The sequence below is a fragment of the Nocardia sp. NPDC056000 genome, assembly GCF_042269265.1.
Taxonomy (GTDB): Bacteria; Actinomycetota; Actinomycetes; order Mycobacteriales; family Mycobacteriaceae; genus Nocardia.
In genome coordinates this window covers 1-228,573 of record NZ_JBHJXS010000005.1, presented here as the reverse complement: position 1 = coordinate 228,573, position 228,573 = coordinate 1, and the positions used below count along the sequence as shown (strand labels likewise).

The 228,573-nt window shown below is 65.9% G+C and carries 218 protein-coding genes, 1 tRNA gene and 7 pseudogenes (1 of these 226 only partly in view); 102 read left to right on the top strand and 124 right to left on the bottom strand.

The window, feature by feature from the left end; translation table 11 throughout:
- Window positions 1-397, bottom strand: partial view of a lipase family protein gene (locus tag ACFC4D_RS16670; RefSeq protein ID WP_376064152.1) — the 5' portion only. It extends 896 nt beyond the left edge of the window; the window shows 397 of its 1,293 coding nt (coding positions 1-397); the start codon lies at window positions 395-397; its stop codon lies beyond the left edge, outside the window.
- Between the two features lie 77 nt (window positions 398-474).
- Between ACFC4D_RS16670 and ACFC4D_RS16665 the strand changes: the two genes are divergently transcribed.
- The gene (locus ACFC4D_RS16665; RefSeq protein ID WP_376064150.1) at window positions 475-1,515 is read left to right on the top strand and encodes a hypothetical protein; all 1,041 of its coding nucleotides are present in this window, start codon (window positions 475-477) and stop codon (window positions 1,513-1,515) included.
- A 174-nt stretch (window positions 1,516-1,689) separates the two neighbouring features.
- On the opposite strand, the gene ACFC4D_RS16660 is transcribed toward ACFC4D_RS16665, so the two are convergent.
- Window positions 1,690-2,100: a hypothetical protein gene (locus ACFC4D_RS16660; protein WP_376064147.1), complete on the bottom strand. Its 411-nt coding sequence runs from the start codon at window positions 2,098-2,100 to the stop codon at window positions 1,690-1,692.
- 120 nt (window positions 2,101-2,220) lie between these two features.
- Between ACFC4D_RS16660 and ACFC4D_RS16655 the strand changes: the two genes are divergently transcribed.
- On the top strand, window positions 2,221-2,676 hold the full coding sequence (locus ACFC4D_RS16655; RefSeq protein WP_376064145.1) for a nitroreductase/quinone reductase family protein: 456 nt from the start codon (window positions 2,221-2,223) through the stop codon (window positions 2,674-2,676).
- Between the two features lie 117 nt (window positions 2,677-2,793).
- Here ACFC4D_RS16655 and ACFC4D_RS16650 read toward each other — a convergent pair whose 3' ends face one another.
- Entirely contained in the window at window positions 2,794-3,357 is a 564-nt protein-coding gene (locus ACFC4D_RS16650; protein ID WP_376064144.1) for a hypothetical protein, read from the bottom strand.
- A gap of 148 nt (window positions 3,358-3,505) precedes the next feature.
- Here ACFC4D_RS16650 and ACFC4D_RS16645 point away from each other — a divergent pair, with 148 nt between their 5' ends.
- From ACFC4D_RS16645 to ACFC4D_RS16615, 7 genes are all read left to right on the top strand, one after another.
- Window positions 3,506-4,609, top strand: a complete 1,104-nt coding sequence (locus ACFC4D_RS16645) for a hypothetical protein (RefSeq protein ID WP_376064142.1) — start codon at window positions 3,506-3,508, stop codon at window positions 4,607-4,609.
- Between the two features lie 221 nt (window positions 4,610-4,830).
- Window positions 4,831-5,196 carry a hypothetical protein gene (locus tag ACFC4D_RS16640; protein ID WP_376064141.1) on the top strand — a complete coding sequence of 122 codons (366 nt, stop codon included), beginning with the start codon at window positions 4,831-4,833 and terminating at the stop codon, window positions 5,194-5,196.
- Window positions 5,197-5,259: 63 nt separating this feature from the next.
- On the top strand, window positions 5,260-6,264 hold the full coding sequence (locus tag ACFC4D_RS16635) for a decaprenyl-phosphate phosphoribosyltransferase (RefSeq protein ID WP_376064138.1): 1,005 nt from the start codon (window positions 5,260-5,262) through the stop codon (window positions 6,262-6,264).
- A 133-nt stretch (window positions 6,265-6,397) separates the two neighbouring features.
- Window positions 6,398-6,811 (top strand): NAD(+)--rifampin ADP-ribosyltransferase, encoded by a 414-nt coding sequence (gene arr / locus ACFC4D_RS16630; RefSeq protein WP_376064135.1) that lies wholly within the window; start codon window positions 6,398-6,400, stop codon window positions 6,809-6,811.
- Window positions 6,812-6,954: 143 nt separating this feature from the next.
- Window positions 6,955-7,506: a hypothetical protein gene (locus ACFC4D_RS16625; RefSeq protein ID WP_376064134.1), complete on the top strand. Its 552-nt coding sequence runs from the start codon at window positions 6,955-6,957 to the stop codon at window positions 7,504-7,506.
- A 121-nt stretch (window positions 7,507-7,627) separates the two neighbouring features.
- Complete coding sequence (locus ACFC4D_RS16620; protein WP_376064132.1) at window positions 7,628-7,969, top strand: hypothetical protein; 342 nt, start codon at window positions 7,628-7,630, stop codon at window positions 7,967-7,969.
- 41 nt (window positions 7,970-8,010) lie between these two features.
- Window positions 8,011-8,520 (top strand): DUF1990 family protein, encoded by a 510-nt coding sequence (locus ACFC4D_RS16615; RefSeq protein WP_376064130.1) that lies wholly within the window; start codon window positions 8,011-8,013, stop codon window positions 8,518-8,520.
- Window positions 8,521-8,765: 245 nt separating this feature from the next.
- Here ACFC4D_RS16615 and ACFC4D_RS16610 read toward each other — a convergent pair whose 3' ends face one another.
- From ACFC4D_RS16610 to ACFC4D_RS16575, 8 genes are all read right to left on the bottom strand, one after another.
- The gene (locus ACFC4D_RS16610) at window positions 8,766-9,230 is read right to left on the bottom strand and encodes a hypothetical protein (protein WP_376064128.1); all 465 of its coding nucleotides are present in this window, start codon (window positions 9,228-9,230) and stop codon (window positions 8,766-8,768) included.
- Window positions 9,231-9,665: 435 nt separating this feature from the next.
- Window positions 9,666-10,424, bottom strand: a complete 759-nt coding sequence (locus ACFC4D_RS16605; protein WP_376064126.1) for a hypothetical protein — start codon at window positions 10,422-10,424, stop codon at window positions 9,666-9,668.
- A 248-nt stretch (window positions 10,425-10,672) separates the two neighbouring features.
- On the bottom strand, window positions 10,673-11,353 hold the full coding sequence (locus ACFC4D_RS16600) for a hypothetical protein (RefSeq protein ID WP_376064123.1): 681 nt from the start codon (window positions 11,351-11,353) through the stop codon (window positions 10,673-10,675).
- Window positions 11,354-11,418: 65 nt separating this feature from the next.
- Complete coding sequence (locus tag ACFC4D_RS16595) at window positions 11,419-12,210, bottom strand: hypothetical protein (protein WP_376064120.1); 792 nt, start codon at window positions 12,208-12,210, stop codon at window positions 11,419-11,421.
- A gap of 25 nt (window positions 12,211-12,235) precedes the next feature.
- Window positions 12,236-13,144 carry an SDR family NAD(P)-dependent oxidoreductase gene (locus tag ACFC4D_RS16590; RefSeq protein ID WP_376064117.1) on the bottom strand — a complete coding sequence of 303 codons (909 nt, stop codon included), beginning with the start codon at window positions 13,142-13,144 and terminating at the stop codon, window positions 12,236-12,238.
- 43 nt (window positions 13,145-13,187) lie between these two features.
- Entirely contained in the window at window positions 13,188-14,825 is a 1,638-nt protein-coding gene (locus tag ACFC4D_RS16585) for a flavin-containing monooxygenase (protein ID WP_376064116.1), read from the bottom strand.
- Window positions 14,826-15,287: 462 nt separating this feature from the next.
- The gene (locus ACFC4D_RS16580; RefSeq protein WP_376064113.1) at window positions 15,288-15,725 is read right to left on the bottom strand and encodes a DoxX family protein; all 438 of its coding nucleotides are present in this window, start codon (window positions 15,723-15,725) and stop codon (window positions 15,288-15,290) included.
- A 75-nt stretch (window positions 15,726-15,800) separates the two neighbouring features.
- Window positions 15,801-16,664, bottom strand: coding sequence for a LysR family transcriptional regulator (locus ACFC4D_RS16575; RefSeq protein WP_376064110.1), 864 nt, complete (start codon window positions 16,662-16,664; stop codon window positions 15,801-15,803).
- Window positions 16,665-16,800: 136 nt separating this feature from the next.
- On the opposite strand from ACFC4D_RS16575, the gene ACFC4D_RS16570 reads away from it, so the two are divergent.
- The 3 genes and pseudogenes from ACFC4D_RS16570 to ACFC4D_RS16560 form a co-directional block, all read left to right on the top strand.
- A complete protein-coding gene (locus tag ACFC4D_RS16570) occupies window positions 16,801-17,499 on the top strand; it encodes a pyridoxamine 5'-phosphate oxidase family protein (protein ID WP_376064109.1) in 699 nt (232 codons plus the stop codon).
- 148 nt (window positions 17,500-17,647) lie between these two features.
- Window positions 17,648-18,070, top strand: a complete 423-nt coding sequence (locus ACFC4D_RS16565; protein WP_376064106.1) for an Hsp20/alpha crystallin family protein — start codon at window positions 17,648-17,650, stop codon at window positions 18,068-18,070.
- A gap of 468 nt (window positions 18,071-18,538) precedes the next feature.
- A pseudogene (locus ACFC4D_RS16560) lies at window positions 18,539-18,712 on the top strand (cold-shock protein); the annotation flags it as partial.
- A gap of 685 nt (window positions 18,713-19,397) precedes the next feature.
- On the opposite strand, the gene ACFC4D_RS16555 reads toward ACFC4D_RS16560, so the two are convergent.
- Window positions 19,398-19,604 (bottom strand): CsbD family protein, encoded by a 207-nt coding sequence (locus ACFC4D_RS16555; RefSeq protein WP_376064104.1) that lies wholly within the window; start codon window positions 19,602-19,604, stop codon window positions 19,398-19,400.
- Between the two features lie 401 nt (window positions 19,605-20,005).
- Between ACFC4D_RS16555 and ACFC4D_RS16550 the strand changes: the two genes are divergently transcribed.
- From ACFC4D_RS16550 to ACFC4D_RS16510, 9 genes are all read left to right on the top strand, one after another.
- Window positions 20,006-21,316, top strand: a complete 1,311-nt coding sequence (locus ACFC4D_RS16550; protein ID WP_376064101.1) for a glycosyltransferase — start codon at window positions 20,006-20,008, stop codon at window positions 21,314-21,316.
- A complete protein-coding gene (locus ACFC4D_RS16545) occupies window positions 21,313-22,419 on the top strand; it encodes a polyprenyl synthetase family protein (protein WP_376064100.1) in 1,107 nt (368 codons plus the stop codon). Before ACFC4D_RS16550 ends, ACFC4D_RS16545 begins: the two co-directional genes overlap by 4 nt.
- Before the next feature lie 13 nt (window positions 22,420-22,432).
- Window positions 22,433-23,956, top strand: coding sequence for a phytoene desaturase family protein (gene crtI, locus ACFC4D_RS16540; protein WP_376064098.1), 1,524 nt, complete (start codon window positions 22,433-22,435; stop codon window positions 23,954-23,956).
- A complete protein-coding gene (locus ACFC4D_RS16535; protein ID WP_376064095.1) occupies window positions 23,956-24,951 on the top strand; it encodes a phytoene/squalene synthase family protein in 996 nt (331 codons plus the stop codon). The genes crtI and ACFC4D_RS16535 overlap by 1 nt, the downstream gene beginning before the upstream one ends.
- A gap of 9 nt (window positions 24,952-24,960) precedes the next feature.
- Window positions 24,961-25,311, top strand: a complete 351-nt coding sequence (locus ACFC4D_RS16530; protein WP_376064093.1) for a lycopene cyclase domain-containing protein — start codon at window positions 24,961-24,963, stop codon at window positions 25,309-25,311.
- Window positions 25,308-25,640: a lycopene cyclase domain-containing protein gene (locus ACFC4D_RS16525; protein WP_376064091.1), complete on the top strand. Its 333-nt coding sequence runs from the start codon at window positions 25,308-25,310 to the stop codon at window positions 25,638-25,640. The genes ACFC4D_RS16530 and ACFC4D_RS16525 overlap by 4 nt, the downstream gene beginning before the upstream one ends.
- On the top strand, window positions 25,637-27,226 hold the full coding sequence (locus ACFC4D_RS16520) for an FAD-dependent oxidoreductase (protein ID WP_376064088.1): 1,590 nt from the start codon (window positions 25,637-25,639) through the stop codon (window positions 27,224-27,226). The genes ACFC4D_RS16525 and ACFC4D_RS16520 overlap by 4 nt, the downstream gene beginning before the upstream one ends.
- On the top strand, window positions 27,223-28,236 hold the full coding sequence (locus ACFC4D_RS16515) for a DUF5914 domain-containing protein (RefSeq protein WP_376064085.1): 1,014 nt from the start codon (window positions 27,223-27,225) through the stop codon (window positions 28,234-28,236). Before ACFC4D_RS16520 ends, ACFC4D_RS16515 begins: the two co-directional genes overlap by 4 nt.
- A gap of 748 nt (window positions 28,237-28,984) precedes the next feature.
- Window positions 28,985-29,260 carry a MerR family transcriptional regulator gene (locus ACFC4D_RS16510; protein WP_376064850.1) on the top strand — a complete coding sequence of 92 codons (276 nt, stop codon included), beginning with the start codon at window positions 28,985-28,987 and terminating at the stop codon, window positions 29,258-29,260.
- Between the two features lie 56 nt (window positions 29,261-29,316).
- Here ACFC4D_RS16510 and ACFC4D_RS16505 read toward each other — a convergent pair whose 3' ends face one another.
- On the bottom strand, window positions 29,317-30,438 hold the full coding sequence (locus ACFC4D_RS16505) for an epoxide hydrolase family protein (protein WP_376064083.1): 1,122 nt from the start codon (window positions 30,436-30,438) through the stop codon (window positions 29,317-29,319).
- Window positions 30,439-30,718: 280 nt separating this feature from the next.
- The gene (locus ACFC4D_RS16500) at window positions 30,719-33,826 is read right to left on the bottom strand and encodes a DUF4132 domain-containing protein (RefSeq protein WP_376064080.1); all 3,108 of its coding nucleotides are present in this window, start codon (window positions 33,824-33,826) and stop codon (window positions 30,719-30,721) included.
- A gap of 238 nt (window positions 33,827-34,064) precedes the next feature.
- Here ACFC4D_RS16500 and ACFC4D_RS16495 point away from each other — a divergent pair, with 238 nt between their 5' ends.
- The gene (locus tag ACFC4D_RS16495; RefSeq protein WP_376064077.1) at window positions 34,065-35,150 is read left to right on the top strand and encodes a Fic family protein; all 1,086 of its coding nucleotides are present in this window, start codon (window positions 34,065-34,067) and stop codon (window positions 35,148-35,150) included.
- Window positions 35,151-35,270: 120 nt separating this feature from the next.
- On the opposite strand, the gene ACFC4D_RS16490 is transcribed toward ACFC4D_RS16495, so the two are convergent.
- Window positions 35,271-35,741, bottom strand: coding sequence for an NUDIX domain-containing protein (locus tag ACFC4D_RS16490; protein WP_364651028.1), 471 nt, complete (start codon window positions 35,739-35,741; stop codon window positions 35,271-35,273).
- Window positions 35,742-35,747: 6 nt separating this feature from the next.
- The gene (locus tag ACFC4D_RS16485; protein ID WP_376064074.1) at window positions 35,748-36,488 is read right to left on the bottom strand and encodes an XRE family transcriptional regulator; all 741 of its coding nucleotides are present in this window, start codon (window positions 36,486-36,488) and stop codon (window positions 35,748-35,750) included.
- A gap of 181 nt (window positions 36,489-36,669) precedes the next feature.
- On the opposite strand from ACFC4D_RS16485, the gene ACFC4D_RS16480 reads away from it, so the two are divergent.
- The gene (locus tag ACFC4D_RS16480) at window positions 36,670-37,035 is read left to right on the top strand and encodes a hypothetical protein (protein ID WP_376064072.1); all 366 of its coding nucleotides are present in this window, start codon (window positions 36,670-36,672) and stop codon (window positions 37,033-37,035) included.
- A gap of 124 nt (window positions 37,036-37,159) precedes the next feature.
- On the opposite strand, the gene ACFC4D_RS16475 is transcribed toward ACFC4D_RS16480, so the two are convergent.
- Complete coding sequence (locus ACFC4D_RS16475; protein WP_376064069.1) at window positions 37,160-37,927, bottom strand: SDR family NAD(P)-dependent oxidoreductase; 768 nt, start codon at window positions 37,925-37,927, stop codon at window positions 37,160-37,162.
- A 334-nt stretch (window positions 37,928-38,261) separates the two neighbouring features.
- Window positions 38,262-39,215 carry an NADP-dependent oxidoreductase gene (locus tag ACFC4D_RS16470; RefSeq protein WP_376064067.1) on the bottom strand — a complete coding sequence of 318 codons (954 nt, stop codon included), beginning with the start codon at window positions 39,213-39,215 and terminating at the stop codon, window positions 38,262-38,264.
- 77 nt (window positions 39,216-39,292) lie between these two features.
- Here ACFC4D_RS16470 and ACFC4D_RS16465 point away from each other — a divergent pair, with 77 nt between their 5' ends.
- The 3 genes from ACFC4D_RS16465 (at window position 39,293) to ACFC4D_RS16455 (ending at window position 40,420) form a co-directional block, all read left to right on the top strand.
- A complete protein-coding gene (locus ACFC4D_RS16465) occupies window positions 39,293-39,700 on the top strand; it encodes a winged helix-turn-helix transcriptional regulator (RefSeq protein ID WP_376064064.1) in 408 nt (135 codons plus the stop codon).
- Window positions 39,701-39,913: 213 nt separating this feature from the next.
- Window positions 39,914-40,135 carry a hypothetical protein gene (locus ACFC4D_RS16460; protein WP_376064062.1) on the top strand — a complete coding sequence of 74 codons (222 nt, stop codon included), beginning with the start codon at window positions 39,914-39,916 and terminating at the stop codon, window positions 40,133-40,135.
- Between the two features lie 66 nt (window positions 40,136-40,201).
- The gene (locus ACFC4D_RS16455; protein ID WP_376064060.1) at window positions 40,202-40,420 is read left to right on the top strand and encodes a hypothetical protein; all 219 of its coding nucleotides are present in this window, start codon (window positions 40,202-40,204) and stop codon (window positions 40,418-40,420) included.
- Between the two features lie 210 nt (window positions 40,421-40,630).
- Here the strand turns inward: ACFC4D_RS16455 and ACFC4D_RS16450 are convergent, their stop codons facing one another.
- From ACFC4D_RS16450 to ACFC4D_RS16425, 6 genes and pseudogenes are all read right to left on the bottom strand, one after another.
- Window positions 40,631-40,837, bottom strand: a complete 207-nt coding sequence (locus ACFC4D_RS16450) for a helix-turn-helix domain-containing protein (RefSeq protein ID WP_375960197.1) — start codon at window positions 40,835-40,837, stop codon at window positions 40,631-40,633.
- 9 nt (window positions 40,838-40,846) lie between these two features.
- Window positions 40,847-41,005 carry a DUF2975 domain-containing protein gene (locus ACFC4D_RS16445; protein WP_376064871.1) on the bottom strand — a complete coding sequence of 53 codons (159 nt, stop codon included), beginning with the start codon at window positions 41,003-41,005 and terminating at the stop codon, window positions 40,847-40,849.
- Window positions 41,006-41,042: 37 nt separating this feature from the next.
- Window positions 41,043-41,180 (bottom strand): annotated as a pseudogene (locus ACFC4D_RS16440) (DUF2975 domain-containing protein); the annotation flags it as partial.
- Window positions 41,181-41,272: 92 nt separating this feature from the next.
- Window positions 41,273-41,413: pseudogene (locus ACFC4D_RS16435) on the bottom strand (IS3 family transposase); the annotation flags it as partial.
- 222 nt (window positions 41,414-41,635) lie between these two features.
- Window positions 41,636-42,478 carry a tyrosine-protein phosphatase gene (locus ACFC4D_RS16430; RefSeq protein WP_376064057.1) on the bottom strand — a complete coding sequence of 281 codons (843 nt, stop codon included), beginning with the start codon at window positions 42,476-42,478 and terminating at the stop codon, window positions 41,636-41,638.
- A 127-nt stretch (window positions 42,479-42,605) separates the two neighbouring features.
- Complete coding sequence (locus ACFC4D_RS16425) at window positions 42,606-43,001, bottom strand: nuclear transport factor 2 family protein (RefSeq protein ID WP_376064054.1); 396 nt, start codon at window positions 42,999-43,001, stop codon at window positions 42,606-42,608.
- 87 nt (window positions 43,002-43,088) lie between these two features.
- On the opposite strand from ACFC4D_RS16425, the gene ACFC4D_RS16420 reads away from it, so the two are divergent.
- A complete protein-coding gene (locus ACFC4D_RS16420) occupies window positions 43,089-43,721 on the top strand; it encodes a TetR/AcrR family transcriptional regulator (protein ID WP_376064051.1) in 633 nt (210 codons plus the stop codon).
- A 148-nt stretch (window positions 43,722-43,869) separates the two neighbouring features.
- A complete protein-coding gene (locus ACFC4D_RS16415) occupies window positions 43,870-44,496 on the top strand; it encodes an NAD(P)-dependent oxidoreductase (RefSeq protein ID WP_376064048.1) in 627 nt (208 codons plus the stop codon).
- A gap of 239 nt (window positions 44,497-44,735) precedes the next feature.
- Here ACFC4D_RS16415 and ACFC4D_RS16410 read toward each other — a convergent pair whose 3' ends face one another.
- Window positions 44,736-45,338 (bottom strand): hypothetical protein, encoded by a 603-nt coding sequence (locus ACFC4D_RS16410; RefSeq protein WP_376064045.1) that lies wholly within the window; start codon window positions 45,336-45,338, stop codon window positions 44,736-44,738.
- A gap of 627 nt (window positions 45,339-45,965) precedes the next feature.
- Window positions 45,966-48,212 (bottom strand): ATP-binding cassette domain-containing protein, encoded by a 2,247-nt coding sequence (locus ACFC4D_RS16405; protein ID WP_376064043.1) that lies wholly within the window; start codon window positions 48,210-48,212, stop codon window positions 45,966-45,968.
- A gap of 61 nt (window positions 48,213-48,273) precedes the next feature.
- On the opposite strand from ACFC4D_RS16405, the gene ACFC4D_RS16400 reads away from it, so the two are divergent.
- The 3 genes from ACFC4D_RS16400 (at window position 48,274) to ACFC4D_RS16390 (ending at window position 50,674) form a co-directional block, all read left to right on the top strand.
- A complete protein-coding gene (locus ACFC4D_RS16400) occupies window positions 48,274-49,251 on the top strand; it encodes a helix-turn-helix transcriptional regulator (protein ID WP_376064040.1) in 978 nt (325 codons plus the stop codon).
- Window positions 49,252-49,695: 444 nt separating this feature from the next.
- Window positions 49,696-50,097 carry a DUF4279 domain-containing protein gene (locus ACFC4D_RS16395; protein WP_376064038.1) on the top strand — a complete coding sequence of 134 codons (402 nt, stop codon included), beginning with the start codon at window positions 49,696-49,698 and terminating at the stop codon, window positions 50,095-50,097.
- Window positions 50,098-50,329: 232 nt separating this feature from the next.
- Entirely contained in the window at window positions 50,330-50,674 is a 345-nt protein-coding gene (locus ACFC4D_RS16390; RefSeq protein WP_376064036.1) for a hypothetical protein, read from the top strand.
- A 156-nt stretch (window positions 50,675-50,830) separates the two neighbouring features.
- On the opposite strand, the gene ACFC4D_RS16385 is transcribed toward ACFC4D_RS16390, so the two are convergent.
- Entirely contained in the window at window positions 50,831-51,190 is a 360-nt protein-coding gene (locus tag ACFC4D_RS16385; RefSeq protein WP_376064033.1) for a hypothetical protein, read from the bottom strand.
- Between the two features lie 498 nt (window positions 51,191-51,688).
- On the opposite strand from ACFC4D_RS16385, the gene ACFC4D_RS16380 reads away from it, so the two are divergent.
- Complete coding sequence (locus ACFC4D_RS16380) at window positions 51,689-52,540, top strand: acyl-CoA thioesterase domain-containing protein (protein ID WP_376064031.1); 852 nt, start codon at window positions 51,689-51,691, stop codon at window positions 52,538-52,540.
- A 222-nt stretch (window positions 52,541-52,762) separates the two neighbouring features.
- On the opposite strand, the gene ACFC4D_RS16375 is transcribed toward ACFC4D_RS16380, so the two are convergent.
- Window positions 52,763-53,308, bottom strand: coding sequence for a hypothetical protein (locus ACFC4D_RS16375; RefSeq protein WP_376064028.1), 546 nt, complete (start codon window positions 53,306-53,308; stop codon window positions 52,763-52,765).
- Between the two features lie 680 nt (window positions 53,309-53,988).
- Here ACFC4D_RS16375 and ACFC4D_RS16370 point away from each other — a divergent pair.
- Complete coding sequence (locus ACFC4D_RS16370) at window positions 53,989-54,294, top strand: hypothetical protein (RefSeq protein ID WP_376064026.1); 306 nt, start codon at window positions 53,989-53,991, stop codon at window positions 54,292-54,294.
- 122 nt (window positions 54,295-54,416) lie between these two features.
- On the opposite strand, the gene ACFC4D_RS16365 is transcribed toward ACFC4D_RS16370, so the two are convergent.
- Window positions 54,417-54,722, bottom strand: a complete 306-nt coding sequence (locus ACFC4D_RS16365; protein ID WP_376064024.1) for a transcriptional regulator — start codon at window positions 54,720-54,722, stop codon at window positions 54,417-54,419.
- Window positions 54,710-55,177, bottom strand: a complete 468-nt coding sequence (locus tag ACFC4D_RS16360) for a hypothetical protein (protein WP_376064022.1) — start codon at window positions 55,175-55,177, stop codon at window positions 54,710-54,712. The genes ACFC4D_RS16365 and ACFC4D_RS16360 overlap by 13 nt, the downstream gene beginning before the upstream one ends.
- Window positions 55,178-55,577: 400 nt before the next feature.
- Between ACFC4D_RS16360 and ACFC4D_RS16355 the strand changes: the two genes are divergently transcribed.
- Complete coding sequence (locus ACFC4D_RS16355; protein WP_376064019.1) at window positions 55,578-56,162, top strand: hypothetical protein; 585 nt, start codon at window positions 55,578-55,580, stop codon at window positions 56,160-56,162.
- Window positions 56,163-56,414: 252 nt separating this feature from the next.
- Here the strand turns inward: ACFC4D_RS16355 and ACFC4D_RS16350 are convergent, their stop codons facing one another.
- The 4 genes from ACFC4D_RS16350 to ACFC4D_RS16335 all read right to left on the bottom strand — a co-directional run bounded on the left by ACFC4D_RS16350 (window position 56,415) and on the right by ACFC4D_RS16335 (window position 58,449).
- Window positions 56,415-56,807, bottom strand: coding sequence for a hypothetical protein (locus tag ACFC4D_RS16350; protein ID WP_376064016.1), 393 nt, complete (start codon window positions 56,805-56,807; stop codon window positions 56,415-56,417).
- Between the two features lie 29 nt (window positions 56,808-56,836).
- Window positions 56,837-57,247 carry a hypothetical protein gene (locus ACFC4D_RS16345; protein ID WP_376064014.1) on the bottom strand — a complete coding sequence of 137 codons (411 nt, stop codon included), beginning with the start codon at window positions 57,245-57,247 and terminating at the stop codon, window positions 56,837-56,839.
- Window positions 57,248-57,467: 220 nt separating this feature from the next.
- On the bottom strand, window positions 57,468-57,803 hold the full coding sequence (locus ACFC4D_RS16340; protein ID WP_376064011.1) for a hypothetical protein: 336 nt from the start codon (window positions 57,801-57,803) through the stop codon (window positions 57,468-57,470).
- A gap of 127 nt (window positions 57,804-57,930) precedes the next feature.
- A complete protein-coding gene (locus ACFC4D_RS16335; protein WP_376064009.1) occupies window positions 57,931-58,449 on the bottom strand; it encodes a contact-dependent growth inhibition system immunity protein in 519 nt (172 codons plus the stop codon).
- 201 nt (window positions 58,450-58,650) lie between these two features.
- On the opposite strand from ACFC4D_RS16335, the gene ACFC4D_RS16330 reads away from it, so the two are divergent.
- Together ACFC4D_RS16330 and ACFC4D_RS16325 are read left to right on the top strand one after the other, a co-directional pair.
- Window positions 58,651-58,723 (top strand) — tRNA-Arg (locus tag ACFC4D_RS16330).
- Between the two features lie 691 nt (window positions 58,724-59,414).
- Window positions 59,415-59,957: a hypothetical protein gene (locus ACFC4D_RS16325; protein ID WP_376064007.1), complete on the top strand. Its 543-nt coding sequence runs from the start codon at window positions 59,415-59,417 to the stop codon at window positions 59,955-59,957.
- A 4-nt stretch (window positions 59,958-59,961) separates the two neighbouring features.
- Here the strand turns inward: ACFC4D_RS16325 and ACFC4D_RS16320 are convergent, their stop codons facing one another.
- The gene (locus ACFC4D_RS16320; RefSeq protein ID WP_376064005.1) at window positions 59,962-60,303 is read right to left on the bottom strand and encodes a hypothetical protein; all 342 of its coding nucleotides are present in this window, start codon (window positions 60,301-60,303) and stop codon (window positions 59,962-59,964) included.
- 101 nt (window positions 60,304-60,404) lie between these two features.
- Between ACFC4D_RS16320 and ACFC4D_RS16315 the strand changes: the two genes are divergently transcribed.
- Complete coding sequence (locus ACFC4D_RS16315) at window positions 60,405-60,524, top strand: LysR family transcriptional regulator (RefSeq protein ID WP_376064003.1); 120 nt, start codon at window positions 60,405-60,407, stop codon at window positions 60,522-60,524.
- 88 nt (window positions 60,525-60,612) lie between these two features.
- Here ACFC4D_RS16315 and ACFC4D_RS16310 read toward each other — a convergent pair whose 3' ends face one another.
- Window positions 60,613-60,849 (bottom strand): hypothetical protein, encoded by a 237-nt coding sequence (locus tag ACFC4D_RS16310; RefSeq protein WP_376064001.1) that lies wholly within the window; start codon window positions 60,847-60,849, stop codon window positions 60,613-60,615.
- A gap of 225 nt (window positions 60,850-61,074) precedes the next feature.
- On the opposite strand from ACFC4D_RS16310, the gene ACFC4D_RS16305 reads away from it, so the two are divergent.
- Together ACFC4D_RS16305 and ACFC4D_RS16300 are read left to right on the top strand one after the other, a co-directional pair.
- Window positions 61,075-61,518, top strand: a complete 444-nt coding sequence (locus tag ACFC4D_RS16305) for an STAS domain-containing protein (protein WP_376064000.1) — start codon at window positions 61,075-61,077, stop codon at window positions 61,516-61,518.
- Between the two features lie 127 nt (window positions 61,519-61,645).
- The gene (locus tag ACFC4D_RS16300) at window positions 61,646-62,608 is read left to right on the top strand and encodes a hypothetical protein (RefSeq protein WP_376063998.1); all 963 of its coding nucleotides are present in this window, start codon (window positions 61,646-61,648) and stop codon (window positions 62,606-62,608) included.
- Between the two features lie 77 nt (window positions 62,609-62,685).
- Here ACFC4D_RS16300 and ACFC4D_RS16295 read toward each other — a convergent pair whose 3' ends face one another.
- Complete coding sequence (locus tag ACFC4D_RS16295; protein WP_376063996.1) at window positions 62,686-63,282, bottom strand: transglutaminase family protein; 597 nt, start codon at window positions 63,280-63,282, stop codon at window positions 62,686-62,688.
- A 74-nt stretch (window positions 63,283-63,356) separates the two neighbouring features.
- Complete coding sequence (locus tag ACFC4D_RS16290; RefSeq protein WP_376063993.1) at window positions 63,357-64,838, bottom strand: carboxylesterase/lipase family protein; 1,482 nt, start codon at window positions 64,836-64,838, stop codon at window positions 63,357-63,359.
- A gap of 38 nt (window positions 64,839-64,876) precedes the next feature.
- Here ACFC4D_RS16290 and ACFC4D_RS16285 point away from each other — a divergent pair, with 38 nt between their 5' ends.
- Together ACFC4D_RS16285 and ACFC4D_RS16280 are read left to right on the top strand one after the other, a co-directional pair.
- A complete protein-coding gene (locus ACFC4D_RS16285; protein WP_376063992.1) occupies window positions 64,877-65,509 on the top strand; it encodes a TetR/AcrR family transcriptional regulator in 633 nt (210 codons plus the stop codon).
- Window positions 65,506-66,060, top strand: coding sequence for a hypothetical protein (locus ACFC4D_RS16280; RefSeq protein WP_376063989.1), 555 nt, complete (start codon window positions 65,506-65,508; stop codon window positions 66,058-66,060). The genes ACFC4D_RS16285 and ACFC4D_RS16280 overlap by 4 nt, the downstream gene beginning before the upstream one ends.
- 62 nt (window positions 66,061-66,122) lie before the next feature.
- Here ACFC4D_RS16280 and ACFC4D_RS16275 read toward each other — a convergent pair whose 3' ends face one another.
- Complete coding sequence (locus ACFC4D_RS16275; protein WP_376063987.1) at window positions 66,123-66,458, bottom strand: hypothetical protein; 336 nt, start codon at window positions 66,456-66,458, stop codon at window positions 66,123-66,125.
- Between the two features lie 214 nt (window positions 66,459-66,672).
- Here ACFC4D_RS16275 and ACFC4D_RS16270 point away from each other — a divergent pair, with 214 nt between their 5' ends.
- Window positions 66,673-66,840 carry a hypothetical protein gene (locus ACFC4D_RS16270; protein WP_376063984.1) on the top strand — a complete coding sequence of 56 codons (168 nt, stop codon included), beginning with the start codon at window positions 66,673-66,675 and terminating at the stop codon, window positions 66,838-66,840.
- Between the two features lie 41 nt (window positions 66,841-66,881).
- Complete coding sequence (locus tag ACFC4D_RS16265; protein WP_376063981.1) at window positions 66,882-67,544, top strand: HAD-IA family hydrolase; 663 nt, start codon at window positions 66,882-66,884, stop codon at window positions 67,542-67,544.
- A gap of 38 nt (window positions 67,545-67,582) precedes the next feature.
- On the opposite strand, the gene ACFC4D_RS16260 is transcribed toward ACFC4D_RS16265, so the two are convergent.
- Both ACFC4D_RS16260 and ACFC4D_RS16255 read right to left on the bottom strand, forming a co-directional pair.
- Window positions 67,583-68,629, bottom strand: a complete 1,047-nt coding sequence (locus ACFC4D_RS16260; protein ID WP_376063978.1) for an aldo/keto reductase — start codon at window positions 68,627-68,629, stop codon at window positions 67,583-67,585.
- Window positions 68,630-68,734: 105 nt separating this feature from the next.
- Window positions 68,735-70,255: an AMP-binding protein gene (locus ACFC4D_RS16255; RefSeq protein ID WP_376063975.1), complete on the bottom strand. Its 1,521-nt coding sequence runs from the start codon at window positions 70,253-70,255 to the stop codon at window positions 68,735-68,737.
- 331 nt (window positions 70,256-70,586) lie between these two features.
- On the opposite strand from ACFC4D_RS16255, the gene ACFC4D_RS16250 reads away from it, so the two are divergent.
- Window positions 70,587-71,945 carry a hypothetical protein gene (locus tag ACFC4D_RS16250; protein WP_376063973.1) on the top strand — a complete coding sequence of 453 codons (1,359 nt, stop codon included), beginning with the start codon at window positions 70,587-70,589 and terminating at the stop codon, window positions 71,943-71,945.
- 85 nt (window positions 71,946-72,030) lie between these two features.
- The gene (locus tag ACFC4D_RS16245; RefSeq protein ID WP_376063970.1) at window positions 72,031-72,522 is read left to right on the top strand and encodes a hypothetical protein; all 492 of its coding nucleotides are present in this window, start codon (window positions 72,031-72,033) and stop codon (window positions 72,520-72,522) included.
- A gap of 17 nt (window positions 72,523-72,539) precedes the next feature.
- On the opposite strand, the gene ACFC4D_RS16240 is transcribed toward ACFC4D_RS16245, so the two are convergent.
- A complete protein-coding gene (locus tag ACFC4D_RS16240) occupies window positions 72,540-73,430 on the bottom strand; it encodes a class I SAM-dependent methyltransferase (RefSeq protein ID WP_376063968.1) in 891 nt (296 codons plus the stop codon).
- 47 nt (window positions 73,431-73,477) lie between these two features.
- The gene (locus ACFC4D_RS16235) at window positions 73,478-73,846 is read right to left on the bottom strand and encodes a VOC family protein (protein ID WP_376063965.1); all 369 of its coding nucleotides are present in this window, start codon (window positions 73,844-73,846) and stop codon (window positions 73,478-73,480) included.
- A 157-nt stretch (window positions 73,847-74,003) separates the two neighbouring features.
- Here ACFC4D_RS16235 and ACFC4D_RS16230 point away from each other — a divergent pair, with 157 nt between their 5' ends.
- The 3 genes from ACFC4D_RS16230 (at window position 74,004) to ACFC4D_RS16220 (ending at window position 76,185) form a co-directional block, all read left to right on the top strand.
- Complete coding sequence (locus ACFC4D_RS16230) at window positions 74,004-74,489, top strand: winged helix-turn-helix transcriptional regulator (protein WP_376063962.1); 486 nt, start codon at window positions 74,004-74,006, stop codon at window positions 74,487-74,489.
- 92 nt (window positions 74,490-74,581) lie between these two features.
- Window positions 74,582-74,971, top strand: a complete 390-nt coding sequence (locus tag ACFC4D_RS16225) for a VOC family protein (protein ID WP_376063960.1) — start codon at window positions 74,582-74,584, stop codon at window positions 74,969-74,971.
- 110 nt (window positions 74,972-75,081) lie between these two features.
- A complete protein-coding gene (locus ACFC4D_RS16220) occupies window positions 75,082-76,185 on the top strand; it encodes a tetratricopeptide repeat protein (protein WP_376063958.1) in 1,104 nt (367 codons plus the stop codon).
- Between the two features lie 13 nt (window positions 76,186-76,198).
- Here ACFC4D_RS16220 and ACFC4D_RS16215 read toward each other — a convergent pair whose 3' ends face one another.
- The 4 genes from ACFC4D_RS16215 to ACFC4D_RS16200 all read right to left on the bottom strand — a co-directional run bounded on the left by ACFC4D_RS16215 (window position 76,199) and on the right by ACFC4D_RS16200 (window position 79,838).
- A complete protein-coding gene (locus tag ACFC4D_RS16215) occupies window positions 76,199-77,425 on the bottom strand; it encodes a hypothetical protein (RefSeq protein ID WP_376063956.1) in 1,227 nt (408 codons plus the stop codon).
- A gap of 439 nt (window positions 77,426-77,864) precedes the next feature.
- On the bottom strand, window positions 77,865-78,272 hold the full coding sequence (locus tag ACFC4D_RS16210) for a VOC family protein (protein WP_376063953.1): 408 nt from the start codon (window positions 78,270-78,272) through the stop codon (window positions 77,865-77,867).
- 33 nt (window positions 78,273-78,305) lie between these two features.
- Window positions 78,306-78,920, bottom strand: coding sequence for a dihydrofolate reductase family protein (locus ACFC4D_RS16205; RefSeq protein WP_375959369.1), 615 nt, complete (start codon window positions 78,918-78,920; stop codon window positions 78,306-78,308).
- 75 nt (window positions 78,921-78,995) lie between these two features.
- Window positions 78,996-79,838, bottom strand: coding sequence for a DUF6597 domain-containing transcriptional factor (locus tag ACFC4D_RS16200; protein WP_376063950.1), 843 nt, complete (start codon window positions 79,836-79,838; stop codon window positions 78,996-78,998).
- A 210-nt stretch (window positions 79,839-80,048) separates the two neighbouring features.
- Between ACFC4D_RS16200 and ACFC4D_RS16195 the strand changes: the two genes are divergently transcribed.
- On the top strand, window positions 80,049-80,516 hold the full coding sequence (locus tag ACFC4D_RS16195) for a hypothetical protein (protein WP_376063947.1): 468 nt from the start codon (window positions 80,049-80,051) through the stop codon (window positions 80,514-80,516).
- Window positions 80,517-80,566: 50 nt separating this feature from the next.
- On the opposite strand, the gene ACFC4D_RS16190 is transcribed toward ACFC4D_RS16195, so the two are convergent.
- Window positions 80,567-81,175, bottom strand: coding sequence for a hypothetical protein (locus ACFC4D_RS16190; RefSeq protein ID WP_376063944.1), 609 nt, complete (start codon window positions 81,173-81,175; stop codon window positions 80,567-80,569).
- A 115-nt stretch (window positions 81,176-81,290) separates the two neighbouring features.
- On the opposite strand from ACFC4D_RS16190, the gene ACFC4D_RS16185 reads away from it, so the two are divergent.
- On the top strand, window positions 81,291-81,797 hold the full coding sequence (locus tag ACFC4D_RS16185) for a DUF4189 domain-containing protein (protein ID WP_376063941.1): 507 nt from the start codon (window positions 81,291-81,293) through the stop codon (window positions 81,795-81,797).
- A 70-nt stretch (window positions 81,798-81,867) separates the two neighbouring features.
- Here ACFC4D_RS16185 and ACFC4D_RS16180 read toward each other — a convergent pair whose 3' ends face one another.
- On the bottom strand, window positions 81,868-82,857 hold the full coding sequence (locus ACFC4D_RS16180) for an LLM class flavin-dependent oxidoreductase (RefSeq protein ID WP_376063939.1): 990 nt from the start codon (window positions 82,855-82,857) through the stop codon (window positions 81,868-81,870).
- Complete coding sequence (locus ACFC4D_RS16175) at window positions 82,854-83,552, bottom strand: hypothetical protein (protein ID WP_376063936.1); 699 nt, start codon at window positions 83,550-83,552, stop codon at window positions 82,854-82,856. Before ACFC4D_RS16175 ends, ACFC4D_RS16180 begins: the two co-directional genes overlap by 4 nt.
- A gap of 168 nt (window positions 83,553-83,720) precedes the next feature.
- Here ACFC4D_RS16175 and ACFC4D_RS16170 point away from each other — a divergent pair, with 168 nt between their 5' ends.
- From ACFC4D_RS16170 to ACFC4D_RS16155, 4 genes are all read left to right on the top strand, one after another.
- A complete protein-coding gene (locus tag ACFC4D_RS16170; RefSeq protein WP_376063933.1) occupies window positions 83,721-84,518 on the top strand; it encodes an SDR family NAD(P)-dependent oxidoreductase in 798 nt (265 codons plus the stop codon).
- A gap of 170 nt (window positions 84,519-84,688) precedes the next feature.
- A complete protein-coding gene (locus tag ACFC4D_RS16165; RefSeq protein ID WP_376063930.1) occupies window positions 84,689-86,143 on the top strand; it encodes an MFS transporter in 1,455 nt (484 codons plus the stop codon).
- 344 nt (window positions 86,144-86,487) lie between these two features.
- Window positions 86,488-86,811 (top strand): hypothetical protein, encoded by a 324-nt coding sequence (locus ACFC4D_RS16160; RefSeq protein ID WP_375959383.1) that lies wholly within the window; start codon window positions 86,488-86,490, stop codon window positions 86,809-86,811.
- Window positions 86,812-86,920: 109 nt separating this feature from the next.
- Window positions 86,921-87,334 carry a DUF5994 family protein gene (locus tag ACFC4D_RS16155; protein WP_376063928.1) on the top strand — a complete coding sequence of 138 codons (414 nt, stop codon included), beginning with the start codon at window positions 86,921-86,923 and terminating at the stop codon, window positions 87,332-87,334.
- On the opposite strand, the gene ACFC4D_RS16150 is transcribed toward ACFC4D_RS16155, so the two are convergent.
- The gene (locus tag ACFC4D_RS16150; protein WP_376063926.1) at window positions 87,324-88,187 is read right to left on the bottom strand and encodes a DUF1206 domain-containing protein; all 864 of its coding nucleotides are present in this window, start codon (window positions 88,185-88,187) and stop codon (window positions 87,324-87,326) included. The genes ACFC4D_RS16155 and ACFC4D_RS16150 overlap by 11 nt on opposite strands.
- A gap of 207 nt (window positions 88,188-88,394) precedes the next feature.
- Between ACFC4D_RS16150 and ACFC4D_RS16145 the strand changes: the two genes are divergently transcribed.
- Both ACFC4D_RS16145 and ACFC4D_RS16140 read left to right on the top strand, forming a co-directional pair.
- Entirely contained in the window at window positions 88,395-88,568 is a 174-nt protein-coding gene (locus ACFC4D_RS16145) for a CsbD family protein (protein ID WP_364645798.1), read from the top strand.
- Between the two features lie 214 nt (window positions 88,569-88,782).
- The gene (locus tag ACFC4D_RS16140) at window positions 88,783-89,238 is read left to right on the top strand and encodes an ATP-binding protein (RefSeq protein WP_376063923.1); all 456 of its coding nucleotides are present in this window, start codon (window positions 88,783-88,785) and stop codon (window positions 89,236-89,238) included.
- A gap of 15 nt (window positions 89,239-89,253) precedes the next feature.
- On the opposite strand, the gene ACFC4D_RS16135 is transcribed toward ACFC4D_RS16140, so the two are convergent.
- Window positions 89,254-90,222, bottom strand: a complete 969-nt coding sequence (locus ACFC4D_RS16135) for a YihY/virulence factor BrkB family protein (protein WP_376063920.1) — start codon at window positions 90,220-90,222, stop codon at window positions 89,254-89,256.
- 290 nt (window positions 90,223-90,512) lie between these two features.
- Between ACFC4D_RS16135 and ACFC4D_RS16130 the strand changes: the two genes are divergently transcribed.
- From ACFC4D_RS16130 to arfB, 9 genes are all read left to right on the top strand, one after another.
- Complete coding sequence (locus ACFC4D_RS16130; protein ID WP_376063918.1) at window positions 90,513-92,147, top strand: GMC oxidoreductase; 1,635 nt, start codon at window positions 90,513-90,515, stop codon at window positions 92,145-92,147.
- A gap of 25 nt (window positions 92,148-92,172) precedes the next feature.
- Window positions 92,173-95,229, top strand: coding sequence for a glycine--tRNA ligase (locus tag ACFC4D_RS16125; RefSeq protein ID WP_376063915.1), 3,057 nt, complete (start codon window positions 92,173-92,175; stop codon window positions 95,227-95,229).
- Window positions 95,230-95,289: 60 nt separating this feature from the next.
- On the top strand, window positions 95,290-95,778 hold the full coding sequence (locus ACFC4D_RS16120; protein ID WP_376063913.1) for an LOG family protein: 489 nt from the start codon (window positions 95,290-95,292) through the stop codon (window positions 95,776-95,778).
- Window positions 95,779-95,967: 189 nt separating this feature from the next.
- Window positions 95,968-96,627, top strand: coding sequence for a hypothetical protein (locus tag ACFC4D_RS16115; protein ID WP_376063911.1), 660 nt, complete (start codon window positions 95,968-95,970; stop codon window positions 96,625-96,627).
- A gap of 217 nt (window positions 96,628-96,844) precedes the next feature.
- Window positions 96,845-97,903, top strand: coding sequence for a S8 family serine peptidase (locus ACFC4D_RS16110; RefSeq protein ID WP_376063908.1), 1,059 nt, complete (start codon window positions 96,845-96,847; stop codon window positions 97,901-97,903).
- A gap of 45 nt (window positions 97,904-97,948) precedes the next feature.
- Window positions 97,949-98,353: an Ig-like domain-containing protein gene (locus tag ACFC4D_RS16105; RefSeq protein ID WP_376063905.1), complete on the top strand. Its 405-nt coding sequence runs from the start codon at window positions 97,949-97,951 to the stop codon at window positions 98,351-98,353.
- A gap of 145 nt (window positions 98,354-98,498) precedes the next feature.
- On the top strand, window positions 98,499-99,317 hold the full coding sequence (locus tag ACFC4D_RS16100; protein ID WP_376063902.1) for a DUF6881 domain-containing protein: 819 nt from the start codon (window positions 98,499-98,501) through the stop codon (window positions 99,315-99,317).
- A gap of 70 nt (window positions 99,318-99,387) precedes the next feature.
- The gene (locus ACFC4D_RS16095; protein WP_376063900.1) at window positions 99,388-99,810 is read left to right on the top strand and encodes a VOC family protein; all 423 of its coding nucleotides are present in this window, start codon (window positions 99,388-99,390) and stop codon (window positions 99,808-99,810) included.
- Between the two features lie 31 nt (window positions 99,811-99,841).
- Window positions 99,842-100,270 (top strand): alternative ribosome rescue aminoacyl-tRNA hydrolase ArfB, encoded by a 429-nt coding sequence (gene arfB, locus ACFC4D_RS16090; protein ID WP_376063897.1) that lies wholly within the window; start codon window positions 99,842-99,844, stop codon window positions 100,268-100,270.
- Window position 100,271: 1 nt separating this feature from the next.
- Here arfB and ACFC4D_RS16085 read toward each other — a convergent pair whose 3' ends face one another.
- Window positions 100,272-100,766, bottom strand: a complete 495-nt coding sequence (locus ACFC4D_RS16085) for a hypothetical protein (RefSeq protein ID WP_376063896.1) — start codon at window positions 100,764-100,766, stop codon at window positions 100,272-100,274.
- 261 nt (window positions 100,767-101,027) lie between these two features.
- On the opposite strand from ACFC4D_RS16085, the gene ACFC4D_RS16080 reads away from it, so the two are divergent.
- Both ACFC4D_RS16080 and ACFC4D_RS16075 read left to right on the top strand, forming a co-directional pair.
- On the top strand, window positions 101,028-101,627 hold the full coding sequence (locus ACFC4D_RS16080) for a GNAT family N-acetyltransferase (RefSeq protein WP_376063893.1): 600 nt from the start codon (window positions 101,028-101,030) through the stop codon (window positions 101,625-101,627).
- Window positions 101,628-101,753: 126 nt separating this feature from the next.
- The gene (locus ACFC4D_RS16075) at window positions 101,754-102,293 is read left to right on the top strand and encodes an orotate phosphoribosyltransferase (RefSeq protein ID WP_376063890.1); all 540 of its coding nucleotides are present in this window, start codon (window positions 101,754-101,756) and stop codon (window positions 102,291-102,293) included.
- A 41-nt stretch (window positions 102,294-102,334) separates the two neighbouring features.
- Here the strand turns inward: ACFC4D_RS16075 and ACFC4D_RS16070 are convergent, their stop codons facing one another.
- A complete protein-coding gene (locus ACFC4D_RS16070; protein WP_376063887.1) occupies window positions 102,335-104,152 on the bottom strand; it encodes an alkyl/aryl-sulfatase in 1,818 nt (605 codons plus the stop codon).
- A gap of 508 nt (window positions 104,153-104,660) precedes the next feature.
- Here ACFC4D_RS16070 and ACFC4D_RS16065 point away from each other — a divergent pair.
- Complete coding sequence (locus tag ACFC4D_RS16065; RefSeq protein ID WP_376063885.1) at window positions 104,661-104,876, top strand: GNAT family N-acetyltransferase; 216 nt, start codon at window positions 104,661-104,663, stop codon at window positions 104,874-104,876.
- Between the two features lie 49 nt (window positions 104,877-104,925).
- On the opposite strand, the gene ACFC4D_RS16060 is transcribed toward ACFC4D_RS16065, so the two are convergent.
- The 11 genes from ACFC4D_RS16060 to ACFC4D_RS16010 form a co-directional block, all read right to left on the bottom strand.
- Window positions 104,926-106,599 (bottom strand): PucR family transcriptional regulator, encoded by a 1,674-nt coding sequence (locus ACFC4D_RS16060; protein WP_376063882.1) that lies wholly within the window; start codon window positions 106,597-106,599, stop codon window positions 104,926-104,928.
- A gap of 97 nt (window positions 106,600-106,696) precedes the next feature.
- Window positions 106,697-107,137: a DUF1931 family protein gene (locus tag ACFC4D_RS16055; protein WP_376064848.1), complete on the bottom strand. Its 441-nt coding sequence runs from the start codon at window positions 107,135-107,137 to the stop codon at window positions 106,697-106,699.
- A 14-nt stretch (window positions 107,138-107,151) separates the two neighbouring features.
- Window positions 107,152-108,804 carry an FAD-dependent oxidoreductase gene (locus ACFC4D_RS16050; RefSeq protein ID WP_376063879.1) on the bottom strand — a complete coding sequence of 551 codons (1,653 nt, stop codon included), beginning with the start codon at window positions 108,802-108,804 and terminating at the stop codon, window positions 107,152-107,154.
- Entirely contained in the window at window positions 108,804-109,070 is a 267-nt protein-coding gene (locus ACFC4D_RS16045; protein WP_376063877.1) for a UBP-type zinc finger domain-containing protein, read from the bottom strand. The genes ACFC4D_RS16050 and ACFC4D_RS16045 overlap by 1 nt, the downstream gene beginning before the upstream one ends.
- Window positions 109,067-109,519, bottom strand: coding sequence for a thioredoxin family protein (locus ACFC4D_RS16040; protein WP_376063874.1), 453 nt, complete (start codon window positions 109,517-109,519; stop codon window positions 109,067-109,069). Before ACFC4D_RS16040 ends, ACFC4D_RS16045 begins: the two co-directional genes overlap by 4 nt.
- Window positions 109,520-109,534: 15 nt before the next feature.
- Window positions 109,535-112,165, bottom strand: coding sequence for an ATP-dependent chaperone ClpB (clpB, locus tag ACFC4D_RS16035; protein WP_376063872.1), 2,631 nt, complete (start codon window positions 112,163-112,165; stop codon window positions 109,535-109,537).
- Window positions 112,147-112,461, bottom strand: a complete 315-nt coding sequence (locus ACFC4D_RS16030; protein WP_376063869.1) for a chaperone modulator CbpM — start codon at window positions 112,459-112,461, stop codon at window positions 112,147-112,149. The genes clpB and ACFC4D_RS16030 overlap by 19 nt, the downstream gene beginning before the upstream one ends.
- Complete coding sequence (locus ACFC4D_RS16025; protein WP_376063866.1) at window positions 112,458-113,402, bottom strand: DnaJ C-terminal domain-containing protein; 945 nt, start codon at window positions 113,400-113,402, stop codon at window positions 112,458-112,460. The genes ACFC4D_RS16030 and ACFC4D_RS16025 overlap by 4 nt, the downstream gene beginning before the upstream one ends.
- Window positions 113,403-113,408: 6 nt before the next feature.
- Window positions 113,409-113,906, bottom strand: coding sequence for a nucleotide exchange factor GrpE (locus ACFC4D_RS16020; protein WP_376063863.1), 498 nt, complete (start codon window positions 113,904-113,906; stop codon window positions 113,409-113,411).
- Between the two features lie 12 nt (window positions 113,907-113,918).
- Entirely contained in the window at window positions 113,919-115,811 is a 1,893-nt protein-coding gene (gene dnaK / locus ACFC4D_RS16015) for a molecular chaperone DnaK (RefSeq protein WP_376063861.1), read from the bottom strand.
- A 147-nt stretch (window positions 115,812-115,958) separates the two neighbouring features.
- Window positions 115,959-116,294 carry a hypothetical protein gene (locus tag ACFC4D_RS16010; RefSeq protein ID WP_376063858.1) on the bottom strand — a complete coding sequence of 112 codons (336 nt, stop codon included), beginning with the start codon at window positions 116,292-116,294 and terminating at the stop codon, window positions 115,959-115,961.
- Between the two features lie 96 nt (window positions 116,295-116,390).
- Between ACFC4D_RS16010 and ACFC4D_RS16005 the strand changes: the two genes are divergently transcribed.
- Window positions 116,391-117,305, top strand: a complete 915-nt coding sequence (locus tag ACFC4D_RS16005; RefSeq protein WP_376063855.1) for a hypothetical protein — start codon at window positions 116,391-116,393, stop codon at window positions 117,303-117,305.
- 16 nt (window positions 117,306-117,321) lie between these two features.
- Here ACFC4D_RS16005 and ACFC4D_RS16000 read toward each other — a convergent pair whose 3' ends face one another.
- Window positions 117,322-117,936 (bottom strand): NADPH-dependent FMN reductase, encoded by a 615-nt coding sequence (locus ACFC4D_RS16000; RefSeq protein WP_376063853.1) that lies wholly within the window; start codon window positions 117,934-117,936, stop codon window positions 117,322-117,324.
- A gap of 45 nt (window positions 117,937-117,981) precedes the next feature.
- Window positions 117,982-118,890, bottom strand: a complete 909-nt coding sequence (locus tag ACFC4D_RS15995) for a LysR family transcriptional regulator (protein WP_376063849.1) — start codon at window positions 118,888-118,890, stop codon at window positions 117,982-117,984.
- 71 nt (window positions 118,891-118,961) lie between these two features.
- Between ACFC4D_RS15995 and ACFC4D_RS15990 the strand changes: the two genes are divergently transcribed.
- From ACFC4D_RS15990 to ACFC4D_RS15980, 3 genes are all read left to right on the top strand, one after another.
- Complete coding sequence (locus ACFC4D_RS15990) at window positions 118,962-119,384, top strand: tautomerase family protein (protein ID WP_376063846.1); 423 nt, start codon at window positions 118,962-118,964, stop codon at window positions 119,382-119,384.
- Between the two features lie 80 nt (window positions 119,385-119,464).
- Window positions 119,465-119,824 (top strand): metalloregulator ArsR/SmtB family transcription factor, encoded by a 360-nt coding sequence (locus ACFC4D_RS15985; protein ID WP_376063844.1) that lies wholly within the window; start codon window positions 119,465-119,467, stop codon window positions 119,822-119,824.
- Window positions 119,821-120,336, top strand: coding sequence for an SRPBCC family protein (locus ACFC4D_RS15980; RefSeq protein ID WP_364645744.1), 516 nt, complete (start codon window positions 119,821-119,823; stop codon window positions 120,334-120,336). The genes ACFC4D_RS15985 and ACFC4D_RS15980 overlap by 4 nt, the downstream gene beginning before the upstream one ends.
- A 66-nt stretch (window positions 120,337-120,402) precedes the next feature.
- Here the strand turns inward: ACFC4D_RS15980 and ACFC4D_RS15975 are convergent, their stop codons facing one another.
- Together ACFC4D_RS15975 and ACFC4D_RS15970 are read right to left on the bottom strand one after the other, a co-directional pair.
- On the bottom strand, window positions 120,403-121,068 hold the full coding sequence (locus ACFC4D_RS15975; RefSeq protein ID WP_376063841.1) for a sigma-70 family RNA polymerase sigma factor: 666 nt from the start codon (window positions 121,066-121,068) through the stop codon (window positions 120,403-120,405).
- Window positions 121,069-121,261: 193 nt separating this feature from the next.
- Window positions 121,262-121,825 (bottom strand): PadR family transcriptional regulator, encoded by a 564-nt coding sequence (locus tag ACFC4D_RS15970; RefSeq protein ID WP_376063838.1) that lies wholly within the window; start codon window positions 121,823-121,825, stop codon window positions 121,262-121,264.
- A 52-nt stretch (window positions 121,826-121,877) separates the two neighbouring features.
- Between ACFC4D_RS15970 and ACFC4D_RS15965 the strand changes: the two genes are divergently transcribed.
- Window positions 121,878-122,465: a glyoxalase gene (locus ACFC4D_RS15965; protein ID WP_375957014.1), complete on the top strand. Its 588-nt coding sequence runs from the start codon at window positions 121,878-121,880 to the stop codon at window positions 122,463-122,465.
- Window positions 122,466-122,603: 138 nt separating this feature from the next.
- Here ACFC4D_RS15965 and ACFC4D_RS15960 read toward each other — a convergent pair whose 3' ends face one another.
- The 10 genes from ACFC4D_RS15960 to ACFC4D_RS15915 all read right to left on the bottom strand — a co-directional run bounded on the left by ACFC4D_RS15960 (window position 122,604) and on the right by ACFC4D_RS15915 (window position 134,494).
- Window positions 122,604-123,629, bottom strand: a complete 1,026-nt coding sequence (locus tag ACFC4D_RS15960; RefSeq protein WP_376063836.1) for a ketopantoate reductase family protein — start codon at window positions 123,627-123,629, stop codon at window positions 122,604-122,606.
- On the bottom strand, window positions 123,626-124,363 hold the full coding sequence (locus ACFC4D_RS15955; RefSeq protein ID WP_376063833.1) for a DUF1684 domain-containing protein: 738 nt from the start codon (window positions 124,361-124,363) through the stop codon (window positions 123,626-123,628). Before ACFC4D_RS15955 ends, ACFC4D_RS15960 begins: the two co-directional genes overlap by 4 nt.
- Complete coding sequence (locus tag ACFC4D_RS15950) at window positions 124,360-126,042, bottom strand: dipeptide ABC transporter ATP-binding protein (RefSeq protein WP_376063830.1); 1,683 nt, start codon at window positions 126,040-126,042, stop codon at window positions 124,360-124,362. The genes ACFC4D_RS15955 and ACFC4D_RS15950 overlap by 4 nt, the downstream gene beginning before the upstream one ends.
- Window positions 126,039-126,935, bottom strand: coding sequence for an ABC transporter permease (locus ACFC4D_RS15945; RefSeq protein ID WP_376063827.1), 897 nt, complete (start codon window positions 126,933-126,935; stop codon window positions 126,039-126,041). Before ACFC4D_RS15945 ends, ACFC4D_RS15950 begins: the two co-directional genes overlap by 4 nt.
- A gap of 1 nt (window position 126,936) precedes the next feature.
- Window positions 126,937-127,893, bottom strand: coding sequence for an ABC transporter permease (locus tag ACFC4D_RS15940; protein WP_376063825.1), 957 nt, complete (start codon window positions 127,891-127,893; stop codon window positions 126,937-126,939).
- A complete protein-coding gene (locus tag ACFC4D_RS15935; RefSeq protein ID WP_376063822.1) occupies window positions 127,890-129,581 on the bottom strand; it encodes an ABC transporter substrate-binding protein in 1,692 nt (563 codons plus the stop codon). The genes ACFC4D_RS15940 and ACFC4D_RS15935 overlap by 4 nt, the downstream gene beginning before the upstream one ends.
- A gap of 74 nt (window positions 129,582-129,655) precedes the next feature.
- The gene (locus tag ACFC4D_RS15930; protein ID WP_376063819.1) at window positions 129,656-130,828 is read right to left on the bottom strand and encodes an acyl-CoA dehydrogenase family protein; all 1,173 of its coding nucleotides are present in this window, start codon (window positions 130,826-130,828) and stop codon (window positions 129,656-129,658) included.
- Window positions 130,825-132,012 carry an LLM class flavin-dependent oxidoreductase gene (locus ACFC4D_RS15925; RefSeq protein WP_376063818.1) on the bottom strand — a complete coding sequence of 396 codons (1,188 nt, stop codon included), beginning with the start codon at window positions 132,010-132,012 and terminating at the stop codon, window positions 130,825-130,827. The genes ACFC4D_RS15930 and ACFC4D_RS15925 overlap by 4 nt, the downstream gene beginning before the upstream one ends.
- Window positions 132,013-132,236: 224 nt before the next feature.
- Complete coding sequence (locus tag ACFC4D_RS15920) at window positions 132,237-133,604, bottom strand: FAD-binding oxidoreductase (RefSeq protein WP_376063816.1); 1,368 nt, start codon at window positions 133,602-133,604, stop codon at window positions 132,237-132,239.
- Window positions 133,601-134,494 (bottom strand): sulfurtransferase, encoded by an 894-nt coding sequence (locus ACFC4D_RS15915; protein WP_376063814.1) that lies wholly within the window; start codon window positions 134,492-134,494, stop codon window positions 133,601-133,603. The genes ACFC4D_RS15920 and ACFC4D_RS15915 overlap by 4 nt, the downstream gene beginning before the upstream one ends.
- Before the next feature lie 145 nt (window positions 134,495-134,639).
- Between ACFC4D_RS15915 and ACFC4D_RS15910 the strand changes: the two genes are divergently transcribed.
- From ACFC4D_RS15910 to ACFC4D_RS15880, 7 genes are all read left to right on the top strand, one after another.
- On the top strand, window positions 134,640-135,134 hold the full coding sequence (locus ACFC4D_RS15910; protein ID WP_376063812.1) for a cupin domain-containing protein: 495 nt from the start codon (window positions 134,640-134,642) through the stop codon (window positions 135,132-135,134).
- Between the two features lie 181 nt (window positions 135,135-135,315).
- Window positions 135,316-136,998, top strand: a complete 1,683-nt coding sequence (locus ACFC4D_RS15905) for an ABC transporter substrate-binding protein (RefSeq protein ID WP_376063810.1) — start codon at window positions 135,316-135,318, stop codon at window positions 136,996-136,998.
- Window positions 136,995-138,074 carry an ABC transporter permease gene (locus tag ACFC4D_RS15900; protein ID WP_376063807.1) on the top strand — a complete coding sequence of 360 codons (1,080 nt, stop codon included), beginning with the start codon at window positions 136,995-136,997 and terminating at the stop codon, window positions 138,072-138,074. Before ACFC4D_RS15905 ends, ACFC4D_RS15900 begins: the two co-directional genes overlap by 4 nt.
- Window positions 138,075-138,274: 200 nt before the next feature.
- Complete coding sequence (locus ACFC4D_RS15895) at window positions 138,275-139,057, top strand: ABC transporter permease (RefSeq protein WP_376063805.1); 783 nt, start codon at window positions 138,275-138,277, stop codon at window positions 139,055-139,057.
- Entirely contained in the window at window positions 139,054-140,922 is a 1,869-nt protein-coding gene (locus ACFC4D_RS15890) for a dipeptide ABC transporter ATP-binding protein (protein ID WP_376063802.1), read from the top strand. Before ACFC4D_RS15895 ends, ACFC4D_RS15890 begins: the two co-directional genes overlap by 4 nt.
- Window positions 140,919-141,686: an SDR family NAD(P)-dependent oxidoreductase gene (locus ACFC4D_RS15885; protein WP_376063800.1), complete on the top strand. Its 768-nt coding sequence runs from the start codon at window positions 140,919-140,921 to the stop codon at window positions 141,684-141,686. Before ACFC4D_RS15890 ends, ACFC4D_RS15885 begins: the two co-directional genes overlap by 4 nt.
- A gap of 51 nt (window positions 141,687-141,737) precedes the next feature.
- A complete protein-coding gene (locus ACFC4D_RS15880; protein WP_376063798.1) occupies window positions 141,738-142,163 on the top strand; it encodes an ester cyclase in 426 nt (141 codons plus the stop codon).
- Between the two features lie 65 nt (window positions 142,164-142,228).
- Here ACFC4D_RS15880 and ACFC4D_RS15875 read toward each other — a convergent pair whose 3' ends face one another.
- The 5 genes and pseudogenes from ACFC4D_RS15875 to ACFC4D_RS15855 form a co-directional block, all read right to left on the bottom strand.
- Window positions 142,229-145,942 carry an SDR family NAD(P)-dependent oxidoreductase gene (locus tag ACFC4D_RS15875; protein ID WP_376064846.1) on the bottom strand — a complete coding sequence of 1,238 codons (3,714 nt, stop codon included), beginning with the start codon at window positions 145,940-145,942 and terminating at the stop codon, window positions 142,229-142,231.
- A gap of 21 nt (window positions 145,943-145,963) precedes the next feature.
- Window positions 145,964-146,914, bottom strand: a pseudogene (locus ACFC4D_RS15870) (acyltransferase domain-containing protein); the annotation flags it as partial.
- A 579-nt stretch (window positions 146,915-147,493) separates the two neighbouring features.
- Window positions 147,494-148,690 (bottom strand): annotated as a pseudogene (locus ACFC4D_RS15865) (beta-ketoacyl synthase N-terminal-like domain-containing protein); the annotation flags it as partial.
- A gap of 229 nt (window positions 148,691-148,919) precedes the next feature.
- Window positions 148,920-157,349 (bottom strand): annotated as a pseudogene (locus ACFC4D_RS15860) (SDR family NAD(P)-dependent oxidoreductase); the annotation flags it as partial.
- A 29-nt stretch (window positions 157,350-157,378) separates the two neighbouring features.
- Window positions 157,379-165,565, bottom strand: coding sequence for an SDR family NAD(P)-dependent oxidoreductase (locus tag ACFC4D_RS15855; RefSeq protein WP_376063797.1), 8,187 nt, complete (start codon window positions 165,563-165,565; stop codon window positions 157,379-157,381).
- A gap of 346 nt (window positions 165,566-165,911) precedes the next feature.
- Here ACFC4D_RS15855 and ACFC4D_RS15850 point away from each other — a divergent pair, with 346 nt between their 5' ends.
- From ACFC4D_RS15850 to ACFC4D_RS15840, 3 genes are read left to right on the top strand one after another with little or no spacing between them, the layout of a single operon-like run.
- The gene (locus tag ACFC4D_RS15850) at window positions 165,912-166,793 is read left to right on the top strand and encodes a LysR family transcriptional regulator (protein ID WP_375956960.1); all 882 of its coding nucleotides are present in this window, start codon (window positions 165,912-165,914) and stop codon (window positions 166,791-166,793) included.
- A 54-nt stretch (window positions 166,794-166,847) separates the two neighbouring features.
- Window positions 166,848-168,026, top strand: a complete 1,179-nt coding sequence (locus ACFC4D_RS15845) for an acyl-CoA dehydrogenase family protein (RefSeq protein ID WP_375956957.1) — start codon at window positions 166,848-166,850, stop codon at window positions 168,024-168,026.
- A gap of 16 nt (window positions 168,027-168,042) precedes the next feature.
- Window positions 168,043-169,008: a TauD/TfdA dioxygenase family protein gene (locus ACFC4D_RS15840; RefSeq protein ID WP_375956955.1), complete on the top strand. Its 966-nt coding sequence runs from the start codon at window positions 168,043-168,045 to the stop codon at window positions 169,006-169,008.
- Window positions 169,009-169,080: 72 nt separating this feature from the next.
- Here ACFC4D_RS15840 and ACFC4D_RS15835 read toward each other — a convergent pair whose 3' ends face one another.
- The 7 genes from ACFC4D_RS15835 to ACFC4D_RS15805 form a co-directional block, all read right to left on the bottom strand.
- The gene (locus ACFC4D_RS15835) at window positions 169,081-169,710 is read right to left on the bottom strand and encodes an exonuclease domain-containing protein (RefSeq protein WP_376063795.1); all 630 of its coding nucleotides are present in this window, start codon (window positions 169,708-169,710) and stop codon (window positions 169,081-169,083) included.
- A gap of 54 nt (window positions 169,711-169,764) precedes the next feature.
- Window positions 169,765-170,556 (bottom strand): murein transglycosylase, encoded by a 792-nt coding sequence (locus tag ACFC4D_RS15830; protein ID WP_376063794.1) that lies wholly within the window; start codon window positions 170,554-170,556, stop codon window positions 169,765-169,767.
- A gap of 46 nt (window positions 170,557-170,602) precedes the next feature.
- Window positions 170,603-171,799 carry a hypothetical protein gene (locus tag ACFC4D_RS15825; protein ID WP_376063791.1) on the bottom strand — a complete coding sequence of 399 codons (1,197 nt, stop codon included), beginning with the start codon at window positions 171,797-171,799 and terminating at the stop codon, window positions 170,603-170,605.
- Window positions 171,800-171,945: 146 nt separating this feature from the next.
- On the bottom strand, window positions 171,946-172,209 hold the full coding sequence (gene tatA, locus ACFC4D_RS15820; protein ID WP_375956946.1) for a Sec-independent protein translocase subunit TatA: 264 nt from the start codon (window positions 172,207-172,209) through the stop codon (window positions 171,946-171,948).
- An 87-nt stretch (window positions 172,210-172,296) separates the two neighbouring features.
- A complete protein-coding gene (locus tag ACFC4D_RS15815; RefSeq protein WP_376063789.1) occupies window positions 172,297-174,087 on the bottom strand; it encodes an FAD-dependent oxidoreductase in 1,791 nt (596 codons plus the stop codon).
- Between the two features lie 154 nt (window positions 174,088-174,241).
- Window positions 174,242-174,865 carry a TetR/AcrR family transcriptional regulator gene (locus ACFC4D_RS15810; RefSeq protein ID WP_375956940.1) on the bottom strand — a complete coding sequence of 208 codons (624 nt, stop codon included), beginning with the start codon at window positions 174,863-174,865 and terminating at the stop codon, window positions 174,242-174,244.
- A 136-nt stretch (window positions 174,866-175,001) separates the two neighbouring features.
- Entirely contained in the window at window positions 175,002-175,277 is a 276-nt protein-coding gene (locus ACFC4D_RS15805) for a hypothetical protein (RefSeq protein WP_376063786.1), read from the bottom strand.
- Window positions 175,278-175,311: 34 nt separating this feature from the next.
- On the opposite strand from ACFC4D_RS15805, the gene ACFC4D_RS15800 reads away from it, so the two are divergent.
- Entirely contained in the window at window positions 175,312-175,608 is a 297-nt protein-coding gene (locus tag ACFC4D_RS15800; RefSeq protein ID WP_376063783.1) for an SSI family serine proteinase inhibitor, read from the top strand.
- A 231-nt stretch (window positions 175,609-175,839) separates the two neighbouring features.
- Here ACFC4D_RS15800 and ACFC4D_RS15795 read toward each other — a convergent pair whose 3' ends face one another.
- Window positions 175,840-177,198 carry an NAD(P)/FAD-dependent oxidoreductase gene (locus ACFC4D_RS15795; protein WP_376063781.1) on the bottom strand — a complete coding sequence of 453 codons (1,359 nt, stop codon included), beginning with the start codon at window positions 177,196-177,198 and terminating at the stop codon, window positions 175,840-175,842.
- 194 nt (window positions 177,199-177,392) lie between these two features.
- Here ACFC4D_RS15795 and ACFC4D_RS15790 point away from each other — a divergent pair, with 194 nt between their 5' ends.
- On the top strand, window positions 177,393-178,544 hold the full coding sequence (locus ACFC4D_RS15790; protein ID WP_375956933.1) for an oxygenase MpaB family protein: 1,152 nt from the start codon (window positions 177,393-177,395) through the stop codon (window positions 178,542-178,544).
- 19 nt (window positions 178,545-178,563) lie between these two features.
- Here the strand turns inward: ACFC4D_RS15790 and ACFC4D_RS15785 are convergent, their stop codons facing one another.
- Both ACFC4D_RS15785 and ACFC4D_RS15780 read right to left on the bottom strand, forming a co-directional pair.
- Window positions 178,564-179,325, bottom strand: a complete 762-nt coding sequence (locus ACFC4D_RS15785) for a TetR/AcrR family transcriptional regulator (protein ID WP_375956930.1) — start codon at window positions 179,323-179,325, stop codon at window positions 178,564-178,566.
- Between the two features lie 142 nt (window positions 179,326-179,467).
- Window positions 179,468-179,707 carry a hypothetical protein gene (locus ACFC4D_RS15780; RefSeq protein ID WP_375956928.1) on the bottom strand — a complete coding sequence of 80 codons (240 nt, stop codon included), beginning with the start codon at window positions 179,705-179,707 and terminating at the stop codon, window positions 179,468-179,470.
- A 226-nt stretch (window positions 179,708-179,933) separates the two neighbouring features.
- Here ACFC4D_RS15780 and tatB point away from each other — a divergent pair, with 226 nt between their 5' ends.
- Together tatB and ACFC4D_RS15770 are read left to right on the top strand one after the other, a co-directional pair.
- A complete protein-coding gene (tatB, locus tag ACFC4D_RS15775) occupies window positions 179,934-180,359 on the top strand; it encodes a Sec-independent protein translocase protein TatB (RefSeq protein ID WP_375956925.1) in 426 nt (141 codons plus the stop codon).
- A 458-nt stretch (window positions 180,360-180,817) separates the two neighbouring features.
- Window positions 180,818-182,044: a PucR family transcriptional regulator gene (locus tag ACFC4D_RS15770; protein WP_375956922.1), complete on the top strand. Its 1,227-nt coding sequence runs from the start codon at window positions 180,818-180,820 to the stop codon at window positions 182,042-182,044.
- Between the two features lie 49 nt (window positions 182,045-182,093).
- On the opposite strand, the gene ACFC4D_RS15765 is transcribed toward ACFC4D_RS15770, so the two are convergent.
- The 3 genes from ACFC4D_RS15765 to ACFC4D_RS15755 form a co-directional block, all read right to left on the bottom strand.
- Window positions 182,094-182,720 carry a TetR/AcrR family transcriptional regulator gene (locus ACFC4D_RS15765; RefSeq protein WP_376063779.1) on the bottom strand — a complete coding sequence of 209 codons (627 nt, stop codon included), beginning with the start codon at window positions 182,718-182,720 and terminating at the stop codon, window positions 182,094-182,096.
- 307 nt (window positions 182,721-183,027) lie between these two features.
- Window positions 183,028-184,206, bottom strand: a complete 1,179-nt coding sequence (locus ACFC4D_RS15760) for a PucR family transcriptional regulator (RefSeq protein WP_376063777.1) — start codon at window positions 184,204-184,206, stop codon at window positions 183,028-183,030.
- 256 nt (window positions 184,207-184,462) lie between these two features.
- On the bottom strand, window positions 184,463-184,708 hold the full coding sequence (locus tag ACFC4D_RS15755; protein ID WP_375956913.1) for a hypothetical protein: 246 nt from the start codon (window positions 184,706-184,708) through the stop codon (window positions 184,463-184,465).
- A 261-nt stretch (window positions 184,709-184,969) separates the two neighbouring features.
- Between ACFC4D_RS15755 and ACFC4D_RS15750 the strand changes: the two genes are divergently transcribed.
- On the top strand, window positions 184,970-185,584 hold the full coding sequence (locus ACFC4D_RS15750; RefSeq protein WP_375956910.1) for a TetR/AcrR family transcriptional regulator: 615 nt from the start codon (window positions 184,970-184,972) through the stop codon (window positions 185,582-185,584).
- 423 nt (window positions 185,585-186,007) lie between these two features.
- Here the strand turns inward: ACFC4D_RS15750 and tatC are convergent, their stop codons facing one another.
- Window positions 186,008-186,889, bottom strand: a complete 882-nt coding sequence (gene tatC / locus ACFC4D_RS15745) for a twin-arginine translocase subunit TatC (RefSeq protein WP_375960704.1) — start codon at window positions 186,887-186,889, stop codon at window positions 186,008-186,010.
- Between the two features lie 355 nt (window positions 186,890-187,244).
- Here tatC and ACFC4D_RS15740 point away from each other — a divergent pair, with 355 nt between their 5' ends.
- Complete coding sequence (locus tag ACFC4D_RS15740; protein ID WP_375956907.1) at window positions 187,245-187,850, top strand: TetR/AcrR family transcriptional regulator; 606 nt, start codon at window positions 187,245-187,247, stop codon at window positions 187,848-187,850.
- Between the two features lie 43 nt (window positions 187,851-187,893).
- On the opposite strand, the gene ACFC4D_RS15735 is transcribed toward ACFC4D_RS15740, so the two are convergent.
- From ACFC4D_RS15735 to ACFC4D_RS15720, 4 genes are read right to left on the bottom strand one after another with little or no spacing between them, the layout of a single operon-like run.
- Window positions 187,894-188,799 carry a hypothetical protein gene (locus ACFC4D_RS15735; protein ID WP_376063774.1) on the bottom strand — a complete coding sequence of 302 codons (906 nt, stop codon included), beginning with the start codon at window positions 188,797-188,799 and terminating at the stop codon, window positions 187,894-187,896.
- Window positions 188,796-190,232: a hydroxysqualene dehydroxylase HpnE gene (hpnE, locus tag ACFC4D_RS15730; protein ID WP_376064843.1), complete on the bottom strand. Its 1,437-nt coding sequence runs from the start codon at window positions 190,230-190,232 to the stop codon at window positions 188,796-188,798. Before hpnE ends, ACFC4D_RS15735 begins: the two co-directional genes overlap by 4 nt.
- Window positions 190,157-191,191, bottom strand: a complete 1,035-nt coding sequence (locus ACFC4D_RS15725; RefSeq protein ID WP_375956901.1) for an NAD(P)H-dependent flavin oxidoreductase — start codon at window positions 191,189-191,191, stop codon at window positions 190,157-190,159. Before ACFC4D_RS15725 ends, hpnE begins: the two co-directional genes overlap by 76 nt.
- 48 nt (window positions 191,192-191,239) lie before the next feature.
- Window positions 191,240-192,460, bottom strand: coding sequence for an oxygenase MpaB family protein (locus tag ACFC4D_RS15720; protein WP_376063772.1), 1,221 nt, complete (start codon window positions 192,458-192,460; stop codon window positions 191,240-191,242).
- Window positions 192,461-192,778: 318 nt separating this feature from the next.
- Here ACFC4D_RS15720 and ACFC4D_RS15715 point away from each other — a divergent pair, with 318 nt between their 5' ends.
- The 4 genes from ACFC4D_RS15715 to ACFC4D_RS15700 all read left to right on the top strand — a co-directional run bounded on the left by ACFC4D_RS15715 (window position 192,779) and on the right by ACFC4D_RS15700 (window position 197,656).
- A complete protein-coding gene (locus ACFC4D_RS15715; protein WP_376063771.1) occupies window positions 192,779-194,314 on the top strand; it encodes a flavin-containing monooxygenase in 1,536 nt (511 codons plus the stop codon).
- A gap of 352 nt (window positions 194,315-194,666) precedes the next feature.
- A complete protein-coding gene (locus ACFC4D_RS15710) occupies window positions 194,667-195,116 on the top strand; it encodes a gamma carbonic anhydrase family protein (protein WP_376063769.1) in 450 nt (149 codons plus the stop codon).
- Between the two features lie 5 nt (window positions 195,117-195,121).
- Window positions 195,122-196,183 carry an AAA family ATPase gene (locus ACFC4D_RS15705; protein WP_376063766.1) on the top strand — a complete coding sequence of 354 codons (1,062 nt, stop codon included), beginning with the start codon at window positions 195,122-195,124 and terminating at the stop codon, window positions 196,181-196,183.
- Between the two features lie 417 nt (window positions 196,184-196,600).
- Entirely contained in the window at window positions 196,601-197,656 is a 1,056-nt protein-coding gene (locus ACFC4D_RS15700) for an alpha/beta hydrolase (RefSeq protein ID WP_376063763.1), read from the top strand.
- Window positions 197,657-197,696: 40 nt separating this feature from the next.
- Here the strand turns inward: ACFC4D_RS15700 and ACFC4D_RS15695 are convergent, their stop codons facing one another.
- Genes ACFC4D_RS15695 through ACFC4D_RS15680 form a run of 4 tightly spaced genes read right to left on the bottom strand, consistent with a single transcriptional unit; the run spans window position 197,697 to window position 203,213 of the window.
- Entirely contained in the window at window positions 197,697-198,632 is a 936-nt protein-coding gene (locus ACFC4D_RS15695; RefSeq protein ID WP_376063760.1) for a glucosyl-3-phosphoglycerate synthase, read from the bottom strand.
- Entirely contained in the window at window positions 198,629-200,161 is a 1,533-nt protein-coding gene (locus tag ACFC4D_RS15690) for an ArnT family glycosyltransferase (protein WP_376063758.1), read from the bottom strand. Before ACFC4D_RS15690 ends, ACFC4D_RS15695 begins: the two co-directional genes overlap by 4 nt.
- A complete protein-coding gene (locus tag ACFC4D_RS15685; protein WP_376063755.1) occupies window positions 200,158-201,792 on the bottom strand; it encodes an MFS transporter in 1,635 nt (544 codons plus the stop codon). Before ACFC4D_RS15685 ends, ACFC4D_RS15690 begins: the two co-directional genes overlap by 4 nt.
- Window positions 201,789-203,213, bottom strand: coding sequence for a condensation domain-containing protein (locus ACFC4D_RS15680; RefSeq protein WP_376063754.1), 1,425 nt, complete (start codon window positions 203,211-203,213; stop codon window positions 201,789-201,791). Before ACFC4D_RS15680 ends, ACFC4D_RS15685 begins: the two co-directional genes overlap by 4 nt.
- A 290-nt stretch (window positions 203,214-203,503) precedes the next feature.
- On the opposite strand from ACFC4D_RS15680, the gene ACFC4D_RS15675 reads away from it, so the two are divergent.
- Window positions 203,504-204,511 carry an alpha/beta hydrolase gene (locus ACFC4D_RS15675; protein ID WP_376063752.1) on the top strand — a complete coding sequence of 336 codons (1,008 nt, stop codon included), beginning with the start codon at window positions 203,504-203,506 and terminating at the stop codon, window positions 204,509-204,511.
- Window positions 204,512-204,629: 118 nt separating this feature from the next.
- On the top strand, window positions 204,630-205,016 hold the full coding sequence (locus tag ACFC4D_RS15670; RefSeq protein ID WP_376063751.1) for a hypothetical protein: 387 nt from the start codon (window positions 204,630-204,632) through the stop codon (window positions 205,014-205,016).
- 28 nt (window positions 205,017-205,044) lie between these two features.
- Here ACFC4D_RS15670 and ACFC4D_RS15665 read toward each other — a convergent pair whose 3' ends face one another.
- The 7 genes from ACFC4D_RS15665 to ACFC4D_RS15635 all read right to left on the bottom strand — a co-directional run bounded on the left by ACFC4D_RS15665 (window position 205,045) and on the right by ACFC4D_RS15635 (window position 209,816).
- Window positions 205,045-205,371 (bottom strand): STAS domain-containing protein, encoded by a 327-nt coding sequence (locus tag ACFC4D_RS15665; protein WP_376063748.1) that lies wholly within the window; start codon window positions 205,369-205,371, stop codon window positions 205,045-205,047.
- A gap of 200 nt (window positions 205,372-205,571) precedes the next feature.
- Window positions 205,572-205,832: a DUF4235 domain-containing protein gene (locus ACFC4D_RS15660; protein ID WP_376063746.1), complete on the bottom strand. Its 261-nt coding sequence runs from the start codon at window positions 205,830-205,832 to the stop codon at window positions 205,572-205,574.
- Window positions 205,829-206,221, bottom strand: a complete 393-nt coding sequence (locus ACFC4D_RS15655) for a DUF3618 domain-containing protein (protein ID WP_376063745.1) — start codon at window positions 206,219-206,221, stop codon at window positions 205,829-205,831. The genes ACFC4D_RS15660 and ACFC4D_RS15655 overlap by 4 nt, the downstream gene beginning before the upstream one ends.
- Window positions 206,218-206,655, bottom strand: coding sequence for a phage holin family protein (locus ACFC4D_RS15650; RefSeq protein ID WP_376063743.1), 438 nt, complete (start codon window positions 206,653-206,655; stop codon window positions 206,218-206,220). Before ACFC4D_RS15650 ends, ACFC4D_RS15655 begins: the two co-directional genes overlap by 4 nt.
- Before the next feature lie 68 nt (window positions 206,656-206,723).
- Window positions 206,724-208,028: an NAD(P)/FAD-dependent oxidoreductase gene (locus ACFC4D_RS15645; protein ID WP_376064841.1), complete on the bottom strand. Its 1,305-nt coding sequence runs from the start codon at window positions 208,026-208,028 to the stop codon at window positions 206,724-206,726.
- A gap of 196 nt (window positions 208,029-208,224) precedes the next feature.
- Complete coding sequence (locus ACFC4D_RS15640) at window positions 208,225-208,470, bottom strand: CsbD family protein (RefSeq protein ID WP_375956859.1); 246 nt, start codon at window positions 208,468-208,470, stop codon at window positions 208,225-208,227.
- Between the two features lie 428 nt (window positions 208,471-208,898).
- The gene (locus ACFC4D_RS15635) at window positions 208,899-209,816 is read right to left on the bottom strand and encodes an NmrA family NAD(P)-binding protein (RefSeq protein WP_376063741.1); all 918 of its coding nucleotides are present in this window, start codon (window positions 209,814-209,816) and stop codon (window positions 208,899-208,901) included.
- 104 nt (window positions 209,817-209,920) lie between these two features.
- Here ACFC4D_RS15635 and ACFC4D_RS15630 point away from each other — a divergent pair, with 104 nt between their 5' ends.
- The 4 genes from ACFC4D_RS15630 (at window position 209,921) to ACFC4D_RS15615 (ending at window position 212,798) form a co-directional block, all read left to right on the top strand.
- Window positions 209,921-210,541, top strand: a complete 621-nt coding sequence (locus tag ACFC4D_RS15630; protein ID WP_376063739.1) for a TetR/AcrR family transcriptional regulator — start codon at window positions 209,921-209,923, stop codon at window positions 210,539-210,541.
- A 409-nt stretch (window positions 210,542-210,950) separates the two neighbouring features.
- Window positions 210,951-211,634 (top strand): DMT family transporter, encoded by a 684-nt coding sequence (locus ACFC4D_RS15625; protein WP_376063738.1) that lies wholly within the window; start codon window positions 210,951-210,953, stop codon window positions 211,632-211,634.
- 98 nt (window positions 211,635-211,732) lie between these two features.
- A complete protein-coding gene (locus tag ACFC4D_RS15620) occupies window positions 211,733-212,311 on the top strand; it encodes an HAD family hydrolase (protein ID WP_376063736.1) in 579 nt (192 codons plus the stop codon).
- 136 nt (window positions 212,312-212,447) lie between these two features.
- Window positions 212,448-212,798 (top strand): DUF732 domain-containing protein, encoded by a 351-nt coding sequence (locus ACFC4D_RS15615; RefSeq protein WP_376063734.1) that lies wholly within the window; start codon window positions 212,448-212,450, stop codon window positions 212,796-212,798.
- A 57-nt stretch (window positions 212,799-212,855) separates the two neighbouring features.
- Here ACFC4D_RS15615 and ACFC4D_RS15610 read toward each other — a convergent pair whose 3' ends face one another.
- The 8 genes from ACFC4D_RS15610 to ACFC4D_RS15575 are packed head-to-tail and all read right to left on the bottom strand — an operon-like array spanning window position 212,856 to window position 221,894.
- Complete coding sequence (locus ACFC4D_RS15610; protein WP_376063732.1) at window positions 212,856-214,256, bottom strand: aspartate ammonia-lyase; 1,401 nt, start codon at window positions 214,254-214,256, stop codon at window positions 212,856-212,858.
- A gap of 15 nt (window positions 214,257-214,271) precedes the next feature.
- Window positions 214,272-215,429, bottom strand: a complete 1,158-nt coding sequence (locus ACFC4D_RS15605; protein WP_376064838.1) for a M20 family metallopeptidase — start codon at window positions 215,427-215,429, stop codon at window positions 214,272-214,274.
- 5 nt (window positions 215,430-215,434) lie between these two features.
- Window positions 215,435-216,109, bottom strand: coding sequence for a DUF1028 domain-containing protein (locus tag ACFC4D_RS15600; RefSeq protein ID WP_376063730.1), 675 nt, complete (start codon window positions 216,107-216,109; stop codon window positions 215,435-215,437).
- The gene (locus tag ACFC4D_RS15595) at window positions 216,106-216,543 is read right to left on the bottom strand and encodes a RidA family protein (RefSeq protein WP_376063728.1); all 438 of its coding nucleotides are present in this window, start codon (window positions 216,541-216,543) and stop codon (window positions 216,106-216,108) included. Before ACFC4D_RS15595 ends, ACFC4D_RS15600 begins: the two co-directional genes overlap by 4 nt.
- A 34-nt stretch (window positions 216,544-216,577) precedes the next feature.
- Window positions 216,578-217,846 carry a flavin-containing monooxygenase gene (locus ACFC4D_RS15590; RefSeq protein WP_376063725.1) on the bottom strand — a complete coding sequence of 423 codons (1,269 nt, stop codon included), beginning with the start codon at window positions 217,844-217,846 and terminating at the stop codon, window positions 216,578-216,580.
- 42 nt (window positions 217,847-217,888) lie between these two features.
- A complete protein-coding gene (locus tag ACFC4D_RS15585; protein ID WP_376063724.1) occupies window positions 217,889-219,394 on the bottom strand; it encodes an aldehyde dehydrogenase in 1,506 nt (501 codons plus the stop codon).
- 2 nt (window positions 219,395-219,396) lie between these two features.
- Window positions 219,397-219,768, bottom strand: coding sequence for a cupin domain-containing protein (locus tag ACFC4D_RS15580; protein ID WP_376063723.1), 372 nt, complete (start codon window positions 219,766-219,768; stop codon window positions 219,397-219,399).
- An 11-nt stretch (window positions 219,769-219,779) separates the two neighbouring features.
- Window positions 219,780-221,894: an FAD-dependent oxidoreductase gene (locus ACFC4D_RS15575; protein WP_376063720.1), complete on the bottom strand. Its 2,115-nt coding sequence runs from the start codon at window positions 221,892-221,894 to the stop codon at window positions 219,780-219,782.
- 146 nt (window positions 221,895-222,040) lie between these two features.
- Here ACFC4D_RS15575 and ACFC4D_RS15570 point away from each other — a divergent pair, with 146 nt between their 5' ends.
- From ACFC4D_RS15570 to ACFC4D_RS15560, 3 genes are all read left to right on the top strand, one after another.
- Window positions 222,041-222,676, top strand: coding sequence for a TetR/AcrR family transcriptional regulator (locus ACFC4D_RS15570; RefSeq protein WP_376063718.1), 636 nt, complete (start codon window positions 222,041-222,043; stop codon window positions 222,674-222,676).
- Window positions 222,673-223,587: a LysR family transcriptional regulator gene (locus tag ACFC4D_RS15565; RefSeq protein ID WP_376063717.1), complete on the top strand. Its 915-nt coding sequence runs from the start codon at window positions 222,673-222,675 to the stop codon at window positions 223,585-223,587. Before ACFC4D_RS15570 ends, ACFC4D_RS15565 begins: the two co-directional genes overlap by 4 nt.
- Window positions 223,588-223,756: 169 nt before the next feature.
- A complete protein-coding gene (locus ACFC4D_RS15560; RefSeq protein WP_376063715.1) occupies window positions 223,757-225,271 on the top strand; it encodes an APC family permease in 1,515 nt (504 codons plus the stop codon).
- A 33-nt stretch (window positions 225,272-225,304) separates the two neighbouring features.
- Here ACFC4D_RS15560 and ACFC4D_RS15555 read toward each other — a convergent pair whose 3' ends face one another.
- The 3 genes and pseudogenes from ACFC4D_RS15555 to ACFC4D_RS15545 all read right to left on the bottom strand — a co-directional run.
- Window positions 225,305-226,762, bottom strand: coding sequence for a flavin-containing monooxygenase (locus ACFC4D_RS15555; RefSeq protein WP_376063712.1), 1,458 nt, complete (start codon window positions 226,760-226,762; stop codon window positions 225,305-225,307).
- A complete protein-coding gene (locus ACFC4D_RS15550; protein ID WP_376063709.1) occupies window positions 226,759-228,381 on the bottom strand; it encodes a GMC family oxidoreductase in 1,623 nt (540 codons plus the stop codon). The genes ACFC4D_RS15555 and ACFC4D_RS15550 overlap by 4 nt, the downstream gene beginning before the upstream one ends.
- Window positions 228,382-228,384: 3 nt before the next feature.
- A pseudogene (locus ACFC4D_RS15545) lies at window positions 228,385-228,573 on the bottom strand (hypothetical protein); the annotation flags it as partial.

Genomic DNA, 228,573 nt, shown 5'->3' with positions numbered 1-228,573 from the left:
CCGACGCGTCTTCGGCGGCCTGATAGGAGATCAAACCTTTGACCTGACCGTTTCGCGGGCGCAGTACCGTCGTCACGGTCGCCATGGGGTTCCCGTCGACATCGGTCGTTCGATACAGCAGCTGCCAGGCGTCGGCGTCCTGCGCCTGCGGCCCCATCGAGGCCACCTCGACAGATCGCGAATTCAGAATGGTGCCCGGAGCCTGCGAGTCCCACCCGGCGGGCGGGGTATAGAACGGGTCGCTCTGCGGAGTCAGCACCGGATCGGCACTGGCGACCGCCGTCGGTGTTCCGGCCAAGTACAACACGGCCGAAGCCGCGATCAGGGCCGAGCGCAGCTGGCTGCGCTTGATCGCCGAACTCGTTGCGCCACAGCTGGATACGGCAGTGTCTACCACTTGACTTCCCTCCCCGGAGGGGGCGACTCCCTAGGCCCCCAAGATGGCAGTCACGGTACCTCCTCAAACTGGAACAGGTGTCAGAAACGGCGGCAAAGATCGCTCGGCTGGTGTCCTATTCGAACCATATGGCAGCCCCAGGACGTCGGCTGCCCTCCTTATTGATCAACCGAGGTACCGAGTCAGCCTTTTCGACGAGCGATCAGCAGCAGATTGGCGTGTTCCATTACCGGCTCAGGACGATGGGAGGTTCGTCCCGAATCCGGTTGCTGCCGCGGAGATGCGGACGGCACAGTGGCACTGTGCGGTCCATCGAGAACTCCGGCCATGACATCTACAAAACGGGCTACAACATCCGACTGGAGTTCGGGCTCGAATGGGAATTGAGACCCGGAATCTCCGTAATCCATTGTGAACGCCAGGCAGCGCGATCGGCAGTGGCCGCGATTGCTGAACTATCCCACGGTCTCTTCGAGCCTTTGGAGCTCGGGATTCGGGTGCTGACGACGAACCAGCCCTACGGAAGGTGGTACCGCTCCGGCCCGGAACCGGCCGCGAGCGGCGGGCATTGGTACCTGAAACCGGCAGAGCTGCAAGCATATCCGACGTTCGAAGGCGCGGTGATCGTCGATACCGAGGTGGTGGACGAAGCCGCCATGCTCGCCGTGGTCGACACCGCCTTCGACCTGCAATATGAGCTGCAGCAAGGTGAATGGGCGTCGTGGGACATCATGTATGTGGACAACACTCTGGCGCGGCTACCGCAATCGTTGGCGCCTGCCGACGGTGAGGACTTCATCGTCGACGATATCGACAATCGCCGTCGAGATCTGTCTTTGGCTGTGACGCGGCGATCGGATGGCGCGTGGGTCGGCTGGGATGGTCCCGGGTGCTGGCCGCCGTTCTCGTTGTCCGCGCAGAGATCGGTCGTGGAGATGGACCACGTCAGTTATGCGACGGTGCTCGACATCGATATCTGCGTGCACTGGTCAGTGTGGTGGGAACACCGATCCCCGGGCCGGATAATGCTCGATCGGGCAGTCGATCGACTCATTCGCAGCGGCTGGCGATACTCGCAGAACCCGCCCAATGGTGGCGGGTACGACGTCTGGAGTTGACGAACCGACCTGGCGACCCGGAGCCTACTCAATTCGGCATGATCGGATGGACTTGCACCAAGGTCCAGCGCGAGGCTCGAACGGAACCGGCCGGTCGGGCCTCGACCGGAATCGACAGCGTTGTCAGTCGAAAATGAACCCGCCGTGAAGCTTCGGATGCTCGGTGCAGTAGTACTACCCACCGCCCAGGCTTTCGCAATAGGGAACCTCGAGGCCTGGATCATCTTCATAGGCGCGGATGAACCGCCGGTCTGGACCCAGGTCGAACGCACAGTGTGTGAGGCCGTAGCTGATCTCGTCGATTGCGTAGAACCCGGCGTGTGTGGGAGCTTCGTGCGCGTCGCAGGCGGTAGCCAGCTTCTCCATCGCCGCACGGGAAGTCGCCCACCCGAGTTTGGCGGGTGTATCTGTCGACACCAGCAGAACCGTGCTCGAAACAATCACCGGCAGAACGACACTCGGCCACCACCGGCGATAGCGGAGCGCTCCGAACGCGGACAGCCACACCCACGGTGCACCCACCATCAACCCGATATCGGCGCACCAGAATCGCAGATGCGGGCCATCGACTCGAGCGGCGAGCACCCAAAGCAGTTCCGGCTCGCGGCGGCTCCAGTTATTGACTCGGAGCGGCCACACATGATGCAGTCACAAAGCTCGCGAAGATGTCGACAGAAGATGCCGGCCAACTAGAGGGGACAGGCCATGGGCGACAAGCAGAAGACCCCCGATTGGGTTGCGGAAACCGGCGCGTGGGTGCTGGAGAACGGGCACCGCACCCTGTTGAAGCTGACCGGAGGCCGCTGGCCGCACAGGCTCGGCTCGATGCAGACGCTGGAGCTGCACACCATCGGCCGCAAGAGCGGTGAGCGGCGCTCCACATTGTTGAGCGCGCCCATTTTCACTCCGGAGCGGATCGTCGTGATCGCCTCGCTCGGCGGCGCGTCACACAACCCCGCCTGGTATCTGAATCTCGTTGCCCATCCCGATGTCGAGATCACCGTGCGCGGTGAAACCAAGCCGTACACCGCGCGCACTGCTTCGCCGCAGGAGAAGGCCGAGCTCTGGCCCGAGATCACCCGCGGCGTTGGCAACCCGTACGACGGATATCAGCGCAGCACTACGCGGGATATCCCGGTGGTTATCTGCGAACCGGCCTGAGGCGGCTCGGTCACGCTCGATGACCGATTCGGTTCGCCCGGCAAGGCGAGCGAGACCCCGTCGGGTGCGGGCCGGATCACTGGCGTTGTGCGACTGGCATTTACAGACCTAGCAGGTCTACGACCCTGGTGTTGGACTCGTTCCCGCCCCCTCGGCGACCCGGCGCTCGAGCAGTTGTTCATCCGATCGTGGTGCCACCGGTGACGGCAGCGACACAAACCCATTCACCTCGGTTGAGGGCGCGGGCCGATTCCGTGTTGAGCGGTCAATGATCCATTGCGGCACGATCTCTCGTGGGTAGAGATGCAGATCCTCCTCGAGGTCGGCACGACCGAATGGGAAGCATTCGGGCTCGTCGTATCCGTACTCGGCGAGCGCGTCACCGGTGCGGCTGATGGTCAGATGCTGGGTGAACCACGTGCCCCGACCGGGCTCGTACATCAACGTACGTTGTTGTTGCGGGATATCTGTGAAGCCCAGCGGTCGGTCGAGCACTGTCGTGCCATCCTGCAGACTGGCCTCGGTTTTCATCTTCACCGACGAACCCGCGGCGACGTAGGTGATGTTCAGCTCGTACCAGTGTTCGGTGGGGCCGTTCGACCACACCTCCTCCACCAGGCGCTCGAACAGCCACTGCTGACGGACCTCGGCCGACGTGTCCGACGACTTCGATCTCCCCATATGCGAATCGACCCGCTCAATCCTCAACTCCCGCAGAGGCAATGAGGCCCGCTGCTCTCGATCAGCGTAGCGGTCATTCGCTGAGTTCAGATCCTCAGCGCTGCTTGATATTCCGCTAGCTCGCGTCGACCGCTTCGGCTGGTGCGTGGTGCGTTCGGGTACTGGTTGGGCGGGGAGGCTGGTGCGTTTGTGGTGTGTAGGTTGGGCGTTGAGGACGGGAGTGGTTGTGGTCGAAGGTGATTGGGCGGGCGTGCTCGCGGATATTTCGTGGGTGTTGTTTCCGGAGTGGGGCGATCACGAGCAGCTTGTCTCACCGGTGGATGGCGATAGCGTTCAGGTGCGGGACACTCTGACGGGGCAGCGGGTCTTGTTCTGGGCGGAGGACAAAGGCATCGAGGTCCGGGTTACGGTGCCGGACGATGCTATTGCGGCTGCTCGGTTGCGGTCGGTGCTCGAGGCGCAGCGGACGACATCGTTCGCGATGGGACGCGATAGCGAATCCGGCCAATTGGTGCCGTTAGAGCAACCGTTGTGGAGGCCGGTCGAGGCCTACGATGACCGAGCCGCGGCCGACGGCAGGCCTGCCGAGGTGCGCGCTCGGGAGTGGTGGACCGGCTGGCGACACGGCGCCGACTACCGGGACGAGGTCGCGGCGTCGGTTGTGGCGGTGCTGCGAGACGGATTGCTCACTACGCCAGCGAATTTGCGCCTCAGCGCCTATGGAGACCTGGGGCCGAGGCGTCCGCCGAAGGTCGGTGCGGCGATTTCGGATCGCCCCACCGGGCGCGGTTTGCCCGCGCGGTGTTCGGGGTGGGATGAGTTCGCGGATCGTCTCGAGTGGGTGTTGACCACCTTGCCGGGGCTCGGCTATCTCAACCTGTCGATCCCCGGACGATTGTTGTTCGTGCAGCTCAGCAGGTCCGATGACGACGCCGTTCGGGGCGTGGCCTCGATCGGTACCCAGGCGGACGCGAGAGCACTGCACACCCCGATGCGGGAGCTGGGATGGATATGGGGCGCTCCCTACGGGTTCGAAGGTAACGCCGAGTTCGAAGGCTGGATCACACCGCCGGTCAGGACCGGAACGACGAATCCGACAATGGCTCGGCTGGTCGCTCTGATCGTCGGGACGCTGCGCACTATCGGCGAAGCCGAGCATCCGAATGAGCTCGCATTCGAGGCGTTTTCGAACAGGGCGGGTGCGGACGACATGTCTTATGTAGCAACCGAACTCGGGATAGCGCCTGCTTGACTGGCTGACGGCCTGTCAAATCCGTCGGGAGTCTTGCGGTCTCGACCAATCCCGAATTCTGTCGAACGACAACGGATTTGACCGACCGAATCCCCCTGAGTGCCCTCGTGATCCTCGAGGCGACCACTCTCGGGAAAGAGGCTGCGGCACTGCAATAAACAGCAGGCAAGACCGTCCGCATCATGGCACCATGCTCGACATGAACTCCAGCCGAAAGGCCCATGCCGCGTAAGCGCCCGGACGAGATCCGCGCCCGCGCCGCGCCGCGCCGCCGATCCCACAGCGCCGAGCCGATCATCGAGGGACTGTCGTCCTCAGCGCTCGCTGAGATCGACCGCCTCGAACGCACTCGGAACTACCTGCACGCGGGGGACGTCGCGAAGTCCGTGCGCCTGTGGAAGACCCACGTTCGCCGTCCCGCGCGCGAGCTGTGGCTCTACTACGAGTACGGCGATGTGCACGACTTCTGTTGTGGCAGTCCAGTGGAGGCCCGCCACCTCCTCAACTTCGTGATCGCGGCACTGTCGCCGCGTGCGGCCCGCGAACTACGCATGATCATCGGTCGACTCGATGCCCAGATTGATTGACCCGAGACATAGGGCCCGGTGTTTGGGAGTATGTCGGAGGCGGTGTTGCGGGGGGTCTCATCGATGCACAGTGCAGCACTGCACGATTCGTCCGCCTCCAAAGGAAGCAGTCATGCTGTCATGAGCGAAGAGCCGACCACCATCGAACTCGACGAGGCCGTCCTCGCCGGACCACCCAAGACCCTGGCCGGAGGCCTGATCAAGGCTGTGCGGCCGCGTCAGTGGGTGAAGAACATCCTGGTCTTGGCGGCACCGCTGGCTGCGGGGACGATTCCGGGTACCGACACCTTTGCCATCTCCGACCTCACCCGCGATCTGCACGTCGGTATCGCGTTCGTGGTGTTCTGCCTGGCGGCCTCGGGAATCTACCTGGTCAACGATTCTCTCGACGTCGAGGCCGACCGGGCGCATCCGACCAAGCGGTACCGGCCGATCGCCGCCGGTGTGGTTCCGGTGAATCTGGCGTATGCGCTGTCGGTGGTGCTGTTGACCAGCTCGATCCTGCTCTCGTTCGCGGCGTCGGCGCAGCTGGCCGTGGTGATGGCGGTCTACATCGGCATCCAGCTCGCGTACTGCTTCGCGCTCAAGCATCAGGCGGTGCTCGACATCTGCATCGTGTCGTCCGGGTTCCTGCTGCGTGCGATCGCCGGCGGCGCGGCGGCCGATATCGCGCTGTCGCAATGGTTTTTGCTGATCGCGGCCTTCGGCTCGTTGTTCATGGCCGCGGGTAAGCGCTACGCCGAGATGAAGATCGCCCTCGACACCGGCGCCAAGATCCGCAAGTCACTGCGGTACTACACGCCCACCTATCTCCGTTTCGTGTGGACCCTGTCGGGCACGGCGGTGGTGATCTTCTACGGGCTGTGGGCATTCGAGGCCGATCACAAGGACAATCCCTGGTTCGCAATCTCGATGGTGCCCTTCACGATCGCCATCCTGCGGTACGCGGTCGACATCGACGGGGCAGGGGCCGGTGAACCCGAAGAGATCGTGCTGGGTGACCGCATTCTGCAAGTGTTGGTGCTGGCGTGCGCCGCGGCGATCGGAGTGGCCGTCTACCTCACCTGAGCCGACGCGGCCCGTGGGCATCGGCGGTATCGATGCCCTCTACCTTCAGGATAGGACATAGCCCGGGGCTTGCGGCAAGGCCCGGGTGATGCGGCAGAATCGCTCGTTCCACCAGGCAGAGGAAAGGATTCACGTGTCCGGAAAGCTCGATGATGGACCGTTCTTCCATGGCACGATCGCGGATTTGCGCGTGGGCGACTTCCTCACCGCGGGCCGCCCATCCAACTACCGCCGTGAGATCGTGATGAACCACATCTATTTCACCGCTCTCGTCGATGGGGCAGGTCTTGCCGCGGAGATCGCCGCGGAACTGTCGGAGGGCGAGGCGATTCCGCGGGTATACGCGGTGGAGCCGACCGGGGAGTTCGAGAATGACCCGAACGTGACCGACAAGAAGTTCCCCGGCAACCCGACCCGTTCGTACCGCAGTAGCGCCCCGCTGCGCATCGTCGGCGAGGTCACCGATTGGACGCGCCTCACACCCGAACAGTTGCAGACCTGGCGAGATCGGCTCTCGACCGTCAGGCGTGGCGAGATCCTGAATTGACGATCACCTGGAAATGCCTGGAGGACGACCAGGTGCCCGCGTCTGGTCGTCCTGTCCGGGTGACCGCCAGCCGCTGCGCGCGGGGCTCACTCGTGTTGCAATAGCTCGCCCGGGTCGATCCGGGCGTTCGAGAAAGAGCCCCGATGATCCCCGATCAGCATCCGCCCCATCCCGGGCAATACGACTACGAGCCCTTCGGATCGGGCCAGCCACATCACGGCGTGCACGCGACCGGCAAGCCGACGCCGCCGAAAACCGTTACCTACGCCTTCTATTCGATGCTCGCAGGTGCATCACTCACTCTGATCGAGATGCTGTACAGCTTCACCCAACTCCCCCACGCACGCCAGGTGGCAGCCGATTCCGATGCCGCGGGACGGTTGACCGATCACGAGCACGACATCGTTGTCCTCGTCGCGTACGTTTTCGGCACCGCGGTCTCCCTGGTCTCCATCGGGTTGTGGATCTGGATGGCGTGGATGATCCGCGCAGGACGAAGCTGGGCACGCCCCACCTGCAGTGTCCTGTTCGGACTGAACACTCTCAGCCTGCTGATCACCGTGATCGGGACAGCCTGCACCCCGCCTGAGATCGCGCTCACCGTGCTGATCTGGCTGGTGGGCCTTACCGCCCTGATCCTGTTGTGGACCAAGCAATCCGGTGCCTACCTTCGCGCCACCCAGACGCACGTATGAGCAATCTGCCGAGCGCCTCGACAGCAGTTTCGACTACCCGAGGCGCGTGCGCGGCGGCGTCGAACGCCACGCGTCGCCCGCGCGCAGCGCGTGGGGAGATAGCCTCGTAGGAGCCGCCCGCGTGCCCGAAATGCCGCTGGGAAAGAATCATTCGGTGACAGGTACAGGCACTCTCCCTGACGGGTGGACTCTCGAAGAGATCCGGGTCCGCGCTGCTGACGATGGCGTGGAACTGCTGGATCCCGCTACTCCGGTGCTGCTGGACGGACCGCGCTCGGGCCAAGGCGTGCCCCTGGCGGTCGACCTGATCATCGCCTTTTCCAGTCTGTGCCTTGCCCGTTCGGTAGACCACGCCAACCACCACGGGGACTGGTTCATGGGCCATCGTGCAGGGCCGGGAGAACCGATCCTGTGCTGGGCCAGCTACGGCGCAGACCTCGGCGCCGCGATCGACGGGCTTTAGGCGGATCGGCCGACGGCTGGAGTCCAGGCCAAGATGTAGAGATGTTCCATCAGCCGGCCGCGGTCGCATTCACCTACCCCGATGTCGGGGCAACCCGGGGTGAGTTCCCCTCGGGCTACGATCATTTCACCCGTCGCCGCAAAATCGGTTCCGGGCGACCTGCATTCAACGAGGCAGCCGCACAGGTCCTGGCCTTCCAAATGCAGCGCGGCACCGGGGTTTTCGACCGGGCCAGCACCGCCACCGCCCAACCCGGCACACAACTCACCATCCGCCTGGGCTGGGGTCCGCTGAGCATCACCGCCCCTTGCCGGGTGGTCTACGTCCTGAACGAGGCCAACCGCCAAGGCTTCGCCTACGGCACCCTTCCCCGGCACCCCCTGATCGGAGAGGAAGTCTTCGCCGTCGAATTCGACCCCGCCGACGAGTCGGTCTACGGCATGGTTGCCGCCTTCTCCCGGCGTGGCGCGTGGTACACCCGCGCCGGCGGCCCGATTGTGCGCATCATCCAACGCTGGTTTGTCGATCGCTATATCTCCGCCATCGCATAGTCGATCGACATGCCAGGCAGCTTTCCGCAAAACATGACGGCGTGAGCGGACGCTGAGCCCCGTTTCAGAATCAGCCGAGGGTCGTTGTCGCCGTGACGTATTGGTGCGCCAGGTTTGCGACGGTGGTTTGTCATCGCCTCCGACGATGACCAGAAGGTCAGGCGAAGTCCGATCGGACGGGACGCTTCGACACACTCTGCACATAACGCGTCCCAATTGGCGGACGCATGATCGGCGTATGCGGCTCAGTGCAATGTGACTATGCCGGTACCGGCTGCCAATTGCAAAGCCGTTGCCCAGTGCTCGTAGTACTGACGGAAGTCGTCGCTGAGGCGTGCAGTTATCTGATCGCGGTGGGTGTTGAAGTCTTCGGCGAGGTCGGCCGCCGAGATCGGTCCGATGTGTCCCTCATTGTCCGCGAAGTTGATGAGCTCGAAGAAGGGCGTGTCCGCCCAGGCATCAGGTTCTTCCCAGATCGTCCGCGGACCGACCACATGGACTGCACGGCAGAGGGTTTCCCGAAAGTCGTTGTATTCGCTGTATCCCCCCGCGAAGAATTCGTAGGTCTTCCCACTCCTTTCATAGCAGCCTCCCGCAAAGAGCCCCCTCATCGAGCGCTCGAAGCCAGGGTCGGCGGAAACGTATTCGTGTCCGTTTTCGTCGACGTTGCATTCGTCGAGGCGTTCGTGCCACGGCTGCAGCGTGGCCACCTCATGTGCGTAGATGTATAGGCCCATGTTCGTTGTCCTCAGCGTTCGATTGTGCTGTCGGCGATGCCGACTCGCCGAGAAACTACCTGTCACCTCCGACAGGTTTGCACGCCGAAAGTGTCGCGACGCTGACCCTGGGGCGGGAAGGTCCTCACCACCACGCCACCGATTTCGAGGTGTTGAATGAGGGCAATACCGACTGCCACACAAAACATTTCGGGCGCGCCGAGTCAGTCCGAGTTCGCAATCCTGGTCTGCAAGATTCAGATCATAGCGGTCACCGAAGCGGCCCGAATTCACTTCGTGCCGTTGATCCTCAGGGCAGCCGCGGCTGCTGGGCTAAGCGATCCAGTTGCTCTGCATACCTTTGATGACGCGCTTTCTCGGCCCGGACAAGCCTGCTGAGGTTGCGGAGCGGGCGTCCCCCCCGGTTGTCTACTCGAGCAGGTCCGCGAAGTCCTCGGCGTAGCCGATGAGCAGAATCCTTTGTGCGCTGAGCAGTTTCGCCAGTTCGGGCCACACCGCAGAGCTCGGAATACCATAGAGGAAGGCCAGGTCCTGGACTACCGCGCCGGCCTGGGACTCGGTCGGCGGGGTGGGGCGGTCGAAGCCGAGAAGCGCTGCGCCGGTCGCGATATGGCGATACCCGTGAGCCGCCATCCGCCGGATGACGGCGTGGTTCTGGAAGGTGTTCCAGTCATCGACGAAATAGCCGTTCGGGATGGCGGCGAGGGCGAGATCATCGCGCGGGACCGGCGCACGCTGGACTATCACCACATCGTCGATGGCGCGCTGCGGTGCTCGATTGATTTCGACGAGCGCCTCGAGATCGGTCCGGGACGCGGTGCGCGTACCCGCGAGCGTCTCCCAGGCGATCCGCGAGTCGGGGGCGTCCAGGAGCGCGACGATGTGCGCGATTCGGGCGTTGTCGGCATGGTGGGCGGCGATGCGATCGTCGCCGTGCTCGGGCTCGTCGTGGTCGAGCAGGCCACTGTGGGATGCGTGCATGCTGGTGTACAGACACTGGTTCACATCGTCGAGGGTGCACAGCAGCCTTGCGGGCGCATACTTTTCGCGCAGTGAGTCCACCGCGCTCAGCAATTCCGACAGTGAGTCGACCTCATCGAACCGGGCTACCGTATTGGTATCCCATCGGTCTCGCGTCTCGGGACCGATGGGTTCGTAATGTGTCACGCGCACACCACGAATCGAAGCACACACGCAGTCCGGACTCCGAACCTGTGGGACTGCGGGCCGAATCGAACATGCCACCGTCGAATGTGCCGGTCACCGGTCGCTCCCCGGCCACGCACCCACAGCCATCCGTTTTCGTCCATCGTGCCTGGTTCCGGGCAACCGCACCTGCCCGTCCGGGACGCCGGTATCAGCCCCACACCATTCAGCGCTACACCCGGTCGGCTGCAGCTGACCGGCGGCATGAATCAGGCCATGAGTTCGATGATCGCGCGCGGCTGCCAGGGCAGGGGGCCGCTCGGGAAGGTGAATTGCACCAGGCGGTGGGTTGCGGCTGCTTCGAAGTGGCAGGTGAATGGTGGGAGGAAGCTCGAGACCACTTTGTCGAGCAATGTGTTGATGTGGCTGAAGCTGGGGCGCAGGTTCACCTGCCAGACGTCCAGCGAGCCGGCGGGCACGGTGATGGTCATGCGCTTGTCGACCTTCACTTCCAGTGGCCAGGAGATCGAGAAGGCAAGCCACAGATCGTGTTTGGATTTCGCGCCGCGCCGGAAGTCGAGCCCGCGCAGCAGGGTCAATCCGCCCAGCAGCGGCATGACACCGCGTGGGAACGGGGCGAGTTTGCCGCCGAACTGAATGTGTTGTGTGTCAAGGAAATAGCCTTCTTCTCGCGAGACCGTGCGGCCTCGGTAATAGGAGGCGGCCTGGTAGCTTTCGGCCTCGATGAAGCCTTTGGATCGGCGGATGCGCTGTTCGACCTTGGCACTGTACGCCTGGTCCGAACCGACCTCGAGAGAGGAGATGTAGCAGTCGTCGTCGTGGTCGACGATGCAGGTGATCGGATGTCCCGCAGCACTTTCGGTGAGCCGAATCCGGTAGTGCGATCTCTCGCCGTCGGTGATGCCGGGGTCGCGGAATGGGCTGGCCATGGCAGTCCTTGTCGTCGGGACCGGGCCGCGGGGGCCCGGTCCAACCATTTGATGGCACGGCGGAGTTAGCGCTCGGCAGTCTCGGCTCGGCCCATGTCGGCCGCATGGTCCTTGGCCCATTGCACCGTGCACCAGGCGATCATGTAGGTCGCCCACGTCACCGGGCCGATTCCCGGAATGTAGAACGAGATGAAGCCGTTGGCGGCATTGAACGGTCCGTACAGCGTGGTGACGCCGAGGATGGCAGGGAATTGCGTGAGTACTCCCAGCACCGCGAGCCAGCTCAGCCACGTGGGGAACACACCCGCGCGACGGCCGATGACCGCGACGGCGATGATGTTGGGAATCCACAGTGGACCCAGCATCCCGCCCGCCGCGAAGGCCTGCACATGCAAGACATGCAGCAGGTCATCGGAGATGTGCCCGTAGAGCACAATCGGCGCGGCCGCGAAGCTGACGTACATGAGAATCGCTGTGACGAAAGCGATGTCGCTCACGATCGCGATCCACGAGAGAACGTGGTTCTTACTGGTGTCGATGCTCCAGAAGTACGAGGCGGTCGCGCCGACCATGGCCAGAAACGGGATCGCGGCGGTGCCGATGACGATCATCCCGATCTTGCCCACGAGCTGATATTTGCGATACAGCTCGACAGTGCCTTGCACGTCCCAGCTTTCGGGAAAGACGTAGGCGATGATCAGGGCGGCGGCGATGCCGCCGATCACCAGCGTTATGGCGATCAGCGCGTAAACGAGCCGTGCGGCAGAGGGTTTGGCCAGCCACGACGCGAGTCGATCGAGCACAGCGGCGAACCACGAGGACGACGAGCGCGGCGGGATGACGGCGGTGTGAGACATCGAAGATTCCTTGATCCGTGGCGGGCTATCGGGACTGACGACGGGCCGGGGACGAAGGCAGATACTGGACCGCCTTCCGGGCCGTGCCTTCGGCAAGTCGCATCGTGGGAATCGCGCAGATTCGCCGCAGCAGACCGGGTGAGATCCGGTGCAGCACCCACGCCGCGGTCGCATCGAAATTGACCGGCACGATGGCCAGGTCGAAGCGAATCGCCAATTGCACCGCGCGCGCCACCAGATCCGGGGACGCCAATCCGAAGCGATCCTGGATCGACTGGAAATCCGCGCGCACCGATTCGGTGGTGTCCGCGTCGGAGGTGACCAGGGTCGCGTGGGTGGCCAGCTGGGTCCGGGTGGCGCCGGGACAGATGGCGCTGACACCGATGTTCTTGGGGCCCAGTTCGGTTCGCAATGACTCGGTGATCATCAGCGCGGCGGCTTTGGAGGTGGAGTACGAGACCGCGACGCGGTTGGGCGTCCACGCGGCTCCCGAGACGATCACGACGATATGGCCGGGCCGTCCACTCGCCAGCATCTTCGATCCCACGATCTTGCTGCCGTGAATGACGCCGTAGACGTTGATGGACATGACACGGTCCCAGTCCTGCGGCGTCTGATCCATGAACGCGCCGCCGACCGCGATGCCCGCGTTGTTCACCAGGATGTCGGGGACACCGAAGCGGGCGATGATCTCGTCGGTGAGCGTCTCCCACCGCGCGGGGTCACGCACATCGAGTTCGTATGCGTGACAGTCACCTTCGGCGAGAGTGGTCGTCTCCTTGGCCGCGGGCAGGTCGATATCGGTGGCGATGACGATGTCGCCCGCCGCGGCCTGGCGCAGTGCGATCGCACGGCCGATGCCGCTGCCCGCACCGGTCACCAACACCACCCGGCCGCGCTTATTCGCTACCGGTCCGGTAAATGGAAGTCTCATCGTTGAGTCCAATCGGTTGTCGATCAATTGCCTTGTCCGGCAATCAGTCCGCCACGGCCACTCGGGCCGATATCGAATTCGGTGACTGCCCATGGCCGTTCGCGCGCGGCGAGGACAGAGCGCGGAAGGTGTAGTCCTGCTGAGGATCGAATCGTTCGCTGTGGTTCCACAGTGAGTTCCGGAATCCCCGCGACGGGCGCACGATCGGGACCTCGCCGCGTGCGTTGGAGAAGTAGCTGCGCACATTGTGTCGCTTGACCTGGCGTTCGACCACGTACTCCTGCGCGACCCGGGTGAACGGGCTGGTGATCATCATCTGATGCCAGGCGTCGTGCGCGGCCCGGGTCACCTCCACGATGTCGGCACCTTGTCTGCGTGCTTCGGTCAGGACCCGCGCCACATGCAGCCCGGCGGTCTCGCTCATGCTCACGAAGGTCACACCGTTCCAGCCGTACGGTCCGTAGATGGACCATCGGTTCGGCAATCCGGGGATGGCGACACCGGCATAGGCCTGCATGCCGTGGGCGCGGTAGAACTCCCCCAGGTCCACCCCATCGCGTCCACTGACCGCGCCGACGGGGAACGATTCCGGTTCGGAGGCGACGGTGAAGCCGGTCGCCAGCACGATCATGTCGTAGGCGTGGTCCACGCCGTCGGTGGTGCGGATGCCGTGCTCGGTGAATCGCTCGATCGGTGTGGTGAGCAGATTCGCGTTGTCCCTGTTGAACGATTGCAGGAAACCGCGGCCGAAGGTCGGCATATTGGCCATCAGTCCGTGCCGGGGAATCAGGGCCGCGCGGACGTCCGGATCCTTGACCTGGATTCGCAGGTACGCCCGATAGGCCGCGCGCAGCGCGTTCTCGAACGTCTCGAGTACGGCGAGCGTGACACGTGTCGGCAGGCGTTCGGCCGCGACGATCACCGCCTGGTACAGATACCAATTGGCCATGTAGGCCATGGCGTGGAAGCGGCGTGAGCGCAGCAGCGCGCGGCCCAGGCGGCCGAAGGCGAAGTCCGGCTTGGGACCGCACCAGGTGGCGGTGCGCTGGTACACATCGAGCTGGGCCACCTCGGAGACGATCGACGGCACGATCTGCATCGAGCTGGCCCCGGTGCCGATCACCGCCACCCGCTTGCCGCGATAGTCGTAGTCGTGGTCCCATCCGGCCGAGAGCATCACCTTCCCGGCGAAGGTCTCCACATCGGGGATGCCCGAATTCGACCGCGGCTCGAGGAAGTATCCGGTGGCATTGAGCACACAGCGCGCGGTCAATGTCGAACCATCATCCAAATACAGTGTCCAGAACGCGGTTTCGTCGTCCCACACTTCGCGTTCGACCGAGACGCCGAACCGGGAGCGCTCGTAGAGCCCGTGTTCGCGCGCGACCCGCAGACAGTATTCGCGCACTTCAGCACCGGTGGCGAACATTCGGGACCAGCTGTTCGGCGCGAAGGTGAACTCGTATGAGGTCGAGGGCACGTCCAGGGCGACGCCGGGATAGGTGTTCGCGATCCAGGTGCCGCCGAAATCGCTTCTGCGATCGAGGATTACGAAGTCGTCGATTCCGGCGCGCCGCAGTTGGCAGCCCGCGCCGATGCCACTGACGCCCGCGCCGACCACCACGACCTCGAACTGCGGCTGAACCCTTGCAGCCGTTGAGTTTTCAGTGTTCCCACTCAAGGAATGACCCCTCACTCGATGATCGCCGGACGGTCGGCGATCGGACGTGCTCCGCTGCCGATTCCTCGGGCGTGCCGTGGTGGCCGGTAGGTCGGCCTCACTGTCTCAGATAGTTGCAGACTTCAGATATTATGGCAATCCAGCTTGCAAACAAATCTGAATAATTTAACTATTCGACAGTCGATCCGACGGCTCCCACTGGGCCTGGCGACTCGGTGAAGGGGGAAACGCTTCTGTGCCGCAGTTCGTCGACGGCTCTTCCGGCTGGCGCACAACGCATCTCGGGTGAAAAGACAACCGCCAGCACATGATTCGGAGGACGCGGGGCGGGCGCCCGACCCGGTGTAGCCCGCCCCGCGACTCCGTGGGGACAGCCCGGCCAACCCCGACCGGACCGCCCCCGTCACGCCCAACGCGGCTACCGGCGGCTGGTAGCCGCCGGTAGCCGCGTCTAGGCGCAGGTCATCGGTTGATCAGCGCGCGCAGGGTGGTGAGCGAGGCCCGGCGCTCGTAGGCGATCCAGGCGAAGATCGCGGTGAGTACCAGCGGGAACGGAGCCAGTTCCGGGGTACCGGCCAGGAATGCGTTGAAGCCGGCGGCGAGGAAGGTGACGATCGCCAGGCCAATCGCGGCGGCCGCGGTCAGGCGGGGCACCATCAGGCCGATGCCACCGGCGACCTCGGCGAGACCGATAAAGATCAACAGCGCCAACGGAATCGAGAAGGCGGTGGTGTTGTTTTCCATCAGAGTCCGCGGGATGAGGAGCTTGGGGCCGCCGGAGGCGATGATGAAGAACAGGCCGAGCACGATCTGCAGGGTCCACAGCACGCGGTTGCGGATCTTGCCGGGGCGGACGGTGGCGGTGGTCTCGGTGGCGGTGTGGGCGGTGATGGCAGTCATTTCTGGTTCCTTGCGGGTCGGTCGCGCCGGGTCGGTGGCGCGTTCACAAGCAAGGACGGGGGCTGCCGGGAAAACTCATCGCTGCGGTCGAAGAATTTTTCCCGCGAGTGCGGCATCGAGGAAGTGCCGGGTCGATCGGGAGGGCTGCGGTGTGCGCCGCCAGCCGAGATAGAGCGTGGACGCGGGGATGTCGGGCAGTTCCCGATATGCGACCCGCAGGTGTGGGGCCCGCTGTGCGGCCAGTGCGGGGACCGCGCCGATGCCGCGGTCGGCGGCGACGAGTTCGATCCATTCGTCGAAGTTCCGGCAGGTGACGATCTCGCGGGCGGGGTCGGGGTTCGGCCAGCATTCGGGGGTGGTCGTGCCCGATTCGGTGTTGACCACCAAGGGCTGGTGAGCCAGATCCGCCCAGGTCAGTCCCGGGGTATGTGCGAGTTCGGAGTGGGCGGACACGGCCAGGACTCGTTCCTCGGTGCCGATCGGCCGCCAGGTGAGCGATTCGGGAGACCCGTCGGTGGTGCGTACGACCGCGACATCGACGGCCCCGTTGTGCAGGTCGGCGGTGGGGTTATCGCTGCGGTGCAGGGTGAGTTGGCCGCCGAGTCGTTCAAAGCGGGCGCGGGTGGCGGTGAACCAGTCGGTGGGCAGCAACCAGGCGAACCCGACCCGCACGCGGGTCATGGCCCGCATCTCCGATTGCAGCTCGTTCAGGTCGGTCAGGAGGGTTCGGCTTCGGCTCAGAAACAATTCGCCGTTGCTGGTCAGCCGCAGTGTGCGGGTTGAACGATCGAGCAGGTCGCAGTCGAGGAGGCGTTCGAGTTCCTGAACGGTGCGGGTCAGCGAAGGCTGGGAGATGTGCACGCGCTCGGCGGCCCGGGTGAAGGTCCCTTCCTCGCACAAGGCGACGAACGCTTCGAGATGCCGCACCTGCAGGTCCATACGCTCAGCGTATACCGCATGCTGAGCGGGTATTTTGCTTCGGTTTCATCCGCTCGTAGCGTGGGGTGGGACGGGTTCGTGTTCACCGCGCGGCCACCGACCCGACCACCGCTCATCGAGAGGAACGGAGTTCGTCATGCCGCTGGTCCCCGGCGACCCTCGGATCGATGACACCACCCGGTACGGGGCCATCGCCTTCTCCGACGCCAGCGCGAATCGCCAGCGCGCGAGCGGCAGCATCAACTGGTACGGACGCCACATGGCCGAGGGCCGGGACATCGGCGAACCGCAAGAGCTGGACGGGCCCACCGCTCAGTTGATCCGCTCCACCGATTCCTTCTTCCTCGCCACGGTCGCTCCGTCCGGCTGGCCCTACATCCAACATCGCGGCGGCCCACCGGGTTTCGTCCATGTCCCGGATCCCTCGACGATCGAATTGGGCGACTATTCCGGCAATCAGCAGTTCGTCACCCTGGGAAACCTCGACCGGGACAACCGGATCGCCCTGTTCTTCATCGACTACCCGACCCGCACCCGGGTCAAGGTCTTCGGCCGGGCCGAGATCATCGAGCGCGCAGCGGATCCCGAGTTCATCGACCGCATGCTGACCACCGAGCACGGGATGATCCGCACCCGCTGCGATCGTGGATTCCGTATCCATGTCGAAGCCCTGGATCGCAACTGCATCAAGAACATCCCGGTCAAATACGGCAGCGAACGCATGGCCGAATCCCTGCATCTGGCGCGTGCGCCACTCCTGGACGAGATCGAGCAGCTGCGTCGGCGCAACCAGGAACTCGAGGACGAGATAGCGCGACTGCGCGGTCAGCGCTGAGGACCTCGGGGTGACTCCTTGCCCACAGATTACCTAGCTCGAAGTCTTGCACTCGCCTATGGAGAGTGCTAAATAATATCTATGCCAGATGACAGAGGTTATCTGGTGAAGCGACTACCGAGAATGGAGTGAGTTAGAGGTGGCGACCATGCTGATGCGCACTGATCCCTTCCGTGACCTGGATCGTCTGACGCAGCAGGTGTTCGGCACCGCGGCCCGACCCGCGGCGATGCCGATGGACGCCTGGCGTGAGGACGACCAGTTCCTGGTCGAATTCGACCTGCCGGGCATCGATCCCGAGTCCCTGGATCTGGATGTGGAACGCAATGTGGTGACCGTGCGGGCCGCGCGCCCTGAACTGGACCCCGGTCGGCCCATGTTGGCCGCGGAACGACCACGCGGCGTCTTCAGCCGCCAGCTGGTGCTGGGCGAAAGCCTGGACACCGAGAGAATTCGCGCGGATTACCGCGACGGCGTGCTGCGCTTGGCGATCCCGGTGGCGGAGAAGGCCAAGCCCCGCAAGATCGAGATCTCCCGTTCCGAGCGCGAACCCCAGGTCATCAACGCCTGACCGGCGGGCCGGTTCGCTGCCCCGGCAGGTCCCGGTCATGAACATCACCACGCCCACGGAGTGTGAAAGTGAGGTGATGCCTGTCCCTGACGTTCCACACACGCCCCCGAGGGCCGGACGTCGCCGATGGTGAAGCCCGCGGCGCGCACGCAGTGAAGGCCCCTTCGATTCGTGCGCACGGCCACCGTTGTGGCGCACCATGTTCGGCGCTGCTCCCGCCCTCGCGGGTATTACCCAGCACCATGTCGATCTATTCGCCCCGGGGTGGGTCCGGTCGGCCGGTTCCGGCCGGACCCACCCCTCGTTCTCCGATGTGCGAGAGGAGGAATCGAGATGACCACGATCTCGACCGTATCGATCACGCCCGGATCACCCCGTCTGCCCAACACCACGACTCCGCCTGTCCCACTTGCCGATTCGGATCCACACGCCCGCGACAACGAGCTGCCGCGCTGGCAGCACGCGCACGTGGCCTGGTTCAACGCCGAGAAGGGCTTCGGATTCCTTACCCCGGATACCGGACCCGCGGTGTTCGTGGACTACGGGGTGATCGAGGTCCCGGGCTATGCGACGCTCACCGCCGGGCAGCCGGTCATCTTCACCGCCGTGGACACCCCGCGCGGCCCCGAAGCCACCCGTGTCGTGCCCTATCTGCGTACCAGCGCCGCCCCCTCACCCCGGGATCTTCCACGCGCCCAGGCACATTGGCCTCGATGCCGCGCCGGGCGCCGCGCGGCGTGATCCCACGGCCCCCGATCGGATGAAACCATGAGCACCACGACTCCGACCACCTCCCCCGACCCTGACCTCGCGGTCGTGCACTGGCCCGACCCCAGTCCGCTCCGCCCCTGGTGGGACACCATCATGCAGCCGGCAATGCGCGCGGCCCCGGCTGGCCAGCGGTCCCCGGACCCGCGCCATCCCCGCGCGCGAAACCCGCACCGGCACCGGACCGGTCCCGCCCGTACGCGTTCAGCACGCGTCGAGAATCACTGATACGTCCCGTCTCCTCCGGCGCATCCGAGAATCCGGCTGCCCCCTCGACTGAACCGTGTCGGAGGAGACGGCGACATCGTCGAGGCGCCTCTGCCCCGGGTGCCGCTGGGGCTGGTGCCAATGAACGGTGAGCAGAAGATGGTCGACAGCGGTGCTGACGCGGACGTCCGTCGGGGTGAGCGGTGTGGCGGCCAGTACGCCGAAGGCTTTATCTCCGCGCGGGCTCTGGCAAACGGGCAGGGGCGAAAACGTTCGGCGATTGCCCCGTCGGGAATCGGTGGGCGCCCGACCGGATGGTCCGGCGCCCACACGAATTCGCGTGCGCGATCGACTACTTCTTGAAGGCGTTCTTGACCTTGTCGACGGTGTCCTCGACGGCGTCCTTGACGTTCTCCACCGCACTCTTCAGTCCGGACTCGACCTGGTCGGCTTTGCCTTCCGCGCGCAGCGAATCGTCGCCGGTCAGATTTCCGGCGGCTTCCTTGGCCTTACCACCCAGGTCTTCGGCCTTGTTGCTGATCTTGTCACTCAGAGACACGGCATCCTCCGAATCGATCGATCGCGCGCTCGACGGTCGAGCGCGCAGGACAACCGTACAGTTACCATTCAGCTAATTTCGGTCGTATCTACGGGCTGAATGCATCGAACTCGCATCATTGTCCTGCCGCAGGCCCCTCCTCGCATCCGACCTGTCGTTCGACGCGTTGTCCCACGTAATTGTCTGTGCTGCAATGGGTTTTGATGCCCTCTGGCAGCGGTGCTGCGACGCTCGGTAGAGCCCTGGCAAAGAATCCACGGTGAGACGGAGCAATTCAGTGCATCGTTTTTGCATCGTTTGGGGTAGCATCGTCCACGATCGCAAGTAGCGGTGCGGCCCGTCGACGGAGATGGGCGGAGCACCGGGGGACAACGCTGATGGACCGGCGAAGGGATCACGACGTGGCTCGATATCTCGTGGCGGCGAGTCCGATCCCAGGCCATGTCGCGCCCATGCTGACACTGGCGGCGGATCTGCGTCGCCGTGGCCATCAGGTGCGCCTGCTCACCGGCACGAGATTTCGTGAAACCGCTGCGGCACAAGGGATTCCGTTCGTCACGCTCGACGCCCACACGATGGTGACGCCGACCGGCGTCCCGCATCGGCACCTGCCGGGACTGCTGCGCCGCTGGCGGATCGGCCGCACGGAGCTGCGCGAGGGCTTCCTCGCCCCGATCGCCGGCCAGTTCCGTGCGCTGACCGCCGAATTGAATCGCGCGGAGTACGACGCGGTCCTGGCCGATGTCATGTTCACCGGCGTCATCCCGCTCTTGCTCGCCGAGAAGCCGCGCCCGGCGGTGCTGGCCTGCGGCGTTGTCCCGCTCATGCTCTCCAGTGCCGACACCGCGCCGTTCGGTATGGGCTGGCGGCCGCGCCCGGGCCGGGACTACACGAGACTGAACCGGTTCGTCGAACACGTGCTGTTCCGGGGCGACCAGCGACGGCTCGACCAGATCCTCGCCCGCCTCGGTCTGGGGCCCGCACCGCACTATCTGCTCGACTGGCCCCGGCTCGCGGATCGACTGCTGCAGTTCACGATTCCCGGTTTCGAATACCCGCGCGGCGATCTGCCGGGCTCGGTGGTGTTCACCGGGCCGCTCCCGGATCGCGGCCCGGCGCGGGCACAGTCGCCGCGTTGGTGGAGTGACCTGCCCGCCACCAAGACCGTCGTGCACGTGACGCAGGGGACCTGGAACAACGCCGATTTCGATCAGTTGATCCATCCCACCCTGACGGCCTTGAGCGGACGCGACGACATTGCCGTCGTGGCGTGTACCGGTGGGTCGCGAACTCCGCTCGGCGCGATCCCGGCCAATGCCTACATCAGCGATTTCATCCCCTACGGCAACCTGCTGCCCCGAGTGGACGTGATGATCACCAACGGCGGCTACGGCGGCGTGCAGCAGGCGCTTCGTCACGGGGTGCCACTGATCGTCGCCGGTGAGAGCGCGGACAAACCCGAGGTCGCGGCACGGGTCGCGTACACCGGTGCCGGAATCGATCTCGGCACGGCGCGTCCGGGACCCGGCGCGATAGCGGCCGCGCTCGATCGGGTGCTCGGCACCGCCGATTACCGTTCCGCAGCAGCCGGATTGGCGCAGGAGATAGCGAAAACCGCTCCCTTCGAGGTGATTTCGGATGTTCTGGCCGACCTCGAGCCCAAGCCAGCCCGGACCGCTGTTCCGGCGTCGCGAAACGAGTTGTCCCGATGAGCACGGTGTCCTTCGATTCCGCCCGAGCCGCACTGAGTCCGGCGGTACCGGATCTCGCGACAGGCTTTCACAATTGGCATACCGATACCCGGTCCCGTGTGCTCGAGGAGCTCACGATCTTCCTGCGCCGGGTGCGCGTGGACGAGCTGCGCCCGGCCGGTGTGGATGAGGTGCTGGCGCAGTACGCGGTCGGCGGCAAATGCGTGCGTTCGACATTCATGTATCTGGGCTGGTTGTGCGTCGGTGAGCCCGATGCCGCCGCGCTGCGTGCCGCGGCGAGCTTGGAATTGCTGCACGCGTTCGCATTGCTCCAAGACGATGTCATGGACGATGCCGTACTGCGCCGGGGATCGGCCGCCGCCCACGTCCGACTATCCGAGCGACATGGCGGACGCGACAGCGCGCCAAAGGGATTCGGAATGTCCGCGGCGACGCTGCTCGGCGATATGTGCCTGGTGTGGGCCGAGCAGATGCTGCGGGAGAGCGGCCTGGGCGAGGCCGCACTGGCTCGATTGTGGCCACGATATGACGCGATGCGCATCGAACTCGCGGTGGGTCAGTTCGCCGATCTGGGCAACGATATCCGCGAGAGTCCGAACTTGGACACGGTGCTCGAGATCGCCCGCGCGAAGTCGGGCAACTACACCGTGCGGCGGCCCCTGGAATTGGGCGCGGCACTGGCCGGTGCGAGCGAGCGGACGCTCAAAGCCCTCGGGCAGTACGGAACTCGGATAGGCGAGGCGTTCCAGCTGCGAGACGATCTACTCGGCATCTTCGGCGCGGATTCGATAACCGGCAAACCGCAGGACAGCGACCTCGGACAGCACAAGGCCACCAGCGTGGTGGTCACCGCGCTGGACATGGCGATGCCGGCCACCCGCCGCGAGTTGTCGGATCTGCTGCACCGCCCCGAACTCGACCCCGCCGCGCTCGATCGCTGCCGGAGGTTGATCGCGGCATCGGGTGCGCCCGAACGCATCGAGGACATGATCGCCGAGCGGGTCGACGATGCCCTGCGTGCGATACCGGACCGCGCATTCGGCGGGGATCGGCGCGCGGCGCTGGAACAGATGGCGCTGCTGTGCACCGCACGGCAGTTGTGAGGAGAGGACATCCATGCGCACGGTCAAGGGACACAGCGACCATGTCGTGGTGGTGGGCGCCGGTCTGGCGGGTCTGTCCACCGCGATTCATCTGGCGGGGCGGGGCCGTTCGGTGACGGTGGTCGAACGCGACGCCGTGCCGGGCGGGCGGATGGGCCGGTTGGACGTGAACGGCTACCGCATCGACACCGGCCCGACGGTACTGACGATGCCCGCGGTACTCGAGGAGGTCTTCGCCGCGGTCGGGGAGCGGATGGCCGATCGACTCGAGCTCCTGCCCGTCGACCCCGCCTACCACGCGAGATTCGCCGACGGCCGCACCCTCGAGGTGCACAGCGATGAGGACCGCATGGTGCGGGCGGTCACCGACTTCGCCGGTGCCGGGCAGGCCGAGGGCTATCGCCGGTTGCGGCATTGGCTGAGCCGGTTGTACGAGACCGAATTCGATCGATTCGTCGCGGCGAACTTCGATTCCCCGCTGTCGATGTCGATACCGGCACTCGCGGGCCTCACCGCGCTGGGCGGGTTCCGCCGCTGGGATCGCAAGGTCGGTGAGTTCATCACCGACCCGATGTTGCGGCGCGTGTTCACCTTTCAGTCGCTCTACGCCGGAGTCGCGCCGGAGCAGGCGCTGGCGGCCTACGCGGTGATCGCCCACATGGACACGATGTCCGGGGTCAGCTTCCCGCGCGGCGGTATGCGGGCGGTGCCCGATGCGCTCGCGGCGGCGGCCGAGACCGCGGGTGTGCGCCTGCGCTATGGATCCACCGTCACCGAACTCGAGCGCACGGGCGGGCGAGTGGTCGCAGTGCACACCGATCAGGGCGAGCGGATCGCCTGTGACGCGGTGGTATTGACGACCGAACTGCATCGGACCTATGAGCTGCTCGCACACCGGTCCCGGCGTCCGGTCGCCGTGCGTCCCGCCCCCTCGGCGGTCGTGCTGCATGTGGCGTGCGCGCAGGAGACGCGAATTCCGCACCACAGCTTGCTGTTCGGGCACGCCTGGCATGCGGCGTTCCGCGAGATCATCGACGAGGGCAAGGTCATGACCGATCCGTCACTGCTGGTGACCCGCCCCACCGCGAGCGATCCGGGCCTGGCCCCGGCGGGCCGCGATCTGCTCTACGTCCTGGCGCCGGTACCCAATCTCGCACGGGGACAGATCGATTGGGACCGAGTGGGAGCCGACTACGCTGGCGAAGTCCTGGAGTTGGCGCGCGGCAGGCTCGGAGTCGAACTTCGCGAGGCCGAAGTGCTGCGGGTGGTCACTCCCGCCGACTGGGCCCGCCAGGATATGGCGGCGGGCAGTCCGTTCGCGCTGGCGCACACCTTCGCCCAGACCGGTCCGTTCCGGCCCGCCAACATGATTCGGGGCCTCGACAATGTGGTGCTCGCGGGCGGGTCGACCGTGCCCGGGGTCGGCATTCCACCGGTGCTGATCTCCGGGCGGCTGGCCGCGGACCGTGTCACCGGGCATCGGCAGCGGAAAACCAGCGCTGTCGGCGCCGGTTCACCCGTGGTTCGGGTGTCGTGATGACGCGCGCCGAACTCGATGCCGCGGGCATCACCGATCCGCACCTGCGCCGCTCCTATCGGACCTGTCGTGAGCTCAATGCCGCCCACGGCAAGACCTTCTTCCTCGCGACCCGGTTGCTGGCCCCCGACCAGCGGCCCGCGGTGCACGCGCTCTACGGCTTCGCCCGTCGCGCCGACGATATCCTCGACGAGTTCGAGCCGGGCCGCACCGCGGCCGAACGCTCGGCCCGATTACATACCCTCGCAGGGCAATTCGCCGCTGCGGACGCAGCCGGTGATCCGGTACTGGCCGCGGTTCTGCACACCGCGAGTAGTTACCGCATTCCCGGGCACCTGTTCGACGCGTTCCTGGACTCCATGCGGATGGACCTGACGATCACCGACTACCCGGACCGCGCCGCTCTGGACCGCTACGTCTACGGGTCGGCGGAGGTGATCGGACTGCAACTGCTGCCGGTCCTGGGCACCACCGACGGGGTGACCGCGGCCGCGCCGTATGCCGCCGCGCTCGGAAAAGCGTTCCAGCTCACCAACTTCCTGCGCGATGTCGACGAGGATCTCGCCCGCGATCGGGTCTACCTGCCCGCCGATGAATTGGCCGCCCACGGGGTGGATCGGGACCTGTTGCGCTGGTGCCGCTCTCGTGGCCGGGTCGATGCCAAGGTGCGGCGGGCGCTGGCCGAACAGGTCGAGATCACCAGGGGTGTCTACGCGTACGCGCGGCGCGGGTCGGAGCTGCTCGCGCCACGCTCGCGGCCCTGTGTCGACACGGCGGCGATGCTGTACGGGGAGATCCTGGATCGCATCCGGGACAGTGACTTCGAGGTGTTCGGCCGCCGGGCCACGGTCGGCAACGCGCGCAGAATCCGGGTCGGGACAACAGGTCTCGTGCGCGCCTGGCGTGCGCGTCGAGGCGATCCCGCCCGTACGCCACCATCGCAAGCTCAGGCGGCAACGGCGTTCGAGAATTCCGAACCTCGCGACCACCGGTGAGGACACGACATGGACCACTGGCATTACCTGCTGGCACTTGTGGCCTGCCTCGGCGTGACCGCCCCGCTGGAGCCGCTCGGCACCGGCGTCTATCGACGGCCGCGTCTGCTGCTGGCCGCGCTGTGGCCGGCGGTGGTGCTGTTCGTGGCCTGGGATCTGATCGCGATCGCCGCGGGCGTGTGGAGTTTCGATCCCCGCTACACCCTCGGAGTGAGCGTGCCCGGAGCGATGCCGCTCGAGGAACTGCTGTTCTTCCTCGTCGTCCCGGTCTGCGGCCTGCTCACCTTCGTCGCGGTCGAGAACCTGCTCGCGGTGGGACGCCGTCGTTTCGCGAACGCGAGAAAGGCGGCACGCCAATGAATTTCCCGGGAGTCGGCTACACGCTGCCCGCCGTGATCGCGGTGGTCGCGGTCTGCGCGGCCGAGTCGATACTGTTGCGCACCGGCCTGTTCCGGCGCCCGGCGTACTGGCTGACGATGACGATCGTGCTGGGCTTTCAGATCCTGGTCGACGGCTGGCTCACCAAGGGGACCACGCCGATCGTGGTGTACAACCCGGATCACATTCTCGGACTTCGGTTTCCGTGGGACATCCCGGTGGAGGACTACTTGTTCGGATTCGCTCTGGTAACCGCGGTCCTGCTGGGCTGGGAACGCGCTCGGCAACGACAGGGCCGTGTACCGCGATGACCGCCGCGAGCAGCGTCGAGGGACGAGATCGGCGGCGGGTGCGTTATCCGGCGTCCCCGGGTCACCGTGACCTGGCGCTGGTGGGAACCGCCCCGCGGGTCGCGGTGGTCGGTGCGGGAATCGCGGGCCTGGCCGCCGCGACCGGACTCGCCGAACGCGGCTGCCGGGTAGAGGTCATCGAGCGCGAGCGGTATCTGGGTGGCCGCGTCGGCGCCTGGAACGAGCAGTTGCCCGACGGCACCGAGGTCGCCATGAACCGCGGCTTCCACGCCTTCTTCGCGCAGTACTACAACCTTCGAAAACTGTTGGGACGCACCGACCCTGCCCTGCGGCGTCTGCGAAGGCTGGAGGACTATCCGCTCGTCGACGCACAGGGACGCCGCGACACCTTCCGGGGACTGCCGCGCACACCGCCCTGGAACGCGGTAGCCTTCGCACTGCGCAGTCCCACCTTCCGGCTGCGTGATCTGGTCCGGATGGACCCGCGCGCGGCCGCCCCGCTGGCGGCGGTATCGGTCCCGGAGATCTACGAGCGGCTCGACCACCTGGACGCGGACACCTTCCTGCGCGGCATCAATTTTCCCGAGTCCGCGCGGCACCTGGCCTTCGAGGTGTTCTCGCGCAGTTTCTTCATCGAACCGCAGCGCATGTCCGCGGCCGAACTGGCGGCGATGTTCCACATCTACTTCCTCGGATCCAGCGAGGGACTGATCTTCGATGTGGCACGCGACAATTTCGACGTCAGCCTCTGGAATCCACTCGAGGAGTATCTGACCGCGCCCGCCACGCCGGAACGGCCCGGCAGCGTCCGGTTCCGGCGCGGGGTGTCGATCGATCGAATCGATTCCCGCGGTGCGGGATTCGAGCTCACCGATGACACCGGAACGACCATGGCCGTCGACGCGGTGGTGCTCGCCACCGATATCGGCGGACTACGGCGCATCGTGGCCGCCTCGCCGAGCCTGGGTGATGCCGCCTGGCGGGCTCGGGTCGACGCGACAGCCCTCGCGCCCGCGTTCGCGGTGCAGCGGCTGTGGCTGGACCGGCCGATCCGCGCGGACCGGTCATGCTTCCTGGGCACCGGCGGAATGGACCCGCTCGACAACATCAGCGTGGTGGACCGCTACGAAGCACAGGCGGCGAAGTGGGCCCGTGCCACCGGCGGCAGCGTGGTGGAACTGCACGCGTACGCCGCCGCGCAGACCGTCCCCGCGCCCGCCCAACGCGCCGAGCTGCGTGAGCGGCTGCTCGCGCGCCTGCACGCGATGTATCCGGAGACCGAGTCGGCGAACATCGTGGGAGAGTCGCTGCTGTGGCGGCAGGACTGCCCGCGGTTCTCCCCCGGCGACTTCGCCGCCCGCCCGGGCGTGCGGACCCCGCACCCGCGTCTGGCCCTGGCCGGTGACGGTATCCGCGTCGATCTGCCCGTGGCACTGATGGAACGCGCCGCGACCACGGGGTGGATGGCAGCCAATACCCTGCTGCGCCAATGGGATGCGGCCGGGCACACCCTGCACTCGGTCCCCGCGCGGGGACGCTCGGCGCTCCTGCGCACGCTCGTGAACCGCGAAAGGCAGCCCCGATGAGCATCCGCTCCGAACTCGTCTCCTGGCCGAAGAACTCTCCGCTACAACGATTCTCGCCCGGAACCTGGTCCCGTCAGCGGCCCACATATCAGGACGCCGATCCCGCGCTGATCGCCGCGGCCCTGCGCTGGTCGCAGGAGCGTCCGTCGGGGAACTGGTACGTCGTGGCCGCCAGCACCGCGATCCGCCCCGACCGGCCGTTCGGTGCGAGAGTCGGTGGCAGGGAAGTGGTGGTGTGGCGCGACGCCACCGGCGGCCTGCGGGCCGGGCCCGGCGCCTGCCCGCATCTGGGCGCGCCCTTGGCCACCGCGGAGGTCGAGGACGATGCGCTGATCTGTCGCTGGCACGGTCTGCGGGTGGGCGCGGCCGAGAACGCGTCGCGATGGTGCCCCTATCCGAGCCACGACGACGGCGTGCTGGCATGGGTGCGACTCGACAGCGTCGGCGGTGAAACACCCACTGACGCACCGATTCTGGGTGAGCGGCCCGCGGATACGACGGTGCATGCGGTGACCCGGCTGGTCGGGGTGTGCGAACCGCGCGACATCATCGCCAATCGACTCGACCCGTGGCACGGCTCGTGGTTCCACCCCTACTCCTTCGCCCACCTCGACGTCACCGGTACACCGCCGCGCGAGGGGATCACCGAGGACAATCACCGATTCGAGCTGGCGGTGACCTTCCGCGTGACCCGCCGACTCGGCGTTCCGGTGCGTGCCGAATTCAGCTGCCCGGATCCGCGCACCATCGTGATGCGCATCGTGGCGGGCGAAGGAACGGGCAGCGTGGTCGAAACCCATGCCACCCCACTGGGTCCCGGCCCGGACGGCCGAGCCCGCACCGCGGTGGTGGAGACGACCATCGCGACCTCCGATCGTCCGGGATTCCGGTTCGCACACCATGCGCTGCCGCTGCTGCGTCCGGCGATGAACCACGCCGCGAATCGATTGTGGCGCGATGATCTCGCCTACGCCGAGCGGCGCTACCAGCTGCGTACACAGCACCGGTAGAGCGGCGGCGGTCCCCTCCGGCGGCGGTCATGCCCGCGGGGGTTCGGGCGGATCTGGCCTGCGCGGAGGGGACCGGTGTACCGCGTACCAGGCAGTTCGTCTGCCCAGTCACTTGATCTCCCTTGTGAACAACAGTGAAACTACATACGTTCGCTACGAATGTCTAGAGTCATCAGTGAAGATTTTTTGGCACGGTGGTGGCGACCTTCTCCTGACATCGAGGAAGAAATCTACACTCGTGGGTGTAGACATACGGTGCGGCCCGTTGTAATGTCGGTCGTGTTCGACAAGCAAGATCATGGGACCGGGATCAGATCGACCGCCCGGAGAAGTTGGTGGGCCGTCCCCTGCCGGCGGGTGCAGAACCCGTTTTCGACAGGACCGCAGGAGGGGACGAAGAACGCCGCGACAGAGCGCCGGAAGTCGTACCTGGACTTTCGAAGCGGGACCGTGCCAGTGATATTCGGGTGCGGGGATGCGCAATCTACGAGCTGGGAGGTGGTCCACGAGCACACACAAACGCACAACGCGTCCGTGTCGACACGATCGGACGCGGTGTCATTCACCGGCCTTCCCGGCCGGTAGCCGTAATTGAAGTCAACCTATTCGATACGACCCCAGGCCCCGGCGCACTGCGCCGGGGCCTGAAGGCGTGAGATTCCCGAGAGGCGCCGTGGAAGATCCACACCCGAACCCCACCACCAGTCCGGCCGACCGGCTGGACGATGACGACTATCCCGCCTACAGCATGGGCCGGGCCGCGGAGATCGTCGGCGTCACGCAGGTGTTCCTGCGCAATCTGGACGCGGCGAAACTGCTTACCCCGCAACGCTCGGCGGGTGGGCACCGCCGCTACTCTCGCTACCAGCTGCGCCTGGCCGCACGGGTCCGCCAGCTCGTCGACGAAGGCAATCCGCTCGAGGCCGCCTGCCGGATCGTGATTCTGGAAGACCAGCTCACCGAAGCCCAGCGCATCAACCGCGAATTGCAGCACACCATCGAGGAAGCCCGCGGCAACGACTGACCGCCGCGGCCGAGGTTGCCGATGCACTCCGCGCCGAGCAAGGGATGTGCGGACCGTCAGCGGAACAGGCGGAAGAAGCCGCGCACCTGTTCGACCAGCGACTGCGGCTGTTCAAGTGCGGCGAAGTGGCCGCCGTGCGGCAGCTCCTGGAACCAGCGCAGGTCGGTGAAGCGCAGTTCGGCCTCGCGCCTGGACGGGCGGGTGATGTCGCGGGGGTAAATGGACAGACCCGATGGGGCGCTCACTGTGTCGCGGAAGTTGGCGAAGCTCTCCCAGTACAGGCGCGCCGAGGATGTGGCCGAGGCGGTGAACCAGTAGACCGAGATCTCGTCGAGGATCGTCCGGCGCGATACCGCGTCCTCGGGATGGCCGTTGTTGTCGGTCCACGCCCAGAACTTCTCCGCGATCCAGGCGGCCTGCCCCGCCGGGGAATCGGTGAGGCCGTAGCCGAGCGTCTGCGGCCGGGTCCCCTGGATCGCGGAGTATCCGCGGCCGGTGCGCTGAAACTCCTTCTCGGACTTCAGATTCGCCAGTTCCGCGGGCGTCGGATCGTCGAAGGTGCCCGCCGCCACCGACCCCAGGTTCAGGTGCACCCCCACGACCCGCTCGGGCGCCACCTCGCCCAGTGCGCCGGACACCGCCGAACCCCAGTCACCGCCCTGCGCGCCGTACCGTTCGTAACCCAGCGACACCATCAACGCGTCCCAGGCGCGCGCGGTGCGAGTGACGCCCCACCCGGTCGTCGGCGGCTTGTCGCTCCAGCCATATCCGGGCAATGACGGTGCGACCAAGTGGAAGGCGTCCGCCGGATCCCCGCCGTGCGCACGCGGGTCGGTCAGCGGGCCCAGCACCTCCACGAACTCGAGCACCGACCCCGGCCATCCGTGCGTGAGCACCAACGGGAACGCGTCGGGCTCAGGCGAGCGGACGTGCACGAAGTGGATGCCCAGCCCGTCGATCGTGTCGCGGAACTGCGGAAACACATTCAGCCGCTCGGCGAACCCGAAGTCATACTCTTCGGCCCAGCTGCGACACAGCTCCTGCGCATACGCCAGCGGCACGCCCTGCGACCAGTCCTGCACCGGCTCACGCTCGGGCCAGCGCGTGCGCCGCAGTCGGTCCCGCAGGTCCGCGATCTCGGCGTCGGTGATGCTGACCTCGAATGGCTCGGCGGACATGGCAGGGCTCCTCACGGGTCACAGCGTCATCGGATCAGTCGCGCGAATCCGCGCAACAGTAGCCATGATCGCCACGGAAATATTCCGAGCGGACATACCCACGATCGCGGTCGATACGCCAAACCGAGACCGGGGCAGTGACCACGGCGGTCACGCACACAGGGTGAACTCCGCGTCATAGGCGGTTCCGTGTGATCAGAAATCTCAGCGCGGCCGAACACCCCGAACGAACCCCGTCGCCGAACCCCACTCAGCGCACAGACGGTGCGCGCCAAGCGAATCAGCTCATCAGGTGCAGCTCGCGCAGCATCTCCGAGGCGACGATCGGGTCCAGGTCGGCCAGGCTCGCCCCCGACAGGGTGACCGCGGTGATGGTCTGTTTCTCCTGCTCATGCAGCGCGCTCATCCACAGTCCGGGCTCGATGCTCAGCTCGGCGTGGACCGAGTCCGCGAGTGTGCGCCGCAACCGGGTCACCAGTCCCCCGCCGGTGTCCTGCCAGCGCCATCCGAATCGCTTGAGGCCCAATACAGTTCCGGTGCGCACGCTCCGACCGGCGAGGCGGTCGAGCGCATCGGCGAAGCCCGGCGTCTGCGCGGTCCACCACGGGCGATCCAGTTGCGCGAAGGGCGAGAGGATTTCGTAGTCGGCGAACACCTGCGCCCACTCCCGGGTGGACTGGCCCAGCTGCACCGGATGCGCGACACCCACGAGGGTGTGGTCGGCCACGTCCACGAGCTCGTCATCGATATCCGCGCGGCTGCCGTCCTCGGCGATCCGGAACGATCCGGTGACCGCGCCGGTGTCATCGACGCTCACCCACACGAGCCTTCGGACCAGGTGCTGCAACACCGGATGCCCGACGAACAGCCGCTGATGCTCCGCGGCGGTCCAGCGACGCCCTGACAGCATCGCCTGTTCGAGTCGCGTGATCTGTTCCGCGGCTGTAGTTTTGAGAATCTCCTTGAAGGCGGTGTGGTCCTGATAGGCCAGCGCGGCCCTGTCCTGATCATCGGTGGCGGCGGGCCGGGGCACACTCTTGCGGCTCTCGGCCGCGACCCATCCCCCGCGCTCGTCGGGCACCGCGTCGAACACGAGCGGGTTCAGGCGCTGGTCGATCCGCACGACGAACGCGCGGGGGCCGTATTCGACGATGATCGCGCCGTTCTCACGCAACCCCAAGTCCGGCACCAGACGGTCGGCGAATTCGTCGTTGGTCAGGCCGCGCGCGTCGGCGATGGTGCGCACGGCCGCGCCGGCGTGCTTCTTGAATGCTTTCGCCTTGCCCTGCTGAGAGAGTCGATGCAGCACCGCGAGCGAGGCATCGCTGTCGATGGCGACCAGCACCCGCAGGGCCGCCTCGGCCGGTGATCCGGCGTTGTAATACCAGGTCCGGACAATCGGTTCCAGGCGCCAGGCGATCTCGTCATCACCGAACAGTGCCAGCGCCTGCATCACCCAGATACCGCCCTCGGCCATGCCGGAGAACATCCACGCCTCGAACAGCCCCCAGGCGAACCGTGCCAGCGACTCCGGTTCGGCGATCGCGGCCAGGTGCGCCAGACCCGGATGCCTGCCGTGCGAGTCGTTCAACGACAGCATCGTGGCCACCGTGCACACCGCCGCGTCGGGGACCGCGAAACCGTTCTCGCGCAAGATAATCGGCGGCAGACCCGCGGGCATGAGCCATTCGGGCAGCGCGGGAATCTGCTTCGGCCCGGTCCAGCTGTCCACGACCGCGGTGACGATGTCCACCGCGCCGGGCACCACGCGCTCAGCGGTCGCCAGCAGCGTGTCTCGGTGCCGATCGGCCAGGGCGCGGACCGCTTTGTCGGCGGCGGTTCGGGAGGTGCCTGGGCCGGCGAGCATCATGGCGATCAGATCCGGTGCGGCCGTAGCGATATGGCGATCGAACCAGCGGCGCGCGGTGCCGCGGTGCTTCTTGCCGTTGAGCCAGCCGACCATCCACGTCGTCACCTGAGTTCCGGTGAACGGCATGAGGATTTCGGGGTCGATGTCGCCGACCGGCCCGGCCGCGCTCACGAACTGCGCGGCGTTCGCGCTCTCGACGCGGCTGACCGACCGCCGCTGATCCGGGTGTGTGGCCCATCGCGCCTGTTCGCCGGGCCGCCAGTCGAGCGAGACGGGCCGATGCGCGAACGCGGAGGTGTCCATCGCGGGGCGGGTGCGGGTCACGCGCCGCTGATGCAGTGGCGTGCGCAATGATTCGGGCAGGGACTCGAGATCTGCCCACGCGCGCGCGGCGACCACGACCCCGAATTCGGCCGCCAGGTCCGGGCGCGTGCGGACGTAGCGCTCGCGCAGATCACGCACCACGGGGCTGGGCTGTTCGCATCGGGCCAGCACCCGCATAGCGCGCCGCGGGAACCGTGCCATCGCCGCCAGGACCGGAGCGGACACCTTCGGTGGGTTCACGTGGCTCAGCAACAGCGAAAACGCCTCATCGGAGGGCAAATACGCCAAGATGTCGATGAACCTGCGCTCCCAGCCGGACATGCTGATCCGGGAGAGCTGGTCCACCATGGCCGCCGCGTCCGCGCCCAGCCGGGCGATGCCGGTGTAGAGCGGGACGCGGTCGATGCCGCCTCCCGGACTCGGCGCGCCGGTCTTGTCGACCAGCGCGGCGAACTGCTCGTCTGTGGTGATGGACATCAGCAGCATGCGATGCACGTTGTTGATATTTCTCGCGGGCCGCCCGGCGTCCCGGATATCGGCGTCGACCCAAAGCTGTTCGGTGGGCGCCAGCACCGAGGTCGCGATCCGGGTGACCGGGTGCGCGTTCGCATCGCGCAACGCCGCCAGCCGCGCCACCGCCGCCCGATAGATGTCCTCGGGCACCATGGCCAGATGCTGGCGCATCCGGAACAGCACCGCGGTGTACATCCAGCCGCTGATGTCATCGGGACGCCGCACAGCCAGAACGAATGTGCTTGGCCCCGGGGACAACGCCCAGTCCAGACTCGACAAGCGCACCGCCGCCTCGGCAGCGAAGGCGACACCGTACGTGCCGACCCAGGCGTCCGCGACCGCGGCGTTCCCGTCGGACCAGCGTGGAACGAGCGCCGAAATCTGCGCCACCACAGCCGCACCGAGCGGAGTCGCCGACGACGGGAATTGCAGTGCCGCCAGACCGCTTTCGCGAAGCTCCGCGGATTCGACGGCCTCAAGCAGCGCGCGCATCTCGGCCCCGCGCACGGCCACCCACGCCGCGACCTCGGCCGCCGCCTCCGAACAGTGCGCCGCCCACCCCGCCATCAGCTCCGGATCCGGCGCCACCTGCGCGCCGCACTCACGCCCGGGCACGACCGGCCACTCGGCGGGCACCTGCCATACATCCTCACCGGAATCGACCGATATCGCGCGAGCCATACTCTCCCCCACCGTTGTGTCTTACTCGCGCAACAACTTAACGATCGGGTACGACAACCCGCGCACCGACCGCGTCGGCCACGCGACCACGAAACATTTGCGCCGCAACGGAACACCACAGAACATCCCGTCACCCAATCCCGCGACGGATCGGCTTCGACACAGTTCGCCGAAAGAGCGGGCCCGAACAAGGAAATGGTGCGATGCGCTGTGCACCGTTTGTCGGCACTATGGCGTCATGTTCCAGCCGAATTTCACGATCAGTGCTGCGACCGCGACCGCGCTCATGGCCATCGAGGCCGACCGGCAGGCGATCATCGAACTGCCGATCCATGCCGATGTTCTGGCAGCGCTCCGCGAGACCGCCAGGTTAGCGGGCACCCATTACTCCACCCGGATCGAGGGCAACCGGTTGACACTGGCCCAGGTCGCGGAAGTGATTGCTGGAAACCACTTCCCGTGCCGAGAACGTGATGAGGCCCAGGCCCGCAACTACTACCGTGCGCTCGAGCAGACCGAAGCCCTGGCAGCTGCGGGCGGCTCGATCACCGAACTCGAACTCAGGGGCGTCCATGGGCTCGTCATGTCCGGAGAGCGGACGCCCACGCCATATCGGTCGGGTCAGAACGTGATTCGTGAAGCCGCCACTGGTCGCACAGTCTATCTGCCACCCGTAGCATCCGATGTTCCCGAACTGATGGCAGACCTGTTCGAGTGGATAAACACTCGCCTCTGCGCGAGCGATCTGCCCGCACCACTCATCGCCGCACTCGCCCACTGCCAATGCGCGACAATTCACCCGTATGACGACGGAAACGGCCGAACCGCCCGGCTTCTCACCACGCTCGTCCTGCACCGCGCGGGCTACGGATTGAAGAGCATCTACTCCCTCGACGAGCATTACGCTCGTAACCTCAACGGCTACTACACCGCACTGACCGTCGGTCCATCACACAACTACTACCTGGGCCGTGCGCAAGCAGATCTCACCGGATTCCTGAACTTCTTCTGCGACAGCATGGCCCAGGCCCTCCGCTCCGTACGGTCCCGCGCCGCCGAGGTCGCCCGCACACCAGGCACCACGCATGGCGGCGCGGTCGCCACTCTCCGACAGCTCGATCCTCGCCAACGCCGAACTCTCGAGCTCTTTCGCGAGAGCGCGGTAGTCACCGGCTCGGAGATCGCCACACATCTCGGAATCAGCCCGCGCACGGCAAACACCCTGATACGCAGTTGGATTGCCAGGGACTTCATCGAAATCAACAACCCTTCCCGGAACAAGCGCACCTATCGCCTACGTCCGCACCATGGGCACCTCGTCTGACCAAATCCACATCTGAACGTGCGCGTGAGGAATCGATCTCCAGCGCGCCCAGGCATCGGACAGCTAGTGAATTAGTATGCCCTGCAACGCGATTGGCGCCGCTGCGGCTGCGCCGGGCATTCAGCCGAGATAGGGCGTGGACCGTCCCTCGAGGTAGTGGGTCAACCGCAGTCGCTGGGTGGGGTGCATGTCGAGCCGGTCGAGTTCGGCGGGGGCTACGAACCGCAGTTCGGTCGACTCCTCGGAGATGGCGAGATCTCCGCCGACGACGCGCGCGAGGAAGCATACGTTGAATTGTCGTCGGACCTCCCCGTCGGTATAGGCGATGATGTGGCGGGGATCGGTGTAAGTGCCCACGAGGCCGGTGATTTCGATGTCCAGGCCGGTTTCCTCCTTGACCTCACGCACCGCGCACCCGGGCAGGCTGTCTGTCATCTCCATTCCGCCACCGGGCAACGCCCACAAGCCGCTGTCGGCGCGACGCTGGAGCAGGATGCGGCCGGTGTCGTCTGCGACCACAGCAGAGGCCGCCACGACGAGGCTGTTGGGTTCGGGAGCCGCTGGGTCGTTGTAGTACTCGGTGCGTGCCATGGTCCCCTACCCTTCCACTGGCCGGGCCGATGTCCAGACCGCGTTGAAACTGTCTGTGTAGGTGTCGAATAGGCCGCCGTCGAGGGTCCGACGCAGATGCCAAACGGGCGCACCATACGCGTTTACGCCCCACACGTGTGCGTTGACCAGCATCTCGCTGTCGGCCCGAAACACGGAGTTGTACAAAGTTGTACTGTGCGTGCGTAACTCGATACCCGGCGTTGCCAGCAGTGGCAGATAATGCATGAGGGCGAGGCGGCAGCGAGATTCGATGCCATGCCCAAATTTCTCTTCCTTGCCGCGTTGTTGGACATTGGGGCTGGCTGCATCCCCCACGGTGATGCGTATCGCACAGCCGGCCTCGGCGCGCTCGGTCAACAAGGCGTTGAGTCGCGGATATGCCTCGTGAAGGAACACCGCCGCATACACGAGCACATCGATGTGTTCGCGGGCCGCGGCGAAAACGTTGATGAACGTGGAGGCCGGAACATCGGCCCGGTGGTCATAGAGGGCGACGAGTTCGGGACTGACCGCGCGGGCCGTACGTGATTGCCGCAGTGCCGGCCACAAGGCGTGGACATCTTCGCCGAGAATCTCGGCCGCATGCATCGCGGTTCGCCGCCGAGGCACACGACCGAGATTCACCCACCGTTCCACCGACTTCGGGTCCACACCTGTGGCGTGGGCCAAGCTTTCGTGCGTCCATCCGCGCGCCACCATGGCGGCCCGTAACCGCTCATTCGACATAGGGACGTTCTACACCCATCGGGACGTCCTGAGCTGGGAAACGTATGAGGTTCCGCCGTCCCCGTCGGAGCCGGGAGGCTTTGAGCAGCACGCGGCGGCGGGAGAGCGAACCACTCTGGACATCGGTCGGCCCCCGCCGCCGGGTGCGTCAACGACAACACCAACGAGACAGGGGCGGACAATGCGGCACCAACCGGCAGCCCTCGGGTATCTGCGAACCGACGTGTCCGGGGTAAGCCAACTATGGGACGAGCATCAAATCAGGGCTCTTGCAGCAAAACTCGGTTACGACTTCTGCGGAACGATCGTCTACGACCACAGAACCGAGCGACCGCCGCTGGCGAGAGTGAAAACGCAAGCCACACGCCTACACGCCGAGGCGGTCATCGCTCCCAGCGCACACCACTTCGACGGCGGCACCGTCCCCCATGATCTCGTGCAGCGGGTGGACGTGATCACCGTGAATCCCGAAGCGACCTATGCGCGATGGTCCACCGGACTCGTGGACATACACGAAAAAGGAGGTGGTACAACGCAATCGGGCTAACCGCGGCGGACACCCTCGGCACCCCCAAACGCGAATCATAACGCGGCTCGCGGGTGTCCGCGCACGGCATACACCTCGATCCGCGATGGGATCGCTGGCGAAGTCAGCCGGTACACAAACGATCTCAGCGCGGGGCCATGCGCAGTGCGCCATCCATGCGGATGGTTTCGCCGTTGAGGTAGTCGTGTTCGGTGATGTATTGCGCGAGTTGGGCGTACTCGTCGGGGCGGCCCAGGCGGGATGGGAAGGGGATTCCGACTGCCAGGGCCGCGCGGTATTCCGGGTTCATGCCCGCGAGCATCGGGGTGTCGACGGTGCCGGGGGCGATGGTGTTGACGCGAATGCCGAACTGCGCCAGGTCACGTGCGGCCGGGATGGTCATGGCCGCGACGCCGCCTTTGGAGGCGGAGTAGGCGATCTGCCCGATCTGGCCTTCGAACGCCGCGACCGAGGCGGTGTTGATGATGACTCCGCGTGAGCCGTAGTCGTCGACCGGTTCGGTCTGGGAGATGGCGTCGGCGGCCAGGCGCACGACGTTGAAGGTGCCGAGCAGGTTCACGGTGATGACCGTGCGGAACAGCTCGAGATCGTGCGGACCGTGTTTGGAGACGATGCGTCCCGCCCAGCCGACGCCCGCGCAGTTGACGACGATGCGCAGTGGCACACCGGATTCCACGACGGTCGCGACCGCGGCGGCCACCTCGTCGGCGGAGGTGACATCGGTCGGGATCAGGGTGACCCCGGCCGGAGCGTTGTCTCCGGCGCGCTCGATCGAGTGGGCCAGGTCCAGGCCGAACACGGTGGCGCCGGCGTCGGCGAGGCGCGTGGCGGTGGCCGCACCGAGGCCGGAGGCGCCTCCGGTGACGATGGCGGCGGAGCCGGAAATCTCCATGATGCTCTGGTCCTTTCGAACGTGGAGGACCGCGGACGGGCCCTGCGAGTACATGTCCAGGACCCGATTGCAGTGATCCCCGCGCAGAAGGTAGTCGGTCCACCCGCCGCGAGCGAGTGGATGTGACCGTATCAACAGCGGTGAACGCGCTGGTCAGTGCAGTTTTCACAAGTGCGGCGGGGTGTGGCAGTGCAGTGGGCCGAAACCGCTCGTGCGATCGCTCTCGGTCATCTGCGCCGCCACATCGCCCTGTCGTGTCGGACACCGATCGTCCCGGCCGGATCGATCGGATCGAACGATCCGCATGCCCGCTCCCGCGCAATTCGGTTGCCGCTCAAGGGATGAGGACCACCCGTCCGCGCAGGCCGCCGCGTTCCATCCGGCGGTGAGCCTCGGCGGCGTGTTCCAGGGGAAGGGTGGCGGCGATTCTCGGGGTGAGTCCGGTGGCGGCAATTCCGGCCAGGGCGGGGCCGTCGGCGCTGATCCATTGCTGGTGAATTCTGATGCCTCGCAGCGGGATTGGTGGTGTTCCACCGGCCACGGCGACGTACGCGCCTCTGGTGCGCACGGCCGCCACCGCCGCCATACCCAACCCGGCCGCATCGAGCGCACCGTGTGCCCCGCCGGGGATCAGCGCGCGGATTGCCGCCGACAGGTCGTGGGTGTCGCGGGGCACGAGCGCTTCGGCGCCTGCCGCGCGCAGGAATGCCTCGTCGGCGGGGTGTGCGTGGGCGAGCACTCGCAGGCCGCGGCGGGCCGCGAGTTCGACGGCGAATCCGCCGACCGCACCGGCGGCTCCGGTGATCAGCAGGGTGTCCCCCTCGCTGAGAGCGAGCAGGTCCAGCGATTGCGCGGCGGTGAGGCCATTGAGCGGCAGGGTCGCGGCCGCGATGGGATCGAGATCGGGAGCGGGGGCGACCGCGCAGGCATCCAGGACCACGTAGTCGGCGTAGGTGCCGAGGGCGCGGTCCAGCAGATCGCGCAGGCCGATGACGTTCTGCCCCACAACAAATGGCGTCGGGGTGTCGCTCGAGTCGGGACCTACCGCTTCGACCACTCCCGCGACGTCCCAGCCGATGCCCGTGGTCTCACGCGGAGTCATCAGGCCGGCATCGGCCAGCGCTCCGGACCGAGTGAGGAGATCGACGGGGTTGACTGTCGCGGCGTGGACGCGGATCAACACCTGTCCCGGACCGGGGTCGGGAATCCGAACCCGCACCAGCTCGAGGACGTCGGGGCCGCCGTAGCCGCGCGCTATCACCGCGCGCATTGTGTCGTTGGTGGGCATATCGATCAATAAAGTCGAGTTGGCCTGGTTCAGGAAGCAGGCACTCGTGAGTGCCTACGGTACGTGAAGGAGCCCTCTTGCCCACCCGCACAGCCGCCCAGCGCCGCGCCGACGCCAGCGCGGGATACGACGCCTACCTGGCCGAATGCCCTGCGCGCCAACTCCTGGACCGCATCGCCGACAAATGGGTGAGCCTGGCGATCAACGCCCTGGCGGACGGGCCGCAACGGCACAGCGATCTACAGCGCCGCCTGGCCAGCGTGAGCCAGAAAATGCTCACCCAGACTCTGCGCAACCTCGAACGCGACGGCTTGGTCGCGCGCACGGTGACGGGATCGGTCCCGGCCCGGGTGGATTACGAGCTGACCGAACTCGGGTATTCGCTGCTGCCGGTCATGCAGGCGATCAAGGGCTGGGCCGAGGACCATATGGACCGGGTGCATCACGCCCGCCTCGGGTACGACCACGCGCACCGCGCGGACTGACCTGCGCCCGGCGCGAGCTCGACCACCCTCGCGACCACCCACGCGCTCACGATACTGCGGGGAATACCGTGCGCGACAACGTATTCCAGATGGTCGCCGCGCACCATCCGGTGGCACCGAACCCTCCCGAACGCGCTGAGCTCCAAGCCAACCGCAAGGTTTTGTTAACACCCTCGCGGCACTGTCGTTGACACACAACGAGGGGAGAACACCATGAAGGTCGTGCAGGGTACAGCGGTGATCGGCGGCATCATCGCCGCGGCGTGCATCGCCGTGGCCGGGCCCGCATCGGCGAACGCGACCCCGATCGCACACACCTGGTGCCCGCACAGCGAATTGATGCATAAGACCTGGGATGTGAACACCGGCAAACCGGTCATCTGCGTCAATACCGGGGCCAGCGGATACATGTGGGTTCCCGACGCCACCCGCTGATTCTCGGCCGGGTAGCACTTCAACGAATCAATCTGTTCTGCCACAACAGATTCCGGGGGGAATCACATGCGTACTGTTCGACACGCACTGCTCGCCGGCGGTATCGCGCTGGCCGCGGCGCTCACCGGCCATGCGGTCGCCGACGCCGGCCCCGGGCCCAACCCCGGTCAGCCGTGCGGCAACTCCACTGCCGTCATCAAGGGAGCCGACGGGCGAACCCTCTACTGCAATCCGACCATTAACGGTCGCTTCGCGGGCAACCTCGTCTGGCAGCTCGTTCCGTAAATACTCATAGCTACGGCCCCCATCAGCGACTGCGATGGCGGGGGCCGGTTGCGGATATCTCCCAGTTACACCGATCGCGCGGAATACCGAAAGAACCTACAACTCAATGCCGTTCGCTCTCTCATGCGGCGATCTCGCCGCATGAGGCAGCACGGCGCACCACCGCAGGCCGAGCGGCGTTCGGGCCGTGGATCTTTCGAGGTGAGGGATTCAGGTTTTCTTGTATTCCAGAATGTCGCCCGGCTGACACTCCAGCGCTTCGCAGATCGCGTCCAACGTGGAGAACCGAATAGCCCGCGCCTTACCGTTTTTCAGAACGGACACGTTGGCCATCGTGATTCCGACTCTCTCGGCCAGTTCGGTGACGGTCATCTTTCGCTTCGCGAGCATGACGTCGATGTTGACTACGATTGCCATATCGTCTCGTCACACCGTCAGATCGTTCTCGGTTTTCAAGTCCACGCCGTGCTGCACGATCCGCACGAACAAGGCCGCGCCCGCAGCGATCACCGATGCGATGAACATGATCAGCAGACCGATCGCGACGCCCTCCCGCCCGATCGTCGAAGCCGTTGGAAGCGACAAGATAGATTTCGAATCCCACCGCACATCCGATGACGGCGATCGCGCAACGGCGAATGGCCCGTAGGGATTTCACCGCCGCGGGCGCGAAAACGCGATTCCTCCCGGCGTATCCGGTGAACTTCGCCGTGTGATAGAGCGCAACGAAGACCGGAATGGATGCGATGTACGCGCACACCAGGAACGGATCGTGGAAGTAGATCTCGGTGAGCGTGGCGTGCGCGTTCCTACCCTCGAGATGAGGCTGGGCGAAAGGGACCGGCTTCGGATTCAGACCAGCGCCGGTCGGCGTGGCGGTTGTTGAGAGTAGTACGCGGCTTCGTATTCGGCCGGACTCAGGTAGCCCAGCCGCGAGTGCAGGCGGGCGTTATTGTACCAGTCGGCCCATTCCATGAGCGCGAATTCGACCTCGGTGACCGTCTGTCAGCGCCGGCTATCTCAGCGACACCATCGGCCCTATCGAGCGATACAACAATTGTCGCTGTGGCACTGGGTATCTCGGCACTCGGCGGCGGAGTGGTCGTCCGCACTGCACCAGCCACCGCATGAGCGCCGCATCAGCAGTACTTCTGGCGTCGAGGTGTGAGGGACGTTTCCCTGAACCCGGTAGCGGCCGTTTCGGCATGCCCGGGCTCATCCGGATCGCTCGATCTGTCCCGTTGTCGCCTTCGCGCGCAAGCGAACAAGTTCATCGGTGGTGAAGCCGTGCGCGATCAGGTACCCGCCTCCATCGCTCAGTCCCAGCCGGGTGCTGTAGGACTCGAGTATGTCGAGCGCTCCCGTCATGGCCCGAGCCTGTGCCGGACGTGGCGGGCGAATGCCTTCGACACTTCGTATCTGTTCGAGTCGCCTATTGGTCAGCATGAAGTCGGCGAGGATCTCCTTGGACGAGACGCCGAGTCCGTCCAATAGTGCGGCGACCGCCACGGCGGTCCGATCCTTACCGTGCAGACAGTGGATGAGAACGGCCCCGTCCGCATCGAGGACGTGCCGAGCGAGCGCGACAATCGATTCCGGGCTCGCTTCCAAGGACTCTCGATAGACCTTGACGAAATCCGTCTTGCCCGGAACCTGCGGCACGGGAGAGCCGATCGGCATGTTCAGGGCGACAACGTCATTCCGATTGTTCAGCAGGCCGCGCCCGGCCGCGGCCTCCTTCGGGGCACGCACATCAACCACCGAGCCCACACCGAGCGAATCGACCAGTGCGGTCACATCTTCGGGTGTGGCATGCTCCGGGGTGCCTGATCGGATAATGATGCCCGACCGGACTTCTCCTCCCGATTTTGTCGGGATCCCGCCCAAATCACGGACATTCGGAATCTTCGCGAACATATCCCGCCATCGCGGGTTGTCGTCGTCGGCTCGTCGCTGCTCGGCTTCGGCGCGTCTGCGCATGTCGGCCAGCGCATCGACACGTTGGTTACCCAGCCGCACCGCGCTGTCGAGTTCACAGCGGTCGACGTCCAGGACCACTGTGCGGATCTTCGCCCCGACCCGGAGATCATGCTCGAGGACTCCGACCGCTTTCGTGAACAGTTCATCCAGTCGCGACGCGCACTCGGCGATTGGGATTCGCAATGCTCGGCTCGGGACCAGCTGCTCAGCGCGGTTGCGGCTGGAATGGCATGGCGTTGATCGGGGACAGATGCAGGCCGGCGAGGGTCCAGTGGATGCCGTTGTGGACGAACAGTTGGGAGGCGCGGAAGGAGCCGTTGGCGTCGGTTCCGTTGAATTGGGCTTGCTGGGTGAGGGTTCCGATTGCCGCGGCGGCGGTGCCGTAGTCGCGGATTGTGACGTCATGCCAGGTCAGGGAACTGGTGACGAGGTCTCCGGTGCGGTAACGCGCCAGCCACCGCTGCTTGTCCAGAACGAAACCGAGTGGACCGACCAACGTGAAGTCGGGGGCGGCGATGGCATCGAGTTCGGCGATGTCCGCGCGTTCTTCCGCGGCTGCCCAGCGTGCGCCCAGTTCCAGGATGTCATCGGTGGTTGTCATGGTTCTGCTTTCGACGGAAGTCACTATTTGTATAGTCACAGTAAAAATACAGTGACTGTAAGTCAAGATGCTTGTAACGTCGGCGTCATGACCGAAGTCGGATTGCGAGCGCGCAAGAAGCTCGAGACCAGGCAGCAGATCGTCGGGGTCGCCACCGAGCTGTTCGCCGAGCGCGGTTTCGATGATGTGACCGTGGCTGAAATCGCGCGTGCCGCAGGCGTTTCCGAGAAGACCGTGTTCAACTACTTCGGAACCAAGGAAGATCTGATCTTCGGTGGATTGGATGATTTCAGCGCCGATCTGCTGCTGGTGGTTCGGGACCGCGCGGCCGGCGTGTCACCGTTCGAGGCGTTCGGGGATTTCGTCGTGCGACCACGCGGCCTGTTGAACGCCGAGGACCCGCAAGCGATGGAACGCCTCGCTGTCATCGCCCGCATCATCGGCTCGAGCGCGGCTTTGCAGGCTCGTCAAAGGCAACTGTTCGAAGCGAGCGCCGACCGCTTGGCCACGCTGCTCGCCGACGACGCCGATCGTGACGTTGCCGCAGCGGTGGTAGCCAATGCCATGGTGGGCGTCCTGCGCGCTATGCAGGGGTACCTCCACCGAGCCGTGCTCGACGGCCGTCGCGGCCCCGATCTCGTGGAAGATGTTCTGGCGCAAGGCCGGCATGCGGTCGAGGTACTCGCGCGAGGGTTGGCCGACTACGGCGAGGAGTCGTAGCCGGTCCTGCGACCTCGTTCGCGCCGCGCCTATTCGGGCGGGTGCGATGCCAGGTCCGCCCCTGCTGCGGAAATATTCAAACATATCGTCTGACCAAATAATGATCGCGTCGAGTGCACGCGGTATGGCACGACCGAAGGGTGAGTTGATGAATGTTCTGGTGGTAGGCGCGGCGGGCCGGACCGGTGCTCTGCTGGTCGGGCGGGCATTGCGGGACGGTCATACCGTCACCGCACTGGCCCGGGACCCCAGCCGAATCGCCGACCGGCCCGGGCTGATCACGACCCGCGCGGACGTGCGGGACAAACCGGATCTGACAGCGGCCATGGCGGGACAACACGCGGTCGTGGTGGCGCTCGGTGCGCGCGGACGCGGGGCGACCACAGTGTTCTCCGAAGGTCTCGGCAATATCGTCGCCGCGGCACAGGCCGCCGGACCACCCCGGCTCGCGGTCATGTCGTCAGCGGGTCTGTCCACCGACCATCTGCCGTTCCTACAACGCCATATGACGCACTGGGTGGCAACCCGCATCTACGGCCAAATCCACGCCGATCTGAGCCGGATGGAGGAGGTGGTCGCCGGATCAGGACTCGACTGGACGATCGTGCGGGTGCCCATGCTCCAGGACGGTGAGCCGACCAACGCCTACCGGGTGGCGATCGGCGGGCACCTCGACAAAGCGGGTACGGCTGTCCGAGCTGACGTCGCGGACTGGATCGTACGCAATCTCGCGGAGCCGGCCACGTATCGGCAGCGAGTCGAGATCGCCAGCTAGCCAAGCGATTCCGATGCCGCTCGGTGGCGGCGGTCAGGTCAGCCCGGCAATATTGGCCACTGCGCACACCCTGCGCCATGCCGAATACGCCGACCGGTCCCGGGCGTACAGGTGATCTTTCGCCCCTGGTCGCCCGACGAGATGGACTTCGACGTCGACCTTCGACAGGTGCACGGTTTTCGAACGGCCTTGGCGTTCGCGGTGAACCCAGAGCGCCGGGGACGAACTGCCTCATTGGTTCAGAACGATACTGAGAATGCTGTTAGACCCAAGCGCTCCTGCTTGGCGAGCCGGAACAGCTGCAAGGGACTGTCCAATAGCAGTTCAGGGGTACAGAAACTGCCGCCGTCGACCATCTGTGCGGACCAGGCTTCGATCCGATCGACCACACTCTGACGACGTGGACCGGTAATGGCCAGAGCCTGCTCGACGTTCGGGAGCACCGCGTCGACCTCTTGCGCGGTCAAGAGAAAATCGCCGAATCGACCAGGCAGAAGATCTGTGGCTTTCGGGCCCAGGCCGTAGCACAGAGCCGCAGTGGGCTCGCTTTTGCTGGCGGAGACGACAAACCTGTGTTCCGCGGGGATCGAAGGCAGGTCCTGCAGAACCTCCCACAGTTCGACTCCGCAGTCGCACATGACCAGATCGCTGAAGCGTTCGGCTTCTGCGGAGTTCACCATCCAGTGACCGAGCGGCTCTGCGACCGGGAATTCGCCGCCGCTCCCGCGCCACCATTGCATCTCGGCGGTATCGGGGTCCTGGTCGTCGGTGAAGTGTTGTCTGAACATTTGGACCGAGTCGTCTGGTAAAGCCGTGACGAACCAACATCCTGTCGTGCCCACCGGCAGATCTAACCATGTCCTCCGATTGTCAGCAGCACAGAGTGTGTACGGGGTGCACGTCGTGCCCGGCGGGAGCGTCGAGAAGTGGATTCCTCATGGCGGGCCGAGCGACGTTCAGCCCGTTGATCTTTCGGGATACCCCGCGTGGTCCGGTCGCTGACAGGACACCTCCTCCGTCCCGAGCCACAGCTTCCAGGCAACCGCAGCCCCGCACCGTATGCAGGAATGATGTCGCGATGCCACAGATGGCGCATCACGTGTAGCTGTTCCTGGGAGATGCCGCCGCCACAAATCGGAACCGGTATAGCTCTCCCCTGCTCGATCGACATCGATGGCGAGCTGGACGCCTCATTCGACGATGATCGGTATGTGAGCACTGCTCGACCACCTCGGCGGCAGCACGGCTGGAAACGTGCTCTCAAAGCGATCGCCGCTACCGCGATCACCATCGTGTGGGGCTTTGTGCGGCCGCGGGACTTGGCCGACATCTACCGAATGCACCTGGCACGCCAGCTGTATTTCGTTGTGCTGGAGCAGGTTTCGCTGCAAGTAGGTCATCGCTTCGATCGCGCCGGGATCACTCGCCACAGCCGGAAATTGTTCCGCCGGAATATCTTTGACATGTCGTCAACGCCGCAGAGCGCGACCGGTTTTCGAGTCCGGACACGTGGCGAGCTCTTCGGGTGTGCCCTCGAACACGAGTTGTCCACCATGGCGTCCAGGTCCGGGTCCGAGATCGATGATGTGGTCTGCCTGGCGGATGACATCGAGGTTGTGCTCGATGACCACCATAGTGTTGCCCTTGTCGACGAGCGTGCCGAGGAGCTCGAGCAGGATGTCGATATCGGACAGGTGCAGGCCGGTGGTCGGTTCGTCGAGGATGTAGAGGGTGTTGTCTGCGGTGCGGGTCAGTTCCTTGCCGATCTTGAGCCGCTGGCATTCGCCGCCGGAGAGCGTGGTCAGCGACTGGCCCAGGCGCAGGTAGCCCAGGCCGACTTCGGCGATACGTCGCAGCGGTTCGGCGATACCCGGTTCCGGCAGGCGCGCGGCGGCATCGGTGATGGTGAGGTCGTCGATATCCGCGATGGTCAGACCGTCCACCGTGTACCGGAGTACCTCCGGGGTGAAGCGCCGTCCACCGCAGCTCTCGCACACCGTTTCCTGGCCGTCCATGAAGGCCAGATCGGTATAGCTGACACCGAGCCCTTTACAGGTGGGGCAGGCCCCCGCCGAATTCGCGCTGAACAGCGTGGGACTCACGCCGTTGCGGGTGGCGAACAGCCGCCGGATCGCGGGCGCGATACCAGTATAGGTGATCGGTGTCGAGCGCCGATTGGTGGTGAGCGGACGTTGATCGACGATGGTGGCGGGATACCGATCGGCCAATTCCGCTACCAGAGTGGACTTCCCGGATCCGGCGACCCCGGTCAGCACCGTCAACACCCCGGTGGGTAGATCGACGGTGAGCCCGCGCAGATTGTTTCGCGTGGCGTTGTCGATCCGCAGTTTGCCCGTGGGAGTGCGGTGTTCGCGTCGGGTGCGGTGTGCTCGCAATCCACGTCCGGTCGGGGTGTCGGCGGTGCGCAGCGCGCCGAACGGTCCCTCGAATATCACCTCACCGCCGGCGGTCCCCGCGCCCGGCCCGATCTCCACGATCCGGTCGGCGATACGCATGATGTCGGGATCGTGCTCGACGACCAGCACGGTATTGCCCTTGTCCCGCAACCGTTTCAGCATCGCGGTCAGTGATCGGACATCGTGCGGATGCAGACCCATGGTGGGCTCGTCGAAGACGTACAGCATTTCCACGAGGCTGCTGCCGAGATGGCGCACCGTCTTGATGCGCTGTGCTTCACCGCCGGACAGGGTACCGGTGGGCCGGGCCAGCGACAGGTAGCCGAGTCCGATGCCGGTGAGCGCGACGAGTCGCTCGCGCAGGGCCGCCACCACCGGTGCGACGCTCGGATCCGTCACGCCCGCAACCACTTCGGCGAGTTCGGCGATCTCCGTGCCGCTCATCTCGACGATGGTGCGGCCCAGCACCCGGGCCGAGCGGGCGGCGGCGTTCAACCGATCGCCACCGCAGTCCGGGCACGGCTGGGCGTGGGTGAATTTCCGTAGCACGCTCTGCTTACGTTCGGAGAGATTGTCCGCGGTGTGCAGGTAGATCCGTTCGAACCGCTCGATGACCCCTTCGTAGTCCCTCGGGGGACGGGTGCCCAGCCGTGCCGCCGCGGTTCCTCCGTACAGCAGCGCTTGTCGTTCGGACTCGGTCCACTCGCGCAGTGGCGTGGTCGCGTCGAATGAGCCGATGTCGGCGTACTGCCGGTACCAGTACTGTCCGTTGCCGAAGCCCGGCAGCACGATCGCTCCCTGTTCCAGTGATCTGTCCAGATCCAGTACCCGCTCCACAGCAGTGGACATCGTGTGTCCCAATCCCGAACAGGCAGGGCACATTCCAGCCGGATCATTGAACGAGAAGTGATTCGACTCTCCCACATGCGGGGTGCTGATCCGCGAGAACAGCAGGCGCAGATAGCTGTACGCATCGGTGATGGTGCCGACGGTGGAACGGGCATTGGCGCCGAGTCGTCGCTGGTCGATCACCACCACCGGCGACAAACCCTCGATGTGATCCACCTCCGGCCGAGTCCAGCGGGGTAGCCGATTGCGCACGAACGGGGGGTAGTTCTCATTCACCTGATATCCGGCTTCGGCCGCGATGGTGTCGAACACCAGCGACGACTTCCCCGATCCGGAGACCCCGACGAAGACGACGAGGTTGTTGCGCGGCACATCGAGGTCGATCCGGCACAGATTGTTCGTGCGGGCGCCACGGATCCGGACTGAGCGGTGTTGCTCGAATGTGGTCATTCTTCGACGCTATCGACAGATGTGGCCGGATCTTGACCGCAATGAGCGCCATGATGGAGAGATGGCCGATGTGACCCGTCGAACGCTCGAACTGCTGGCCCAGCTCCAGACGGGGCGGCGGTTCAGCGGAAAGGAACTGGCCGCTCGGCTCGACACCAGCCCGCGCACGCTGCGCCGCGATGTGGAACGGCTGCGCGAGTACGGCTACCCGGTGTCGACACAGCCCGGGCCCAGCGGGTTCTATCGACTTGCCGCCGGCCAGACCCTGCCGCCGCTGGTACTCGACGACGACGAGGCGGTCGCAACACTGGTCGGCCTCACCCTGCTCGGTGCCACGGCGCCGCGAGAACCCGTAGACGGCAACGGATTCGCCCCCGCGGCCGACCGCGCCTTCGGCAAACTCGACCAATTCCTGCCGCATCGCCTGCGACCGGCCGTGGTCGCGCTGCGCGACACCGTGGAGGCCGCACCACAGAACGCACCGGCGGTGCGACCGGAGGCGCTGGCGATCCTCGGTGCCGCGGCGGCCCGGCACGAATACCTCACCTTCACCTACCTCGACCGGGACGCACACACCTCCCACCGCCGGGTCGAGCCGTACCGCACGATCTACCTCCACCTGCGTTGGTATCTGCTGGCCTGGGACGTACGAGCGGCCGACTGGCGTACCTTCCGCCTCGATCGCATCGACGAGATCGTGGCTACCGCAAGCCATTTCACCCCGCGCCCGCTGCCGGCCCGGTCGGGCGCGGAGTATCTGCGTGCGGGGTTGAGCGCCAGCCGCCACCGCGCGGTCCTCACCATCGAGACCTCCGCCGCCGCCGTCGCGGACGCGCTCAAATTCCAGGACTGCGAGATCGAGTCCCGCGGGCCGAACCGCTGCCGCCTGATCGTCCAGGTGGATTCGTTCCACTGGCTGATTCTCCAGGTCGGATTGATCGGCGCGGAATTCGCTATCGAAGAGCCCGCCGAATTCCGCGATCACGCAGCCCAACTCGCCCAACGACTGAACCGGGCCGCCGAGTCTGGGCCAACATAGTGAACAGACGAGGTGGCCCTCGGGTCGCGGCTGGTAAGCGACCGGTGTCAGGATCGGATCCCGGCCAGGATCATCTCCGAGAAGTCGACGTCGGTCCAGACGCTCTTGGACAGACCTGATTTCAGGTGGCCGCTGTCATCTATCCCGGTATCCAACCATTCCAACCGCTCTCGGGATCGAACCGCGTACGACGATCACATATGCCTTCAACTCGGCAGAAGAGTGCACCGGGAAGCGCTGACAGCCAACCGGTTTGGACAGTCGACCAACGCGCGGGACGCGGCAATTGAGTGCGTTCGGCGGACGGGTGCTCACCAGGGGTTCATGGGATCCATCCGCGAGGTGTAAAGAAACGGGTTAGCGGGATGCAGGCCAGTCTGCGATGGTAACCGCGTGTCAGCAAGTGTGAAGGTACCGCCGCTGTCGGAGGACGCGAAGTGGTCGATGGGATCGATCCGTATCTGGAGTGAGGCGGTCAGCGCGAGCGAGATCGCAGCTCGGTTGGGCATCACCGCGGATCGCCAGTTCGAGCGTGGCAGCCTGATGAGTCCCCGAAATCCGGCCAGCGCTCGACGGAAGAGCAGCGTGTGGATTCGGCAAAGTGGTCTGTCCAACAACAGCGACCTCGCGGACCATGTCCGGGCGCTCCTCGGACTCATGGGCGGGTGTCGTGAGGAATTGGCTCGCTTGTCCGTCGACTGCGAGATGGACCTGTTTCTCGGCTTCAGCAGTGGCAACGGCCAGGGTGGCTGTGTGCTGCCTGCCGATCTGGTCGCCGATGTGGCCGCATTGGGCCTCGACATCGTGCTTGATCTGCATCCGCCCGCAGCGCCGGAGAATTGCTGAGATCGACGTTCGACCGCCGCAGGTGGCGATGGTGGATATCCGACGGGTACCCATGCAAAGCAAGTCTCGTCTGGCACGCACCTTGGCTACTTGGACACTCAATGGTGGGCCGGAAGGCGCTGTCGACCAACCGGTTTGGGCGAGCGACCAACGCCCGGGATGCGGCATTTCAGGACGTTGGCCAGGTATCGACGCTGATACCCTGCGAACTCCCGCATAAGATCTGGTCATCATGAATGGTCGGGATATCGTCGCTACAGGTTCGTGGCTGTATGACAACCTCATCGCCACACCGGTGTTCGTCGTCCGTCTCGATTACGACTTCTGGTACGAGCTGGGCAAGGAAGACGGCACGCTCGACGCGGACGAAGAACCGCTTCTCGATTCGACCGGGCATGCCTACTATGCCTCCTTCAAGGCCCTGCACGACGCAGCGCCGTTCTGGCCTGACTCAGGACCACACCTCTCGATTGCGGAGGCGCAAGCAGCGGCTGAATCCAGGGTGCCCTCTCAGATCATTTGGCAATCCAGCGAACCGCGTCTCCCTCCGCCTGACACACGTCGGGGCCCACCCTGAAATCGGCATGAGGGTGCACTGCCCGCGACCGAACAGCGCTGTGCCCGCTAATCTTCGGCAGGCGCGCCCGACCGCAGCCGAACGCGCGGGTCGCGGCAAATCAGTGCGTTCGCCAGCCGGGTCCGCGGGCGTCCCGAACCGAGAGATAGCGGCAGTTCAGTGCGTTGTAGCCGTGGGGTGGCCTGACGCGGGATCAATGACGATCTCGTATTCGCTGCTGTCGAACGCCTCGATCGTAGCCACGATCATTCCGTCGGCATCGATGGCGACAATCCGCCCGTCGATCATCTGGTCCAAACCGCCAGCGAACTGCTGGATTCCGTCCCAATCGAAGACCGCGGTCCCGGCCTCGACATCGGCATCGAACTCCGTCCACGTGCCGCCAGGGAATCGTCCAACGCCTTCGAACTCCTCGATACGCCATCGCCAATTGTTTGGCTGGAACCGCGTCAAGACATCACGCAGGTGCACCATGGTGCGCGGGTCGGTCCACATGCGGATCGTTTCGACGAGCATCGAGCATCCTCACTGACACGGCTATACGGTGCGCCGTAGGCGGGCGAGTACGGCAGAGCATATCCCGAAATCGGCATTACCGCGCACTGCTGAAGGCCGAGCGGCGTTCAGCCCGTTGATCTTCGGTGCCACGCGCTGGCCGGTTGGGTCAGCGCGGGAAGCGGCATGAGAGCTCGCTCGCGCTGGATGAAGCTAGCCGTTTCGAGTAGGCGGACTGTCCGTCCAACTTTTGGGGTTGCACTACGGATCCGCCCAAGCAAGCAAACTGAAACACGTTCTACGCTGTCACTAGCGCGGGAAACTCAAATGGCAAGCGCGGGTTCGGTCAGCGGCAACTGCCGAGAGTGCCTCTTGCCGAACAGGGTTACCTGGCGACTCTCTTCATGTCCGATGTCGACAGGTCCCGCTCGGATGTTCAATATTGCAGCAAACTGAAACACGTTCTAGCATTCGAACACGTTCGGACAGCACGTCACGATCGACGCGGAGGGGAAAAGCATGGCCTATTTCGAACATCGAGGCGACCAGTTCCATCCCCTCCCGTTCTCCCAAAGTCAGTGGTCTCCCGACTCGATCAACGGACAGGCGCTCGCGGGACTAGCCGCGCACGCGGTGGAATCGGCCTGGGCTGAGCCCGGATATCGGTCGGCGAAGTTCGTGTTGGACATCTTCCGGCAGCCGACATACGCCCCGCTGCAAACGGAGATCACTCCGGTGCGGGAAGGCCGAAGTATCCGCATCGCCGATGTGCTTGTGCGACAGGGTGAACGGATCGTCGCGCGCGCGTCGATGGTGGCGATCCGGCCGTCAAGAGATCCGTCGGGCACACGCTGGCAGCCCGCTGGTGACTCGATGACCTTCACCGACTCGCTGGCCGCGCAACTTCCCAAGCCGGGCGTTCTGTGGGGTAGCGACGAGCATCCGGACCGGTGGAGCAGTTCGATGCCCGAACACCAGAACACTGGCCGCAAACGGCTGTGGTTCGACCAGCCGCAGGTCATCACCGATCTGGAAAACACCCCGTTCGTCCGGGCTGCCATGGTCGGTGAACTGACCAACACTCTCACCAGTTGGAGTGACCGCGGAATCGGGTTCATCAACCACGATGTGACGATCCTGCTGGCGCGGCTACCGATCAGCCCGGTCGTAGGGATCGAGGCCGACAATCACATCTCGAGCGACGGTATCGCCACCGGATCGGCGACCATGTGGGATACCCAGGGCCGGTTCGGGATCAGTATGGTCGGCTCGGTCGCCCATACCGCTGGCAGTCTCGACTCAGCGAGCAGGCCCGAACAGTGGACGGAAACCGGTCGCGCCTACCAACCCATTTTCGACTCTGCGCAGTAGCCCACTGCCAACTATCCGTGGCGGCCGATCCGAACAGCCCTCAATTCGGCATGTGCGTGCACTCGTCGGCCAAGTCCGCGGCCCGGTTCAGGACGTCTGGGCCACAGGCAGATTCGGAGCCATCGCGCTTATTGGTCGGTGCGGACGCAACTGATCGGCGCGCCGAAGTCCTTCCTGGCGTCGAGGGTGACGGTACCGAGAGGCCATAGGCGGGGCCATATTTCAGTCGAGGCGCAGACCGAACTCATTCGCCAGCGCCAGCGCCTGCTCGTCGGTTGCCAATACATAGTAGTTGGTCCCGGGCTCATCGAGCTCGACCGACCGGAACCTCCGGTGGTCATCCACGCCGGGTGGATTGAGATCACCAATGTTGGCCAGGATGGTTGTAAAGTCGAAATAGCCATCGAAATCGTGCCACAGTGACCACTCGACAACAGAGCCGTTGCATACGAATCGAAGGATCTCTCCACCGCCCGGGTCGCTGCTCAGCTCGACAGCGTCGACGACGACGGCCCCGCCGGTACAGGCAGCCGCGTCACGCAACAGGTACCGGTAATTGTCCTCAAGGTCGTCGTCGAGCTTATCGCCGTGCACCCCGATCGCCACCCCGAAGTCCTCCAGTGCGGCGGACAAGTATTCGCCGTCCAATTCGTCGTCGAGCCCATCGGGGTAGGCGAGCACCCTGTGTGCGGCGTCGGTCGAGATCATGCCAAGCGAAATCAACCGCTCGGCAAGGGTGTTGTAGGTCGCCTTGTGTTCGGTCGTCACCGCCGAATCCTGGCAGCGTTAATGCGGCGAGCGCAAGGCGCGACCAGGACGCGGCGATCGACCGAGAGCTCTGCAACCGCGACGCCGACAGCCCTGACCAGCAACCCACCGAGCCGGACCTCTGCGGCGCTGGCAGCGTTACGGGCATCGCCCCTTTCGCTGCCCTTCTCGGCTCCGGTTCGAGCCTGCGTTCTCACCGGACTGTGCCACCTGCACCGAGCTAGCGGCGCGGTCGGTCACGAACGCGAGCCGACGCGCCACCCGGACCCCGCCTCGGGTGCAACGGCCGTATCTCGGCTGCCCCCCCGCAACGGTGCGCTGCTCACCGAACCGGCTGAATGGCAGGGTATTTCGGTGCTTCTGCCAGCCGTCGGGCGTTCTCGCGCTCGGCAACTGCCATGCTCGGGAGAAATGCCGATCAGGTGTACTCGGTCGGCGCGGACGATTCGTTCGGCCGGCGGCAGGGTTGGGTCAGCTGGTCGAAGTGGCCTCGCAACAGCAGCCGGGCCCGCTCGGGAGGCATGCGGTCGGGGTCGGTGACAGCGTGCAGGGCGATCCCGTCGAAGAGGACACAAGCATCGTGATTGGGGTGCGGGCGTAGACTCGCCATTCGGCTGGTTAGTGCGTGCAGGGCCTGGCTCCGGTTGATCGTGGTGGATCTCGACGTCGAAGATGGCTTGATGCAGGGCATACGCTTCGTACGGCGGGTGGACGGATTGACCTACGAGTTCGTGCGGGACGGGGACGCGCACGGTTTCCCGTCGTACAGGCGAGTCGACCTGGACATACGGTGTGCGCGCCTTCCCGACTTCGGGTGGGCGGTGTGCACGGCAGAGGGGGCCGTAGCGAGTCGTCCGTTCGATGATGCCGGGCTGGGCGACCTTCCGCCCGAAGGAGTCTGGGTGAGCTTCAAAGGCGATCGCTCATACGTCTACGACCTGGTCAACCCAGCCGCTTCCGAGGCATCGGACTCCGAACTCGCGTAGAGCAGCGCGCCCCGAACTGTCCACCGAAGCTCGGTGTCAGCCCGCCCAACGCCAATCCGAACAGCCGTATCAGCGGCATGAACGTGCGTTCGTTTTCGGCGGCAGGTCATTTCCCGGCGCGGTCACGATGAGGGCACGGCCTCTGATCCCTTGCGGGTGAGTGCAGCGAGGGCGGCGAGGTGAGCGCGGTAGGCGGTTCGGCCCTTCGGGCTGAGGGCGAGCCAGGTTCTCGGTCTCCGGCCCACATAGCCCTTGGTGACCTCGAGGTATCCGGCGTTCTCCAGCGCGGTCATCGCTTTGGACAGTGTGGATTTGCTGAGGTCGCACATGTCGGCGACGACGAGGAATTCCGCTTCGGCGCAACCGTCGAGGAATGCCACGAGTTTCAGACGCGGCAGCGCGGCGAACAGTTCGTTCAGCGCTTCCACGGCCAGGTTTTCCCCGAGAGGATTCGCGGTCGCGCCTGGTGGAACCAGATCCATCCGCCCAGCACACCGCTGGATGCTATCCGGACCCATCCGTCCGGGCCGGAAACCGCGAAACCGACCAGCGGCACCAACAGGGAAACGACCAGGATCGCCGTGATCTGCTTCCATTCCGCCATCGGGAGCGGGACGATGCCGTGGGTCCGCTGGGTGCGGCGCTGCCATTGCATGAACCCGAAATACGCACAGCCCAAGCTGATTCCGCCGATCAGGATGAGCCATCCGAGCGGCCTGCCGATGCCGTCCGCGACCAACGTGCACAGCAGCAGGGCAGCGAGCGCTCCGGACACACCGGCCGCGACAGGCTGCCATCCTGGTAGCGCGCCGGCCGCATGCGCCTTGCGCGTCGTGGTCACAGCGATGTCCAGTGCCTGCTGTGGGGTCTGTGCTTCCTGCATGGTACGACCATATGCAAACTGGTTTCCATTTGGCAACCTATATCTGTCTTGCAACCAATGACATCAGTCGCTCATCGGCAGAAGAGTGCGTCGCCCGTGACTGAACGGCGTTCTATCCGTGGATCTTCCGCAGGCCCGCGCTGGCTGAGTCGAACCCTGCGTTAGCGGCATTTCAGAGCGATCGTCGCGTCCATTCCACCCGCGTCGAACTGCTGCCGGTCGGCCTCTAACCAGCCCCAGATCAACTGCCCGACCACATTGACATCGTGGACGTGGTGTCGAGGGGCTCAGGGGTTCGGCGTGTCTGTCAGGTAGTGGGTATCGCAATAGTGGGTGGCGGCTGTTCTCGGTCGGCTGCGCGATGTCGGAAATCGTTGAGAGGCTGGCAGAATGGCGCGGCATGAGTGGGTTGCGTTGCGGCGCTGCGATTGTCGTCGCGGTGTGTGCGTTCGTGTTGTCGGGGTGCAGTGAGGATGCTACGCAGCAGTTGCGGTTCGGGGAATCGCTGACGGTGTCACGGATCAATGGGACGGTGGGGATCGCTGTGCTGCGCATCGATCGGGGCTCAGCGTCGGATCTCGAAGGGCTCACCAGTGCTTTCACCAACCCGCTCGCCGACCCGCTCGCGAAATCCCCGGCGATCGATGGCACTCCCTACTACGTTCGCTACCGCCTGACCCGTACTTCGGCCGGTGCTGACGTCGGCACCTACTTCGTCGTCAACGCGGGCCGCAAAAGCGTTGGGCAAATGACTATTAGCCCGGCACCGTTTTCGGGACTGACCGGGTTCGCCGAGAAATCCGGCGTGGAAAAGCTGTGCGCGGGGGTGGGCCAGGACGAGTTCCGGGCATTGAGCCAGGGACAGAGCCTGGAAGGGTGCACGCCCTTCCTCGTGCCTTCGTCATTCGGCCCCGAAGCTCCGACTCGAGTCCAGTGGGTGCCGTACAAGGGCAACGTGGTCGCGACCTGGTCCTCCCGTACATAACTCGACGAGCGGCGCTCTGCCCGGCATACACATGCGGCCCATTCAGGCAGCGACCGGGGCCGGTGAACGACGTGCTCGAGTAGACACAAGTCCGAAGTCTGATGGAATGACGCCCGGCCGCGCGATTCTCCCTGCCGTCGGCATTACCGCGCACCAGGAAGCGCTGTCGGTCAACCGGTTTGGACAGCGGACCATCGCGCGGGTCGCGGCATGTGCGGACGTTTCTGGGAGTTCGAACCGTTGTGGCACTTTTCATTCGAGGTCAGCGAACGTGTGCTCACCGGGACGCCATACCTCCAACGCCTGGTCGGCGAACCCCGAGAGCATCGCAATTTCAGGTCCCTCGAGCTCGTCGAGCGTCGGATGGATCGACAGAGCACCGACACCGAACCGCACGAGCAGCCCGATGCCCACCGCTTCATCGGTCGATAGAACCACTTGATCGATCAAGGCACACAACGCATCTCGATATCCGACATCCCCGAAGCGCCGAGTTGTGCCGCCGACCTCGACAGTCGGCCACGCGTAGCAGAACAAGCGGGCACCGCTGCCGAATTCAAGTTCGAGATAATCACGGACGAACGCCACCGAGGCGACCTCGAGCCCGACCAGCCGCGCGAGCAGCGACTCTTCGACAGGATCCATTAACCTTCCTGACATTTGACTGCGGCCTCCTACTGGGTTGCGTCGCCGCGCATGTAGGCGGCATCGGACGTAATGACACTGATCGACTGATCGACTGATCGACTGCTCGGCGGAAGGCGGTCAGTCGGGCCAAGGATGTCCAGCCGCACATCGAAGACCAAACGCGTATGGTCCGGCCCGCCGGACAGCCACCAGGTACTTACTGTCGCGATATCGCCGTTGATGCCCTCGATCGTGCACTCGACGCTGGTCGGGCAGGGAAATTTGGGTGCTGTGTGCAGGCCGCCGAAGTACGCGGTCTTGCCGACCATTTGATGGGGTCGGCCGTGTGCGTCGACGAGTTCGACCAGAACGATGCCCGGTTGAGGATCGTCCGTCAGCAAACAAACCGCGATGGCGGGCAGTTCGCAGCCATCACCCGTACCCAAGATCGGTTCCACCGCAGCACCATATCGGTCAATTACGCCACCGGCGGATCGAAGCAAATTCGCCATTCGGTGCGAACCTGCACGCCGGTGGTCCGAGATGAGCTCTGGCTGTGGTCTTCCGGCAGGCGCCAGACGGACATTTCGAGAAGCCGCGGTGGCCGTTCCGAACAGCGCGGTACGCGGTGCGGGCTCAGGCGGTCATCAGTCGATTCTTCGTTGCCGGCGCCCTGGCTCAATGCCAATCGGTGGTCACCGGAATGAGAACATCCAACCGGACATCAAAGGCGAAGGGTATGCCTCTTCGGCTGATCGTCCACCAGGGGCTGATCGTAGCGATCTCGCCGTTGATCTTCGCGATTGCACACCGAATTCCCGTGGGGCGCGGGTAGGTCGATGTCGGCAACAGGTTGGCTCCGAAGATCGCACACTTGTCGATCAGCCAGTGGGGGCGACCACGAGCATCGACGAACTCGACAAGAACCAACCCCGGTTGTGGCTCATCGCAGAGCCAGTAGGCAGCGGTGGCCGGTAGTTCACACTTGTCACCCAGGGCCAAGTTGGATGTCATGGCCGGACCCCACCGACGAGGCGCTGTGAACGCGATTCCAACGGGCAACAGTAGGCGTATGGCACTGTGCCCGTTGGCCTTCCAACTCCACACGGCAGCCGGAACCGATAGCGCATTATGCGGCAATTCAGTGCGTTCGACCTGGATCGAACTCTGGTCTGCCCGAGAGGAACTCGGTGATCAAGCGGCGTAGCTCAGGAACTTGTGCGCCGTCCAGGTTGTAGATCATCGCTTCCGCGCGGTGGGCAATGCCACGCGCTTTGTCGAGGAGCTCGGCCTCGCCAGTCCATGCGTCGGGCGCGCACCGAAGCACAGCCAGTAACAGATCGCCCGGATAGTAATCACCGGCAACGAGCGGATCCGCTTGTAACCGGTCCAGCGCCCGCGGCAGGACTGTGGCGGTTCCGACGTGCTGCGACAGCATGATTCGCAGGTCTTCGGTACCCAGCTCACCGATCGGAACCTGCCGCAGCCGGTGCACCGTGCGAACCAGGTAGGTTGTATCTGCGGCGAGAGCGGGCCACACCGTGCCCTCGATGTCCTGTACCGATCGTGAAACCGCTTCAGCGCCGGATGCCCGTTTCACCACTGCCACCGCTTCCTTCGAGCCCGCTCGTGTGCGCACAGTATCGGCCACAGTCATCATCCACGCTCATCGGTCTGATCCGACACCGCCGATACAGCCCGCTCGACACGTATGGCGCACTGCAGAGGTCCGAGCGACGTTCAGCCCATGGGTCTTTCGAGGTACCGGACTGGCCGGTTCGATCACCGCGCCGGGCGGGATGAGCGGACATCCTCACCCCTACCCTCTCCTCAGGGAAGCAAGTATGTTTCTGATCGGGCTGCCCTCGTAGCTCAGGGGACAGAGCGACGCTCTTCTAAAGCGTGGGCCGCAGGTTCGAATCCTGCCGGGGGCACCGGCAGGCTTTCACTCAGATCGGCTGAGCCGCTTGATCTTTCATCGCACAGCTCTGGCCGGTTCAATCGGCGCGGTATGCGGTACGTGAGCGCGTCCTTGCGCCGACGTAATGCCGATCTGACCTGCGGGCGGGTCGAGGTAGTGGGAGGATCAATCGCACAATGACATACATCAGGGCAGTCGCGGTTCGGTACGAAGACGATCATTTCCCGGGCTGGGTCGAGGCTCAGTTCCCAAACGCTGACGGAAGTACCGCCAGTTTCGTTGCGAAGGTGCCCGAATTCCAGGAGCACGACCAACTGACTCGCGACGCCGCGTATCCAATCCCCTTGGAAATCACGTGCGATCTTGTGAACATCGACCGGATCCGTCGGGTCGCCATGATCGATCTCTGCATCGGTATCGGCGCAGGGTGCGGTGGGTTGTCGGTGGGGTGGGATACGGTCGGGCGTGTGCAGCTGCCTTTTCGAGGTTGCGCTCGACCAGCTTGGTGACCTTCCCGATGTCTGACGTCGTACGTACCGAACGCTGACGATGTTCAGTCGCCAGGTCGGTTACCTACTGCTAGTTGAGCTTCCGCCGTACTGCGGTGGCCGATTCGATCAGCGCGGCATGGGGCAGATCAGTGCATCCGACCGGTGTGCTGTGAGTGACCACTATCGTGCAGGAGCCGTTCGGCAGTGCTGTAGTTGATCGACGCGAAAGATGGGGTGAGCGTGGCGATCTGCTTCGAACTATTGATCAACTTCGGCGACGACGTGGACGCGGCACGATCGGCTGTACTTGCGTTTACCCGCCACGGATCACAAACACTGACTGCGGGCGATCAACGCATTCCCTTCCATACACCGGTACCGCGCATGGTCGGTACGCACTACGAGTTGTCGGTGGTACCTGTCGGGGTTGGGTACGGCGTCGTATCGGATGGCCCCAGAATCCCTCTCACCGCGGCGGAGTTGACCGACCTCGGTAACAGCCTGTACTCACTGCTCGCCACGTTCGACGGCTACATCGCCGCACAGGTCGGCTGGAACCCCGACGATTTCGTCGACCCTGCCGAACTCGCGGACGAGTATCTGGACGAGTTGCGTGACGGAGCGTTGGATGGTCTCGTGCTGTCCGATGCTCTCCATGCCGAATTCGGTTTGGGCGAGAACTATGCGGTCTTCCGACCGGGATACCGATGGATACCGTGGCGCGGCCAACAACCCGGCAGCCTGACAGCCGACTGATTCCTCAACCCTTCGTGCGGGTTCGGCAGTTCAGTGCGTTCGGTCCGGCCGAGATCGCCTCGGCTCGTAGATCGTCGGCCCACCCCGTGGTTCCTCTGAACCGCGCGCCACACGGCATGCGCGGACATCCTCGCATCGGCTGCGGATCGCGCGGGTGATGAGTGAGCACGAAGACCGAGCCGTGGTATGGCGGATTGTCGCCCCACCAGCCGTTCCACTGCCGGTCCCACTCGCCACGCACCGGACCGAACATGTTGCGCCCCATGATGAATGCTTGGGCCGCGGTCCCGCGGGCGAGCTCGATCCGGTTCTCGTCGACATCCGAGATCGTCAGATCGCAGGTCACCCTGCCCGGCCGTGTGGTCATGTGCGCTGTCCTGCTTGTGGCGACCTGCCGCCGCTTTCGTGGCGATGGCCCATCACGTGCCGGCGTGGACGCGAGACCGCATGACCTCCACTGCCAGTTCTGCCGGGTACTCCCCAGCGTCGGTGAGCCACCACCCGGCCCGCCTGGAGGCGGCCACCGGCGTCACCCTCATTCAGCGGATGGTCGTGGGATCCGGCTGATGCCCGAAGGGCAGTTGCCGGCCAACCGGACCGCGGCGACCCTGGGCCCTGTGGCCGCGGCGACCGTTTCAGGCGAACAGATTCGGGTTCACCATTGCGCCGTGAGTTCGATCGGGGGCAGTCCTTCCTGCCCGCGCAGCCGCTCCGCAGCGGTGGCCAGATCCGCGAGCGCGGAGTCCGAGAGTCCCGGGGCGAGCCGAACCATCAGATGCATTGCCCGGCTGTGCCGGTCCGCGACGGCCCGCTCCAGCGGCATCGGCTGGTCCGCCGGTATCGCGGGCGCGCCAATGGTGTTCGCCGTGGCGGATTCTCGCATCTGTGCCACCTCGGATTCTCCTTCGGATTCGACGAATGTGGGCGCGGACGCCCCTGAGCGGTCAGCGCGCTCGGAAGCGATGACTCGCACCGATCGATACCCCGGTCTCCTCGACACCAAACCCCGCACCTTGCGACACGCCCGCCGACACGTCGAGTCGGCCCTTTCCCGATCTCTGCGGGCCCCGGACCGGGCACGCGGGGCAAAAGTGACTGGTCGGTCGGATTGGCATGAATGGTCAGTTCCGATGCCAGTATCGAAACCGGTGCCGGGGTGGTAAACCCTTCACCGAATGGTGTGAATCGGACCAACGTGGAAGGAAATTCGCTGATGAACGCTCCGGACCAGCTTCTGCGGGTACGGCTCGACGATGATGCCGCGAACCCGGTGGTAACCGTGAGCGGGGAAATCGACGTGACGTCCGCACCGATGCTCGAGCGCGTATTGCGCCAGGCGCTGGCGACGAACCCGCGCACCGTGGTGGTGGATATGGCGGGGGTCAGTTTCCTGGGCTCGGCCGGGATCACCGTGCTGGCCGCCGCGGCGCAGCAATGCCGGGAACTGCCGCGCGTGGTTGCCTCCTATCCGGTGCGGCGGCCGCTCGAGATCACCGGCGCGGACACGCTGTTCGTGCTGTGCGACAACCTCGACACGGCGCTGGCCGCGGCGGGGAGTTGAGTTCACCGCTCGTACAGTCCTGCCGCGACGCACAATTCGGCGGGAGCGGGCGGTCACGAACGCAAGGCCGGTCCACCTGGTGCCCCGTGCGGATCGCACACTGTTGCGGCCTTGTACCGTCGCCCTTGTGTCACCGCATGCCGAACTGGTTCAGATCATCGACGAACTCGACGGAACACTGCCGTGCACGCCCTCGACACCCGGGCCTGCGGCAACACTCGCCCGCGGCGTGCTGATCCGGTGGGACGCTACCCTCTCACCACTTCAGCAGCGGCCCACATCACTGCCGGACACCGCGCGACTGCTCGATATCGCCGCGGGCTCGGACACTTTCGCCGCCGCCTGCCCGGACGGTCTATGGATTCGGTCCGGTGCGGGCGCCGACCCTGTCCGGTTTCCCGTGCCCGCCGACAGCGCGGTGTTCCTCACCCCGGATCGGCTGCTCGTAACCGCGCCCGATCCCCCGCGAGCGGGACGGCAGTTCTCCGAGTCGCACCGGGTGTTGCTGATGGACCTTGCCGGTCGAATCGTGGCTGAGACGCACGTCGAGGTCGACGACGCGAGACCGCACCTGCTGTGCCACCCCGTGGAGCCCGCCGTGGTGTGCGATTTCGCGATGGGCCAGGACGGCAACGCGCTCACCGTGATTCGCGCCGACGGGGATGAGCTCACGGTGCGAGAGATCTTCCCCAGCGAGGAATTGCTCACCCTGGCCTTCGATTCGACCGGTACGCGGTTGCTCCTGGGCCCCTACCCCACCGACCCGTCCCGCGTAGTGGTGGTGAGTTGGCCGGACCTGGAGATCCTGGCAACCCTCGATGCCGACTCGCGCGGTCTCACAAGGGGATTCGACACCTCCGGCGGCTACCTGAGCGACGATCGGGTCCTGCTACTCGGCACCGAGCAAGCACCGGTACTCGCCGACGGCATGCTCACCGACGCGGCAATCCTCCACATGGTGGACCTCGAGACCTGGGCGGGACCGGACGGTTTCATCGAGAGCGTGATGCCCATGTCGCCGGACCTGTTCGCGGCGGTGCTGTGGGACACCGGCAAACGAACCACGACCCTGTGGCGGATTCACCGATAGCCGCGCCGCGCACGCAATCTCGCCGGGCTCAGCTCTGAGGTCACGTCGGCTCGCACCGCGTCGGCGTCGGCGTCGGATCAGGTGAGCTGGGACGGCAGGCCCCGGTCATAGATCGCGAGGATGTCCGTTGCGTTCGACAGTGCGTCGACCACGGCTGCTGCCGGGTTGAGATGCAGCTCGGGGTAGTCGATCTCACCGAGCGCGGGGTCGACGGGGAACGCGAGCCGTTCCTGGTCGAGCGAGAACTCCGCCGCGACATCGGCACGGTTACCGCGAGGGTCCTGCCGATGCCAGGCCCCGTCCAGGTACACCGCGACCAGACCGTGCAGCACATGGCCGTCGCCGTGGGTCAATCGCTGATAGCACAGCGCGGTGGGGATCCCGTTGCCGCGCAGAATGGCAGCCAGCAGATGAGATTTCGCGTAACAGAGCCCGACTCGCTGGTCCAGCACCTCCGACGCGCGCAACGTCACACGCGGATCCCGTGCGTCATAGGAATGCGCGACGTTGTCGCGCACCCAGTCGAATGCCATTCGGGCACACTCGATCTCGCCGGCGGATTCGGCCCGGAGCTCGGCCCCCAGTGCGCGAACCCGCGGATGATCGACCTCGATGATCGGCCCACCCGCCAGATAGGCGGACGGCACCAACGCGGACCGCGGCGAAAACGACATGCCCGCAGCGTAGAACGGTCACCGCGCCCCAGGTATCGGGCACCGGTGGGATCCGGCTCCGGTCCGGCACGCTGTCAAGATTCGAGCTGCGCCTGCGGCATGTCGCGATGCCAGATCCGGCGAGAGGTCCGTAGCGAGTCGGTACCGAGTGCGGGTGGGGTCGCCCAGATTCGCCGGCGTCGTTCGGTGGTGTCGAACCGCGGCCATCCAGGGTCGCCGGTCGTGGCGAAGGCGGTGAAGCCGGCACGCATCGCCGCGGACAGGTCGGTGAACTCCGCTGGGATCGAGTCCCCGATGAGGTCGGCGGCGAGCGGGCTGCGGGCGGCGCCGAAGGTGAAAGGCACGTCGAGGCCGTGGCAGGCGCGCAGAGCGCCGTCGCGTGCGGGGCTCTGCCAGGCGAATTCGTACAGGTAGGTCGGGTCTCCCGCGTCCGCATGGGTCTCGGCGCACCAGAGCGCGGGCATCCGGAACAGCGCATCGGACAGGATCAGAGTGTGCAGTTCGTCGTCGGTGATGCCGGGCACGCCGATCCGATACTCACCGACCGCGGTCGCGTCGATACCGCAGGCGCGGGCGGTGTCGAGAGGGTCGGATCCGGACAGGTCCACGTTCACGGTGAACATCCGGGCTTCGTCGGTGGTGAACCCGCAGACGAGTTCGCGGCTCGTGCGCGACGCGGGGCGGCCGATCCACGGTGGGGCATCGAACAATTCGTTGTCGATGGTCATCGCGTAGGGCGCGTGCGGATGGGTCCATCGCCCGGGCTCGGCGGCCATGACGGCCACCGGTGCCAGCTGTACCGCGTGTATCGCCTGGGGTGGCAGCGCTGCCAGCTCTGCCACGGTCGGGGCGATGCCGAGTTGGGAGGTGATCATCCTCGACACCGCGCGTGCCTCGTCGGCGGGAACGAAGATCCGTCCGGGGCTCTGCGCGATCGCGCGCCGGAACAGACCTGGCTCACGGTCACCGGCCATCAACCCGACGATCGATGACGCGCCCGCCGACTGCCCGAAAAGAGTTACCGCGTCGGGGTTTCCGCCGAAGGCGGCGATATTGTCCCGCACCCAGCCCAGGGCCGCGAGCTGATCGAGCACGCCGCGATTGCATGGGGCGTCATCGACCCAGCCGAAGCCCTCGTATCCCACGCGGTAGTTGAGCGTCACCAGGACGATCCCCACGGCGGCGAACGCCGTCCCGTCGAAATCGAGGGTCGCGGCGGTGCCGCCCATGCACGCACCGCCGTGTAGCCACACCATGACCGGCAGCCCCGAGGCGCCGATATCAGGGCTCCAGACGTTGACCGTCAGGCATTCGGGGTCGTCGCCGGGCTGCCAGAGAACCGGTTGCGGTACCGAGGAGCCGAAACTGCGGGCATCGCGTACACCGTCCCACCGCGGCGGCGGGGCCGGGGCCTGGAAACGGCGTAGACCTTCGAGCGGTGCGGCATAGGGGATGGCGAAGAAGGCGCACTGTCCCTGTCGCACGTGGCCACGCACGAGACCACCCGTGGTGCGGACGTCGATATCCATGGTTCCCCCTGGGGTTTTCGTGGTCATCACGTTAATATAAGTCACTGTACTAAAAAGGAGGTGTGATGCCGAAGATCGTCGATCGAGCCCAGCGCCGCGGTGAGGTGGCGGCCGCGCTGTGGCGATTGGCCTTTCGCGAGGGCTGGAACGCGGTGAGCATGCGCCGAGTGGCCGAGGAGGCGGGGCTCTCCCTCGGTTCGCTGCAGCACTACTTCGCCGGACTGGACGATCTGCTCGACTTCTCCGTCGCCGGTGTACTCGACATCCTCGACGACCGGCTCGCCGATCAACTCACCACACTCGCCGATGCGCGCGACGCCGAATCGACAGTGCGCGCGGTACTTCAGGCCATGATCCCCGGAACCGCCGGCGATCCCACGACCCCACCGCACCCCGACCAGACCTGGCGCATCCAAGTCATGGCCTGGCTCGCTGTGGTGAACCGGGCCACGCGGAACCCGGAGATGTCGGCTCGCCTGTCCGCGGGTTCGGATCGGCTCGCGACCGCGATCGCCGCGGCCCTGCACACCAGCACGACCCACCGCACCCACCAGGACGCGCACAGCGATGCGCGTGCACTGCTGGCTCTGGTCGAGGGCCTGCTGCTGCGCCTGGCGCGCGGCGACACCGACCCCGCCGAAGCCTCCAGGGTGCTCACCCGGTTCGTCGCACTCACCTTCGATCGGGAGCAGGCATGAGTGGGTTCACCAGACTCTGGACGTTCGTGACAATTGGCTTGGTGCTCATCGCCGCAGGCCAGGTGTGGATGCTGTGGAACCTCGGGGCGCTGGTCCGTCCGTCATGGTCATGGGTACGGTGGACCGCCCCGATCGGGCTCTTCCCACTGCTGTGCGTCCTCGGTACCGCCCTGACGTGGCGATCGGCACGGGACAGCGGTGCGCTGCGGCCCGGCGGCAAGGTACATAGCGACCTCCTGGTGGGCGGTGTTGTCGGCGCGGCCTTGCCCGCGCTGTGGTCCGCGCTGGCGGCGCTACTGAGCGGGATCGAGTACCTGTCCGCACGGCACCTGAGCAACGCCGGTGGCCCGTTGTGCGACTCGTCCCCGATGCGTTTCGGTGACCGGTGCGTGGACATCGCCGCAGCTCGCGTGCACAGTTACGGTGAGTTGGCTGATCAGTACTGGTCAGCGGCAGGGCAGGCGAACCTGGCAGCGAATTATTTCTGGGTGAGCATCGCGGTAGCCCTTGTGAGCCTGACGGTCCTGCTGGTCTCGTTCCTGAAGCTCTGACCGGCCGCGCCACCCCCGGCCACCTGCCCCGAGAACCCTGTGCTGGTTCGAATTTCGCGGCCTCACGACACCGTGTAGACCCAGGAGCCGTTGCAGCCCTTGCCCCGATCCCAGCCCGATTCATAGCGCCAGCTCCCCGAGGGAGCCCGAATACTCCAGTCACCGTCGGCGGTGGCGATCGCGCTACCATCCTGCAGGGTCAGCAGAGAGGTGGTGTTCGGGCGGATCTTCCACGAATCGCCTTGGAACAGCAGATTGTCCACCACGACGGTGAGCCCGTCCGAAGTCTGGTTCTCGATCACCAGACACGCGTTGCGCACCGGCCCGCTCGCGTGGGCCGGTGCGGCCGCGAACACGAGTCCGGCGATCGCGGCGCCCGCGAGTGCAATGCGCGCCACGCGTGAACGCGTGTCGGCCACACTTGGGCGAGACGTGAATTCGGTTGCAGTGGAGAATATTTGGTCCATACCGCATGGAACCCGGATGACCTTGTCAGGATCTTGTGAAAAGCTTTGCGCGCATGAGGCCGTAGCATCCTGGCATGGAGACCCTGGTGGCCATGGCCGTGGCGATATCGCCGATTGCGCTGTTCTCCGGGCCTTCGGATGGGTTGTGATGCGGGCGCGACGATTACGCCTGGGTGGCGGGTCGGTGGTGGGCCCCTTCCAGGAGATGTGGGATCCGGGCGCGCGGCGAACGCAGATCCAGGTCGAGGTGCGCGCCGTACAGGCCGCACCCGCGCCATCGCCCGACGACCCTCTGATCCCGCACCGTTCGTGACGGCCATTGCACCAGTCCGACAAGCCGGTTATAACCAGTACATGACAGCTGACACCACGCTCACTGCTCGCGGCCTGCTACTGGACATGGACAGCACCCTGGTGAACTCCGAAGCCGTGGTGGAACACCTGTGGCGGGGTTGGGCTGCCACGCACGGACTGCCGATCGAGGACGTGCTCGCCGTCGCGCACGGACGACAAGGCTGGGCGACCATGGCCCAGTTGCTACCCGATCGGGATGTGGCGTTGAACCTGGCCGATAACGCTCGCATGCTCGCGGAGGAGACCAGGATCGTCGAAGGCGTAGTGCCGATCGCGGGGGCGCCGGCGTTCATGGCCGCCCTGACCCACCTCCCCCACGCACTGGTGACCTCCGCCAACAGCGCGCTCACCACCGTGCGCATGGATGCCGCCGGACTGCCGATACCCGCGATCCGGATCACCGCCGAATCGGTAAACGTCAGCAAACCCGACCCCGAAGGATTCCTCAAAGCCGCAGCCGAACTCGGGCTGCCCGCCGAGGACTGCCTGGTCTTCGAGGACTCCGAAGCGGGCATCGCCGCCGGAAAAGCCGCGGGGATGCGGGTTGTCGGCGTCGGGCCGCGTGCGGGGGCATTCAGCCCCGCCGCTCACGTGCACGACCTGACCCACATCCGGATCGAGGAACGCCCGGGCGGCGTGATCGCGGTCCACATCCGCAACTGAGTGGGAGTGGCCGAATCACCGTCCGGCGCGAAATCCACTCACGCCCAAGGTAATACTGCGCGGGTCTGCCAGTACGACTCGGCCGGTTCGGCAAGCCCCGCAAACTCCGCCAAAGCGCCGGGAGCGAAGGTCACCTGGGCGGCAATCAGGTTGGACGCCAACTGATCCAAGGTCGCCGCACCCGAGAGCACGATATCGGCCCACGGCTGAGCGGCGGCCGCAGCCAGCGCGAGAGCATCCTCCGGCACACCGGCCGCGGCGCTCTGCTCGCGCAACGCGGCCAGCGCGGGACCGACCGCATTGCGGCCCGCGAGCCGCCCATTGGCCATCGCTTCCTTCACCACCACCAACCATCCGGCCGAATGCGCCTCGGCCAGCGCCGGACCCACCGACGGCTCGAGCAGATTCCAGGTGGACTGCACCGCCGCGAACAGCGGCCGCCCCTCCACGCTCACCTCGAGCGCCGCACGAACCACCTGCGCCTGCGCCGGTCCACTGGTCGACAACCCGACCCGCACCCCCTCCCCCGCCAGCGCCGCCAGCCGAGCCAGCAGCGCCGGATCGCTCAGCGCCGGACTCTCCGGGGTCACCGAATGCACCAGGTACACATAGGGATTGCCGCCCAGCGCGGCCCGCGTCTCACCGATCTGCCGATCGAACACCTCGACCGCATGCTTCTTCACCTCATGCACCGGCACCCCGGACGCCTGCCAATCCGCGGTGTAGGTGTACCCCCATTTACTGCCCACGACCACCTCCCCGGCGACCTCGGGCCGCGAAGCCAGCCACGCGCCCACGAACTCCTCCGCTCGCCCATACGAGCGCGCGGTATCGAAATACCGCACCCCCGCCGCCCACGCCGCATCCAACAACGCATGCGTCCGCGCGCGCAACGCCTCGACACTGCGATCAGCGGGCAAATCCAAATCCCGCCCCAGCGTGATGTACCCGGGCCGCCCGACCGCAGCCGTACCCAGCCCGAACCTCGTGATCGCCGATGTGGCGGAGCGTTCGATGACCGGCTCGGTCGACATATCGGCGAATCCCTTCGATGCTGTGTCATTACCCGAGCCGAATTCTGCCATCAGCTGATCATGAGCTATTCGGGCGCACAGAAATGCGACCGCGAATGCCGCGTGCGTACCAAGCTCAGCTGACGTCGACCTGCAGCATCGTCGATGGGCGGGAACTCATTGCGGCCCAACATCATCCGAGAACTGTTGGCGCAGTTTGAACTTCTGCAATTTGCCGGTGGCTGTGCGTGCCAGTTCGGTACGGAATTCGATGCGTTTCGGGGTTTTGTAGCCGGCCAGATGGGTGCGGCAGTGCGCGATCAACTCCTCGGCGGTGACCTCGCGAGCGACCACCACCAGGGCCGTGACCAGCTCGCCCCATTTCTCGTCGGCGACACCGATGACCGCCGCTTCGCGGACGGCATCATGCAACAGGAGCACATCCTCGACTTCGATCGAGGACACATTCTCACCGCCGGTGATGATCACATCCTTCTTGCGGTCGGTGATGGTGAGATATCCGTCCGCGATCGTGCCGCCGTCGCCGGTGTGAAACCAATTGCCCGCCAACGCTTCCTCGGTGGCCTCGGGATTGTTCCAGTACCCCAGTAGATTGTGATTGGACTGCGCCAGTACCTCACCGGTCGCATCGACATCGATCCGCACACCCAGTGCCGGGGCACCCGCGCGCCCGAGCAGACGGGCCTGCTGCGGCGCGGGCAACTCGTCCCATTCGGCGCGCATGCGCGAGATCGTCAGCAGCGGTGAGGTTTCGGTGAGGCCGTAGATCTGAATGAACTCCCAGCCCAACTCGGCGCGCACCTGTTCGATTACCCGGGTCGGCGGCGGCGCGCCCGCGACAATCGCGCGGACTCGGTCGCGGCCGGGGATCGGGCCCTCCCAGGTGCGGGCGGCGTCGAGGACCGCGCTGATCACCGCCGGGGCCGCGCACAGATAGGTGACCCCGTGCTCGTCGATCCGGCGCAGGATCTCCGCACCGTCGATCTGGCGGATCACGACCTGCTTGACGCCCATCGCGGTCGCGGCGAACGGCTGCCCCCAGCCGTTGGCGTGGAACATCGGCAGGGTGTGCAGATAGACATCGCGATCACTGACGCCGGTATGCCAGCCGAACACGGTCGCGTTCAGCCACAGATTGCGATGTGTCAGCTGCACACCCTTGGGGCGCGCGGTCGTGCCCGAGGTGTAGTTGATCGTCGCGGTCGCGGACTCCGAAATCTCCTGCCAGGCAGCGGGTTCGCGCGACTGCGACCAGATCTTGTCGTCGTCCTGCCCGAAAATGAACTTCACCCGGCAATCGACCTGGTCGACCACCGACTTCAACGCCGGGTCGACCATGAGCACCTCGGCCCCGGAATGCTCGACGATATAGGCGATTTCGTCGGTGGTCAGCCGGAAGTTGATGGGCACCAATACCCGCCCCCACCCGCTCACCCCGAAGAAGCTGCTGAGTAGCCGGGCCGAGTTCTGCGATACCACCGCGACACGCGCACCGGTCGCGACCCCCAGACTGTCCAGTGCGGCAGCCTGCGACAGTGCGCGATCCCGCAGCTGGGCATAGGTGATCTCGCCCCACGAAGTCGCCGGTTGATCGGGTTCATCGACGATCGCCACCCGATCGGGATACACGGTGTGCGCGCGATCGAGGAAGTCATTGACGGTGAGCGGAAACTGCATCGGGGTTCCTCTGACAGAAGTGCGCAGGTACGGGATTCGAGTGTGCGGTGAACACGTCATAGTGTCGCCCGAATCGACCCTATGCGGTTCCGCATTCGGGCAATGGTCACGCTGGGCCGCAGCGGCTCCCCTCGTCTTTGCTGTCTTTTTGCCGCAGGGGGCGGACTACGCCACGTCGAGAACTCATGTTTAGATGCGCATATCTCAGTATTGGCATCTAACGGTCCACATCGCAGGACCGGCATCCGGGACAACCCCTAGTCCCCTGCCGCGCCGGCGCGGTATCGCGAGTGCCGGACTCCACCGCAATACGCCGCGGGAATGACGCGGAATGAGCACTGCGAGCGATATCGGCAGCGCATTGAGTGCTGTTAGCGTTCGACCTATGCCCTCTTCGGTGCTGGACTCGAATTCCACTGTGCGACCGGATATTCCGAACGAACTCCCATGGACACCGCTGGGGAGAATCGCATTCCGATTGCTATTCACCGTCGGCGGATCCGCGCTCGTCCTTTTCGTGTACGGCAACGTCATCGGGCTGAATCTTCTGATCATGCCGCTCAAGACTGCGCTGGCACAGGCCGGAAGTCTGCTCTTGCGCGGGGACAGCGTCACCATGGACACCTCGAACAGTGGTGACACCCTTGGTGATTGGTGCGCTCTGGTCGGATGTCTCCTCGTCGGGATACCGGCGGCGATCCTCTGGAGCGCACTCGATCGTCAGCGCGATAACTATCGACGTTTGGCACGAGCATTCTTCGAGGTCGCCCGCATAGGTCTCGTGGTCGAATTGATCGCCTATGGGATGGCGAAAGCGGTACCCATTCAGATGGGTTACATGACCCAGCCCGCACATCAACTGCCGTCGGTCGGCGATGTGGGCCTGAAGGACACACTGTGGCCCTTCATGGGCGCATCGAACGCCTACTCGATCGCCACCGGTCTGGCGGAGATCACGGCGGGAGTGCTGCTGCTGTGGCGACGCACCTGGCTCGCGGGCGGCCTATTGGCCATTGTGGCCATGGCCCAGGTCTTTCTCCTCAACCTTTGCTACGACGTACCGGTCAAAATCGTGTCCGGAACACTGCTGGCCACGGCGATCGCCCTGACACTCCCCTACTGGGCGAGCGTGACCAGAGTTCTCACGAACTCCACGCCGCTCCCGCCGCGGCGACTGTGGGCGGCACCGGGAACCCGACGGGTTCGCATCGGGGCGGCATCGCTGGGATTCTTTGTCGTGGTGGCACATTCGGCGCTCATCGCCGCGATCGCCATCCCAGCCATCATCAACATCCACTCCCCTCGCTCGGCCCTGGATGGGCAATGGGAGGCGATCTCATTCACCGTCGACGGCGTGCCCGCGGCAATGACGGGCCAGGAGCCGAGTCCGTGGGCGAACGTGGCAATCACCGATCGCACCGAGTACACGAGTTTCGTCAGCCAGACTCCCCAGGGCGCGACCACCCTGTGGGCACTGGATATCACCGACGAAACGCTGGCCATCCGTCAGCGACTCTCCGACCCGCCGACCAACATCCGATACCGATTGGACGGCAACACCCTGGTCCTATCCGGCACCATCGACAACCACCACGTCGAGGGGCGCTACCGCAGCCGCGTCATGGAACGAGCGAACTCGCACTTCCGACTGGTCCAACCCGGCCCCGACGACAACCTGCCGACCTCATGACCAGCGGACATTGGCACGTGTCGTTATAGCGGATACCGGTTGATCGGCAGGCTGTGCGGATACGGTGGTTTCACGATTCCGGAGTGTGCCCGTCGTATCGGATGGAACACGGAGGTTTGCCTTGCATCGCACCGCATTCGCCCGCCGCGTCGCTCTCTTCGCCATCGGAATCATCTTGGCAATGCTGCCGGTTACCGGCATCGGCCATGCGGCGGCTTCGATCAGCATCGGTGAGGCCACCGTTGCCGCAGATGATCACAACTCCGAGGCGACGGTATCGATTACCTACTCGTGCGACCGGGACCATGAATTCAATCGGATCTGGGTGTATCAGCGGGGCAATGTCGGGGGCTCATTCGAGAGCGATACCGCGTGCGATTCGCAACCCCATACGATCGCCGCGGTGGTGCCCCGCAACGACATCCGCTTCCTCGGAGGGGATTCGAAGAACCAGTCCGATCCGGCGTTCTTCACAGCAGGTCAGAGTCTCGACCTCGAGGTGCAACTGCAAGACACGCGTGGGACCTATGCCTCGGAGTATGCGAATAAGACCGTCGAGTTGAAGAAGGCCCCGTAGGAGCCATGGAGCCGTCTTCAGCGGCTCGCGCGCAGTATGCGAACCGGGCGCAAGGCCTGGGGTGGTTTGCCGCTGAATTCGGTGGAGCCATCGAGATATCCCGCGATGAGCTCCGTGGCGGCGCGGTCGTCGATATCGGTGAAGCCGAGCGCGCGCAGTTCTGCGGCGATGCCGTCGGGAGTGAAATAGCTGAACCAGGGTTCCCCGACAGCCTTCGCCCGATCCGAGCGTTCCTGTAGCCGCGCGCGTTCCTCATCGGTGTCCGCCGACCGCAGGTAATCGAAAACGACCTCGGCCGGTGCGGTTTGACCGGCGATGTATTCGAGGGTGGAGTGTGCGGCCTCTGGGGTCAAATAGAACACGACACCGAGCCACACGAATACCGCCGGATCCGATCGGCTGAATCCGCTGGACTCCAATTGTGTTGCCAGCGAGTCGGTTTCGAAATCGACCGGCACGAATTTCAATCGCTCGGGCACGTCGATACTCGCTCTGGCGAGGCGTTGCCGCTTCCACGTCTGGGTGGCGGGATGGTCGACCTCGAATACCCGCAAGCCGGGATGCGGGTTTCGATAGGCGAAGGTATCCAGGCCCGCTCCCAGGATCACGGCCTGCCGCACACCGGCGGCGACGGCCTCGGCGACCCGATCCTCGGCGAACCGGCCACGCGCGGCGAAGAACAGGCGGCGTGACCGATCACTGACCCCCATGCGCAGGACTCCCAGACCCGCATCACCGCCGGGCCGATCGGGTCCGGGCTTACCCACTTCGATCAACTCATCGACGGTGATGCCCAGCAGACGTGCCGCGAGCGGATCGGTGAGAATCGTTGGCCGGTCGGCGATTTGATGATAGGCACGGGCGTAGGCGGTCGTGAGCGCCGTACGACTGGGTCCCTCATGCTCCATACCCGAACAAACTACTCACCGACACCGCGCGAGCACCATATATTCGACTACGCGATTGCCGCGTGCGCATCGGGCGCGAACTGGATGATCTGAAGCAGATTTCCGTCCGGATCGGCGAAGGTCCCGAACCTGCCCATAGCGCGATCTTCCACGGGCACAGTCCAATTCACGCCCGCCTCACGCATCTGTTCGGCCACCGCGTCGATGTCTTCGACGTGGAAATTCAGGATCATTCGACCCGGTTCGAGATTGACCGGAGCGACATCGTCGCGCTGATCGATGACCAGCAGCATCCCGCCGAGATCAATCGGACCCTCTCCGGTGTGACCGGGTGCCAGCACTCGGCAGTACCACTCCCGCATTTCCTGCGGCCGAGTGGTGCCCATCAGGATGCTGCCAACTGTGAACGCGGACATAACTGTCTCCTTGCCATGTTGGGGAATTTCGTATGACCCGGAGATCCAAGTCCGGGCCGCGGTACCAGGGATGTGATTGCAAGCTGCGAACTTGCATCACGCTAGCAACCATAACCAGGCAACTATCATCATGCAAGCCCCCTGTTAGACTTGTCAGATGCTAGGGAAGGCCTACGACTCACAGGTGTGCTCGATCGCGCGGTCACTGGAACTGATCGGCGAGCGCTGGAGTTTGCTCATCATTCGCGATGCCGTATTCGCGGGGATGACGCGGTTCAACGACTTCCAGCGCGATCTCGGCGTGGCCCCCAACATTCTCAAAAGCCGTCTCGACGGGTTCGTCGATGCCGGAATCATGGTGCGGCACAAGTACAGTGACCAGCCCGAGCTGTTCGAATACCTGCTCACCGACAAGGGCCGCGCCCTGGCCCCGGCGCTGGTCGCGCTGACCGAATGGGGCGACCAGTGGGCCACCGACGACCCGCCGCCGATTCTCTACACGCACTCGGTGTGCGGCTCCTCGATCTCCCAGCAGACGGTCTGCGAACACTGCGGGCGCGTGGACGACCCGCAACAGATTCAGGCCCGCCCCGGCCCCGGCATGCCCCCGGAACGCCTGGCGCTGTTCACTCAAACTTCCTGAACCGGGCATGGTCGAACACTCGACCATGCGATCGTTGCCGTCCGCGCGGCGCGCACCGATGAATTCCGGATCCGAGGAACGTCTGCACACTCATGATCACCACAACGTGTACCGGAGTCCTCACCGTGGCCGTGCCCGTGACCGACCAAGACCGCAGCAAAGCCCTGTTCGGGCAACTCGGCTTCGAGACCCACCTGGACGCCGAATTGCAGCCGGGATTTCGCTGGCTGGAAATGCGCGTGCCCGGGTCCGAGACGACCCTGTCCCTGGTCCGCGCCTCCGAGAACCTGCCTGCCGGAATCGACACCGGCATACGGTTGGGCACCCCCGACGCGCGGGCGGCCCATGCCGCCTTGGCCGAGCTGGGATGCACCGTCGGCGCGCTGCTCGAATGGGAGACCGCTCCGCCGATGTTCGTGTTCCGCGATCACGACGGAAACGCCTTTTACCTCACCCAGGTGGACGAAGCCCAGCACACCTAGCCGTGCCGTGAAATATGCTGGCAGCGCGCATATTCCGAGTGCGGCGCGAGTTCGAACCCGCGTGTGGCGGCTTCGGGCGGGGCGCATACGGTCGGAGGAGGCGGGTCCAGTTGCCGTATATCGTTGGTATCGGCCAGATTTGGCGGATCAAGAGGGCCGCGGCGCGTGGCGACACCGACGCTATGGCTCGGCTCGCGGGCGTACTGCAGGCGCAAGGTTCGGCCGATGAGGCCGAGTCGTGGCTTCGTCGGGCCGCTGGCCTCGACAACAGGGATGCGATGACCAGCCTCGCGAACCTGTTGAACGGACGAGGTGCGGTGAGCGAGGCCGAGTCGTGGTATCGCGAGGCCGCGGCCCGAAATGACATGTACGCCATGCACAATCTCGGGGTGCTGCTACTACAGCAGGGTGATGCCGGCGAGGCGATGTCGTGGTTCCGCGCTGCGGCCGAACGCGGTAACCCCGGCTCGAAACGCAATCTCGAGCGCCTGTCCGAGGAGCCGAAAGAGGCTGGGGAGCGAGACCGCGCGGCGGCGCGCGGTGATGCCGAAGCGATGAACGAGCTCGGGGATGCGCTGGCTCGACGTGGTCATTTGCGCGAGGCCGAGTCCTGGTTCCGCAAAGCCGCGGGGCGCGACCACACCGGCGCGATGCACAACCTCGGGTGCCTGCTTTACGAGAAAGGTGAAGAGAGCGAAGGGAAGTCGTGGCTCGACAAGGCCGCGGCACGCGGCAGCGCCGACGCGATGCGCAGCCTCGGGGGTCTGCTTTTCGACCGCGGCGAGGCGGATGAAGCGGAATCATGGCTCCGCCGGGCGGCCGAACACGAGCATCCCGAGGCGATGCATGCCCTTGCGGGCCTGTTGTTTCAGCGAAATGAGCTCGACGAAGTGGAGTCATGGACCCGCAAGGCCGCAGCCCATGACATCCCCGGAGCGATGTTCAACCTCGGGGTGCTGCTGACTGAGCGGGATGAGATGACCGAGGCCGAACAGTGGTTCCGCAAGGCCGCGGCCTGCGACCGTACCGGCGCGATGTACAACCTCGGGATCCTGCTGTACAAGCGGGGCGAACTCACCGAGGCGGAGTCGTGGCTCCGCGAGGCGGCCGAACGCGGGAATGTCGCGGCAATGAAGGCCCTTGGACGCTTGCGAAAGGAGCGGGGCGAGCGCGGCGAGGCGAGATATTGGTTCCGCCGGGCACGCTCTTCGTGAGAACGTCGTCAGCTCACCGATGGCGGGCGTAGTCCGGATAGCGTTGCGCCAACGCGGCATCGAACGCGGCCACCCGTTCGGCCGAATCCGGCGGCGCGAACCTGGGACGCTTCGAATACCATTGCAGCAGTTCAGCGCTGGCTTGTGAGCGGCCGTTCTCGATGCCCAGGACGGCGACAGCGCGCAGGCGCGTCCAATCCGGATTGACCGGATCGCGGGCATCCCTCGGATTGCCGGTTCGTGCCAGGGCGAAGAGTTTGTCCATAGAATTCCGTGCTGACTGCCATAGGTCTACCGGGCCGCGGACGTAGTTCATGAAATTGCTGACACACCAGTCCAAGTCGGTCTCGGTACTGAGATAGAGCGCTCGGCTAGGATCGTGCCGATTGTCGAAATATCCGAACGAGACCGACTCGACTTCGTCATCGCCCCGCAGGCCCTGCTGGGAAACCGATCGCGCCATGTCACCCGCCGCGGACGACGCCAGCCATGCTGTCCCTCGGATAGCCAGCTGTCCGCTTCCGCGATGGATCCAAGCCACGATAGCCGGGGTCATTCCGACGACCTCCCCTTCCGGAGCCGAGAACCACAATCTGCGGGATCGGAGCTGTCGGCCCTTGAACGATTCAGCGGGCTGCCCGTCCAAAGGCGTTGACACCGAATAGCCCACCTGCGACATGGCGTCGGTCAAGCTGTCGCGCAGCAGGTCCATCAATCGCGCGGCACCGGTCGCCCTGGCCTGCCGGGTTGGCTTCGGCGCGATCTTCGCCGAAGCCGGTCTGCGGAGCACGCGGAACGGTCTGCCCGCTTGCGCCGTCAGATCCAGCAGTTCCTCGAGCCGTGCGCAGTCGATCATGGTCAGGTCGTAACCATCGGCGTCGAGCTCCAAAGATATTAGGGCGAAGCCGATTTCGAGGCAGTGCTCGCCGATCTCCTCGAGCAGCGACATCGTATCGTTGGTGGCGTCCCAGTCCAGAGTGGTGTCGCCGACGAAATCGGCGTACCAATCCCAAATGAACGCAGCGGGGAAAGTACCCATTTCGCTGAGATCGCTACGAATGTCATCGGGGTTCGACCGCCAATCGACATACACGCTCATACCGGCGTCGTCCAAACCTGATCGCAGGTCGTCGTACGGATCGTCCTCGCCGCTCAGGATCGCCTGCGCCACAACGGTGCGGGTCGGTGCGATACACCGAGCTACCGCCACCCACGCTTGTCTGCCATCGTCGAATTCCACTGCACCCCTTCATATCCGTACCGCGAGAAATGTACTCGTCGACTACGACAGGCCCGGCAGCCCAGCCCCTGAAGACCAGGGGCATCGAGTGTCGGGGCTGTCCGGGGCGGGGCCAGGGTTGAATACTGGCTCGCGCCAGGTTCGAGACATTGTGGGGTAGTTATGAATTCGAAGAAGATGGTCGGAGCGTTTGCCGTTGCGGCCGCGCTGTGCGCGCCCCTGGCGGGGACCGCGCAGGCCGCACCCGTTGACGGGGTGCAGTCGATCGATGGGGGGCTGCTCTCGGGGTCGGCCTCGTCACAGTCGGGGGTTCTCGGTCCGCGCAGTGGCTCCGCGTATCAGACGCTGAACCATCTGGTGTGCGTACTTTTCCACACCAGTCTCGATGGGTCGGTGGGTATTATGCGCTGCGACTGATCAACGTGAAAGCGGTTGCGGGCTAGACCATTTCAGGGTCCGGTGGCCCGAGTAGATCCCACCGGTTCCCTGAGATGTCGAGGAATACTGCCACCCGTCCATAGGGCTCGGTCCGTGGTTCGGTCACGAACGACACACCAGCCTCGCGCATGCTGCGATATGCCTCGGCGAAGTCGGCGACCCGAAGGAAGAAGCCGACTCTCCCTGCGGCCTGATCCCCGATGGCACGGTGCTGCCTGTCCCCATCCGCCCGCGCAAGCAAGATTCCGGTGGTCGCGCCGGGTGGGCGAACCACCACCCATCGTTTGGGACGACCATCGTTGGTCCGCGACGGCGAGTCTTCGACGAGATCGAAACCTAAAGCGCCGACGAAGAATTCGATGGCAGGGTCATACTCCTCGACGATGATCGCGATGAGCTCCAGATGCACGCTGCGAGCGTAGGCCGCCCCACCGACACACTCTCAGCGCCTGACCTTGTATTTCAGGTGCAGTACCCGCTCGCCCTGGATCACGACGTGCGGATCCTCCAGCAGATGCTGGCCATCGATATCGCCGAAGTACCGTTTGCCCGATCCGAAGATCACCGGGACCACGTCGATCGCGACCTCGTCGATCAGACCGGCCGCGAGGATCTGGCCGCCGACCTGTCCGGCGTTCACCGCGACGTTGCGGTCACCGGCGAGCTCGCGCGCCTTGGCTATCGCGGCGGTGATATCGCTGACGAAGTGATAGGACGCCTCGGGGTGCCAGCCCTCCGGTTTGGGGCGATGGGAGACCACGACCACGTGGTCACCTGCGGGCGGCTCGCCCTCCCAGCCGTTCACGAGGTCGAACAGCGTGCGGCCCATGACGATCGTCCCGATCGACGCCCACGTGTCCCGGACGTAGGCCGCCGAGGCGCGCGAGACCCGGAATCCGGATCCGGTGCTGGAATGGTCGAAGCCTTCTTCGCGCGCGGGCTCGGCGATCGGGGTGTCACCGCTGAAGTACCACTCGTGGAGTGGGCCGACATCGTCGTTCTTGTCGGCGATGAAGCCGTCCACCGACATCACGTTGTGCATGATCACCGTGCTCATTGATTCTCCTCGGGTCGCTCCTGCAATGGCCTGTGCGATTCTGTTCCACCGCGGGGTGTCCTGGCTTGTAAAAAATCACTCGGCGGGCATCGGTCCGGCGTCCGGCGGGAATCCGGCCGCGGCGGGAAATTTGCGCCGCAGTCGGAGGTATTCGGTGGGGGTGTAGCCGGTGAAGTCCTTGAATTCCCGGCTGGCGTGCGCCTGGTCGAAATAGCCAGCGGAAAGCGCGAATTCGGACCAGTCGACGGGTCGGCGCGCATCGACGGACAGGATCAGCCGGGCAAAGCGGTAGATACGCGCCACACGCTTGGGCGTGAGGCCGACATGCGATTTGAACTGCGCGGCAAGGTGATTGCCTCCCACCCCGGCGTCATCGGCAAGCGCGGTGACCGGGACCGCGCCATATGACCGCTCCAACCGCGCACCGGCGAAACTCACCAAATCCAGAGTGCGCGAGGGTGTTTCGGCGAGACGAGCTCGCAGCTCACGCTCCACGAAGCCGAGCGCGTCATTCGAGGCGGTGACCTCACCGAGCTGATTACGAATACGGTCCAGCGCGCGCTGCCAGACCGCGTCGACGGGTACGCAGCGATCTCGTAGCTCCGACGCCGGAATGTCGGTGAACGCCGAGAGCCCCCACGGCTTGAAATGCACGCCCACCAGCCGCACCCGAGCCGGATACTCCAGCAGGAAGCGTTTGGTCCACAAACCCATGAACCACCCGTCGACCAGCGTCACCGGCTCCGCCGAACCATCGCCGTCCCACATCCGGACGGGACCGCCGAGATTGATGAACAGATGCGCCGAAGGCATCGGCGGCACCAGCACACGAGGATGGCGCGGCACCCCCGACAGGCAGTAGATATCGTCGATGTACTCATCGAGCGGCGGGCCGGGAACCCGGCAATCGTAGCGCACCTCTCCAGTGTCGATGATCTTCGAGCAGGTGTCTTCGACTGGTCGGCGAACCGATGCCGGAAATAGGACATATGTCGGATACCGCACCGCGACCAGCACTACCTACCGTGATCACGGATCCGTTGATATTCCTATCGAAGTTCGGAGTGGTCGGTAATGCAGGGTAGGGATGTCGAGCTCGCCGCTCGGTGGTGGCAGTGGGCTATGGCGATGCCCAACGCCAAGAATCCGGTGGTTGACGAGACGGGCGAGCTCGCGGGCATCGATCAGCCCGCAGACGTGTGGTTCTTGGCCGGCACCTTCGGCGGCGAAGTCAAGCGACAGTGCACGATCCCGCACGGCCGCCCGATCTTCTTCCCGACATTCAACCTCTTCCAAGCCGTTCCGTACTCACTGTTCGGCCGCCCCGAACTCCCCACAGCCCCGGCGGCAAGCGGTCACGCGGAATTGAACGGCACTCCCCTCCCGATACGGGAAGTGGTCAACACCAAATCCTTCCGCGTGACAGCAGCAGCGGGCGGCCCCTTCGGCATCACAGGCCGCGTCAAGGCCAAAGCCTGGGGCCTATGGTGCAGCATCGACGATCTCCCACCCGGCGGCCACGTCCTATCCTTCGGAGGCGAATACGAGCCCGGCGGCTTCTGGGTCCACGCCCACTACCAACTGAAGATCGTTTAGCCGAGGCCCCAGGCGCGGCAGCTCAACAGCCCCGATCTCGACGCAGTCTCTCAACGCTCGCCGAGCGGCCATACGTAGTGGGCGGGAGCCGGTTCGACATATTGCCGCAGACTCCAGTCGAAGTTGGCCCAGTACGCGCGTTCCCGGCCGGAGTCGGGGTCGATCGCCAGGAAAGCCGAGAGGTCCCCGATCGCGCCCACACCGTCGATGTGATCGAGGGGACCGAACTCACTGTCGTCGAGTTCGCGGAGAGTGCATGACCAGGGCATGAGGTCGGACAGGTTCCTCAGGCGGGGCTGTGGGGCATCCGGGCGACGAACGAACTCGCGGAACATATTGGCGCGGCGGACTTCGGTGAGCTCGATCTGCAGGCCGGGCCAGAACGACAAGTTCCACCGCGCGTACCGCACTCGGCCGTCGGTATCGGGATGAACACTCTCGGAATCCGGTGCGCCCCAAGCGGAGATGTATTCGGCGAGAGTGCGGAGTTCGAAGGTCGGGTCGAGGAACCACCACCGCTTCTCGGCCTTCTCCGCCTCGGCCCGCGTCGCACCGATCCGCTCGAGTAGATCCGCGGCTTCCGCAGGTGCGCTGGTGCACATCGCATGAACCATCGAAAGCGGGTAGTCGTGCAGTGTCGGTTCAGGCTTGCCGGTCATATCGCCCCCCATTTCGGCCGTACCAATCCAAACGTATCAGCGAAATCGGGACGTCCCGGAATCGTTGGGAACATGCGTCTTTGGGTTGAGCGCGCAAATACGCTGCCGATAGGCGATGATCTTGAAGTTCGAGTGTTGGTGTTTCTCAGGGAAGTGTTCGATGAGTTTCTTTGGTAAGGCTGTTGTCGCGGTTGCGGCGGTGGGGCTGGTGGCTGGGTCGGCCGTTGGAGCCGGGGTCGCGAATGCCGGTGTGGGTGCGGTGGATTCGGGGCTGTTCGGGGCGATCGCCTTCAGCAAGTCGGAGTGGAGTTACGGCACCAGCGTCGATGCGGTGAGTGGTGAGGCCGCGGTGATCGAGGCACTCGACAACTGCGCGTGGGATGGCGCCACCGACTGTGTTGTAATGGCGCACTGGGCCGATGGCTGCGGGGCGTTGGTTTACACCAGCGACGATACGAGCCATGGTGTCAGCGTTGGTGTAGGAGACGATCGGGACACCGCACTGAGTCGGGCGTATCTCGGTCTGGCTCGCCGTTACCCGCGCGCGTTACTAGCGAATACCGGGTCCGCTGACCTGTCGGAGGCGAACGTATCCGAGGTGGTCTGCACCTCGAACGTCTAAGTCGACGTAGCATTACCGCTCCGCGTCGACCGGCCGTGCGAATCGCTCGCACGGCCTCGGCGTCTGTCCCCTAGATGTTCGGCAAAGCGACGGCTTCCAGGGTTTGTTCTATTGTCTCCCAGGGAATTCCGGCAGGGAGGACGATCATCTGAATGTCGGAGCCAGGTGCCCAGGTGTCGAGTTTCTCGCGTACTTCGGTGGGGGTTCCGTAGATGGTCAGGGCGTCGAGTGCGGGGTTTGCTTCGGGCGGTACGACCGAGCCTGTCGGGGTGGGGCGGGGGTTGGCGGCTCGGATGGCTTCCACCGCGTCCTTGTACCCCTGGCTGGCGATGAGGTCGGCGTAGCCGTCGCCCATTGCGCAGATGTACCAGGCGAGGCAGCTGGCGACGATGTCGCGGGCTGAGCGGCGGTCGGTGGTGGCTGCTGCGAAGGCTCCGGCGGTGATGGTGAGGGGTGGGCGGCCCGAACGTAGTTGGCGCAGTTCGGCGGCTCGTTCGCGCATGCGCTCGAGGGTGAGGAACAGCGGGTACCAACCGTCGGCGTGGTCGGCGACGATCCGGGTGGTGAGGTCGCCGGTGGCTGCGATCCAGATCGGAAGGTCCGGTGCCGGGGCCAGTCCCAGGCGCAGGGCGCGCGCCTGTCGGGTGGGCTCAATGCTGACGCGGTTGCCCGCGAGGATGTTTCGCACTTCGCTCGCCACCTCGCGCAGCTGGTGCGCGGGTCGCTCGAACGCGATGTCGTGCAGGCCCTCGGTCAGGGCTCGGCTGCTGGCTCCGAGGCCGAGAATCGCTCTGCCGCCGCTGATTTCGTTGAGGGTCACCGCGCTCATCGCGAGGGCGGCGGGGGTGCGGCTCCAGACGGACAGCACACCCGCGACCAGGGAGATGCGTGAGGTGCGGGTGGCGATCTCGGTCAGTAGCAGGGTGGCGTCGTGGGCCCAGCCTTCAGCGAGAGAGAAGACTTCATAGCCGAGTTCCTCGGCACGCAAGGCGGTCGCGACGATGATCTCGCGGCGGGTCTCCATCGGAGTGAGGGCGACGCCGAGGCGGCGGGCGGTCACAGCGAAATCCAGACGGTGCGGGCGGCGGCCATGAGTTCGCCGTCGGTGGTGTACAGCGCGGCACCGGCTTTGATCTTGCGGCCGTCGCGCTCGCGGGACCAGCTCACGATCTGGCAGGGCTCATCCGCGATCGGCCGCCGATGGATCGTCGCGGTCATGCGGCCGAGGACGGCGATCTCACCGGATGCGAGCTGATCGTAGGCGGCCCAGCCGCTCGGGCAATCGAGTGTGGCCCAGACGAATTCGGGATGTACGAGGCCGTCGGCGCCTGTCAGTGATGCGTCGGGCGTCCAGCGATCGGCGAGGACATCGCGGCCCGGTACCCGTCGGCTGAAGATTCGCAGGCCGTCACCGGGTGCGCGATCGGGTCCGCAGGTGAAGCAGGTTCGGAACGGGTGCTCGCGGTCGGCGAAGACGGGCTGGGTATCGAATTCGAATCCGACCACCGGTGGCTCCAGGTCGTCGAACTTCTCGGTCACCGGCTCGGCGACCGCGATAGTTTGGCCCTGCTGATCGGTGAGCGTGTACCGGTTGTCCGCGGAGTCGATGGGCAGCAGCACATTCAGCGGCGGCGGGCGGCGCAGTGTCACCTCCATCGTCTCGCCCGGCGCGAGTTGCGCCAGCGCGCCGGAGGCGTAGCCGCCGTTGGCGCTGTCGGGCGGCCCGTTGAAGCGTGCGGGGAAGGTAAGAGCCATATTCATTAGAACGGTTCGTCACAAGATCCGGTTCGATGTGCGCCGCAGGCGGTTCCAGCCGACCATCGACCTACCTCCCGGATCACATCGAGTGCGGAATGCGGCCGATTCGGATCAGGTCGAGCGGGACCGGTCACTCTGCGCGACGGTGTTGTTAGCGTTCGCCGGATGGATCTGGAACTGAATGGGAAGCGCGCGATCGTCACCGGCGGCAGCCGGGGAATCGGATTGGCCGTGGCGCGGGCGCTCGCGGACGAGGGCGTCGACCTGGTGATCGCGGCCCGTGACGCCGAGCGGCTCGAGGCTGCCGCGCGAGAGGTGTCGGAGGCGACCGGTCGGCGCGTGATCGCGGTGCCCACCGACACCGGTGACGATGAGCAGGTGCGGCGGTTGGTCGAGCGGACTGTCCAGGAATTGGGCGGGGTCGACATTCTGGTGAATTCGGCGGCGACGCCGTGGAGCGCGGGTGCGAGCGCGGATCTCGCCGCGACCTCGGATGAGGTGGTGCGGCGCGAGGTGGAGATCAAGGTGCTGGGATATCTGCGCACCGCGCGGGCGGTCGCGCCGCATCTGGTCGAGCAGGGGTGGGGCCGCATCATCAATATCAGTGGACTCGGTGCGCGCCAAGCCAATTCGATCGCCCAGACCATCCGCAATGTCGGGGTGTCGGCCCTAACGAAGAACCTCGCCGATGAACTCGGACCGCACGGAATCAATGTGACCGTCGTGCATCCCGGGCTGACTCGGACCGAACGACTGACCGAGCGGCTGACCGCGGAGTCGCGGGAGAACGGAACTCCGATCGCCGAGCTCGAGCAGACGGCGTCCCGCAATTCGCTGCGCCGGGTGATCGACGCCTCGGAAGTCGCTGCGGTGGTGGCTTTCCTGGCGTCGCCGCGCAGTGTCGCTATCACGGGTGATGCCATTGCGGCCGGCGGCGGGGTTCCCGGGCCGGTCTACTACTGACCGAACCGAGCCGATAGCCGTTGCCACACAACGGCTATCGGCGCACGCCGTCATTCGTCGGCCACGGTGGCCGGTGCAGCGATCAGCGCGAGCGTAAACCTGTTGTGAATACAGCAGCGGGTACAACATCATCGGATGAATTGTGCGCAGTCGGCCGGGACGATTCCGCGATGACCGAAACGGCGGCGAACCCGGTCGGACTCGCGGACGTGACGGACCCGCCCGCTACGGCCACCCGCGCGGACGAGCGTTCGGCGTTATGGTCCTGTCTCGGTGCGGGTTTCGCGACACTGCTCGACAGTGCGGTGGCCGCCTTCACCGCTCCGTCGGTGCAATCCTCACTCGCGCTGGCGGACTCCGATATCCAATGGTTTCTGGCCTCGTTCTCGCTGATGTTCGGGCTCGGGCTCGCACCTGCCGGGCGACTGGGCGACGCCTACGGACGGCGCGGATTGTTCATCGCGGGGCTCACGCTGTTCCTGGTCGGCGGTATCGCGTCGGCGACGGCGATGAGCGCGTGGTGGGTGATCGGCGGGCGGCTCGTGCAAGGGTTCGGCGCCGGGGTCATCAGCGCCCAGGTGCTCGCGGTCATCCAGGACACCTTCACCGGTCCCGCCCGGCTGCGCGCACTGGCCGGGTACACCGCCGCGGGCGCGGCCGCCGCGATCGTCGGACCCGTGGCGGCCGGTCTGGCGCTGTGGCTCATTCCGGCCGAATTCGCTTGGCGGATCATACTTTTACTGCCGATTCCGTTCACCATCGCGACCATCGTGTTCGGCTTCCGAGGGCTGCCCCGATCCCCGCGAGTGCGACGCACGACCGATCTCGATGTGCCCGGTATCGCCACCCTGGGCTTGCTGGTGGTCCTGGTGACAATCCCGGTCATCGACCCCGGACTTCCCGCGCACACCATCGTGGCCGTGATTGCCGCGTGCGGATTGCTGCTCACCGGTCTCGTGTGGTGGGAGCGACGGTACGCGCGCCGGGGCAAGCTGCCGCTGTTCGCGCCCGCGCTGATGCGATCGCGCGGCTATGTCACCGGAAATGTGGTGGCGGCACTGTGGTTCGGGGCGGTATTGGCGTTCGGCACGATCAAGACCGTCTACTTCCTGCAGATGTCCGATATTCCCGCCCTCGCCCTCGCACTGGCGCTGATCCCGACGGCTCTCGCGCGGATGGTTGCGGCACGCTGGGGGCAAAGGCTTTTCGTGACCCACGGTCCGGCGCTGGTCACCTATGGCCTGGTGATCCAGACCATCTGTCTGGCGGTCAGCGCGGCGGCGGCACTGTGCAGTGACGGATGGGCGCTGTTCCTCATCCTGTCGGCCATCCAGATCGGCTCCGGCCTATCCGGTGGCGTGGTGGAACCGCCGCTGCGCGTGGTCACCCTGGCGTTCACCCCGCCGTCACTGCACGGTGTCGGCGCGTCATTTCTGCAACTGACACAGCGTCTTTCGGCCACCTTCTGCATCGCGCTCACCACCGGCGTGCTGCTCGCGTTCGGAGGGACCGCATCGACGCAGTCGCTGATGTGGGCGGTACTGCTGTGCGCGGGGGCCTCCGCGATAGCGACGGCCACATCGTTCTCACCGCACTTCCGGGGCTATTCACCACTGGCGCAGTGAGATTCGCGGCTTTGCTCCGTTCGGGGCGGCTATATCGGAGTACAGAGGGTCCGTTATCCGCAGCATTTTCCGGTGCAGCCCCCTCTCGCAGTGTTAACGACGTAGACCTACAGTCATAGAACTACACTGTTGACACACGATCGAGGCAAGCGTCTACTGGAGGGAACACTAGAAGTGTCGATGATCGCCCTCATCGCTCTGCTCGGCCGGTCACGACTGGAGAACACTCCCGCGAACCGAGACCTCGACTAGAACGCCGGGGGCTTGCGACACATCCGCACCCCACCCGAGTTGGCGCGACCGACTCGAGCGACGATCAAATCGCGGTCCCGACAAGATTGGAAATGCGCGCCATGGCAACATATTTGGACTCCCCAGGCTTGCCGTTCAGCCTGCACTTCCGCGATGCCGAATCCCCCGCCGTGGCCGCCGCCGCACGTGACTGGATCGCACGCGGGCAGATCTTCACAGTAACCCTGACCAACGATGCTGCGACGATCGAAAACCGTTACCTGCTGGTCAATTTCGGCGCGGTGACCTGTCTGACCGTGCATAACGCCGACTCCCGCGACGACGTCGCTGAACAGCGCATCACCTATGGCGCCGTGCTCACCGCGAGCGGCGATCTCGAAATCGAAACCCGGGCGCTCTCCGCCCATCGCGACTGACCATCCCGGCCCGCGGCGGCCAATCGACCCGCCGCGCGCAGTGGGGAACAACGCTCGGTCGGCAAATCGACCGGGCGGACTCGAGTCTCGAATGAAAGGAGAGTCGATCATGACCTCACAGGCGACCGAAACCACCACAGGGCGACCATCGCACGACCAGCCGCTGCGACTCGAACTCGAGGGTGGCGGCGTTGCCTCCGACGGGTCCTGGTGGCCGCACGGTCGCGACCTCAGCGCGGAACTGCCCGAACTGCTCGCGATGCTCACGCCCCGGCTCGGCCCGATCCATCGCGTGATCTACAACCTCGACGAATGGGATACCGCGCCGCGCAAACTCGCCTTCGGCGGACGCCAGGTTCGGCTCGACGGGTACCGGCATCTACCCGCCCGTACCTTGGAAATCCTCGGGGTCGACATCGGTGCTCGACTGGCCCTCAGAGTCATCGCATCGCAGGCCGACAGCGAATTGTCCGGCGCACAGCAGCGTTGGGAATCCGAAGGCGGCGGTCGGGCTACATCTTGACGTAGCGTGCCATTGCGAAGCTGTACAGGCCGTAGGTGATGATGCCCAGACCGGCTACCACGAGCAGGATGACTCCATATGGTTGCGCGCCAAGGGTTTTGAACGCACCGTCGAGACCGGTGGCCTTATCCGGCTTCGACTGGATCGCAGCCAGGATCACCAGCGCTCCGGCCGCGGCGATGGCCAAGCCCTTGGCGATGTAGCCGATCATGCCCAGTCTGCGCACGAGTGCGCTGGTCGCGCCTTCGAGATCGTCCAGGAAATTCCGGCTGGCGCCCTTGTAGACGTGATAGCCGCCGATCGCGATGATGATCAGTCCGCCGATGATCAGGGCGATGGTTCCCGCGGTGTGCTGCATGACGCGTGCGGTGAGCCCGGCGTTCTGACCACCGCTGGACTTGCCGTGGCCGCGGGCGAATCCCAACGCGGACACGGCGAATGCGAAATAGACCACGCCGACCGAGAACGCCTTGATCCGATCGATCACCTGGTGCATCGTGCCGTCGGCATCGGGCTTGGACGCACTGCCGAGAACGGCTTCGGCGACTCGCCACAGCGCCATCAACACAAACGCGACGAAACCTATCCAAAGTGCAACGGTGCCACCGGGTTTGGCGGCGAGCTCGGCCATGGCGCCGGATTGGTCGGCCGCGCCGCCCCCGCCGCCGAACGCTATGCGAATGGCGATATAGCCGATGAGCAGATGAACGATGCCGCTCATGATGAATCCCGTACGGGCGAACCGTTCGAAGACGCTGTTCTGCGCAATGCGCCCGAGGGTGGAGGACGAGTTGTCCGACGACGCCGACGGCGAACGCGTAGCGGGCGCCTGGGCGGGGTTGGTGTCCGGCATATTTCCTTCTTCGCGCTGATCGAAAGGTCTGCACACGCCGCATACCCGTTGGCATCAGGCCGAACCACACCGTGCATGGCGTCGCGTCATCCGATGCCCGAATCCGCTCCCGGCCACCGCATTGTTTGACATCGCCGATGCGGGCTACCCGCTGAAAGGACCGGCCGGATATCGCAGGCCGGGCCACCCGACGAAAGGACTTGTGACATGAGCGCACTCGACAAGGCGAAGAACAAGGCCGACGAACTCGCCGGCCGGGCAAAGGAAAAGACCGGCGAAGCCACCGGCGACAAGAGCCAGGAGTCCGAGGGCAAGATCGATCGGGCCAAGGCTGATCTCAAGGGCGCGGGCGAGAAGGTCAAGGACGCCTTCGGCAAGTAATTCAGCCCGTCCGCACCGGTTGGAGCGGGTGGTCGTCATCAAGCGGCCGTCCGTTCGAGCCAGCGGAAATCGATTTCGGGTACATATCACTGTCCATCAGATCCCTGGGGGCAATCGAATGACCGGACGACCACCAACCCGCCGCGGCGGGAACAGCCAAAGGCCGAATCGTGCTGCCGGAGCGCATCTTCGACTGGTTTCCACCGAAGCTCCTGTGTCCAGGCGCCGTTCGGCTCACCTCACACCCAGCCGTACGATAACCGTTCAGATTCCGGCCGACCCCGCCCAGCTGATCATGCTGCGGTCGATCGCCGAAACGGTATGTCTCACCGCTGATTTCGATATCGGCACAGTTACCGATATTCGCATCGCGCTGGATGAGGCCGCCACCATTCTGATGCGGCACCATACGGTCGGCAGCATCATCACCTGCCAATTCGTTTTCGACGAACAGAACATGCGGATCAGGCTCAGCTCGATATCGGAGAGCGCGACGCCTTTCGACATCGCGGATCTGGGCTGGCATGTATTGCGCGCGATGACCGATGATCTGGCCACGAGCGCGAAACCGTTCGACCCGCGCGCATCCGGCTATCCGGTCGAGGTGCGGTTCGCCCGAAGCCGGGGGCGGGTATCCACCGCTCCCCTGCCGCCGGATTCGCCACTGTAGTTCGTTCCGCCGCACTCACTTCTCGGGCGGCTGATCGAAGGTGACTTCGATTTCCTCGAAGTCCTTATTGCGTTGCGCCTGAGCCTGATCGGTGTATGTCCGCCGGTCTCCCGGGGTGAGGATGGCGGACTCGGTGAACAGGGTCAGCAACGCACGCGGATAGAGCCGATCGATCCTGACCACATTGATCTCCGCGCACAGCACGACCACGAACGAGGCCAGATAGAGAAAGCCGAGCAGCCCCAGGACCACCGCGAACACCCCGTTGGTATTCGAGGAATGGTTGACCACCCGCCCGACATAGATCGAGCCGAACCGCTGCAGCAATTGCCAGGCGAGAGCGGCGGCGATCGCGCCGGGAGCGACCTGCCGCAAGCTCAACGGGCGCATGGTCGCCCACTTGAACACCAGCGCGAAGACACCCGCGTTCAACACCACCGATGCCGCGATCAGCAGCCACGCGAATCCGAAACCGATCTGCCACGCGGCGGCGATCCGCGACACCACGATCAATCCGAGAATCAGCGGGCCGATGACGACCAACCCGATCAGTCCCCGAACCCGCACCGCGAACGGATCCGGTCGCTGATTGAGCGGCACCCCCCACGCGACATTCATCGCATTCTGCACCGCCACCGACACACCCAGCCCACCGAACGCCGCACCACCGATCCCGACGATCAGCCCCACGGTGCCGCCGCTGAGCCGCTCCGGCTGCCCGAGTTGATCACCGATCACCGGGAATTGGCTCACCGCCGAATCGAGAATGCGCTGTTGCAGATGCGGCTGCGCCTCGAGTACCACCCCGAGCACGGTCGTCAGGATGAGCAGCAGCGGGAACAACGACACGAACGCGTAGTACGTGATCAACGCCGCCAGATAACCGCCCTGATCACCGACGAACTTGTAGATCACCGCGAGCGGAAACCCCAGCCCCGGATGACGCTGCTGAAAACGGTCGACCCGGTCGACGAATCCGGCCATTCAACCCTCGCGGCACGTGACACGGGTGGCGATTTCGGCTCGTATCAACGGATCGGGCACGAATCGCCTCCTGTCACCCGCGGTGACAGGCTCTGCACACCACGCTACGCCGAGGTTGTGGTGTGCGCGGCGGAGGCCATCGCTCGGGAAGTAGGCCGAGGCCGTGGCCGAACGGGTCAATCGTTGGTCTACTCGCGTCATTGACCGCGCGCGAGCGTATTTGGCAGCGTCACAGGGGTGACGGCGCTGCGGCCGTCGACGGCACTTCCATTGAAATGACGGTTTCCGCGATGCATCACGAATTCGACTGGCTGGTCATCGGTTCCGGGTTCGGCGGCAGCGTGTCGGCGTTGCGATTGAGCGAGAAGGGGTATCGGGTCGGCGTTCTCGAAGCCGGAAGGCGTTTTGCCCCTGAGGATTTCGCCGAGCGGGCGTCTCAGGTCGGGAGGTACTACTTTCTCCCCGGGTTGAAGATGCGGGGCATTTTCCGGCCGACCCTGTTCAAGGACGTTTTCGTGGTGACAGGTGCGGGCGTGGGTGGAGGATCGCTCACCTACGCCAATACGCTGTACCGCAGTCGGCCCGAGTTCGCGACCAACCCGCAGTGGGCACATCTGGGCGATTGGGAAAGCGAGCTCGCACCGCACTATGAGGTGGCCGAACGCATGCTCGGCGTCGTCGATTACGACACCGACGGGCCCGCCGACACCCTGTTGCACGAGTATGCGACCGAGCACGGATTCGGCGGCACCTATGCGCGCAGCCGCGTGGGGGTATTTCTCGGCGAGCCCGGAAAGACCGTGCCAGACCCGTATTTCGACGGTGCGGGACCCGAGCGCAGCGGATGCGTGCGCTGCGGCAGTTGCCTGCTGGGCTGCCGCCACAATGCCAAGAACACCCTCGACAAGAACTATCTCTGGTTCGCCGAACAGCGCGGGACGTCGATTCTGCCGCAGCGCACCGTGATCGATATCCGCCCGCTGGGTGCGGCGGACGGCGGCGACGGATACGCGGTGACGACGGTGGCCACCGGGCGCTGGTTCCGGCGCGATCGACAGGTGCACACCGCCCGAGGAGTGGTCGTGGCCGGTGGCGCGCTCGGCACGAATCGATTGTTGTTGCGCTGCAAGCTATCCGGTTCACTGCCCGGGCTGTCGAATCGGCTCGGGACGCTGGTGCGCACAAACAGTGAATCGATACTCGCGGTCACCGCACCCGATGACGGCAATGATTTCGCGCACGGACTGGCATTGACTTCCGGGGTATATCCGAGCCCGAGCACCCACATTCAGCCCGTAACCTACGGTGCGGGAGGCGATTTCATGTCGCTGCTCACCACGCTCGCCACCGCGCGCGGTACCCGTCGTACACGCCCGCTCTATTACCTGGGCACGGTGCTCCGACATCCGATGCGGTTCGCGCGCGCCACCCGCATCCGGCACGCCTCGCGACGCACGGTGCTGCTGACCACGATGGAGTCGGTGGACAATTCGATCTCGCTGCGGGTGCGCTTCCGACTGCCCACCGGATATCCGGTGCTGACCACCGAGCAAGACCCCAATCACCCTATCCCCCAGTTCATTCCGGCCGCGTACGCTGCCGCCGAAGCCATCGCGGACAAGATCGGCGGGGTGGTGCGGGCGGCGGTCCCCGAGGCTATCGCCTCGATACCCACCACCGCACATATTCTGGGTGGCGCGGTAATCGGCGAGTCACCAGCCGCCGGTGTGGTCGACGCGCGCCACCGCGTATTCGGGTACCGGAACCTGCTGGTATGCGACGGCGCGGCGATCCCCGCGAATGTCGGCGTGAATCCGAGCCTCACCATCACGGCCATGGCCGAGCGGGCAATGAGCTTTTTGCCCGTTGTGCCCGATCACGAACTCCCCGCGCCGATCACGTTCACCACCGCCCGCCAGACCTGAGGCGACGGCTGGGTAGGATCGCGCGATGACAGACGAATCCTTCCGTACGGGGTCGCAGATCCTGTCCATGCAAGAAGCGATCCTTCGTCTCCAGGACTACTGGTCCGGTCACGGTTGCCTGATCGCGCAGCCGTTCAATACCGAAGTCGGTGCGGGAACGATGAATCCGGCGACGCTGCTCAGCGTGCTCGGTCCCGAACCCTGGCGCGTCGCGTACGTCGAACCGTCCGTGCGGCCCGATGACAGCCGATATGGGGAGAACCCGAACCGGCTGCAGACCCACACGCAATTCCAGGTCATTCTCAAGCCCGAGCCGGGGAATCCGCAGGAGCTGTATCTCGGATCGCTGGCGGCGCTGGGCATCGATCTGCATGCGCACGATGTCCGGTTCGTCGAGGACAACTGGGCCCAACCCGCTATCGGCGCTTGGGGTTTGGGGTGGGAGGTCTGGCTCGACGGGATGGAGATCACGCAGTTCACCTACTTCCAGCAGGTGGGCGGGCATACGCTCGATCCGATCCCGGTGGAGATCACCTACGGGCTCGAACGCATTTTGATGGCGGTGCAGAAGGTCGATCATTTCAAGGATCTGCTCTACGCACCCGGTGTCACCTATGGCGAGTTCTTGGGGCAGTCCGAGTACGAGATGTCGCGCTACTACCTCGATGACGCCGACATCGCCGCCACGCGCGCGCTGCTCGACATATACTCGCGCGAGGCCGGGCGGCTCATCGAGCGGCGGCTGCCGATTCCGGCGCACAGTTTCGTGCTCAAGAGCTCACACGCGTTCAATGTGCTCGATGCGCGCGGGGCGATCTCGACGACCGAGCGGGCCAAATGGTTTCAGACGATGCGCACGCAATCGCGGGCGGTGGCTGAGTTGTGGACCGAGTTGCGGGCCGAGGCGGGGCATCCGCGCGGACTGTATGAGCCGTTGCCGATCGCCACCGCCGCAGAGGTCGAATTGCCTTCGCACGGTAGACTGTTGGTGTTCGAGATCGGCACCGAGGAGTTGCCCCCGCATGTGGTCGATGCCACGGCGGCAGCGGTGCACGGCGAACTGAGCCGCCGGCTCGCGGAAACCGCACTCGACCACGGCGCGATCCGGGTCGACGCCACTCCGCGCCGAATCACCGTGCGGGTGGAGGCGATTGGCGATCGTGAACCCGATAGCGTCCAGGTCCGGCGTGGGCCCAAGGTCTCTGCCGCGTATTCCGGCGACGGCGAGCCCACCCGCGCGCTGCAAGGGTTCCTGAACTCCCAGCGGGTCTCCGTGGCCGATCTGACTCGGGTCGAGGTCAACGGCGTCGAACATGTCGCGGTCGAGACGGTGCGCTCGGGGCATAGCGCCGCACAGGTGCTCACCGCGGTGCTGTCGGAGCTCGTGGCGGAGTTGCGTGCCGATAAGAATATGCGCTGGAACGATCCGATCCTGAGCTTCAGTCGGCCGATTCGGTGGCTGCTGGCGCTGTTGAATGACGCTGTGCTGCCGGTCATTTCGGGCTCGCTGCGGGCCGACCGGATCACTCGCGTGCATCGCAACGCCGATCATCCCGAGGTCGGTGTCGTTACAGCAGATGACTACAGCGCGGTGTTGCGTGCCGATGGCATCCTCATCGACTACAACGAACGACGCACCGCCGTGATCGGCGCGGCCGAGACACTGGCCGCCGAGCACGGGGGCACGATCGACACCGACGGTGAATCCGATCTGATCGATGAGATCACCAACCTGGTCGAGACCCCTGTTGGCGTGCTGGGGCATTTCGAGGAACGGTATCTCGAACTGCCCGAACAGATCCTGACCACTGTCATGCGGAAACATCAGCGCTACTTGCCCGTTCGCGACATCGATGGCGGATTGCTCCCGCTGTTCGTCACTCTCGCCAATGGCTCCTGCGATATCGATGTCGTCCGCGCGGGCAATGAGAAGGTGTTGCGCGCACGCTTCGAGGATGCCGCCTTCTTCTGGAAGACCGACCTGCACACCGCGCCCGAGGAATTCCGCACTCGGCTCTCGGGATTGACCTTCGAACAACGCCTCGGCTCCGTGGCCGACCGCGCGGACCGCATCGCCGCCGTCGCGCGCGAGCTCGGCACCGCGATCACGTTGTCCCCCAATGACTCCGAGACACTGGCACGGGCCGGAGCGCTGGTGAAGTTCGACCTCGCCACCCAGATGGTCGTCGAGATGACCTCGCTCGCGGGCACCATCGCGCGCGAATACGCCCGCAAGGCAGGCGAACCCGAGCCCGTCGCCGAGGCGCTGTTCGAGACCGAACTCCCCCGCCACCACAACGACCGCCTGCCCGAGACGGTCCCCGGTGCACTACTCGCGCTGGCAGACCGATTCGACCTGCTGGTCGCGATGCTCGCGGTCGGGGCCAAACTCACCGGCACCTCCGATCCGTACGGCCTGCGCCGCGCAGCCCTCGGTATCGTCCGAATCCTGCGCGCCCACCCCGCGCTCGAGCCGGTGTCCTACCGAGTCGGCCTGGACGCCGCCGCGCGCACCCTGCGCGATCAAGGCATCACCGTCGACGCTGAAATCCTCGACACCGCAGCGGAATTGCTCAGCACCCGATACGAACAGCGGCTGCGCGACGAGGGCATCCCGATCGCACTGATCGAGGCGACACGCGCGGCTGCGTCCCGCCCGTGGCGTGCGGATCACCTGCAGCGCGAGATCGAGCAGGCCCGCACCGAACACGGCCACCAATTCGCCGAGCTGGTCGAAGGACTTCAGCGCATCATGCGGATCCTGCCTCCGAACACCCCGGCCAACTTCGACCCCGCGCTGCTGACCGAACCCGCCGAACAGCACCTCATCACCGTCTCCACCGCCCTCTCCGACAGTCGCGACCAGCCACTCCCGACCTGGGTTTCCTCCGCCGCACCCCTGACTGAGGCCCTGCGACGGTTCTTCGACGACATCCTGGTCATGAGCGAGGACCCCGCCCTGCGCGCCGCACGCCTGGGATTGCTCACCAGCGTGCTGCAAGCCGCCCCGCGCGACATCGACTGGCGCTCAGTACACCAGCTGCGCTCCGACTCCCCCGACACCGCGGATCTCACCGCTTGACCATCGACAGGTGAGAACCAATACCCCTGCGACACTGCCGATCACGATCGGAGCCGAACGATGCCACCCGTCCAGGTCGCCGTCTGCGGCCCCCGTGACTGCACCCCGCAAGAGGCAACCCACGCCCTCGAAGTAGGCCGCCTACTCGCCGAACGCGGCGCGTGCGTCCTCTGCGGCGGCGGCCCAGGCGTCATGGCCGCCGTCGCCGAAGGCGTCACCGCCGCAAACGGTTTCGTCATCGGCATCCGCCCCGACACCGACCCGTCCACCGCCCGCGAAGGACTCTCCGCCGTCATCTACACCGGCATGGGCGAGGCCCGCAACGCCATCCTCATCAACTCCGCCGACGCGGTAATAGTCATCGGCGGCAGCTGGGGCACCCTCTCCGAACTCGCCCTCGCCAATCGCCGCGGCACCATCCCCATCATCACTCTCGGTGGCTGGAAGATCCTCGACGCCGATGACAACCCGGTCGATGCCGCGCTGACCGTCGACACCCCGGAAGCAGCTGTGCACGAAGCCCTCTCACGCACGAAGCCCCACCCCTGAACGAGCCGGAATCCGCCGGATAGGATCGCTCCGGTGATCCCGCGTCCCGCCAAAGGCGTTCCCGATGGCCTGACCCCACGCGCTCGATCGTATGTCCGTAGACGCGGCGTCGAACTCAAGGTCCAGCCCGTGCAGGATCACCGGCAATAGTGGCTCGAGCGCGGCGTTCCCGCGAGCGTGATCGACCGCATGACGGCCTACCAGAACACCTGGGGTGGACTGCATTTGCCACCCGCGCCGATGTACGACGGCGGACCCCACTATTTCCAGCCGGATTCGCCCGAATCAGACTCTGCGGGATGGTGGTTCGAAGCCGGGCCACAACGAACAGCGGTGCCCTTCACTTTCATGATCGGTCCGTCCGGTGAATTCGGAATCCAGGCGGAGAGGGCTCGTTGGGCGGCTTTGCATTCAACCATCGAGGGCTGGGTGGAAGCGCTGGCTTTAGCCGACCACGCATCGGTGTGCGCACGCCGGATCACCAGGCTCATGGGTGATGAGGTCGATGGCGTCGACTTGGACGGCTACGAGCCGGTGCTCGAGGTGATGGGCCTCGCGGACACCTGGTGGCGTGGGCCGGACTCGCTGGTGGCGTTGTACACCGGTGAGGCAAAAGGCCTCGATTTCCCCGGGGCGCGTGTCGCGGTGATCTATTCGGGCCTCGATGAGTGGGGTTCCACGGCGACGCAACGCCCGATGCGTCGCCATGCCCAGCCCTCGATTCAGTGTGAAGTAGCGATGTTTCATTTCTGCTACGGATTCATGCGGGCCGCGATACAGTGCTGCCTGCGTGGACAACACGAAGAAGGGATGGGGACTATGAAGGATGGGGAAATAGGGCTTTTGTAGATGAACCGGAGGTGGCTGCCCGACTCGACGGAGGTCGGCGGGAAAGCCCCTGCTCGGTAATCTCATCGCATTTCAGGGTCGGCCTGGCGGTACAGCCATGCCGAATACTGTTCTGCGCCAACCGCAATGCGAATTGCGGAATTTCTGATGCCGTCGATTCGGCGAGGCTTCGACGCCAACGCTCGATTCGTCATGCGCATTTATATCGATTACCCGGATGGGAATCCTTGTGAGAATACGAAAAGTATTGATGCTGGCACCCCTGGTGGCGATGACCACGGTTATGTCGGTTGTTTCGGGAGCCGGTAGCAGCAGCGCCGACAACGCCTCCGATCTGGCGCTTTATCACCCCAGTTCGGGCTGGGCGCAGGGCCTGATGGGCGCGGGTAGCGTGACCTCCACGGGAGCCGGGGTGACGATCTATGTCATTGACGGTCCGATGAATGTCAACTTGCCGGAATTCGGCGGACGGGCGTCGATCGCCCAGAATTACTTCGCTCCCAATACAACTGAGACATTCCTCGACGATCATGCGACCGAGGTCGCCGTCGCCGCCGCGGGTTCCACATTGGGATTGGCGAAACAGGCCACGATCAAGTCTGTGCAGGTCCGCCCGGACTGCAGTGGCGATTGCGTCGACATCCAAAGATTGGTGGACGGAGTCAATTGGGTAAGGACGGACCATCAGGGCAAGGGACCGGCGGTAGCGGTGATCTCCGCCAATCTGAGTAGCAACATCGGATTCGGTCACGACCCCAATCATCAACTGCGGGACGCTGTCAACGCACTCGCGGCAGACAATGTGTTCGTTGCGGTGTCAGCCGGAAATTACGATGACACCGTTCCCGCACCGCTGCAGCCACTTTCCGTCAATGCCTGCTTCAACCCTCCAGCCGATGCGGCGGGTCCTATGATCGCCGCCGCCAGCGACGCCAGTGACAAGCATGTCTGGCAGGAGATCACCCCGTCGGGAGCGGGACATTCAGTACAGAAGATCTGGACTTCATCCGGATTCGGCTGTGCCGACATTTTCGCGCCCGGGCAGTGGATCGATACCAAACTCGCCGACGGAACCGACACCATGCAGTCGGGAACCTCATTCTCGACGCCCTACGTGGCTGCCGCGGCCGCCCTGTACAAATCGAAGTTCGGTGACGCCGCCTCGCCCACGATCAAAACGTGGCTCTTGCAGCATGCGGCACCCATGAAGGGCCTGTACACCAACTGGCTCTACGGCAACGACCCCACCGGGCGGTTGAACCTCAATGGCCTGTGATCGCACAGCCTTCCACTGCCTCCGCACGAATCGCCGGGAGAAATCATGATCTCTGTACACTCGCGCACTCGCCGCTTCGCGACCGCGACCTTTCTCGCCTTGGCCACCAGCGCACTCCTGGCCCCGCAGGCGTTCGCCAAAGTCGACAATGTCAAGGCCCCGGAGGACGTAGCCAAGTACCCCTGCGCGTTCCACTGCCAGATCACCGCCCAGCTTTCCGGTGCGGACGCCAATGCCCCGGTGACGTTCTCCGTCAACGGCCAGAAGATCGGCACCGCAACGCCGGCCGCCGAAAAGGACGGCGACAAAGGCAAGTTGACCGCCTCCATCGAATGGGCAGCACCTGGCAACGGTGAATACGTCATCACCGCCACCCAGGGCTCAGGCGACAAATCGACCACCTACAAGTTGGACGTAGACGTATCAAAGACCTCCAAGAAGTCCGGCTGACCCGTTGATCGGTGATGTGCGGATCCGGCATCTCGACCGGGCCCGCACATCACCGTCGGCGGCTCGATTCCTTCGACCTGGCGGCATGCGAGCGGATTCCGAGGGGCAGCCGAGAAAGTCACAGGTGCCAAGTACGTTGCTCTGCATGGAATTCGAGTTGCCGCGACCTGATGTTCTGTGGACCACAATCGCTGATCACGGATATGCGTTCTTGAACCTCGCGGACGGCAGCCCAAGGGCGATCAAGGTTTTCCGCGCTGATGAACCGACCTGGGCGGTGGGCAATCGGCTGGTGAGCGAGGACGGCACCGGAAACTGGTACGCCCTGGTCAACGTGGACGCCGAACGGGCACTGCTGTTCGGGGGTGATGAATCAACCGCGTTGGTCGACACCGACTTCGATCCGTGGGCAAGCGCGCCGCCCTGGGCAGCGGTCGTTGACCGGACAGTCGTTCACCCCAGATTGCACGAGGATGTTGTCACCTTCGTCCGCTGGTGGGACGGAATACAGTGGTGCCGAACCCCTTTCGAGGCGGACCTGCCCGACGAGTACGACGACGAACCTGACGCCGACGACGGCCTGTACGCCGGGTTATGGCAGCTGTTCGATCCCGCGTGGACGCCCGAAGACGAGCGGCGGCCTTCGGACCAAGCGCAGTACACATACGGTTTTGTACCCGGTGAGCCTGGCATGCGGTACTGGAAGATCAACGCGCACACTGCAACCGGGACCGAGTCGAGACAAGTCGTGGTCGAGATCGACGCCAACGGATACGAGGTTCGAAAAGTCGAGTACTTCGCTGACGGCCGGAGGGGTTTCGCCGGGGGCATCATGTCGACGTTGCGTACCCAGCTCTCGGCGACTCCCGTAGCGGCTATCGCCGAACATCCCGGCATGGTGGAAACAATCTCTCCTCGGGAGTTCGAGGCCGAATGGCTTGCCGTCGGCGCTTGCTATCGATAGGAACGGGTACCGTGACGCAGGTTCGATTGAGTCGCCCTAGGAACGATGTAATCGGGAAGGACGCGTCGAGATGATCGATCATGTCTACGTTTCGGTCACGGATATCGAGAAGTCGCTGGCCTTCTACATCGCGGCGCTGAAGCCGCTGGGCTGGCGCGAATTCGGAAAGTACGACTCGGCCTCCGGGCCCGATAATGTTCCGGATCTGTTCGGTGTCGGCGATGACATCTATGTCTCCGGCACCGGGGTCGGATCGAGTATCTGGTTGCGGCAACGGCAACCCGGCGAGACGGGGCTGTACGTCGGGATCGTGTGCGATAGCAACGATGCCGTTGATGCCGCCTACCGTGCCGCTATCGACGCCGGTGGTCTCGATGACGGAGTCCCGGCGGATCGGACGTATTTCGCCCCGGGCTATTACGCCGGCAATGTCGCCGACTTCGATGGCAACCGCATAGAGTTCGTGCACAAGGCATGGAACCCCGCGCGCTAGGCGACTCGCGGATTGGAGAGAGTGGCGGATCGTGGCGGAGGACCTGACCGTGACTCGGAGGCTGGTGATTCCCGCGTCCGAGTTGCGTGAGCGATTCTCGCGGTCGTCCGGTCCGGGAGGGCAGCACGTCAATACCACCGACAGCCGGGTGGAGTTGTCGTTCGATCTCGCCAATTCCCCCTCGGTGCCGGAGTCGTTGCGCGCCAGGATGATTGAGCGCCTGGCTACCCGCCTGGTCAACGGCGTGATCACGATCGCAGCATCGGAGCACCGTGCCCAGCTGCAGAACCGTGAGGCCGCCCGCGAACGCCTGGCCGCCCTACTACGGGAGGCCGCTGCCGCACCGCCGCCCGTGCGCCGCGCCACCAAACCCTCACGCGGAGCGAAGGAACGCCGCATCGCGGAGAAGAAGCGGCGCGGGATCACCAAACGTAATCGCCGTGCCTCCCCCGATGACTAGCTCAGTGTGAGCGCTCAACCAGACCATCGATGGTCGCTATCCATTCCGAAGGGTTGGGAAGAATGAAGCCGTAGTCGCCGGCCTGGGTGGAGACGACGAGATGGGTGCTGCCGCCACGGACCGCGCCGTTGAAAACCTTGGATTCGTGAGCGCCGGTGATGGCATGGACGGGGATCTCGATCAGTTTCGAGGTGGCAGTGCGGAAGACCAGGCGACGCGCGGTGAGACCGATCTGACCGTTGTTGCTGACGTTGGAGACGCCCGGGACCGTGGAGCCTCGATAGATACCGCGTTCCATGGGCCGAATGATCGATTCCGCGGCCATGCTCGCGGTCAGCTCCTTGTCCAGCAGAGCGTTCTTGCGGCGGAAGTGGATCACGATGGGGATCCAGATCAGCTGGATCGACAGGGCAGCAAGGACGATGCAGATCACCAGAATGACGACGTCCATGTCGATCTTCCGTTCTTCGACGACTGCGGCGGCATGTACTGCCACCTGCGAAAATCGTATGCCTGCTCTTTGCCGGAAGGGAAGGCGATCTCGAGCGATGTGGTGAGCATGGGATGGTTGTCAGTCGGCCTTCCTGTATCGCGCGCCAAGTAAGGAACAACGATGACCGCACCGGGTAACCGGCAACTCCATGTCGACGCCGTAACCACTTACATCGCAACACATTTGGTGCGAGCACATGAATCCGGTGGCGGCGAGGGATCCAGCTGGTTTCGCACGGGCGCTCCCAGCGACGAATTGAATGCGGTGCTGCGGCTGGGCGGCGATCTTCCCGCCGAGGTCGAACGATTGCGGGACCTGTTCGACAGCATTCCTGCATCCTGGCATTTCTGGCGAGACATCGACTCGCCTGAAATCCCTTTGCTGCTAACGCAATCCGGTCTCGCTCTGTTCGAAACCGAGCCGCTCATGCTGTTCACGGGTACGGGCGAATCAGCACCTCACGACCTCGGGCAACATAAGCTCGCGCGAATCGAGGAAGTCACAGACGACCGCGGCCTGGCGCAGTGGGCAGCCCTCTGGTCGGACTCCCCCGATACGGATGCGTTGGTGGCGGGCCTGCGCCAGGGCTTCGCATCGACTCGCTACCTGGTGTGGCGTGATCGCGGCGAGGTTCTCGGCTGCGCAGCCGTCGTGACCAGCCCTGCGGGCGCATCGATCGAGCACATCGTCACGCGAGCCGATCACCGCGGGCATGGCATCGGCACCGCCCTCACCAGGCGAGCCCTCGAGCTGGCCCTCGATTCCGGCACCGATCGCGTAATACTGACCGCCTCGCCCGACGGCGAACGAATCTACGAACGACTCGGATTCGCCACCGTCGGGCACGTCGACCGATACGTGTGAGGGCTCAGGCGGTCATCGCACTTCGAAAGTCGAACGGGCGGTGGGTATCCGGCCGCGCGGGCCGTAGATCGCCCACGCGAATCTCGGCGACACAAGCTCGCAAACAACGCCCCCTACTCTCTGAGGATGCGCGACCTCTACACCTCCCCCGCCCCGCCCTCCGATCATGGCGACCTGGCGAGCCGAATCCGTCAGGCGGCCCACCTGACCGGTGAATTCCTGCTGCGGTCCGGTGATACCGCCACCCAGTTCCTGGACGAATACCGTTTCGCGGCCGACCCCGCGCTGCTCGACGCGGCCGCTCTCGCCATGGTCGCGCTGATTCCCCCGGACACCGAGGTCCTGGGCGGCCTGGAGCTCGGCGGCGTACCCATCGCGACCGCGCTCTCCCTGCGCACGGGGCTGCCGGTCAGCTTCATTCGCAAGAAGGCCAAGGTGCACGGGACGTGCCGCCTCGCCGAGGGCGCCGACATCGCGGACAGGCACGTCATGATCGTTGACGCCGTCGTGAACACCGGCGGCCAGATAGCCCTGTCCGCAGCTGATCTCCGCGGGCTGGGTGCCATCGTCACCCATGCCCTGTGCGTGGTCGATCGGGGTCGCGGCGGGCGCGCCAACCTGGCCGCGCACGGGGTGGAGTTGGTGAATCTGCTGGAGCTGACCTGATATTCGAAGTATCAGGTCAGCTCTCGGCCGGATTTGTTTCCCTACGGGGTGACGATGGCGAAGTCCACATCGGCGGTATCGAGCAGACCCGCGAGAGTGGCGAACACCTTCGGATCGCCCTCGACGCCGACACCGTCGAGGCCCTTGCCCGCCAGCACGCCCAGCAACTGCGCTTTGGTCAGGGTCAGGGTGAGGTCCGCGGGACCGTAATGAGGTGCGTCCTTGGTCGCGGTGCGGTGGGTCAGCGCACCATTGGACAGGGTCAGGCGGACGGTTTGGGCGTTGTCGGTGACCTTCCAGTCCATGATGAATCCGGTCTTGGCCGCTTTCGGGCCGTTGACTCGCACGGCCATGGAATCGATGAGCATCTCGACGGTCAATGCCATCGCCATCTCCGGGTTGGCGGTGTCGAGTGCGGTGTGCACCACGCCTTTTCGCAGTTCCAGCGCGCCGGAGAGGTAGAAGTTGCGCCACGGGCCGTTCTCCGCGCCGTAGCCCAGCTTGTCGTAGATCGCGGCGAGCGTTTCCTTCGCCAAGCTGTTGCCGGGTTCGGCGAAGATGGCATGGTTGAGAAGTGTTGCGGCGAAACGCAAGTCACCCTTCTCGAAGTAGTCCTTCGCCTTGCTGATCAGCGCGTCCACACCGCCGTAGTCCACGACATAGCGCTTGGCCTGCTCGACCGGCGGGAGCTCCCACAGGTGCGCGGGGTTGCCGTCGAACCAGCCCATATAGCGCTGGTAGATGGCTTTGACGTTATGGCTGATCGAACCGTAGTAGCCGCGGTTGGCCCACCTACTGTCCAATGCCTCGGGCAGTTCGAAGTTCTCGGCGATCTCGGGGCCGGTGAGCCCGTTGTTGAGCATGCGCAGGGTCTGATCGTGCAGGTACGCGTACATGTCACGCTGTCCGGCCAACAGGTCGACGAAGCGGTCCTTGCCCCACACCGGCCAGTGGTGCGAGGCGAACGAGACGTCGATCTTGTCGGCGAACATGGCGATGGCCTCGTCGAGGTACCGCGCCCAGATGCGCGAATCACGCACCAGCGCACCGCGCAGCGTCAGAATGTTGTGCATATTGTGAGTGACGTTCTCCGCCATACACATTGCGCGTTTGTCCGGGAACAGGAAGTTCATTTCCGAGGGCGCTTCGGTGCCCGGGGTGAGCTGGAAGACGATCCGCACACCGTCGACGGTCTCCTCCTGACCGGTCCGCGTGATGTCCACGGTCGGCGGGATCAGGGTGATGGTGCCGGTGGAGGTGGTCATGCCCAGACCACAGCCGATCTGGGCGTCGGGGCCCTTCGGCAGATTCGCGCCGTACATGTACGCGGCGCGGCGGGTCATGGCGGTTCCGGCATAGACGTTCTCGCTCACCGCGTGCTCGAGGAAACCCGATGGCGCGATCACCGGGACCTCGGCGTGCCCGTGCGGGACGACCCCGCGCGCACCACCGAAATGGTCGCCGTGGGAGTGGGTGTAGATCAGGCCGGTCACCGGGCGATCACCGCGATGCTCGCGGTACAGGGCCAGCGCGGCGGCGGCCGTCTCGGCCGAGATCAGCGGATCGATGACGATGACGCCGGTATCACCCTCGATGATCGTCATATTGGACAGATCAAGGTTGCGGACCTGGTAGATACCGTCGGTCACCTCGAACAGGCCCTGCTTATTGCACAGCTGGCCCTGCCGCCACAGGCTCGGGTTCGCGGTGGGCGGGCAATCACCGTCCAGGAAGCTGTACGCGTCGCCGTCCCAGATGACTTTTCCGTCCGCCTTGGTGATGACGGCCGGTGACAATGCGGCAATGAATCCGCGCTCGGCGTCCTCGAAGTCGGTTCGGTCCGTGTAGTCCAGCGACATATCCGTTCCCTCTCCGTTGAGTCCTGACCTACCTCGATAGTTCCCGGAAAAGGACGTCGCCGCGTAAACCGACACGGATGATTTTCATTCCGAATTCACACCGAACGCGACCGACGCACCTCCCCCCGACGATTAACCGGCAGGCCATGCACACCGCGAGACTCGTCACATAATCACCCCTACGCCGAGCGCGGATTGACGATGACCCCACCGGGCAACCGGTAACTCTATTCCGACGCCGTAACCACCTACGTCACAACATATTTGGTACCAGCGAAGGAGTCCGGGCACGACGAAACATCCAGCTGGTTTCGCACCGGTGCTCCCAGCGACGAACTGAACGGCGTACTGCGCCTGGGCGGTGATCTTCGCGCCGAGATCGAACGATTTCGGGACCAATTCGACCGTACCCCCGCGTGCCGACATTTCTGGCGGTACATCGACTCTCCCGAAATCCCGGAACTGCTAACGCAATACGGGCTCGCCCGGTACGAAACCGAGCCGCTCGGTGGTCACCAGCGCCGCGGACGCATCGATCGAGCACATCGTCACGCGAGCCGATCACCGCAGACGAAGGATCGGCACCGTACTCACCGAACACACTCTCGACCTGGCCTTGGAGTCGGCGCCCGACCGCGTCATCCTCACCGCCTCGCCCGACGGTCAACAGATCCACCGACGAGTCGGCTTCGTCACCGTCGGGCACGTCGACCGCTACGCCTGACGGCCCGGTGCGTTCCCGACGATCCAGTGATCGTCACGCTGTGGTGCCGCTATGGATCCGGAACGACGGATAGGAATTGCCAAGCGCGCGTTGCCGCTTGGAGATTGAAGCGAACATTCATATCGCGCAGATCGAAGCCGGTGAGTTCACGAATGCGGCCCAGGCGATAGCGCAGCGTGCTGCGATGGATATGCAATACCGCGGCGGAATCGTCGTAATTACCACCGCATTCGAGATACTGGGCCAGCGTGTAGACCAGATCGGAGTTCCGGTTGTCGTCGTAGTCGAGCAGGACACCGAGCCACTCGCGCACGAAATCCTCGACCTGACCCTGAGTGTGCGCCGCGTCGACCAGACGATAGAAGCCGAGTTCGTCGAATGCCGTCGCGCCGTCCGGGATTCGCGAACGTCGCCGGATGTGCACGGCCCGCTGTGCGTCGGCGAACGATCGCGCGAAATCGCTCGGCTGCTCGGACCGACCGCTGATGCCGACGGTGATCGGCGTGGTGTCGACGCCCTCGCGCAGCGCGTGGTGGAAGGCGACCGGATCCGGTCTGCGGTCGGTGATCAGCACGATCATGCCGCTGTGGCGGCCCTGGATGACGTGCAGACTCTGGGCCGATGCGGCGCGCCGCGCCGTCTCGGCGATCGCATCGGTATGGCTCGCACTGTGTACCAGGACGACGTAGTGCGCCCCGCGCAGGTCGTGCCCCAGTGCCTGCGCGCGAGCGTAGGCACTGTCGTTATCGGTGCCGGAGGCCAGATCGTCGACGAGATCGCGGCGCAACCGCAGTTCGATCTCGGCGAGATTGCGCTGATGCGCCAGTTCGAGGGCGAGCATGGTGCTGCCGTACGCCAGTACGAACAGCTGAGCGTCGGCCACCTGTTCGCCGGGATCGATCAGCGCGAGGGTACCCAGGACCTCCGCACGCGGCTTCACCAGCATGATCACCCGGTCGTGGACCCGCAGTGGCGCGTTGTGGGTCGCGAGCCGATGCAGCAGCTGATCATGTTGTTCCGGTGTTGCTTTGGGATAGGGTTCGGGCTGCCCGGGCCCCGACCACGCCCGCAGATTTCCGAAGGGGTCTTCGACCGCGACGGGCAAATCGGTCAGCTGGGCGACGGCGTCGGCGATGCCCTGTTCGCCCTGCCCGTAGGCGGCGGCTCCGGAGAGCACCTCGAGTGTTCGCCGCTGCCGTTCCAGGCGCAGGACCGTGGCGGCCAATTGTTCGTTGATCGCGGTGAGTTCGGTGGAATGCAGGGCGGCGCGTTCGTGGGTGGCCGCATTGGCCAGTGCCGCACCGGTCACCTGCGCCAGTATTTCCAGCAGGAAGATCTCATCGGGTCGCGGTGCGCGGGTGGAGCCGACAATCAGTGATCCGACAACTCCGGACAGGCTCCCGAGGACGAACGCCCAGCCCCAGTTATCGTCCGCCAGGCTCACGCTGCCCGCGCCGTCCTGGGCGGTGATCTGTGCGTCCAGTCCCGGTTGCGCGGGTAGACCCTGCGGGAATGGCTGGAATTCACCGTCCACCCGGTGATAGCTCGCCAACGTCCGACACGAGCCGAGGGACGGGACGGCCGCACCCGCCATCCGGAGTATGTCCCCGATCCGGTGCTCGTTCGACAGCGCCGCGGACAACGCGCACAGCCCGCGCAACGACAGCAACTGGGCATCCGCCAATCCGTTGACGATGGGATAACTCAGCAATGGCTGATTCATGGCAAAGGAGTCTGGCCTCCGAGGTGGTGTTGATCGCCAACGTACCCCGGCTGCGACCGCGCTGCGCGGATCCAGGCCGATATGCACCGTTGCTGCATCAAAGCAGCAAATGAAATATCTCAAATACCACGGACCATTCCGCGCTGCCCGGACGCTTGGCTTTCGGGTCGATCGCGATAAATGTCTGCGCGAGGGCCACACTCAGCCCACCGGCGATCAACGGCAATCGGCGCTCGGTCTCCTGCGCGAGTGCCACGTCCAATGGCGGACGGGCGACGAGTTGGTCGAGCAGCGGTTGCAGCTCGATCTCCTCATCCAATTTCTCGAAACGATGCATGCTCTGCTGCAGGCCCGCGGTGATCGGCAGATCCCACGGCTCGATCACATCCCGCGCGTTCGCCTTCGCGGACGCCTTGGCGACGATGAGCAGGTCGTAGATCTTGTCGTCGATGAACTCGGTATAGCGCCGGAGATCATTGTGGTGCACCTGCAGTCCGGCCGCGGCGCGGAAGAAACGCTCAAATTTGACAACACCCATGATCGGCATTCCGGTCAGCTCCTCTCGAGGTATTCGTGAATGTGGCGCACCGCCATCGCGCCCTCGCCGACGGCGGACGCGACCCGTTTGACCGAGCCGCTGCGGACATCGCCCACCGCGAATATCCCGGCCCTGCTGGTTTCGAGCGGAAGCGGCCGACGATGCGAATCGTGCTGGTCCGCAACCGGATACACCGCGTCCGAGCCGGTGCGGACGAAGCCGTGCGAATCGAGCGCCACGGCATCGGCAAGCCACGCGGTGCACGGCGTCGCGCCGATGAATACGAACAGCGCGCGCACAGCGAGGGTGGCCCGCTGCGCCGTGCGATTGTTCTCGACCACGATGGCGTCGACCTCGCCCGCCCCGATCACCTCGCGCACCTCGGTATCGCGGTGCACCGTCACCCGCGGGTGCTGTTCGATCCGATCGACGAGATAGCGGGACATGCTCTTACCGAGATCGCCGCCCCGGATGAGCAGATGCACATGCTCGACGCGACCGGCGAGAAAGACCGTCGCCTGCCCGGCGGAATTGCCGCCGCCGACAATCGCCACCGGGTCCACGCCGCACATCGACGCCTCCTGGTGGGTCGCGGCGTAGTACACACCGGTACCTTCGAAGCGCTCGATCCCGGGTACGGCGAGTCTGCGATACCGGGCGCCGGTGGCCAGCACGACCGTGCGGCCGAGCACCGCACCGCCACCGGCAAGCCGCAACAGATGGTGTCCGTCCTCGGCTTCCAGCCCGGCCACCTCCGCCGATATCAGCAACCGGGCACCGAATTTCCCGGCCTGGATGATCGCCCGCTCGGCCAGTTCAGTGCCCGAGACACCCGCGGGAAAGCCCAGGTAATTCTCGATACACGAGGAGGTCCCCGCCTGCCCGCCCGCCGCGATCGCCTCCAGCACCGAGGTATCGAGCCCGTCCGAGGCGCCGTACACCGAGGCCGCCAACCCGGCCGGGCCCGCACCGACCACGACAAGATCGCATACCTCGCGCGGCGTCCGGAGCACCGGAAGGCCGAGCAGGCGCGCCAATTCGGCGTTCGTCGGATTCCGCAGCACGCGCTCGCCCCGCCAGATCACGACCGGGGTCTCGTCGGGCGCGACACCGAGCTCACGCAGCAGCCGCTCGGCCCTGGCATCGCGCTCGAGGTCGATCCAATTGTGCGGCAGTCGATTTCGTACGGCGAACTCGCGCAGGCGCCGGGTGTCGGGTGAATAGCAGGAACCGATGATCCGGAACCCGGACACCATGTCGAGCAGTCGGCAGCGGCGAATCAGATACGCGCGCAGGATGAGATCGCTGAGCATCGGATCGTGTTCGACCAGTGCGCGTATGCGATCGATCGGGACGGCCAGCACTTCGCCGTCCTCGGCCATCCGCGCGGTGTAGAACGCGACCTGTCCTTCCAGCAGGCCCAGCTCGCCGAGGAAGCGACCGGGCCCGTGAATTCGCAGCACCCGGTGTTCGGCCCCATCCGCGTCGTCGAGGATCGAGACGGTGCCGGACAGGATCACGAAGAACTCATCGCTGGGCGCGCCCGCCCGAATCAATATCGCACCGGCAGTCATCGCGCGCCGGGTGCCGCCTGCGGCGAGGGTGGCCACCTGTGCCTGCGACAGGCGCGGAAACGCGCCTACGTCATCGGGGGTTTCGATGCTCATCAGACGAAGTTCTGGTGGACGTAGCACCAGCGCCAATTCTCGCCTGGCTCCATCGATTCGACGATCGGATGGCCGACTCCGCCGGCGTGCGCTCGCGCGTGCCGCATCGGGGACGAGTCGCAGCATCCGACGTGCCCGCAGGTCAGGCACAGCCGCAAATGCACCCACGGCGTGCCGAGCCGAAGACACTCTTCGCATCCCTGCGGTGTCCGGGGCACCACCTGCCGGATCGCCGCGACGTGGGGATCGGTATGGATCGAGGTCATGCGCTCACGTCCTTATCCGCTCGCTCGAACAGGTTCTGGTCCAGCCATTTCCGTAGTTCCGGCATCGGGGCGGCCCCGGCCTGCCGGGCCAGCACCTCGCCGTGGTGCAGTATCAGCAAGGTCGGTACGGCCCGTACGACGAAGCGCTCGGCGGTGCGGGGTGCGTCGTCGACGTCGACCTTGACCAGCTTGAGCCGACCGGCGCGTTCGGTCGCGAGCTGTTCCAGGGCTGGGCTGACCAGGACGCAGGGCCGGCACCAGCTCGCCCAGAGGTCGACAAGGACCGGCACCGAAGACTTTTCGGTCACCTCGGTGAAGTCCTGGTCACCGGCCGCGACGATCCACGGCAGCGATGAATGGCAGTTGCCGCAGCGCGGTGTGCCCGCCGCCACCGCCGGAACCCGGTTCAGCTTCCCGCAATGTGGGCATCGAATCTTGGCTGTTTCCATGGTCTTTCCTCATTTTCAGGCCGCGGCCGCGGGCGCGGTGTACGCGACGGCGAGTTCGTCACCGGCCACGGTGACGGTGACGGTGCCGCCCTGACCGATATCGCCGCGCACCAGCGCCCGGCCGATCTTCGTCTCGACTTCGTGCGCGATATAGCGGCGCAGCGGCCGCGCGCCGTACACCGGATCGAATCCGTGCTGGGCGATGAGCCTGCGGGCTTCGGGGGTGATGTCGAGCGTTATCTGCCGTTCCGCCAAGCGATTTCGGAGTTCTTCGAGTTGCAGCACGACGATGTGCTCGATCTGCGGCAGCGTCAACGGCGTGAACAGCACGATGTCGTCGACGCGATTGAGGAATTCGGGGCGGAAGTGTCCGCGCAGCTCGGCGAGCACCCGATCCCGTGCGTCCGGCTTGATTTCGCCGTCGGCGGTGACACCGTCCAGCAGATGGTGCGAGCCGATATTCGAGGTCATGATGACCACGGTGTTGCGGAAATCGACGTGCCTGCCCTGGGAATCGGTGATCCGGCCGTCGTCGAGCACCTGTAACAGCGTGTTGAACACATCGGCGTGCGCCTTCTCGATCTCGTCGAACAGCACCACCGAGTACGGCTTGCGGCGCACCGCCTCGGTGAGCTGCCCGCCCTCGTCATAACCGACGTAGCCGGGCGGCGCGCCGATCAACCGGCTGACCGTATGGCGCTCCTGGTACTCGCTCATATCCAGGCGCACCATATTGTCTTCGCTGTCGAAAAGTGTTGCGGCCAAAGTCTTCGCGAGTTCGGTCTTACCGACACCGGTGGGGCCGAGGAAGATGAAGGACCCGATCGGCCGGCGTGGATCGCGGATGCCCGAACGGGCGCGGATCACCGCGTCGGCGACCAGTTGCACCGCCTCTTCCTGCCCGATCACCCGCTCGTGCAGGATCTCGTCGAGCCGCAGCAGCTTCTCCCGCTCGCCCTCCTGCAGCCGGGCTACCGGGATGCCGGTCCACGCGGCGACGATTTCGGCGATCTCGTCCTCGGTGACCACCTCGCGCAGCAGCGGCTGCCTGCCCTGTTTGGTCCGCAATTGTTCCTCTGCCGCTTGCAGATTGCGTTCGAGCTCGGTGATCTCGCCGTAGCGCAATTCGGCGGCGCGGTTGAGGTCGTAGGCGCGTTCGGCCTCCTCGGCGTCGTGACGCAGTCGCTCGAGTCGTCCGCGCAGTTCCTGCACCCGCCGGATCGCCTGCCGTTCGGCCTCCCACTGGGCGTGACGCGAGTCGGCCTCGGCCCGCAGATCGGCCAGTTCACGCCGCAGCTCATCGAGTCGGGCCTTGCTTGCCGCGTCGGTCTCCTTGGACAGCGCCGCCTCCTCGATCTCGAGCCGGGTCACCTTCCTGGTGAGTTCATCGAGTTCGGCTGGCATCGAGTCGATTTCGGTGCGCAGCCGCGCACACGCCTCATCGACCAGGTCGATCGCTTTGTCCGGCAGGAAGCGGTCGGTGATGTAGCGGTGGGACAGGGCCACTGCGGCCACCAGCGCGCCGTCCTGGATCTTGACGCCGTGGAAAACCTCGAGGCGTTCGCGCAGCCCGCGCAGAATCGACACCGCGTCCTCGACGCTGGGCTCGTCGACCAGCACCGTCTGGAATCGACGCTCCAGGGCCGCATCGGATTCGATGTGTTTGCGGTATTCGTCCAGGGTGGTCGCGCCGATCATGTGCAGCTCGCCGCGGGCGAGCATCGGCTTGAGCATATTGCCCGCGTCCAGGGATCCGTCTCCGCCGGCCGAGCCCGCGCCGACCACCGTATGCAGCTCGTCGACGAAGAGCAGGATGCGCCCCTCGGCCGCCTTCACCTCCGACAGCACCGCTTGCAGCCGCTCCTCGAACTCGCCGCGATACTTGGCTCCCGCGATCAGCGATCCCATATCGAGCGAGAAGATCGTCTTGTCGCGCAAGCCTTCCGGCACATCACCGCGCACGATGCGCTGCGCCAGACCCTCCACGATGGCGGTCTTGCCCACACCGGGATCGCCGATCAAGACCGGATTGTTCTTGGTCTTGCGGCTCAAAATCTGTGTCACCCTGCGGATCTCGGCGTCGCGGCCGATGACCGGGTCCAGTTTGCCCGCGCGGGCTTCGGCGACGAGGTCGCGGCCGTACTTCTCCAGTGCCTCGTAGGCGCCCTCCGGGGTCGCCGAGGTCACCCGCTGATTACCGCGAACCGTGGTGAGCGCCTGCAGGAATGACTCCCCGGTGATGCCCTGGCTCGCGAGGATCCGGCCCGCCGCGGTGCCCGAACCCTCGTCGGCCAGCGCCATCACCAGATGCTCCACCGATACGTAGGAATCCTTGAGCCGCTTGGCTTCTCGTTCGGCCGAGGCCAGCAGCGCCGCCAAGCGCCGGGTGATGGTCACCTGGCCGGGCGCGGCGCCGGGACCGCTCACCTTGGGCCTGCGGGCGAGCTCGCGATTCAGATCCGCGCGCAACGCGTCCAGGTCCGCGCCCGCCTGGTCGAGCAGCCTGGGCACGAGTCCGTCCGACTGGTCGATCAGGGCGAGCAGCAGATGTTCGCCGTCGACCTCGCTGTGGCCCAGTCGCGTCGCCGCGTTCTGTGCTTCGCTCAGGGCTTCCCGCGACTTCTCCGTCAACTTGCTGGTGTCCATCGGGACGCCCTCCTTCGAGGTTCGGCTTCGAGTTCTTCGATTCGGTCCAGCAGATCGAGCACCAATCCGATTGCGGCATAGTTCAATCCGAGCCCGGACCGCAGGCGCTTGATGCGAGCGACCACCGCCACCGCGGACGGTTCGAAACGCAGATCGGCGCCCTCACGAGTACCGTCGAGCAGTCCGAGCGCGACCAGTCTGCGCACCAGGCTCGGATGCAGATCGCAGCGCCGGGAGAACTCGTCGAGCCGCAGCCCGGAGTGCCGCACGATCACGTAGCGGGGTTCGGCGCTCATCGCTCTCTCCTGGGATCGAAGGTCGACGCGGCGGCGAGCTGTTCGAACAGTTCGCGTTCGCGCGCGGTCGGTTTCGCCGGAACCATGACCTTGATCTCGGCGTAGAGATTGCCGTCGGCACCGCGGGGATTGGGCATGCCCGCACCGCGCAATCGCAGCTTGCGTCCGGTCGAGGAGCCCGGCGCCACTTTGACTTTCGCCTCGCCGCTCGGTGTCGGGATCGCGACGGTGGCGCCCAGCACCGCTTCCCACGGGGACACGGGCAGATCGAGATAGATGTCGCGCCCGACCAACCGGAAGCGCGGATGCTGCTTGATGTGCACGACCAGGTACAGATCCCCGGCGGAGGCGTTACCGCTGCCGCTGCCGCCTTGACCGGCCAACCGGATCCGCTGGCCGTCGATGACCCCGGCCGGGATGTCGACATCGTAATTGCGCTCGCCGAGCCGCAGTTTGCGCTTGCCGCCGCGGTATGCCTCCTCGACGGTCAGTTCCAGCACGGCCTCCTGATCGGCGCCGGGAATCGGTCCGTATCCGCCGCCGCGACCACCGAAGATATCGCCGAATATGTCACCGAAGTCGACATCGCCGTCGAAACCGCGGCCGTAGCGCACGCGGGTTCCGCCACCGAATCCGCCACCGCCGCCGCCGAATCCGCCACCGCGGAAACCGGCACCGCCGCCACTCGCCGCGCCGACCTGTTCGTCGTAGTCCTGCGGCACCCGCCGGAAGTCCGCGCCGAACCGGTCATAGCGGCTCCTGGTCTCCGGATCGGATAGGACCTCGTAGGCTTCGCTGAGCTCCTTGAACCGATCCTCCGCCGCCGGATCGGCATTCACATCGGGGTGGTATCGCCGCGCCAGCTTGCGATACGCCTGCTGAATCTGATCCTTGTCGGCGTCGCGGGGCACCCCGAGGATCTCGTAGTAGTCGCGCGCCATCGACGCTCACCCCTCGCGACTGCTGACGATCACGGCCGCCGGTCGCAACTGCCGGCCGTTCTCGCCGTACCCGGGCCGCAGCACCTCGAGCACGGTCCCCGGCGGGAAATCGGGCCGGTTGACCACGCTGACCACCTCGTGCAGTTCCGGGGAGAAGGGAACTCCCACCTCCGAATGCCTTGGGTAGCCGAGTTGTTCGAGGACCTGCACCGCCTGGTCCCGGATCGCGCGCACGCCCGCGACGAGCGGGTCCGTCTCGCTGTTCGCGTGCGCCAGCGCCAATTCCAGGTTGTCCAGCATGGGTAGCCAGGCCCCGGAGACCTTCGCGCGTTCGGCCGCGCGTTCGCGATCGAGGTCCCTGGCGTATCGCTTGCGCAGGTTGTCCAGATCCGCCGCGGCGCGCCGCCAGCGGTCGTCGGATTCGGCGATCCGGGCGTCGGCTTGTTCCGGGGCCGCGTCCGGGTCGGGGTTGTCGGTCATCGACTGGTCTGTGGAGGCTTCCATCGCCGAACCTCCTCAGCTCTGGTCGAACTCGGCGTCGATCACATCGTCGTCACCGGGCGAGCCCGTCCGGGCGCCCGCGCCCGCGTAACCGGGCTGTCCGTCGCCGCCACCGGATGGCGCGGACTCCAACCCGTACAGCAGTTGCTGAAGTTCGGAGGTGAGCGACTGCACCCGATCCAGCGGCGCTTCCTCTTTGACGGCCTGTCTGGCGTCGGCGATCAGCATCTCCGCGCGTGCTCGCTCATGCGCGGGCGCGCTGTCGCCGAGCTCGTTCAGTCGCCGTTCCACTTGGTACGCAGCCGAATCCAGGGCGTTGCGGGCATCGACGGCCCGGCGCAGTTCCTCGTCCTCGCGGCGGTGCCGCTCGGCGTCGGCGAGCATCCGGTCGACTTCGCTCTGGTCCAGATTGGACTGCTCGCTGATCGTGATGCTCTGCTCTTTGCCGGTGTCCTTATCGCGCGCGGTGACATTGAGGATGCCGTTGGCGTCGATGTCGAAGGTGACCTCGACCTGTGCCTGTCCGCGTGGCGCGGGCCGAATGTCCTCGAGCCGGAACCGGCCGAGCACCCGGTTGTCGGCGGCGCGCTCGCGTTCGCCCTGCAGCACAACCACATCGACCGCGGGCTGGTTGTCCTCCGCGGTGGAGAAGACCTCGCTGCGCCGGGCCGGGATGGTGGTGTTGCGTTCGATGATCTTGGTCATCACCCCGCCCTGGGTCTCCACGCCCAGCGACAGCGGCGTGACATCCAGCAGCAGCACATCGGAGACCTCACCCTTGAGCACGCCCGCCTGCACCGCCGCGCCGAGCGCGACGACCTCGTCCGGGTTGACGCTCATGTTCGGGTCCTTGCCGCCGGTCAGCCTGCGCACCAACACCTGCACCGCCGGAATGCGCGTGGAACCACCGACCAGGATCACCTCGTCGATGTCATTGGCGGTGGCCTTGGCATCGGACATGGCCTGCTCGACCGGGCCGAGGCAGCGCTGCACCAGATCCGCGGTCAGGTCCTCGAACTTCGAGCGCATGAGAGTGGTGGTGAGGTGCTTGGGCCCGTTCGCGTCGGCGGTGACGAACGGCAGATTCACCTGTGTCTGTGTCACCGAGGACAATTCGACCTTGGCCTTCTCCGCCGCCTCGAAAAGTCGTTGCAGCGCTTGCGGATCCGCCCGCAGGTCGATGTGCTCGGCGCGCTGGAATTCGTCGGCGAGATAGTCGACGATGCGCCGATCGAAGTCGTCGCCGCCCAAATGCGAATCGCCCGCGGTGGAGCGCACCTCGACGACGCCTTCGCCGACATCGAGCAGGCTGACATCGAAAGTGCCACCGCCCAGGTCGAATACGAGCACCGTCTCGTGGGTTTGCTTGTCCAATCCGTACGCCAGCGCGGCGGCGGTCGGTTCGTTGATGATGCGCAGCACCTCGAGTCCCGCGATCCGGCCCGCGTCCTTGGTGGCGTTGCGCTGTGCGTCATTGAAATAGGCGGGCACGGTGATCACCGCTTCTTTGACCCGCTCCCCCAGGTATTTGCTCGCGTCATCGACCAGCTTGCGCAACACCTGCGCGCTGATCTCCTCGGGTGCGTACAGCTTGCCCCGCACATCGAATCGAGCAACGCCGCCCTCGCCTTCGACGACGTCGAAGCTCACCGCCTTGGCTTCTTCGGAGATCTCGTCGAAGTGACGCCCGATGAATCGCTTCGCCGAATAGATCGTGCCCTTCGGATTCAAGATCGCCTGTCTGCGCGCGAGTTGACCGACAAGGCGCTCACCACCCTCGGTGAAGGCGACCACCGACGGCGTGGTGCGCGCACCCTCGGCATTGGCGATCACCACCGGTTCGCCGCCCTGCCAGCTCGCGATGACGGAGTTCGTGGTTCCCAGATCGATTCCTACCGCAGTAGCCATATCAAGTCCCTCGGATCGGCGCGACCGGCCGGCCGCCGGAAATTTCGACACCGCCAATCCTGGTTACCGCGCCGGGGACACGAAACGGCCTGCCAAGGCGAAAAAGGCTCGCCCGTTGGTCCTGTCAGGACGAGGGCGATCCGATCCTCACCGTTCGGCCCCTTCGGCGCGGATCTGCAGGGCATCGAGCACCGCCGCGTGTGCGACGGGAACGTCGATGTGCATGGCCACGCCCTCGTCCGCCGGTTCGAAAGTGAAGGTGAAGAACGAGCAGCAACTCGTTTCCCGCGCGGCCAGATCCCTGCCGAGGTGTTCGGAGTCACCGTCAATGAACAGATCCAGGCGGGTGTGGCCGGGCCGGTCGACGCGCCGTACCGCATCGATGAAGAACCGATCGAACTCCGCGACCCGCACCGGCTGGGCTGCGGTCGGAAGAGTGCACGAATCCGGCACCCATCCGCCGGGGCCAACATTCATCGTCATACATCCACGGTAAGCCCGCACCCGGGTGGAGAACACCGTTCACATCGCACGCCACAGCAGGGCGGGGCGTCGGTGCCGGTCGCTACGGTAGCCATCGTGACGAACGCGTACTACCACATGCAGCTCTCGATCAGGCTTTCCGCCGAGTTGACTCGGAACGAGATCGATGAGCTGCGTTGGCATTTGGGTCTGGGGCCCCGACTCCACGGTCCACTTCAAGTCACCGATGGGGTGAACCTCTTCGAGCAGGGGCCGGGGTTTCGCCGCGACGACCCCGATCTGACAGTTGAGCTGTCCCCACACGAAGACGGGGGCTGGCTGTTGACGGCGTGGCAGGAGCCGGACGCTTCCGAGATCGAACAGTTCTGGCCGCTATTCTGCTGGCTGGCCGAGAAGGCGGACTCATCGGCCGCAGACGCCGATGGTTCGATCTGCGTGGGCCGCATGCGGTTTGCCGATGAATCGGAGTGGAAGAACCGAATTACAGTCTACCGAGGCTGTATCGAATACCCTCGGCTCCACGATCGGCCCGCGCGCGAACTCGTGCCCGATGGCAATGCAGCGGTGACGAATTGGGAGAGTTTCGCCGACCGCTTGGTGGTGACCCTGCCCAGGCTGCGCGAGAGCGAATGGATGGTGGTGAGCACCGCCTCGGGTAACGGTGCCCAATTCTGTGCCGCCGATGACGATGCACTGCTGTGCGAGATCATCGCCGGCGACCTCCTCGAAAACGGCCAGCCACTATCGGATCAGCACAGGGCACAATTGACCCGGCTGGGGTGGCGTATGCCGGACAAGAGCTACTGGGGGGTCGACAACCCGAACTGGGAGAAGCTGATCGCTCTGCCTGCTACCGAAACGCATCTCCGCGACGCCGCCCAGGCGACGGTGTCGGCACTTCGCGACGTCCTCGAAATCGCTTCCCCACAGCATCTTTCGCTGACCTCGCAGGGCGCGTATCGCGGGGAGGAACCCGATGTCTCCGCGATGGGATTACGCGGCGTCCCTTAGCGGCATCGCATACCCGTCACTGCTGGTCGTCTTTGAGCGCTTCGATCAACTGTTCGTCGATGGCTCGGATGTTGTCCCGGTACGGGTGCAGGGTGGTTTCGACGTCGATGATCTGCCAGTTGTCGTCGACGTCGTTGTCGCCGATGGCGAGTTCGAGGTGGTCGTCGAGGGTGCGCATGTGCAGGCCCTGCAGGACGGTGAGTAGTTGGGTAGCGGCTTTGCCGCCGCCGCGGGTGCCGTAGGTGGCGACGGTGGCCGGTTTATCGCGCCATTCGTAGTAGAGGTAGTCCAGGGCGTTCTTCAGTGCGGCCGGGTAGCCCCAGTTGTATTGCGGGAAAACGAAAATGAATCCGTCGTAGGAGTCGATGATTCGGCTCCAGCGGCGGGTGTGCTCGTGTTGGTACTGCTGTAGTGCTGCTTTGAGGGGTTCGTCCAGCAGCGGCAGTCCGACCTCGGCCAGGTCCAGTAGCTCATAGGTCAGCGGGCTGCCCGCTTGGGCGACGTCGCGAATCCAGGACGCGATGTCGGGGCAGATTCGCGTGGGCCGGGTGCTGCCGATGACGACGGCGATCCTGTCGCCCCGTGCGGTGGGCTGACCGGCCGCTTCCTTCGATGTGCTGATCTCGGTCATGCGCGACCTCCCGATGCGGGTGTGAGTTCGCCGTCGACAGTGAGGTTATCCGGCGATCGCGGCGGCGTGGTGATGCAGGGCGTGGACGAGTGTTCTAACCGGCTCCGCGGTGGGGCCCGGGAGACGGACCACGCTGATGCGCCGGCGTTCCTCGGGGAGGTCGTCGATGCCGAGCAGGCGAATGCCAGGCGGGATGGCGGACGCCAGTGTCGTTGGCACGGTGGTGATTCCGACTCCGGCGGCGACGAGGTGCAATTTGGTGAGCCAGTCGCGGGCGGTGTGATGAATGCGCGGCCGTCCGGGCAGACCCGGCCAGACGCCGAGTAGCGGTTCGTCGGCGGTGGTAGGAGTGGCGATCCATGTTTCGTCGAGGAGGTCCTCGGTGGTGAGGCCGGTGCGATCAGCGAACCGACCGGTCGACGAAACCGCAACGGCCAGAGCATCTTCCAGCAACGGCTCGACATGCAGGGACGGTTTGTCGGTGTCGGGTGAGCGATGCGGTGGACGCGAGGACAGGACGGCGAGGTCGAGACGACCGGCGCGCAGTGCCCGCACCAGCGATGGGGTGGTGCCCTCGCGCGTGGCGACCTTGACGCCGGGCCGCTGTCCGCGCAGCACCGCGAGGGCGTGAGCCACCAGCACCGCTCCGGCGGCCGGGATGTAGCCGAGCCGCACCGAACCGGTGTCGACGTCGGTACCGTGCAGCTCGCGGTCGGCCGCATCCAAAGCGTCCAGCGCGGTCACGGCGTGGCGCAGCAAAGCCAGACCCGCGGCGGTCAACCGCACACCGCCGGGATAGCGATCGAACAGTCGCACCCCGGTGGCCTGTTCGAGTGCCGCCACCTGCCGTGAGACCGCCGATTGCGTATATCCGAGCGCCTGCGCCGCGGCCGTGAACGTGCCGCGCTCGGCCACCTCGCGCAGTACCCGCAGCCCGACCATCGTGACGTCCATGAGCAATCAGCATATCCAGTATGCCAACCATTCGCTTTCCGAATGCAGGGGTGCTGCCTAGCGTGAGACTCATGCCGCTGATCACCATCTATCTCCGCCAGGGAACCTCGCCCGAATATCGCCGCAAGGTCTCCACTGCGCTCCACAAGGCCATGGTCGACGTCCTGAAAATCCCCGAGGACGATCAATTCCACGTCTTCGTGGAGGTCACCCCCGACAACTTCCATATGCAGAAAGTCGTATTCGGACTACCGCGCACCGACCGAACGATGTTCATCCACCTGGCCTTCAACCACCGCACCGCGGAGCAGAAGAACGAACTCTTCCGCGAGATCGTCACAAACCTGCGGGAGCTCGCCGACGTCCCGGAAGAGGACATCGCGATCATGGTCGTCGAAACAGCGCGCGAGAACTGGTGGGCCGCAGGCCGAGTCGTCAACCCGGAGACCGGCTACGACGCCCGCATGACCGACATCCCCACTACCGCTAAATGATCTGAGTAAGCGCCGCATGGTGTGTGGAGGCACTGAGGGTTGATCTCGACAACGCGTAACTGATCGGTTACGCTTTAGTTGTGGACGAGGTGGCAGCCGCGATCGCGGATCCGGTACGGCGGCGAATCCTGGAGCTGTTGCGGGATCGGCGGTTGACCGCCGGTGCTATCGCGGACCAGTTCGATATCAGCCGTCCCGCCGTGAGCCGGCATTTGCGGGTGCTGCGGGAGAGCGGCCTGGTCCATGACGAGTTGGTCGGCAGACAGCGGTACTACCTGCTCGACACCGAACCGCTCGCGCAAATCTCCGACTGGATAACGAGTTTCGAGACCCAGCCCGTGTGGGCGCAGCGGCTCGACGCACTGGAGACCGAGGTGTATCGCACCCGCCGTGAGCGCCGTGTCACCGCCGACGACACACATCGAGAGGACACCGCATGACCCCGACACCCACCGGCCGCCTATTGGCCGCCGAGCAGGGCCGCGACCTGGTCCTGACCCGCACTTACCGCGCACCCGCCGACGACGTGTGGGCCAGCGTGACCGAATCCGACCGCACGGCCCGGTGGTTCGGCCCATGGACCGGCGAACCCGGTCCCGGCCGAATCATCAAGGTACAGATGGCTTTCGAAGACGAGCAGCCGTGGATGGACATGACCATCGACACCTGCGACCCGCCCCGCCTGCTCGGCATTTCCGCTATTGACGATTCGGGCGCATGGCGGCTGGAACTCGAACTCACCGAGATCGACGGCGGCACCGAATTGCGCTTCGTCCACCATCTGCTCACCGAGGCCGAGATCGCCCAGGTCAGCCACGTCGGCCCTGGCTGGGAGTACTACCTCGACATGCTCGGCGCGGCGCGACTGGGTACGCCCCCGCCCGACTTCGCCGACTATTTTCCCGGTATGGCAGCGTATTACGAGAACCTCAGTCCGCTGACCCAGCACTGAACTCATCGGTCCCTTTGCGCCCCGGATGTCATCGATACGTCGATGGCGCCGGGGTGCACCCGTATCTCAGCGCAGGGTTCCCACGGCGAAAGCGGATCGAAGGCGATTCAATCCATCGCGGATCCGGCTTTTCACGGTAGCGAGCGGAATATCGAGCCGGTCCGCCAGCTCGCTGTAGGTGAGCCCGCCGAAATACGCCAATTCGATACTCTCACGCTGTAATTCGGTGAGAAGGCCGAGGCCGCACACCACCGTGCGGCGCTCGTCATGCTGCTGAACCGTTTCGAACACGAAGTCGCGGTCGATACCTCGCGCCATCTCGCCATAGCGCACATCGCGCTCGAAAGCCGCACGGTCGCTTCGTATTCGGTCGATCGCACGTCTTCGGGTCAGCACGATCAGCCACCCGATCGGAGAGGCGAGCCGAGAGTCATACCGCGCCGGTGATGACCAGACTTGCAGATACACCTCCTGCGTAACTTCCTCTGCGGCCGCGCGGTTGCGCAACATCCGCAGCGCGACCCCGAACACTCGATGACTGGTCAGTCGGTAGAACCGGGTGAACGCGTCACGGTCTCGCGCGGCGATTCCGGCCAACAACTCAACACACATCTCGGCAAGGTCGGCGGAGGACGGCGGATCGGCGGAACACTCCTGGCTGATCGACGCCACGGCATCGGGTGGATCAAGCAGTTGTAGGGCACTGGGACTGGCTGCATATGTCACGATCACCTGCGTTCCTCCCCCGTGGCAGGCCGCAGGGGCTTCAGTAGGCCGCCACCGCCCTTTCAGCGCGGCAACCCTCGGTGCTCTCGGTCGTGTCTACAAGCGACTTCGACACCGCAGGATGCCCGGTTTGGTCGCAAAGCGAGTTCTTCGGCTGCTGATCGCCCGTCCAGAACCCAGCGTCGGTCACCGCCACTTTTCACACCGCTGGGCTGTCGTCGGCCATCTGATAGTCGCCATTGTCGAGCCGTTCCAGGATGCCGTCCGTCCAGCGGGCGAGGTGGTCGAAGGTACCGGCCCACAGTTCGAGCAGGTCGGCTGAGTGCGGTGCCTCGCCTCGCCGTGGATAGTCGGCTTTCATCGCGACCAGTTCATCTCGAACCTGCGTGCTGCGCTGACGCTGCTGCCGCAGCAGGCTGATGACGTGATCGCGCGGCAGGGTGTCCATCAGCGCGATACCGGCACCGAGTTCCTCCATGTCGACACTGACCAGCGCGGAATCCAGCAGCGTTCGGTATTCGGCCTCACCGGCTTCGGTCAGTTCGAACAAGGTCCGCCCCGGGCCGGTACTACTGCTTTCGGTCCCGATCGCACGCAATTTGCCCTCGTGGGTGAGCTGTTTGAGAGCGTGGTAGATCGAACCCGGCTTCACATTCGTCCAGGTGTCCGCTCGCCAGGTCAGCAGTTCGCGGCGGACCGCATAGCCGTATGTGGGCTGTTGCAGCCGGGTCACCCCGAGGACGAGTAGACGAATCGTGGACATCGAACGATGGTAACCTGCACTAGTCAAATTTGATTACCGAGTGGAGCCGATGATGCCCGAAGCCGCGGTGCCGATGTTGTGGAGCCGGAAGGCTCACCTGTCCGAACTACTCGACTTCTACCGCGCACTCGATTTCGAGGTCACATACGAGCAGAGCCGCCCGTATGTGTACGGCGCGGTCGCGCGCAACGGATACCAGTTGCACTTCACCGGACGACCCGAGGGCGTCGACGCGGAGCTCAGCTGCCTGGTCTTTGTCGACGATGTCGCCGCGTGTCACCAAGAATTCAGCGCCGCGCTACGGGTGCGATTCGGGCGCGTCCCAGCCAAGGGCGCACCGCGAATCACCCGCTTCAAACCAGGACAATCCCGATTCACCGTCGTGGACCCCGAGAGCAACCATGTGCTGGTGATCCAGCGAGATGAGCCGCTCGAGTTGGAATACGGCGGCTCGAAGGAGCTCGAGGGCCTCGCACGAGTGCTCGACAACGTACGCATCCTGCGCGATTTCAAGAACGACGACACGATGGCACTGAAGGTTCTGGACGTCGGCCTGCGCAGGTACGGCCCGTCCGCCGCACCCGAGGACCTGCAGCGCGCGCATCAGGTGCGCGCGGAGTTGGCACCGGAGTCGACCTAGCGCCGCGTCGGAAGCTGGAGCGCCTGCCCAGGATCCGTATACGGCCAACTGCTGCACACCCACCGAACCGGGACGGCGGGGCGGTTTCATCGGGCGGAGCCGCCAAGTCGTCCCTGCCTGAGAAGCACTGAGACGTGACTAATCCTGTTCGACAGCAAGGAGTTCGGCGAGAGTGTCGATGCCCGGCAGGTCGAGTCCGCCACCCGCGTGGGTGGCTCGGCCCAGCAGCTGTTGCAGGCCAGTGTTGAGTGGGGCGGGGATGCCGTGCAGACGGGCGAGGAGGGAGATTTCGCCGTTGAGGTAGTCGACTTCGTTGGTGGGGGTGCCGCGGGCGAAGCTCTGCCAGGTGGATTGCCGTCCGGCGGTTACGCCGGATCGCTCACTGAAGTGACCCTGGGCCGGATCGAGGATCAAGGCGGCGGTGTTCGCAGGGTCGAATCCAGCGGCGGTGAGGACGAATCGGGCCTCTGCCGAGAGGGCTTGGCCGACAGCGTCTTTCGTTTTCCTGTCACCGGCCAGGACTTCGACCCCGTTTCGCACGCTGTGAACTATTTTCGCGGCCTTGTAGGAGTGGATGTCGGTGACCTGCTTGATGAGGAAGTTTGCGTCGTGCAGGTCCGTGGTGAAGGTTTTCAGGGCCTGCTCGGCGAATTCGGGTGTGAGCGTGCTGGCGATACCGGCGAGGGCACCGCCTATATAGGGGTGTCCACCGACGCGGACCTCACCGGTGCGGGTGTGCTGGGCGGAGATGAGAAAGACCGCGCCCAGCACGGTGTCGAACCAGCGGGCCGTGGTGCGTTCGGCGTCCAAGCCGTTCTGCACGGTGACCACCGGGACCAGACTCGCGGCGATCCCCCGGACCGTGCCCTGCTCATCGGTCACGTCGCGCCATGCGAGGGCGGGTGCGACCGTCGGCAGGTCCTGGGATTTTACGGCCAGCACGACGATGTCACCGACCCGAAGTCCCAGATCGGCGTCCAGCGCCACGGCCGGGAGCCGGATCTCCCGGTGCCCGGCATGCGAGTGGTACGACAGCGGTTGTGCCGCAAGATATTTCAGTGTCGCGCCGCGAGCCACCAGTAGTACGTCGTGGCCGCGATCTCCGAGTTCGACGGCCAGGGAGACTCCGACCGCGCCCGCACCGACGATGACATATCGGGTCATCGGTCCGCCCGGCGCAGGAAGGTCTCACCGGCGCGCACCGGGAAATCGAGGCGGTTCTCCGGCGGCGGCAGCGGGCACAGATAGTGGTCGGAGAAGGTGCACGGCGGCAGGTAGGCGCGATTGAAGTCCACGACAACACGGCCCTGACTGTCCGGGGCGGGGATGGTGAGAAATCGGAAGCGCTGGGTCTGGCTGCCGTTGGTGGTATCGGCGAAGGTGAGCTGAATATCTCCGTTCGGGGCACCCGCGCCCGACAGCACAAGCTCCCTGCCGTCGACGGTGATGCGCACGCGCACACCGGTATTGGTGCTGACGAAGCCGTCGATGTGGTCGAGTAGCAGTGGCGTGGAGCCGGTTTCGGCGACACCGTCGAACACCCACGCCTGATCCGGGGTGAATGCGTCGATCCCTGCCAGACCCGTGCGTGTCGACGCGTTCGGGTCGAATACCCGCAGGGCGATCTCACCGGCGCGAATCAGCGGTTGCAGCAGCAGATCTCCGCTGGGCGCCCGATCACCTGGTGTGAGTTCGAGATGAAAGCCCGAGCCATCGCCGACGGCCCGCCCGTCCGCCGCGACCCACTCGCCGGGAACGCCGTCGATGCGCAGCGGGATATCGCTGAGCCAATGGGTTCCGGTCGCGGCGGCCAAGCCGTGCGCGTCGGTGGAGAGCGTTTCGCGCTCGGCGTGCCAGCGCTGCCAGTCGGACACCCAGGTATCGGTTGCCGTTGTCATCGAGAATGCCTTTCGAGGGTGGATGGTTCCCGGCTGGACCGCGCTCGGCGTCCGGGAATCGCGGCGATGAGCCGCTCGGTACGGGAATCTTGCGGATTCCCGAAAACGTCTGCGATCGAACCGGATTCGACAACGGTGCCGCTGTCGAGCACCGATACCGTGTGCGCGATCTTGGCCACCACGGCGAGGTCGTGGGATACGAACAGGTAGGCCAGGCCGAATCGCTGTTGCAGGTCCAGCAGCAGATCGAGGATCTGCTCCTGGACCGATACGTCCAGTGCTGACACCGGTTCGTCCAGCAGCACCAGATCCGGCTGCAATGAGAGGGCCCGGGCGATGGCGACCCGCTGACGTTGTCCCCCGGAGAGTTCCTCGGGCAGGCGCTCCAGGGCGGTTCGAGGCAGTGCCACCGCGTCCAGGAGTTCACCGGCGCGGGCGTGGCGTTCGGCGCGGCTGCCGAGCCGGAACGACACCAGGGGTTCGATAATGCTCTCGCGCACCGTGAATCGCGGATCCAGTGCGGCATAGGGGTTCTGATGCACCAGTTGGAACCGGCGGCGCAGCGGGCGTTGCCGCCGCCAGGAGAGTCCGGACGTCTCGGTGCCATCGAAGCGCACCGTTCCGGCGCTCGGGGTATCGAGGCCCATCGCGATGCGCAGCAGCGTGGACTTTCCGGATCCGGATTCGCCGACCACCGCGTGGGTGCGACCGGCGGCGACCCGCACTGATACATCGTTCAGCGCGACCACCGCCCGGCCCTTCCGCCCCCGGAATTCCTTTGTCACAGCCTCTATTTCGAGAATGGCCGCATGGTCGGACCGGTCCTGACCGATCTGCCGGAAGCGCGGTTCCAGTGCGCCGTCGTTCGCGAGTGCCGGTGCGGCCGCGATCAGCCGCCGGGTGTAGGTATCCGCGGGGGCGACGAGAATCTTTGCGGGCGTTCCGGATTCGACGATTCGGCCCTGCCGCATCACGATCACCCGATCGGCGCGGTCGGCCGCCACGGCGAGGTCGTGGGTGATGATGAGCAGAGCGATACCGCTCTCACGCACCAGCGTCTCGAGGTGATCGAGAATGCGGGCCTGCACGGTCACATCCAGTGCGCTGGTGGGTTCGTCGGCGATGATCAGCTCGGGCCGCCCGGCCAGGGCGATCGCGATCAGCACCCGCTGGCGTTGTCCGCCGGACAGCTCGTGCGGATAGCGGTGCACGTGCTGGTCGGCGGCGTCGAGCCCAGCGGTGCGCAGCACCTCGAGCACTTCGGCATGCACTGCGGGACCACGTATGCCGCGCAGCCGCACGGCCTCCGCGACCTGGGTTCCGATCTGCTGGGTCGGGTTCAACCCGACCATCGGGTCCTGTGGGATCAGGCCGACGGTCGATCCGCGCAGGGATCGGACCGTCTTCTCGCGGGCTCCGACGATCTCGACACCCCCGACTCGAATCGAGCCGCCGGTGATCCGCGCGTTGTCGGACAGCAACCCGATCACCGCGTGCGCGGTGGTGGACTTGCCGGAGCCGGATTCGCCGACCAGCGCCACGATTTCGCCGGGTCGCACCGCCAGCGAAACGTCATGAACGGCCCTCACCACGGTGCCACCGGTCAGGTAACCCGCTGAGAGACCGGTGATTTCGACGATCGGCGAGCCGGTGCGCGCGATGGCCGTTGACGCCGTCATCGACGTACCTCCCGCAGCGTATGCGCGATGTGGTTGAGCGCCAGCACCGTCAGCGCGACCATCGCGCCCGGCAGCAGCGACACCCAGGGCGCGGTCACCAGGAAATTGCGTCCGCTCGACACCAGCGACCCCCATTCGGCGCGCGGCGGTGCAGCCCCGAAACCGAGGAAACTCAAGGCCGCCACCGCGATGATCGCGGTCCCGAAATCCAGCACCGCCAGCGCCAGCACCGGACCCCACGAATTGGGCAGTACGTGCCGGATCAGCACGCGCGGCCACGATCCGCCGCCGGACCGCGCGGCCTCGACGTAGGGCAGTGTCTTCACCCGCAGCACCTCCGCACGCGTGGTGCGCGCGAAGCCGGGGATCGTGCCGACACCGACCGCGATGGCGACAGGGATGGTGCCGAATCCCAGGGCGGTGACGATCGACAGGGCCAGTAGCAGGCCAGGAATCGCCAGCTGCACATCGACCACCCGCATGATCAGCGCGTCGAGCACACCGCCCAGGAATCCGGACAGCACGCCCAGCACCAGTCCCGCGCCGAGCCCGATGGCAATGGCGATGAGGGCGGCCTTCACCGTGAGGTCCGCACCGTAGAGGGTGCGGGTCCACAGATCGCGCCCGACATCGTCGGTACCGAACAGGTGGGCGCCGCTGGGCGGGCGCAGTCGTTCGGCGGGTGCGGTGGCGTACGGCGCGTAATCGGTGAACAGTGTGGGCGCGAAGGCCGCGACGATCACGAACGCGACCAGCAGGCTCGCCAGTACGAAACCGGGTCGGCGAGCCAGTCGTACCAGTCGCGAACCGGTCCGGCGAGTTTCCACCGGGCGTTCCGGGCTCTCGTTCACCACGTCGACGACGGCTTCGGTGGTTGTCAGGGTCTGCACCATCTCACTTCACCTCCGCGGTCGCGGGGTGGGCGATGCGTGGATCCAGCAGCGGATAGAGCAGATCGACGATCAGATTGATCAGCACGAACCCCGCCGCCGCGACCACCACGATCGCCTGCACCACCGGAACATCCTTGGCCAGCACCGATTCCTGCGCGAGGCGGCCGATTCCGTTGCGGTTGAACACGGTTTCGACCACGATCGCGCTGGTGACGGTGAGCCCCACCAGAACTCCGACAATGGTCAGCGCGGGAAGCGCGGCATTGCGGAAGGCATGCCGCAACTGCACCGCCGCGCGTGAGAGGCCCTTGGCGCGGGCGGTCACGATATACGGCTCGCGCAGGGTGTCGTGGAAACTGCGGCTGAGCACCTGCGCGAGTTGGGACGCGCCCGGCAAGGCCATGGTGACCACCGGCAGTATCAGGTACTTCCAACCACCCGATCCCGATGAGGGCAGCCAGCCCAGATCGAACGAGAAGTACTGGATGAGGCCGAGCCCCACCAGGAATGACGGAACCGCCACACCCAGCGCCGGTGCCCGGTCCAGCAGAATTCGCAGTGGCGCGACCCGCACGAACGCGGCCAGGTACGCGATACCGGCACCGAGGACTATCGCGAGCACACCGGCGATCAAGCTCAATATCAGTGTGCCGCCGATTCTTTCGGCCAGCAGGTGACTCACCGGCACCTGTTTGGCGATCGAGGTGCCGAAGTCTCCGTGCAGCGCGCCGGTCAGCGACGAGAAGTACTGGTCCGCGACCGGTCGGTCCAGCCCGTACTTCGCCTTGGCGGCCGCCAGCTGCGCCGGTGTGAGGGAATCGGTTTCGATTCCGGCGGCGCTGAGCTGAATCGACACCGGATCACTCGGCAGCAGGTAGAGCACGACGAAGGTGAGGGTGAACGCCGCCCAGAGCACACCTACCGCCTGCGCCACGCGCCCGGCGATATAGCGGATCACGGCTGGATCCAGACATCGTGCAGGTCGATGAAGCTTTCCGCGGTGAAGCGGAAGCCGTTGACCCGGTTACGGATTCCCGCGTATTGCACCCGCTCCGACAATGGAAAGGTGATGCCATTGTCGATCAGCGTGCGCTGCAACTCGGTGTAGATCTGCTCGCGTGCCGTCGCATCGGTGGACTGCACAGCGCGGGTGAACAGGTCGGCGATCTGTGCGGCCGCCGCGGGCTTCTGGGCATTGCGCGCCAGCGCCTTCGAATTAGCCAGCGCTTCGACCAGAATGAATTGCAGTGCACCGGGATCCGCGCGGGTGAAGTATCCCTCGACGAGGTCGTACTGGCCGTTGGCGATGACCGCGGGGCGCTCGGCGGCGGTGACGGTCTTGAGTTGGAGCTCGATCCCGCTCTGGCGCAACTGATCCTGGATCAGCTCCGCTCCCACACTGGCCGCGCTCAGCGGCTGCACCAGGGTGAGTCGCTTGCCGTCCTTGGAACGGTACTGGTCGCCAGGAGCGATCTTCCAGCCCGCCGCATCCAGAATCCGTCCGGCCTGCGCCGGGTCGTAGGTGAGCTTGGCGCTCTGAGCGTTGTAATACGGGGTGGTGTTGTCGAACGGCCCGCCGACCACGGGATAGTCCGCCCCGAAGATGGTCGCCGCGAAGGTCTTCAGGTCGATGGCGTGGTAGAGCGCCTGGCGAATCTGGTCATCGGCCAGCGGGTGACCCTCGGACACGTTGGGGTACAGCGTGTAGGAGACGCCCGGGAGCGGGCGCGAGCGCAGGTACGCGCCGGAGCGGCCGATCAGGGTTCGGTCCTCGACGGTGAACGGGTTGCGCGGCCAGGCGATATCGATCTGTCCGCTGACCAGGTTGCCGGTGCGTACCCCGTCCTCGGCGACGTAGCTGACCTTGACCTTGTCCAGGTAGGCGTCGCCGGTGTTCTTGTTCAACGGTGAGGGCCAGTGGTAGCCGGTGCGGCGACTCAGGCTCACCCCCTGGTTCGGGGTGTAGTTGTCGAGCGTGAACGGTCCGGACCCGACGACGTCGCCGAGGCCGCGCTGCTGTGCGGTCTTCTGGAACGAGGCCGGTGACAGCAGCGCCAGGTTGGTGGTCGAGGTCGCTTGCAGGAATGAGGAATTCGGCTTGGAGAAGTGGAACCGGACCGTCTTGGCGTCGACCACCTGCGTCGACTCGAGCCCAACGATGTAGCTCGCGCCGTAGGCGGTGCCGCCCGAGGTGCGCGCGAGATCGGCGAATCCATCGAAATTGGTCTTCACCGCCGCGGCATCCAGTGGCGCGCCGTCGGCGAAGGTGACACCGTCGCGCAGGGTGAAGGTGTAGTCCAGACCGTCGGGACTGATCTGCCACGCGGTCGCCAGCCATGGCACGATCGCGCCGGTCTCCGGGTTCTGGTCGGTGAGTGAATCGGCGAAATTCCGGATGAGCGAACGATGTTCGATCCAATAGGTCTGGAAGGGGTCGATGCAGGCGAAGGCCACGTTGTCCGGAAAGAACGCCAGGTTCAGGGTGCCGCCTCGTATCGGTTCGCGACCTTCCCCGGACGGTCCGCTGGCCGCGTCGGTGGTGCCGCCGCAGGCACTGGTGAACACGGTCAGTGCCGCGACAGCCGCTGCGACACCGAACTTTCCGATTGTTCGCGGACTGCGCGCGAGCCGCGTGGTGGTGATCATGGCTGGGTTGTTCCTCGTGGGTAGGCCCCGGGCACAAGCCTCGGGGTTGCCGAAAGTAGTGGCGCGGTCGCGTATTACGTCTGCGGCCGCAACACCGAACGACCGCTGCTCAGCAGCACGGCGTCCTCCTGCGGGGGATGCACGCGCACGCAGAGCACATCGCGCAGATGACGTTCGAGCGGGTTGTGCCGCGTCAGCGCGGCATTGCCGAGGGCGGCGACCGCGGTCTGCACCGCGGCGATCACCGACCGCGCGATGAGCACTTTGACCACCGACAGGCTTTGTGCCACATCGGTTTCGCCGGCCGCGAGCCGGTGCAGCGTGCCGTACAGCAGCGTTTCGGCCTGCACGATCTGGGCCTCGATCTCACCGGCCACCGATTGAATGCGTTCGGTCTCGGCGATCGGCTTACCGAGCGCGGTCGGCACGCGAGTACGGGCGTACTCGGCGAAGGCCGTGCGGGCCGCCCGCGCCACACCGACGTACAACGCCGCATGCCCGAACGAGGCCGGACCCGACGCGGCCGCAGGATCTCGGTACACGCCGTCCTGGAAAGGGATCTCCGAGAAGTTCTCCAGGGGCACTCGAACATCGGTGTAGCTGACGTCGTGGGTGTTGGAGGCGCGCAGGCCCAGGTGATCCCAGGTGTGGTGCCAGGTAATGCCGTCGGCGTCGGCGGGGACGATCAGATGTCCCACTCGGGCCGGGGATTCATCGGTCACCACCCACACCAGGTGGTAGGACAGTGCGGTGCCGCCGGTGGCGAAGCTTTTGCGGCCGTTGAGGATCCAGCCATCGGCGGTGCGACTGGCGAGCGTCGCGGGCAGACCGCCGCGCGCGGGCGCACCCAATTCGGGCTCGGCACGTACCGCGTTGATCAGGATCGGCTGCTCGACCGAGCGACCGAGAACCTCTCGGTACAGCTCCTCCGGCCAGTTCCCGACCGTGGCCTGTGCGAGGTGAGCCGCCAAGGTATTGGCGACGATCAGGGCCACCGACGGATCACCCTCGCCGATCGCCACCAGCACTCGCGCCACCTCGGCGTGATCCAGCTGCGCTCCGCCGTACCTCGCGGCCACCGTGGCCGTGAGGTACCCGCCGCGATGCACCGCCCGCAGCCCGGCCTCGGGAATATCCCCGCTGCGATCGTATGACGCTGCGGTGGAAGCGATTTCCGAGGTCAAGGCGGCGAGCGCGGCGGATGAGGTGTCGGGCACGGTCAGCACGGGACCGGCGGTGGCGGTCATGAGCGGCCCACCGTGGCCAGTGCGCCCGGGTAGTCGGCTTGCAGCGTGCCGCGCTGACCGGTCGCGGCGCGGTGTTCGAGCTCCTGCCGGACCAGTGGCAGAACGTACCGCCCGTAGTCGATGACGTCGTTGAGCGTGTCGTATCCGCGGATGGAGACCAGGTTCGCGCCGAGGTCGATGTAGTCCAGGATCGCGGCGGCCACCGTCTCGGGACTACCGACCAGTGCCGTCGAGGCACCGGCGCCATTCGTGGCCGCGGCCGTTCTGGTCCACAGCGCGCGGTCGTAAACCTCTTGGCGGCGGGCGAATTCCAGCGCCCGCTGGGAGCCGACGTTCTGTGGTTCGGCCGCGCTCACTTTGCGGTACGCACCACGTTCGAAGGTCTGTGTGATGCGCTCGACATAGTCGTACGCCTTGGCCCAGGCCAGCTCATCGGTGCGGTCGACGATGGGGCGGAAGGTCACCCAGATGCGGGGGCGATCGGCGCGCCCGCCCGCGGCGGCGATGCCGTGCACCCGGGCGATCTGGGATGCGATGTCCGCCAACGGTTCTCCCCAGAACGAGAAGATGTCAGCCTTGGCGCCACCGATATCGAACGCGGCATCGGATTGGCCGCCGATCGAGATCGGAATCGACTCGGCGTACGGCGGGAAGCCCGGCCCGAAGTCGTCGAATCGATAGTGTTCGCCCGCGTGGGAGAACGGTTGCGTCTCGGTCCACGACCGGCGCAGCACATCGATGAATTCGCTGGTGCGCGCGTATCTTTCATCCTTGGTCGCGTAGTCGCCCTGCCGGGCCTGCTCGGCGTCATTGCCCCCGGAGATCAGATGCACCAGCGCGCGACCCTCGGTCAACTGATCCAGCGTCGCGAGCTGTTGCGCCGCGACCGTGGGGAACACCGTGTTCGGGCGGACCGCGACGATCGGCTTGATCCGTGTGCTCAGCTGGCCCACCGCCGAGGCCAGCACGAACGAATCCGCGCCCGCGGAGCCGTACGGCAGCAAGGTGGCATCGAATCCGCCGTCCTCCAGGGCTCGCACGTACCGCCGCACGAACGGCAGGTCGATCCCCCGGGACGGTATCGGCTCCAGTTCGGTCGAGGCATTGGTGTGCGTGAGGCTGATGAATTCCACCTCGGTCGCGGCGGTTGCGGGTACCGCGTTCGATTCCGGATCGGCAGTCATGGGATTCCTCTCGGCGAACAACACTCGATAATTCGTCATGCTAGGGAGACAACGTCGGCGGAAACAGAGTTCTCTTCAGCGAATTCAATTCGGATAGCCGATCACGACCGATAGTCGAAATGCGTTCGCCGCATTCGAATCTCGCGGATCGAAAAGCTATCCGAATTACCGAATAGACCGTTCGGCAGCGCGCACCGAGTCGATCGCTCAGCGTGCCTGCCTGGTCAGTAGGCTTTGCCCGGGTTGAAGATTCCCGCCGGGTCCAGAGCCCGCCGGATGGCGTGCTGCACCCGCAGCGCATCGGCTCCCTGCTCACGCTCGAGCCACTTGCGTTTGAGCACTCCGACGCCGTGTTCGCCGGTGATGGTGCCACCCAATTCCAAGGCTGCGGCGAATATTTCGTCGGCGGCCGACTCGGCCCGGGCGCGTGCCGCGAAATCGCCGTCGGGCACCACGATTATCGGGTGTAGATTTCCGTCTCCGGCATGGCCGAACGTATATATCCGGCTATCGAATTCGGCGGCGATCGCGCTGATACGGCGCACCGCGTCGGCGATCCGCGAGCGGGGGACGGCGATATCCTCGATGAGCGCCCGACCGTGCCGCTCGAGTGCGGGCAGCGCCGCCCGGCGGACCGCGAGCAGTTGGCTCGCCGCGTCGGGATCGCCGCCGACCTCGATGCGAGAGGTGAACTGCCGCAGCACATCCACGATCAGATCGGCTTCCGCTCGGGAGCCGAATCCGTCGGTCTGCGCCACCAGGAAGGAACCGGCCGGGTGCCCTCGCACGCCGAGCAGGTCCTGCGCCTCACGCAGCGACGCCGCGTCGAGCAGTTCCAGCATGGCGGGACGGACCCGTGCCGCCAGCACTCCCGCAGCGGCCGCGGCGGCCTGATCGACGTCGTCGAAATACGCGGCGATGGTGACGATGTCGATCGGAATCGGTTGCAACCGCACCACCGCCTCGACGATGACGCCCAGCGTTCCTTCGGAGCCGGTGAACAGGCCGGTAAGGTCGAGTCCCGCAACGCCTTTCGCGGTGCGGCGGCCGGTATGCAGGAGGCTGCCGTCCGCCAGTACGACACTGAGCCCGAGCACCGCGTCCCGGGTCACGCCGTATTTGACACATCGCAGTCCACCGGCGTTCGTGGCAATGTTCCCCCCGATGGTCGAGATGGCCACACTCGCCGGGTCGGGCGCGTATCGCAGCCCGTGCTCGGCGGCTTCGGCGTCGAGCGTGGCCGCGCTCACTCCGGCCTGCACCACGGCCAGCTCGTCGACCGGCGAAATCTCGAGAATCCGGCGCAGTGCGCTGACATCGAGCACCAGCGCACCCCGCCCCGCACTCGCGCCACCGGCCAGCCCGCTGCCGGCACCCCGGACCACCACCGAAAGTCCCTGTTCGGCAGCGTAAGTGACCGCACGGCGCACATCGTCGACATCGGCGGCGATCACCACGAGCTCCGGCGTTCCCGAGGGCTCATACCCGGATCTGTCCACCCGGTAGGTGTCGGCGATGTCCGGCCCGGTCAGCACGGCTCCGGAGAACAGCGCCGCCCCGGTAACCGACAGCGGCACCGGATCCGGACTCACCGCGTGGCTTCGGATTCGGTCGCGCCGGTGGCGACGGGCAAGGCGGGATCCGAACTCCATTGCGACCAGGAGCCCGGGAACAGCGCCGCGTCGATACCGAGAACAGCCAGCGCGGCGATATCGACGGCCGCGGTCACACCGGATCCGCAGTACACTCCGACCACCGGGGCATTCGAGATGCCCGCGACGGCGAACCGCTGCTCCAATTCCGCTTTGTCCCGGAAGAATCCACGCTCGTCGAGCAGCGATCCGCTGGGCACATTGCGCGCCCCCGGAATGTGACCGGCCACCGGGTCCAACGGCTCGGACTCACCGCGGAACCGCTCGGGAGCTCGCGCGTCGATCAGCACGCCGCGCTCGGGAACCTCTGCGGTCTCGGAGGCGGTCAGGGTGGCCAGCTCACCGTCGTAGAGATCCTCACGCTGGACGACGACATCGCCGGGAACCGGAACCACCGCACCGGTATCGAGTGCGCGCCCCGACTCGGTCCACGCGCTCAGTCCGCCGTCGAGAATGCGCACATCGTGGATTCCCGCCGCGCGCAGCACCCACCACGCGCGTGCCGAACCGGCGCGATTCCAGTTGTCGTACAGCACAATCGGAACCCCGGAGCGTACCCCCCACGCGCGCGTGGCCGCCTGTAGCGTCGCGCCCGAAGGCAGCGGATGGCGGCCGCGTCCGGTGATCGAATGGTCGGTCAGCTCGCTCTCGAGATCGGCGTACACCGCGCCGGGAATGTGGCCGAGCGCGTAGTCCGCACGCCCGTCCGGGCGATCGAGCTGCCAGCGCACATCGAGCAGGGTGACCGGTTCCCCGGTCCGCACTCGCTCGGCCAGCTCGTCCGCGGTGATGAGAACGCTCGCGCGCAGTGCGCTACTTCGGATCGTCATGACAGAACTCCTCTCCGAGGACGAGCAAACCCGACCCCGGTGGCACGGTGAAGTCTTGGAATCAGGGCAATCCCAACGTCTGCGCGCCGTGCGCGAGCGAGCGTACGATCGCCGACCACATCAGTCCGGGAGTGTGGGAGCGACCATGACAACAATTGGGCAGCAAGATAATTCGGATGCGACGTCCAGCCAATGGCGCAACCACGGAGTCCGGGTCATCCCATCCGGGCAGCTCGATCCCAATACCGCGCAGACCCCCGGGATGGATCGTGCGGCGGCGATCAACGCCGCCCGCGTGGGTGCACAGCAGATCTGGGCGGGCACGGTCACCATCCATCCCGATGCCAAAACCGCTGCTCACCACCACGGCGCGCTCGAGAGCGTCATCTATGTGGTGCGCGGTCGCGCGCGCATGCGGTGGGGAAATCAGCTGGAGTTCGTCGCCGAGGCCGGACCGGGCGACTTCATCTTCGTCCCGCCGTATGTCCCGCATCAGGAGATCAATGCCAGCACCGATGAGCCGCTCGAATGCGTGCTGGTGCGCAGTGACAGCGAGGCGGTGGTGGTGAATCTCGATATCGAGCCGGTCGAGGCGCCCGAGACCGTGCACTGGGTGGATCCGATTCATCCGCATCCTTGATCGCCGATCGATCACGCGATTCGATCAGAACTTCCGATCTCTTTCGATGATCGAATTCGATCGATCGAATTGAATTCACGTGATCGCAAATGATTGACCCAAACACGTTCGGCAGGTTGAGTTTTCATCGGTCGGCGGGGTGTCGGTTCCGGCCGAACTCACACTTCGACGAACGGGTGACATGTCTACTCATGAAGAGGCCGATCGTCCGGCCGCACGACCCCTGATCCGCTCGCGCCGACGGCGCACCCTCTGGATCGCGGCGGCCGTCGCGGTCGGGGTGGCTGTCGCGGCGGGCGTGGTGGTCGGGCTGTCGGGCAGCGATGCCGAGGACGCCGGGCCGATCACCGAGAACGGCACGCTGGTCTACGCGGTGGCGGGCACTCAGGTCTCGCTCGATCCGGCGGTGGCGGCGACCGCGGTGACCAGTCTGGTCAATCGCAATATCTTCGATTCGCTGGTGGCGCAGACCGGTCCGGATTCGTTCGGTAAGTGGCTCGCGGATTCGTGGACGATCTCGCCTGACGGCAAAACCTATCGGTTCACGCTGCGCGAAGGGGTGACCTTCCACGACGGCACGCCGTTCACCGCCGAGGCGGTGCGAGCCAGTCTCGATCACATCGTGGATCCGAAGACCAAGTCCGCGTACGCGGCATCGCTGATCAGCGCCTATCAGGAGACACGGGTCATCGATCCGCTCACGGTGGAAGTCGTTCTCAAACAACCGTTCACACCGTTCCTGCAGGCGTTGTCGACACCGAGTCTGGGCATCCAGAGCCCCAAGGCCCTGGCGGATCAGACCTATCGTCCGGTCGGCACCGGTCCCTTCGCCTATGAGAGCTGGGAGCAGGGCAAGGCCGAAACGCTGACGCGGTTCGATGCCTATCGCTGGCCCGCCCCGGGCAGTGCCCATTCCGGTGCGGCGCGCCTGGGCAAACTGGTGTTCCAGTTCATCAATGAGGACGCCACCCGCTACGGCGCGCTGACCAGCGGTCAGGTGCAGGCCATCGGTGGCGTGCCGCCGGTCTCGGCGGACGATCTGGCCAAGCGGGAGAATTTCACGCTGAACTCGGATGAGACGCCCGGCCTGAACTACAACGTGTACCTCAATCAGTCGCGTGGGCCGCTGGCAGATCCGCTGGTGCGCCGGGCGCTGACCGCATCGGTGGATGTGGCGAAGCTGGTGAAGAATATCTACTTCGGTCACTATCCGGTGGCGGACAACGCGATCAGCGAGGTCACCGCCGGATATGACGCCTCGGCGCGCAAGAGCCTGACCGCCTTCGACCCCGACAATGCCAAACGGCTGCTCGATCAGGCCGGATGGAATCACACCGATTCCGAAGGCTTCCGGGTCAAGGACGGCGCGCGGCTGTCGCTGATCTGGCCGTACTGGCCCGACGGCACCCGGGAGCAACGCGACGTGGTCGCCGACGGCATCCGCGCTCAGGCGCGCACCGTAGGCATCGACATCCAGCGGCCCACCGTCGACACCGGCACCTACGTCGACAAGTACCTCATCGGCGGCGGCTACGACCTGGTCGACGTCAGCTTCGCCCGGCCCACCCCCGACGTGCTGAGGTTCGCGTTCTTCTCCGCCAACACCTACGCCAAGGCGGGCGGCAATGTGGCACTGGTCAATTCACCCCAGCTCGACTCCTGGGTAACCGGCGCCGCGGCCACCACCGACCCCAAACAAGCCGCCGGAAACTACTCCTCGGTCCAGCACGAAGTGCTCTCCCAGGCATACATCATCCCGATCTACACCCCGGTCAGCCTGACCGGATACGCCAAGTCGGTACGCGACCTGGCCTTCGACGCCCAGACGTACCCCCGGTTCTACGACGCCTGGCTCGCGGCGTGACGCAATCGCCCGGCACTCCACAGCCGGGGTCGGCACCTGAACCCTCTCAGCAGCTGTCCCGACTGGCGCGGCTGACTCCCGACAACTCACGACGGCTGATTCGACCATCGCGGTGGCTGCCAGACGCGCTGCGGCGGTTGCCGCAACCCGTACGGTGGCTCGTCGGACGCCTTGCTCTCGCAGTGTTGGTGATCTGGGCGGCGGCGACGCTTACTTTTGTTGGGCTGCAGGCTATTCCGGGGGATCCGGCGCGGGCGATCGCGGGTGGGGTGGCGGCGACCAGTTCGCCGCAGGTGCTGGCGCAGATCCGGTCGGAGTACGGGCTGGATTCGCCGGTCCATGTGCAGTACGCCAGGTTCCTCGGGCGTCTGGCGCATGGGGATCTCGGAACTTCGTATCAGCAGCATCGTCCGGTGCGCGCACTCATTGCCGAGCAACTGTGGCCCACTGTTGAACTCGCGGTCGGTGGGCTAGTGCTCGGGCTCGCGGTGTCCGTTGCGGTGGCGATGTTCACCGCTCAGCGTCCGCGCTCGCGGGCTGTGGCGCGGACGGTCGAGTTCACCGCGCTGTCCATGCCCACCTATTGGGTGGGGTTCGTGCTGCTGGCACTGTTCTCGTTCCATTGGCAGGTGTTCCCGGTGGTCGGCGCGACCGGGCTGCGCGGACTGGTGCTGCCGTGGCTTACGCTCGCCGTTGCTGTGGCCGGGGTGCTGTCACAGGTCACCCGAGACGGGCTGGAGCAGGCGCTCGAGCAGCCGTTCGCGGTCACCGTGCGAGCGCGCGGCGCGACCGAACTCCGGGTGCGAGCCGGGCACGCGTTGCGACATGCGGCCGCTCCGGTGCTGACGCTCTCGGGCTGGATGCTGGGGAATCTGCTCGGCGGTGTGGTCGTGGTCGAAACGGTCTTCGCGCGAAAGGGTCTGGGCCAGCTGCTGGTAACCGCGGTGCGCGGCCGCGACTATCCGGTGGTGACCGGCACGGTGGTGCTGACCGCTGCGGCGTTCGCGGTGATCTCGATCGTGCTCGACCAGCTTTACCGGCTGATGGATCCCCGGATTCGGGAGGTGGCTCGGTGAACTCGCCATCGACACGGACGTGGGAGACACCGAATTCGCTTCGGCCATTGCGATATCGGCTTCAGGCAACGTTGAACCGATGGCAAAGGAAGTCGAATCACGAGGGTCCGACGCCGAACCGCCTGCGGCCGAATTCGAACCGATTGCAGCCGAGCCTAAATCGTCTGTGGAACCGACGTTACTGGCTGCGACCGGGGAGAATGGCCGCTGCGATCGTGCTGACGCTGGCCGCAATCGCGGTTATCGCACCTCACCTGTTGGCGGGCTCACCGGAGTCCATCGATCCCGGTATCGCGCTCCAAGCCCCCAGTGGCACACATCTTTTCGGAACAGACTGGCTGGGTCGCGATGAATACGCGCGCGTCGTCTACGGAGCGCGCGCCTCACTGCTGGTCGGGATCGGGTCAACGTTGCTCGCAACGGCCGCGGGCACGCTCTGGGGACTGGCCGCGGCGCTGGGCGGACCGGTCGCCGATCAGATCGGCATGCGGCTCGCCGATGTGCTGCTGGCGTTTCCGACCATTTTGATGGCGCTGCTCGTGGTGGCGGTTCTGGGTCCGGGAACCGGCAACGTGGTGCTGGCCATCACCATCGCGCTGACTCCCGGGTTCGCCCGGCTGGTGCGGATTCGCACTCATCAGGTGCGTCGATTGGCCTACGTACGTGCGGCATTGGATTTGGGGATTCCGCCGTGGCGGGTCACCGTGCAGCACATCATGCCCAATGTGCTGTTGCCGCTGAGCGTGCTGGTGGTGATCAATATCGGCACCGCGATCATTATCGGCTCCTCGCTGAGTTTCCTCGGGCTGGGGCCCGATACCGCGACACCGGAATGGGGCGCGATGCTCGCGCAGTCCCGGAACTATCTGAGCGCCGCGTGGACGCTGGCGTTGTTCCCGGGCCTGGCGGTCACCCTCACCGTGATGTCGATCAGTGTGGCCGGTCGCGCCCTGCGCGACCGCGTGGAGGGGGTCACCCGATGAGCGAACGTCTTTTGTCGGTGCGGGAGCTGTCGGTGAGGTTCGGCGACACCGTCGCGGTGCGGTCGGTCGATCTCGACGTCGACCGGGGCCAATGTGTGGCGTTGGTGGGCGAATCCGGCTCCGGCAAGAGCGTGACCGCACGGGCACTGGTCGGGCTGGCCGGGGTCGATGCCCGGGTGAGCGCCGGCGAACTGACCCTCGGCACGGACGACCTGCACGGCGCGAGCAACGCACGCTGGCGTCGAATCCGTGGCCGCCGTGTGGGTTTCGTCTTGCAGGACGCCCTGACGTCATTGGATCCGTTGCGCCGCATCGGCTACGAGGTCGCCGAACCGCTCGAGATCCACCGGCTCGCCGATGCCGAAAGCCTCGACGACGCGGTGTTCGGGCTGCTCCGACGGGCGGGCATCGACGATCCGGAGCGCCGCTGGCGGCAGTATCCGCACGAGTTGTCCGGCGGTCTGCGTCAGCGGGCGCTGATCGCGTCGGCGCTGGCGGCGGGCCCGGAACTGCTGATCGCGGACGAGCCCACCACCGCGCTGGATGTCGTGGTGCAACAGCAGATTCTGAGGTTGCTGCGCGATCTGCGCGCAGCCGGTACCGCGGTGCTGCTGATCAGCCACGATCTGGCGGTGGTCGCCGAATCGGCGGACACGGTCGCGGTCATGTACGCCGGGATCATCGTCGAACGAGGACCCGCCGAGGTGGTGCTGGGCGCGCCCGCGCATCCGTACACCACCGAATTGCTCTCCGCCGCCCCGCGACTGGACGGCCCGGTGCTGACCTCGGCCGCACCACGCTGGGCCGCACCGGCCGACACCGGCTGCCCGTTCGCGCCGCGTTGCCCGCTCGCCGACGACGACTGCCGCACAGATATTCCCGAGCCGATCCCGCTCGTCGACGGACGCACAGTCCGCTGCCTGCACCCGGGCGAGGCCACCGCCCCGGTCATACCGGTATCCGCGCCGCCCGAACCGGTGCCAGTGAATCCTGTTCCGCTGCTGGAGTTCCGCGCGGCGGGCAAACACTATCAACTGCCCGGCGGCGGCACCGTGGGCCTGGACCCGGTGTCGTTCACACTGCACCCGGGACAAGCCCTGGGGGTCGTCGGCGAATCCGGTTCCGGCAAGAGCACATTGGCCCGGTTGGCGCTCGCGCATCTGACCCCGGACAGCGGCGAAGTGCTGCTCGACGGCACGCCCTGGTCAGGTCTGCGCGAACGCGAACGCCGACCGCACCGGCATCGCGTACAGCTCATCGACCAGGATCCGCTGAGCGCCTTCGATCCCCGGCACTCGGTCGCGGCGATCATCGGCGAGGCACTGTCGCGGATCGGGTCACGAGCCGCCCGCGCCGAACGCGTCGACGAACTGCTCGCCGAGGTCGGCTTGCCGCGCACGCTACGCGATGTGCGACCCGCCCGACTGTCCGGCGGACAACGCCAGCGAGTGGCCATTGCGCGAGCCCTGGCCGCCGCACCGGATCTGATCGTCGCCGATGAGCCGGTCTCCGCACTCGACATCACCATTCAGGCGCAGATCCTGGACCTGTTCGATCGAGTGCGGCGCGACAGCGGAGCCGCGCTGTTGCTCATCTCCCACGATCTCGCCGTGGTACGCAGGCTGTGCCAGCGAGTCGCGGTCATCCAGCACGGACGCATCGTCGAGATCGGCGATACGGCAGCGGTTTTCGCCGATCCTCAGCACGACTACACCCGCGAGTTACTCGCGGCTGTCCCGCGACCGCCGGGCCCGGCCACGGCGTCAGCCCGCTCCGCCTGTCGCGAGCACGACCTCAACCCCGAGGCGACCCACGAACCTTCGCACTCTCCGCCCGAACACTCACTCTCGAAAGGAATCGCATGACATCGACCGATGACCCCCGGGTCGCGATCGTCACCGGTGCCGCGTCCGGCATCGGCCGCGCCACCGCGGAACTGTTCGCCGAGCGTGGACACCGAGTGATCGCCGTGGACGTCGACGAGCGCGGCCTCGCCGCGCTGTCCGGCGATCCGGTGACCCTGACCGGAGACGTGTCCGCCGAAGCGGTGAATCTGGAAGCGGTGCGTACCGCCCTGGACCGGTTCGGCCGGATCGACACCGTGGTGCTCAACGCCGGGACCGGCGGCACGCCGCCGCTGGAGACGCCCGGTGCGGTCGATGCGGCCGACCGCATCTTCGGAGTCAATCTGCGCGGGCCCATTCACGGTCTGCGAGCGGCGATTCCGGCCTTGCGCAAAAGTGGCGGATCGGCGATCTTCACCGCCTCGGTGGCGGGCCTGCGCGGCGATCCGGGCAACTGGGCTTACAACGCGTCCAAGGGTGCGCTGATCAACCTGGTGCGCGCGTTCGCGATCGACTATGCCGCACAGGGTGTGCGGATCAATGCGCTGGCACCGGGTCTGACCCGCACCGGCATCACCGCCAGTGTGCATCAGGATCCGGGCTTGCTGGCGGCCATCGAACGCCGGATTCCATTGGGCCGCTTCGCAGAACCCGTCGAGCAGGCCGAGGCCATCTGGTTCCTGGCTTCGCCGGCGGCGGGTTATATCACCGGCACAACCCTGGTCGTGGACGGCGGTCTCGACGCCAATCTCGGCATTCTGCCGCTGCCCGGCCAGGGCTTCTGATCTATCAGACCGATTTCCGATAGTTCCATCACTCGCACGAAGGAGCACATGATGACCACGATCTCTGCCATCGAAGCCAATAAGGCCGCAGCCCGGCGGTTCTACGACGAGGTGGTATCCCAGGGCAAGCTCGAGGTGCTCGACGAGATCATCGCCGAGGATGGTCGCGATACCGCGGTCCCGGCCGGAAATATCAAGGGCCGGTCCGGATTCGTCGAGCACATTACCTGGCTGCGCGAGAACGTCGAAGGTGTGACCGCCACCGTCGACGATCTGATCGCCGAGGATGATCGGGTGGTCGTCTACTGGAGCATCGACGGCGTGCAGCGCGGTGAGATCTTCGGTGTGCCGGACAGCGGCGCGGGCCGCCGGTTCACCGGGGTCAGCATCAGCACCATTCGCTTCCGGGACGGTCGCATCGTCGAATACGGGGTGCTGCCGGACCGGTACGGCATCGTCGCCCAGCTCGCCCGCTGAGCTTTTCGACACAGCGAAGCCCGGCACGGATTTCCCTGCCGGGCTTCGCGTTTCAGCGTGACCGCCTACCCCTGTGATTGCTCGAGGGTGTCGATCCAGGCGCGCAGGGCCCGCGCGGTCGAGGTCGCGTCCTCCTCGAGCACCGTGAAATGATCGCCCGGAATGTCGGCGGTGCTGTGCGGCACCGGCCAGAACGCCCGCCAATCACGGGGTCCGTCGGTCCGAGTGCCCGGTAGCGGAGTATCCGAGCGCAGCAGATGGATCGGCGTCCGCACGGGCGTGGCGCGCCAGTCCAGGAACACCCGGTTGTAGGTGCCCATGGTGGTGAGCCGCTCGTCCTGCACCGCCAAATCGAACCGGTCGACGCGCGCGAGCATGCCGCCGATCATGGCCCCGGTCCACCACTCCATACCGGGCTCCAGCGCCGCCTCGACGGGATAGCTGTCCACCAGCAGCAGCCCGCGCGGCGCACGCCCCTCCGATTCGAGTGCCGCGGTGACCGCGTGCGCGACACAGCCACCCATGGAGCGGCCCAGCACCACGAACGGACGATCCCCCACCACCTCGATGAGCGCCTCCACTCCGAGTCGCACCAGGGTGTCGACCGAGTCCGGCAGCTCATCGCTGCCAGCGGTGAATCCGGGGGCGGGCACCACGTACACATCGCGCTCCCCGCGCAATTCCTGTGCCACACGCGAGTATTCGTGCGGACCGGAGATCGCACTCACCGCCGGGAAGGCCACCACCACGGTCTCCCCCGGCCCTTCGGCGAGCCGGATGGGTGCCAGCGCATGTCGTGCGCGCTCGTCCACGCTGAAGGTCGTGCGCGCGTGCGATGCTGCAATGAGCAGTTGCGCGGCCTCGAAATGCTTTCCGGCATCATGCATCGCGCGGTGAATCGCGGACAACCCACCGCCGGGGGCGGCAGTTGCCGGAGTCGATCCCGGGTCGGCCCCGATCTGCCCGCCGACGAACTCGGCAATGGCCTGCGGAGTCGGATAGTCGAAGGTGAGAGTCGCGGGCAGCCGCAACCCGGTCACCCGCCCCAAGCCATTGCGCAATTCCACCGCACTGAGCGAATCCAGCCCGAGCTCCACCAGTGCCCGATCACCGGCGATGGACTCCGGAGACGGATGAGCCAGCGCCACACCGACTTCGGTGCGCACCACATCGAGCAGCGCTCTCTCCCGAGCCTCACCTTCGAGCGCCGCGATGGCCCGCAACGTCGATCCCGACTCCGCATCGCGCGCCGCACCGCGCCGCCGCACCGGCACCAGCGACCGCAGCACCGGCGGCAACGCATCCGTCCGCCGAGCCAGCGCCCGCCCGTCGAACCCGGCCGCGACCACCACCGCGGGGTGGCGCACAGCCGCATCCGTCGCACCGCTCGTCACCTGTTTGCCCGCAACACCTTCCGCAAGGTCGACCGTGTCTTCTTGGTTGGGGCTACCCGCCGCGCTTACCGCAGGGCGGCCCGCGGCCGCGTCGAGCAGCGCCAGCGCGGTCGAGGTGGACAGGGCGCGGAGTCCGTTCCTGGCTATGCGCGCGCGGTCGGCGGCCGAGAGCGCCGCTGTCGTACCACTCGTGCGTTCCCATAGGCCCCACGAGATGGATACAGCCGGTAGGCCGAGTGAACGGCGTTGCGCGGCAATGGCATCCAGCTCGGCGTTGGCGGCGGTGTAGGCCGTCTGGCCGGGGCCGCCGAGTTGCGCCGATACCGAGGAGAAGAGCACGAACCGGGTCACCGTGGGGATTGAGCGGGTCAATTCGTCCAGGGCGCGGGCACCACCGCTCTTGGGAGCGGCGACCGCTGCGATTCGCTCCGGGGTGATGGTTTCGAATAGTCCGTCGTCGACCAGGCCCGCCGCATGGATGACGGTGGTCAGGGGGCGTTCGTCGGGGATGGCCGCCAGTACCGCTTCCAGCGCGGAGTGGTCGGATACGTCTACCGCCGCGAGAGTGACCGTGGCACCGCTGGATTCGAGGTCTGCGACCAGTTCTGCCGCTCCCTCGGTGGCCGCGCCACGACGGCCCGCCAGCACCACCGACCGCGCGCCATGTGTGGTGACCAGATAGCGCGCGACCTCCGCACCGAGACCACCGAGACCGCCGGTGACCAGGGTGGTCCCGGTGGTGTCCCAGCTCGAGTCCTCCTCGGCGGCAGGTGGATCCCAGCGCCGCAGCCGGGGCACCGAGAGCCGCCCGGTTCGAAGTACGGTCTGGGAATCCCCGTCGCCCGCCACGGTCAGGGTCGCGGCAAGCGCGGCCCAGGACTCGGGTGCGTCGTCGATATCGCTGAGCAGCAGTCGATCCGGATGTTCGGCTTGCACCGATCGGACCAGACCCCACACCGCCGCGGCGGCCGAATCGGGTGCCTCGGTCTCCGGCACGGAGACCGCGCCACGAGTGAGCACGATGAGCGGCACGGTGGCGGTTTCGGGATCGGCGAGCCAACGCCGCAGCACTGGAAGCAGTGAATCGATGTCGGCCGCAGCAACTATGGCGGCTCCGGCGGCGGACTCGCGTGTGACAGTACCGATCTCGGACAAGAGGCTGTCCCGGGATCGCAGACTGCTGCCGGATTCACCCCCAACGGGCTGACCGGCGGTTCCAGGATCGGCGAGATCGGCGCGGTGGCCACCTGCGCGCAGGGCATCGAGGACCGATTGGGCGTGTGTACCGTCATCGAGCACCAGCCAGTGGCCGAGTGCTGCGGAGGCCGGGAGTTCGGTCCAGGTGACCTCGAACAGAGTGTCGCGCAATTCCGCACGGGCCGAGCGCAGCTGCGCGGTTGATACTCGGCGCGCAACGAGGCTGTCGATGGTGAGTACGGGCGCTCCGGTCGGGTCGGCGGCATCGATGGAGACCGTGTCCGGGCCGGTCGAGGCAATGCGGACGCGCAGGGCCGCAGCGCCGTCGGCATAGATCCGGACTCCGTTCCAGGCGAAGGGGAGCCGGTTCTGACCGGGTGGCACGTCGGCCAGCGCTCGTAGTGCGGGTAGATGCACGGCTGCGTCGAGAAGCGCGGGGTGGACGGCGAAATCTTCGGCAGACGCCCCTACCACCTCGGGTAGTTCCACCTCGACGAACAGCTCACCCTCGCGCTCCCACGCGCGGCGCAGTCCCTGGAACGCGGGACCGTAGGCCAGGCCGGTCTCCAACAGCGTGGGATAGATGCCCGTCACGTCGACGGGGTCGGCTCCCGGCGGCGGCCACGCGCCCAAATCCACCGTGCTCGTGGCGGTTTCGGGTCCGACCACGGCGGTGGCGTGTCTGGTCCAGGCGTCACCGGCACCGCCCACCGGCCGCGAATGGATCGCGACAGCGGAGGTGCCATCCCCATTCACGCTCACCGAAACCTGGAGGTCTACGGCATTGTCACCCAGCACAAGCGGCGACTCCACGATCAGTTCCTCGATCGCGGGCAGCTCTACTTCCTCACCGGCACGCGCTACCAGCTCGAGTAGTGCTGTGCCGGGCACGATGACCGTGCCCAGGACCGCATGGTCGGCCAGCCACGGATGAGTGCGCAGGGACAGCTGCCCGGTGAGCAGTAGTCGATCGCCTTCGGCCGCCGCGATCGCCCCCGATAGCAGCGGATGCTCCAGGGCCCTTGCACCGGCGCTTGCGCCCCTCCGTGCACGGCTGACCGGTTCGGCCCAGAAGCGCTGCTGTTGGAAGGCGTAGGTGGGCAGAGCGATACGCGCGGCGGGCGGCACGATGTCAGCCCAGTCGACTCGGTGTCCGTGGGTGTAGACGGCACCGGCGGCGCTCAGCACGGTGGCGATCTCAGGGCGACCATTGCGTACCAGCGCCGTCACCGATACCTGCTCCTCGGCCAAGATCGCCGAAATCATCGGTGCGAGCACCGCATCGGCCCCGATCTCGAGGAACACCCCGGCACCCTGTCCGCGCACGGTGCGGACGGCATCGGCGAAACGTACGGTGCCGCGTAGATGCCGGACCCAGTAGTCCGGATCAGCCAGCTCCTCGCGGCCGACCACCGCGCCCGTGCTGTCCGATACCAGGGTGACGCCGTCAGGCTCGGCGAAGTCGAGTTCGGCTACCACACTGGCGAATTCGTCGAGCACGGGTTCCATGAGTGGTGAGTGGAAAGCGTGCGAGACCGTCAACCGCTTGACCCGCCGTCCTGATCCGGTGAGCTCGGCCGCAACCGCCACCACCGCGTCCTCGGCCCCGGAGATCACCACCGCATTCGGCCCGTTGACCGCCGCGATCGACACCTGCGGCGAATTCTCCAATGCCACAGCGGCACTGTCGCCGGTGTGCGCGACGCTGCTCGCACGTGCGGTGACCGTATCGATGACAGTGCGCACCTCGGCCTCGGTCGCCTCGATCGCGACCATGGCACCACCTGGAGGCAATGCGCCCATCAATCGCGCACGGGCCGCGACCAGCCGAGCGGCATCCTCGAGCGAGAGCACCCCGGCCGCATGCGCGGCCACGATCCCTCCGATGGAATGCCCTGCGACAGTGTCGATCTCGATGCCCCATGACACCAACAGCCGGTACAGCGCGGTCTCGAAGGCGAAGATCACCGGCTGGGTGTAGAGGGTCGAGTCAATGAGACCAGCGGTGCCCGGCGCGCCGAACGCGACCTCGCGCACCGAGCGCTCCACGGCCGCACCGAGATAGCGGTCCAGCGCAGCAGCTGCCGCGTCGAATGCCGCCGCGAACACCGGAAAACGTTCGTACAGCGCCGCTCCCGCACCGGCGCGCTGGCTGCCCTGCCCGGCGAACACGACGCTGACTCCCCCGTTCGCGTCCGTCGCGAGCACCGCTGCGGGGCTGACCCGTCCCTGCGCCACCGCATCCAGCGCCGCGACCAACTCGCCTCGTTCGATCGCGACGATGACCGCACGGGTGTCGTGCGCGACCCGATCCCGCACCAGAGCCGAAGCAATCGACGCGGGTTCGACGGTTGTGGCCGAGACGAATTCGGCGAGCCGCGCCGCCTGAGTACGCAGCCCGTCCACTCCATGGCCCGAGACCACGAACGGCAGCTGTCCGGCAGTCGCGGGCGCAGTCCCCGAATCAGGTGCGCTGACCTCCCCCAGCACGGTTCCCGCCTCCGGCACGGTTTCCGGTTCCGGCGCGATCCCAGCCGCCTCGTCCTGCGGCTCATCCACCGCTTGCTCGACGATCACGTGTGCGTTCGTGCCCGAGACCCCGAACGCGGAGACTCCCGCGCGCCGCGCGCGGCCGGTTTCGGGCCATTCGCGTGCCCGCGACAGCAGCTCGACGCTGCCTGATTCCCAATCCACGAGCGTGGACGGCGTTCCCAGATGCAAGGTTTCAGGCAGGTGCGCGTGCCGGAGGGCTTCGACGAGCTTGATCACGCCCGCTACTCCCGCCGCCGCTTGAGCGTGGCCGATATTTGATTTCAGGGAGCCCAACCACAAGGGTTCACCGGTGGTGCGTGATCCGTAGGTCGCCAGAATGGCCTGCGCCTCGATGGGGTCGCCGAGTACGGTGCCGGTGCCGTGCGCTTCGACCGCGTCGACATCGCCGACACCCAGACCGGCATCCGCGAGCGCCTCGCGGATCACCCGCTGTTGTGCGGGCCCATTGGGCGCGGTGAGTCCGTTGGACGCGCCGTCCTGATTGATCGCGGTACCGCGCACCACCGCCAGTACCTGATGGCCGTTGCGGCGGGCCTCGGAAAGTCGTTCCAGCAGCACAATTCCCACTCCTTCGGACCAGCCGGTGCCGTCCGCGTCATCGGAGAACGCCTTGCAACGGCCGTCCGGGGCCAGCCCGCGCTGGCGGGAGAACTCGGTGAACCCGATCGGGGTGGACATTACCGACGCGCCGCCCGCGACCGCGAGATCGATCTCGCCCGCCCGTAGCGCCCGCACCGCGAGGTGCAACGCCACCAGTGAGGACGAGCAGGCCGTATCGACGGTTACCGCCGGGCCCGCGAAACCGAAGGTGTAGGCGATCCGGCCCGACACCACGCTGCCGAGGTTGTTGATCGCGAGGTAGCCCTCGAGATCCTCGGGCACCGGATCCAGGCGCGAACCGTAGTCGTGACCGGCGAGTCCGGCGTATACACCGGTGCGACTGCCCCTGAACGCGTGCGGATCCAGGCCCGCGCGTTCGAACGCCTCCCAGGTCACGCGCAGTAACAGTCGCTGCTGCGGGTCCATCGACAGCGCCTCGCGGTGCGAGATGCCGAAGAAGTCCGGGTCGAATTCGGCTGCGCCGGTGAGGAATCCGCCCTGTCTGGCATAGGAGGTACCGGGCACGTCCGGATCCGGATCGTAGAGCGCCTCCAGATCCCAGCCGCGATCGGCGGGGAAATCCCCGACCGCGTCACCGCCGCGCGTCACCAATTCCCAGAGTTCCTCGGGCGAGGACACCCCGCCCGGGAGCAGGCACGCGGTGCTCACGATGGCTATCGGTTCGCGCGAGCGGGCCTCGATCTCGTCGAGGCGCTGTTGCAACCGCTGTTCCTTGGCGATGGAACGCTTGAGGTATTCACGGAGTTTGGCTTCGGTGGCCATCTCGTCAGTTCCTGTCTACCAGGTCGAATAGTTCGTCATCGGAAGCGGAGTCGAGGTCGAGCTCGGCCCCCGGTGCGGCGAGGCGATCGGCGAGCGCGCGCAGTCGGTCGGCTACCGCGTCGGTATCGGCCGCGCCGCCGGTCAGTAGTTCCTCGAGCGCTCGCAGGGCATCATCGGCATCGATCGGCGCTGCGCGATCCACACCGCCCGCGCTGGGTAGAGCGGACGCGATGAAGTCCGCCACCGCCGCGGGCGCGGGATGGTCGAAGATGAGCGTGGCGGGCAATGCCAACCCCGTCGCGGACCGCAATCGATTGCGTAGGTCGACCGCGGTCAACGAATCCAGGCCCAGCTCACGGAAGGCGCGCGTGGCCGGAACATCCGCGGCACTACCGTGTTTGAGCACTGCGGCGGTCTCGGCACGAACCAGGTCCAGTACAGCACCGCGTCGCTCGGTCTCGTCGAGCCCGGAGAACCGATCCAGCACAACGGGACTCGCTATCTCGGCGATCTCGCTCGGTGCACGACCGGGTCGGTCGCCACGGCGCGAGGCCGAACGGTCCGCGTCGATCCAGTACCTGCTGCGCTGGAAGGCATAGGTGGGCAGGTCGATTCGATGGCCACGGCTGCGCAGCAGCGCCTCACCGTCAACGGTTAGACCGCGGCTGACCGCCGTGGCCACCGAGAGCGCGACGCGCTGCGGCCCGCCCTCATCGCGGCGCAGCGTGCCCACCACGACCGTGGCGGTCGTGTCGGTGTCGGCGATGGTCTCCTCGAGCACCGACGACAGCACCGGGTGCGGGCCGATCTCGACGAACGCCCGGTAGCCGTGTTCCAGGAGCAGTCGGGTGGCCTCCTCGAACCGCACTGTGCCGCGCAGGTTCTCGAACCAGTACTCCCCCGTCAGCTCGGTACCGTCGAGCCAGTCCGCTGACACCGTTGACAGAACCGGGACGGTCGCGGCTCTCGGCCGCACCGCCTCGAGTTCGGTGTTCAAGGTCGCGCGCAGGTCATCCATCTGCGCCGAGTGCGAGGCGTAGTCGACCGCCACCCGTCGATTGCGCACTCCGTCGGCGTCCAGCCGGGCCAGCAGCTCCTCGATGGCATCCACCGCACCGGAGAGCACCACCGAGGTGGGCGAGTTCACCACGGCCACCGAAATCCGTCCGTCGTACTCCGCGACCAGCTCGGTCGCGGCTGTCGCGGACAACGAGACCGCTGCCATGGCACCGTGCCCGGCGTGCGCGGCAATCGCCTTACTGCGCAACGCGACCACCCACGCGCCGTCCTCGAGCGAGAGTGCCCCCGCGACCACGGCCGCGGCGATCTCGCCCTGCGAGTGGCCGACCACCGCGTCCGGCCGCACACCGTGTGCGGCCCAGACCTCCGCGAGCGCGACCATGATCGCCCACAGCGCGGGCTGGACCACATCGACCCGATCGGTGTCGATATCGGCGCGCCCGAGCAGAACCTCGAGCACCGGCCAATCGACGAACGGCGTCAGCGCTCGCGCGCATTCCTCCAGCCGCTGCGCGAAAACCGGAGTGGTGCGGTACAACTCGTCCGCCATGCCCGGCCACTGACCACCTTGGCCGGGGAACACGAACACCGTCCGCCCGGTCACATCAGCGGTCCCGGTGACCACATGAGCGGGCAGCGCCGAGCCCGAAGCGAGCGCCTCGAGTCCTGCGCGCAGCTCGTCGGCGTCGCCCACGATCAACGCCCGCTCGGCAAGTGCCGCGCGCGAATCCCACAGCGTCCGTGCGATATCGACGTCGGTGAGTTCGTCCCTGGCCCGCAGATACGTCGCCAACGCAACCGCCTGCCCACGCAACGCGGCAGCGTCGTGCCCGGACAGCGCCCACACCACCGGGGGCTCCGATCCCGCAGCCTCGGAACCGGCTCCGAGCGCGGCGGACTTTCCTACAGCCCCCGGACCGGAGCCGACGTCAGCCGCGGAAGGTTCGGCGATATCCACTGGTACCGAGTCGGATCCGAGCAACAGCGGTTGCGCGACATCCCCTGGTTCGGAGTCGGTTGCGAGTCCGGACGGCTCTTCGATGATGACGTGGGCGTTGGTGCCGCTCACGCCGAACGAGGAGATGCCCGCTCGGCGCGGGGTGGACTGCGGCTCCCAGGGCCGGGCCTCGGTCAGCAGGCGTACGGTGCCTGCGGTCCAGTCGACGTGCGGGGTGGGCTCGTCGACGTGCAGGGTTTGTGGAAGACGCCGATTGCGGAGCGCCAGAATCATTTTGATGATTCCCGCGCCACCGGCGGCGGCCTGGGTGTGGCCCACGTTCGATTTCAGCGAGCCCAGCCACAGTGGCTGATCCGGGTCGTGCTCGGCACCGTAGGTCGCGATGATCGCCTCGGCTTCGATCGGGTCGCCGAGCCTGGTGCCGGTTCCGTGCGCCTCCACCACGTCGACCTCGCTCGCACGCAGGCCCGCGTTGGCCAGTGCCTGTCGGATCACGCGCTGTTGGGCCGGGCCGTTCGGCGCGGTGAGGCCGCTGGACGCACCGTCCTGGTTGACCGCCGAGCCGCGCACCACGGCTAGCACCGGGTGGCCGGATCGCTGTGCGTCGGACAGTCTTTCGAGTACGAGCATGCTCACGCCTTCGGCCCAGCCGGTGCCGTCGGCGGCGGCCGCGAACGCCTTGCAACGGCCATCGGTGGCCAGTGCGCGCTGGCGCGAGAATTCCACGAAAGTGGCGGGGCTGGCCATGATCGCGACGCCGCCCGCCAGCGCCAGATCGCTCTCCCCCGAACGCAGTGACTGCGCCGCCAGATGCAGGGCCACCAGCGAGGATGAGCACGCGGTGTCGACGCTGAGCGCGGGCCCCTCGAATCCGAAGGTGTAGGCGATGCGACCGCTGGCGACGCTGCCCGCGCTGCCATTGACCAGATAGCCCTCCAGATCGGCGGGGGCGTCCTGAATATGCGGGGCGTAATCGTGATACATGGTGCCCGCGAACACCCCGGTCCGACTGCCACGCAACGATGTCGGGTCGATGCCGGCGCGTTCCAGTGCCTCCCAACTCGTTTCGAGTAGCAACCGCTGCTGCGGGTCGGTGGCCAGAGCTTCGCGGGGCGAGATGCCGAACAATCCCGCGTCGAAATCGGCCGCGCCCACGAGGAATCCACCGTGCCTGGTGTACGAGGTGCCCGGATGCTCGGGATCGGCGTCGTAGAGCGATTCCAGATCCCAGCCCCGGTCGCCCGGGAATTCGGCGATGGCGTCGCCACCGGTGTCGAGCAGTCGCCACAGCGCGTCGGGTGTTTCGATACCGCCGGGCAGGCGCAGTGCCATCCCCACGATCACGATCGGATCCGCCTCGGTGGTGTCCGCCGCCAGGGCTGCGGCAGGGGCGGTCTCGGTCGCCCCGGACAGCCGCGCGTGCAGCAGGTCCGCAATGGCCTGCGGCGTCGGGTGATCGAAGGTCAACGTGGCGGGCAGACGCAACCCGGTCGCGGACGCGAGCCGGTTGCGCAATTCCACCGCGGTGAGCGAATCGAGTCCCAGCTCGGTCAGGGCACGATCGCCGCGGATGCCGACGGGGTCCGGATGATCGAGTGCCACGGCGGCCTCACGGCGCACCACGTCCAGCAGCAGCGCCCGCTGGTCGTCGGCTGACCGCCCGGTCAACGCGGAGGACAGGCTCGAATCCGTCTCGCGCACGGTTGATTCCGCTCGACGGCGCTTCGTGCGCACCAAGATCCGCAGCAGTGGCGGCACCTCGATACCGGGTCGATCGAACGCCGACAGGTCCAGAGGCGCGGGAACCAGCAGCGGGCTGTCGCGGTGGAACACGGCGACGTCGAACAGATCCAATCCATGCTCGGCCGAGAGCGCGCGCACGCCCTGGCGGGCCAGTCGAGCCCGATCGGCGTCCGTGAGATGCGCTGTCACGCCGCTGGTTTCAGCCCACAGCCCCCAGGCCAGCGACACGGCGGGCAGCCCGTCCGCCTGCCTGCGGGCAGCGAGCGCGTCCAACCCGGTGTTGGCGGCAGCGTACGCTGCCTGCCCGGCCGTGCCCAGCAAGCCCGCGACCGAGGAGTACAACACGAACGCGGATAGCTCGAGTTCCCGGGTCAGCTCATCGAGCAGTTGTGCCGCAGCCAGTTTCGGCGCGAGTACCGCGTCGAACCGCTCGTCGGAGAGGGTGTCGAGCACACCGTCGTCGACGATTCCCGCGGCGTGCACCACGGCGGTGAGCGGATGCTCCGGAGTCACCGCGGCCAGCACCCGGGCAACGGTGTCACGGTCGGTGAGATCCGCCGACACCACCAATACCCGCGCGCCCAGCCCACGCAACTCTGCCGCCAGCTCCGAGGCACCGGGCGCACCGGCTCCCCTGCGACTGGCCAGAATCAGATGCCGAGCACCGTGGCGTTGGACCAGATGCCGTGCCAGCAGCGCGCCGAGACCACCGGTCCCACCGGTGATCAGCACGGTTCCTTCGGGATCCCACGTTCGAGATCCGACCTCGACAGGCTCGTCTACCAACCGAGATGCGGCGGCGACATGATCCGCGTGCACCGGCCGGGGCTCCGCGACGATGCTCGCGTGAGTCAACCGGGGAACGTAGGCGCGGCCCGCGCGGATCGCCAATTGCGGTTCGTCCCGGGTCGCGGTCAGCGCGCGTGGCAGGACGTGCCGGGATGCGGGGTCGTCGTCGGTGTCGACCACGGTGATCGTTCCGGCGCGTTCGGTGGCCGCGACGCGAGCCAAGCCCCAGATCGCGGCGGCATCGGGGTCGGGGCGGTCGCCGGGGGCAGCGGCGATGGCGTTGTGGGTGAGCAGGATTCGCTCGGCCGCGTCCGTCTCGCGCAGAACCGCCAGAGCGGCGTGTGCGGGGGCATCGAAGCCGTTGGAGTCCCATGCACGCTGCTCATCGAGTGGTGCCGCTTCCGGCAGTGGGTATTCGACCCATACCGTTTCGAAGAGGCCCTCGCGTGCCGGGGCGCGTTCGGCTTGGGCCGCGCGCAGGACCAGGGTGTCGACCGAGAGCACGGGTGCGCCGGTGGGGTCGGTGGCGAGTAAGTCGCTGAGCCCGTCGGTGGTGACGGTGAAGCTCACCCGCAGCGCGGTGGCTCCGGTGGAGTGCGCGCGGAATCCGTTCCACACGAAGGGGATTCGTGGTGCTTCTGCGTCGGGGGTGGTGATCGCGACCGGGTGCAGCGCGGCATCGAACAGCGCGGGGTGCACGAGGTATCCCGCGGGGTCCGCGTGCCCGGATTCCGGTAGCGCTATCTCGGCGTAGCGGGAGTGCCCGCGCCGCCAGATGGCACGGACGCCTCGGAAGCTGGGGCCGTAGTCCAGACCTGCCGCCAACAGTCGCTGGTAGGCGTCGGTGAGGTCGACCGGTTCGGCATCGGCGGGCGGCCATGAATCGGGCACCGCCGCAACGAAACCCGTGTGAGAGCTGTTCAGTCTGCCGATCGCGTGCCTGGTCCACGGTGCGTCCGGGTCGGCGGGCGGGCGGGAGTGGATCTCGACGACGTGATGCTCCTCGACCCGCTGGGCGCTCACCTGGACCTCGACGCCGGACTCGGGGTTCAACACCAGCGGCGTCTCGATCACGAGTTCGTCGACCGCGTCGGCACCCACCGCGTCCGCGACATGCAATGCCAATTCCGCCAGCGCGGTCCCCGGTACGTAGATCCGCCCGGACACAACGTGGTCGGCCAGCCATGGCTGATCCACGATCGACAGCCGTCCGGTGGCGATGACTCCGTCACCGGAGGCGAGGCGCACGGTGGTCGCGAGCAGCGGATGTGCACCGTGGCTCGATTCGGTGACAGCGGTAGTGGTTGCCCAGAAGCGCTCGTATCGGAAAGCGTAGGTCGGCAAAGCAATTCGCCGCTGCTGCGGCACGATGGCGGTCCAGTCGACCCGGCGGCCGTTGGCGTGCACTGCCGCCGCCGCCGACAGCGCCGTGGCGCTCTCGTCGCGTCCGTTGCGGACCGCGGCGACCGCGACCCAGGGGTCGGGGTCATCGGCCAGGGTCGCGGACACCATCGGCGTGAGCACGGCGTCCGCGCCCAGCTCGACGATGATTCCGACACCCTCGGTCCGCAGCCCGGCGACCGCGTCCGCGAATCGCACGGTGCCGCGCAGATGCCGCACCCAGTAGGACGGCTCGGATAGCTCGGCGGCCGTGATCGGCGCACCGGTGACATCGGAAACCAGTGTGCGGACCAGTGGTTCGGTGACGGTCAGCCCCGCCACCACGTCGGCGAAGTCTGCGAGCACGGGATCCATTGCCGCGGAATGGAAGGCGTGCGACACCACCAGGCGCTTGACCCGGCTGCCCGATCCGGACAATCGCGCCGCGAGATCGAGCACCGGCGATTCGGCACCGGAGATCACCACAGCGCGCGGGCCATTCACAGCGGCGATCGAAACCGCCTCGCCCACACCGGCCTGCTCGATCGCCGTACGGATCTCAGCCTCGGTGGCCTCGACCGCCACCATCGCACCACCTCGGGGCAGCGCGCCCATCAACCGGCCCCGCGCGGCGACCAAGCGGGTGGCATCGGTCAGCGACAACGCGCCCGCCACATGCGCGGCCACCACACCGCCAATGGAATGCCCTGCGACCGTGGCGATCTCGATACCCCACGATTCCAGCAGCCGGAACAGTGCCACCTCGACGGCGAATATCACCGGCTGGGTGTAGGTGGTGTCGTCGATCAGCCCTTCGGTGCCCGGCGCGCCGAAGGCCACCTCTCTGATCGAGAACCGCACCGCCGCACCGAGCTGCTCATCGAGCAGGGCCACCGTCGCGTCGAAGGATTCCCGGAAGGCGGGAAACCGTTCGTAGAGTTGGCGTCCCACGCCCGCGCGCTGGCTGCCCTGCCCGCCGAACACCACACCCACCGCACCGGTAGCACCCCCGCTGACCGTGACCCCGGCCCCCGGTGTCCCGTTCGCCAGCGCGGACAAACCCGCGATCAGCCGGTCACGATCGGCGGCCGTGACCACGGCCCGAGCCCCGAAGGTGACGCGGTCGCGGATCAACGCCGACGCAATACGACCGAGATCCGCATCGCCGCTCTCTCCGAAATGACGTGCCAGCGTGTCAGCTTGCGCACGTAGGGCAGCCTCCGAGGTCCCCGAGATCAGGAACGGCAACACATGACCCGGCGACTTCGATTCCGGCGCTGCGATGTCGTCGGTCCCCTCGACTGGCGAGACCTGTTGTGACGCGACGGAATCGGTAGTACGACCACCTGTAGATTCGGTGGAGGCGTTGGAATCGATGGCCTGTTCGAGAATTACGTGGGCATTCGTGCCCGAGACTCCGAACGCCGAGACGCCCGCGCGCAGCGGCCTGCCCGGGGATGGCCAGGCACGCGACCGGGTTACCAGCTCGACCTGCCCGGCGGTCCAATCCACCAGGGTGGAGGGCTTTTCCGCGTGCAGGGTCGCGGGTAGTGACCCGTGGCGCAGTGCCAGGACCATCTTGATGACTCCGGCCACGCCCGCGGCGGCCTGGGTGTGGCCGATATTGGACTTCACCGCGCCCAGCAGGAGTGGCTCGGCGCGGTGGCGCCCGTAGGTCGCCAGGAGTGCCTGGGCCTCGATCGGATCGCCGAGTTCGGTTCCGGTGCCATGCGCTTCGACCGCGTCCACTTCGGACGCGCTCACTCCGGCGTCGGTGAGCGCTTCGCGAATCACCTGCTGCTGGGCGGGACCGTTGGGCGCGGTCAGGCCGTTGGACGCACCGTCCTGATTGACCGCGCTGCCCCGAATCACCGCGAGCACCTCATGGCCGAGCCTGCGGGCGTCCGAAAGCCGCTCCACCAGAAGCACTCCCGCGCCTTCGCCCCAGCCAGTACCGTCCGCGCCGTCGGCGAACGCCTTGCAGCGCCCGTCCACCGACAGTCCGCGTTGGCGGGAGAACTCGACGAAGATCGCCGGGGTCGACATGATCGTCGCGCCGCCCGCGACGGCGAAGTCCACCTCACCCGCCCGCAGCGCTCGCACCGCGAGGTGCAGCGCCACCAGGGACGACGAGCACGCCGTGTCGACGGTCAGGGCTGGGCCCTCGAACCCCAGTGTGTAGGCGATGCGCCCGGACAGCACGCTGGCCGCCGTGCCGGTGACCAGGTAGCCCTCCACACCGGCGGGCACCTTGCCACTGCCGGTCACGTAGTCCTGGCCGTTGGTGCCGACGTAGACACCTGTGCGGCTGCCGCGCAGCGAACGCGGATCGATGCCCGCACGTTCGAAGGCCTCCCAGGTGGTGTGCAGGAGAAGTCGCTGCTGCGGATCCATCGCCAAGGCCTCGCGCCGGGAGATACCGAAGAACTCCGGATCGAAATCGGCTGCGCTGTCGATGAATCCACCGTGTCGGGTGTAGGCCGTGCCAGGATGGTCGGGATCGGCGTGATAGAGGTTCTCCAGATCCCACCCGCGATCGTCCGGGAACTCCGATAGCGCGTCCCGGCCCGCACTGAGCAGGTCCCAGAATCGTTCCGGGGTATCGGCCCCACCCGGGAATCGGCAGCCGAGCGCCACGATCGCGATCGGTTCCTGCTGTGCGGCGGTGACCTCCTGCAATTGCTGCCGGGTCTTGTACAGTTCCTCGCTCACCCGGCGCAGCAGGTGCCGGATCTTGTCGTCGCCCGTGGCGTCGTCAATAGCGTTCACAGCGGTGCCTTTCACTCTTCGCGGGCAGGTCAGGAGATGCCGAGTTCGGAACCGATGAAATCGATCAGATCGGCGTCGGTGGCGGACTCGGATAGGGCTGAGGTGTTCTCGGGTTCGGCCGTCCCGCTGCTGGATTCGTCGATGAGACGGCGCAGACGGTCGAGCGCTACGGTCCGTTCGGCGGCGGGTAGATCCTCGGCCGCCAGACCCGCCGCCACGCGTTCGAGATCGCCGAGCAGAATGTCCAGTCGCGGCGGCTGAGCCGGAACCAGCTCGGCGGCAATGAATGTGGTCAGCGCGGTGACCGTGGGATGGTCGAAGACCAGGGTGGCGGGCAGGTCCAGGCCGGTGCGCTGGCGCAACCGGTTTCGCAGTTCGACCGAGGACAGGGACGTGAATCCCTGATCGCGCAGTCCGCGGTCGTCATCGACCGCGTTCGAGTCGACGTGGCCCAGAGCGGCGGAGGTCTCCTCCCGCACGAGGGCGTGGATTCGGCGATGCCGCTCGGCGGCGTCGAGGGCAGCGAACTCGTGCGCGGGTTCGGGGGCGCTCGAGGAATCAGCTACCGGCAGCACCTCGGCGAGCAGTCGGGCGTGAATGGGATCGCCAGCGGCCCAGTCGATATCGGCAACGATCACGTCGCCTGCACCACCCACCACCGCATATTCGAGTGCGGTCAGAGCCTGTGCCGGACTCATCGCCCGCAGTCCCCCGCGGCGCAGTTGCCCGGCCGCCGAACCGGCGATCCCCGCACCCGCCCAATGCCCCCAGGCAACCGCCGTCGCGGGCAGCCCGAGTTCACGGCGATGCTCCGCCAGTGCGTCCAGCACCGCGTTACCCGGCGCGTAATTCGCCTGCCCCGGAGCCGGAACGACACCGGTGACCGAGGAGAACAGCACGAACGAGGACAGCTCCAGGTCCCGGGTGAGTTCGTGCAGGTGCAGCGCCGCTGCCACTTTGGCCCGATGTACGCGCTCGAGGCGTTCGCGGTCCAGGCTCTCCACGAGTGAGTCGTCGAGCACGGCGGCGGTGTGCACCACATCGGTGAGCGGACGGTCGGCCGGAATGCCCGCGATCAGGTCAGCCAGTGCGTCGCGGTCGCCGACATCGCAGGCCGCGATGACCGGATGCGCTCCGGCGGCTGACAATTCGGCGATCAGTTCGGCCGCGCCGGGAGCCTCCGGTCCGCGTCTGCTGACCAGTAGCAGATCGGTCGCCCCGTTCCGCGCGAGGCGTCTCGCGACATGTGCGCCGAGTGCTCCGGTGCCGCCGGTGATCAGGACGGTTCCGGTCGGACGCCAGCGGCCGGTGGGACGTAGGGTGTCCCCGCGCACTCGCTTCACCCAGGTTTGATCACCGCGTATCGCGAACTCGCGTTCACCGCTCGGGTTTCGGAGTGCGGCGACTACCAGTTCGGCGGCTTTGTCGTCCGGTGCGACCGGTACGTCGATAACCGTGCCCCTACCGAGCCCGCCCTCCGTGGCGGCGGCGGCGATGAACCCGGCATGCCAGGCACCGGAGGGATCTGACACGATTCCGGCCCCCGCTGCGCGCGCTACACGATCGACCTCGGCGGAGGTCACCGCCGCGCCGGTCAAGACTGCGAAGGTACTGACTCGTGCTGTAGCGGCGGCGGATTGAGTCAGGGCCGCCGTGGCGGCGGCGAGATCGAGGTCGAACGCGGAGCCCGTGGAGCGCGTGGCCAGCGGCAGCAGCGACACCACCGCCAGGGTCTCGCCCTGCACCTCGGCCAGCCCAGCCTCGAGCACGGATCTCGTAGCGGTGGAGGGGTTCACACACAGCTCGGTGACGCGCGCCGTGCCGAGAGCCACGCGCAGGGCTCGCGCCCACTCATCGGTGACACCGCTGTCCAAGGTCACCAGTACCCAGGTCGGTTCCCGTCCGGGTGTTGCGCTTGTCGGAATGAATCGCTCCCACCCCGTGCGGTGAATCCATTCACCGGGTACCTGATCAGTCGCACCACCCGGGGTGTCGATCCAGTAGCGCTCGCGCTGGAAGGCATAGGTGGGCAGGGCAACCCGGCCGGACTCGGGCACGATGGCGGTCCAGTCCACGGGGTGGCCATGGGTGAACACGGTCGCGGCGGCGGTCAGCACGCCGGTGACCTCGTCCCGATCGCGGCGCAGCGCCGGGACCACGGTGACACCGTCGAGCACGCTCGACAGGGCCGCCGCCAGCACGGAATCCGCGCCCAACTCGACCACCACCCCGATGCCTATGGTGGCCAGAGTGCTTGCGGCATCGGCAAATCGAACTGTGCCGCGCAGGTGACGGACCCAATAGGAGGGGTCGGCGAGTTCCGCACCGGTCACCTCGCGGCCGGTGTGGTCGGACACGACGCGCGGGCCGCTGACCTCGGAGAAGGTCAGTTCGGACACTACAGCACGGAACTCGTCGAGGACCGGATCCATTGCCGCGGAATGGAACGCGTGCGACACGGCCAGGCGCTTGACCCGGCGACCCGCTGCCGACAGCTCGGCCGCGACGCGCAGCACCGCCTCCTCCGCCCCTGAAATCACAACCGCACGTGGACCATTCACCGCGGCTACCGCGACTGCGGCGGTAGCGTCATGGGCGGAAGGATCAACGGTGGCACCGTCGGTGACCGCGGTTGCATCGGCGAAGACAGCGTCGGGCCCGACGTCGGTGACGGCACGATCGGAGTCGACAGCAGCGGCGGAGCCGACTTCAATGCCAGCGGCGATGGCTGCGTCAGCGTCGACAGCGAGGGTCGTGATGACGCTATGGGCGGCAGCGCCGGTGGCGGCAGCGGCCACGATCGCGGCGAGCACTTCGGCTTCGGTGCCTTCGACCGCCACCATCGCGCCGCCGGACGGCAGGCCATCCATCAATCGCGCACGGGCGGCTACCAGCCGGGCCGCGTCGTCGAGCGAGAGCACCCCCGCCACGTGTGCGGCGACCACACCGCCGATCGAATGCCCGGCAACAGCGGCCACTTCCACACCCCAGGACTCCCACAGCCGATAGAGCGCGACCTCCACGGCGAACACCACCGACTGGGTGTAGACGGTCCGGTCGATGAGGCCGTCGGTGCCGGGTGCGCCGAAGGCCACGTCGCGCACCGAGAGGTCGACCGCCGTACCGAGATATCGGTCCAGCAGTTCCACCGCGGCGTCGAAAGCATTGCCGAACACCGGGAACCGTTCGGCCAATTGGCGTCCGGTTCCGGTCCGTTGGCTGCCCTGCCCGCCGAATACCACTCCCACCGTGCCGGGAGAGGTGCCCGGACCGGTAATGACGTTCGCCGGGACCAGTCCGTCCGCGAGCGCTCGCACGCCCGAACGCAACGCCAGGTCGCCCTCGGCGATCACAACCGCACGCGTGGAGAATTCGGCGCGGTGGCGGATCAGCGAAGACGCCAACGCGGCGGTCGCGACCGGCTCGGGTCCGGATATGTGTGGGCCGAGGCGATCCGCCTGCGCCCGCAGGGCGGCCGGAGTGCGTCCCGACAGCACAAACGGCAAAGGCCCCGCCGCAATCGAAGCCGACTCGTCGGCCGCGACGGCGGGCGCTTCCTCGATGATCACGTGCGCGTTGGTGCCGCTGATCCCGAACGATGACACCGCCGCGCGCCGGGGCCGTGAACCCCGGGGCCAGGGTCGCGGCTCGAGCACGGGCCGCAACGATCCGTCCAGCCAGTCGACGAAGGGGGAAGCCGGTTCGGCGTGCAAGGTCGCGGGGATCAGTTGATGGCGCAGTGCCAGAACGGTTTTCGCGACTCCGGCGGTACCGGCGGCAGCCTGTGTATGGCCGATGTTCGACTTGAGCGAACCGAGCCATACCGGCGTGGGCCGGTCTCGGCCATAGGTTTCCTGTAGTGCCTGGGCCTCGATGGGGTCGCCCAGCGCGGTACCGGTGCCGTGCGCCTCGATCACATCGACATCGCTGGGTTCCAGACCCGCGTCGGCCAGCGCCGCACGGATCACCTGCCGTTGCGCGGGGCCGTTGGGCGCGGTCAGGCCGTTGGACGCTCCGTCCTGGTTCACGGCAGTGCCGCGCACCACGGCCAGCACCTCGTGTCCGAGCCTGCGCGCGTCCGAAAGACGTTCCACCAATACAACACTCACCGCTTCGGACCAGCCGGTCCCATCAGCCGCGGCTCCGAATGCCTTGCAACGACCGTCAGCTGCCAACCCACCCTGCCGAGCGAACTCGGTGAACATGCCCGGCCCTGCCATCACGGTCACGCCACCGGCGATCGCGAGATCGGCCTCGCCCGCACGCAGCGCACGCACCGCCAGATGCAGGGCCACCAGCGACGAGGAGCACGCCGTATCCACGGTCAAAGCGGGCCCGGCGAGTCCGAATGTGTACGCCACCCGACCCGACAGCACACTCGGCGAGGTGCCGGTCAATCCGAATCCGGCTGCCGCACCGCTGATCTCATGCAGGCGTGGACCATACTCCGAAGGACTCGCACCCAGGTAGACGGCGGTGCGGGTGCCTCTCAGCGACTGCGCGACGATGCCCGCGTGCTCGAACAGCTCCCAGACCGATTCCAACACCAGCCGTTGCTGCGGATCCATCGCGACGGCCTCGCGTGGTGAGATCCCGAAGAACTCGGCATCGAAATCGGCTGCCTCACCGAGGAATCCGCCACGGGCGCCCCCGTCGCCGAGCACATCCGCGAGCGCGGCCAGATCCCAGCCACGGTCGGCGGGCAGGTCGGCGATGGCCTCGCCGCCGGTCGCGAGCAGGTCCCAAAGAGCTTCGGGAGACGCGTGCCCGCCGGGAAACCGTCCGCTCACCGCGACGATGGCAATGGGATCAGTGTCAGTGCCTCGCGTGTCACCGTCTCGAGCGTCATTGCCCCGAACGTCGATGCGCTGAGCGCCATCACCCGCAGCGCCGTCAACCAGATCCGCGGCGCGAGCGGCCTCATTGTCTCTACCACTGGCGCCCGGTGCTTCCGAAAGTGTATCGCTACCAACCGAATTGGTGCCGCTGGCAGTGAGTGAGTCGTGTGCGGACCGCCCACGAAGCCGGCCGGCGAGGTGCGTGGTCAGCGCGTCGGGAGTCGGGTAGTCGTAGACGGCGGTCGGCGCCACCGTGAGGCCGAGCTCCCGGGTCAGCAAGACCGCCAACTCTCGTGCCCCGAGCGAGTCCAGGCCCAGGTTCTGATAGGTGACCTCGGTTTCGACCTGCCCCGGGTCGGTGTAGCCCAGCACCGAGGCGGTCACCTCGCGAACGGTGGCAGCGAGGTCCAGTTGCGGCAGCGCGGGGGTAGTTGAATCCTGCTCGCTTGGCACGGCAGTCGATCGCGGGGCGGAGTTCTGCCGCACACCCTCCTCCCCCCGGTCGTTGTCGGTGCCGACGACCCCCGTCTGCGCGATACGATCCGGTCGCACAGCAGCCGCCTGTGCAGCCAGACCTGATGGCACGGCCCCCGCATACACGGTGGAGCCCGGAGCCTCGTGCGCCGCCTTCGGAAGTCGACCCGGTCCCGCCGCACCTGTCTCCGGAGCGCGGTCCAATTGCGCCTCGTCTGTCTCCAGGGCGCGGTCCGGTGGCCCGTCCAGCCAAAACCGCTCACGCTGAAACGCATAGGTGGGCAGGTCGATCCGAGTCGCGGGATCTACCAGCGCGGCCCAGTCCACCCGGTTTCCATTGGTGTGGATCACGGCGGCGGCGGTCAGCAGCCCGGTGACCTCGTCGCGGCCACGACGCAGAGATGCGGTGGCGACGGACTCGTCGGGATCGGACAGGGCCGCGATCACCAGTGGCGTCAGGACCGCGTCCGCGCCGAGTTCGAGGAAGGTGCCCACGCCCTCGGATCGAAGGGTGCGCACCGCGTCGGCGAAACGGACGGTGCCGCGCAGATGGCGGGACCAATACGCCGGGCCGAGTTCTTGGGCGGAGCCGATCGGCGCGCCCGTCGCATCGGACACGAAGATGAGTTCCGGTTCAGACCACTGCAATTCGGCAATCGCCGCCTCGAGATCGGTGAGCACCGGATCCATCGCGGCCGAGTGGAAGGCATGCGAGACCGCCAAGCGCTTGACTCGCCGACCGGACCCGGACAGCGCGTCCGCGACGACCGAGACATCGCTGTCGGAACCCGAGATCACGACTGCCCGCGGCCCGTTCACCGCGGCTACTGCCACGGCTCGCGACAGTCCGGCGGCCTCGATCGCGGCCAGCACCTCCGGCTCATCCGCCTCGACGGCCACCATGGCGCCACCGACGGGCAACGCACCCATCAGGCGCGCACGGACCGCCACCAGCCGTGCCGCGTCCGGCAGGGATACCGCACCGGCCACATGCGCGGCGACCACACCGCCGATCGAATGCCCGGCCACCGCCGCGACCTCGATCCCCCAGGACTCGAGCAGCCGGTACAGCGCGACCTCGACCGCGAAGATCACCGGCTGGGTGTAGGTCGTCCGGTCGATCAGCCCCTCGGTTCCCGGTGAGCCGAACGCTACGTCGCGTATCGAGAAGTCCACCGCCGCACCGAGATACCGGTCGAGTAGCGCAACGGACTCGTCGAAGGACGCGCGGAACACCGGGAACCGCTCGTACAGCTGCCGTCCGGCCCCCGCACGCTGCGAGCCCTGGCCACCGAACACCACGCCCACGCTGCCGCGTCCGCCGGACCCCGTGATCAGACCGGCCGCCGTACGCCTTTGCGACAGTGCGCGCAGGCCCGCCACCAGAGCATCGGTGTCCTGGGCCAAAACAACAGCGCGACTGTCGAATTCGACCCGATCACGGATCAGCCCTGACGACAGCTGCGCCAGATCAGGTGTTCGATCCGCCACGAAATCGGCCAGCCGGTCGCCCTGCGCACGCAGTGCCCGGCTCGACCGGGCCGAGACCATGAACGGCCACACCGCGTCCGCGTCGGCGTGCTGGCTGATAGTGCCGCGTCCGCGCCACTCACCGGTCCCCGCGGGGGCTTCTTCGATAATCGCGTGGGCATTGGTTCCGCCCATTCCGAAGGAACTGACCCCGGCTACCAGGCTGCGCTCGGGACGCGGCCACGGCTGCCCAGCGGCCACCACGCGCAGCTGTGAGCCCTCGAGATCCAGTGCGGGATCAGGGTTTTCGTGTCCGAGAGTCGCGGGCAGTTCGCGATGGCGCAGGCTGAGCACCGTTTTCAACACCCCCGCCAGCCCCGCAGCGCCCTCGAGGTGGCCGATGCTGGACTTGACCGACCCGACCAGCAGCGGTTCGCCAGCCGTCCGGGTGCGCCCGATCGTGTCGGCCAGTGCCGCCGCCTCGATCGGATCCCCGGCACGGGTCCCGGTGCCGTGCAATTCCACGTACTGCACATCCTCGGGGGCGATACCGGCACGCTCGAGCGCCTGAGCGATGACCGCAGATTGCCCGGCAGCGGTGGGCACCGTGAACGATTGCCCGCCACCGTCATTGGCGACGGCGGTGGAGCGGATCACCGCATGGATCCGATCCCGTTCCGCGACAGCGCGATCCAGCGGTTTGAGCAGCAGCACCACCGCGCCCTCACCGCGCACGTACCCGTCGCGATCGGCATCGAACACCGAGGCGCGCCCCGATGCGGAGACGCCTCCGAACCGTTCGGCGACCCGCGCTCCGTCGCGGGTCAGGTTCAGGTTCACCGCAGCGACGAAGGCCGAATTCGTGTCCCCCGCAGCCAGACTCGTGCACGCAAGATGCAGCGCGGTCAGGCCGGACGACTGTCCGGAGTCAACCGTGAAACTCGCCCCACGCAGACCGAAGGCGTAGGAGAGCCGGTTGGCGAGCGCCCCGCGACTCAGCCCGGTGAGCGTGTGGCGCGTGAGGCCCGCCGGACCGCTGTGGTGAACCAATCCCGCGTAGTCGGCGGCCATCGCGGCAGCGAATACGCCGGTGGCAGACTCGCGCAGATCGGTGATGGGAATGTTCGCGTCTTCGGCAGCCTCCCAAGCCAATTCGAGGAGCAGACGCTGCTGCGGGTCCATCAGCCGCGCCTCGGCCGGGGAGATACCGAAGAAGGCGGCGTCGAAGCGATCCACCTGCGGTAGGAAGCCGCCGACCAGGTCATCCACATCACCACCGGCGGCCGCGCGTGCGGCCGTCGGCGCGCCGAGCGCAATTCCCGCTGTTTTCAGGAGATTCCAGAATTCATCGGGATTGTTCGCTCCGGGAAGCCGGCAGGAGACGCCCACTATGGCAACCGCGCGGGACAATCCCCCATGCCGAAAATCGTTCACAAGATCTCCTTTTGATCCGGAGAAGAATTCGAGTACGACCCCCGCTCGAAAGCTCCGTGAAGTTATTGTGCGAGCCGGATTAACGAACCAACAACCGGAGGTGGCGGAGGTCACATCGAGTCGTACGCATCGAATTACACTGTGCACCAAGCAGTTTCACCGCCCGATCGGCATATCCGATATGGAGCCATCAATGAATCCGATCGATTCCCGCACCCGCGTGCGGCGTTATCGGAATTGTGGTCGCAATTCATTGCAATCTCGGAGATTCAAAGGGCGGCAGCCCGATTCGGTCTCCGGTTAGATGATGTTTCAGCGTCGACCAACCCGAAGGTGACTGTACGGTATGCCCGATCCGCTGGATTTGCTGCATTTGCGCACACTTGTGACCATCGCCGACACCGGCGGCTTCCGACGCGCGGCAGACGCGTTACACCTGAGCCAACCCACCGTGAGCCAGCACATCAGAATGCTGGAGCGCAGGCTCAAGTGCGTTCTCGTCGAAAAAAACGGTCGCACATCGCGTTTCACGCCCGAAGGCGAACGACTCGTGGTGGAGGCCCGACGCCTGCTCGCCGCGCAGGACCAGGTGCTGGCCCGCTTCTCCGAGTCACCGCGCCCGCAGATCAATATCGGCTCGACCGAACACGCGGCCGACGGTTTGCTGACCGATCTGATCGGCGTGCTGCGCACCACGTACCCGGAGGCGGGCCTGCACTTTCGCATCGACCGGTCCACCGCGTTGACCGACGCGGTGATCAAGGGCGTGCTGGACCTGGTGGTCGTACTGGGCGGCAACACCGCCGAACCGGTGGGCACCGAGGTCGGCGTGCTGGACCTGAAATGGTTCGCCGCGCAGAGCTGGCAGTTGCCACCCGCGCCCGGACCGATCTCGCTGGTCGCCTTCGCCGAACCCTGTGGCCTGCGCCGCCGCGCGGTGCAGGCGCTCGGCGAGCGCGGATATGAGGTCTCGGTAACCGCCGAGTCGGGCAACCTCGACGGCCTGCTGGCCGCGGCGAAGGCCGGCCTGGGCGTCGCACTGCTGCCCTGTCTGTCCGCCGGGCCGTGTGATCTCAGCCCGATCGGCGGGCTGCCCGAAGTGGGCGCGATCGATGTCCGGCTGGTCACCCGGCGCGGACTCGAGGACCACATCGAGAACATCGCGGTCCAAGCCATCACGGCGCACTACCGCGCGATCTCCGGCGGCGGACTGCGCGGCGTCGCCTGAATCGGCTGTGCGACTAACTGATCCGAATACCGACTCATCGAAAGCAGTTGTCTCATGACAGATCTCGCCGTAGCACCGGTCGCCGAGGCACTGACGCCCGGCGTCCTGCCCGAATCCCTGCTGCACCGGTTTCACGGGCGCGCCCCCGAATACGATCGCGACAATCGTTTCTTCGCCGAGGATCTCGACGAGCTCCGCGACATCGGCTACCTGCGCGCGGCGATCCCGGTCAGCCACGGCGGCCTCGGGTGGACGCTCACCGAATTCAACCGTGCCCAACGCGCCCTCGCGTACTGGGCACCGGCCACCGCGCTCGGCGTGAACATGCACCTGTACTGGACCGGCCCGCTCGCCGACCGGATTGCCGCCGATGACGCCTCGCTCGACTGGCTCGCGCGAGAGGTCGTGGCGGGCAAGGTCATCGCGTCCGGGCACGGTGAGCGCGGAAACGACCTGGCCATCGACGATTCCACCACCAGCGCCGTGCCGGTCGAGGGCGGCTACCTGGTCAACGGGCACAAGATCTTCACCTCGCTCTCCCCCGCCTGGGACTGGCTGGGCATCCACGCCCGCGACGACAGCGACCCCGAGCATCCGCGCATCCTGCACGCGTTCGTGCCGCGCACCAGTGAAGGCGTGCGCACGGTGGAAACCTGGGACACCCTGGGCGTACGGGCAACGGCCAGTCACGACACGGTGCTCACCGATGTATTTCTCGCACAGGAACATGTGGTCGACAGTTATGAGCGCGGCGCGAACCCGGGACCGTTCATCTCCGCGATCCTGCCCTGGGCGATCCCCGCACTGGTCAACGTCTACCTCGGAATCGGCCGCCGCGCAGTCGATGTCGCGCTCGAGTCGGCGCGCACCCGGAATGTGCTGAGCCTGGGCGGGAAACCGGTCGCGGGCAAGCCGTTCGTGCAGTACCACGCGGCCGAAGCCGAATTGGCCCTGGAGGCGGCGACCGCCCACCTCGATCACATCACCGAAGTGCTCGCTCGCGGTGATGATCTCGGCGACCGGCTGCTGCTGGCGTTGTTCGCGGTGAAGGAGAACGGCACCCGGACTGCACGCCATGTCGTGGATCTCGCGCTCGAGATCGGTGGCGGCGGTTCGATCCACCGCCGCAACGAACTGGAGCGCCTGTACCGCGATGTCCGGGCGGGCAGTTTCCATCCGCCCAGCAGCGACAGCGTCCGCGAGTATATCGGCAATTTCCTGCTCGGCGAGTGAAAAAGGAGTTCGGACAATGACATTGGCACACATCGGCAATCGATCGGATCGCGAGTCCGAGGCTGCCGCGATCTTCCAGCGCGCCGGAATCACGGTCGAGCGGCTCGGCGAGCACATCGGCGCACGCGTCGGCGGGGTTCGGCTCGGCGGCGACCTTCCCGGCGAGCAGGTCGAAGCAATCCGGCTGGCCTTGGCGATCAACAAGGTGGTCGTCTTCACCGGCCAACACCAGCTCAGCGATGAATCGCAGTACGAGTTCGCCGAATTGCTCGGCACCCCAACCGAACCGCATCCCACCCTGACCTCGCTCGGCACCCGACTGCTCACCATCGACGGAGCCGCCAACAGCTGGCACACCGACGTCACCTTCATCGACCGCATCCCCAAGGTCTCGATCCTGCGCGCGGTCATCCTCCCCAGCTACGGCGGCGCGACCACCTGGGCATCCACGGTCGCCGCCTACGAACAACTACCACCCGCGCTACGCGCACTCACCGACCAACTCTGGGCCACACACAGCAACCTCTACGACTACGTCGGCCAGACCGGCCAGTCCAACGTCGGCAAACAGTACGAGGAATTCACCAGCACCGAATACCAAACCCTGCACCCCGTGGTCCGCGTACACCCCGAAACCGGCGAACGCTCGCTGCTCCTCGGCCATTTCGCCAAGAGCTTCCGCGGCCTGACCACCCCCGAATTCCACTCCCTCTACCAACTGCTTCAGGCACGAATCACCAAACTGGAGAACACTTTCCGCTGGAACTGGCACCTGGGCGACGTCGCGATCTGGGACAACCGCGCCACGCAACACTACGGAATCGCCGACTTCGGCGACCAAGAGCGCAAGCTACACCGCATCACCCTCGCCGGTGATGTCCCCGTGGGCATCACCGGAGCCCATAGCGAGGTCCTCCTGGGTGATGCCTCCCACTACAGCGCCATCGTCGACTCACCACGCCTGACGTTCTTCGCGGCCTGATGGCGCGTGGACCGCGGCGGCGCGGTTACCGAGGTTCACGCGAGAAGGTTCACCCTCCGTCGCTGTGGGCGGTCACCACAGCCCGGCCTCGGGTTCCTCCGGCCAGGCGAATTCAGGCAGTCCGGCCGTGTGAACGATTGCGGCCCAATCCAATTCAGCCGCGCGGACGAGTGTGCACAGCAGAAGCCACACCGCCCACGCGTCGTGCGCGGCGCGATGGTGGTGCATGCCTTCGAGTGGGGAGGTGTCGATCTCGGCATACTTGACCAGACTTGTGAGTGTGTAGCTCCTGATCCCGGGCCACACTGCCTCGGCCAAACGCATGGTATCGAGCACCAGGAGCGGGTTCCACTCGATCAGGTGCGCCGCGAGCACCTTTCGCTCGATGCCCTCGTTGTGCACCACAAGGACTCGACCGAACGTGAGGCGGCCGACTTTCGGTCCGACGTCCGACCATCGCGGGCAGCCCGCAACGTCCTCGTTGCTGACACCGTGGGCCTTGCGTGAGATGTGCGGGGTGATCGACTTTCGCGGACGTACAAGCCAGGAGTGCAATTCGGCTGGGCTGACCGCCGTGCCGACCACCGGCAGCATCGCGATCTCGACGATCTCGGGCGGTACTCGGCCGTTGCCTTCCACATCCAGTACCGTGATGCCCCTGCCGCGCAGCGTGGAGGGGACCTGTGTGTAGCCCGGTGTCACAAGGACCCTCCTCAGCAAAGTATGCGATAGCGCAGCCAATCTCGGAGAAGACCGTCACGAGTCGTAACCGAGCGCGGCGGCGCGGACCTGGCTGACGTACGCCGCGGAGTGGTTGTAGGAGAAGATCGCCCGTCGCCATCCGACCGGCGTGGACAGATCGCCGCCGGAGGCACACAGGTATCGACCGGCGGCCAGCGCCGCATCGTCGATATTGTCCGGACTTCCCGAAAGCTCCTTCGTGGCAACGGGTTCAGCACCCTCGAGCACCTTCGCGAGGGTTTGGTAGTCGGCTGATGCGCGGGCGCCCCAGCGTTTCCAGGTGTCGGGTATGAACTGGAAGGGGCCCATGGCGCGGGCATAGACGATATGGCCCGCGTCGGCGGTCGCGGCAGGGTCGAGAATGGTGGCGTTCCCGGATGTGCCGTTGAGGGCTACACCTCGGATCGGCGGCTGGACAAGCCCGTTGGTGGTGATGGTGGCACCACCGAACCGGGCATGGTTGCTTTCCACGTGGGCGATGCCCGCCAGGGTCGTCCATCCGAGGTGACAGTTGGGCTGGGCTTTCGCCATGACCACCGTCGCGTATCCGTAGGCCTCGAGTGCGCGGGCGGGAATGCCGTGTTTCGCCGACCGCGTGCGTGCCCATTCGCCCAGCTGATCCAGTTTGCCCTCCACCGCGTCGAGTCGGATGGCCGGAACCTGCCCCCCGGACCCAGGAACGGCGGGTACGGGTGCCTGGCTGTCGTATCCGGCGGTTGTCATCCCGACCGCCGACAGCAGCACAACCAATCCGGCCACGATCACGGCTGAGCCGCGACCGGTGGTGGGGATCTGTGATCTGCTCATTCGTCCTCGCAATGGGCCACAACGGACGCCGTCCCACTCATCGGATTCAACTGCACGCACGGGTTGTCGTGGGCGCGGTCGAAGGCTTGGCCGAGGACGGTGGGGGCGACGTGGGCGTTGTCGTCGCCGACGGCTTCGACGTCGATGGTGACGAGGTGCGCGAAGGCGTTGTGGTGGGTGGGTGCGCGAGCGTCGGAGTCGTCGACGGCAGCGTGGTGGACGGCGGCGTAGTGGTGGTGGACGGCACCGCGGTCGGGCTGCATCGAGGCACGGTGGTGGCCGGGGGCACGGTGGTCCGCGGCACGGTCGTGGTCGGCGGCACGGTCGTGCGTGGTGGCACAGTCGTGGTCGGCGGCGTTGTCGTCGACGGTACGGTCGTCGGCGGCACGGTGGTGGGAACGACCGTGACGGTAATGGTCGTCGGGTCGACAGCCGGATCACGGGTCGGCGTAATCGGCTGTGTGACAGTCTGTCCCGGACCGGGCATCGGACCCACGGACACGGTCGCACTCGCACTCGCGGTCATCGTGAGGGAGAACACCGGCGCGGGGGTCGCGGCCGGGGTATCCGTCGTCGTGCCGGGTTCGGCGGTTGTCGTGTCGGGTGTGGTCGTCGTGTCCGGTGTCGTGGTCTCGGTAGCGACCGGCGGGGTGGTATCGACGGTGACCGGTGAGTCCGCGGCGATGGGACCGGCGGTGGCGATCGCGGTGTCGGGGACGGTATCGGACACCGAGGCGTCGGCCGGGACCGGCACATCGCTGGGAATCCCCGAGTTCTCGGTCGCTCCGGCGAGGGGGTCGGTCGTCCCCGGCTGGGTCGTCATCGGATCGCCCGAGTTCAGCGGGTCCGGCGTGAGAGAGGCTTCGGTCGCAACGGATTTCGCACTTTGCTGGTCGGTGTCCCGGGATTCGGCGGCTGCCACAACTCCGACAACGAGGCTCAGCACGGCCGCACCGGCCGCCACCCGCGGGACATTGCGGCGGAGGTTCGTCGCTCCGGCGAAATTACCGAAGCGCTGCCAACTCGGTGAATCGTCGAGTCGCCACAACAGCGAATCCCACAGCCGCGTGGGAGACCACGCGGGCCTGCGGCGCAGGTCGTCGTCGGTGACGTCGTCAACCGCGAGTACCTCGTCATCGAAAGGGTCACGGTCCGAGGCGATCTGGAGCACCTCGGTCTTGTCCGGGTCCCCGGTCCCGAGGGGCTCACGCGGGATATCGGGTTGCTGTTCACGTCTGTCCATGTGGCCTTCCACTGCGACTTGTCCTCCTACTATTGGGATTTCGTTCTGTTGTGGCCTCGCTCCGGCGCACACGCGGCCGCCGTCGCGGCATAGGCGACGGGCGGCCGGAGTGGTGTCGATGGGGTGCGGATAATCCGCGGTTCAGCTCAGGACGCCCGCGATTGCCGCAATTCTGTCGCCGATCCAACGGTGGGATCAGGCTGCGCGATCTGCGCCGGGGACGGATGCGACACCGGCTCCGCAGCCGAATGTGCTTGCTCGCCTTCGGCATTCATCTCGTGCATCTCGCTCTTGAGGATCCGTAGCGACCGGCCCATGCTGCGGGCGGCATCGGGCAGCCGCTTCGCTCCGAAGAGCACGATGAACAGCATCGCGATGACGAACCAGTGGGTGGGGCTGAGTGTTCCCATGTCTGTCCTTTGGTGATTGGTCCTCTTCGGGTGACCGCCGATCGAGTCGGCGACCCGGCACACGATCGGCCGGGCCGCCGGTCGGTATCAGACGTCGAGGATGTTCCGCATGCCCGCCTTGTAGCGGACCGCGTCCAGCGCTCGGGCGCCGTCGAACTCCTTGATGGTCTGGTGCGGCCACAGCGTGGCCTTGGTCGCATCGGAGCCCGAGGCGTCGAGGATGGCGTTGGCGGCGTTTCGGCCGCCTTCGTTGGCGCCCTCCATCGTCGCCAGGTCGATGTTGTTGCGCAGGTAGTCACCGGCCAGGAAGAAGTTCGGGATGGCGGTCTTGGCCACGGGGCGGTTGTCCCACGAACCGGCGGTGTTGATCATCAGCGGATCGTCGTTGGTGTTGACCCCGGCACTGGCGTCCCAGCGGATGGCCGGATCGAGATACCAGGCCACCAGGTTCTTGTCGCCGATGGTGTTGCCCAGGGTCGGCACGTTGCCCTGGGTCATCGTGATCTGATGCCAGACCTCCTTGGCGATCTCGTCAGGGCTGCACTTCTTAGCCGTCTTCTTGACCAGGACACCGGGGGTGTCCCAGTCCGAGATATCCACGGACAGAATGTCTTTCACATTCCCGTCGCCGTAGGTGGTGGCAACCTTGTTCTTCCAGAACTGGTTCTGTTCGATGCCGGTCAACCGCCACGGCGACTGGATGAAGCCGATGTGGCCGGCCGCGATGGGCTTATCGGTGTTGAGGAAGAACTGGATGCCGGTCATCCAGTCGACGAAGATCTTCTGGACCTTCGCCAGGTTCGGATCCAGGTTGAGGATGTCGTTGTTGAAGTACTTCACCGCCTGTTCCGGCGCCAGCGCGTGGACGTACCAGTCGGCCTGCACGGTGCCGGTGGCACCGGACGCGTCCTTGATCACCGCCCCCGAGATCTGGCCGTTGGCGACCGACAGTGACTGCAGTTCGGCACCGAGCTGGAACTTGACGCCCTTGCCCTGCAGGTAGTTCAGCCACGGAGTGATCCACACATCGGAGGTCGGACCGTTGAGCACCTGGTCGGGGAAGCGCCCGCTATTGCCTCGGTTGATGATGTTGAGCAGGAATGCCTCGCCCATGTTGCAGATGGTGCGAGCACTGGCCTTGTCCTCCTTGGCCGCGACCAGCGTGCGGGTGACCGTGGAGATGATCAGCTCGTAGTTGGCGTTCTTGCCGTCCATCTTCACGAAGTCCTTGAAGGACGTGTGCTCCCACTGGTCCAACCGGCGGGCGTCGCAGCTGGTGAAGAATACGAGCAGGCGCTGAGCCAGCTTGAGCATGTCGGGCACCGGGATCTTCGGGATCCAGGTCATGCCGCCGAGCAAGGTGTTGATGACCTTGAGCGGGTTGGCGGCCAAGCCGATCGCGTCGTTGTTGATCGCGAAGGGCAGGGTGATCGGCGCGCCGGTGGTCTGTTCCGCGGTGGCGGTCAGCGCCGCCACCAGGTTGTCGGCCACACCATTGGCGTTGCCCGGGAAGGGAATACGCTTCATGGTGTCCGGAATCGCCTGGTAGAAACCAGGAAAGAACCGGAAGCCGTGCTCACCCGGCAGTGGCTTGCGACCACCGGTCGGGGGAATGGGCGTTTCGATGCTGCGGGCTTTACCGCCCCACGCCCGCCGCTCGTAGATGGTGACATCGAAGCCACGCTCGACGAGCTCGTGCGCCGCGGTCAGGCCAGCGATACCGCCGCCGAGGATGGCGACTTTGTTCTTGGCCGGTGCCGCGTCGGCGGTGGTAAGTCCAACCAATCCGGCACTGGTGGCACTGGCTGCCGCGAGTGCAATCGAACCGGCTGCCGCGCCCTTGACGAAACTACGCCGGGAGACATCGGATTCAGTCATTGGATCACAGTCCTCATCGGGTTTCAGGCCTCCGATCAGGTCGTGAAGCAACGTATCGAGATCCGTTACATTGGGTCAACAGCGAATTAATCTTTGATGCTTGTTCACAGCCGCTCCACAGCGCTCCCCTATCGGATTCCACAAAACCGCTGATTCAGCGCTCACACGGTGCGGAGTGGGTCATATCGCCGGTTCCGATGCCGCGTACCAGCAAAGGCACGATGGTCCGGCGCACGAAACACCGCGCCTGTTCGACATCGTCGAAGTCGACTCCGCCGGACGGGGTCAACAGCAGCGAATGAGTGAGTCGCGCAATCAGTTCCGCGACCGGCGCGGGATCGTAGCGGTTCAGACACTCGAGTTCCTGACCCCGCTCGACGAATCGCAGGACATAGCTGATTGCGGTACGGACGAGCTGCTGCCCGCGCACCGTATAGAAGGCGAGGGCGTCTTCGGGCTCGGCGGCGGCCAACCGGGTGATGATCGGGTGGCTTCGTACGACCTCGAACAGGGTGAGCATCATCTGCTCGATTCGCGTCTCCAAGCCCACTGTCGCGATACCCACTTCGGTCGCGGATACCAAGGCACGCTCGGCTTCTCGCGCCAGCACCGTATCGACCAGGTTCTCCTTGGTGGCGAAATGGCGATAGATGGTGATGCGGTTGACCCGCGCGTGACGGGCGATGTCATCGAGGCTCGCGCGCCGGATTCCCACAAGCAGAATGCGCTCCAGCGCGGCGTCGAGGATCCTGTCCTCCAACGGGTTTCGGTCTGGCATGCACCGAAACTCCCCTACTCGCGCTCGAGCTCGACCGAGGCTGGACGATTGACGAGAGAATCGCCGCTCACGCTGTTCGGAGTCCAGACCGCGCCGTCGTGCACGAGCGGCCGGCGGTCATTTCGCTAGCCTGCGACTACCCCGGCCGGGACGGGAAGGCAATCATGACTTCACGAGCAACGCGAATCGCCGGAGCGGCCGTCCTCATCGGATCATGCTGGGCCGGAACAACATACGCACACGCGGATCCGACGACGACGCCACCGTCGAGCACCACCGTCGCACCGCCGACTACCACCGTGCCGGGCCCCTCGTCGGTCACGCCGAGCCCGGTACCGACGACCACCGACTCGGCACCGCCGACCACTTCGGCGCCACCGGTCACCGTGCTGCCGACAACTCCGGCGATCACACCTGATCCGGGACCCGCGGTGATCGTATCGGCGGTGACCCTCACCGCTGTCGAGGCGGGCTCACCACCGGAATTTCGGTTCGCGACCCTGATGTGCTCACCGAAGATCGACGGCACCCATCCCGACGCGAAAAGCACGTGCGACGAATTGAACGCGGTGAACGGCAATTTCGACAAGCTCACCGGCACCCCGGGGATCTGCCCGAACATCTGGCGGCCGGTGACGATTGTGGCCCAGGGGTTCTGGCAGGGAGCCCAACTGTCGTTCAAGCACAGCTTCCCCAACCGGTGTATCGCCGATCACGCGAGCAAGTACGTCTACAGATTCTGATCGGCGTAGGAACTCGAGTTCGAATACTGTGACCGAGCCGCACCCGCGGCTGGGCTGAGTCGGTAACTATCCAGAGCCGCACAGCGGTTCCTCGATCAGTTCACCGGTCGCCCTACCATCACTCGGGAGTCGGGTCGACGAGCCCGGCCCATCGCTCGCTCGGCGGCATCCATCAACCACTACCCCCGGCCGGGTCCGCCGAGCGAGCCGCACGGGGCAGCGGTGTCATCATCAGCCCTGCCCCACCCATCCGCGGGCGTGCCGCGCCGCGTTCGGGCGAGCCATCGATCGTTGTGCACGCTCGCTGATTTCATCGTGCGCGTCACGGACGATCGCTCGCCATGCGGCGCCGCGGTCACCGGCGCGTGCGAGCGCGCCGGCGGCGATCGCCAGTTTTCGTCCGGAACGCATCAGGTGCCGTGGCTCCCGAATCCGGCTCACGACTTCCATCATCGCCGCGCCCAGTGCGGGATCGGCGACGCCCGCGCGGTACAACTCGACCTCGATCGGGGTCATCTCCTCCCCTCGCGCCAATCGATTGGTGTACTGGTACATCTCGAGGCATTCGGCCTCGCGCCGCATCTCCCAGTCGGACACCTGACGATCCAGTGCCTGTGGATCGTCGAGCACCCGCGCGACCGATTCACCGAGCAGCCGCCCGTAGCGCAGCGCGTCCCTGATTCCCTGTGCGGTCACCGGATCCTTGAAATGTCCGGAGTCCCCGGGCAGCGCCCATCCCGGGCCGCCCGAACGCCGGAAGTAGGACTCCAAGTCCACCGCCGAGCGCACCCGGGTCCGAAGCGTGCACCCATCGAGACGATCCGACAATCCCGGGAGTTCGGCGATCATTCGGCGATACTGTCGCTCGATCTGTCCTGCCACCCGTACGGCTCGGTCGCGTGGCGGCTGGATCAGGCACAGCAGCAGACCGCCATCACAGGGAAAGGCGGTGCCCAGCAGGTCGCCGGAACGCCATTGCGCCGCAACCGATCTCCATTCGAGTGAAGTGTCGTGCCAGTACGCGAACACGCATGACCGGCCGCTGGGCTCGATCCGGTAGGGAGCGTGCGCGCCCACCAGGCGCGCGACCGTGCTGCGCCGACCGTCCGCGCCGATGACCAGCCGGGCATCGATCCGCCGCTCGTTCCCGTTCCGGTCGAGGTACCGCACACCGACAACGCGTCGTCCCGCCCAGACCAGAGCGACCACTCGTGAGCGTTCCCGAATCTGCGCCCCGGCCGCGCGGGCAGTGTCGACCAAGGCTGCATCGAGGCCGGCCCGGCGCACGCACATCGAGTACCCGATCGTGCCGTAGCGCCCGAACGGTGCGCGGACCGTGAATCCCGCGCCATCGGCGAGGCCGGTTGTCAATGGTGGGGCGCCCAGGGCAAGCACACGCGGCAGCGCCCCGAGCTCGGCGAGTTCGAACACGCCCGAGGGCCAGAGCAGATGGGTCGACAAGGTGTCCGAGGGGAACGCCGAACTGTCCAACCCGATGACGCTGCGCCCGGCTCCGGCAAGGGCGATGGCGGCCGCTGTTCCCGCACAACGGGTTCCGACTACGACCACATCGGCCTGTTCGGTGACCATGGTGACCCTCCGGGATTCAACGCCGAATCGGTGTAACTAAGCACCTTTTAGCGATACATTGTGTCACGATCGGCTGTCGACGTCATCGACAACGAGCCTCATCGATGTAACCCGCACGAAGGACGACCAGCATGAGTTGCGTAGTACCACAGCGACATCCAGAGCGTCCGCGGGCCGTTCCCGGGCTCGGGCCGATGGCGTGGCTGCTGGGCGTGGGCAAACCGACGGCCGATCAGTGGCGCGTACTCGGCGAATCGCTCCTTGCCGGTGACGAGCGGATGGACGCCCTCGTGGACTGGATGTTCTCCGAAGGCTTCGCCGAGACTCGCCTGATGTTCGAGTGCGCGGTCCGCGATGGAATCGACACCGTGGCCCGGGCGCCCGAGCCGCTGCGAGAGTTCTTCGCCCACTTAGAGAATCCGCCGGAGTGGCTGGATCGGGCCAAGGTCGCGCGTGGCGCCCGGGTTTTCCGGACCGGCGGCGCCGACGGCGTCTACATCGCGCGTGATGTCGCATTCCTGGGCGGCTATCTGGCCTCCGGGTTCAACAAGACTCTGATCCGAACCGGTGCCTTGGAGAAAGGGCCATCGGCGCGGTTCGCCGAAACACTGCAGTGGGCACTCGATGTCACCGCCGAGGGGGGTATGGACGACTTCGGGCCGGGCTACCGTTCAACGCTGCACGTGCGGTTGATTCACGCGCTCGTGCGCCGCCACGTCGGTGCCATGTCCGATTGGGATACCGCCGCGTGGGGCGTGCCGATCAACCAAACCGATATGGCCGCAACGCTGGTGGGTGCGCTGATGTCACCGTTCGCGGCCGCACCCGCCCTGGGCATCGTGCCGATACCTCGCGAACTCGATGACGCCGCGCATCTGACGAAGTATGTGGGGTGGCTGCTGGGCGTCGAGAATCAGTGGCTGCCACACGGTTTCCGCGATGCCATCCGCATCCTGTACCACTGTTTGTCGGCCATCACCGATCCGGACGACACAACCGTGCGATTGGCCCGACCGATGGCCGACGATCCGCTCACGTGGCAGTACCCGCGTTTCGCCGCTGTCCGACGCGAAATCGCACGCGCTCAACACCTTTCGATGGCCAGTGCATTTCTGGGTCCGAAGGCGATGCACGCGCTCGGCCTGAGCTACGCACTGCCGTGGTATCCCCTGCTGCGCATACCGATCAATCTGCTGCGGGTGCTGCGCGGACGCCTGCTCCCGGGCGGTCTCACACGCGCTGCCGCGCGCGGTCGCCGCGAACAGGAGGCGTTCCTCGCGCGGCTGATCGGGTCCGCTGTCCCGAACGTCGGTGCGACCGCGCACCACCTGCATCACGCGGCGTGACCAGGTCGTAGGGAAGACGTCACTTCTTCCGAGGGACGGACTTCTTCGTCGCCGATGTCTTCTTTGCGACAGCCGTCTTCTTCGCGGGGGCGGGCTTTTTCGCCGCCGCGGTCGACTTCGCGCTCGCCCGCTTCGCCGCCGGGGTCGTGCGAGGCGCGGGGGCCGCGCGCTTGCGCGGGGTCGCGACCGGCTCGGCACCGATGCCGCGAATGAGCAACGGCACCACGGCGGCCCGAACGAAGGCGCGGGTCTGCTGCTCGTCATCGAAGTCCACTCCGCCGACCGGTGTCAGCAGAATCGAATGCGCCATGCGCGCCAATAGTTCCGCGACCGGGCGCGCGTCGTAGGGCTGCAAAGTCCCCTGCGCCTGACCATATTCGGAGTAGGCGATGATGTAGGTGATACCCGCCTCGACCAGTTGGCGGGCCCGCACGGTATAGAACGTCAGCGCGTCGTCGGTGTCCACGTGGATCAACTGGGTGACCATAGGGTGGGTCCGGATCTGGCGGATCAACTCCACCATGGTCTCTTCGATCTGCGCTTCGACGCCGCTGACCGCGGACCCGGCGGCGGTGATGTCGGCGAGCGCGCGCTGGAGTTCTCGCGCCATCACCGCCTCCACCACGTTCTCCTTGGTGGTGAACCGGCGATAGATCGTGACCCGATTCATGCCCGCGCGGCGCGCGATGTCATCGAGCGTCGACCGCCGGATCCCCACCTGCAGGATCCGTGCCAGCGCCGCGTCGAGAATTTTTTCGTCGGTAGGGTCACGATCGGTCACGCAGCGAAGTTATCCGACTCGTTGCATTGAATCAACGACCACGGCGCTCTCCGCCGGGATGCGTCGTTGGAATGTCCCGGGGACGCAAGTGCTGTCGTCACCCGACCCCGGACGGGTGACGACCATGTTCACCGACGTGAGGTCAGCAACTGGGCAGGTAGTAGCCCGATCCGGTCAGCCCGGCGGCCGAGCCCGCGAACGCACACAGGAACGAGAGCGGGCCCGACCCCGAGGTGGGCGTCGACGAACCGGATGTGGACAGCTGTGACGACGAACCGGTCGTCGTCGGCGCGGTGGTGGTGTCGGCGGAGGCGATGGGCGCCGCCAGCACCAGCCCGCCCAGAATCGCGGACGCGATACAGGTTTTCGTTGTGGATCTCATTTCGACAAACTCCTACGCGATCGGAATCAATTGCGCCGCAAGGCTATCGGAGCACATCCAGGCGGAAGTGAGCCTCATGACGATGCACAGGGAACTCGCCCGATCATTCATGCGTGAGCCAGAGCGACCGAACCCCGCGATGACGAATCCGGCGCCATGACTGTGCAATGTCCGAAACACGAATATGCCTGGCGCGCAGCGTCATCGACCTCAGTAGCCTGAGACGATGTTTGGTATCGGCTGGGGTGAAATGATCATCTTGCTGGCGGCGGCCCTGTTGATTCTCGGGCCGGAACGACTCCCCGGAGCGGTCGTCTGGACACTGCGCTCGGTAAGGCAGGTTCGCGATTACGCTGTCGGTGCGGCCGAGCAGCTCAAACAGGAGCTGGGCCCCGAGGTGGAGGAGTTGCGAAAGCCGCTCGCGGAGTTGAACAGACTCCGCGGTTCCACCCCGCAGACATTGATCACCAAACATCTGCTCGACGGCGACGAATCGCTCTTGTCCGCCGAAACTACGAGCACGGGATCAGCCCCCACGACGTCACTCTTTCACCGGCCCGAGCCCACGACGAATTTCGGAATAATGAATGAGCCCGTCGTGGACTCGGAGGCCGGCACACCGGTGCCGAAAATCGACACCGACGCGACGTAGACAGGCCCATGATCCGGCAGGCTACGAACTGAATACTCGGGCGCTCGAATCCTCTCGGATTCGAGCGCCCGAGCGCTTTCCAGGAATTCTGTGCGCATCCGGCAACGCAAGGATCGGACCGGCGGTCGGCCGAACACCATTGGTCGCCCGACCGCCGCGATATCGCCATTGGCGTGGCCTCGGATCGGGGCATCACGCCGTCGATCGTGTGTAACACTGTATCGATATTGGCTTCATTGCGTCAATGATGTATCAGATGTTGATGCATTGTGACATTCGGGCTAACGTAGCTGCCAACCTCATAGCAGGAACAGGCAGGGGGCCAGCACCGAAGGCCGTATCAACGGACGCGTAGCCGCACCACCGATACGGCTCACGTGCACCCCGAGCGAATCGCTCGGCCCCGTCTGGAATTCACGCCGGCATCCCGGCACATTCGCGAGTGGAATGGAGCACTCATGCACGTCAACGCCGACGTTCGCCCCGATTTCTCGACTCCCATCCGCCAGTACCCCGAGGCCCGAGCCGGGAAGTACGCAGACAACCGGCCGGTGCGGCCGGCGGGACCACGCCCGTACACCGCCCAGCGCACCGCATCCGAGGACAATTCCGCACGGATCGCGATTGCCCGGCACTGCGACAAGATCATGTCGGACATGTTCGCGGCGCGCGATGTCACCGATGACGGGATCTATGTCGAGCGATTGCGGAACAGCACGAAAAACTGGCTCCGGCACGGGATTTCGATCGATACGGTGCATCGGGCGATCCGGGAGGCGGCGGACCGGGCGTTCGAGCGACTGGTGGGCGGATCCACCGTGCGCGACCCCGGGCATCTACTCGGCCACACTCGACGACTGTTCCGAATTCACGGCGTGGTCACCACGATCATGTCCTCGATCTTCGTCGAACAGATCCACCCCGGCGCGGAGCGGCCCGCGGCTCATCTGTACACGGTGGCCTCGGCCCTGGCCGAGGGCCGCACAGCGGCGTTGCCCGCTGATGTCGACATCGCCAACTCGTATGCGGTTCTGGCAGTGTCGATTCCACGTCATCGCGACGAGGAATCCGGTAGTCCGAGCGCGAGCCTGGTGGCTCAGCGAAAGCTCGGCAGGATGCAGATCGCCCTCGACGATCGGACCGGATCCACAGCGCTGTCGACCCTCGGAGTCCGAGGCGGCACCATCTTGATACCGTCCCTCGAGGCGACAAGCAACAGGCTCGATCAACTGGTGGGCGAGTTGTCGCATGCGGTCCAGGTTCCGATCACGGCTATCGTGCTCGACAGCACCCGTGACGGGGTCCGGGCCTCCGCCGACCTGGCGCACGATCTGCTCGATGTCGCCATCCGGCTGCGCTATCCGGGCGGGTTGTATCGCAGCGGCGATCTCGCCCTCGAATATCAGCTGACACGTCCGGGCCCCGCCCGCGACAAGCTCGGGTCGCTACTGGACCCACTGAGCATGCATCCGGACCTGCTGCACACGTTGCTGTTGCACATCCACACCAACCTCAGCCGACAGCACACCGCACGCCTGCTGCACCTGCACCGCAACACCATCGACTATCGCCTGCACCGGATTCAGGAGCTCACCGGCTACGACCCGGCCGACCAGACCGGTCTGTGGTACCTGCAGTCCGCCCTGGTGGTCCGCGCGTACTGCCGCAACCGGGCCGCGGTCTGACTCCGCCCGAATACGCGGATCCGACTGCGAGACAGACGGATCCGCGCGGCTAGGACTCCGCAGACTTGGCTGCCAAGCCGGTGTCGGGCTGCCCCATTCCATACTTCAGCAGTGGCACCACCGTGGTCCGCACGAATTGCCGAGTCTGAGCCTCGTCGTTGAAGTCCACTCCCCCATTGGGGGTCAATAGTAGCGAATGGGCAAGGCGGGCAAGCAGTTCCGCGACCGGACGCGGTTCGTAGGGCGCCAGAACCCCGGCGCGCTGACCGCGTTCGGCGAAGCCGACGATGTAGAAGATCCCGGCCTGAACGAGCTCTTCACCGCGCAGGGTGTAGAAGCTCAGCGCGTCCTCGGGCGCGACTTCGAGCAGCCGGGTCGCGAAGGGGTGGGTGAGCGTCGCGCGGATCAGGGCGCACATCGTGGCTTCGATCTGCTCGTCCACACCGACGGCTGCCCTGCCGACCGCCGTGACCTCGCCGAGCACTCGCAACAACTCGCGCCGGAGTACCTGCTCCACGAGATTGTCCTTGGTCGTGAAGCGTCGATAGATGGTGATGCGATTCATCCCGGCCCTGCGGGCGATGTCGTCCAGGCTCGCCCGCCTGACCCCGAGCAGCAGAATCCGTTCCAACGCGGCATCCAGAATCTTCTCGTCGACCGGATCGCTGTCAACCATGTATCGAAGTTATCCGTTCCGTTGCAATGATTCAACGACGCGAACTCACGTTACCCAATCGTTTCCGGTACGGCGAGCAGTGGTTCGAGTACGTTGCCCGTCTCACCGCGCGGCAGTGCGGTCAGGAAGGACACATCGCGGGGCCCTGCTATGCGGCCCGGGCGACAACGGATGTATTCCCGCATCATCGGCGAATCCAAACCGGAATCCGCAACTTTCCTCGGTTCGAAGGTTCGCGCGCGGCGCCGCTGGAGCACTCACCGCGCGAACCTCTTCGACCGCAGACACTTTCACGAGCGGAACGGACTCATAGCGGGTCGCAGGCTCGCGCGATCAATGCCGCCCGCAGGTGCCACAGTCCGGTGGCCTGCGTGGGATCGTAGCCGGTCAACTGCCCGATTCGCTTGAGGCGATAGTCGACGGTATTACTGTGCACATGCAACAACCGGGCGGTGCGTTGCCGATTCAGGTTGGTTCCGATATGTCGCTCCAGGGTCCGCAGCAACTCCGGATGCGTATCCAGAGGATCGAGCAGCGACCCCAGCACGTCCCGGCCGAAACCCTCGCGCGAGAGCTGGTATTCCAGTGCGAGATCATCGAAGCGGTACAGGCGCGCCGCCCAGCCGAGTTTGCCCGCCATGGTGAGCAATTCGTGCGCCTGCGCGGCGGCGGTGGGTATCTGTTCCGGTGCTGCGAGCGTGGCGACCGCCGTGATGGCCGCTTCCACGGTGCGAGAGAGTGACCCGATCAATTCCTCGGCAGCCTCGGAATCCATCACGTCCCGCGGGATCAGGACGGTCCCTCCATCCACCGACAGCAGCGACAACGCCGATCCCGCTGTGCCGCCCGCGAGTTCCTCCTGGATACGGTGCACCATGCGCCTGCCGGCCTGCGTGCCGTCGGGAGCCGATGTCGCCTCCGCGGACGGTTGCAGAGACAGCACGAATACGTGATAGAACTCCGCGACCTCTATCCCGCATTCACGAGCGATCGTGGAGAACGGGTGGCCCGCGAGCAAAGCCGATGTCAAGGTCGCGACCGCGATATTGTGCTCGGTGACCGCGGTTCGCGCCTCGCGGACGTAGGCCGCCGAGACCGTCGCGGTTGTCCGATCCAGCATTTCGATGATGAGTTTGGTTGCCCGAGCGAGGTTCTCGCAGTTGGCGAGCGCTTTGTCCAGACGTGCCTCGGTGGCCCGCCCACCGGCCTCGGGCGCGATCGTCATGGTCGACACCACACGGTCCAGGCCCAGCTCGAGACCGTCGTGTATCGACTGGTGAATCGTGTCGATCGGGACGCCATCCTGCGCCCACTGCGCAACGAAACTCCCAAGCCTTTCGATCTTGTCCGGCAGATCGCGGCCATCGAGCATACTGGCGGTCAGTTCGAGGCAGGTGCGGGTGACGGTTCCGAGATCGGCGTAATTGGCGTCTTCGGCGATCGCCGGCCCGTCCGTGCCGGGCGCCGCGGCGGGTCCGAACCTCAACCACGACGAAGCCTGGGACGCTTTGGGTTGAGAGGTCGTCAGCCCGTGCATCGCTGGGCGATCGGTTTCCTCGAATGTCATCACTGGCCCTTTCCGACCTCGATCATGTCGACAGGCGGATCACCCTAACGACCGAGCGCGGGCGCACGGGACCCATCGCGACGCCGTTGTTCGAAATGCGAAGACGCACACGGCGTTTTACTGTGCGCGATCCCAATTCGGCGCGCACACCGCCGGCGGCGTCGTCGCCCGGGACTCAATGCCATAGCCGTCGGCACGGGAGTAACCGCAATCCGGGGCGCACCCGGTGATCGACGGTGACACGCAAACCGGGCACACCCACCGCCGCCAGGGCGAATTCGGTTGCCTCGGACCAGGTCGCGGTGTACTCGAGCGCCAGCTCGCCACCCGGTGTCGAACCTTCGAAGCGAACCACGATTCGGCAGTACCCATCGCGTTCCGCTCCGAGGCAGAAGGATTCATGGAATTCGGCGACCGACACATCGTTCCTTAGGTCGGGAGTCGCTGCGCGATACGGGCGGCAGTCCCCGGTATCCGCTCGTCGTTCGACGGTACGGCCTCACGCCGAGGAGGTGGTGCGGGCCGATGTCATGCTGGAGTTCTGACAGCGGGCGTCCCGAAGATGCTGCGCCACAGGCCAGTACAAGTGAAATGCGTGTAGTGCAGATTTATCGCCAATGACCAGGTTCAGCGCGGACGAGAGCCGCTTGAAACGAAGCAACGAAGAGTTTATCTTCGGTGCATGGTCGTGCCGAATGCTGATGTCGACGAGAGGATCCTGGACGCGGCATTGCATCGCATATCCCAGGTCGGCATCCGACGAGCCAGCGTGGACGATATCGCCCGCGGCTGCGGCATTACGCGGATCACGATCTATCGCAGGTTCATCAGTAAGGAGAACTTGGTCGACGCGGTTCTCACGCGCGAGGTGCACCGACTGCTGTCCGAACTGACGACCATCGCCGCGGTCACCGACAGCCCCGACGTCCAGATCGAGGAATCGGTGCTCCATGTCCTGCGGCAGACGCACGCCCATCCGCTACTGAGTAGGCTGACCGCGGTCGCGCCCGAGGAGGCTGTCGCCTTCTATACCTTGCGCGGCGGCGAAATCATCACTCTGGGAATCGATTACATTGTCGAGGCGCTCGGCCAGGCGCAACGGGGCGGCCTGATAGACCAGTACGACCCGCGTCCTGTCGCGGAATTGCTGGCGCGACTGGCGCATTCGTTGCTGCTCACCCCGGCGGGCGGGTTACGACTGCAGAACGAGGAGACGGCGCGCGAGTTCGTTCGCGGCTTCATCACTCCGCTGGTCAAACATGGCATCAAAGGCCATTCCAGCAACCTGAGTGGCTAGGAGCCGAACTGCCAGCTCGAGCCGAATTCACGTCGAGGTCTATCAGTCGGCAAGGCCCCCAGGCGATCTCAGCCCGGCCAGCTTCCTCGACGGGAGTGCTACGCTGAAGAGGTAGCCAGGGCTCGCTCGGCGGCCCCCAACCGGAGGCCTGGTTGATTGGATGGAAACCGCCGAGCGGGCTGTGGCACAGTCGCAAGATTTTGCGCCACGAGATAGACCGTAGGCCATCGCTCGCCATTCCCGGCCCGTTGAAAACAAATGTTGGATGTCCTCCGAGGCGTTTCGCGAAACCACTCGACATCCTCACAAGATCTCTCCATGTCGTTCGTGCCCACAGCTGTCAGCCCCGAAATATGCTTTCCGACAGCATATTTCGGGGCTACAGAAATGGTGGGCGACGAACTCGGTCCGCGGACCGTCGAGTCAGCGCTCGGAGATCGGTTCGGGGCGCTCGATGGCAGCGGCCTCGTCATCGGCCGGTTCACCCTGCAGAGCGCGGGCTCGACGCCGGTCGTTGAATCGCGCGAACTGCACGGCCAACTCGAACAACGCGGTCAAGGCGAAGGCCAGGGCGAGCATCGAGAAGGGGTCCTGCGGGGTCACCGCGGCCGCGAAGACGAACAACGCGAAGATCGCGCCTCGCCGACTGGAGGCGAGCCTGCGGTAGCTGAGTACGCCGACCACATTGAGCCCGATAACCAGAAGGGGCGCTTCGAAACTGACGCCGAAGATGATCAGCAGCTTGATGATGAAACCGAAGTATTGAGCGCCGCTGAGCGCGGTGATCTGGACGTTGTTCCCGATGCTGAGCAGAAACGCCAGCGCGTGAGCCACCACGGCGTACGCCAGCGCGGCGCCCAGTGCGAACAGGGCGGTGCCGGTGCCGACGAAGCCGATGGCGTAGCGACGTTCGCGACGGAACAGCCCGGGTGTCACGAATGCCCACAGCTGATACAGCCAGACGGGCGTAGCGAGGACCACGCCCGCCGTGAGCCCGATCTTCAGGCGCAGGGTGAACTGTTCGAACGGCGCGGTGGCCAGCAACAGGCATGAGCCGTCCGAGGTCAGTACGGCACGTGAACTCTGCGGGAGCGAGCAATAGGGTCCCCGCAGGACGTCACCCAGGCTCTGCATACCGAGCAGTGAGTGTGAATACCACAGGAACCCGAGCAGACTGGTCGCCACCACGGCCGCCAGCGCCTTGAGCAGGCGGGCCCGAAGTTCGGCGAGATGCTGGACCAGAGACATGGTGCCGTCACGAGGGCCGGTTCGGCGCGGACGACGGAGATCGAACGGGATGTGCATGGCTTGGATGGCTCCCGATCCGGTGAAGACCCGAGTGCCCACCGAGGGGGGCACTCGGACCCTCGGTGGGACGTCATACCGCGCATGGTTTCGGTGAATGCGCGGTAAACGGGCGCGGCTACGGACGAGGGGATTGGAAGCAACTCGCCCGGACCACGTTCAGATGGCTCTTGTCGAATGCAAAGCTAGAACGAAAGCCGCTTTGCGACAACGGATTCAAGCGGGCGCTGGAAAGCCGACAGTCCGGTTGGCCGCATCGGATGTGCAACCGCACAGCCGCGGGGATGAGATCCGAGCCCACGGGCCCTCGAGCGCATCCGGTGAATCAATGAAACACAGTCTGTAGGATCGATGCATGGTGTACGGGTGCGACGAACTCCACGAACGAATTCTCGACGCCGCACTCGCGCGCATGCTTCAGGTCGGGATTCGGCGAGCGAGTCTTGATGACATCGCACGCCGCTCGGGAGTGAGCAGGGTGACGATCTATCGCCGGTTCACCACCAAGGAGAATCTGATCGACGCGACGATCGCGCGCGAGATCCAGCGGGTGCTGACGGCCGTGGCGACCGTCGCGCCCGCGGACGGCACCCTCGACGCGCAGATCGAAGCGATGGTCCGATACGTTCTGCGTCAGACACAGACTCATCCGCTGGTCACCCAACTGTTGGAGATCGCCCCGGAAGAAATATTGGGTTTCTACACCGTCCGCGGTGAGCAAGCCGTCGGACTCGGCGTCTACTACATCGTCGAGGTCCTCGAGGGCGCGCAGCGCCGCGGATTGATCGGCCGATACGACACCCGCCCCGTCGCCGAACTTCTCGCCCGGCTGATGCATTCGGTATTCCTCACCCCCACCGGAGGAGTCGACTTCCGCGACGAAGCGACCTCAGGTGCGTTCATCGCTCAGTGTGTGGTGCCGATGATCAAACACGGCATCCCATCGCACGCCCTCCGCTGATACCGAAGGCGCACCGCGTGTCGATCGCGCCGTGCGCATCGCGTTACCACGTAACGCCCAGTCCCAGATAGGCCAGTCGGCTCGTCTGGATCTCGCGGGACCGGGCAAGCGCAACGTCGATGCGCTCGTCGGCAGTGGTGTCCAGTAGGCGTCGTCCCGGCCAGATCTCGTAGTCCCCGACCAGATCCGGCTCGGCGAGCAGAGCGGCCTGAAACAACCGCTCGCGTTCGCTGAGCACGGTCAGTATCGGAATGTTCGACCACCGCGACCACGCGTGATCGACGATGTCGGCCACGCGATCTCGGTCGTAGGGCCGCTGTTCGAGCCAGGTTCTGATCAGTGTGCTGCCCGCGTCGAGATAGCGGGACTCGTCCCGCCCCGCACGACGCTCACGGTCCGCGACAGCCGGAGCCAAGGGCTGCCAGCGCCGTTCGCTCAGTTCGAGCAGCGGGCCGAGGTACTCTTCGGCGGCGAGGATGAGCAGCAGCGCCCCGGCCAGGACATCACCCCGCACGAGCAGCGGTGTGATGTAGGCGTCAACGGGTGCGAGCAGCCGATCACGCGTGCTGCCACCGCGGTGTTCGATGACATCACGCAGATCCCGTCCTGAGATGCCCATCTCGACCAGGCAGTCCCGAAATGCCTTGGTATGGCGCACCGCGTCGATCATCTGCGTGGCGAAGAACTCCATTGTCGCGGTATCCGGGGCGGCCGCCACCAGGAGCCCGGACGCGCGCGCCGCTTCTTCCCCTATCGCGCAACGGAATCCGAGTTCGTGCACCAGTGCGTCCCGTAACGGACCGGCACTCGGTATTCGGTCGGGCGGGACCGTGGGGGCGGTGACCGCCTCGGTCGCGGACTGCCGGACCAGGGCGGCCAACCAGGATTCGAGGTCGCAGTGGGCGATCGTCAGGGTGGGCGCACACGCGCCTTCCGCGTACCGCGTCATACCGGCGGCAATTCCAGCAGGGCCGCAACGGCTTTGGCCGCACTCTGCACGGCGCTCTCCATCGTCGCCGACCAGTCGGTGCTGGTCCAATCCCCCGCCAGCATCAAGGTGGGGACGGAAGTGCGCTGGTCGGGTCGCAAGCCGTCGAGACCGACAACCTGGGAGAAGGTGGCCTGGGCCATCTTCACCACGTGCGCGTGCACGACGCGAGCCTGCGCGGCCTCGGGATAGTAGCGGCGCAACAGGGCGACCTGCTCACGGATGATCTCCTCATTGCCGCGATTGATCTGTTCATAGGCGCCACTGGTCGTCAGGCAGTACAGCCACGTGCCGTCCGCGCTCCGGCGATGCATGCGCTGGCGGTCGAAGACCTCGTCGATGACGCCGGTTCCGCCGATGAGCGCCTCCATCGCCGCCTTGGTCCGCAGCGGGCGGTCCAGATAGAGATTGGTGCTCACGATGGGCGTGTGGCCCAATTTGTCCGCCGCGGCGTAGATTTCGGAGTGTTCGGGAAGGTCGTCGAGCAATCCGCCGATGCGGGAGTTGGGTACGGCGCAGATCACCGCATCGGCGGGGATTCGGCTGCCATCCGCGAGTTGCACACCCACGACCGCACCCGATTCGATCACCACGCGCCGCGCGACCGTGCGATACCGCACATCCACCCCGAACTTGTCGAAGACCCGCTTGGCTCCATCGATGAGCAGGGTGTCCAGGTCCACGGTCGGATATCCGATCGTCACGGCCCGGCGCTCGCGCGTGCCCAGCCGAATCGCCGTCGCCACCACGTCCGCGAAGATCTTGGCCGATTCTCGCTCGACGGGCTCGGCTGCGATACCGAGGGCCAGCCAATCCCACACCGCCTCACGAGCTTTCGCCGGCATACCGACACGCCGCAACCACTGATCGGTGGTGATGTCGGCCAGATCCGGCGGCTGCCGCAATGCCTGGCGGCCCAGTCGCAGCGTCGCGCGAACAGCGCGTAGCCGGTCCAGCGGGCTCGCGTCGGGGTGCGCGCCCATCAGAGTGCGCAGCGCGCGAAATCCCTTGGTATGCATGATTACCGTGCGACCACCGGGCCACCGCAGCGCCCCGTGGTGCGGAAACTCCAGATAGTCCTGGGATCCGATACTGGTCAGGTACCGGATCATGTGTTCGTAGCCGGTGGCCAGGACGTGCTGGCCATTGTCCGGCCGATCCTCGACCTCCCCCACCCACATCGCTTGCGTGCGCCCACCCAGCCGTGCCCGCCGTTCCAGGAGGGTGACCTGTTTACCTGCTTCGGCCAGCCAGACCGACGCGGCCAGGCCCGCCAGACCACCGCCGACAACGACATAACGCCGCGGATCACTCATTCTCAATGCTCCTGCGCTGCGCGAGGTTTCGTGAAATGGGTGGTCATCCCTCGATGGGCTCTGCTGCCGGCCAGGGATTGCACCAGGTGCGAACCGATCAGCTCCTCCGCCTCGGTGACGATGCGAGAGATCAGTTCCTCGCAGCTGGGAATGTCCTCGATCAGCCCCTGCACCTGCCCCGCGGTCCAGGTACCGGCGTCGAGATCGCCGTCCTCGAGCACGCGTCGCCCGCGCGCGCCGGACACCAGATCGCGCACATCCGCGAAAACCCCTCCCGCCTGCTCGATCTCGACCACCTTGCGACTGATCTCGTTATCGGCGACGCGGGCGGTGTTGTGCATGGTGCGCAGAATCAGTCGGGTGTCACGTTCGGTGTTGGCGACGATGCGGGCCTTGACCTTGGGGTGGATCGGGGCTTCTCGCGTGCACATGAATCGGGTGCCCATATTGATGCCGTCCGCCCCCAGGGCCATGGCCGCCACCAGCCCGCGTCCGTCGGCGATGCCCCCCGAGGCGATGATCGGGATCTCGAGGGCGCGGGCCGTGATCGGGATGAGCACCAGCCCGGTGACGTCATCCTCACCGGGATGCCCGGCGCATTCGAATCCGTCGATCGATACGCAGTCCACGCCGACCGCCTGCGCCTTCACCGCGTGCCGCAGGCTGGTGCATTTGTGAATCACCTTCACCCCGGCCGAGCGGAACAGCGGCATGAACGGTTCGGGATTGCTGCCCGCGGTCTCGACGATGCGTATGCCGGAATCGATGATCGCCTCGGCGTACTCACGATAGGGCGGCGGCGAGATCGTGGGCAGAATGGTCAGATTGACCCCGAAGGGTTTGTCGGTCAGATCCCGCGTGCGTTCGATCTCACGAACCAGGTCCTCGGGCGTCGGCTGGGTCAGCGCGGTGATGAATCCCAGCGCGCCCGCTTGGGCGACGGGCGCGACCAGCTCGGCCCGCCCCACCCACATCATCCCGCCCTGTGCGATCGGATGGTCGATGCCGAACATCTCGGTGAATCGGGTGCGAATCATATCGTTCCTCCTCGTGCATTGCCTTGGTAGCTCTGCGATTTCAGTTGCTCAGGCGGGGTGGTGGCTCACCGAACCGCCGATCACGGCCGGTTCGGAGCCGACCAGGGTCCGCAGGAAGCCCTCCTGTGCGCGCCGCCCGCGCGCGGCGAAGTATTCGGCCGATCCGGGGATCATCCGGGTGGTCGCCGAGCGGGCGATATTGACCGGTAGTCGCATCAGCGGATACCAGGGCGTGGCGCGACCCGGCAGACCCAGGTGGCGCATGGCTCGGGCGCCCAGGAAGGTCGAGGCCAGCGAAAGATGCTGAGCGCGTGCGAGTTTGCGACGCTGGGGGGCCAGGCGCCGGTAGTGCCATGCGAGCGGATCGTCGGCGAGGGGTCTGGCCAGCCGCGATGAGGTCTCATCGGGGTTGGTGATCGCCGCGAGCGTGAGTCGCAGGATGCGCACCGAATCCTGAAAGCTCTTGGGCAGCAGATCATCCTGCACACCCATCAGCCAGCCGACATAGCGGGTCAGATGCGCGGCGGCTTCCAGATCCGCACGGCGCGGCACGATTCCCATTGCCATGCCCACGAGTACGGGCACCATCAGCGAGCCGACCAGTGTCGCGGCCATGTCGGTCTGATTGATCGGTATCCCCCACTCCCGGGTCTCCCAGTCCGGCATGGCCGCGACGTGGCGGCGTACGAACGAGTGGATCAGCCGGACGTGGATCGTGGATCGGTAGCCGGGCCCGCGCTCGTGCATCCCGTTCTCCGATGTGACATCCAATGCCCACTGCAGCGTCTCGGCGAACCGTCGCGCGGGCCCGCGCTCGAGCGCACCGGTGCGGAGCAACGTCCGGTTGAATCCGGAGGCCAGGTAGCCGCCCAGGAACGCGACGTCGCGGGCCAGGTAGACCCCGTCCACTCCGCCGCTGCGGTAGACCCACGCGCCGCGTCGGAGCATGTCGTGATCGACCCACTCCGGCTCCTGTTCGATGCGGGCGAAGAACTCCCGCAACGGTTCCGGCGCCTCGGGCACCTGGTCGATGCCCAGCCGCACGGCCCGGTCGAACATGGGTCGAGTCCGCTCCAGGCCCACCTCGGCCATCCAGTCCAGCAATCGATCCATCGGCTCGTCACCGACCAGCAGATCCGCACCGAGAGTTGCCCATTCGTCGGCCGAAGGCGCGCACACGCCCAACCGGGCGGAGATGAGGTCGAGCCCCGCGATCTTGCGGGGCGCGGCCGGGTGGCGCGCGGGGATTTCGGATATCGATGCGTTCATGGTCCGCCTTTTCGCGAGAGAGGAGAGTTGCAGTGAAATCTGCTGTTGGTCACCGCAATTCGATGCACTCGAGGCTCGCGTCGACTGGCGGCACGGGCGTCGGCTCGTGGCGACGGCATGCATCGAAGATACGAACTTTGTATCATTGGGTCAAGATCTGGAGAGACAAAGCACCCATACTTGTTACATCGATACTTCTCGGATACATTGGACCGCCGGAGGCGCATTCTCCGATCCGCCGCGCGGGATCAATCCGATCTGTCCCGATCGAGACGCGGAAATCTTTCCGGCACAAGCGATTGCCACACAGGAGCGACCGTGAGCAACAACCAATCGACAAAGCCGTCGATCGCGATCATCGGCAGTGGGTTCAGCGGAATCGGGCTGGCGATCCGCCTGAAACGAGCCGGTTTCTCCGATCTCACCGTCTACGAGAAAGCGGGCGATGTCGGTGGCGTCTGGCGCGACAATACCTACCCCGGCGCGGCCTGCGATGCTCCCTCGCACCTGTACTCATACTCGTTCGAACCGAATCCGGACTGGTCTCGCCGCTTCGCCGAACAACCCGAGATTCTGCGCTACCTACGGCACTGCGCGGCCAAATACGATGTGCTGCGCCATGTTCAGGTCAATACCGACATCACCGAGGTCGAGTTCGATTCCACCTCGCGACTGTGGCGATTGCGGACCGAGGACGGTCGGCACGCCACCGCCCAGGTGCTGATCTCGGCCTGTGGCCAATTGAGCACGCCCGCCTACCCCGACCTACCCGGCCTCGACAGCTTCACCGGCAAGATCTTCCATTCCGCGCAGTGGGATCACGACCACGATCTCACCGGTCGCGATGTCGCGGTGATCGGTAACGGCGCCAGCGCGATTCAGTTCGTACCGCATGTGGCCGAACAGGCTCGCTCATTGACGGTCTTCCAGCGTCAGGCGCACTGGATCAGCCCCAAGCCCGATCACGTGTATCCCCGGCTGCGCAAGCGAGCCAACCGACGACTTCCGCTGTTGCAGCGGATGTCCCGGCTCGCGGTGTTCTGCTGGTTCGAGGGCGTGCTCAATCCGATGCTGATCTCACCGATGGGCCGTCGCATACTGTCCGCACCGGTTCGCGCGTGGTGTCGGTGGAATCTGCGCACGGTCAGCGATCCCGAGGCGCGTCGCGCGCTGCTGCCGTCCTACGAGGTGGGATGCAATCGGATCCTCACTTCCAACGACTACTACGCGACCCTCAATCGCCCGAATACCGGGCTGTGCGCCAGCCCCATCACCGATGTCCGCCCGCGCGCTCTGATCACCGAGGACGGTCGAATTCATCACGCGGACACCATCATCCTGGCCACCGGCTTCCGCTCGCACGACTTCGTCGCGCCGATGCGGGTCATCGGGCCGGGCGGGTTGTCGCTGCGGGAGGCCTGGAGCGACCGCCCCCACGCCTATCTCGGCCTGACCGTCCCCGGGTTCCCCAACTTCTTCCTGATGTACGGCCCCAATACCAATGTCGGTTCGGGGTCGATCGTGCATATGCTCGAGAGCCAGATGAACTACATCGTCAGCGCCGTGGAGCAGGCCGCGACCTCGCACTACCTCGACGTGCGCGCGGATCTGCTCGAACAGTTCGACCGGACGACCCAGGACCGCCTCGAGCGCACCGTGTGGAACACCGGCGGATGCAACAGCTGGTACATCGCCACAACGACGACCGGCCCGGCCAATACCAACAACTGGCCCGGTTCCATGCTCGGCTACCGCTTGCGCACACGTGCCCTGGATCCGGCGGATTACCGCACCACGACACCACCCAACCTGGCCCCGGAGCCCACCGATCCGTCGGTTCCTACCCATTCCTGAGGTCACCGACGAGGCGATGCCGCCCTCCAGCCGATATCGACACGGATCCGCCGCATGCCGGGGCGGGTCCGTGTCGTGCGTCTCGGACGTATCGACCGATCCGCAGGAGCGGTGGCTTTGTGATCCAGCCCGACCACCAACAGCGGTTCGCCCTGTCGGCCCTCCAAGAACCCGATTCCGACCGTCGACTGACCCCGCCTTCATCCTACTTTGTACCGAATAGTCAAGTGGAACAACGGGTTCGAGTGCTCAGGGATGAGCAGACACCCGAGTCCGGCGAGCCATCGGCGATCGACCCGACAACGAAAGGCCATCCATGCCAGTCCTCTCATCCGGCGATAAGGTCCCCCGCGTGCACCCCGACGCGGTCGTGTCGACAAGCGCCACCCTCATCGGCGATGTCGTCGTGGAGGCGGACTGCTCCATCGGGCACGATGCCGTCCTTCGCGGTGATCTCGCCCCGGTGCTCGTGCGATCCGGGGCCACGATTCAGAATGGCGCGGTCCTGCACGCCCCGGCCGGCGCACCGGTCGAGATCGGCCGGGACGCCACGATCGCCAATCGCTGCTGTGTTCAGGGCGCGAGAATCGGCGCGCGAACCGTGGTGGCGGACGGGGCGATCATTCTCACCGACGCGATCGTCGGCGCGGACTGCGCGGTCGCCGCCGGGGCGGTCGTGCTGGGCGGAACCTGCGTCCCCGACCGGATGCTGATCACGGGCAGGCCCGCGACCGGCTGGTCACCGCGCACCACCGAGGTTGGGCCGAGTCGAGCCTACGACCGTATCGATGTGGCCGGGTGAGCGGCGTGCGTAGCGATTTCGAGCGTCAATGGATCGCGCTGAGCGTGGTCGCCGAAGTGGTCGAGCACTTCGACACCCATTCGACCCTGGGGCCGCTGATCCACGTCGATCCGCATTTCGGTCGAGTCACCTTCTTCCGAATTCCGGGCCGCATGATCCTGCATGTCGTCGGGGACGATCGTGCCGCCGACGAGTGTCGGCATCTGTTGTCGGACAGGGGACTTCGAGGCTGGCGACTGCATCCCGTACCGGACGGGGAGACCCCGCTGGTCAGCGTGTGCGAGGACATCCACCGGATCACCGGCGGCGATCGGGTGTACAACGTCCTGGCCGACGCGGGTTTCGCGACGATCGAGGAGCTCGCGGCGACTCCGATACAGGCGCTTCGAGAGCTACCGAACCGCGGCCCGGACACCACCGCTCACATCGAAGACATCTTGATCTGGTGGCATGCGAATTTCGCTCTCACCCAAGGGTTTCTGCCAGCGCCGGTGAAAGCGGCGTTGGCCGAGACGGCCGCCTCACTCGAGGGGTGCGGACTGCTGGCGGTGTGCGGATTCCCGGTGTCGGGCAAGTCCACGGCGGCGAAGTACATCGCCGATATCGCCGGAGCCACCGTGCTGACCCAGGCCGGGTTCGCACCCGAACTCGAACGTGTGGCGCTGGCGGCCCTCGGTGGCGCGGCGGGAGATCGCGATAGTGACCTCTATCGGCGGGTGGTGGCCCCGGCGCTCTACGAAGGGCTGGTGCGCACCGGCTTGCGGATAGCCCCGAAGCACCCGGTCGTACTCGACGCCTCGTTCCTTCCCGTCATACGGCACGTCACGACAAAGCATCTCGCACTCGCCGACTATCTGCGAGGTATGGCCGACGTGCCTGCCGCGATGCCGGTCGTCACGGTGTGGATGGATTCCTCACCTTCGGATATTCGGACGCGAATGACCAAGCGCGGCACCGAACGCGACGTGTCACGACTGGCAGGTTGGGACTACTTCCGAACGACGATGTTCAGCGACCATGATCGCGTAATCGCTTGTGCAGCATCCGATTTCATCATAATAAACTGAACCGCCGAAGGCTCATGGATTCACATGCCCGGCGGCGCGCACCCAGGTAATGTACCATTGCATCGCAATTCGATTCATCGCTTCATCTCGATGAGCGGCCGACCGCGCTCATCACGATCCTCCGTTCGGACACCGGTGGCCAATTCCTGGCGGCGCGACCGGACCGGGCGGATCGATGAGGTTCCGTCTCGCCCCACGCACGGAACCACGTCACGGTGGTCCGGAGCACCCAACCCCCCGCTCCGGACCACCACCTCGTTTCACCCTCGCCCCGCTTTCGGGTATCACGGTTCGCTGTTGCAGGTCGTGTGCCGAGCGCGCTGGAAGGTTCACAGCAATCGAACTCGATAGCCATCGGGGCCCTTCCGATGCCGTTCACTACGGGAAATCGTAAGTCGCACAGAGGACTACCAACCCGTGACAACATCCAGATACGCGAATCACCGTGGGCTGTCGCGCTCGGCGGCGTTGCTGCTGTCGGTAATCGTGGCCGTGGCCGCGATAGTGCGCGTGCCCGGCTCGGCGGCGGCGGACACCGAATCGGCGCCGTTGTCCCCCAACGGCTCCCACCTCGATCGGATCGAGACCAGGGGACATGACGCGATCGACATGTACGTCCATTCCGCGGCCATGAACACCGATATCCGGTTGCAGGTGCTGCGCGCGGTGGATCCCACCCGGCCCGCGCCGACCCTCTATTTGCTCAATGGATCCGATGGGGGCGTCGGCGGCGGCTGGTACGACGAGACCGATGTCGTCCGCTTCTTCGCCGATAAGCAGGTCAATGTGGTGATTCCGATCGGCGGCGCGGGCAGCTATTTCACCGACTGGCGTTCGGAGGACCCCACTCTGGGCCGTCCGCGCTGGACCACGTTCCTCACCCGAGAGTTGCCTCCCATCGTCGATGCCACGCTGAACGGATCGGGTGTCAATGCCATCGCCGGAATCTCGATGGGCGGTACCGCGGTGTTCCAATTGGCCGAAGCCGCACCGGGTCTGTACCGGGCCATCGCCTCCTACAGCGGATGCGTACCGACCAGCGATCCGGCGGGCCAGGCGTTCGTCGCCCTGGTGGTCGCGCGCTTCGCGGGCAGCCCGACGAACATGTGGGGTCCGCCCGACGATCCCGAGTGGACCGCCAAAGACCCCGCATTGCACGTGGATCTACTGCGCGGCACCGAGATCTATGTATCGGTCGGCAGCGGGCTGCCCGGACCGCTGGACACCCCCACCGGAGTCCGCGGCGACACTCAGCGCCTGACCTGGCAACTGCTGTTCGGTAGTCCACTCGAGGTCCTGGCCAACGATTGCACCCATCGCCTCCGAGATCGTTTGCACGACTTGGCGATTCCGGCGACATTCGACTTCCGCCCGACCGGTACTCACTCCTGGGGCTATTGGCAGCAGGACCTGCACAACTCCTGGCCCCGACTCGAGGCGGCCCTGTCCGGGCCGAACCGCGCGGGCCGGTAGCTCGCGCGGTTCGACCACCCTGCCGATATCGGTTCGGACATCAGATCCGTGCGGGCAACTGCGGCCCGAGCGCGGCGGGGATACCCGACATGGGCGGTCGGTCGGCGGCATCGAGTTCGGCGGCTGTGCGCAGCCAGGTGTCGCCATCGCGGGTCAGCTGCGGCAGGGGTACACCGGAATCTTGAATTCGCAAGCGGTGCAGCAGGGTTGCGATGATCTGGCGACTCATGACGGCTAATTCGTGGGTGGGCCGATTGCGATGGATGCGGGTGCCGAGGTCGACCTCGGTGATAGCACGCAGACCGTGTCGCTGCCAGCAGTCGATGAGGATGCCGATCTCCACCCCGTAGCCGGGCGCCATCGGAATGGTGGTGAGCAGGCTACGCGTGGCGGCGTATTCGCCACTGAGCGGTTGGGCGAGTTCGGCCAGCGCGGGTGCCAAGGCAGCGAGCAGGGGTCGGGCCACCAATTGGGTGACGCGCCCGCCGCCGTCGAGATCGTAGGTCGCGCCGATCCGCAGCGGTCGACGGTAGCAGCCCTTGACCAGTCGCAGCCGGTGGTCGGTGAGTAGGGGTGCGAGTAGGGACGGCACGATCGTCGGGCTCGGCGACACCAGATCCGAATCGACGAACACGATCAGATCGCCGCTCGCGACCGCCAATGAGCGCCACAGCACTTCGCCTTTACCCGGCCGCGTCGGCAGATCGGGAACCGCCTGCTCCCGGGTATAGACGATCGCGCCGGCGGCCCGGGCGCGATCACGGGTTCGGTCGGTGGATCCGGAGTCGACGACCAGCAGTTCGTCGACGAGCCCGCCCACCAGCGGACGAATCGACGCGATCACCCCGGTGATGGTCTCCTGCTCGTTCAACGCGGGCAGCACCACCGAGACGCGCCGCCCGTTCTTGCGGGCGATGAGTTCGGGGATCGTCCAGGGCTGATCGAAGCGGACGAAGTCGGTGGAGGGCGGGGTCATCGAAGGCTCCTGTTGTCGAGGATGTCGGTGGTCATGTCTGCCCAGATGTCAGACCAGGGGCGGGCGGGACGCTCACAACGCCAGATCGTCACGTGGCGGTCGATGCCGGGGAACCCGAGCCGATCATCCACATGAACGAGCGCGGTGATGTCGGAAAAAGATTGGCGCAGAGTGGTTTCGGAGCCGTCGATCATGACGAACAGCGCGCTCGCGGTCGCGGGTGGCGGGGTGCCGAACAGCGCGAAACCGCGGTTGGGGCTGTACACCTTGAAACGTCCACCGGCCAGATTATCCAAAGCGGCAGCCTGCCAATAGGTTTGCGCGATCACAATGGTGCCCTCGCGTCGATCGGCGGGTAGGTCCCGGTAGGCACCGGTGACGGCGGAGACCAGTCGATCCCACCCCGAGGTTCCGAAAAGTCGCATACGCAACGAGATTTCGGCCTGGGTGTCGGCGGGTTCGCGCAGGTGCGAAGCGGGCAGCGGGAGCAAGCCCACGATGAGGACGAAGACGGCGGCCGATACCGCCACAGCACAGGCCAACACACCGCGCGATGCCCGGGAACGCCATGGGCGCAGTGTCGTCAACGCGTACGTGGCGCCGGCCGCGAACAGCGCCGGCAGGTAACCCGCGAAGTAGTAGGGGCGACCATCGATCGCGACGATGAAGACGATATCGGCCCCCGCCGCGATGGCCACGAAGCGGTGGCGACGCCACTCGGCGTCGACAATCAATGCCCGCAATCCATTGAGCAGCAGTGGTATTCCCAGCAGACCGGCAAGTAGTGCGAACTGAACCGGCAGCCCGGCGACGCCGCCGGTGGCGGCGCGTTGTTCACGGTCCACGACCGCTCCCATCGCCAGTTGCGGCCAGCCGTGCGAGTGCTGCCACCAGGCCATCGGTATTGCCGACACGCAGACCAGCGCCAGCCCCACCCAGAGTGCGCTGCGCCTGAGCAGATTTCGCGGACCCGCGGTCACCACGCCCACGGCGAGGGTTCCCAGAAGCACGGGGGCAAGGAGTTTCACCTGCACATCGAGGGCGACGATCAACGTCGCGGCGAATAGCAACCTGTCCTCACGGGTGCGAGTCCAGCGGATCAGCAGCCAGACCGTTGTCGCCGAGAGCGTGGCGTCGAACGCGAAGGTCGATAATGTCGCGGTCTGGGTGATCAGAAAGGGGCACGTGGCGTAGGCCAGTGCCGCGAGGGTTTGCGCGGCCCGATCACCGCCGAACTCCCTGGCGATGGCCGCGGATACCGCGATCGCCGCGGCACCGGCCAGGATCGATGAAATACGCAGTACCACAAGAGATCCCGGGGCGACCGAGCGCGCGAGGTGTGCGAGCAAGGGAACCAGCGGCCCCTGGTCGACATACCCCGGCGACAGATGCCGACCGGCCGACAGAAAGTACAGCTCGTCGCCGAAATAGTCGTACCGCGCGCATCGGGCCAGCAGCAGGACGGTTGTCACCGCCATGATCGCGACCACCGGTCCGGTGGCGAAGCGGACCTCGTTCTCGCGGCTCATGCCCGGCTGCCCGCGTCGCGTGGCATGAGCAGTGTCAGCATGCCGAGGGCGAACGCGATCGCGGCCATGATGGACATCAGCGTGCTCAGCGCCGCGATGTAGGTCTGGGCCATGGTGACCGCGGCGGCGTCGATACCGACGTCGGGAATGGTTGCCGGGCAGGTGGAACCGTCGACCATCGGTGTGGGGGAAGCCAGTGCGGCATGGGCGCAGGTGTCGAACCGCCCCACCTCGGCCAAGGTCCGCTCGAGTGGTATTCCGCGCTCCATCAGCGCGCGCGCGAACGCCGACTCCCCCGCTGCGATGCCGTCGCCGTCGCTGATCCGAGCGAAGAACACGGTGCCCAGCGCGGCAGCACCGAACGCGCTGCCGAGCTGTTGGATGGTCGGCAGCAGGCCCGACGCCGAGCCGACCTCACTGTCGGTCACACGCGCGGTCATCAGCGCGGGCAGTGCCGCGGCGAACCAACCGATGCCTATGCCCGCCAGGCAGATCGGCGCGGCGAGAACACGGGCCTCGACACCTGCCGATGAGTGGTGCAGCAAGCTCGCGATCACCGCCGCCGACACCGCGAACACCAGGATGCCGACGGTGAGGGTCCGCGATCCCAGACGTGCAACCAGCAGCGGTGCGGTAGCCGCGGCCGGGATCGCCCCGAGCGCGAACGGTGTCATGAACGTGGCGGTCTGCCACGCGGACAGGCCGATCCCGGATTGCATGGTGGCCGAGACCGTGAACAGGAAGGCGGTGAAGACTCCGTAGAACACCAGCATCGCGATCGCGCCGACGGCGAAGGTGCGATCGGTGAAGATCGCACCGCGGAGCAGTCCGGTTCCTTCTGCCCGGTATTGCTGCCAACCGAATACGACCAGCACCAGGCAGCCCACGCCCAGCATAACCAGAATGGCTGCCGGCCACCCTCTTTCGCGACCGACCGTGACCGGATACAACACCAGCAGCAGCCCCACCGAGGCCAGAAGCACGCCGGGGATGTCCGCACGCGTGGAGGTGGGCGACGCACCGATGTGCAGCCCCCGATACGCCAGAATCAGGGCGAGCACGCCGACGGGTGCGTTGAGCAGGAAGATCGCATGCCATCCCAGTCCCAACGGGTCGGTGGCGACGATCGCGCCACCGACGAGCGGGCCCGCCAGTCCGGCGGATCCGGCGACCGCGCCGTAGATTCCGAATGCGAGCGCGCGCCGATCGGGGGCGAAGCTGGCATTGACGATGGCCACCGTCTGCGCCGCCATCCCGGCGGCCGCGATGCCCTGCACCATTCGTCCGCCGATCAGAGCCGTGCTCTGCTCACAGCAGCCACACCAGATCGACGCCATGATGAACCCGGCCATCGACGCCAGGAAAAGCGTTCTGCGACCATGGATATCGCCGAGTCGGGTAGCGGTCGGGAGTGCGCACGCGAAGGCGAGGCTGTAGCCGGTGACGACGAACAGTTGCGCGGAACCCGTCGCCGCCAGGTCGCGAGCGAGGGTGGGAAGCGCGGTGTTGACAACGGTCATGTCCAGCATCTGGAGAAAGACCGCGAGCAGGCACGCTGCGAAAGCGCCCCGGGCCGCGCGTAGCGGAACGGGGCGGACACTGCCGATGTCCGCCGCGGTTCGGATGCTCATCGCCGTGTATCGATATCGACGCTGTAGTCGCCGTCCGTCGCCACCGTCGTCAGGATCGCGGTCAGTGTTTTGACATAGCGGTTGATCGAGGCATGCGCCTCGGGGGTGTCGGGGAACAGCAGACTCAGGGTGGTCACGTCGGAGAAACGATTGACCCAGACGTAGACCGCACCCGAGGCGGCCCGGTTGCCGTAGATACCGCCGTTGATGTGATCGAGAATCTCCGCGCCCGGGATCTTGCGGACATCGATATGCGAGAGCATGGTCGCGGCCCAGCCCGTTCGCGTGCGGATGGCCGGGTCGGTCGCGGCGAGTTCCAGGACACGATGCGGGGAGATATCGGTGAGTTCCTTGGCTTCGTCGACAACCCACTGGGCGGTGGACACCAGCGAGGTGAAGGTGTCGGTGGGCTCGAGTTGGAACGCGATCGGGATCAGGTTGGTGTACCAGCCGATGGATCCACTCTCACCGGATTCCTTGCGGGTGTTGACCGGGGTGAGCGCGAAATACCATTCGCGCCCGGCCAATTCGAGATCGGTCAATGCCAGCGCGACGAACAGTCCGCTCAGAAAGCGCCCACCGTTGTCGGTACACACCTGCTCGAACCGCAGTGCGGTCCGCTCGTCGAAGAGCGGGACGGTGATCTGCGCGCCGTCGCGAAACCCGGATCCCTTGTCCTGGCCCAGATCCACCGGCATAGCGGGCATCTCACCGCCGTTCTGGCGAAGCAGTCGCACCCACGTGCGCGTAGGTGGCGACTCGGGGAGCAATACCGCGTTGAGCGCACGCTCACGGCAGCAGTAGTGCAGGTGGCTGCCGACGGGTGGGAGTTCGGCTCTGCTGCCGGCGGATTCGATGCCGTAGATCATGAGCAGTTCGGCGAAGGTCAACGCCTGACCCACACCATCGGTGTGCAGGTGGTCGATGGCGGCGAAGATGGTGAACGAGGTCCCGTGATCGATGACCCCGAAGCCGAAGCAGTCCCAGTGCAGGGCGTTGGGAACAAGCCGGTGTACATGTGCGCGGATCGCACTGCCGGAGTCGAACAGTCCGTAGTCGCGGGTGATCACCGAGATCATGTCGGCGGGGACGGTTCGCCGCGCGATCGCCCCGCCGGGTTCGTGGGTGAACCAGCTGGCGAAGGTGTCGTGGCGACGCAGGAACCGAGTCACGGTGCGTTTGAGAGCCGGACGGTCCGGGTGTCCCGGTAATTCGACCGCGATCATGCACAACCGTGAGGCATGCACGCCCGCATCGACATTGCGCAGGGTGGCTCGCAAATACTGCTCCTGCTGATAGGACGGCGGCGTGGGATGCGGTGGTGCGGCGAGCATGGCGGCGTGGGACTCCGGGGCGATTGTCCAGCCGGTAATGCGGCCGGGCGCGGGAGTCCAATCGTCGATGAAGCCGAAGTCGAGCACGGACCCCTCGATTCCTCACGGGATTTCTCCGAGAACTGTTGTCGCAGCGCAGTTAACGACACCGTGCGAGATCAGAGCGCGGGGAACTCGAATCTTGTGAGGACTTCCAACCATCCGCGCGCCCCGACTCCCGCGACGATCCGGGATTTCCAGAGATGTTGCTGGCCAGTCGAGTTCGCACCTACCGTCTCCGCTCACAACCAACCACGAGTGCGGGAGTCGCGATGAGGCATGTATCCGGGTGGCCGCTGCGCCGATGCCGAATCCGGTCGCGACGATTGCTCACCACGATGACCCTGGCATTGGTTCTACCGAGCTCGGTGGTCGGCACCGCGGCACCGGCTCCGACACCTATCGCGGTATCGGAGGTGAGGGTGAACGCGCGTGGCGCGGCCGACGGATCGCACCTGGTCTCCGCCGCCGACGGAGCCGGGCGCATGCTCGATCTCGATGTGTACTCGGCGGCCATGGACAGCGTCATCACGGTGAAAGTGCTTCGCGCACCGGATGGTTCGGTCCCCACCCCGGTTCTGTACCTGCTCAACGGCGCCAATGGCGGGCTCGATGCGAGCAGTTGGTTCGACCAAACCGATATCGCGGACTTCTTCGCCGATACACAGATCAGCCTCGTGATTCCGATGGGCGGTCGCGCCAGTTATTTCACCGACTGGCGTACCGACGACCCGGTACTCGGACGACAACGGTGGGCGACATTCCTGACCGGCGAACTGCCGGTGATCATCGATTCGGCCATTCGAGGAAACGGCTCGAATGCCATCGGCGGTATTTCCATGGCCGCCACATCGGTCTTCCAATTGGCGTTGGCCGCACCGGGACTGTATCGGGCGATCGGCTCCTACAGCGGCTGTGCCCGCACCAGCGACCCCGTCGGCCACGCTTTCGTGAGTGCGGTGGTGGCCCGCTGGGCAGGAAACGCGGTCAACATGTGGGGCCCGCCCGGCGACCCCGAATGGAACGCCACCGACCCCTACCTGCACGCGGATCAGTTGCGCGGCACCGCGATCTACGTCTCGGCCGGTACCGGCGTACCGGGCGCGCTCGACACGCTCGACGGTCCGGGCATCGCGGGCGATACCGCCAAACTGCAAGCACAGCTGACCACCGGCGTCGTCATCGAGGCGCTGTCCGCACGGTGCGCGGTGGCCCTGCGCGACCGTCTGGCAGCTCTCCGAATACCCGCCACCTTCAATCTGCGCCCGGTCGGAACTCACTCCTGGGGGTACTGGCAACAGGATCTTCATGATTCGTGGCCGCTGTTCGAACACGCACTGCACTGACCCGTGCGGATCGTCCGCCGGAAATCCACTACGCCGTCGTCTGCGTTTTTCAGATCACCGGTGCGGGGCATTCACCCAATGCCCGCCAGGGTGTGGTTGACCAATCGAAAGGCCCGTCATGACAAAGGATTTCGACGCTCGACCTGGCGGCATCGCGACCGAGGATTCCGCTCGCGCGCAGTTGCTCACGTTTATCGCCGAACTCGCGGTGGCAGGGGTCCGCCCCACCGAGCATTCATTCGGCGCGAGCGCGGATCGGCGAGCCTCGATCCGTGTGGTCGGCTGGGGTGTGGGTGGCTGCCGGGGGCGCTGGCACGGCTGTGAGCCGGGATGCGAGCTGGTGGTGACGACCAACGCGAAACTCGCGCTGATGTGCGAGCAGCCGGACCGCGTGCGCTTCTCGCGCGCCCGGCCGCGATATGTTGCCCCTTCGGATCTACCGAATCTGCGACAGGTGCTGGCGGCTGCACGAGTACTGCTGCTGCCGCGCCCACTCGCTGCCTGACACGCTCGCCGCTGAACGGCGAAAGCGGTCATCCCAACGCGTTCGCCTGGTTCATTGCCGCGGGAAGGCTGTCACACATGGCGAACAGCACGTCCGCGCCGGTGATCTCGAGCGGACGCGATACCGGGTACGAGCCGACGATGCGCAGCAGTTCCGGGCTGTGCTGGGCCGCGGCGGCCAGCACGGTGATCCCGGCCGAGCCCAGAAAGCTGACCCCGGTCATATCGATCACCACGGTGCGCGGGCTCGTATGCAACGCGTCGCGCAGCACACGGTCCAGCATCGGCGCCGATGTGACGTCGACTTCCCCGGTCACGGTCACGACCGGGCTTGCGGTGTCGGTATCGAGCTGCACCTGTAGGAGCTGAGTCTTGTCGGGATCGTTCATCCGCGAGTTCCCTGTCACGTTGCCCGATTTGCACCATTACGTGAACGGGTACACCACTTCGCCGGAGGTTTCGATACTGACCGTACCGCTGACCATTCATGCCGACCGACCAGTCGCTGACGTTCGACCAGCTCACGAATGGTGACCGGGTGGAACTCGCCTGCGTCCTACCGGTCGGGCCACGTGCCGGTCAGACGCTGATAGCCCGCCGCGCCGGCGCGGTCGATGGAGGCTTTCACCAGACCGAAGATCGCGCCCTGTAGTGCCGCCGCGACGAGGACTTCCTGCCAGCTGTAGTTCCGCGCGGTCGCGCTCGGGGCCCGGTCTTCGCCGCTGGCCCGGCGCCAGATCTGGGTGAACACCGCGTTCGCGGCGATACCACCGAGCACCCCGACCAGCATGCCGATGGGTTTGTACAGAGTATTCACGCACGCCTCCGCTTCGAGATCCACCAGAACACGGCGACACCGGAAAGTGCTGCGGCCGTGAGGGGAATCGGGTTCCGGCGCCCGATGTCGGCGGCTTGCAAGGCCCGAGCGAGCACCGGTTCGGGTGTTCTGGCCACTGCCGTGTCCGCGGCCAGGGCCGCCTGTTCGCGCACCTGTGCGGCGGCCGCGCGGGCGTGCTCGCCGACCTCGGTTGCGCGCTCACGCGCAGCCTGTGCGGTCTCGTGCGCCTTGTCCTGCGCGCGGGCGCGCACGTCGGCTTTGTCGCTCAGTTCTGAGACCGTTTGAGCGAGTTCCGCTCTGGCTTGGTCGCGATCCTGGCGGACACTGTCGAGTTCGTCCGCACCATGTGATTCTGCTGGGTCGCTCATCGCCGCCCTCGTTCCTTGATGGTTTCCACATCGTCGCGGACGCCCGCGAGTGTGTCGGTCGGGACCGGGGGCGCGGCCTGGCCGACGGTCTTCTTGCCCGCCAATGCCAGCACCCCGCCGAGTACGAGCAGCACGGCCGCGATGATCAAGGCCGCCGCCCAATCGGGCACCGCGCGCGATAGCCCCAGTACCGCAGCGGCGACCAGGGTCGCGCCGCCGTAGAACGCCAGGAGCGCACCGGCTCCCGCGATGCCCGCGCCTTTGGCTATACCGCCGGCTTTGGCTTGCGTTTCGAGCACGGCCAGTCGCATTTCGTCCCGAACCAAGCGGGTCAATTGGGTGCTGGCGTTCTCGACAAGTTCTGCGACGGAACGTTTTTCCTCGGCCAGGGATACCGAGGGAATCTGGTTCCTCGTTTCTGCTGCATCGGTCATGATCGTCACCTCCTGTTATGTGGCACTTACCCGGCGATCTCGATGTGAAACGATGTCGCGGGGTGCCGTCAGTGGTGTTCCGGAATGCCCTCGCTGCCGGTGAAACTCGCTTCGCCCGAGTCGACGAGGCCGAGGGTCGACAGCGGGCGCGGAGTGACCACGTTGGTGAGATAGGACAGGGTGATCGCCCAACGGTTGACGCCTCGGGACACCGCGAAGGTGTGGTAGGCCCGGGTGATCGCCTTTGCCGGGAATCCCGACAGATGCACGCCCAGTGGGTTGGCGACCGCGAAGCGCGGCCCGAGGTCTACGACCAGACCCATATCGCGATGCTTGTACGGTTTCGCCACTCCCACACCCACACTGGCCGCGACATTGCGCGCCAGAGCCTTGCCCTGGCGGGTGGCGTGCTGTGCGGTGGGCGGGGTGATCTTGCCCGGGTTGGTGACATCGGGAACCGCCGCCGCGTCACCACCGGCGAAGACATCGGGATGAGAGGGAACGCGCAGGGAGGTGTCCACGACCAGCCGTCCGCGTTCCATCGGCAGATCCAATCCCGTGAGCAGCGGCGCGCCGGTCACCCCGGTAACCCAGGCGACCGTGCGCGTGGGAACGACTGTGTCGTCGGTCAGTACGACCTGATCCTCGGTCAATTCTCGCAGTGAGGTCTGTAAGCGGATATCGATACCGCGATCGCGCAGGACACTCAATGCGTTGTCCCCCAACCTATTACCGACCTCGGGCATCACACGGTCGGCGGTATCCAGGAGCAGGAAACGGATCTCGGTGGGGTCGAAACCGCGCCGACGCGCATACGCGTCGGCCAGCGCGCGCAACTGCGCGATCAGTTCGGTTCCGGCGTAGGAGGCCCCGACCACCACCACCGTGCGTAGGGCTTGGCGGACGGCGGGATCGGTTTCGTGGTCGGCCAATTCGAGCTGGCGCAGGAAATGCTCACGCAGATACACCGCCTCGGCGATGGTCTTGAGACCGCGAGCGTGCTCGGACAAACCGGGGACGTCGAACAGCCGGGTGACCGAACCCGGGGTGAGAACCAATCTGTCCCATGACAATTCGGTCCGCGTATCACCCTCGCCGGTGATCGTGACGGTCTTGCCGTCCAGGTCCACCGCATCGACCTTCCCGATCACCAGCTTGACCCGGGGCAGGGTGTCGGTGAGGGAGATGGCGACGAACCGGGGATCGATCAGACCGCCCGCCACATCGGGCAGCAACGGTGTGTAGAGGTGGTAGTCGGTCGGGGAAACGAGCACGACCTCCACATCCTCATCCGATCTGCTCAGGATGCGACAGAGCTTCCTCGCGCAGGTGAAACCTGCGAATCCACTGCCGACTATCACCACGCGCCGCAGACCCGCGCTCTTGTCAACCGTCACCGGAGGCACTCCGTTCGTCTCGACTCCCTACGCCTTTCCCGCCGCATCGGATATGAAACCGCGCAGGGCGCAGGGGACCGGGCCGACTATGCGTTGGAGCTCATCTGGTCTATAGGCAGCCGGTGGCATCGCTGACACCGTCCGCCTCATGGATGGGGAAGCGATTCAGGACCTACCGGTTCTGATGCGCGCGCTGACGCTGTTCGTCCAATTCCGCCGCGGCACGCTCCTTCCCGGCCTCGGCTTCCTTCTTCGCCGCGTCACGCTGCGATTCGGCTTTGTCCTGCTGAGCGCGTCCTTCCTGGCGCAGGTCATCGTTGCCGAAAACCGCTCCCGCCGCCTCCTTGGCCGTACCCTTCGCGCCTTCGACGGCCCCTTCGAGCCCTTCACGCACGCCGCTCTTGTCATGCTCGGACATGAGATCTACCTCCACAATCGATTCAATACGGACACCAGCGACCTACCCTGGCATTCCGCCTCGAAACACCCTTCCTGTCAGTCTGTTTCACGTCGTCCGAGCGAGTTGCGAGCGAGAGTCGAACCTCAGAGAAGGACGGATCTCATTGCGGCCCAACTGATGTGCGCGAGCCGCAGAATAGGGCACGCGCCGCGCCAGGGTGGGAGCTCAACCCGGTGAGCAAGGCGGCGGAGGTGACCGCCGCGCTCAGCTCATCGAAGTCACCGGCGGAAGGGAAGGTTCGGACTCGCCTGAACCACATGGGAAGGCCGTCCCGACGGAGTCGAGCGGACGACAGTGAGATTGCTGCGGATGTCACCTATTCGCGCGCGTTCAGCCGGAAAACGAGGTCCGGCCCGAACGGGCCGAAGCGGAACCCATGTCAGGCATCAACTCGCGAGGTAGTACTGCGCCCATTCTTCGAAGGCAGTGAGTGAGATGCCGAGGGCACTGGCGTACGCCGGGCGGCCTGGTTGGCCGGCCGCATTGAGCCATTCGAGCGCGGCGGCGAAGGGCGGCATTCCCGCAGCCAACGCTTGCTGTTCGGTCATGTCGGGTGCGGCGAGGTCTGTCCGCAAGGCGCGGGAGAGGATCTCGGCGATCTCCGTCATCGACAGGTAGTCGCTCGCCAATTCCAGCTCGACTCTGTGGAATCGCTTCGGCGCGGTGATGGCTGCGGCGGCCGCGCGGCCGATGTCGTCCACCGCGACCAGGGACAGCCGGGTCTCGGGGTTGATGACGCTCACCAGACCGCCCTCGATGCCGCGCGGGAACATGTACGCCGCGGACGGCAGGAAGTTCTCCATGAACGTGCCCGGCTTGAGCAGCGTCCAATGCTGAAAGCCGGCCTCGCGGACCCGGTCCTGGATCATGCTCTTCGCATTCAGAGTGGGTTCCATCGACGCCCAGCGCCCGTCGGACCAGCCGGGAGTTTCGGTGTGCTGCCCGGCGCCGGTCACCGAGGTGTGCACGAACTGCGGCACACCGGCGGCCTTCGCGCCCTCGATGAGGTTCACGCCCTGCGTCACCTCCCCGTCGAAATCGAAGCCGCCCGCGGTGATTCCGGGCATCTGCACGGAGAACACGGCCCGGGCGCCTTCCGCGGCCCGAATCACCGAATCGCGGTCGTGTAGGTCGCCGGTGACCAGTTCGGCACCGATCGCCTCGATGGCCTCGGCCCGGTCGGTGGCTGGGTCGCGCACCAGGGCGCGGACCCGAACTCCGGCTCCGAGCAGGGCGCGCGCGGTGGCACCACCCTGCTTGCCGGTGGCGCCGGTGACCAGGACGGGCGAAGTTTCTGTGGACATTGGCGTTCCTCGACTACTCGACTGCTAAACGGCGGGGCCCGCCGTTTAGTCCTCACGTACGATATGGCGGGGCCCGCCGTTTTCGCAATACAGGAGGTGACACGGTGTCCGAACAGCAGCGTGCGGATGCTCGCCGCAACTACGCCCGCGTCCTCGCCGTCGCCGAACAAGAGGTCGCCACCCACGGCGCCGGTGCCTCCTTGGAGCAGATCGCCCGCATCGCGAAGGTTGGCTCGGCGACCGTGCGCCGCCACTTCCCCACGCGCCACGCGTTGCTGGAGGCGGTCTCCCGGAAACGAATCGAGGTGCTGTGCGACCGCGCCCACGACCTGACAGGTACGGGCGACAGTCGAACCGCCCTGCTGGACTGGCTGACCGATGTCGTCACCTACTGCGTTCACGCTCGGGGCCTGGCTGTCGCGCTGACCTACGACGCCGCCGGATCCGACCCGGTACACGGCAACTCGTGCTCGGCCGCGCTGGAAGAGGCGGGAAACCCCTTGCTGCGCAGCGCAATCGAGGATGGGGCAGTAGCGCAAGGTGTCACTGTCGCAGACCTGATCGCGGTGATCGTCGGCATCGCCCTGGCCACCGAGCACCATCCCGACCCTGTCAGCCGCGCGAAACAGCTGTTCGAACTGTCCGTGGCCGGTGTGAGCCCGCACAGCCAACCCGCCGCATTGGGCCGCGGATTGTCCAGTGCGAGTGACCCATTCCGAGAATAGGCATGAATGTCGTGTCGACCGACAGGCACAGGTGCGGAGTGGACATCGGAGTCCCTCGTGACATCCTCTCGGCAGAGCTCGCCGGCATCGCGAATCATGTTGTGCGCGAGAGGTCTGGACGCGGGCTGAACAGAATCTGATCCGCGTTGAACTCCGTGGTGGGCTGTGGCTTACTCATAGGATGAATTCGGTCTCGACAGTCGAACGCTCGTCGGGGCGCGCGCTTCCCCTCTGGTCGGTTCCGATGGTGTTCATCGTCGGCGCGACCTCCCAATACGCTGGTGCTGCGCTCGGAGTGTCCCTGTTCGATACCACTGAACCCGCGACCGTCGCCTGGTTGCGGGCTGCCGCGGCGAGCGTAGCCTTGCTGGCTTGGCGGCGGCCATGGCGAGCTCGGTGGACTCGGCGGATGATCGCGGTAGCGGCCGGGTTCGGCATCGTCACGCTGTCGATGAATATCGTGTTCTTCGAGGCGATTGCGCGCATTCCGCTCGGCACTGCGGTCGCCATTGAATTCCTCGGCCCCGTTGCGGTCGCCACGCTCGGCTCGCGTCGAGCCCGCGATCTGCTCGCGGTCGCATTGGTCGCGATCGGTGTGATTCTGCTGGCCGGAGTCCAACTGGACGTGGAACCGGTCGGCATCGCCTTCGCCCTTGCTGCGGCCGTCCTGTGGGCGGGGTACATCCTGGTCGGCAAACGCGTTGCCGACGCGGGCGATGGTCAGGACTCGCTCGCGGTGGGAATGGCCGCCGCCGCGATCCTGTCCGCACCGTTCGTGCTGATCCCCCAATTCGCTATCGACGCAACGGTTTTTGCCGACCCTCGCACCTGGTTACTCGGTCTCGGCATCGGCATCCTGTCGAGCGCGGTGCCGTACGCACTGGACCAGGTGGTGCTGACCGCGGTCGGCCGGGCCCGCTTCGCCCTGCTGCTCGCCCTGCTTCCCGCCACCGCGAGCGTGGTCGGCGCGATCGCCCTCGCGCAACGCCCGACGGTGTTCGAACTGGCGGGCATGGCGTTGGTCATGCTGGCCTTGGCCATCAGCGCGATACCCACGCGCCAGCCGACACCGGAACCACCCGCGCCGCTGTAACTTCCTGCCCCATCGGCGATGTCATGACAGGACCCCGCGGGCCGAGCCGGATCCACGAGCCTGTGTGCATTGTGGCCAGATCTGCCAAGATGCACGGAATGAGCATGGAGCGTGCGGGACTCGTCATCTGGGACGTCGACGGCACCTTGATTCCGGCCGATGCCGACGACGACGGTATCGACGAGTCTCATCAGCAGTTGGATGAGGTTGTGACCGAAGAGGACTCGGAGCCGGCACGCGATCAGCCCGCTTACCCGGGCGCGGCGGACACCCTCAAAATCCTTGATGCACACGGGCTCGTACAGACTGTGCTGACAGAGAGTCCGCGATCCGCCGCCGAGATCAAACTTCGGGCCGCCGGGTTGGACCGGCATATCGATTTCGACATCGGCGCTTTCGGATCCGATGCACGCGACCGATTCGACCTTCCCGCCGTCGTGGCCACACGGTTCGAAAGCAAGTACGGCAAGCCGCTCTCCCCGGCGCACACGGTTGTCATCGGCGACGCGCCCCACCACATTGCCTACGCCAGGCAGGCGAGGTTCGGTGTCATCGTCGTCGCCCACCGAACACCTCGCGAGGAGTTGGCTCAGCATTCACCGGATGCGATCGTCGATGCCTTGTATCCAAATGTTGTTGCGGCCCTTGTGGAGTCACTCACCAGCACGTGGCCGTGAGCCACTGAAGCCTGCCAGTGGCCGCGAGCTACCGCGTGGCACGGCTGCCGCGCCGCACCTGACACATCCCACCCTCGGCCCGTCGACTATGCGATGATCCGGAAACGCCGTATCCCACGAGGCAATTCGAGGTGACATGAGCGCAAGACTCTGGGCCGCACTGCCGATAGCGATCAGCGTCGCCGTCCTGGCCGCTTGCGGCTCGGACGACGAATCGTCCTCGACCAAGGACATCGCGTTCCTGGCCGCCGTTAAGCATGACGGAGTGCCGACCGCCGACGGGGATATCTTCGGCACCGCGAAAACCGTGTGCCGAGAGATGCGCGAGCAGGGGCGCACAGCTGCCGATGAAGTGAACGCGGTGGCCGCCGTCCCCGGGACGCGGGACACACCGGCCCCGCTCTACACCCGCGACCACGCCCGAAAGATCGTGGACGAAGCCATCACGTTCTATTGCCCCGAATACAACGGCCAGGCTGCGAACTGACACCGCATCGAAAGACAGCGAGTCCTCACATGGTTAGCCGTTCGTAGCGGGCCACGGTCACCGGCGGCGCAGGTTGTCCGGGCTCAGTATGCGCGTCAAGGCCGCGTCGTCGATCAGTGCGGAGCGGCGTACCAACTCGGCAATGGAGGCACCGGTGGCAATCGCTTCGGCGACCAGGGCTGATGTCGCCTCGTATCCGAGTACCGGATTGAGCACGGTGGCGATGCTGGCTGAGCTGAGGACGGCCTCGAGCATGCGGTCGGGGTTGGCGGTGATGCCGCGGATGCAGCGCTCGGTCAGGACTTGTACGGCGGCGGTGAGGTGGGTGAGGGAGGACAGCAGGGCTCGGGCGATGATCGGCTCGAAGGCGTTGAGTTGGAGTTGGCCGGACTCAGCGGCCATGGTGATGGTGAGGTCGTTGCCGACCACTTCGAAAGCGACCTGGTTGACGACTTCGGGGATTACGGGGTTCACCTTGCCCGGCATGATGCTCGAACCCGCTTGTACGGGTGGGAGATTGATCTCGCCGAGGCCCGCTCGGGGGCCGGAGGACAGCAGACGTAGATCGTTGCAGATCTTGGACAGTTTGATCGCGGACCGTTTGGTGACGCCGGAGAGTTGGACGAACGCACCGACGTCGGAGGTGGCTTCGACCAAGTCCCGGGCGGTGGTCAGTGGCAGGCCGGTGATCCGGCGCAGGTGCTCGCACACGATGTCCGGGTAGGCGGGATGGGTGTTGAGTCCGGTGCCGATCGCGGTGCCGCCCAAGTTGATTTCGGCGATCAGCATGGACGCTTCGGCGAGACGGTCAGCATCCTCGCCAATGGTCACGGCGAACGCGGCGAACTCCTGGCCCAGGGTCATCGGCACGGCGTCTTGCAGTTGGGTCCGGCCGAGTTTGAGCATGTCGGCGAATTCGACGGCTTTCGCCGCGCACTGCTCGGCGAGTGCGCGAAGTGTGTGTTCCATTGTGCGCGAAGCGAATCCGAGCGACACCTTCACCGCGGTGGGATAGACGTCGTTCGTGCTCTGGCCGCGATTGACGTGTTCGAGTGGGTGGATGATGTGGTAGTCGCCGCGCTGATGGCCCAGGATCTCCAGCGCACGGTTGGCGATCACCTCGTTGGCGTTCATGTTGGTCGAAGTGCCCGCACCACCCTGGATCTGGTCGACGACGAACTGGTCGTGTAGGGCACCGGCGCGAATCTCGGTGCAGGCCGCGATGATCGCCTCGGCGATGTTCCCGTCGAGCTCGCCCAGGTCCCGATTGGCTTGCGCGGCTGCTTGTTTCACCGAAGTGATCGCCACGACCAGATCGGGTAGCCGCGAGATCGGTACCCCGCTGATCGGAAAGTTCGCCATGGCGCGCGCGGTGTGCACGCCGTAGTAGGCGTCGGCGGGAACCTCGTGAAAGCCGAGCAGATCATGCTCGGTGCGGACGGGGGTCGGTGTGACCATGGCTGTGCTCCTGCGTCAGTCCACGCGGTGGCCGTGGATCAGGCGATTCCTGATCCGGGTATCGGCGGCGGCGTCGACGATCGTGCCCGCCAGCGCTACGGCGCCCTGTCCGATCGCCGTATCGGCGGCGGGAGTGGTGGTGGCGGTGGCGAATTCGGGCTGATGGTTGACCGCGGGCATCGAATCGATGCCGATGTACGGGTGGATGGCGGGGATGAGCTGGGAGACGTTGCCCATATCGGTGGATGCCCGGGCCATCATCGCGTCCGCGCCCGAGGTGAAATGGCGTCCCGCCGCGATCGCGCGACGCTCGTAGCAGGCGAGAAGTTCGGTGTCCGTGCGGAATTCGGCGTAATGCTTGGATTCGGGGGTGACGGTGAGTTCGGCACCCGAGGCCCATGCGCCCGCTTCGAAACAGCGCAGGATGCGGGGTTCGACCTCGGCGAGTTCGGCGAGCGTTTCCGCGCGCACGTACCACCGGCCTGCGGTGTGTTCGGCGATCGCGTTCGGTGCTTCGCCGCCGCGCGTCATCATGCCGTGTACGCGTACCGAGTGCGGCAGTTGCTGGCGCAGCAGCCCGATCGCGACCTGTGCGATGGTGAACGCGTCGGCCGCGTTGACGCCGCGCTCGGGGTACGCGGCGGCGTGCGCGGCTTTGCCGCGATACTCGATGCGGCTGTGCGACACCGCGAATGGCCGGGCCACGGCCACGTCGACCGGGCCGGGATGGACCATCGCCGCCGCGTGCTGGCCGTCGAAACCGCCACGTTCGAGGAGCTCGATCTTGCCGCCGCCGCCCTCCTCGGCGGGTGTGCCGATCACCGACAATGTGAGGCCCAGGTCATCGACGACGGGTGCGAGCGCGAGCGCCGCCCCCACGGAGATGGCCGAGATCAGGTTGTGGCCGCACGCATGGCCGAGGCCGGGCAGCGCGTCGTACTCCGCGCACAGCGTGATGCGCAGGTCACCGCTGCCGATCCGGGCCGCGAACGCGGTCTCCAGGTCGCAGTATCGGTCGGTGATCTCGAATCCGTTGTCCGCCAGCTGTTCCGCAACCCGGCGCGCCGATCGGATTTCCTCCCAAGCGATTTCGGGATGGTCGTAGAGATCACGAGACAGCCGAATCAAGGCCGGGTGGGCGGTAGCCACTCCCCCGGCGACCACGTCGTCGATGGTGGTCACAGATCACCCGGAACGCCGTAGGAGGGCGCGGCCGTCGGATCGATACCACGCATCCGATAGTCGGCCTTCTGCGGTTGCCAAAGCTCCCACAGGGCAACGAGATCCGCCAACGGGTCGGCGGCATAGTCGACCCGCAGATCGGTCACCGGCCAGGACACATCATCAACGACCAGCAGACCTGCGGAATGCACCGGTCCCGCCTCCCCGCCAGCCGCCAATCCCGCGCGGAGCCCGTCGAGCAGGCGGTCCTCGAAGGTCGCCGACCCGCTGCCGGTGTAACCCGCGAGCATTTCGGCCAGGACGCCGTCGTGGGCGAGCAGATTTCCCGCGGCCACGGCCTGCTCACCGACAGCCTCACCGTGGGCTCCGAGACTGTATGCGCCGGAGTGCACCGCGGTGCCGCCATGGATATCGACGACGGTCACCTGGCGGTGATCCGGGAACCGCTCGTGCGCCAAGGCCGCCTCGAGCGCTGCGGTGGCACTATGCCCAGCGTCCAGCAAGTCCAGGACGTGCACGCCGAGTGCCGGATTCGTAATGTTTTGCGAGGCAACAACTCCCACGCCCGCGCGCGGGTGGGCACAGCGCGCCGCCACCGCCGGACTCGACGAGCAGATGACCACACCGAAGGCCCCGGTGCCGGGGTCACGCGCTACCAGCGACAGGGTCATGCGCGGTTGTCCTTCGGCTCGCTGAGCACCGCCGTGGCATCGATCTCGACCAGCCACTCCGGACGAGCGAGGGCCTCGACGACCAGACCCGTCGAGACCGGGTACACGCCTTCGAGCCAGCGTCCCATCACCTGATACACCGGTTCGCGGTACCGGATGTCGGTCAGATAGACGGTGACCTTGACGACGTCGCCCAATGAGCTGCCCGCCTCGTCGAGCAGCATGGCGATATTGCTCATGGCTCGCTCGGCTTGCGCGGCCACATCACCGATGCCGACGGATTCCCGGGTCTCGAGGTCCTGGCCGATCTGGCCGCGCAGGTAGACCACGCCACCGGCGACCACAGCTTGGCACAGGTCGTTCGAGAGATTCTGCTCGGGATAGGTGTCTTTGGTGTTGAACGGCCGAATCCGCCGGTGTGTGGGGGAAGTCAAGGTGCACAGTTCCTTTCGGATGCCGAGGGATGGTTCAGGAGACGGGGACTGTTCGGCTTGCCGCCTTGTGGGCGAGATAGCCGCGTTGGATCGCGATCTGCCCGGCGATGTATGCGGCGTCGTGCCACACGCCCCACAGGAAGCTCGATCCGCGATTCGACAGCCACGGCAGGCCGAGGAAGTACAGTCCCGGCTCGGCCGAGACGCCGCGCTGGTGCACCGGTCTTCCTCGGTCGTCGAATGTGTCGACCCGCAGCCAGTCATAGTCATTGGCGAATCCGGTCGCCCACACGATCGTGCTCACACCAGCCTCGGCGAGCGCGAGTTCGGCGGCGGGTTCGGTCACACAGCTCGGCAGGGGGCCGAGCAGATGTGCGTCGGGCTCCTCGGGCAGCTCGAGACCATTGCGGGCGACATACTCATCCGCCTCGGCCAACATCGCCAGGTAGTTCGCATCACCGTTCTCGATGTTCGTCCGCAGGTCCGAGGCGAACCGCAGGACACCGTCGGTGAAGGTCGTCGCCGTTCCCCACAGGGTGATCCCGTCGGCGGCGAGAGCTCGGAAGTCGACGGTGTGCCCGCCACGAGCTCCGCTGACCGCGATCGTCACATGCTCGGCTCCCAGCGGTGGAACCGCCGCGCCCCACTTGCCCAAAACTCCGAGCCACCAGCAGAAGTCGCGGCCTCGATAGCTGCGCGGTGGGCGATCGTGTGGCCCGACGGCGAGATGCACCGCGCGGCCCGAGCGCCGCAGCTCATCGGCGATCTGCACGCCGGACGATCCGGCACCGACCACCAGCACCGCACCGTCCGACAGCTGCCGCGGATTGCGGTAGGAGCTCGAGTGGATCTGATGAATACCCGCGTCGGCGGGAACGACATTGGGGATGAGCGGCCGCTGGAACGCACCGGTGGCCGAGACAACGAAGCGCGCGTCGATGGTTCCGCTGGATGTCTCGACCACAAAGCCCGGCCGCCCGGTGTTGCGGCGTACCGAGGTGACCTCGACGCCGGTGCGAATCGGCGCGGCGATCTTGTCGGCATAGGCGGCCAGATAATCCGCGACCTGCTCTTTGGTGGCGAATTCGTCTGCGGCGATATCGAATTCCAGCCCGGGGAAGCGGTCATGCCATGCGGGTCCATTGGCAACCAGCGAATCCCAGCGCCACGACCGCCATCGCTCCGCGACGCGATCACGCTCGAGCACCAGGTGTGTGATGCCGTGGGCGGTGAGGTGCTCGCTCATCGCAATACCGGCCTGACCGGCACCGACCACGAGAACGTCGATCTCCTCGGTGGACACTTGCACCTCCGAATACCCTGGGAGAGTTGGCAATTCCATGACTCAGCCGACCGCTGGTCGAATGGTGAACCAGGTCGTCTTCAAGCCGGTGTACTTATCGAGCGCGTGCAGCGACAGATCGCGGCCGAAGCCCGACTGTTTGAAACCGCCGAAAGGTGTTTGGGCGCTGAGCGCGTCGACGGTGTTCACCGAGACCGTGCCCGCCCGCAAGGCGGAGGAGACCCGGTGGGCGCGATCGAGACTGTTCGTCCACACCGATGCGGCCAGGCCATACACACTGTCGTTGGCCATGCGCACCGCCTCGGCTTCATCGCGGAAGGTCTGTATCGACAGCACCGGACCGAAGACCTCCTGGGTGACCAGTTCCGAGTCCGCTTGCAGGCCAGTGAAAATGGTGGGCTCGACGAAGCATCCCCGCCCGGCCACGGTGGTGCGGTTGCCGCCGAGCAGCACCTCACCGTCGGCGCGGGCGCGGTCGATGAACCCCATGACGGTGCGGGTGTGTTCCTCGGATACGAGCGCGCCCAGGGTGGAGGCCGGGTCGAGTGGATCGCCCGGGCGGATCGCTGCGGCATGCCGCAGCAGCGCCTCGGTCAGATACTCGGCCGCGTCCTCCTGCACCAGCAGGCGCGAGTTGGCCGAGCACACCGCTCCCTGGTTGTAGAACCCGCCGAACACCGCCTTCTCCGCGGCCGCGTCGAGATCGGCGTCGGCGAATACGAGATTCGGGCTCTTGCCGCCACATTCGAGCCACACCTGCTTGAGGTTGGAGTCGGCGGCGTAGCGCAGGAACCGCTTACCAGTCGCGGTGGAGCCGGTGAACGCGAGCACGTCGACGTCCATGTGCAGGCCTAGCGCCGCACCCGCGGTCTCGCCGAGACCGGGCACGACATTGAGCACACCGTCGGGCAGCCCGGCTTCGGCCGCCAATTCGGCGAGCCACAGCGCCGACAACGGTGACTGCTCAGCGGGTTTGAGCACAACACTGTTTCCGGCGGCGAGTGCGGGTGCGAGCTTCCACACCGCGAGATCGAGCGGGAAATTCCACGGCACGACCGCGCCGACCACACCCAAGGGTTCGCGCGTGACCAGAGCCAGCGCACCGGGATCGGTGGGCGCGATCTCGCCGGGGATCTTGTCCAGCGCCTCGGCGTAGTAAGTGAAAAGCGCTGCGGCAGAGGGCACATCGACCGTGTCGGCCTCGACGACGAGCTTGCCCATATCGAGCGAGTCCAGCAGCGCCAGTTCGTGCCGATGCTCGAGCATCAGGTCAGCGAGCCGCAGCAGCACCCGTTTGCGTTCGGCGGAGGCCGCCCGGGACCAGACCCCGGACTCGAACGCCGAGCGCGCGGCGCGCACGGCCCGATCCACGTCGGCGGCGTCACCGGCACTTACGCGCGCCAGCACGTCGCCGGTCGCCGGTGCGATCGAGTCGAACGTCTCGCCCGAGGCGGCGGGGCGAAAGGATCCGTCGATGAACAGTTCGGTACGTGGAGCGAGTGTTTCGGCCAGGGCCGACCAGTCCGCGGCCGAGGATGGTGGTGTCATCGTCACTCCCCGGGGATGTAGATGGCGAATTGCTTGAGCAGCGGCGCGTCGACCCGGTACTCCCCGCGCCAGCCGCGTTCGAGAGTGAACGAGTCGCCGGGACCGAAGGTGTGAGCCACGCCGTCCTCGGAGATCAGCGTCAGCGATCCTTCCAGCACGTGGGTGAACTCGTCGCCGGGATAGGACTCGATGTATTCGGTGTAGGGCTGCGCGCGCCAGGAACCGACGCTGAATCGCTGGTCGGCACTGGCGAGATGGGCGCTTTCGTGCTCCTGCGGATCTCCGGCACGCAGAGTCTCGGCGGTGACATAGGCGCTGGGGGTCATGGTGGCGGCGAGTTCGGGGCCGGTGGGAATGGGAGTGGCGGAAGGCATCAGTGGTCTCCTCAAAGTTGTTGTGCGACAAGGGACGGGAAAGGCAGCAGCACGGATTCGGTTGACAGTCCGGTGACTTCGCGCCGGAAGGGCACCGGATCGGTGTTGGCGGGCTCGTCGAGTTCCTCGGCGTAGCGGTGGCCCGACCACACGGCGGCGGCGATGGTCCCGGGAGCCCAGGCGTCGCCGATGCCGCGCACCGAACGCAGGTCGGCCGCCTCCCATTCGTCCTTGCGCCGGTGCAGCTCGTGGTACAGGCCGTCATTGGGCAGTCGCGCGGTCACGAATACGACGCTGTCGGCGGGCATGGTGACCTCGTGGCCGGTAAAGGCACAAGTCGTCGTCACACCATCGGCGGTGACCGAGGTGACGGCCCGGTTGACCTGAACCTCGACACCGGCGTTCATCACCCGCTTGCGGATGCGATGCACTTCCATCGTGTTGGTGGTCCACTGCGAGACATGGGCGGCGGGGGTGACCAGGGTGACGTCGAACTTCTCGGTGGCGAGCAGTTCGGCGATCACGCCGCCGAGGTAGTAATGGTCGTCGTCGAAGAGCACGACCTTGCGACCGCGCGGGCGCAGTCCGGCGAAAATGTCGTCGGGAGTGAGGATTTCGGCCCCGGCGGCGATCGGGATCGGGTGGGTGTGCCAGCGGGCGACACCATCGCGCCGCCAGTGCGAACCGGTGGCGATGACCACCTGCTGAAAGTCGTTGTCGAGGATGTCATCGGCGGTCATCGGGCTCTGCCGGAAGACCTCGACATTGTCGAGTCGACGCAGTTGCTGTTCGCGGTAGTCGACCACGCGGATCCACGCGGACAGGCCCGGCAGACTCGATTCGGTGCGGACGCGTCCACCGAGTTCACGCGTCGCCTCGGCCAGGCTGACCGCGTAGCCGCGCTGACCGAGAGCACGCGCGGCCTCCAGCCCTGCCGGGCCCGCGCCGACGACGAGCACCGTCGATTCGCTCGATCGGGGTTTGATCCGCTCGGGATGCCACCCGCGCCGGAATTCCTCACCCATGGTGGGGTTTTGGGTGCAGCGGATCGGCGACATCGTGAAGTCACCGGAGACGCAGATATTGCAGCCGATGCACTCGCGAATGTCCTCGAGGTCGCCGGTCTCGATCTTGCGGGGCAGGAAGGGATCGGCGATCGAGGGCCGGGCCGCGCCGATGAGATCGAGCACGCCGCTCTTGACCTGGTGCACCATCATGTCCGGCGAGGTGAAACGGCCAACGCCCACAACGGGTTTGGTGGTGAGCTGCTTGAGCCCGCGAACATAGGGTTCCTGCTCACCCTCGGGCCCGAAGCGGGAGGTGACCGAATCGTCCTCCCAGCTGCCCAGGACGAAATCCCATAGATCCGGGAGCTCGCCGAGCATTCCGATGACGTCTTCCATCTCCGCCCGGGTGATGCCCGCGTCGCCGAGCAACTCGTCCACCGAGATTCGGCAGGCGACCGCGGCACGGCCCTCGCAGATCTCGCGGGTGTCCTCGAGGATCTCGCGCAGCAGCCGAACCCGGTTCACCAGGCTGCCGCCGTACTCGTCGGTGCGGTTGTTGTAGCGCGGGGACAGGAAGTGATGCAGTCCGCCGATTGCGTGCCCGGCGTAGACGTAGACGATGTCGTACTCCGCGCGCAGGGACCGGCGCACCGCTTCGCGATGCCAATGCCGCAGGTCGGCGATATCGGATCGGGTCATCTCGCGCGCCTGCACCGGATCGTAGTTCCACGAGACCACCGGCAGGTTCTGCGGTCCGAGCGGGGTTTCGCGACTGATCAGGTTGGGGCTGTTGAGTCCGTTGTGGGCGAGCTCGATTCCGGCCAGCGCGCCGCCCTCGTGGATCTTCTCCGAGATCCGGGTGAGGGCGGGCAGGTCCTGGTCGTCCCAGAGCCGCAGTTCGATGAACGGGCCGATATCGGAGGTGGGGTGGATCTCGACCTGCTCGGTGCACACCACCGCCCAGCCGCCCTCGGCTTTGACCTGCCGCATGTACGCCTCGCCGGAGGGGTCGCGGTAGCCCATGCCGTTGCAGTGCGGGACTTGGAAGAAGCGATTGCGGGCGGTCACCGGTCCGATTCGGACCGGTTCGAAGAGGATGTCGTACCGGGGATCACGCACGGCAGGCTCCTGACTGGAGTGGGGATCAGATCGAACCGTTCTTTGCGATTGATCTCAAATAATCGCCCAGTCCGAACCATCTGTCCACTTCAAGAAAGGTCATCTCAGAACTTGTTTTCTGATGCAGTTCATAAATAATGATGAACATGGCGCGTCCGAAGAAGCAGGAGAACAGGCGGCACGAGATGGTGGCCGCCGCGACAGCCGCGATCGCCCAGCGGGGGTTGACCGGGCTGCGCATCAAGGATGTCGCGCAGGAGGCGGGACTGTCGGCGGGGCTGGTCAGCTACTACTACCCCTCGATGGAGGATCTGCTGCTCGAAGTGCACGAAGCTGCGGTGGATCGGTTCTATCGACGCAGGCTCGACGCCGTGCGCGAATGCTCCGATCCGGTCGAGAGGCTGTGCAGGACAGTGCAACTCGGCATCCCCGATTCCGCCGACGATCCGCTGTGCGCGGTGCTGTACGAGCTGCATGTGCACGCCAGCCGCAATCCCCGGCATTCGGTGCTGATGACCACGCTGTTCGATCTGGAAGTGTCGCTGTACACCACCGCGCTGGAGATCGGCCGCAGTCACGGTGCGTTCACCTTCACCGCGTCTGCGGACGAAATCGCCCAGACGGCAGTCGGATTGGAGGATGCGTTCGGGTTGCATATCGTCGCGCGCAACCGCCGGATCAGCGCGATCGGTGCACGGAACAGTGTGCTGCGGTACCTGGAGGCGATGCTCGGGTGTCGCCTAGGTGAGTTCGAGGCGGCCGAGAGCGCGGCAGTGTCGTGAACTCGCAGCGACGACCCGATGTGACCCTCACCCAACTGCGCTATTTCGTCGAGGCGGCCACATTCCTGAGCATGACTCGCGCGGCCGAACGGTTGATGGTGGCGCAATCGGCGATTTCGTCGTCGATCTCGCAGTTGGAGAACCAGATCGGCACTCCCCTGTTCATTCGCCAGCGCTCGCGCGGGTTGGTACTGACCGCCGCGGGTGAGCAGATGCTGCGCGATACCCGCAGCGTGCTCGCGCATCTGGGCGATGTCCTCGATGCCGCGCGCGGTCACGAGGACGCGGTCCGAGGCCGGGTGCGGTTGGCGTCGTTCATCACCCTGACCCCGTTCCTGCTACCCCGGCTCATTTCCGATGTGGGGCAGGCATATCCGGAGCTGGAGATCGATGTCGTCGAGGTGCGGCCGGACACCGTGCGGACGGCCTTGCGTGACGGCAGTAGCGAATTGGCGCTGTGCTACGACCTGGGAATCGCCGACGATCTCGACTGCGAGGTGTTGGCCACGTACGCCCCGCACGTGGTGCTACCCCCGGACCATCGGCTGGCGGGCGCGCCGGCGATTGCGTTGCGGGACCTGGCCGATGACCCGATGGTCCTGCTCGACCTGCCGGTGAGTCGCGACTATTTCCTCGCGATGTTCACCGCTGCGGGCATTACCCCGACCGTCCGGTATCGGACCGGCAGCTACGAAGCCGTGCGTGGGCTGGTGGCACGCGGTCACGGCTTCTCGATCCTCAATCAGCTGCCCGCCTCGGATGTCACCTATGACGGCGGGCGCGTGGTTACCGTCCCGATAGCCGACGATGTCGTGCCGCTATCGGTCGTGCTCGCGAGCCTCAAAGGCGTGCAGAGCACCGCCCGCGTGCGCGCGGTCGCCACCCGGATTCGGGCGACCTTCGCCGCATGAGTGGCGTGGCGAGTCCGCCGGGGCTCACCATTTTCGATGATCTGCATCAAAAAACCATACGACTCGAAATTGGCCGTTCACATGTTCTGAACACGATGGCGTTGTTTGCTGAACATCATTCATCGAGATGAATCTCAAAGAATTCGCGGCACACCGAATCGAGACGGACATGACTGACACCCCGACAGCCCTGGCGACCGAACAATCAGCGCACCTGGTCAAAGCCCTGCGCCGCTTCGACATCGTCTTCCTCATCATCGCCGCTGTCGTCGGCCTGGAAACCCTCGGTCAGGTCTCCACCTTCGGCGCACAAACCTTCACCTGGGCCCTGGTACTCGCGGTGACCTTCCTGCTCCCCTACGGGCTGATCTTCGCCGAAGTCGGCTCGACATTCACCGAGGAAGGCGGCGCGTACACCTGGGTCCGAACCGCCTTCGGTCGAGGAGCCGGGGCCATCGCCGCACTACTCACCTGGGTCACCCAACCGGTATGGGTCGGCGGGTCGATCTCGTTTCTCGCCGCCGCCACCTGGGATGAGCACGTCGGATCCCTGCCCGCCGGATCGGTCGGCGACTACCTGTTCAAACTCGGCTTCATCTGGCTGACCGTGCTCGCGGCGGTCGTCAGCCTGCGCCGGGGCAAATGGATTCCGACCATCGGCGCGATCCTGAAACTGGGACTGCTGCTGTTCTTCGTCGCCACCACCGTCGCGTACGCGATCCAACACGGCGTCGCCGGACTCTCCTTCGACGATTTCAGCCCCACCATGACCGGCCTGCTCGGAGTCACTCCGATCCTGCTGTTCGCCTACCTCGGCTTCGAATCATCCAGCGCGGCAGCGGCGGAGATGGACAATCCGGCCCGCGACGTCCCCATCTCGCTGCTGCGTTCCTGCCTGACCGCCGCCGCGTGCTACCTGATCCCGATCTTCGCGATCCTGGTCGTCGTCCCGAAGGACCAGATCACCGGCATCGGCGGACTTCTCGAAGCCATCGGCACCGTGTTCTCGGTCTACGGTCCGGCCGCCGAACCACTGGCCACCGTCGCGGCAGTGCTGTTCATCCTGATCCTGATGAGCCAGGGCTCGGCATGGATGATCATCAGTGACCGCGTCCAGGCCGTCGCGGCCGCGGACGGCGCGTTCTTCGGCGGGTTCTTCGGCGTCTTCCATCGCCGACTCGGCACGCCGCTGCGCGTGAATCTCCTTTCCGGCGTCGTCGCGACGGTGTTCATGCTCGTGGCGATGCAGGTAACCGGTTCCAGCGCATCGGTTTTCGCGGTCGTACTGAGCATCTCGATCACCACCTTCCTGCTGAGCTACCTGCTGGTGATCCCGGCGGCGATCCGCCTGCGCACCCGATTCCCCGATCAGCCTCGGCCGTTCCAGGTGCCGGTGAGCAATCGTGGTTTCGCCGCCCTGGGCATGATCTGCCTGGCCTGGGTGCTGCTCGGCTCGTTCGTGGCGATCTTCCCCGGCGTTCTGGACAGCCTGTTCGGACTCGACTACGACTTCATGGCGGTCTGGGGCGTGGACCGCACCCAGTTCGAGGTATTCACCCTCGGCACGCTGGCGGTCCTGCTGGTGCTCGGCGGGGTCGGCTACTGGCGCGCGGGCACGGTACGGGGTCAGACCGAAACCGTTCCGGCACAGAACAACCCGGCACTGGTCACCTCCACCGAGTAACTCGTTCGAGCACGCTGAATCGACATGGCGTGCTCACGCTCGCGTCACGGTGTAGTCCGTCGGGTCGAAGCGTGCGGTCATGCGGCGGAGGCGACGGGCGGACCAGGGCCAGGAGAAGCCGTTGCGGCCGTTCTTGTCGAAGTAGTAGCTGCGGCATCCGCCCGAGTTGTAGACCGTGCTCTGGAGCGCGGCTTGGACGTCGTTGTTGAACTGCCGCATCACCGGGGCCCGGACTTCCAGCGCCGTCGCGGCACTGCGCCGCAGATGGGTCAGCGCCTGAACCACTTGCTGCAGTTGGGATTCGATGATCAGGAACCCCGACGCGACGGCCGAGACGTTCGGCCCGAACAGGATGTAGAGGTTCGGGAAGCCCGGCACCGTGGTTCCCAGGTACGCCTGTGGGCTGCCGTCCCAGTGCTCGGACAGACTGCGGCCATCACTGCCCCGGACCTTGCCCGCGATCGGCATGTCGAGGATCTTGAATCCGGTCGCCATGATCACGACATCGACTTCGGTTTTGGAATTGTCTTCGCCGATAAGGGTATTACCGCGAACGGCGGTCAGGCCGGTCGAGATGACCGAGACGTTCGGGCGTGCGAGCGCCGGGTAGTAGTCACTCGACATCAGCAGCCGTTTACAGCCGACCGACCACTCGGGGGTGAGGGCGGCGCGCAACGCGGGGTCCTCGATGGCCGCGTGGATGTTCTGGCGTCCAAGCCATTTGAAGGCCGCCTGCCCCCAGCGATGATTGAACGCGATATTGGTGAATTCGAGAATCAATTCCTCACGGCGACGGTTGAATTGGTGCACCCACCCCAGACGATGCACACCCAGGCGTCGCGTGATCCGGGACGGCGCGGGCTCCATCTTGGGCACCACCCACTGCGGAGTCCGTTGCAGCACATGGAGTTCGGCCACCTGTTCGGCAATGCTCGGCACCACCTGGATCGCGGAGGCTCCGGTTCCGACGATCGCCACCCGCTGTCCGGTCAGATCGACCTCATGATCCCAGCGCGAGGTGTGGAACACCGGCCCCGGGAAGGAGTCGAGACCGTCGATATCGGGCAGGCTCGGCTCATGCCACGGTCCGGCGGCGGCGACGAGCGAACGGGCACGGATCTCACCGTCGCTGGTGTCCAACACCCAGCACTGTTGCGGCTCATCCCATTTCGCCTCGAACACCTCGACCCCGAGCCGCAGATGCTCGCCGACGCCGAAGCGCTCGGCGGTCGCACGCAGATAGGACAGGATCTCCGGCTGCGGCGCGAACTTTCGACTCCAGTCATCATGGGGCGCAAAGGAATACGAGTAGGCGATGGACGGAATGTCGACCGCACACCCCGGATAGGTGTTGTCCCGCCACACACCACCGACACTGTCGGCCTTCTCCAGCACCACGAAGTCGGTGATCCCCGCCTCGCGCAGCGTGATCGCGGTGCCGAGACCGGAGATGCCGGCGCCGATCACGGCAACCTCGAACAGGGGGGTCATGCGTCCTCCAGGATCAATTGGGCGGCGCGCTCGCCGATCATCATCGACGGCGCGTTGGTGTTGCCGCCGGGAATGGACGGCATCACCGATGCGTCGGCGACGCGCAGCCGCTCGATGCCGCGCACCTTCAAGTCGGGGTCGACCACGGCTCGCTCATCCACGCCCATCCGGCAGGTGCCGGTCGGGTGATAGACGCTCGAGATCCGACGGCGCGCGTCCTCGCGGGCGGCCGCGGGCGTGGTGCCGGAGCGGCCGGGCGCGACTTCGGCGCGGACGTAGGACGCGGCCCCCGGGTGTGCCATCGCCTCGCGGACGATCTCGAGCCCCGACATCAGCACGTCGAGATCCGCGGATGCGCTCAGGTAGCGCGGGTCGATCACGGGCGCGGCATGCGGATCGCGCGAGGCCAGGCGCACCGTGCCCGAGCTCTCCGGATAGAGGAGCACCAGATAGACCGTGAAGCAGGCACCGTCGATATCGGGGTGGACCCCCGGGATCGTGGCATCGTCGCCGCGGCGACCGAGCGGGGTCGCGAACAACTGCAGATCGGGAATGGTGTCGGCGAACTCGGACCTGAGGTGGGCGATGCCCTCCATGTACGAGCCGCCCAGGAAGGTCGAGTTCGCCCGAAGGCGTTCCCTGGCCATCGCGGCAACGAACTTCGCCGGACTCAGGATCGGACCTTCGGTCACGTTGTAGACCACCGGGACAACGGCGTGATCCTGCAGGCCCTGCCCCACCGGCAGATCACCGAGTACCGGGATGCCGTGTTCGGCCAGGTGCGCGGCCGGTCCGATGCCCGAGAGCATGAGCAGTTGAGCGGTACGGAACGAACCGGCGGACACGATGACTTCCTGATGTGCGACAACACGTTCCATGCCTCGCTTGGTGGCGATCTCGACGCCGACGGCCACACCTTTGTCGATCAGGATCCGCGAGACCTGCGCACCCGTCCGCACCCGCAGGTTCGGCGGCGCATCACGCAGGTACGCCTCCGCCGAGCTCTGCCGACGCCCGCCGGCCGCGTTCCATTGGGCGACCGAGACGCCCTCCTGTTCGGCGGCGTTGTAGTCGGGGTTGCGGGCGAGTCCTGCGGTCGTGGCGAGCGAGCCTAGGAAGGCGTCGGTCACCGCGGCGAGATCGCGCGCACGGGTGACACCGATCGGGCCCGAGCCGCCGCGGTAGTCGTTCGCGCCGTCCTCGAACGCCTCCATGCGCTTGAAGATCGGCAGCACATCGGCGTGACTCCAGCCGACGCATCCGGCCGCGGCCCAGTCGTCGTAGTTGCTGTGGTGCCCGCGGGACCAGATCATCCCGTTGACGGCGCTGCCGCCACCGAGTCCGCGGCCGTGCATCTGCGATACCCGGCGGTCGGCGGCATGCGGTTGCGGGCTGGTGCGCGGTTGCCAGGTGACACTGCGCTGCAGCGCGCCGACCCCGTGCATCGCCCCGACCATGCCCGGCACCCGGACGAGCCGAGAGTCGTTGCGGCCGCCCGCTTCCAGCAGCAGGACCTCGGCACCGGAATCGGCGATCCGGCGTGCGGCGGCCGCTCCGGCGCTGCCGCCGCCGACCACGATGTAGTCCGCGGATGTGTCACGCGGTAATTCTCGAGCCATGGGTTATCTCTCTTTGTCGGATCGCTCGATGGCGACGGACGGGTAGTTACGGCGAAGTGCGACAAGGGCATTGCTCAGCTCGATCGCGGCCTGTAGACGAGCGTCCTCGAGCTCGGGTCGCGGCAGGACTTCGCGCAGGACGGCCTCGCCGTCGAACATGTGCACCAGCGAGGTGCCCATCAACCGGAGCAC

Bases quoted from the DNA above. Each gene is read 5' to 3' on its own strand.
- ACFC4D_RS16655 (WP_376064145.1), top strand. From the start codon at position 2,221: ATGGGCGACAAGCAGAAGACCCCCGATTGGGTTGCGGAAACCGGCGCG.
- ACFC4D_RS16650 (WP_376064144.1), bottom strand. From the start codon at position 3,357: ATGGGGAGATCGAAGTCGTCGGACACGTCGGCCGAGGTCCGTCAGCAG.
- ACFC4D_RS16640 (WP_376064141.1), top strand. From the start codon at position 4,831: ATGCCGCGTAAGCGCCCGGACGAGATCCGCGCCCGCGCCGCGCCGCGC.
- ACFC4D_RS16635 (WP_376064138.1), top strand. From the start codon at position 5,260: ATGCACAGTGCAGCACTGCACGATTCGTCCGCCTCCAAAGGAAGCAGT.
- ACFC4D_RS16625 (WP_376064134.1), top strand. From the start codon at position 6,955: ATGATCCCCGATCAGCATCCGCCCCATCCCGGGCAATACGACTACGAG.
- ACFC4D_RS16615 (WP_376064130.1), top strand. From the start codon at position 8,011: ATGTTCCATCAGCCGGCCGCGGTCGCATTCACCTACCCCGATGTCGGG.
- ACFC4D_RS16600 (WP_376064123.1), bottom strand. From the start codon at position 11,353: ATGGCCAGCCCATTCCGCGACCCCGGCATCACCGACGGCGAGAGATCG.
- ACFC4D_RS16595 (WP_376064120.1), bottom strand. From the start codon at position 12,210: ATGTCTCACACCGCCGTCATCCCGCCGCGCTCGTCGTCCTCGTGGTTC.
- ACFC4D_RS16590 (WP_376064117.1), bottom strand. From the start codon at position 13,144: ATGAGACTTCCATTTACCGGACCGGTAGCGAATAAGCGCGGCCGGGTG.
- ACFC4D_RS16580 (WP_376064113.1), bottom strand. From the start codon at position 15,725: ATGACTGCCATCACCGCCCACACCGCCACCGAGACCACCGCCACCGTC.
- ACFC4D_RS16575 (WP_376064110.1), bottom strand. From the start codon at position 16,664: ATGGACCTGCAGGTGCGGCATCTCGAAGCGTTCGTCGCCTTGTGCGAG.
- ACFC4D_RS16570 (WP_376064109.1), top strand. From the start codon at position 16,801: ATGCCGCTGGTCCCCGGCGACCCTCGGATCGATGACACCACCCGGTAC.
- ACFC4D_RS16565 (WP_376064106.1), top strand. From the start codon at position 17,648: ATGCTGATGCGCACTGATCCCTTCCGTGACCTGGATCGTCTGACGCAG.
- ACFC4D_RS16545 (WP_376064100.1), top strand. From the start codon at position 21,313: ATGAGCACGGTGTCCTTCGATTCCGCCCGAGCCGCACTGAGTCCGGCG.
- crtI (WP_376064098.1), top strand. From the start codon at position 22,433: ATGCGCACGGTCAAGGGACACAGCGACCATGTCGTGGTGGTGGGCGCC.
- ACFC4D_RS16535 (WP_376064095.1), top strand. From the start codon at position 23,956: ATGACGCGCGCCGAACTCGATGCCGCGGGCATCACCGATCCGCACCTG.
- ACFC4D_RS16530 (WP_376064093.1), top strand. From the start codon at position 24,961: ATGGACCACTGGCATTACCTGCTGGCACTTGTGGCCTGCCTCGGCGTG.
- ACFC4D_RS16525 (WP_376064091.1), top strand. From the start codon at position 25,308: ATGAATTTCCCGGGAGTCGGCTACACGCTGCCCGCCGTGATCGCGGTG.
- ACFC4D_RS16520 (WP_376064088.1), top strand. From the start codon at position 25,637: ATGACCGCCGCGAGCAGCGTCGAGGGACGAGATCGGCGGCGGGTGCGT.
- ACFC4D_RS16515 (WP_376064085.1), top strand. From the start codon at position 27,223: ATGAGCATCCGCTCCGAACTCGTCTCCTGGCCGAAGAACTCTCCGCTA.
- ACFC4D_RS16510 (WP_376064850.1), top strand. From the start codon at position 28,985: ATGGGCCGGGCCGCGGAGATCGTCGGCGTCACGCAGGTGTTCCTGCGC.
- ACFC4D_RS16505 (WP_376064083.1), bottom strand. From the start codon at position 30,438: ATGTCCGCCGAGCCATTCGAGGTCAGCATCACCGACGCCGAGATCGCG.
- ACFC4D_RS16500 (WP_376064080.1), bottom strand. From the start codon at position 33,826: ATGGCTCGCGCGATATCGGTCGATTCCGGTGAGGATGTATGGCAGGTG.
- ACFC4D_RS16495 (WP_376064077.1), top strand. From the start codon at position 34,065: ATGTTCCAGCCGAATTTCACGATCAGTGCTGCGACCGCGACCGCGCTC.
- ACFC4D_RS16490 (WP_364651028.1), bottom strand. From the start codon at position 35,741: ATGGCACGCACCGAGTACTACAACGACCCAGCGGCTCCCGAACCCAAC.
- ACFC4D_RS16485 (WP_376064074.1), bottom strand. From the start codon at position 36,488: ATGTCGAATGAGCGGTTACGGGCCGCCATGGTGGCGCGCGGATGGACG.
- ACFC4D_RS16480 (WP_376064072.1), top strand. From the start codon at position 36,670: ATGCGGCACCAACCGGCAGCCCTCGGGTATCTGCGAACCGACGTGTCC.
- ACFC4D_RS16475 (WP_376064069.1), bottom strand. From the start codon at position 37,927: ATGGAGATTTCCGGCTCCGCCGCCATCGTCACCGGAGGCGCCTCCGGC.
- ACFC4D_RS16470 (WP_376064067.1), bottom strand. From the start codon at position 39,215: ATGCCCACCAACGACACAATGCGCGCGGTGATAGCGCGCGGCTACGGC.
- ACFC4D_RS16460 (WP_376064062.1), top strand. From the start codon at position 39,914: ATGAAGGTCGTGCAGGGTACAGCGGTGATCGGCGGCATCATCGCCGCG.
- ACFC4D_RS16455 (WP_376064060.1), top strand. From the start codon at position 40,202: ATGCGTACTGTTCGACACGCACTGCTCGCCGGCGGTATCGCGCTGGCC.
- ACFC4D_RS16450 (WP_375960197.1), bottom strand. From the start codon at position 40,837: ATGGCAATCGTAGTCAACATCGACGTCATGCTCGCGAAGCGAAAGATG.
- ACFC4D_RS16425 (WP_376064054.1), bottom strand. From the start codon at position 43,001: ATGACAACCACCGATGACATCCTGGAACTGGGCGCACGCTGGGCAGCC.
- ACFC4D_RS16420 (WP_376064051.1), top strand. From the start codon at position 43,089: ATGACCGAAGTCGGATTGCGAGCGCGCAAGAAGCTCGAGACCAGGCAG.
- ACFC4D_RS16415 (WP_376064048.1), top strand. From the start codon at position 43,870: ATGAATGTTCTGGTGGTAGGCGCGGCGGGCCGGACCGGTGCTCTGCTG.
- ACFC4D_RS16405 (WP_376064043.1), bottom strand. From the start codon at position 48,212: ATGACCACATTCGAGCAACACCGCTCAGTCCGGATCCGTGGCGCCCGC.
- ACFC4D_RS16400 (WP_376064040.1), top strand. From the start codon at position 48,274: ATGGCCGATGTGACCCGTCGAACGCTCGAACTGCTGGCCCAGCTCCAG.
- ACFC4D_RS16395 (WP_376064038.1), top strand. From the start codon at position 49,696: ATGGGATCGATCCGTATCTGGAGTGAGGCGGTCAGCGCGAGCGAGATC.
- ACFC4D_RS16390 (WP_376064036.1), top strand. From the start codon at position 50,330: ATGAATGGTCGGGATATCGTCGCTACAGGTTCGTGGCTGTATGACAAC.
- ACFC4D_RS16385 (WP_376064033.1), bottom strand. From the start codon at position 51,190: ATGCTCGTCGAAACGATCCGCATGTGGACCGACCCGCGCACCATGGTG.
- ACFC4D_RS16380 (WP_376064031.1), top strand. From the start codon at position 51,689: ATGGCCTATTTCGAACATCGAGGCGACCAGTTCCATCCCCTCCCGTTC.
- ACFC4D_RS16370 (WP_376064026.1), top strand. From the start codon at position 53,989: ATGCAGGGCATACGCTTCGTACGGCGGGTGGACGGATTGACCTACGAG.
- ACFC4D_RS16360 (WP_376064022.1), bottom strand. From the start codon at position 55,177: ATGCAGGAAGCACAGACCCCACAGCAGGCACTGGACATCGCTGTGACC.
- ACFC4D_RS16355 (WP_376064019.1), top strand. From the start codon at position 55,578: ATGAGTGGGTTGCGTTGCGGCGCTGCGATTGTCGTCGCGGTGTGTGCG.
- ACFC4D_RS16350 (WP_376064016.1), bottom strand. From the start codon at position 56,807: ATGGATCCTGTCGAAGAGTCGCTGCTCGCGCGGCTGGTCGGGCTCGAG.
- ACFC4D_RS16340 (WP_376064011.1), bottom strand. From the start codon at position 57,803: ATGACATCCAACTTGGCCCTGGGTGACAAGTGTGAACTACCGGCCACC.
- ACFC4D_RS16335 (WP_376064009.1), bottom strand. From the start codon at position 58,449: ATGATGACTGTGGCCGATACTGTGCGCACACGAGCGGGCTCGAAGGAA.
- ACFC4D_RS16315 (WP_376064003.1), top strand. From the start codon at position 60,405: ATGACCTCCACTGCCAGTTCTGCCGGGTACTCCCCAGCGTCGGTGAGC.
- ACFC4D_RS16305 (WP_376064000.1), top strand. From the start codon at position 61,075: ATGGTCAGTTCCGATGCCAGTATCGAAACCGGTGCCGGGGTGGTAAAC.
- ACFC4D_RS16295 (WP_376063996.1), bottom strand. From the start codon at position 63,282: ATGTCGTTTTCGCCGCGGTCCGCGTTGGTGCCGTCCGCCTATCTGGCG.
- ACFC4D_RS16290 (WP_376063993.1), bottom strand. From the start codon at position 64,838: ATGACCACGAAAACCCCAGGGGGAACCATGGATATCGACGTCCGCACC.
- ACFC4D_RS16285 (WP_376063992.1), top strand. From the start codon at position 64,877: ATGCCGAAGATCGTCGATCGAGCCCAGCGCCGCGGTGAGGTGGCGGCC.
- ACFC4D_RS16280 (WP_376063989.1), top strand. From the start codon at position 65,506: ATGAGTGGGTTCACCAGACTCTGGACGTTCGTGACAATTGGCTTGGTG.
- ACFC4D_RS16265 (WP_376063981.1), top strand. From the start codon at position 66,882: ATGACAGCTGACACCACGCTCACTGCTCGCGGCCTGCTACTGGACATG.
- ACFC4D_RS16260 (WP_376063978.1), bottom strand. From the start codon at position 68,629: ATGGCAGAATTCGGCTCGGGTAATGACACAGCATCGAAGGGATTCGCC.
- ACFC4D_RS16255 (WP_376063975.1), bottom strand. From the start codon at position 70,255: ATGCAGTTTCCGCTCACCGTCAATGACTTCCTCGATCGCGCGCACACC.
- ACFC4D_RS16250 (WP_376063973.1), top strand. From the start codon at position 70,587: ATGAGCACTGCGAGCGATATCGGCAGCGCATTGAGTGCTGTTAGCGTT.
- ACFC4D_RS16240 (WP_376063968.1), bottom strand. From the start codon at position 73,430: ATGGAGCATGAGGGACCCAGTCGTACGGCGCTCACGACCGCCTACGCC.
- ACFC4D_RS16235 (WP_376063965.1), bottom strand. From the start codon at position 73,846: ATGTCCGCGTTCACAGTTGGCAGCATCCTGATGGGCACCACTCGGCCG.
- ACFC4D_RS16230 (WP_376063962.1), top strand. From the start codon at position 74,004: ATGCTAGGGAAGGCCTACGACTCACAGGTGTGCTCGATCGCGCGGTCA.
- ACFC4D_RS16225 (WP_376063960.1), top strand. From the start codon at position 74,582: ATGATCACCACAACGTGTACCGGAGTCCTCACCGTGGCCGTGCCCGTG.
- ACFC4D_RS16205 (WP_375959369.1), bottom strand. From the start codon at position 78,920: ATGAGCACGGTGATCATGCACAACGTGATGTCGGTGGACGGCTTCATC.
- ACFC4D_RS16195 (WP_376063947.1), top strand. From the start codon at position 80,049: ATGCCCAACGCCAAGAATCCGGTGGTTGACGAGACGGGCGAGCTCGCG.
- ACFC4D_RS16190 (WP_376063944.1), bottom strand. From the start codon at position 81,175: ATGACCGGCAAGCCTGAACCGACACTGCACGACTACCCGCTTTCGATG.
- ACFC4D_RS16185 (WP_376063941.1), top strand. From the start codon at position 81,291: ATGATCTTGAAGTTCGAGTGTTGGTGTTTCTCAGGGAAGTGTTCGATG.
- ACFC4D_RS16175 (WP_376063936.1), bottom strand. From the start codon at position 83,552: ATGGCTCTTACCTTCCCCGCACGCTTCAACGGGCCGCCCGACAGCGCC.
- ACFC4D_RS16170 (WP_376063933.1), top strand. From the start codon at position 83,721: ATGGATCTGGAACTGAATGGGAAGCGCGCGATCGTCACCGGCGGCAGC.
- ACFC4D_RS16165 (WP_376063930.1), top strand. From the start codon at position 84,689: ATGACCGAAACGGCGGCGAACCCGGTCGGACTCGCGGACGTGACGGAC.
- ACFC4D_RS16160 (WP_375959383.1), top strand. From the start codon at position 86,488: ATGCGCGCCATGGCAACATATTTGGACTCCCCAGGCTTGCCGTTCAGC.
- ACFC4D_RS16155 (WP_376063928.1), top strand. From the start codon at position 86,921: ATGACCTCACAGGCGACCGAAACCACCACAGGGCGACCATCGCACGAC.
- ACFC4D_RS16150 (WP_376063926.1), bottom strand. From the start codon at position 88,187: ATGCCGGACACCAACCCCGCCCAGGCGCCCGCTACGCGTTCGCCGTCG.
- ACFC4D_RS16145 (WP_364645798.1), top strand. From the start codon at position 88,395: ATGAGCGCACTCGACAAGGCGAAGAACAAGGCCGACGAACTCGCCGGC.
- ACFC4D_RS16135 (WP_376063920.1), bottom strand. From the start codon at position 90,222: ATGGCCGGATTCGTCGACCGGGTCGACCGTTTTCAGCAGCGTCATCCG.
- ACFC4D_RS16130 (WP_376063918.1), top strand. From the start codon at position 90,513: ATGCATCACGAATTCGACTGGCTGGTCATCGGTTCCGGGTTCGGCGGC.
- ACFC4D_RS16125 (WP_376063915.1), top strand. From the start codon at position 92,173: ATGACAGACGAATCCTTCCGTACGGGGTCGCAGATCCTGTCCATGCAA.
- ACFC4D_RS16120 (WP_376063913.1), top strand. From the start codon at position 95,290: ATGCCACCCGTCCAGGTCGCCGTCTGCGGCCCCCGTGACTGCACCCCG.
- ACFC4D_RS16115 (WP_376063911.1), top strand. From the start codon at position 95,968: ATGACGGCCTACCAGAACACCTGGGGTGGACTGCATTTGCCACCCGCG.
- ACFC4D_RS16110 (WP_376063908.1), top strand. From the start codon at position 96,845: ATGGGAATCCTTGTGAGAATACGAAAAGTATTGATGCTGGCACCCCTG.
- ACFC4D_RS16105 (WP_376063905.1), top strand. From the start codon at position 97,949: ATGATCTCTGTACACTCGCGCACTCGCCGCTTCGCGACCGCGACCTTT.
- ACFC4D_RS16100 (WP_376063902.1), top strand. From the start codon at position 98,499: ATGGAATTCGAGTTGCCGCGACCTGATGTTCTGTGGACCACAATCGCT.
- ACFC4D_RS16095 (WP_376063900.1), top strand. From the start codon at position 99,388: ATGATCGATCATGTCTACGTTTCGGTCACGGATATCGAGAAGTCGCTG.
- ACFC4D_RS16075 (WP_376063890.1), top strand. From the start codon at position 101,754: ATGCGCGACCTCTACACCTCCCCCGCCCCGCCCTCCGATCATGGCGAC.
- ACFC4D_RS16070 (WP_376063887.1), bottom strand. From the start codon at position 104,152: ATGTCGCTGGACTACACGGACCGAACCGACTTCGAGGACGCCGAGCGC.
- ACFC4D_RS16060 (WP_376063882.1), bottom strand. From the start codon at position 106,599: ATGAATCAGCCATTGCTGAGTTATCCCATCGTCAACGGATTGGCGGAT.
- ACFC4D_RS16055 (WP_376064848.1), bottom strand. From the start codon at position 107,137: ATGGGTGTTGTCAAATTTGAGCGTTTCTTCCGCGCCGCGGCCGGACTG.
- ACFC4D_RS16050 (WP_376063879.1), bottom strand. From the start codon at position 108,804: ATGAGCATCGAAACCCCCGATGACGTAGGCGCGTTTCCGCGCCTGTCG.
- ACFC4D_RS16045 (WP_376063877.1), bottom strand. From the start codon at position 109,070: ATGACCTCGATCCATACCGATCCCCACGTCGCGGCGATCCGGCAGGTG.
- ACFC4D_RS16040 (WP_376063874.1), bottom strand. From the start codon at position 109,519: ATGGAAACAGCCAAGATTCGATGCCCACATTGCGGGAAGCTGAACCGG.
- clpB (WP_376063872.1), bottom strand. From the start codon at position 112,165: ATGGACACCAGCAAGTTGACGGAGAAGTCGCGGGAAGCCCTGAGCGAA.
- ACFC4D_RS16030 (WP_376063869.1), bottom strand. From the start codon at position 112,461: ATGAGCGCCGAACCCCGCTACGTGATCGTGCGGCACTCCGGGCTGCGG.
- ACFC4D_RS16025 (WP_376063866.1), bottom strand. From the start codon at position 113,402: ATGGCGCGCGACTACTACGAGATCCTCGGGGTGCCCCGCGACGCCGAC.
- ACFC4D_RS16020 (WP_376063863.1), bottom strand. From the start codon at position 113,906: ATGGAAGCCTCCACAGACCAGTCGATGACCGACAACCCCGACCCGGAC.
- dnaK (WP_376063861.1), bottom strand. From the start codon at position 115,811: ATGGCTACTGCGGTAGGAATCGATCTGGGAACCACGAACTCCGTCATC.
- ACFC4D_RS16010 (WP_376063858.1), bottom strand. From the start codon at position 116,294: ATGACGATGAATGTTGGCCCCGGCGGATGGGTGCCGGATTCGTGCACT.
- ACFC4D_RS16000 (WP_376063853.1), bottom strand. From the start codon at position 117,936: ATGACCGAGATCAGCACATCGAAGGAAGCGGCCGGTCAGCCCACCGCA.
- ACFC4D_RS15995 (WP_376063849.1), bottom strand. From the start codon at position 118,890: ATGGACGTCACGATGGTCGGGCTGCGGGTACTGCGCGAGGTGGCCGAG.
- ACFC4D_RS15990 (WP_376063846.1), top strand. From the start codon at position 118,962: ATGCCGCTGATCACCATCTATCTCCGCCAGGGAACCTCGCCCGAATAT.
- ACFC4D_RS15980 (WP_364645744.1), top strand. From the start codon at position 119,821: ATGACCCCGACACCCACCGGCCGCCTATTGGCCGCCGAGCAGGGCCGC.
- ACFC4D_RS15970 (WP_376063838.1), bottom strand. From the start codon at position 121,825: ATGTCCACGATTCGTCTACTCGTCCTCGGGGTGACCCGGCTGCAACAG.
- ACFC4D_RS15965 (WP_375957014.1), top strand. From the start codon at position 121,878: ATGCCCGAAGCCGCGGTGCCGATGTTGTGGAGCCGGAAGGCTCACCTG.
- ACFC4D_RS15960 (WP_376063836.1), bottom strand. From the start codon at position 123,629: ATGACCCGATATGTCATCGTCGGTGCGGGCGCGGTCGGAGTCTCCCTG.
- ACFC4D_RS15955 (WP_376063833.1), bottom strand. From the start codon at position 124,363: ATGACAACGGCAACCGATACCTGGGTGTCCGACTGGCAGCGCTGGCAC.
- ACFC4D_RS15950 (WP_376063830.1), bottom strand. From the start codon at position 126,042: ATGACGGCGTCAACGGCCATCGCGCGCACCGGCTCGCCGATCGTCGAA.
- ACFC4D_RS15945 (WP_376063827.1), bottom strand. From the start codon at position 126,935: ATGGTGCAGACCCTGACAACCACCGAAGCCGTCGTCGACGTGGTGAAC.
- ACFC4D_RS15935 (WP_376063822.1), bottom strand. From the start codon at position 129,581: ATGATCACCACCACGCGGCTCGCGCGCAGTCCGCGAACAATCGGAAAG.
- ACFC4D_RS15930 (WP_376063819.1), bottom strand. From the start codon at position 130,828: ATGACCGCCACCGCCGGTCCCGTGCTGACCGTGCCCGACACCTCATCC.
- ACFC4D_RS15925 (WP_376063818.1), bottom strand. From the start codon at position 132,012: ATGACTGCCGATCCGGAATCGAACGCGGTACCCGCAACCGCCGCGACC.
- ACFC4D_RS15915 (WP_376063814.1), bottom strand. From the start codon at position 134,494: ATGACGATCCGAAGTAGCGCACTGCGCGCGAGCGTTCTCATCACCGCG.
- ACFC4D_RS15910 (WP_376063812.1), top strand. From the start codon at position 134,640: ATGACAACAATTGGGCAGCAAGATAATTCGGATGCGACGTCCAGCCAA.
- ACFC4D_RS15905 (WP_376063810.1), top strand. From the start codon at position 135,316: ATGTCTACTCATGAAGAGGCCGATCGTCCGGCCGCACGACCCCTGATC.
- ACFC4D_RS15895 (WP_376063805.1), top strand. From the start codon at position 138,275: ATGGCCGCTGCGATCGTGCTGACGCTGGCCGCAATCGCGGTTATCGCA.
- ACFC4D_RS15890 (WP_376063802.1), top strand. From the start codon at position 139,054: ATGAGCGAACGTCTTTTGTCGGTGCGGGAGCTGTCGGTGAGGTTCGGC.
- ACFC4D_RS15885 (WP_376063800.1), top strand. From the start codon at position 140,919: ATGACATCGACCGATGACCCCCGGGTCGCGATCGTCACCGGTGCCGCG.
- ACFC4D_RS15880 (WP_376063798.1), top strand. From the start codon at position 141,738: ATGACCACGATCTCTGCCATCGAAGCCAATAAGGCCGCAGCCCGGCGG.
- ACFC4D_RS15850 (WP_375956960.1), top strand. From the start codon at position 165,912: ATGCCCGATCCGCTGGATTTGCTGCATTTGCGCACACTTGTGACCATC.
- ACFC4D_RS15845 (WP_375956957.1), top strand. From the start codon at position 166,848: ATGACAGATCTCGCCGTAGCACCGGTCGCCGAGGCACTGACGCCCGGC.
- ACFC4D_RS15840 (WP_375956955.1), top strand. From the start codon at position 168,043: ATGACATTGGCACACATCGGCAATCGATCGGATCGCGAGTCCGAGGCT.
- ACFC4D_RS15830 (WP_376063794.1), bottom strand. From the start codon at position 170,556: ATGAGCAGATCACAGATCCCCACCACCGGTCGCGGCTCAGCCGTGATC.
- ACFC4D_RS15825 (WP_376063791.1), bottom strand. From the start codon at position 171,799: ATGGACAGACGTGAACAGCAACCCGATATCCCGCGTGAGCCCCTCGGG.
- tatA (WP_375956946.1), bottom strand. From the start codon at position 172,209: ATGGGAACACTCAGCCCCACCCACTGGTTCGTCATCGCGATGCTGTTC.
- ACFC4D_RS15815 (WP_376063789.1), bottom strand. From the start codon at position 174,087: ATGACTGAATCCGATGTCTCCCGGCGTAGTTTCGTCAAGGGCGCGGCA.
- ACFC4D_RS15810 (WP_375956940.1), bottom strand. From the start codon at position 174,865: ATGCCAGACCGAAACCCGTTGGAGGACAGGATCCTCGACGCCGCGCTG.
- ACFC4D_RS15795 (WP_376063781.1), bottom strand. From the start codon at position 177,198: ATGGTCACCGAACAGGCCGATGTGGTCGTAGTCGGAACCCGTTGTGCG.
- ACFC4D_RS15790 (WP_375956933.1), top strand. From the start codon at position 177,393: ATGGCGTGGCTGCTGGGCGTGGGCAAACCGACGGCCGATCAGTGGCGC.
- ACFC4D_RS15780 (WP_375956928.1), bottom strand. From the start codon at position 179,707: ATGAGATCCACAACGAAAACCTGTATCGCGTCCGCGATTCTGGGCGGG.
- tatB (WP_375956925.1), top strand. From the start codon at position 179,934: ATGTTTGGTATCGGCTGGGGTGAAATGATCATCTTGCTGGCGGCGGCC.
- ACFC4D_RS15770 (WP_375956922.1), top strand. From the start codon at position 180,818: ATGCACGTCAACGCCGACGTTCGCCCCGATTTCTCGACTCCCATCCGC.
- ACFC4D_RS15765 (WP_376063779.1), bottom strand. From the start codon at position 182,720: ATGGTTGACAGCGATCCGGTCGACGAGAAGATTCTGGATGCCGCGTTG.
- ACFC4D_RS15750 (WP_375956910.1), top strand. From the start codon at position 184,970: ATGGTCGTGCCGAATGCTGATGTCGACGAGAGGATCCTGGACGCGGCA.
- tatC (WP_375960704.1), bottom strand. From the start codon at position 186,889: ATGCACATCCCGTTCGATCTCCGTCGTCCGCGCCGAACCGGCCCTCGT.
- ACFC4D_RS15740 (WP_375956907.1), top strand. From the start codon at position 187,245: ATGGTGTACGGGTGCGACGAACTCCACGAACGAATTCTCGACGCCGCA.
- ACFC4D_RS15735 (WP_376063774.1), bottom strand. From the start codon at position 188,799: ATGACGCGGTACGCGGAAGGCGCGTGTGCGCCCACCCTGACGATCGCC.
- ACFC4D_RS15725 (WP_375956901.1), bottom strand. From the start codon at position 191,191: ATGATTCGCACCCGATTCACCGAGATGTTCGGCATCGACCATCCGATC.
- ACFC4D_RS15720 (WP_376063772.1), bottom strand. From the start codon at position 192,460: ATGAACGCATCGATATCCGAAATCCCCGCGCGCCACCCGGCCGCGCCC.
- ACFC4D_RS15695 (WP_376063760.1), bottom strand. From the start codon at position 198,632: ATGACCCCGCCCTCCACCGACTTCGTCCGCTTCGATCAGCCCTGGACG.
- ACFC4D_RS15690 (WP_376063758.1), bottom strand. From the start codon at position 200,161: ATGAGCCGCGAGAACGAGGTCCGCTTCGCCACCGGACCGGTGGTCGCG.
- ACFC4D_RS15685 (WP_376063755.1), bottom strand. From the start codon at position 201,792: ATGAGCATCCGAACCGCGGCGGACATCGGCAGTGTCCGCCCCGTTCCG.
- ACFC4D_RS15675 (WP_376063752.1), top strand. From the start codon at position 203,504: ATGACCCTGGCATTGGTTCTACCGAGCTCGGTGGTCGGCACCGCGGCA.
- ACFC4D_RS15670 (WP_376063751.1), top strand. From the start codon at position 204,630: ATGACAAAGGATTTCGACGCTCGACCTGGCGGCATCGCGACCGAGGAT.
- ACFC4D_RS15655 (WP_376063745.1), bottom strand. From the start codon at position 206,221: ATGAGCGACCCAGCAGAATCACATGGTGCGGACGAACTCGACAGTGTC.
- ACFC4D_RS15650 (WP_376063743.1), bottom strand. From the start codon at position 206,655: ATGACCGATGCAGCAGAAACGAGGAACCAGATTCCCTCGGTATCCCTG.
- ACFC4D_RS15640 (WP_375956859.1), bottom strand. From the start codon at position 208,470: ATGTCCGAGCATGACAAGAGCGGCGTGCGTGAAGGGCTCGAAGGGGCC.
- ACFC4D_RS15635 (WP_376063741.1), bottom strand. From the start codon at position 209,816: ATGTCCACAGAAACTTCGCCCGTCCTGGTCACCGGCGCCACCGGCAAG.
- ACFC4D_RS15625 (WP_376063738.1), top strand. From the start codon at position 210,951: ATGATCGCGGTAGCGGCCGGGTTCGGCATCGTCACGCTGTCGATGAAT.
- ACFC4D_RS15620 (WP_376063736.1), top strand. From the start codon at position 211,733: ATGAGCATGGAGCGTGCGGGACTCGTCATCTGGGACGTCGACGGCACC.
- ACFC4D_RS15615 (WP_376063734.1), top strand. From the start codon at position 212,448: ATGAGCGCAAGACTCTGGGCCGCACTGCCGATAGCGATCAGCGTCGCC.
- ACFC4D_RS15610 (WP_376063732.1), bottom strand. From the start codon at position 214,256: ATGGTCACACCGACCCCCGTCCGCACCGAGCATGATCTGCTCGGCTTT.
- ACFC4D_RS15600 (WP_376063730.1), bottom strand. From the start codon at position 216,109: ATGACCCTGTCGCTGGTAGCGCGTGACCCCGGCACCGGGGCCTTCGGT.
- ACFC4D_RS15585 (WP_376063724.1), bottom strand. From the start codon at position 219,394: ATGACACCACCATCCTCGGCCGCGGACTGGTCGGCCCTGGCCGAAACA.
- ACFC4D_RS15580 (WP_376063723.1), bottom strand. From the start codon at position 219,768: ATGCCTTCCGCCACTCCCATTCCCACCGGCCCCGAACTCGCCGCCACC.
- ACFC4D_RS15570 (WP_376063718.1), top strand. From the start codon at position 222,041: ATGGCGCGTCCGAAGAAGCAGGAGAACAGGCGGCACGAGATGGTGGCC.
- ACFC4D_RS15560 (WP_376063715.1), top strand. From the start codon at position 223,757: ATGACTGACACCCCGACAGCCCTGGCGACCGAACAATCAGCGCACCTG.
- ACFC4D_RS15555 (WP_376063712.1), bottom strand. From the start codon at position 226,762: ATGACCCCCCTGTTCGAGGTTGCCGTGATCGGCGCCGGCATCTCCGGT.
- ACFC4D_RS15550 (WP_376063709.1), bottom strand. From the start codon at position 228,381: ATGGCTCGAGAATTACCGCGTGACACATCCGCGGACTACATCGTGGTC.